We start from the raw sequence: 204,378 nt of genomic DNA on the forward strand, positions 1-204,378 counted from the left end.
ATGCCGATCGCCACGGAGACGCCGGAGACGGCGCCCTCGGGCAGGCCGGTCGCGCTGAGCGGCCCGTCGAGGAGCCGCGCGAGCGCCGGTTCGGCGAGCATGCCGACGACGAGCGAGGTGATGGTGATGCCCAGCTGGGTGCCGGACAGCTGGAACGACAGCTCCCGCAGGGCCTTGACGACGGTGCGGGCCCGCCGGTCGCCCTCGGCGGCGGCGCGCTCGGCGTCCGCCCGCTCCACGGTGACGAGGCCGAACTCGGCCGCCACGAAGAAGCCGTTGGCGAGGATCAGAAGAAAAGCCGCGGCGAGCAGCAGGAGGGGGATGGTCATGCCGCCGCCTCCTCGGAGGGGGCGGCGCAGGTACTACCGGACGATCCGTCCATTGCTGGAGGGATTCACTCCTCGGGTCGCAGGGGCCCCGCCGGCCTGGTGGTGCGTCGTGCCGCCGTATGTGCGGGGCGGTGGCGCGTTCGGCGCCACCGCCATAAGAGTAATCACGCGCGCCCCCGGTGGGGCAGGGGGTCGGCGTCCGTCCGGGCGACACGCCGGGGGCGGGTCGCCCGGACGGAGGGCCGCCCGTCAGCCGGCGTCGGTGCCGGTGCCGCGGGCGTCCGCGAGCGCACGCAGGGCCCGCGCGTCCCGGATGGCCTGCTGCTTGCCGATGCCGGGCTGGATGCCGAGCGCGGGCAGGCTGGTGCCGTCGCTGAGGTCGAGGAAGACCCAGGGGTCGCCCTCGCGGAGGTTCACCCGGAGGATCTCGGCCCACGCCAGTCGGCGCGTCCGGGTGAGGTTGACCACGGTCACGCCCTCGTCGTCGGCGACGACCTTGGGGCGGCTGAGGAGAGCCAGGACGCCGAAGAAGAGCGCCGCCGTGAGGATGAAGCTGGCGCGCTCCCCCGCGCCGAGCTTCTCCAGCATCAGGGCGACGGCCGTGATGGTCACGAACATCGCCGTGCCCACGGTCAGCAGGACCGCCCGGGTCCGGGTCGGCCGGAAGGTGACCGGGAGGGCGGGGGCGGGGAGGTCGGACATGTGGCGTACCGGTTCTGGCTCGGGCCTCGGGCCTCGGACGGGGGCATGGGGGCGGGGACGGGCCTCAGAGGCGGCAGGCGTGGATCTCGGTGGTGAGGATCGCGCGGGCGCCCAGGGCGTACAGGTCGTCCATGATCCGCTGGGCCTCCCGGGCGGGGACCATGGCGCGGACGGCGACCCAGCCCTCGTTGTGCAGCGGGGAGACCGTCGGGGACTCCAGGCCCGGGGTGAGGGCGACGGCCTGCTCCAGGTGCTCGGCCCGGCAGTCGTAGTCCATCATCACGTACGAGCGGGCCACCAGGACGCCCTGGAGGCGGCGCAGGAACTGCTGCACCTTCGGGTCGTCGGTGGGGGCGCCGGTGCGGCGGATGACGACGGCCTCGGACCTGAGGATCGGCTCGCCGACGACCTCCAGGCCGGCGTTGCGCAGCGAGGTGCCGGTCTCCACGACGTCCGCGATGATCTGCGCGACGCCGAGTTCGATGGCGGTCTCGACCGCGCCGTCGAGGTGGACGACGGAGGCGTCGATCCCCTGGTCGGCGAGGTGCTTGGCGACGATGCCCTCGTAGGAGGTGGCGATCGTCATGCCGCCGAAGTCGGCGGGGCCGCTCGCGGTGCCGGGCTTGGTGGCGTAGCGGAAGGTGGAGCGGGCGAAGCCGAGCTGGAGGATCTCCTCGGCGTTGGCGCCGGAGTCCAGCAGCAGGTCGCGGCCGGTGATGCCGATGTCGAGCTTGCCGGAGCTGACGTAGATGGCGATGTCGCGGGGGCGGAGGTAGAAGAACTCGACCTCGTTCTCCGGGTCGACCAGCACCAGTTCCTTGGACTCCTTGCGCTGCTGGTAGCCGGCCTCATGGAGCATCGCCGACGCAGGTCCGGACAGTGAACCCTTGTTGGGGACGGCGATGCGCAGCATGGGGTGGGCTTCCTAACTGTGTGAAAAGGAGTTCTGGGGAGCGGGGGTGCTCAGAGGTGGGCGTAGACGTCGTCGAGCGAGATCCCGCGGGCGACCATCATCACCTGGACGTGGTACAGCAGCTGCGAGATCTCCTCGGCGGCGGCTTCCTTGCCCTCGTACTCGGCGGCCATCCAGACCTCGGCGGCCTCCTCGACGACCTTCTTGCCGATGGCATGGACGCCCTTGTCCACCAGCTCGGCGGTGCGGGAGGTGGCGGGGTCGCCGGTCTTGGCCTTGAGCTCCAGCTCGGCGAAGAGCTCTTCGAAGGTTTTGTTCGCCATGATGGTCCTAAGAGTACGGGGTGGGCCGTGCCCACTCAGCGCCAGGGTTCGCTGACGGTCCGCAGTGTGGTGGCGGTGGAGACGGCGGCGGTGACCGCCTCGTGGCCCTTGTCCTCGTTCGAGCCCTCCAGGCCGGCCCGGTCCAGGGCCTGCTCCTCGGTGTCGCAGGTCAGGACGCCGAAGCCGATGGGGACGCCGGTGTCGACGGAGACCTGGACGAGGCCCTGGGTGACGCCCTGGCACACGTACTCGAAGTGGGGGGTGCCACCGCGGATGACGACTCCGAGCGCGACGATCGCGTCGTAGCCGCGGCCGGCGAGGACCTTGGCGACGACCGGGAGCTCGAAGCTGCCGGGGACCCGGAGCAGGGTCGGCTCGTCGATGCCGAGCTCGTGCAGGGCGCGCAGGGCGCCGTCGACGAGGCCGTCCATGATCTTCTCGTGCCACTGGGCCGCGATCACGGCGACCCGGAGGTCGCCGCAGTTCTTCACGCTCAGTTCGGGTGCGCCCTTGCCGCTCACGTGCGTACTCTCCTCGGTGCTGTGGTTCGCTCGGTCTTACTGGTTGTTGCAGGGTGACGCGCCGGCGGCGGCGTCGAGCCACGGCAGGTCGTGGCCCATCCGGTCGCGCTTGGTGCGCAGGTACCGGAGGTTGTGCTCGCCCGCCTGGACGGGCATGGGTTCGCGCCCGTTCACCGTCAGTCCGTGACGGACCAGGGCGTCGACCTTGTCGGGGTTGTTGGTCATCAGCCGCAGGCTGCGTACGCCGAGATCGGCGAGCATCTGGGCGCCGGCGGCGTAGTCGCGGGCGTCGGCGGGCAGCCCCAGCTCCAGGTTGGCGTCGAGGGTGTCGTGGCCGCGCTCCTGGAGTTCGTAGGCGCGCAGCTTGCTCAGCAGGCCGATGCCGCGGCCCTCGTGGCCGCGCAGGTACACGACGACACCGCGGCCCGCTGCGGTGATGCGTTCCATGGAGGCCTCGAGCTGCGGGCCGCAGTCGCAGCGCAGGGAGTGGAAGATGTCGCCGGTCAGGCACTCGGAGTGGACCCGCACGAGGACGTCGTCGCCGTCGCCGATGTCGCCGTGGACGAGCGCGATGTGCTCGACGCCGTCGACGGTGGAGCGGTAGCCGTACGCGGTGTACTCGCCGTGGGCGGTCGGCAGCCGCACCTCGGCCTCGCGGCGCACGGTGGGCTCGCTGCTGCGGCGGTAGGCGATGAGGTCCTCGATCGAGATGATCGTCAGCCCGTGCTTGCGGGCGAAGGGCACCAGCTCGGGCAGGCGCAGCATGACGCCGTCCTCGCCGGCGATCTCGACGATCGCGCCGGCCGGGCGGAGTCCGGCGAGCCGGGCCAGGTCGACGGCGGCCTCGGTGTGGCCGTTGCGCACGAGGACGCCACCGGGCCGGGCGCGCAGCGGGAAGACGTGGCCGGGGCGGACGAGGTCGGCCGGGGCGGCCACGCCGCTCGCGAGGAGCTGGAGGGTGGTGGCGCGGTCCGCGGCGGAGATGCCGGTGGTCACGCCGTGGGCGGGGGCCGCGTCGACGGAGACGGTGAAGGCCGTCTTCATGGACTCGGTGTTGTCGCCGACCATCTGCGGGAGCTGGAGGCGGTCCAGCTCGTCGCCCTCCATGGGGGCGCAGATCAGGCCGCGGCACTCGCTCATCATGAAGGCGACGATCTCGGGGGTGGCCTTCTCGGCCGCGATGACGAGGTCGCCCTCGTTCTCGCGGTCCTCGTCGTCGACGACCACGACGGGGCGGCCGGCGGCGATGTCGCGGATGGCCTGCTCGACGGGGTCGAGGGCGAGGTCCTTGGCGTCCCACAGGGGGAGGGTGCTCATGCGGGTGCTCCTTCCAGGGCGGACTCGCTCGCGCGGGAGCGCACCCACCAGTCGCGCAGGCCCCACAGGACGAGCGCGCCGTAGACGACGTAGACGAAGCCGGAGAAGGCGTAGCCGTTGACGAAGTTCAGCGGTACGCCGACGAGGTCGACCAGGAGCCAGGCGAACCAGAACTCGACCATGCCGCGCGCCTGGGCGTACATGGCGACGAGGGTGCCGACGAAGATGTACGCGTCGGGCCACGGGTCCCAGGACAGCGACGGGAAGGCGGTGAACAGGCCGCCGACGGCGAGGGTGCCGAGGAGGGCGCCGCCCGCCATCAGGCCGCGCTCGCGCCAGGTGGCGAAGCGTACGGCTATCGAGCCGTCCTGGCCGCGCTGCCGGCCGCGGGTCCACTGCCACCAGCCCCAGGCGGCGACCACCATCACGACGACCTGCTTGCCGGCGCTGCCGGTGAGGTGGCCGGCGAAGGCGGCGAAGAGGATGGCGCCGGACAGGAACTGGGCGGGCCACGTCAGGACGGAGCGCCGCCAGCCGAGGGCCAGGGCGATCAGGCCGATCGTGTTGCCGATCATGTCGGACCAGAGGATGTGCTGGCCGAAGGCGGTGAAGGCCTCGGCGTTGAGCCAGTTCACTGCACGGCCCCTTCGGTCGTGTCGCCGAGCAGCCGCTCGACGTACTTGGCGATGACGTCGACCTCCAGGTTGACCGGGTCGCCGGGCTCCTTGAGGCCGAGCGTGGTCAGGGCGAGGGTGGTCGGGATGAGGCTGATGGTGAAGTGGTCCGCGGCGGCGTCGACGACGGTGAGGCTGACGCCGTCCACCGTGATGGAGCCCTTCTCGACCACGTAGCGGCGCAGGGGGGCCGGGAGGGAGACCGTGACGATCTCCCAGTTCTCGGAGGGGGTGCGCGCGAGGATGGTGCCGGTGCCGTCGACGTGGCCCTGGACGATGTGGCCGCCGAGCCGGTCGCCCACCGCCATGGGCCGCTCCAGGTTGACGCGGGAGCCGGGGCGGAGGGCGCCGAGGCTGGAGCGCTTCAGTGTCTCGGCCATCACGTCGGCGGTGAACTCGCCGTCGGCGGTGTCCACGACGGTGAGACAGACGCCGTTGACGGCGATCGAGTCGCCGTGCTTGGCGTCCTCGGTGACGAGGGGGCCGCGCAGGCGGAAGCGGGAGGAGTCGCCGAGGTTCTCGACGGCGGTGACCTCACCCAGCTCTTCGACGATTCCGGTGAACACGCTCAGCGCTCCTTGGGTGCGACGGGGAAGGCGGCAGGGCTTTCGGCGGGGGTTCCGGCCGGGGGCGCGGCGGCGGGCGCGACCGTGGCGGTGACCCGGAGATCGGAGCCGATGCGCACGGTCTCGGTGACGTCGAGCCGCAGCGCTTCGGTGAGGGTGGTGATCCCGGCGTCGGTGAGGGCGGCCGGGCCCGAGCCGAGGAGGACCGGGGCGAGGTAGCCGACGACCTTGTCGACGGCTCCCGCGGCGACGAAGGACCCGGCGAGGGCCGGTCCGCCTTCGAGGAGTACGGAGCGGACGCCGCGCTCGTGCAGGGCGGCGAGCAGGGCCGGTACGGACAGACCCCGGGCCGCCCTCGGCAGGCGCACCACGTCCGTCAGGGCCGTCTCGGCGTCCTCGGCGACGGCGATCAGGGTCGGCGCGGCGTCGTCCAGGACGCGGGCGCCGGGCCGGACGGCGGTGGCCTCGGTGTCGACGACCACCCGCAGCGGCTGGGCGGCGCCCTCGATGCCGCGTACGGCGAGGTGGGGGTCGTCCGCGCGGGCGGTGCCGGAGCCGACGACCACCGCGTCGGCCTCGGCGCGCAGCCGGTGGACGTCGGCGCGGGACTCGGGCGAGGAGATCCAGCGGCTGGTGCCGTCCTGGGCGGCGACGCGGCCGTCGAGGGTGGCGGCGTACTTCCACAGGACGTAGGGGCGGCCGAGGCGCACGGAGGTGAGCCAGGCGGCGTTGCCGGCCTCGGCCTCGGCCTCCAGGAGCCCGGCGACGACCTCGACCCCGGCCGCGCGCAGGGTGTCGGCACCGCCCGTGGCCTGCGGGGTCGGGTCGGCGACGGCGTACACCACGCGGGCGACGCCGGCGTCGATGAGCGCCTGGGCGCAGGGGCCGGTGCGGCCGGTGTGGTTGCAGGGTTCGAGGGTGACGTACGCGGTGCCGCCGCGGGCCAGGACTCCGGCCTGGCGCAGGGCGTGGACCTCGGCGTGCGGGCCGCCGGCGCGCTCGTGCCAGCCGGCGCCGACCTCGTGTCCGGAGGCGTCGTGGATGACGCAGCCGACGACGGGGTTGGGGCTGGTGGAGCCGAGTCCGCGGGCGGCGAGCGCGATGGCCCGGCGCATGGCGGCGGCGTCGGCCGCCGTGCCGGTCGTGTCCACTGCGGTGGCCACCGGGTCCTCCTGCCTCTTCGGGCGCGGACTCCGGGGCCTGTCGATGACGACAAAGAGCGGGAAGGACACCACCGCACACGGGGACGCGAAGCCGGGCCGCACGGGTCGCCGGAATCGGCGACCAGCGGGCATACGGCCGGTCGCCCCCTGGTGGGGTCACCCGCCGCGCACTGCCTCCCATCCGGACTTTAACCGTCGGTCCAGGAATTTCACCTGGTCAACCGGCCACTGGATGCGGCCGGGTCGCGGACTGTAACCGCCGGTTCGGAATTGCACCGACCCCGGAGTGCGCTGCTGCTGATACAGGGCCAGTGTGCCACGCCGGGTGGTCACCCATGCGGGCGAAGACTGTGTCCTGCCTCACATGATCACCGGACGCATCAAGTGGTCCAGACCTATTGACCGCTTGGTCTAGTCCTTTTAATGTCTGCGTCACCTCCACGGAGACGGCCCGCCGGGTGTGCGCACGCCAGGGCTGAACACGACCCATCCCCTTGTCAGTTGTGTGCCCCTCAGCCTCCCCAGGAGGAACCGACCGTGCTGTCCCCCACGCACCGACGAGCCACCCTGCTCGCGTCCGGCGTCGCCGCCGCCGGTCTGCTGCTCGGCTCGCTCACCGGTGGCGTCTCCCACGCCGCCACCGACCACGAGTCCTGTCGCCCCGACGGCCTGTACAAGACCGCCGGCGTCGACGTCCCGTACTGCTCGGCCTACGACACCGAGGGCCGCGAGAAGATGGGCGCCGACCACCAGCGCCGCGTCATCGGCTACTTCACCGGCTGGCGCACCGGCAAGGACGGCACGCCCGCCTACCTCGCGTCGAACATCCCGTGGAACAAGGTCACCCACATCAACTACGCCTTCGGCCACATCGACTCCGGCAACCGGCTGTCGGTCGGCGCCGACGGCCCGAACAACGCCGCGACCGGCATGACCTGGCCGGGCGTCGCGGGCGCCGAGATGGACCCCGCGTACGGCTACAAGGGGCACTTCAACCTGCTCAACAAGTTCAAGAAGCAGCACCCGGACGTCAAGACCCTGATCTCGGTGGGCGGCTGGGCCGAGACCGGCGGGTACTTCGACGACAGCGGCAAGCGCGTCAACTCCGGCGGCTTCTACTCGATGGCCACCAACGCCGACGGCTCGGTCAACCAGGCGGGGATCGACACCTTCTCCGACTCGGCGGTCGCCTTCATCAAGAAGTACGGGTTCAACGGCGTCGACATCGACTACGAGTACCCGACCTCCATGAAGGACGCGGGCAACCCGCTCGACTACCCCCTCTCCAACGCCCGCCGCGCGGGGCTCGTCAAGGGCTACGCGGCGCTGATGAAGACCCTGCGCGAGAAGCTGGACCGGGCGGGCGCGGCCGACGGCAGGCACTACATGCTGACCGTCGCGGCCCCCTCCTCCGGCTACCTGCTGCGCGGCATGGAGACCTTCCAGGTCCAGAAGTACCTGGATTACGTCAACATCATGTCGTACGACCTGCACGGCGCCTGGAACGAGTACGCCGGTCCCAACGCCTCGCTCTTCGACGACGGCAAGGACGCGGAGCTGGCGGCGGCGAACGTCTACGGCAGCCAGCAGTACGGCGGCATCGGCTACCTCAACACCGACTGGGCCTACCACTACTTCCGCGGCTCCATGCCGGCCGGGCGCATCAACATCGGCCTGCCGTACTACACCCGCGGCCACAAGAACGTGCAGGGCGGGACGGACGGCCTGTGGGGCAAGGCGACGGCGACCACCTGCCCGGCCGGGTCGGGCCTGACCAAGTGCGGTGACGGCGCGGTCGGCATCGACAACCTGTGGCACGACAAGGACGACAACGGCAAGGAGTCGCCGGCCGGCTCCAACCCGATGTGGCACGCCAAGAACCTGGAGAAGGGCGTCCTCGGCGACTACCTGCCGAAGTACGGCTTCGGCGCGGACACCCGGCTGACCGGCACCTACGCCCGCCGTTACGACTCCACGCTGGTCGCACCGTGGTTGTGGAACGCGGAGAAGAAGGTCTTCCTGTCGACCGAGGACGAGCAGTCGGTGGCCCGCAAGGCCGACTACGTGGTCGACAAGGGCATCGGCGGCACGATGGTCTGGGAGCTGGCCGGAGACTACGGCTGGAACGCGGCCAAGGGGCAGTACGAGCCCGGCTCCACGCTCACCTCGCTGATGTACGACAAGTTCAGGACGGCCACGCCGTACGGCGCGAAGGTCTCGAACAAGGCCCTGCCCACCAAGGCGGTGAACATCGGGGTCGAGTTCGGCGAGTTCAAGCTCGGCGACTCCAACTACCCGATTACCCCGAAGGTGAAGATCACCAACAACACCAGGACCACCCTGCCGGGCGGCACGGAATTCCAGTTCGACTACTCCACGGCGGCCCCCGGCAACGCCTCGGACCAGTCCGGCTTCGGGACCAAGGTGATCAGCAGCGACCACACCGGCGGCAACGTGGGCGGGCTGAAGGGCGACTTCCACCGCGTCTCGCTGAAGCTGCCCGCGTGGCAGACGCTGGCGCCGGGCGCGTCGGTGGAGTTGTCCTTCAACTACTACCTGCCGGTGTCCACCCCGTGGAACTGGACGGTGAACATCGGCGGCACCACGTACGCGCTCGCCGGTGACCTGGCCCGGGGCACCACGGTGGTGGAGCCGGGCACGAACCCGTCGCCGTCGCCGGACCCGACGAACCCGACTCCCACCCCCACGCCGACTCCCGGCGCGTGCGCCGCGCCCGCGTGGAGCCCGGCCACGGAGTACGGCTCCGGCTCCACGGTGTCCCACACCTCCCGCACCTGGAAGGCGAAGTGGTGGACCAAGGGCGAGGAGCCCGGCACCACCGGCCAGTGGGGTGTCTGGCAGGACCTCGGCGCCTGCTGACGCGGTGACCAGGACGGGCCCCGGCGGCGTGGTAACGGCCCTTGCCGCCGCCGGGGCCCTTCGGCACGCCCGCCGCGAGGGTCTGCCGGCGGACCCCTCCGCCCCCCGGCGGCGGCTGCGCGGCGGCGGCCACGCGGCGGCGCGGCGGGCGGGCGCCCAAGGCGGGGGCCACCGTCGCGGCAGGGCGGCGGCAGGCGCGGCGCCTATGGGGCGAACAGTTCGTCCTGGGCCGCGTCGCGGACCGTCAGCAGGGCGCCCCGCAGGACCGCCGCGCCGCCCAGCGCGGTCGCCCGCACCTCCGTACGCAGCGGCGACAGCGTGGCCAGCCGCGCCTCGACGCGGGCGGCCAGCCCGGCGCCGCCCGCGTGGCCGATCTCGCCCCCCAGCACCACGCACCCCGGGTCGAGCACCGCGCTGACGGCCGCCGCCCCGAGGGCCACGCGACCGGCGAGGGCGTCCAGGAAGTCGTCCGCCCCCGCCTCCAGGGCCATGCGCACGGCCACCGCCCCCGCCGCCTCCTCGCCCCGGTCGTCGCCGGCCTCGATGCCGTACCCCGCCGCCAGCGCGCGGATCGCCGACGAGCCGGCCAGCGCGTGGAACCCGCCGTCGCAGCCGGTCGCCGACGGCAGGCCGCCCGTCCCCGGCACGGGGAGGAACCCGATCTCGCCGGCACCGCCGGACGCGCCGCGCCGCAGCCTGCCGTCCAGCAGGACCGCCGCGCCGACGCCATGGCCGAGCCACAGCAGCACGAAGGTGTCACGGTCGCGGGCGGCGCCCTCGCGCTGCTCCGCCACGGCCGCGAGGTTCGTCTCGTTCTCCACGAGCACGGCCGCGGGCAGCCGCTCGTGGAGGACCGCGACGAGTCGCCGGTGCCAGGCGGGCAGGCCCGTCGAATCGCGCAGTTCGCCGGTGGCCGGGTCGATCAGGCCGGGCGCACCGATCCCGACGCTGTGCAGCCGCCGTACGCCCGCCTCGGCGACGGTCCGCTCCAGCAGCGCCACCGCGCGCTCCAGCGCGGGCCCGTCGCTGTGCTCCTCCATGGGCAGGGACGCCTCGGCGAGCGTGCCGCCCACCAGGTCGGTGACGACCACGGAGAGGCTGGTGGTGCGGACGTCGAGGGCGGCCAGGTGCGCCCGGTCGGCGACGATCCCGTACAGCCGGGCGTTGGGGCCGCGCCGCTCGGCGCCCGACTCCCCGACCACCCGCACGAGGCCGGAGTCCTGGAGCCGTTCGACGAGGTCGGCGACGGTGGGCCGGGACAGACCGGTCAGGGTCTTGAGCTGGCCTGCCGTCAACGGCCCCTGGTCCTGGAGGAGTCGCAGGGCGAGCCGGTCGTTGATGGCCCGTGCGGTGCTGGGCGATGCGGGCATGACGTGATCCTCTCAGAACTCGTCGCATCAACTTACTATCAGGCAGGGTTCCTGATAATTTACCGCCACCGCACGTTTCCACGACCGGGGAGGGCCCGTGGCACAGGACATGGTCTTCGACAGGGGGCGGCTGAGGCGGGCCCGGTTCGCCGTGGCCGCCGTGTTCTGCGTGCACGGCGCCGTGACCGGCAGCTTCGCCACCCGTATCCCCTGGATCCAGGACCACGCCGGGGTCGGCGCGGGCCAGCTGGGTCTCGCGCTGGCCTTCCCCGCGCTCGGGGCGTCGGTCGCGATGCCGCTGGCGGGCGCGGTCAGCCACCGCTTCGGCGCCCGCTCGGCGCTGCGCGGACTGCTCGCGCTGTGGACGCTCTCGCTGGTGCTGCCCGCCCTCGCCCCCAACGTGTACACCCTGTGCGGCGCGCTGTTCGTGTACGGGGCCAGCGCCGGCATGTCCGACGTGGCCATGAACGCGCTGGGCGTCGAGGTGGAGAACCGGCTCGACAAGTCGATCATGTCCAGCCTGCACGGCATGTGGAGCGCCGGGGCGCTGATCGGATCGGCCACCGGCACGCTCGCCGCCCACCTGGGCACCGACGCCCGGCTGCACCACGTGACCGCCGCGCTGGTGCTCACCGTCCTGGGCCTGTTGTTCTGCCGGGGCGTACTGGACCTGCGCAGCGCCCCGGACGAGGAGCCGCCGCCCCGGTTCGCCCTGCCGCCCAGGTCCGCCCTGGTGATCGGGGCGATCGGGTTCTGCGGGGTGTTCGCGGAAGGCGCCAGCCTGGACTGGTCGGCCGTCTACCTGCGCGACGAGCTGGGTACGTCGGCGGGCCTGGCGGCCGCGTCGACCACCGCGTTCGCCCTGACCATGGCGGTGGCCCGGCTGGTGGGCGACAAGGTCGTGGACCGGTTCGGCGCGGTGCGGACGGTACGGGTCGGGGGCTTCGCGGCCACGGCGGGCGGCGTCCTGGTGGTCGTCGCTCCGCACCCGGCGGGCGCCTTGGCGGGCTTCGGGCTGCTCGGGCTGGGCGTCGCCGTCGTCGTACCGCTGGCCTTCGCGGCGGCCGGGCGCAGCGGGCCGAACCCGAGCCAGGCCATCGCGGGCGTCGCGACCATCACGTACACCTCGGGTCTCATCGCCCCCTCGGCCATCGGCGGCGTGGCCGACGTGACGTCCCTGACCGTGTCGTTCGGTCTGGTCACCCTCCTCGCCTTCTGCCTGGTCCTCGGCGCGGGCGTGCTGCGCACGGGCGACCGCGTGACCCGTACGGCCACGGGCGCGGTGCCGGCCGGGAAGAACTCCCGCTGAGGGGCGACCGGCGGGCCCGGCGGCAGGGCGGCCGGGCGGCGTTGGCGGGGGCGGTGGGCCGGAGGGGACGCGGCCGGGGCCGGAGACGGCCGCGACCGGGGGCGTGGGCGGCGGCGAAGCGCCGCCACGGAGCGGCCGGCGCGTACGAGTGTCGGATTACCATGGCGCCTGGTCTTTTTCGGCCGCTCCCGGCCGGGACCCGGCCGCGCGGCCGGCCCGAACCGGAGAAGTGGAGCCACCCCCTATGAACCTCGGCGTGCGCTGGACCCTGCACGGCGACGGACGGACACCCGCTCCCGGAGCCGTCGTCCGTCCCGACGAGCGGCTGTCCTGGCCCCGTACGGCCGGGCTCGGCGCCCAGCACGTCGTGGCCATGTTCGGCGCCTCGTTCGTGGCGCCGGTCCTGATGGGCCTGGACCCCAACCTGGCGATCATGATGTCCGGGGTCGCCACGGTGGTCTTCCTGCTCGCCACGCGCGGCACGGTGCCCAGCTACCTCGGCTGCTCGCTCTCCTTCGTGGGCGTGGCGGCGACCATCCGGGCGACCGGTGGCGACAGCGCGACCGTCACCGGGGCGGTCCTGGTGGTCGGGGCCGTGCTGTTCCTGGTAGGGCTGGCGGTACGGCGGTTCGGGGCGCGGATCATCCATGTGGCGATGCCGCCGATCGTGACCGGCGCCGTCGTCATGCTGATCGGGTTCAACCTGGCGCCGGTGACCGCGTCGACGTACTGGCCCCAGGACCAGTGGACGGCCCTGCTGGTGATGCTGTTCACCGGCCTCGCGGTCGTCTGCCTGCGCGGGTTCTGGTCACGGGTGGCGATCTTCCTGGGGCTGGTCTTCGGGTACGCCCTGTCGTGGCTGTTCGACCTCGCCTTCGGCAAGATCCACTCCCCGCTCGGCGGCGGCGAGGCCGTCGACCACTGGCGCCTGGACCTGTCGGGTGTGGCGAAGGCCGACTGGATCGGCCTGCCGTCGTTCCACGCGCCCGCCTTCGAGTGGTCGGCGATCCTCGTCGCCCTGCCCGTCGTCATCGCGCTGGTCGCGGAGAACGCCGGACACGTCAAGGCCGTCGGCGAGATGACCGGCGACCCGCTCGACGACAAGCTCGGCACCGCCATCGCGGCCGACGGCGCCGCCTCGATCCTGTCCACCGCCGTGGGCGGCCCCCCGAACACCACGTACTCCGAGAACATCGGCGTCATGGCCGCCACCCGCGTCTACTCGACGGCCGCCTACTGGGCCGCCGCCGGCTTCGCGCTCCTTTTCGGTCTGTGCCCCAAGTTCGGCGCGGTCGTCGCCGCCATCCCCGGCGGGGTGCTCGGCGGGATCACCGTCATCCTGTACGGCATGATCGGCCTGCTGGGCGCGCAGATCTGGATCAACGCCGACGTCGACCTGCGCAACCCCCTGAACCTCGTTCCGGCCGCCGCGGGCATCATCATCGGCGTCGGCGGGGTGAGCCTGAAGATCACGGACAACTTCGAGCTGGGCGGCATCGCCCTCGGCACCATCGTGGTCATCACCGGCTACCACGTGCTGCGCGCCTTCGCCCCGGCGCACCTCAAGGAACAGGAGCCCCTCCTGGACTCCGGCACCAGTTCGTACGAGGGGGGCCGGAGCGACGAGGACGGCGGGGACGGCCGGGGCGGCGGCGCTCAGCCGGTCGCCAGGTCGTAGGCGTAGTCGGCCGAGAACTCGCCGGCCGCGCCGGAGCAGCCGTCCGACTCTCCCGGCAGCTTGATCCACAGGTAGGCGTCGATCCGGGCGTCACCGGTCCGGGTCGTCGGCGTCCTGCCGAGCGACCGGCCCGCCGGGTCGCACCACTCGCCGGGCGCCGGGGCGCCGTTGCCGTTGCGGCTGGTGTCGATGACGGCGCCGAGATGGGACGGGCCGCCGAGCGCGGTGAGCACGCGCCGGGCGTAGGCGGCCTCCTCGGCGGTGGTGTGGAAGTTCGCCACGTTGGTGAAGATGCCGTCGCCGCTGGTCGCGGCGCCCGCCTCCCGCAGCGCGCCGGCCATCTTCGCCGCCGTGTGCCAGCCGGAGTGGCCCGCGTCGAAGTAGACCTTGGCCCGCGGGTTGGCCGCCCTGAGCGCCTTGCCGGCCCGGGCCAGCGAGGCGTAGCGGGCGGCCCGGCCGGCCTCGGAGAGGCAGTCGGCGAGGGCGATGGAGTCGGGCTCCAGGACGACGACGACCGGCCCGCCGCCGAGCCCGGCGGCGAAGTCCCGTATCCAGCCGTCGTACGCGGCCAGGTCGGGCGCCCCGCCCTGGGAGGCGCCCCCGCAGTCGCGGTCGGGGATGGCGTACGGCACGAGGACGGGCACACGGCCGGCGGCGGCCGCCCCGGACGTCACCGCGCGCACCCTGCCGGTGATGGCGCCCGGGTCGTACTCGGCGAACCAGACGGCGGCCGGCTGGTCCGCGATCCGGGACTCGATGACCGCCCGGCGCGGATCGCCGGGGTTGGCCCGCACCCAGTCGAGCACCTGGGACGCCGGGTGGCGGTAGAGGGACGCCGACACGGTGCGGGGCTCCGGCGCCCCGGCGGCCTCGCGCTTCCTCACCGACGGCTTGGGGGCCGGCGGGACGGACGGTTTCGCCGGGGTACGGGAGGGCGAGGGGGACGGCGACGCGGTGGCCGAGGCGCTGACCGCGGGACGGGGGCGGGCGGGCAGCGGCGGCACGTACGGCGCGCTGCCGGTCACTTCGGGCCGGGGCCCGGCCGTGTCGTCCGCCTCGCCGCCGGTCGCGGTCAGCAGCCCGCTGACCGTGCCGACCGCGACGACCACCGACGCGGCGGCGGCCATGGCGTGCCGGCGCGCCGTGCGCCGCCGTCCGGCCTGCCGGTCGCGTTCCCTCCGCCGTTGCGCGCGCGCACCTGACACCGTGTCGTTCCCCTCCCCCGGGTGCTCGCGGGCGGGTTCGTTCCCCCGTTCCGGGGAAGCCCGGCGCGATGACACCACCGAGAGCCTACCTACTGGGACGCTGCCCCCATGGCGCAGATCGAACAGTGCTCGTCCGCCCCGTGGGGAATCGGTCCGGTCGTGACGCGGATGCGCGCGTTCCGCGAGCTGTGGCCGGCGGCGGACGGGGTGGCGGTCTTCAACCGGGTCTACCTCACGGTCACGGAGGAGATCGACCGGCGCGTCCAGGCGGGCGAGTTCGCCGACCGGCGGGCCGCCGCCACGCTGGACGTCCGCTTCGCGGAGCGCTACCTCGCGGCCGTGGACGCGGTCGCCGCGGGCGGGCGGCCCCCGGCGTGCTGGCGGCCGCTGTTCCAGTACCGGCGCCATCCCGGCGTACGGCCGCTGCAGTTCGCGCTGGCCGGCATCAACGCGCACGTCGGGCACGACCTGGCGCTGGCCGTGGTGGACGCCTGCCGCACGCTCGGCTGCGAACCGGCCGATCTCGAGCGGGAGTTCGACCGGGTCGGTGACGTCCTCACGCTGCTGGAGGAGCGCATCCGGGAGGAGCTGATGCCGGGCCCGGACCTGCTGGAGATCGCCGATCCGCTCACGCACCTGCTGGGCTGCTGGAGCCTGGACCGCGCCCGCGAGGGGGCGTGGCTGGCCGCCCGCTCGCTGTGGCAGCTGACCCGGCTGGGCGAGCTGGGCGGGCTGCCGGGGCTGGCCGAGGAGTTCGCCGAACGCCTCGACCGCTCCGTGGGGCTGGCGGGGCGGATGCTGCTCACCCCGCTGGTCCCTCAGTCCTCCGGCAGCTCGACCGGGGCGATCTCGTCGTAGACGTCGCCCGGGCCGGGGTTGGTGGCGTCGGTGGCACCGCCGAAGTGATGCATCACGCCCCACACCGCGTTCAGCGCGGTCTGCACGGCGCCCTCGGCCCAGCCGGCCGTCCAGGAGATGTCGTCGCCCGCGAGGAAGATGCCCCGCTTGTCCTCGGGCAGCCGGTCCTGCATGAAGTGGGTGAACAGGCGGCGCTGGTAGCGGTAGTGGCCCGGCAGGTTGGCCTTGAAGGCGCCCATGAAGTAGGGCTCGTTCTCCCAGGACACGGTCACCGGGTTGCCGATGATGTGCTTGCGGATGTCGACCTTCGGGTAGATCTCGCCGAGCGACTTGAGCATGACCTCCATGCGCTCGTTGGCGGAGAGCGGCAGCCACTTCAGGCTGTCGTCGCACCACGTGTACGAGAGGCAGATGACGGCCGGCTTGTCCGGGCCGTCGTCCAGCAGGTAGGTGCCGCGGGTCATCCGGTCGGTGAGCGTCATCGACATGACGTCACGGCCGGTCTCCTCGTCCTTGTCCAGCCAGAAGGGCCGGTCGACCGGGACGAAGAGCTTGGACGACTCCATGTAGTGGGTGCGCTCCATCGCCGTCCAGTGGTCGATGGGGAACAGCGAGTCGTCGCAGGCGATCTTGGACAGCAGCATCCAGGACTGGGCGGTGAAGATGGCCGCCTGGTACGTGCGGATGTCGCCGTTCGCGTCGGTGACCGTGATGCGGTTGCCGGCGGTGCGGTGCAGGCGCGTGACGGCGGGCTTGGGGTCGCCTTCGTGGAGCGACTTCAGCGACGTGCCGAGCGGCCAGTGGACGATCTTCTCCGGCTCGCGCTCCCACAGGCGCAGCGGCAGCTGCTGGGAGCCGCCGACGATGCCGCGGTGGTGGTCGTCGGCCTCGGTGTAGACGACGCGGAGGATCTCCAGGATGGAGTTGGGGAAGTCGGTGTCCCAGCCGCCGGTGCCGAAACCGACCTGGCCGAAGATCTCGCGGTGCCGGAAGGACTTGAACGCCTCGGACTCGCACAGGAAGCCGTAGAAGGTCTGGTTGTCGAGCTTCTCGACGAGCTTGGCCCAGATTTCGCGGATGCGCGGGACGTCGCGCTCACGCATGGCGCGGTTCATGTCGGAGAAGTCCGCGCCCTCCTCCAGGCAGTCGTTCCAGGCCTTGGCGACGTCGCGGTAGACCTGCGGGAGGTCGGCGATGGTCTCGGCGTAGTGCGACTCGCCCTTGAGGTCGACGACCGTCGACGGCGTGGCCTCGGCCAGCGGGTTCGGGAACGGCCGGGTCTCCAGACCGACGAGGTCGATGTAGTGCTGGAGCGCGGTGGAGGAGGGCGGGAAGCGCATGGCGCCCATCTCGGCGCTCAGCCCCTCGGTGCCGGTGCCCTCGAAGCCGACGGTGCGCAGCCGGCCGCCGATCCGGTCGGCCTCGTACACGACGGGCTTGAGGCCCATCTTCATCAGCTCGTACGCGGCGATGACGCCGGAGAGCCCGCCGCCGATGACGGCGACCTCGGTGCCGTGCTCGGTCGCGGGGATCTGGCCGAGCCCGGCCGGGTGGGCCAGGTAGTCGTCGTACGCGTACGGGAAGTCCGGACCGAACATGGTGATCGGCGGCTGCGCGTCGGTGTGCTGGACGGCGGTGGGCACCGTGGACGTCATGGGGTACGGACTCCTTGCGGAAGCGGGAAAGTCGGCGAGGGGGCGTGCGGGCCGGGGCCCGGTCGGCGGAGGGCTCAGACGAGCGAGGCGTAGAGGCCGGGGCGGCGGTCGCGCAGGTAGGAGTTCACCTCGCGCGAGGAGGCCAGGAACTCCGGGTCGACGTCGGCGACGACGAGTTCCTCGCCGCGTCCGGCGCGGGCGCGGGCCGTGCCGTCGGGGCCCGCGAGGGCGGACAGGCCGACGAACTCGAACGCGCCCTCGGGGCCGGTCCGGTTGGCGTACGCGACGTATATCTGGTTCTCGAAGGCGCGCACCGGTACGACGGACTCGGCGACGACCTCGGCGGGGTGCATCAGCGCGGTGGGCACCAGCAGCAGCTGGGTGCCGGCCAGGGCGTGCGCCCGGACGTTCTCGGGGAACTCGACGTCGTAGCAGATCATCAGGCCGACGCGCAGTCCGCCGAGCTCCGCCTGGACGACCGGCTGCTCCCCGGGGGTGAACGAGTCGGTCTCGAAGCCGCCGTAGAGGTGGGTCTTGCGGTAGCTCAGGAGCCGGGTGCCGTCCGGGCCGATGAGCTGGGCGGCGTTGTACACCCGGTCGCCGTCGCGCTCGGGGTAGCCGTAGGCGATGGCGAGCCGGTGGCGCTCGGCGATCTCGGCGACGGCGTCGGCCCCGTCCCCGTCGGCGGGCTCGGCCAGCCGGGCGATGTCGTCACCGATCGCGTACCCGGTCAGGAACATCTCGGGGGCGACGAGCAGGCCGGCGCCGGTGGCGGCGGCGCGGGCGGCGGCCTCGTCGAGGACCTTGAGGTTGGCGGCGACGTCACCGGGCTGTCCGGAGCTCTGGAGCAGGGCGGTGCGCAGCGGCGGCATCGGCAGACCTCTGTCGGGGTGCGTGGCGGGGAGGGAAGACGTCGAGAAGACGTTCAAAACGGTACGGTCCGGTGCCTTTCCGGGACAAGGCGTGACCGTTGCGGACCGGCGGTCGATCCGTTGCGCGGATGGGGTGCCGAGCGGTGATTCGTTGCGCGGCCGTCCTCCGGTGGTCGGAGGCGGCCCCCGCCGCCCGGCGGAGGGCGGTCGCGACCGGCGTGCGATGTGGCGCGGTGGGGTGGGCGGAACAGTGGTGGACGTCCGGGAACCGTGCTCCACCAGCCGAAAGGGCTCCGCCATGAACCGTCGTACGAAGATCGCCGCACTGGGCCTCGCGTTGCTGTGCACCGTCGGGGTGGCGGGCTCCGCCGGTGCCCTGGGGGACCGGGCGGGCGGCGGCCCGCGAGAGGCGGCCGCCCTGACCGGCACGGCGAAGCTCTACCGGCCGGCGGGCGACGACATCACGTTCACCTTCGACGCACACCTGGCCGCCGAGGACACCATGGACCCGGAGGCGGCGACCGGCACGTTCGCCTTTCGGCACGTCTTCCCGGACGGCAGGTCCGCGCGGGCGACGGCCCGGGTGGACTGTCTGATCACGGGTGGGAAGGTCGCGGTCGTGACGGGGGTGGTCACCGACTCCGACACCCCGTTCACGGGCAAGCGGGTGGGTGTGTCGGTGCACGACCTGGGACGGCACGACCGGCTGGGCTACAGCTGGGTCGGCAGCGAGCCGGAGGAGACGAAGAAGCTGCCGAAGTGTATGAGCGCGGCGCCCTTCGAGAAGGTCAGGGGCGGTACGGGGGACTTCCGGGTCCTGCCCTGGCAGCCCGAGTACCCGGAAGCGGGCTAGAACCTGTCTTCCGGACGGCACCGGCGCCCGGAGGGGCGGGGACCGGCGCGGCCGGGGATCCGCGGGACGGGCGCCGCGGGCCGGCCGGCGCCCGGCGGGCGCGTTCTACGCCGGCGAGCCGGACGAGAAGCGCCGCAGCAGCGGGGAGAGCACCAGCACCGACTTGGTGCGCTCCACGAACGGCTCGCCCGCGATCCGCTCCAGCACGCGCTCGAAGTGGCGCATGTCGGAGGCGAAGACCTGGACGATCGCGTCCGCGTCACCGGTGACGGTGGACGCGGCCGCGACCTCCGGGTAGCGCTCGAGACCCCGCTGGATGGTCTCGGGCGAGGTGTTCCCGCGTGCGTAGATCTCGATGAACCCCTCGGTCTCCCAGCCGAGTGCCGCCGGGTCCACGCGGACGGTGAACCCGGTGATGGCGCCCTCCGCCCGCAGCCGGTCCACGCGCCGCTTCACCGCGGGCGCGGACAGACCGACGAGCGAGCCGATGTCGGCGTACGAGCGCCGGGCATCCTCGGCGAGAGCGTGGACGATGCGTTCGTCGAGATCGTTCAGTCGCACGGGGGGTGGGTCACTTCTCTGCGGTGGCCAAACGGGAGCGGCGCATGCCGTAGAGGAAGTAGAACACGAGGCCGACGGCCATCCAGACACCGAACACGATCCACGTGATGGCGTCGAGGCTGAACATGTTGTAGGCGCAGAACAGGAAGCCCAGCACCGGGAAGAGCCAGCCGAGCGGGACCCGGAAGGTGCGCGGCATGTCCGGGCGGGTGCGGCGCAGCACGATCACCGCGATGTTGACCAGGGCGAAGGCGAACAGGGTGCCGATGCTGGTGGCGTCGACCAGCTTGCCCAGCGGGATCACCGAGGCGAGCAGGCCGCAGAACACGGACACGATGACGGTGTTCACCCGCGGCGTGCCGGTCTTCCGGTCGACCTTGCCGAACACCTTGGGCACCAGGCCGTCCCGGGACATGGCGAACAGGACGCGGGTCTGGCCGTACAGCACGGTCAGGACGACGCTGGCGATGGAGATGACGGCGCCGGCGGCGAGCAGCGTGCCCCAGAAGGCGTGACCGCTGACGTCGTTCATGATCCCGGCGAGCGAGGCCTCCGAGCCCTCGAAGTCCTTCCAGTTCCGCGCGCCCACGGCGACACCGGCGACCAGCACGTACAGCGCGGTCACGATGATCAGCGACAGCATGATCGCGCGGGGCAGGTCGCGCTGGGGGTTCTTGGCCTCCTCGCCGGCCGTGGAGGCGGCGTCGAAGCCGATGTACGAGAAGAAGAGGCTGGCGCCGGCGGCGCTGACACCCGCCATGCCGAGCGGCATGAAGTCGGAGTAGTTGCCGGACTTGAAGCCCATGAAGCCGATGGCGCAGAAGAGGACGAGCGCGGCGATCTTCACCACGACCATGATCGTGTTGATGCGGGCGGACTCACGGGCGCCGCCGAGCAGGAAGACCATGGCGAGCAGCACGACGATCAGGCCGGGCAGGTTGATGATGCCGCCCTCGCCGGGCGCGGAGGACAGGGCGTCGGGGATGGTGACGCCGATGGTGCCGTTCAGCAGCTCGTTGAGGTACTCGCCCCAGCCGACCGCCACGGCGGCGACCGAAACGCCGTACTCCAGCACCAGGCACCAGCCGCAGACCCAGGCGACCAGTTCACCCATCGTTGCGTACGCGTACGAGTAGGAGGAGCCGGCGACCGGGATCGAGCCGGCCAGCTCGGCGTACGAGAGGGCGGAGAACAGGGCGGTGAGACCGGCGATCACGAACGCGAGGGTCACCGCGGGTCCGGCCTGCGGAACGGCGTCCCCCAGGACGACGAAGATACCGGTGCCGAGGGTGGCACCGATGCTGATCATGGTCAGCTGCCACATGGAGAGCGAGCGGCGGAGCGAACCGCCCTCACCCTGCCCACCCTCTGCGACCAGCACGTCCACCGGCTTGCGCCGGGTGAGAGCGGAGAGCCCGGACGCCTTGGGCGCGGACGGCTCGGTGGCGGGAGGGGCTGTGCCTTGATCCAGCACTGCGGGGGCTCCTTCATCGCTGCGGGTCGGTGGAGGGCGACCTGCGGCGGCCTCGCGGGCGTGTCGGACACAGCCCACGGGGGAAGGGAGACCGCCGAGCAGGCGGTCACCGCCACTCCTGGTACGGGGCACGAGCCTAAAGGGCGGGCTTCGCGCTTGTAATGCATCGTTGTTGCGCATCGACGCATGATCATTGCGCACTTGGGGCACAGACGGGGAAACATTGCGCCCCGCCGCACGAATCGACACATTGGGGCCGTGAGCAGGTGTTCCGGCGACCGTGGGAGACGCGTATGACCTGGCAGGATCCGGTGCCGTTCCTCCGCGGCACGGCCTGGGTGGACGAGGACGGCCGCGCGGTGCGCGCCGACCCGGCGGGCATGGCGCGGCTGCCCTGGGAGACCGCCCAGCGGGCCCTGCTGCCCATCGGCGTACGGCTGGAGTTCACGGCGTCACCGGGTACCCGCGCCGTGGAGATCCGCTACCGCGCGGACGTGCCGGACGGGCCCGCCGGGCTGCGGGAGCTGGCGCACTGCTTCGCGCTGTGGGAGGGCGACACCTGCCTGCACGAGGCGTTCACCGAACCGGCCGAGGAGGCGCTCGTCAGGGTGTCCCTGCCCGGGGGCACGGGTCCCTTCACCATCCACCCGCCCGAGAGCCAGGCCCCCGTCATACTGGGGCTGCGCGCCGTCGGGGGCACCGTATCCCCCGCTCCCCCACGGCCCCGCTGGCTGGTCCACGGCGACTCGATCACCGAGGGCTGGCTGTCCACCCGCTCCGCCCGCTCCTGGCCGGCCGTCGCGGGACGGGCCCTGGGACTGGACCCGGTCAACCTCGGTTACGCGGGCTCCGCGCGCGGCGAGCTCGCCGTCGCCCAGCAGCTGGCCGCCCTGCCCGCCGACCTCCTGACGCTGGCGTTCGGCACCAACTGCTGGTCCGGCGTCCCGCACTCGGCCCCGCTGCTGTACGAGACCACGCGCGCGTTCGTCGCGCTCGTACGCCGGGGCCACCCGGACACCCCCCTGCTGGTGCTCTCCCCGCTGCTGCGCCCCGAGGCGGAGGCGACCGCCAACGCCCTGGGCGCGACGCTCGACGACCTCCGCACCGCGATGGAGGAGGCCGTACGGGACCTGGCCGCCGCCGGGGACGAGCGGCTGGCGCTGCTGCCCGGGCGCGACGTGCTGGGGGCCGGGCACCTCGCGGACGGGCTGCACCCGGACGACGCGGGCCACGCACGGGTCGCCGCCGCGGTCACGGCGGCCGTCCGGCACGAGGTGGCGCTCGGCGCCCGGGCCCTGTCGCGCACGTGAGCGCGCCGACACCGCGCCGGCGGTGTGAGCGATGCCACGACGGGGCCGCAGGTGCCGGACGGGGGTGGGCGACGTCACAGTCAGCCGGGGACGCGGGCCGGGGACGGGCGCGCGGGCGGCGGCAGCGCGGGCGGCGGGGCCCGGCGGGTGAGCGGCGCCACACGGGTACGGCGGCGGGGCGACGGCGGACCGTCGCCGTCGCGGACTTCAGTGGAATGAGAGCCGGAAGCCGGGGTAGGGGCGCCTTCGGTCGGTGACGTCGCTCTCCGGCCCCCGACTCACGTCCGGGTCCCGTCCAGAAGGAGGTTCTGTCGTGCTGATGGCGCACCCGTCCATGTTGCGCAAACTCGTGGCCAGGTATGAGGAACTGTCCGCACCCGGTGCGGACGCGGACCCGAAGGTCAAGCGTCAACGGGAGGACACCGCTTACACACTCTGCGTGTCCACCGGGACGCGTGACATACGTGACGCGCTCCGGGTGGCCGGACACACGCTCGCGGCGGCCGGCGAACCGGTGGCCGTCTCGACGACGACGGCCTCGCTCTGAGCGGACGGGGAGGGCTGCGACCGGCACTCTCCGGTCGCCGCCCTCGGCGTCCGCGCGCGGAGTCACGTTTCTTCGGGGCGCGGGTCGGCCACTACCATCCAACCGCCGTTGACCACGAGAAGCAGAGCGGGCGCCCCCGGTTCTCCGGTGTTTCCGGCGCCGTCCCTCCTAAACCCGCCCGTCCTGCTTCCCCCTGCGAGAGGTGCTTGTGAACACCAGCGAATCGAGCGTGCGGGACCGCCTCTGCGAGGCCCTGCGGGAGCGTGAGGAGGAGATCGCGGACCGGTGGGTCCGGCTCCAGCTGGAGCAGGCGGTGCTCAGCACGGACATGAGCGAGCACGAGGTGCGCGAGGAGGCCGACCTGCTGATCTCCGCCCTCGCCGCGGGCCTGGCGAGCGACGTCCCGGTGGAACGCCTGGTGACGTCGCGCAACGAGCTGCGCCAGACGGTGATAGAGCTGTCGCTGCGCCGCGCCCGGGCGGGCGCGTCGCCGACGGCCACGTCACTGGCCGTGCTGTCGCTGAAGGAAGCGCTGCTGTCGGCCGTCCAGCACACCACCCGGGACTCGGGCGAGCTGTACTCCACCGCCATCCTGGTCAACCGGCTGCTGGACGCGGCCGGTGTGCTCTCGTTCGAGACGTACGTGGAGGGGCGCGAGGAGATCATCCAGCGCCAGAGCCGCCAGTTGCTGGAGGTCTCTACGCCGGTGGTCCGCCTCTGGCGGCACGTGCTCGCCGTACCGCTGATCGGGACGCTGGACACCGCCCGCACCCAGGTCGTCATGGAGAGTCTGCTGCAGGCGATCCAGGACAACGAGGCCCAGGTCGCCATCATCGACATCACCGGTGTCCCGGCCGTCGACACCGCGGTCGCCCAGCACCTGATGCACACCGTCAACGCGGTGCGGCTGATGGGCGCCGACTGCGTGATCAGCGGTATCCGGCCGCCCATCGCCCAGACCATCGCCCAGCTCGGTATCGACCTGTCGACCATCCTCACCCGCGCGACTCTGGCGGACGCCCTGGCCGCCGCCATCCGGCTGACCGACCAGCCGGCCGTCGGCCAGGACGCCGGCACGGCCGGGTCGGTGACGGCGTGACCGCCCCCCGGGCCACCGGCGTACCGATCCTGCGGCTCGGCGACGTGCTCATCACCGGCCTGCTCAACGAGCTGGACGACCAGTCCGCGGTGGCCTTCACCGACGAACTCACGGAGCGGATCGCCGGCGACGGCGCCCGCGGCGTCCTGATCGACATCTCCCGGCTGGAGATCATCGACTCCTTCGTGGCGCGCACGCTGATGGAGCTGACCACGATGGCCCGCCTGCTCGGTGCCCGGGTGATCGTGGCCGGGATGCGGCCCGCGGTCGCCATCACCCTGGTCGAGCTGGGGCTCCAGCTGACCGGCGTGGAAACCGCTCTCAACGCGGAGCAGGGCCTGACCGCGTTCGGCTGGCACCGTATGCCCCGACCCGCGGGGGAGGCCCGACGTGACGCTCCACGGTGAACGGGTTGCTGGTTCCGAGCTGATCGCCCAGCGCTCCGCGCCGGCCGGCCCCACCGTCGCCGCCGCCCGGACGGCCGACCGGGCCGGTGCCCGGTCCACGGCGTCCGGCACGTCCGCTGAGTCCGGCGCCCCGGGTGTGTCCGGCGGCGCCTTCGCGGACCCCGGTCCCCTTCCGGGGGGTCCTGGCCGGTCCTCGCGGTTCAACGTCGCCTCGGAGGAGGATCTGCTGACGGTGCGTCATGCCGTGCGGGCCGCCACCGTGGAGGCCGGCTTCGGGCTGGTCGACCAGACCCGGATCGTCACCGCCGCGAGTGAGCTCGCCCGCAACGCGTACGTCCACGGCGGCGGCGGGTCGCTGGAGATCGAGATGCCGACCCGCTCCGGGCGCAGGGGCCTGCGGCTGACGGTCCGCGACGACGGCCCCGGCATCCCCGACCTCGACCAGGCCCTCACGGACGGGTTCACCACCGGCACGGGGCTCGGGCACGGCCTGGGCGGCGCGCGCCGGCTGATGCACGAGTTCCAGGTGCACAGCCGGCCCGGTGAGGGCACCACGGTGGTCGTCGCACGCTGGAACGACCGCTGATGGACACCCCGAAGTCCGTCACGACCCACATCCGGGTGGACCACTACAGCGCCGTTCAGCTGGCGGCCACCACCGCCCGCCGGACGGCGCTGGACCAGGGCCTCACGGGCGCCCTGCCGGACCAGGCGGCCGTACTGGCCAGCGAGCTGGCCGGCAACGTGTCCAAGCACGCCCACAACGGCTCGCTCTACATCCAGCCGCTGCCCCTGCGCCCCGGCGTGGAGGTCCTCGCCGTCGACCGGGGCCCGGGCATGGCCGACCTGGAACAGTGCCTGACCGACGGTTACACCACCAGCCGCACGCTGGGCTCCGGTCTCGGGGCGGTGCGCAGGATCGCTGACGAGTTCACCGTGCGTACGAGGGAGGGCTCCGGCACCGTCGTCTCCGCCCGCCTGGGCGAACCGGGAGGCACCCCCGCCGAGGGGACGCCCGGCGTGGGCGCCGTACGCGTCCCCGCCGACGGGGAGAGCCTCTGCGGGGACTCCTGGGGCCTCGCCGTCGACGGGGAGGTCCGTACCGCTCTGGTGGTGGACGGCCTGGGGCACGGCCGGCTCGCCGCCGAGGCCGCCGACCTGGCCGTACGCGCCTTTTACCGGGATCCCGGCCTGCCGCTCCCCGGGCTGCTGCACACGATGAACCGGGCGCTGCGCCGCAGCCGCGGCGCGGCGGTCGGCCTGCTGCGGCTGTCGCCGGAGGGCGTCGACCACTGCTCGGTGGGGAACGTGCGGGCGCTGTTGCTGGGCCACGACGGTGTCCGCCGGCGCTTCGGCGGCCAGCCGGGGGTCGTGGGCTGGAACATGCCCGAGCCCCGGGTGCAGCGGGTGCCCGCCGAGCCGGACGCCGTCGCCCTGCTGCACAGCGACGGCGTCGACGCCCGCTGGACCCACACCCTGACCCCCTTCGTGAGCGGATTGCCCGCACCGCTGCTCGCCGGAGCCCTGGTCCACGAACACCGCCGCAGCCGGGACGACGCCACCGTCCTCGCCCTCGGCCCGGTCCGGAGAGAGCCATGAAACCCCAGATCACGACCCTCCACTCGCTGGCGGGGCTGCGCAGCGCGCTGCGCCGCCTCGCCCACCGGGCGGGCCTGTCCGTCGAGCTGCGCTACCGGCTCGCCCTGTCGGCCACCCGGGTGGCCGGCGCCGAGCTGGCGGCCGGCCGGCCGGTGCTGCTGGAGTCGGTGCCGCCGCAGCCCCGGGACCCGGGAGCGGACGACCGGGCCGGCGGAGGGACGGTCGGGGACCGGCCGGACGGGCCCGCGGGACCCGGTGGGCCGGAGGAGGGGCGGCTGATCGTCCGGCTGCACCTGCCGCACGCGCCGCGCCGGCCGTCGCTGGAGGGGCTCCCCCTGCCCGCGGAGCGGCTGCCCGGCACCACGGCGGTGTGGCGGGTGCCCGTACCGCTGCCGTCCGCCGGCGGGGACGCGGGCCGGGACGATCCGCCCGGTCTGGTCGACCTGCTGGAGGAGGAGCTGAGCGCGGCCGTCGACCGGGCGGACGCGCTGGCCGAGGACCACCAGCGGCTCAAGCACGAGCTGGCCGAGACGAACAGCGGCGTGCTGGCGCTGTACGTGCAGCTGGAGGAGCGCGACGAGCAGCTGCGCCAGGCGCACGGCCGGATACTGCGCCAGCTGGAGGACGCCCTGCGCCCGCCGCCGGTGCGGGTGCCGGGGCTGGAGATGGCGGTCCACTACGAGCCGGCGGAGAAGCACGCCCCCACGGGCGGCGACCTGTACGACTGGTTCGTCCTGCCGGACGGCACCGTGCACATCACGGTGGTGGACGCCCTCGGGCACGGGCTGACCAGTACGCGCAGCGCGCTCAACGTCACCCACGCCGTACGCACGCTGGCCCTGGAGGGCCACCCCCTGGAGTCGCTCATCGCCCGGACGGACGAGGTGCTCGCCACCTTCGACCACGAGCTGATGGCCACCGTGCAGCTGGTACGGCTCGATCCGGCCGGCGGGCACCTGGTGCTGGCGAACGGCAGCCATCCCCCGGCCCTCCTCGTCCGGGCCGACGGGGAGTCGTCCCTGCTGGAGGTGCGCGGCCGGGGCATCGGCTTCCCCCTGCCCGGCAGCGAGCGGCTGCTCTACGACCGCCTCGACCCGGGGGACCTGCTGGTGCTGTACACCGACGGGCTCACCGAGAGCCGCCGCGACCCCCGCGAGGGCGAGCAGCGGCTGGCACTCGCGGCCCGCCGCCACCGGCACCGCCCCATAGAGGACGTCCCGGCGGCCATCGCGGCGGACATGCACACGGTGATCCTGCACCCGGACGACACGGTGGCCCTCACCGTACGGCGGGTGCCCGGCTGATCCTCGCCAGTCCGTGGTTAACGCACCAGGTCTGGGTATGCGAGCGGTGATGATTGAAGGAGCCGCTCGTGGTTGTCATGATTACGCCTTACGCCGACTGCGCCTCGGCCCGTGACTCGGCCGCGCGTTTCGTGGCCGAACACTGTCCGTGGGCGGACCTGGACGCGGTACAGCTGGTCGTCACGGAGCTGACGGCCAACGCCCTGCGCCACACCGCGGGCTGGTGGCGGCTGCGGCTGCGCGCCGACCCGGGTGTGCTGGCCGTGGAGCTCGACGACTCCAGTACGGCCCTCCCCGAGGCGCGTACGCCGGACTTCACCGGTGGTGGCGGCGGCTTCGGCTGGCCCATGGTGCTGAGCCTGGCGAGCCGGGTCGAGGTCCAGCCGACCCCGGCGGGCAAGACGGTCCGGGCGATCTGGTCCCACGATCACGGGATCGGGACCGAAGCGGCCTGACGACGAGAAGGTCCCGCGGAACGCCGACGGGACGTGCGCGGTGACGGGACGACGTGATGCGCACCGGCTGTCGCCCGGCAGGACCCGGGCGCGGAAACGGGACGCCCGGGCGCGGGAACGGAAGTCGCCGATGCCCAGGGCCGTGCGCCCCGGGCATCTGTATGGATCGGTCGGTCGACGGCCGGAGGATCACTCCACGGCCAGCAGGCCCTCCCGCAGCCGCGCGGTGATCCGCGAAAGCAGCCGGGACACGTGCATCTGGGACACGCCCAGCACGGCACCGATCTCCGACTGCGTCATCTCGTCCACGTACCGCATCTGCAGAATGCGCCGGTCGCGCTCGTCGAACTGCTCGATGAGCGGCTTCAGCGCCTGTACGTTCTCGACGATCTCCAGCTCGCGGTCCGGCTCGCCCAGCCGGTCGCCGAGGGTCTCGGAGGAGTTGTCGGCGCTGTCGTCGAGCGGCAGGTCGATCGAGCCGGCCGTGTATCCGTTGGCGGCGACGAGCCCTTCGAGGATCTCGTCCTCCTTCATCCCCAGGTGCTCGGCCAGCTCGGCCGGGGTCGGGGAGCGGTCGAGGCGCTGGAAGAGTTCGTCGGTCGCGCGGGCGATGTCGATGCGCAGCTCCTGGAGGCGCCTCGGCACGTGCACCGACCAGCTGGTGTCGCGGAAGAACCGCTTGATCTCGCCGATGACGCAGGGCATCGCGAAGGTGGTGAACTCCACCTCGCGGCTGAGGTCGAAGCGGTCGATCGCCTTGATGAGCCCGATGGTGCCGACCTGGATGATGTCCTCCATCTGGTCGGACCGGTTGCGGAACCGGGTCGCCGCGTACTTGACCAGGGAGAGGTTGAGCTCGATCAGCGTGTTACGGACGTACTGATACTCCTCGGTGCCCTCCTCCAGCACGGCCAGCCGGTCGAAGAAGGCCTTGGAGAGCTCCTTCGCGTCCTTCGGAGCCACCTCACCGGGATTGCGGACCTCCGGCAGATCGGTGATCGTCTGCGGGCCGGTACCGGTCGAGATCGTGGTCGCCATGGACACTGCACCCTCCCTATTCATCTGCGTACGTTCGCAAGCCGCGTGTACCCGTCTTCGGCGCGGACACGCGTACGGATTCGGCCTGACGCGAAAAAAGCGGAGTGGCCGCCTCTCGCACCGTGCGGGAAGCGGCCACTCCGGCGGGCCCTCTGACCGTACGTCAGCTCCAGCTGGCGTGCAGCGGCTTGCCCTCGGCGTAACCGGCGGCGCTCTGGACGCCGACGATGGCCTTGTCGGCGAACTCCTCCAGGGAGCCCGCGCCGGCGTACGTGCAGGAGGAGCGCACGCCCGCGATGATCGAGTCGATCAGGTCCTCGACGCCCGGGCGGGCCGGGTCCAGGAACATCCGCGAGTGCGAGATGCCCTCTTCGAAGATCGCCTTGCGGGCCCGGTCGTACGCGGACTCCTCGCTCGTGCGGTTGCGCACGGCGCGCTTGGAGGCCATGCCGAACGACTCCTTGTACAGGCGCCCGCTGGCGTCCTGCTGGAGGTCGCCGGGGGACTCGTACGTGCCCGCGAACCAGGAACCGATCATCACGTTCGACGCGCCCGCGGCGAGTGCCATGGCGACGTCGCGCGGGTGGCGGACACCGCCGTCCGCCCAGACGTGCTTGCCGAACTTCTTCGCCTCGGCGGCGCATTCGAGGACGGCGGAGAACTGCGGGCGGCCCACGCCGGTCATCATGCGGGTGGTGCACATGGCGCCGGGGCCCACGCCGACCTTGATGATGTCCGCGCCGGCCTCGATGAGATCGCGCACGCCCTCGGCGGCGACGATGTTGCCGGCGACGATCGGCACGTGCGGGTCGAGACCGCGGACGGCCCCGACCGCGGCGATCATCGACTCCTGGTGGCCGTGCGCGGTGTCCACCACGAGGGTGTCGACGCCCGCGTCGAGCAGCTGCTTGGCCTTGCCGGCCACGTCGCCGTTGATGCCGACGGCGGCGGCGATACGGAGCTTGCCGTTCGCGTCCACGGCCGGCGTGTAGAGGGTGGCGCGCAGCGCGCCCTTGCGGGTCAGGATGCCGGCGAGACGGCCGTCCTTGTCCACGGCCGGGGCGTACCGGCGGTTGTGGTGGTCGAGGGTGTTGAAGGCCTCGCGCGGGTCGATGTCCGCGTCGAGCAGCAGGAGGTCCTTCGACATGACCTCGGACAGCTGCGTGAAGCGGTCGACCCCGGAGAGGTCCTCGTCGGTGACGACGCCGACCGGGCGCTGGTCGGCGTCCACGACGACGCCCGCGTTGTGCGCGCGCTTGGGCAGCAGCGACAGCGCGTCGGCGACGGTCTGGTGCGGGTCGAGGACGATCGGGGTGTCGAGCACGTGGTGGCGGCTCTTCACCCAGGAGATGACGTCGGTGACGACCTCGATCGGAATGTCCTGCGGGATGACGACGAGGCCACCGCGCCGGGCCACGGTCTCGGCCATCCGGCGGCCCGCGATCGCGGTCATGTTGGCGACGACCAGCGGGATGGTCGTCCCGGTGCCGTCGGGGGAGGACAGGTCGACGCCCTGGCGGGAGCCCACGGCCGAGCGGCTAGGCACCATGAACACGTCGTCGTACGTGAGGTCGTACGGCGGCTTCAGGTCATTGAGGAAACGCACGTGCTGAACATCCCAGTCGTTCGGAGTTGGCCCCCGGGCATTTCAGCCGGGGGGAAAACGCACGTACTTCATTCTCCCACGACCGCACGCGCGTGCGCCCCGGTCGAAAGGCACAGGGACGCGGGAGGACCCTGGTGGTTTCCTCCAAGCCCGCCGGGGCCGGGCGGGCGGCACCGGCCGGACGGGCCCCGCGAGGGTTCCGCCATGGCTCCGGTACAGCCCCGGCGGGGGCGCCGGGGTTACTCGTCCGGGTCCGCGCGGTCCAGCGCCGGGCGGGGGCCCGGGGTGAACTCCGTCAGGAGATAGTCCGCCGCCATGGTGTCGGTGACCAGGCTGGTGACCAGCCCGGACCGGAGCACCGCGCCGATCGCCGCCGCCTTGCGCCGGCCGCCGGCGATGGCCACGACCTCCGGGATGCGCCGCAGCCGGTCGGCCTCGACGGTGATGCACCGCTCCCCCAGGTCGCGCCCGACCCGGCGTCCGGACGAGTCGAAGAGGTGGGCGGACATCTCGGCCGCGACACCCAGCGAGGCGTAGTGCGCCCGCTCCTCGTCCGTGAGCATGTCGTGCACCGTGGAGATGCCGGGCTCCCAGGAGCCGATGGACACGGCCGCGACGGTGACCTTGTCGAAGTACTCGAAGGCGCGGGCGATGCCGGTCTGGTTGCGCAGCGCCGCGGCGGTCGCCGGGTCGGGCAGCAGCATGGGCGCGTAGATGGGGTGCGCCTCGCCGCCGGAGACCTGGGCGGCCCGGCGCACCGCCTCCACCGAGCCGCGCTCGGCGGTGCCCGCGTCGTACACGCCCGTCAGCTGGACGACCGTACAGGGCGGCAGCCGGTCGAGGGCGGCCGCCATGTGGATGGTGGAGCGGCCCCACGCCAGGCCCAGGACGTCGCCCTCCGCGACGAGCTCGCCGAGCAGGTCGGCCGCCACCTCGCCCAGGTTCTCGGGGTCCGGCGAGGCGTCCTCGCCCTCCGGCGGGGACTCGACGACGACGGCGTGACGCAGCCCGTAACGGGCCCGGAGCGCGTCGGAGCGCTCGGCGTCGAGCTCGGCCGGTACGCGGATCTCGATGCGCACGAGGTCACGTTCGAGAGCGGTTTCCAGGACCCGGGCCACCTTGAAGCGGCTGACGCCGAACTCCTCCGCGATCTGGATCTTGGACTTGCCCTCGAGATAGAAGCGACGGGCCATGGCCGCCGCCTGCACGAGCTCCGCGGGTCCCATCCGCAGGGCTGGCCGTCCCGCCGACATAGCAGACACCGCGCTCTCCTCACTGCTGTTCACACTTCGGATCGCCATCCTTGCAGATGCGGCGGTCCGTGATCGGTCCTGTTGGGCTGCGTTCATCTGCCCGTGGTCCACTCGTGGCTCAGTGGCCGCACGCCCACGCGGCCGTGGCGGTCGCCGCGGTGGCCTGATCGCGCAGGGCCCGCACCGCGGCGGCCGGGTCCTCCGCTCCGTACACGGCGGAACCGGCGACGAAGACGTCGGCACCGGCCTCCGCGCAGCGCTCGATGGTGGAGGCGGAGACCCCTCCGTCGACCTGGAGCCACAGCTGGAGGCCGTGCTTGGAGATCAGCTCCCGGGTGCGGCGGATCTTCGGCAGCATGATGTCGAGGAACGACTGGCCGCCGAAGCCCGGCTCCACGGTCATGATCAGCAGCATGTCGAGTTCGGGGAGCAGATCCTCGAACGGCTCGATGGGCGTCGCGGGCTTGAGCGCCATCGACGCCCTGGCCCCCTTGGCCCGGATCTCGCGCGCCAGCCGCACGGGCGCCGCCGCCGCCTCGACGTGGAAGGTCACCGATCCGGCCCCCGCCTCCACGTACTGCGGGGCCCAGCGGTCGGGGTCCTCGATCATCAGGTGGCAGTCCAGCGGGGTGTCCGTCGCCCGGCTGAGCGACTCCACGACGGGCACGCCCAGGGTGAGGTTGGGCACGAAGTGGTTGTCCATGACGTCGACGTGGAGCCAGTCGGCGCCGTCGACGGCCTTCGCCTCCTCGGCGAGACGGGCGAAATCGGCGGACAGGATGCTGGGGTTGATCTGGGCCATGTGCCAAGCCTGCCACGTCCCATGGGGTTTCTTTTACCCGATGGCGGTGCGGCCTTCGCCGGACGCGGCACACTTGCCGCATTCCCGGCGAATCAGCCTCCTCAGGAGGTGCGCCGCAGCACCGCCAGGTACATCGCGTCGGTCCCGTGCAGGTGCGGCCACAGCTGTACGTCGGGCCCGTCGCCGAGCGCGGGGACGCCCGGCATCAGGGGCCTGGCGTCGATCAGCTCGGCGCCGCCGTGGCGCTTGAGGACGTCGTCGACGACCACCCGGGTCTCCGCCAGGTGCGGCGAGCAGGTCGCGTATCCGACCACTCCGCCGACCCGGACCGCCTTCAACGCCTCGGTGAGCAGTCCGCGTTGCAGCGGCCCGAAGCCCTCCAGGTCCTCCGGGCGGCGGCGCCAGCGGGACTCGGGGCGCCGTCGCAGGGCGCCGAGGCCGGAGCACGGGACGTCGACCAGCGCCCGGTCGAAGGAGCCGGGGCGCCACGGCGGGCGGGTGCCGTCCGCGGCGATGACCTGATACGGGCCGGGGTTGCCGGTCAGGGCCCGGTCGACGAGCCGGGCGCGGTGCGGCTGCTTCTCCGACGCCAGGAGGGTGGCACCGCGCCCGGCGGCCAGGGCGCCCAGCAGCGCCGCCTTGCCGCCGGGGCCCGCGCAGCCGTCGAGCCAGCGGGCGTCCGGGCCGTCCAGCGGGGCGTTGGCGAGGGCGAGGGCCACCAGCTGGCTGCCCTCGTCCTGGACGCCCGCCCGGCCCTCGCGCACGGCGTCGATGGCGCCGGGCTCGCCGCCCTCGGTGAGCCGTACGGCGTACGGGGACCAGCGGCCCGGCAGGGCGGCCTCGTCGCCCAGCACCTCCAGCAGCTCGCCGGTGGTGGACCGGCCGGGGCGGGCCACCAGGGTGACCTCGGGCCGCTCGTTGTCGGCCTCCAGCAGGTCCTCGATCCCGGCGCGCCCGCCGCCGAGCGCGTCCCACAGCGCGGAGACGACCCAGCGGGGGTGCGAGTGCACGACCGCCAGGTGGTCCTCGGCGTCCTCGTCGTACGGCGGGGCGACCTGCTCCAGCCAGGCGTCCAGGTCCTGCCGCGCGATCTTGCGGAGCACCGCGTTGACGAACTTGGCCCGCCCGTCGCCGAGCACCACCCGCGCCAGCTCCACGCTCGCCGATACCGCCGCGTGCGTGGGGATCCGGGTCCCGAGCAGCTGGTGGGCGCCCAGCGCGAGCACGTCCAGCACCGGCGGGTCCACCTCGCGCAGCGGGCGGTCGATGCACGCCGCGATGATCGCGTCGTACGTGCCCTGGCGGCGCAGCGTGCCGTACACCAGCTCGGTGGCGAGCGCCGCGTCGCGGCCGTCGAACCCCTCCTTCTCGCGCGCCTTCTTCAGCAGCGGCGGCAGGACGAGGTTGGCGTACGCGTCGCGCTCGTCGACGGCGCGCAGCGCCTCGAAGGCCAGGATCCGCACCGGGTCCTTCTTGGGGCGGCGGTACGGCTTGGGGGGACGGCGACGGGACTGCTCGCTCAAAAGGTGCTCCGCTTCCGGTGTGGCTCGAACCCTTTCAGCCTACGTCGGCCCGGCCCGCCCGTCGTCCACGCCCGCCCGGTCCCGGTCTAGGCGCCGGCCCTCTCCCCCGGCGCGATCCGTACCCCCCGCGCCCAGTCGGCGCCGCGCATCGGCTTCTTGCCCTGCGGCTGGACCCACAGCAGCTCGACGGCGTGCGACCCGGTGCCCACGTGCACGTTGTTCTTGGCGGCCGACAGCTCGCCGGGCGCCAGGTCGGTGCGGTCGGGGACGGGGACCGCCTGGACGACCTTGAGCCGTTCGCCGCGGAAGACGGTCCAGGCGCCGGGGGCGGGGGTGCAGCCGCGGACGACGCGGTCGACGCGCAGCGCCGGGGCGGTCCAGTCGAGACGCGCGTCCTCGACGGTGAGCTTGGGGGCGAGGGTGATGCCCTCGGCGGGCTGTGGTACGGCCTCGAGGGTGCCGTCCTCGATGCCGTCCATCGTCGCGGCGAGCAGCCCGGCGCCCGCGAAGGCGAGCCGGGTGAGCAGGTCGCCGCTGGTGTCGGTGTGCCGGACCTGCTCGGTGACGACGCCGTACACCGGGCCGGAGTCCAGGCCCTCCTCGATCCGGAAGGTCGAGGCACCCGTCATCTCGTCACCGGCCATGATCGCGTGCTGCACGGGGGCGGCGCCGCGCCAGGCGGGCAGCAGGGAGAAGTGCAGGTTGACCCAGCCGTGCGCGGGGATGTCGAGCGCCACGCGCGGCAGCAGGGCGCCGTAGGCGACCACCGGGCAGCAGTCGGGCGCGATCTCGCGCAGCCGCGCCAGGAAGTCCTCGTCGCGGGGCCTCGCCGGCTTGAGGACCTCGATCCCCGCCTCCTCGGCGCGCAGGGCGACAGGGCTGGCGACGAGCCGGCGGCCGCGCCCCGCGGGGGCGTCGGGCCGGGTGACGACGGCGGCCACCTCGTGCCGGTCCGAGGCGATCAGGGCGTCCAGGGCGGGTACGGCGACCTCGGGGGTGCCTGCGAAGACGAGCTTCATCGGTGGCTGACTGCCTGTCTGTCCGGGGGCGGTGGTGGGCAGCGCACCAGTTTAGGCGCCGGTCCCGCGGGGGGCGTACGTCGCCTTGCGCGCCCTGGGCATATGCGGATACGCCCCCGCAGCGTGACCCCGACCACCCGTGGCGCGTTGTCAAGGCAGATTGACCGAAACGGGCCGCCGCCACGGAGCGGCCCACCCCTTTTCAACGCCGGTTCGAGAGGCTTGTCAATGGCCGACCACGCAACCCACGACGCCCAAGCCCGGGCGAGCCTGCACCTGTTGGTGCGGGACATCGAGCGGGTCCGCCGGCAGGTGGACGCTCTGCGCACGCTCACCGCCCAGCTCGGCAATGTGTACCGCCCGCGGCGATCCGGCCCGTCCACGGGCTTCGTCGTCTACGGCAGGGCCCCGGCCCCCACCGTGCGGCTCGCCCAGGAGCTGCGGGACAGCGTCGAGACGCTGGTGACCGCGGCGGTGGACTTCGACCGCTCGCTGGGCTTCTCGTGGGACGCGGTGGGCTCGGCGCTCGGCGTCACCAAGCAGGCGGTCCACCGCCGGTACGGTGCCCGGCGGGCGACGCCGCCGCAGCCGGGGCCGGCGGAGGCGGAGCACACCCCCGAGCCTGGCGGTACGCGCACGATGCCCTCGGTGCCGGCCGCCCGCTCGATGCCGCCCCAGCCGACGTCCGGCTCCCAGACCCTCCGCGAGGAGGTCCGCCCGAGCGCCTTCCCCGGCCCGCGCAACGGCTGACCCCCACCCGGCCGCCCGGCCTCCCACCCCCCGGGGCCGGGCGGCCCCCTGTCTGCCGCGGGCGCGCCCTGCGGGCGGTCGGGCAGGCTCGCCGGCGCGGCCGGGGCCCCGCGAAGGCACCCCGGGCGCAGGGGACTCCGCGCCCCCGGCGGCCCGGCCTGGCGGACAGGGCAGGGCGAGGCGGGCTCCGAGGCGGGCGGGGGGACGTCAGCCGATGTCCGGCGGGTCCACCCGGATCCGTACCGGGTCCGCGCCGCCCCGGGCCAGCCGTGCCGCCTGCGCGGCCTTCAGCGCGGCCGCCAGCGCCGCCCCACTGCCCGGCGGGACCCGCAGCAGGGCCCGCTCCCAGGGCTCGCCCGGCGGCGGGTCACCCGGCCGCCTCGGCGCGCCCGGCGGCGGGGGCGCCAGCGGCACGGGGCCGAGCACCTCCGCCTCGGCGGGCAGCTCGGCGGTGCCGAGGAACGCCGCCACCGCCTCCGCCCGGCCGGTCACGGCGGCCATCCGGGAGACCGGCGGGAAGCCCAGCTCGGCACGCTCGGCCAGCTCCCGCTGGGCGTGGCCGACCGGATCCCACCGCACCAGAGCCTGCACGGGCCGCAGGGTCGGCTCGGCCACGATGACGACGGTGCCGCCCTCGTCCTGACCCCGCACCAGCGAGGCGGCGTCCATCCAGCGCCGCAGCGCCTCCTCGCCGGACCGCAGGTCGGCGCGGCCCAGCATGGCCCAGCCATCCAGCAGCAGGGCCGCCGCGTACCCGCCCTCGGCGACCGGCTCGGCGCCCGGGGTGCTGACCACCAGCGCGGGCCGCGCGGGCACGGTGTCCAGGACGTGGTCCCGCCCGGAGGTCCGCACGGGCACGGCCGGGAACGCGCGCCCCAGCTCCTCCGCAGTGCGCCGGGCACCCACCACCTGGGCCCGCAGCCGGGCGGACCCGCACGCCGCGCAGTGCCAGTCCGCCTCGCCCCTCCCGCACCAGCCGCAGCGCAGTTCGCGCTGCTCCGGTGCCTCCAGGGGTCCGGCGCAGTGCCGGCACCTGGCGGGCGTCCGGCACCGCTCGCACGCCAGCCGGGGGACGTACCCCCGGCGGGGCACCTGCACCAGGACGGGCCCGGTTTTGAGGCCCTCCCGCGCCGCCCGCCAGGCCAGCGACGGCAGCCGGGCCGCACGCGCCGCCTCGTCGCGCGCCAGCTCCCCGTCGCCCACCGTCCGTACGAGCGGCGCGGCGGCGCGGACCCGGTCCCGGGGCGCCACCAGGGGGCGTGCCCAGCCGCTCTCGACGAGCTGCGCCGCCTCGACCGTGCAGCTGGTGCCGCCCAGCAGGAAGCCGCATCCGTCGTGCGCGGCGCGCAGCAGCAGCACCTCGCGCGCGTGCGGCAGGGGCGCGTGCTGCTCGCTGTGGCTGGAGTCCCCGTCGTCCCAGATGGCGACCAGGCCGAGGTCCCGTACCGGGGCGAACATCGCCGCGCGGGTGCCGACGACCGCGCGGACCGCCCCGCGCCGTACCGCGAGCCACTGCGCGTACCGCTTCTCGGGCCCCGCCTCGGCGGTCAGGACCGCGTGCCGCCCCTCGCCCAGGACGGCCGTCAGCGCCGCGTCCACCCGGCCGGCCGCGCGCCCGTCGGGCACCACGACCAGCGCGCCGCGCCCCGACGCGAGGGTCGCGCCGACCGCCCTGACCAGCTCGTCCGCCCAGTGCGGTCCGGGCAGCGCGTTCCACACGGCCCGCGGTGAGCGGCCGGCCGCGAGCGCCGCCAGGAACGCCGGCCCCTGCGCGTACCGCTCCCAGGTGCCGGGGTCCGGCGCGGCGGGCGGCGGCAGCGGCTCCGGCGACGGCCGTTTCTCGGCGCGGGCGCTGCGCGGCGGGACCGCCAGCTGCAGCACGTCGGCGAGGCTCCCGGCGTACCGGTCGGCCACCGCGCGCGCCAGTCCGAGCAGCTCGGCGTCGAGCACCGGCTCGGGCGAGACCACGTCGGCGAGGGCGGCCAGGGGGCCCGCGTAGTCGGATGCGGCCAGGCGCTCGACGAGGAACCCGTCCAGGAGCCGGCCGCCCTCACGGCGCCCGTCGCGCACCTGGTGGGCGCCCGCCCCGAAGCGCACGCGCACCCGCACCCCCGGCTGCGCGACGGCGTCGAGCTCCTCGGGCACGGCGTAGTCGAAGAACTGGTCCAGGTGCAGCACGCCCTTGTTCACCACGACCCGCGCCACCGGCAGTTCCCTGGCCAGCGCGGCCCCCCGCCAGGTGCGCGGCTTGGCTCGGGGCACCTTCGCCCTGCGCACGGTGTCCCGTATGAGCGCGAGCTGCTCGGGCGGCTCGGCCCCCCGGCCCCCGCCTTCCCGCTTCCCGTCGTCGCCGCTGCTCACAGCCACATTCCTACCAGAGCGCACCGACAACGCCGGCTGTCGGCGGACGGCCGGCCCCAGGGACGGACGGGCGGGAAACGCCGGAGTCCGGCACCCCTGTCGGGGATGCCGGACTTCCGGTCGGTCGGGGGCCGTCGAAGGACTACAGCCCGGCCGCCTTGCGCAGGGCGTCCACGCGGTCGGTGCGCTCCCAGGTGAAGTCGGGGAGCTCGCGGCCGAAGTGGCCGTACGCCGCGGTCTGCGAGTAGATCGGGCGCAGCAGGTCGAGGTCGCGGATGATGGCGGCCGGGCGGAGGTCGAAGACCTCGCCGATCGCGTTCTCGATCCTCTCGACGTCGACCTTGGCGGTGCCGAAGGTCTCGACGAACAGGCCGACCGGCTCGGCCTTGCCGATCGCGTACGCGACCTGGACCTCGCAGCGCGAGGCGAGCCCGGCCGCGACGACGTTCTTGGCGACCCAGCGCATGGCGTAGGCGGCCGAGCGGTCGACCTTCGACGGGTCCTTGCCGGAGAAGGCGCCGCCGCCGTGGCGGGCCATGCCGCCGTACGTGTCGATGATGATCTTGCGGCCGGTCAGGCCGGCGTCGCCCATGGGGCCGCCGATCTCGAAGCGGCCGGTGGGGTTGACCAGCAGGCGGTAGCCCTCGGTGTCCAGCTTGATGCCGTCGTCCAGGAGGTGCTTGAGGACGTGCTCGACGACGAACTCGCGGATGTCGGGCGCCAGCAGCGACTCGAGGTCGATGTCCGAGGCGTGCTGCGAGGAGACGACGACCGTGTCGAGGCGGACGGCCTTGTCGCCGTCGTACTCGATGGTGACCTGCGTCTTGCCGTCGGGGCGCAGGTAGGGGATGGTGCCGTTCTTGCGCACCTCGGTGAGCCGCTTGGACAGCCGGTGGGCGAGGTGGATGGGCAGCGGCATCAGCTCGGGCGTCTCGTCCGACGCGTAGCCGAACATCAGGCCCTGGTCGCCGGCGCCCTGCTTGTCGAGCTCGTCCTCGTCGCCCTCGACGCGCTTCTCGTAGGCGGTGTCGACGCCCTGCGCGATGTCCGGCGACTGGGCGCCGATCGAGACCGAGACGCCGCAGGACGCGCCGTCGAAGCCCTTCTTCGAGGAGTCGTAGCCGATCTCCAGGATCTTGTTGCGCACGAGCGTGGGGATGTCGGCGTACGCCTTGGTCGTCACCTCGCCGGCCACGTGCACCAGACCGGTGGTGATCAGCGTTTCCACGGCGACGCGGGAGGTGGGGTCCTCCCGCAGCAGCGCATCGAGAATCGTGTCGCTGATCTGGTCAGCGATCTTGTCGGGGTGACCCTCGGTCACGGACTCCGAGGTGAAGAGACGACGGGACACAACGCTCCCTGGGTTTGCAGCGGCTGCTGGCTGATCATTTGCGGACCGGCAGGGGGCTGCGCCCCGCGTCGTTCCGAGGACAGTTTATCGGGCGCTCTCGGCCGTTGGACCAGGTGTCTCGCACGGTGGGAGCGTGATCGGCCACATCCGCCGTACAGGCGTGCGGAGGATCGGCTCGTACCGTGGGCCGGAACGCCGGTTTTCTTGGGGTTTGATCCGCCCAATGGGGCGAATTCAGAAATTCATCCCGATTTGTCCGAGTCGCCACCGGCCGTGGTGGTGAGCCGTCCGGCGACGAGGTCCCAGACCGTTTCGGCCAGGGCCTCCTTGGGCCCGTACGGCACGGGCGTCTCCACGCCGTCCGCGGCCAGCACCACGGCCTCGTTCTCCTCGGAGCCGAAGGTCTTGCGCTCCCCCACCTCGTTCACCACGAGCAGGTCGCAGCCCTTGCGGCGGAGCTTGTCCCGGCCATGGGCCAGCACGTCGTCCGTCTCGGCGGCGAAACCGACGACCACCTGCTCCGGACGCGCCCGCTCCGCCGAGATCTCGGCCAGGATGTCGGGGTTGCGCACCAGCGCGACGGGGGCCGGCTCCTGGCCGTCCTTCTTCTTGATCTTGCCCTCGGCGTACGCGGCCGGCCGGAAGTCCGCGACGGCCGCGGCCATCACCACGGCGTCCGCGTCGGCCGCCGCCTTGAGCACCGCCTCGCGCAGCTGCACGGCGGTGCCCACGTGGACGACGTCGACGCCCGCCGGGTCCGGCAGGCCGGTGTTGGCCTCGATCAGCGTCACCCGGGCGCCCCGCGCGGCGGCGGTCCGGGCCAGGGCGTATCCCTGCTTGCCGGAGGAACGGTTCCCCAGGTAGCGCACCGGGTCCAGCGGCTCGCGGGTGCCGCCGGCGCTCACCACGACGTGGCGGCCGGCGAGATCGGGCCGGGCGCCGGCGCCGCGGGCGAGCATCCTGCGGCAGATCTCGAAGATCTGGTCCGGATCGGGCAGCCGGCCCTTGCCGGTGTCGGCGCCGGTGAGGCGCCCCACGGCCGGCTCGATGACGACGGCGCCACGGCGCCGCAGGGTGGCGACGTTCTCCTGGGTGGCGGGGTGCTCCCACATCTCGGTGTGCATCGCGGGCGCGAAGACCACGGGACACCGGGCGGTGAGGAGGGTGTTGGTCAGCAGGTCGTCGGCGAGGCCGTGCGCGGCCTTCGCCAGCATGTCGGCGGTCGCCGGCGCGACGACCACGAGATCGGCGTGCTGCCCGATGCGGACGTGCGGGACCTCGTGGACGTCCGTCCAGACCTCGGTCGAGACGGGGTGGCCCGACAGGGCGGACCAGGTGGCCGCGCCGACGAAGTGCAGGGCCGACGCGGTCGGCACGACCCGTACGTCGTGGCCGGACTCGGTGAGCCGCCGCAGCAGCTCGCACGCCTTGTAGGCGGCGATGCCACCGCTGACCCCGAGGACGACCTTCGGCTTGTCCACTCAACGCCTCCCGGCTCCGTGACCCGTACGAGTCGTACGGGTCGTCCGACTCCATGACACACCACAGGCCCGGCGGAGTGTCCACCGGGCCTGTCGTGATTCGTGCAGGGGGCGCCTACTGGGCCGGGCCCTCGATGGCCTCGGAGGTCAGCAGACCCGCGTTGATCTCACGCAGGGCGATCGACAGCGGCTTCTCGTGGACGTGGGTGTCCACCAGCGGACCGACGTACTCCAGCAGGCCCTCACCGAGCTGCGAGTAGTACGCGTTGATCTGGCGCGCACGCTTGGCCGCGTAGATCACGAGGCTGTACTTCGAGTCAGTGGCCTCGAGCAGCTCATCGATCGGCGGGTTGATGATGCCCTCGGGCGCGGTGATGGAAGAGGACACGCTCTACCTTCCGAAAAACTTCTGGAAAATGGGACAAAGATCAAACAACTTGCATCAAGGCTAGCAGCTCACGGGCCACGTCCTCGACGGAGGTGTTGACCAGGGTGGTGTCGAACTCGGACTCCGCCGCGAGCTCGGTCTTGGCCGCCTCGAGGCGCCGCTCGATGACGTCCGGCGGCTCGGTGCCCCGCCCGGTCAGCCGGCGCACCAGCTCGTCCCAGCTCGGCGGGGCCAGGAAGACCAGCTGGGCCTCCGGCATCGACTCGCGGACCAGTCGCGCGCCCTGGAGGTCGATCTCCAGCAGCACGGGCTCGCCAGCTTCGAGCCGCTCCAGCACCGCGCGGCGCGGGGTGCCGTAGCGGTTGCCGGCGAACTCGGCCCACTCCAGCAGCTCGCCGTTGGCGACCAGCTTGTCGAACTCGTCGTCGGCGACGAAGTGGTACTGCACGCCGTCCCGCTCGCCGGGTCGCGGCTTGCGGGTGGTGGCGGACACCGACAACCAGACCTCGGGGTGGACCTTGCGCATATGAGCGACGACCGTGCTCTTGCCGACCCCGGAGGGGCCGGAGAGCACGGTCAGTCGCGGACGTACGTCCGGGGGCTCGGGGGCGGTCCCCCGGGATGTTGCAGCCATGGGGCGATTATTCCAGGTTTACTCCAGTGCCCCGGACGTCAGGCCCCGGTGCTGCCGAACTCGCGCTCCAGGGAGGCGATCTGGTTGGAGCCGAGACCCCGCACACGGCGGCTCTCGGAGATGCCGAGCCGCTCCATGATCTGCTTGGCGCGGACCTTGCCCACGCCCGGCAGGGACTCCAGGAGGGCGGAGACCTTCATCTTGCCGATGACCTCGTTCTCCTGGCCCTGCTTGATGACCTCCTGGAGCGAGGCGCCGGAGTGCTTGAGTCGATTCTTGACCTCGGCCCGCTCCCGGCGAGCCGCGGCGGCCTTTTCGAGCGCGGCTGCGCGCTGTTCAGGGGTAAGGGGCGGAAGAGCCACGCCTACGTCACCTCGGATGTCGAACTGTCGGATACGGACCGGTGAGGAACCTAGTCGGCCCACACCAGGGGAGCAACGAGCAACGCAGTGCACGTTGGCTCTGCGTCGGAGACTAGCGGCCAAGGCCGCCAGAGTCAGCGAGAACGAAGGAAAAGTCCTGGTCAGGATCGATCTACCCAGACATTCGGGACATAAGGACACGGTTTTGCGCGCAGATTCCGGCCGCGGGGAGTGCGGGGCGGCCGAACGTGACCCATGTCACGTCCCGAACGCGGGAACCCACGGTCACGCGGGGGTGACCGTGGGCTTCCACGGCGGTGCCGACGGGCGGGCGCCGGGCGGGGCGGGGCGGGCGTCCGCCGGGCGGGCGACACCGGCGCGCGGCGCGGGGCGCCGGACGGGGGTGGGCGTCAGGCGCCGATCGCCGCCCGCACCTCGTCCGCGTACCGCTCCGCCGACGCGCGCAGCGCCGCCGTGTCGGGACCGTGCCGCAGCACGCCCCGGCTGACGCTCGGCACGACGTTGCGCACGGCCTCGCCGAAGACGGCCGGCAGGTCGGCCGGGGTCGCGCCCTGGGCGCCGATGCCGGGCGCGAGCAGCGGGCCGTTGATGTCCAGGTCGAAGGAGGAGAGGTCGCCGAGCGTGGCGCCCACGACCGCGCCGAACGACCCGAGCGGGGCCTCGCCCGCGTTGTCGGCGGCCAGGTGCGCCAGCACGGTCGCGGCGACGGTCCGCCCGGCCGGGTCCTCGGCGCGGACCGCGCGCTGCACCTCCGCGCCCTCCGGGTTGGAGGTGAGGGCGAGGACGAACAGGCCGCAGCCGCTCTCGCGCGCCAGGTCGACGGCCGGCTTCAGGGAGCCGTACCCCAGGTACGGGGAGACGGTGAGCGCGTCGGCGAAGAGCGGCGCGTCCTTGCGCAGGAACGTCTCGGCGTACGCGCTCATGGTGGAGCCGATGTCGCCGCGCTTGGCGTCCATGACGACCAGGGCGCCCGCGTCCCGGAGGTCCGCGACGGCCCGCTCCAGGACGGCGATGCCGCGCGAGCCGAACCGCTCGAAGAAGGCGCTCTGCGGCTTGAAGACGGCCACCCGGCCGGCGAGGGCGTCGATCACCGTGCGCGTGAAGCGCTCCAGGCCCCGCACGTCGTCGTCCAGGCCCCAGGCGGACAGCAGGGCCTCGTGCGGGTCGATGCCGACGCACAGCGGACCACGGGCGTCCATGGCGTGCCTCAGACGGGCACCGAACGGTTCGAGCGGGCTCATACGGCGGCCTTTCGGGTGTCGGCGCCGACGGCCTCGGCGAGGGTGGCGTACGGGGAAGCGTTCAGCCGGGCGGCGAGGCCCTTGTGGATGCCGCGCGCGTAGAACGGCCCCTGGTAGACGAAGGCGCTGTAGCCCTGGATCAGGGTGGCGCCGGCCAGGATGCGCTGCCAGGCGTCCTCGGCGTTCTCGATGCCGCCGACACCGACCAGGGTGATGCGGTCGCCCACGCGCGCGTAGAGACGGCGCAGGACCTCCAGGGAGCGTTCCTTGAGCGGCGCCCCGGACAGCCCGCCGGTCTCGGCGGTGAGGTGCGCGGGGGACGTCAGGCCCTCGCGGGCGATGGTGGTGTTGGTGGCGATGATGCCGTCCAGGCCCAGCTCGACGGCCAGGTCGGCGACCGCGTCGACGTCCTCGTCGGCCAGATCTGGCGCGATCTTGACGAGCAGCGGGACGCGGCGGTCGGTGACCGTGCGGTCGGCGGCCTCGCGGACGGCCGTCAGCAGGGGCCTGAGGGACTTTGTGGCCTGGAGGTTGCGCAGCCCCGGGGTGTTGGGCGAGGAGACGTTGACGACCAGGTAGTCGGCGTGGCGGGCGAGCCGCTCGGTCGACTTCACGTAGTCGGCGGCGGCCTCGGCCTCCGGGACGACCTTGGTCTTGCCGATGTTGACGCCCACGACCGTCCTGAAGACCGGCACGCGCGCGTGGAGGCGCTCCGCGACGGCCGCCGAGCCGTCGTTGTTGAAGCCCATGCGGTTGATCAGGGCGCGGTCCGCGACGAGGCGGAAGAGGCGCTTCCTGGGGTTGCCGGGCTGCGGCTCGCCCGTGACCGTACCGATCTCGACGTGGTCGAAGCCGAGCATCGCCATGCCGTCGATGGCGACGGCGTTCTTGTCGAAGCCCGCGGCCAGGCCGAAGGGGCCGTGCATCCGCAGACCGAGGGCCTCGGTGCGCAGCTCCTGGTGGCGGGGTGCGAGGGCGGCGGCGAGGAAGGTGCGCAGCACGGGGACGCGGGCGGCGAGGCGGATCCAGCGGAAGGCCAGGTGGTGCGCCTGCTCGGGGTCCATGCGGGTGAACAACAGCCGGAAGAAGAGCTTGTACATGGTGGTGGTGTCCTCATGAGGAGGGGGACACCGCTGGACGGTGTCCCCCTCGTGGGCTGCTAGTCGCGGGCCGCGATCAGGTGCTGTGCGTGTTCCTGGAGGGAACGGACGCCGACTCCGCCGTGGTTCAGCGCGTCGATGCCCTGGACGGCGGCGGCGAGCGCCTGGACCGTCGTCAGGCACGGGACGCCGCGCGCCACGGCCGCGGTGCGGATCTCGTAGCCGTCGAGGCGGCCACCCGTGCCGTACGGGGTGTTGACGATGAGGTCGACCTCGCCGTCGTGGATGAGGCGGACGATGGTCTTCTCGCCGCCGGGGCCCTCGCCCTCGGACTGCTTGCGCACCACGGTGGCGTTGATGCCGTTGCGCTTGAGGACCTCGGCGGTGCCGGAGGTGGCCAGCAGCTCGAAGCCGTGGGCGACCAGCTCGCGCGCCGGGAAGATCATCGAGCGCTTGTCGCGGTTGGCGACCGAGATGAACGCGCGGCCCTTGGTGGGCAGCGGGCCGTAGGCACCGGCCTGCGACTTGGCGTACGCGGTGCCGAAGACCGCGTCGATGCCCATGACCTCGCCGGTGGAGCGCATCTCCGGGCCGAGGACGGTGTCCACGCCGCGGCCGTGCACGTCGCGGAAGCGCGACCACGGCATCACGGCCTCCTTGACGGAGATCGGCGCGTCCAGCGGCAGGGTGCCGCCGTCGCCGTTCCTCGGCAGCAGGCCCTCGGCGCGGAGTTCGGCGATGGTGGCGCCGAGCGAGATGCGGGCGGCGGCCTTGGCCAGCGGCACGGCGGTCGCCTTGGAGGTGAAGGGGACGGTCCGGGAGGCACGGGGGTTGGCCTCCAGCACGTACAGGATGTCCCCGGCCATGGCGAACTGGATGTTGATCAGGCCGCGGACGCCGACGCCCTTGGCGATGGCCTCGGTGGAGGCGCGCAGCCGCTTGATGTCGAAGCCGCCGAGGGTGATCGGGGGCAGGGCGCACGCCGAGTCGCCGGAGTGGATGCCGGCCTCCTCGATGTGCTCCATGACGCCGCCGAGGTAGAGCTCGGTGCCGTCGTACAGGGCGTCGACGTCGATCTCGATGGCGTCGTCGAGGAACCGGTCGACCAGGACCGGGCGGGTCGGGGAGATCTCGGTGGACTCGGCGATGTACGCCTCCAGGCGCGCCTCGTCGTAGACGATCTCCATACCGCGGCCGCCGAGCACGTACGAGGGGCGTACGAGGACGGGGTAGCCGATCTCGTCGGCGATGGCCTTGGCGCCGGCGAAGGTGGTCGCCGTGCCGTGCTTGGGAGCGGGCAGCCCGGCCTCGGCGAGGACCTGGCCGAAGGCGCCGCGGTCCTCGGCGGCGTGGATGGCCTCCGGCGGGGTGCCGACGACCGGCACGCCGTTGTCCTTGAGCGCCTGGGCGAGGCCCAGCGGGGTCTGGCCGCCGAGCTGGACGACGACACCCGCCACGGGGCCGGCGAGGGTCTCGGCGTGGACGATCTCCAGCACGTCCTCGAGCGTCAGCGGCTCGAAGTACAGGCGGTGTGAGGTGTCGTAGTCGGTCGAGACCGTCTCGGGGTTGCAGTTGACCATCACGGTCTCGTAGCCCGCGTCGCTCAGGGCGAAGGAGGCGTGGACGCAGGAGTAGTCGAACTCGATGCCCTGGCCGATGCGGTTGGGGCCGGAGCCCAGGATGATCACCGCGGGCCTCTCGCGCGGCGCGACCTCGCTCTCCTCGTCGTACGAGGAGTAGAAGTACGGGGTCTTCGCGGCGAACTCGGCGGCACAGGTGTCGACCGTCTTGTAGACCGGGCGGACGCCGAGGGCGTGCCGGACCTCGCGGACGACGTCCTCGCGCAGGCCGCGGATCTCGGCGATCTGGGCGTCGGAGAAGCCGTGGCGCTTGGCGTCGGCGAGCAGCTCGGGGCCGAGCTTCTCGGCGGCGGCCAGCTCGTCGGCGATCTCCTTGATCAGGAACAGCTGGTCGACGAACCAGGGGTCGATCTTCGTGAAGTCGAAGACCTCCCGCGGGGTCGCGCCGGCGCGGATGGCCTGCATGACGGTGTTGATACGGCCGTCGGTGGGGCGCACGGCCGCGCGCAGCAGCTCGTCCTTGTCGCCGGGCTCGCCGGTGAAGGCGAACTGGCTGCCCTTCTTCTCCAGCGAGCGCAGTGCCTTCTGGAGGGCCTCGGTGAAGTTCCGGCCGATGGCCATGGCCTCGCCGACCGACTTCATGGTCGTGGTCAGCGTGGAGTCGGCTGACGGGAACTTCTCGAAGGCGAAGCGGGGCGCCTTGACGACGACGTAGTCGAGGGTCGGCTCGAAGGAGGCCGGCGTCTTCTCCGTGATGTCGTTGGGGATTTCGTCCAGCGTGTAGCCGACGGCGAGCCGGGCGGCGATCTTCGCGATCGGGAAGCCGGTGGCCTTCGAGGCGAGTGCGGAGGAGCGGGAGACGCGGGGGTTCATCTCGATGACGATGACCCGGCCGTCCTCGGGGTTGACCGCGAACTGGATGTTGCAGCCGCCGGTGTCGACGCCGACCTCGCGGATGATCGCGATGCCGACGTCGCGGAGGATCTGGTACTCGCGGTCGGTGAGCGTCATCGCCGGGGCGACGGTGATGGAGTCACCGGTGTGCACGCCCATCGGGTCGAAGTTCTCGATGGAGCAGACGACCACGACGTTGTCGTGCTTGTCGCGCATCAGCTCCAGCTCGTACTCCTTCCAGCCGAGGATGGACTCCTCCAGGAGCACCTCGGTGGTGGGAGACAGGGTCAGGCCCTGGCCGGCGATGCGGCGCAGCTCCTCCTCGTCGTGGGCGAAGCCGGAGCCGGCGCCGCCCATGGTGAAGGAGGGGCGGACGACGACCGGGTAGCCGCCGAGGGTCTCGACGCCCTTGAGGACGTCGTCCATGGAGTGGCAGATCACCGAGCGGGCGGACTCGCCGTGGCCGATCTTGGCGCGGACGGCCTCCACGACGCCCTTGAACAGGTCGCGGTCCTCGCCCTTGTGGATCGCCTCGACGTTGGCGCCGATGAGCTCCACGCCGTACTTCTCCAGCACACCCTGCTCGTGCATCGAGATGGCGGTGTTGAGCGCGGTCTGGCCGCCGAGGGTGGGCAGGAGCGCGTCGGGGCGCTCCTTGGCGATGATCTTCTCCACGAACTCGGGGGTGATCGGCTCGACGTAGGTGGCGTCGGCGATCTCCGGGTCGGTCATGATCGTCGCCGGGTTGGAGTTCACCAGGATGACCCGCAGGCCCTCGGACTTGAGGACGCGGCACGCCTGGGTGCCGGAGTAGTCGAACTCGGCGGCCTGGCCGATGACGATCGGGCCGGAGCCGATGACCAGGACGGACTGGATATCGGTGCGCTTAGGCACGCTCGGCCTCCATCAGGGATACGAAGCGGTCGAAGAGGTACGCGGCGTCGTGCGGGCCGGCGGCCGCCTCGGGGTGGTACTGGACGCTGAAGGCCGGCTGGTCGAGCAGCTGGAGGCCCTCCACCACGTTGTCGTTGAGGCAGACGTGGGAGACCTCGGCGCGGCCGTAGGGGGTGTCGGACACCGTGTCGAGGGGGGCGTCGACGGCGAAGCCGTGGTTGTGCGCGGTGACCTCGACCTTGCCGGTCGTACGGTCCTGCACGGGCTGGTTGATGCCGCGGTGGCCGTACTTCAGCTTGTAGGTGCCGAAGCCCAGCGCGCGGCCCAGGATCTGGTTGCCGAAGCAGATGCCGAACAGGGGCGTCCCGCGCTCCAGGACGGCCCGCATGACGGAGACGGGGCCGTCGGCGGTGGCGGGGTCGCCGGGGCCGTTGGAGAAGAACACGCCGTCGGGGTCAACGGCGTATACGTCGTCCGCGGTGGCGGTGGCCGGCAGCACGTGCACCTCGATGCCGCGCTCGGCCATCCGGTGCGGGGTCATGCCCTTGATGCCGAGGTCGACGGCGGCGACGGTGAACTTCTTCTCGCCGATGGCGGGGACGACGTACGCCTCCTTCGTCGCCACCTCGGCGGCCAGGTCCGCGCCCTCCATCCGGGGCGCGTCCTGGACCCTGGCCAGCAGGGACGCGTCGTCCGCGATCGCCTCGCCGGAGAAGATGCCGACGCGCATGGCGCCGCGCTCACGCAGGTGGCGGGTGAGGGCGCGGGTGTCGATGCCGCTGATGCCGACGACTCCCTGGGCGGCCAGTTCGTCGTCGAGGGTGCGGCGGGAGCGCCAGCTGGACGGGACGCGTGCGGGGTCGCGGACGACGTAGCCGGAGACCCAGATCTTCTTGGACTCGGGGTCCTCGTCGTTGACGCCGGTGTTGCCGACGTGGGGGGCGGTCATCACGACGACCTGGCGGTGGTACGACGGGTCGGTCAGGGTCTCCTGGTAGCCGGTCATGCCGGTGGAGAAGACTGCCTCGCCGAAGGTCTCCCCCACGGCCCCGTAGGCACGGCCGCGGAAGGTGCGGCCGTCCTCCAGGACGAGTACGGCGGGAACCTTGGTTCCCCGGGTGGAGGTGGTCATCGTGCGGTGCCTTCCGTCGTAGTGATCATGGTGTTGAGGGTCTCGACCCAGGTGGTGTGCTCCGCCGCGCGGTCGGAGCGGAAGCCGGAGTCGATCAGGGTGTCGCCGTGCTCCCAGGTGACGACCAGCAGGCCGCCCTCGGTGAGGACCTTGCCCGCGATGCCCTTGTCGAGCCGGGCTCCGCGCAGCCGGCCGGCCGGGACGAAGAAGTCACGCGCCCCGGGGCGTACGACATCCAGGCCCTGGTCGGTGAGCGTCAGCTCGGCGCGGCTGCGGGCACCCAGGCCGTGGGCGACGATCCGGTCGAGCCACTGCCCGGCGGTGGTGGACCCGTGGTAGCGGCCGCTCATCGTCAGTCTCGCTCCACCGGGCGCGTCCGGCGCGGTGGGCAGGTCCGGCAGGCCGGACTGGAGGCTGCCGCGCCAGGTCCACCCCTGGCGCATCAGCCAGTAGACGAGGGCGATGAGGAGCAGCAGTCCGGCGACCCAGCCGAGCCGGGCGGCCCAGTCGGTCACCTCGGCGGACTTCTGCTCCGCGGCCAGTTCGAAGAGTGTCACGCCAGCTTCCCGTCCATGAGCGTCGCCCGGCCCCGCAGGAAGGTGTGGGTGACGCGCCCCGGCAGCTCGCGGCCCTCGTAGGGCGTGTTGCGGCTGCGGGAGGCGAAGCCCGCGGGGTCCACGGCTCCACGGTATGCCGGATCGACCAGGGTGAGGTTGGCGGGCTCACCAGCCGAGACGGGGCGGCCGTGGCCGGTGGCGCGGCCGATCCGCGCGGGCGCGAACGACATGCGGTCGGCGACGCCGGCCCAGTCCAGCAGGCCGGTCTCGACCATCGTGTGCTGGACGACGGACAGCGCGGTCTCCAGGCCGACCATGCCCATGGCGGCGGCTGCCCACTCGCAGTCCTTGTCCTCGTGCGGGTGCGGGGCGTGGTCGGTGGCGACGATGTCGATCGTGCCGTCGGCCAGCGCCTCGCGCAGCGCCATGACGTCGCGCTCGGTGCGCAGCGGCGGGTTGACCTTGTAGACCGGGTTGTACGAGCGGACCAGCTCGTCGGTCAGGAGGAGGTGGTGCGGGGTGACCTCGGCGGTGACGTCGATGCCCCGCGACTTGGCCCAGCGCACGATCTCCACGGACCCGGCGGTCGACAGGTGGCAGATGTGGACGCGGGAGCCGACGTGCTCGGCGAGCAGCACGTCACGGGCGATGATCGACTCCTCCGCGACGGCCGGCCAGCCGCCCAGGCCCAGCTCGGCGGAGACGACGCCCTCGTTCATCTGGGCGCCCTCGGTGAGGCGGGGCTCCTGGGCGTGCTGGGCGACGACACCGCCGAAGGCCTTCACGTACTCCAGGGCGCGGCGCATGATCACCGCGTCGTCGACGCACTTGCCGTCGTCGGAGAAGACGGTGACGCCGGCCGCGGACTCGTGCATGGCGCCCAGCTCGGCGAGCTTCCTGCCCTCCAGCCCGACCGTGACGGCGCCGATGGGCTGCACGTCGCAGTAGCCGTGCTCCTGGCCGAGCCGGTAGACCTGCTCGACGACACCGGCGGTGTCGGCGACCGGGAAGGTGTTGGCCATGGCGAACACGGCCGTGTAGCCGCCGCCGGCGGCCGCCCGGGTGCCGGTGAGGACCGTCTCGGAGTCCTCGCGGCCCGGCTCGCGCAGGTGGGTGTGGAGGTCGACCAGACCCGGGAGGAGAATCCTTCCCTCGGCCTCGATGACGGTGGCGCCGCCGGCGCTCAGGCCGGTGCCGACCGCCTCGATGGTCTCGCCGTCGATCAGGACGTCCTGGGCCTCGCCGCCGAGTACCTTCGCACCACGGATAAGGATCTTGCTCATGCTTACTTGCTCTCCTCGGTACGGGTCTGGCTGACGGCGGACTCGTTGCCGCCCAGAAGCAGGTAGAGGACGGCCATGCGGATCGAGACGCCGTTGGCGACCTGCTCGACGACCGTGCAGCGGCCGGAGTCGGCGACCTCGGCGGTGATCTCCATGCCGCGCACCATCGGGCCGGGGTGCATCACGATGGCGTGCTCGGGCATCTTCGCCATGCGGTCGCCGTCGAGGCCGTAGCGGCGGGAGTACTCGCGCTCGGTGGGGAAGAACGCGGCGTTCATGCGCTCGCGCTGGACGCGCAGCATCATCACGGCGTCGGACTTCGGCAGGGTGCTGTCGAGGTCGTACGACACCTCGCAGGGCCAGTTCCCGACGCCGACCGGGACGAGGGTGGGAGGGGCGACGAGGGTGACCTCGGCGCCGAGGGTGTGCAGCAGGTCGACGTTGGAGCGGGCGACCCGGCTGTGCAGGACGTCGCCGACGATGGTGATCCGCTTGCCCGCCAGGTCCTGGCCGAGCCCGGCGTCCCGGCCGACCAGCCGGCGGCGCATGGTGAAGGCGTCCAGCAGCGCCTGCGTGGGGTGCTGGTGGGTGCCGTCACCGGCGTTGATGACGGCGGCGTCGATCCAGCCGGAGGTCGCCAGCCGGTACGGAGCGCCGGAGGCGCCGTGCCGGATGACGACGGCGTCGACGCCCATGGCCTCCAGGGTCTGCGCGGTGTCCTTGAGGGACTCGCCCTTGGACACCGAGGAGCCCTTGGCGCTGAAGTTGATGACGTCGGCGGAGAGGCGCTTCTCGGCGGCCTCGAAGGAGATGCGGGTGCGGGTCGAGTCCTCGAAGAAGAGGTTGACGACGGTGCGGCCGCGCAGGGTGGGCAGCTTCTTGATCGGCCGGTCGGCGACCCGGGCCATCTCCTCGGCGGTGTCGAGGATGAGGACGGCGTCGTCGCGGGTGAGGTCGGCGGCCGAGATGAGGTGACGCATCATCTTGGGGTGTTTCTCCGGTTTTGTGGAGGCAGAGGGCCGAGTGGGGACCTGTGCGGGACAGGCCCGACGGGCGTGCGGGCGCGCGGCGGCACGCCGTACGAGGGGTCGTACGGAGGTGCTACCGCTCGCCGGCCGGAGCGGTGGGGGCGGTCTCCCGCACACCGAGCAGCACGGTGTCGCGACCGTCCTCCTCGGAGAGCAGGACCTTGACCGTCTCCCGCAGCGACGTGGGGAGGTTCTTGCCGACGTAGTCGGCACGGATCGGGAGTTCGCGGTGGCCCCGGTCGACGAGGACCGCGAGCTGGACGGCGCGCGGGCGGCCGATGTCGCCGAGCGCGTCGAGGGCGGCGCGGATGGTGCGGCCGGAGAACAGCACGTCGTCGACGAGGACGACCAGGCGGCCGTCGATGCCGTCGCCGGGGATCTCGGTGCGGGCGAGCGCGCGGGCGGGCCGCATCCGCAGATCGTCCCGGTACATGGTGATGTCGAGCGAGCCGACCGGTGTCGTGCGGCCGGTGATCTGCTCGAGCTTGTCGGCCAGGCGGCGGGCGAGGAAGACGCCACGCGTGGGAATGCCGAGGAGTACCACGTCGTCGGCGCCCTTGGCGCGCTCGACGATCTCGTGGGCGATACGGGTCAGTACCCGTGCGATGTCGGGGCCCTCGAGGACGGGGCGCGCGGCATCGGACTGCGAAATGGCGTCCATGGAAACGGACCTCCTTCTCCGCCTCACGGGACGGACCTTAAAGGACGTCGGATTTGCGCCACCCACGGTACCAGGGCCGGAGAGCCGCCCGTGTCCGGGGTGGTGAACACCGTCGGTACGGACCATTCGGCTTGACGCAGCCAAGTAACGCTGCGTAACCTCACAGTGAGTTACCAGCCTTCGTCCCGGGAGCTATATGTCCAGCGAATACGCAAAACAGCTCGGGGCCAAGCTCCGTGCCATCCGCACCCAGCAGGGCCTCTCCCTCCACGGTGTGGAAGAGAAGTCCCAGGGCCGCTGGAAGGCCGTGGTGGTCGGTTCGTACGAGCGCGGTGACCGTGCCGTGACCGTGCAGCGCCTCGCCGAGCTGGCCGACTTCTACGGCGTCCCGGTGCAGGAGCTGCTGCCGGGCACCACGCCGGGCGGAGCCGCCGAGCCGCCGCCGAAGCTCGTCCTGGACCTGGAGCGCCTGGCGCACGTCCCCGCGGAGAAGGCGGGCCCGCTGCAGCGCTACGCGGCGACGATCCAGTCGCAGCGCGGTGACTACAACGGCAAGGTGCTGTCCATCCGCCAGGACGACCTGCGCACCCTAGCCGTGATCTACGACCAGTCGCCCTCGGTGCTGACCGAGCAGCTGATCAGCTGGGGCGTGCTGGACGCGGACGCGCGCCGCGCGGTGGCGCACGAAGAGGCCTGACAGCCGGACCCACTACAGCAGAAACGTTGCCGCCGGGTGCGGGGGGCCTTCGGGCGCCCCACCGCCCCGGCGGCTCTCTTGTGCCCGGGCTCCGGGACCCGTCCTCCGCACCTCACGCCGAGAGGACCCGGCCCCGTGCCGGCACGTCGCACGCCGAAGGGCCCGCCGCGCGAGTGCGCTGCGGGCCCTTCGGGCGGAACGGGTCGCGGGTCAGTCCCGGCGGAGCCTCGGCTTGAGGTCCTTGAAGCGGGCCAGCAGGCCGTTGACGAACGACGGCGACTCGTCGGTGGAGAACTCCTTGGCGAGCTGCACCGCCTCGTCGATCACCACGGCGTCCGGCGTGCCGTCCACCCAGACCAGCTCGTACGCGCCGAGGCGCAGGATGTTGCGGTCGACGACCGGCATCCGGTCGAGCGCCCAGCCCTCCGCGTAGGTGGCGATGAGCTCGTCGATCCGGCCGGCGTACTGCGCGTACCCCTCGATGAGCTCCATCGTGTACTCGCCGACCGGCGGCTGCCGGTCGTCGGACCGGGCGTGCCGGACCCAGTCCGCGAGGACCTCCTGCGCGGGCACCCCGCGCTGGTCGGCCTCGAAGAGGATCTGGAAGGCGCGCTTACGGGCCTTGTTCCGGGCAGCCACGGTTAGCTGTTCACCCGGCCGAGGTAGTCGCTCGTGCGGGTGTCGACCTTGATCTTCTCACCGGTGGTGATGAAGAGCGGGACCTGGATCTGGTGGCCGGTCTCCAGGATGGCCGGCTTGGTGCCGCCGGTGGAGCGGTCGCCCTGGACGCCCGGCTCGGTCTCCTGGATGGTCAGCTCGACGGCGGCCGGCAGCTCGACGTAGAGCACCTCGCCCTCGTGCGTGGCGACGGTGGCGGTGAAGCCCTCGATCAGGAAGTTCGCGGCGTCGCCGACGGCCGCGCGGGAGACGTGCAGCTGGTCGTACGTCTGCATGTCCATGAAGACGAAGTACTCGCCGTCCATGTACGAGAACTGCATGTCGCGGCGGTCGACGGTGGCCGTCTCGACCTTCACCCCGGCGTTGAACGTCTTGTCGACGATCTTGCCGGAGAGCACGTTCTTGAGCTTGGTGCGCACGAAGGCGGGGCCCTTGCCGGGCTTGACGTGCTGGAACTCGACCACGGACCAGAGCTGGTCGTTGTCGAGCTTGAGCACCATGCCGTTCTTGAGGTCGTTCGTGGAAGCCACGGTTGCGGAATCTCCTGGACTGACGCTGGTGGACGACCGAGGCGTGGTGCGTCACGCGCTTACAGCGCGAGCAGCTCCTTGGTCGTGATGGTGAGTAGCTCGGGTCCGCCGTCCGCCTCCTGGCGTACGACGAGCGTGTCATCGATCCGGACACCGCCCCGGCCCGGGAGGTGGACCCCCGGTTCGACGGTGACCGGCACACAAGCGTCCAGTTTACCCATGGCGCCGGGTGCCAACTGCGGGTCCTCCTCGATTTCCAGCCCCACACCGTGCCCGAGGACGGGCGCGACGCACTCCCCGTACCCGGCGCCCTCCAGGATCTGGCGGGCCGCGCGGTCGACGTCCCCGTACGCCCTGCCGGGGCTGAGCGACTCGCGGGCGGCCCGCTGAGCGGCGAAGACGAGGTCGTACAGCTCGATCTGCCAGTCCGCGGGCGAGGTGCCGATGACGAACGTCCGGCCGATCTCGCAGCGGTAGCCCCGGTAGTTGGCACCCAGGCAGACGGAGAGGAAATCGCCTTCCTCCACCCGGCGGTCGGAGGGCCGGTGGCCACCGCGGCCCGCGTTGGGGCCCGTCGCCACGGAAGTGGCGAACGCCGGACCGTCGGCGCCGTGGTCCACCAGCCGGCGCTCCAGTTCGAGGGCGAGATGGCGCTCGGTACGTCCGACGAGGATGGACTCCAGGAGCTCGCCGAGCGCCTGGTCGGTGATCTCCGCCGCGATCCGCAGGCAGGTGATCTCGTCCTCGTCCTTGACGATTCGTTCCTGCTCGACGGCGGTGCCGAGGTCCGCCAGGCGCACCTGAGGAGCGGCCGAACCCATCGCCCGGTGGCGGGCCACGCTCAGGTGGTGCTCCTCGACGGCGAGCACGTCGGCTCCCTGTCCGCGGGCGAGGTCGACCGCCGCGACCGCGGGGTCGGTCCCGGCCCCGGGCAGCACGACGAGCCGCAGCCGCTCGTCGAGACGGCCCTCCACGGGGTCACCGGTCGGCGTGCGGGGGCACAGCAGGGCGTCGTCGCCGGCGCCCAGCAGCAGGACGGCACCCGGGGGCGCGCCGCCCGCGAGATACCGGACATTGGCGGGGCGGGAGACCAGGGCCGCCGCAGAGCCGGACGCCGCGCACCGGTCGCGCAGCCGCCCTCGGCGGTCCGCAAACACCTCTGACATGCCCCGAGCCTACGAGCGCCGGCGCCGCTCGGCAGGTCGGGCGGGACCGACCGGGGCGCCGGTGGCCCCGCACGGCGGACGGAACCCGGTACTGGGTGGCGGAATCCGGGGTATCCGGCGAACCGGACACATTGTTCACGGTTCGAAGGAGTCGCCCATGCCGGCCAGCACTGCCACCAAGACCAACGACGTCGTCGAGCTGATCCTGCGCGACCACCGCAAGATGGAGGAGCTGTTCCGGACGATGCGGAACGTCGAGGCCGACCGGGCCGGGGCGCTCCAGGAGTTCTCCGCGCTGCTGGTGGCACACGCCGCGGCGGAGGAGAGCGAGGTCTACCCCGCGCTGCGGCGTTACAAGAACGTGGACGACGAGGACGTCGAGCACAGCTTGCACGAGCACGAGGAGGGCAACGAGGCCCTCCTGGCGCTGCTCGAAGTCGAGGACGTCGGCTCCGAGGAGTGGGACGAGAAGCTCGAGGAGCTCGTCACGGCGGTGAACCACCACGCGGACGAGGAGGAGCGGACCCTCCTCAACGACGCGCGCGAGAACGTCTCGGACGAGCGTCGCGCCGAGCTGGGCGCGGCCTTCCGGAAGGCCCGCGCCGAGCAGCTGGAGGCCGACTGCGGCCGGCTGGAGAACGTGCGCCGGCTGGTGGAGTCGTCCTCCGACTGAGCGCGGCCGGCGACGGGGCGAACCGCCCGGACGGGTCCGTCCGGGCGGTTCGCCTTTTCCCGTGCGCCGGGCGGGACGCCTCGTGCCGGACCGGCCCGGCGCGGGGCGGCTCCATGGACTCGGCCGCTCCGGCCCGGCCCGGCGGGCGCGAGGCGGGTCGCCGGTCGGCGCGGCCGGGGCCCGTGGAAGCCGGCCGGCGCGGCCGGCGGGCCCCCCGGGCCGGTGGGGCCCGGGCGGCGAACCGGCCGGCGGGCGCCCCGGGCCGGGCCGGCGCGCGAGGGGCCCGGCACGAGGCGACTAGAAGGCCGGCGGGCTGGCTATGGCGCGGGCGAGGACGTCGTCCAGGACGCGGGCGGTGGTCTCCACGTCGTACGTGGAGTTGTCGATGATCGGCAGGCCCGAGCCGTACCACCCGGCCATCCGGCCGTGGATGCCGGCGACCTCCTCGTCCGACAGGCGGCGGTTGCCGGTGCGCTCGGCGTTGCGCTCCAGGACGATCTCCAGGCCCGGGAGGAGCACCACGGGGAGCAGGCCGGGTCCGACGTGCCGCTTCCAGCCGCCGAGGCCGACCACCGGTCGGTCGGGGAAGACGGCGTCGTCGAGGATGCAGGAGATGCCGTTGGCGAGGAAGTTCCGCGCGGCGAAGCCGCAGGTGCGGCGGGCCAGGCGGTACTGGGCCTCGGACCGGTCGTTCCAGCCGTCCTGGGGGTCGGCGAAGCCTGCGCAGACCCATTCGCGCACGTCGTCCAGGCTGATGTGCGCGGTCGGGACGCGTCGGTTGTGCGCCCAGTGACGCGCCACGGTCGTCTTGCCCGCACCGGCCGGGCCGATGAGCAGGACGGCCAGGGTGGCTGTCCCCGTGCCGGTGCCGTGGCCGGCGGGCGGCGGGGCCGGGGCGGCGACCGGCGCGCCGGGCGGGAGGTGGACATGGCCCGTGGTGTCGGCCGGCGGCGCGGGGGGTGCGGCCCAGCCCGGGGCGGGCGGGTGCGCCGGGGCGGTCCCCGGCGGAGGCCCGTCCATGGGCGGGGCGGGCGGCCCCTGGGGCGGCGGCGGGCCCGGGTGGTGGGCGGCGGCCTGGGTCGTCCATCCGGTGGCTGCGTGCCCCGGCTGGTGGGGCGGCGGCAGCGGAGCCCCCACTGCGTGCTGCATCCGGTGCCACTCCGTCTCGTGCGACTGACGCTGGTCGGGCGCCCGTTCGGGTCGCCCGTTACCGAACCGTACCCTCCCCGGCCGCTGTTGGGTGAAACGGCCGGGGACGGTGGGACGTGCCCGGTCAGTCGGAGGGTCCGCCGCCGGGTTCGCCGGCCAGCTCGTCGGCGAGGGCGCGCAGGGCGAGGCGGTAGGACCCGATGCCGAAGCCCGCGACGGTACCCGTGGCGACGGCCGCCACCACGGAGGTGTGCCGGAACTCCTCACGCGCGTACGGGTTGGAGATGTGCACCTCGATGAGGGGGGCGGTCCGCTGGGCGGCCGCGTCCCTCATCCCGTACGAGTAGTGGGTGAAGGCACCGGGGTTGATGACCACCGGGAGGGAGCCGTCGGCCGCCTCGTGCAGCCAGCGGATCAGCTCGCCCTCGTCGTTCGTCTCGCGTACGTCGACGTCGAAGCCCAGCTCCTCGCCGAGCGCCTTGCAGGTGTCCACCAGCCCGGCGTACGACGTCGCGCCGTACACGTCGGGCTCCCGCGAGCCGAGGCGGCCGAGGTTGGGGCCGTTGAGGACGAGCACCCTGCGGGTCATGCGGAGACCTCGCCGTACGCGGCGACGAGGACCGCCGGGTCCGGGCCCTCCAGGACCGTCGGCCTGGCCAGTCCGTCGAGGACGATGAACCGCAGCAGGTCGCCGCGGGACTTCTTGTCGACCTTCATGGTCTCCAGGAGCTTGGGCCACTGATCGCCGCGGTACGTGAGGGGCAGGCCGACGGACTCCAGGACGGCGCGGTGCCGGTCGGCGGTGGCGTCGTCGAGCCGGCCGGCCAGCCGGCCCAGTTCGGCGGCGAAGACCATGCCGACGGACACGGCGGCGCCGTGGCGCCACTTGTAGCGCTCGTTCTTCTCGATGGCGTGGGCGAGGGTGTGGCCGTAGTTGAGGATCTCGCGCGGGCCGGACTCCTTGAGGTCGGACGAGACGACCTCCGCCTTCACCCGGATCGAGCGCTCGATGAGCTCGGCGGTGTGCGGGCCCCCGGGCGTCCGGGCCGCGGCCGGGTCCGCCTCGATCAGGTCCAGGATCACCGGGTCGGCGATGAAGCCGGCCTTGATGATCTCGGCCAGACCGCTGACGTAGTCGTGGACGGGCAGCGAGTCCAGCGCGGCGAGGTCGCACAGGACACCGGCCGGCGGGTGGAAGGCGCCGACGAGGTTCTTGCCCTCGGCGGTGTTGATGCCGGTCTTCCCGCCGACGGCCGCGTCGACCATCGCCAGGACGGTGGTGGGCACCGCGACCCAGCGCACGCCGCGCAGCCACGTCGCCGCCACGAAACCGGCGAGGTCGGTGGTGGCGCCGCCGCCCACGCCGACGATGACGTCGGTACGGGTGAAGCCGGTCTGGCCGAGCGCCTTCCAGCAGTACGCCGCGACCTCGGCCGTCTTGGCCTCCTCGGCGTTCGGCACCTGGACGGCGACCGCCTCGTACCCCTGGTCGGCGAGGTCGGCGCGGAGCGCCTCACCGGTCTCGGCGAGCGCCTCCGGGTGGATCACGGCGACGCGCTTGGCCTTCGGGCCGATGATGCCGGCGAGCTCGCCGAGCAGCTGCCGGCCGACCAGCACCTCGTACGGGTCGGTGCCGGCCGTGCCGCCGACCTGGATACGGGTCACTGCTTGGTCAGTCACTTCTGAAGCTCCAGTGCGTCGAGGACCGCCTCGGCGACCTCTTCGGGGGTCTTGTCGTCGGTGGCCACGACCACCCGGGCGACTTCGGTGTACAGGTGGCGCCGGGCCTCCATCAGCTCGCGCCACTGGCGGCGCGGGTTGACGGCGAGCAGCGGGCGGGCGGTGTTCAGGCCGACGCGGCGGACCGCCTCCTCGACGTCCATCGACAGGTAGACGACCGGCCGCCCGGCGAGCAGCTCGCGGGTGCCGGCGTCGAGGACGGCGCCGCCGCCGAGCGCGAGGACACCGGTGTGCCCGGCGACCGCGGCCCGGACGGCCTCGCGTTCGAGGGCGCGGAAGTGCTCCTCGCCGTCCTCGATGAAGATGTCGGAGATCTCGCGTCCCTCGGCGGCCACGATGTCCGCGTCCGTGTCCCGGTAGGGCGCGCCCAGCCGCTCGGCGAGCAGCGCGCCCACGGTGGACTTGCCGGAGCCCATGGGCCCGACCAGGACGATCAGCGGGCCGTCGCTCACCGGATGTGGAGGTTGTCGAGGTACGAGCGGACGTTGCGGCGGGTCTCCGTCACGCTGTCGCCGCCGAACTTCTCCGCGACGGCGTCCGCGAGGACGAGGGCCACCATGGCCTCGGCGACGATGCCGGCGGCCGGGACCGCGCAGACGTCGGAGCGCTGGTGGTGCGCGGCGGCGGCCTCGCCGGTGACGACGTCGACGGTCTTCAGCGCCCGGGGCACGGTCGCGATGGGCTTCATGGCGGCGCGGACGCGCAGCAGCTCGCCCGTGGTGAGCCCGCCCTCCGTGCCGCCGGAGCGGCCCGAGGTGCGCCTGATGCCCTCGTCGGTGGCGACGATCTCGTCGTGCGCCTGGGAGCCGGGCACCCGGGCCAGGTCGAATCCGTCGCCGACCTCGACGCCCTTGATGGCCTGGATGCCCATGAGGGCGGCGGCCAGGCGGGCGTCCAGCCGCCGGTCCCAGTGGACATGGGAGCCGAGGCCCACGGGCACGTCGTAGGCGAGGACCTCGACGACGCCGCCGAGGGTGTCGCCGTCCTTGTGGGCCTGGTCGATCTCGGCGACCATCGCCTTCGACGCGTCCGCGTCCAGGCAGCGCACCGGGTCGGCGTCCAGCTTCTCGACGTCGGCCGGGGTGGGGTACACGCCGTACGGCGCCTTGGCCGCGGCCAGCTCGACGACGTGGGACACGATCTCGATGCCGGCCGTCTCCCTGAGGTACGAGCGGGCGACGGCGCCCAGTGCGACGCGGGCGGCGGTCTCGCGGGCGCTGGCCCGCTCCAGCACCGGCCGGGCCTCGTCGAAGCCGTACTTCTGCATGCCGGCGAGGTCGGCGTGACCGGGCCGCGGGCGGGTCAGCGGGGCGTTGCGGGCCAGCTCGGCCAGCTCGGCCGGGTCGACCGGGTCGGCCGCCATGACCTTCTCCCACTTGGGCCACTCGGTGTTGCCGACCATCACGGCCACCGGCGAGCCCATGGTGAGGCCGTGGCGTACGCCGCCGAGGAAGGTCACCTCGTCGCGTTCGAACTTCATGCGCGCACCGCGCCCATAGCCGAGGCGCCGACGGGCCAGGTGGTCCGCCACCATCTCCGTGGTGATCGGGACACCGGCGGGAAGACCCTCCAGCGTCGCCACCAGTGCGGGGCCGTGCGACTCCCCCGCGGTCAGCCAGCGCAACCTGCTCAACGGTGCTCCTCATGCTCGCGCCTCGACTGCGACGGCGCGACCGGGTGCGCGGCCCTGGCCCGCCTCCCCCGATCCTCCCATGTCCGCGCCCCGTGCCGGTGTCCGGTCCAGAACGCGGACGCCCTGTCCGTCAGGCGGACAGACCAGGGGTGCGCCGGGCGGACGGGCAGGGGCGGCCCGGACCCGGCGCGAAAGCCGGTCGCGGCCCCGGAGCCGGCGCCGGCGGAGATGGTCAGGAGTGCGCGGGCGAGGATTGTCCGGCGGCGAGGGCGCGCTCCCCGGCGGCCCTCATCGCCGCCATGGGCGCGGGTGCCCGGCCGGTCATCCGCTCCACCTGGAGGACGGCCTGGTGGACGAGCAGGTCGAGCCCGCCCACGACGCCGCCGCCGCGCGCCGACCAGGCGGCCGCCAGGGCGGTGGGCCACGGGTCGTACAGCACGTCGAACAGGGTGCCGGGCCGGTCGGGGACCTCGGCCGCGAGCGCGTCGGTCGTCCCCGCCGGCGTGGTGGCGACGACGAGCGGCGCCCGCAGCCCCTCGGCGGCCCGCTCCCAGCCCGCGGTGCGGACCGGGACCCCGAGCCGCTCGCCCCAGCCGCGCATCTCCTCGGCGCGCGCCTCGCTGCGTACGTACGCGGTGACCGGCCCCGTGCACACCCGGGACAGGGCGGCGAGCGCGGAGGACGCGGTGGCGCCCGCGCCGAGTACGGCGGCGCTGTCCACCTTCTCCACGCCCCGCTCGCGCAGCGCGGCGATCATGCCGGGGATGTCGGTGTTGTCGCCGACGCGGCGGCCCTCCTCGGTGAGGACGACCGTGTTCACCGCCTCGACCGAGGAGGCCGTCTCGGTGACCTCGTCGAGCAGCGGGATGACCGCACGCTTGAGTGGCATGGTCAGCGACAGCCCGGCCCAGGAGGCGTCCAGCCCCTCCAGGAAGGCCGGGAGCCGCGCCTCGTCCACCTCGTACCTGTCGTACGACCAGCCGGAGAGACCGAGTTCCGCGTAGGCCGCCCGGTGCAGGACCGGGGAGAGCGAGTGGGCGATCGGCGACCCGAGGACGGCGGCGCGCTTCACGGTGCTCACTGGCCGGAGTTCTCCCGTTCCTTTTCGTACTGCTCCACGTTCCGGTTGTGTTCCTCGTTGGTCACCGAGAACACCGTCTTGTCCTCGTTGATGGAAACGAAGTAGTACCAGGGTCCGGGCGTCGGATTCAGCGCGGACTTGATGGCGTCGACACCGGGATTGCTGATCGGACCGGGCGTGAGGCCCTTGATGTCGTAAGTGTTGTACGGGTCGTCGATCTTCCGCAGATCCGCCACCGTACCGACGTCGAGGGTGCTTTCGTCCTTGATGTAGTTGATGGTGGAGTCGAATTCGAGCCGCCCGACCGTCTCGATGTTGTTCGGCTTGAGGCGGTTGTAGACGACGCGGGACACCTTGTCGAAGTCGTGCTTGTACTTGCCTTCGACCTGCACCATGCTCGCGACGGTCAGGAGCTCCCAAGGGCCCCGCAGGCCGAGCGACTTGGCCTTCGTCTCCATGTCGAGCCGACCGTATTCGGCGTTCGCCCGGGCGACCATCTTCTTGAGGACGTCCTCCGGCTTCGCGCCCTTCGCCACCGGATAACTGGCCGGGAAGAGGAATCCTTCCAGCGGGTCCTTCAGGTCGGGATGGCCGGTGGCCCAGGTCGGCAGACCGAGGGTGCTCGCCTTCGCCTTGGCGACGGATTCCGTCGTTCCCGGTTTCAGCTCCAGCTTCTTGTCGATCTGCGCGTAGATGTACGCGCTCCGCTTTCCCTCGGGAATGGTGAGCGCGTTCCGGTTCTCCGGATCGAGCATCGCCTCGACGGCACTCGCGGCGGACATGCCCTTCCTGAGCGTGTAGACGCCGTCCTGGATGCTCTTGCCGTTCGGGTTCTTCTCCTGCGCGGAGACGAACGCTCCCTGGCTCTTGACCACGCCGCTCTCGACGAGCAGGGCGGCGATCTCGTACCCGCCGGCGCCCTTGGGGATCTCGACCTGGACGGTCTCGTTCGTCCCGTCGCCGGCGAAGTCGGGGGCCTCGCCGAACCGGCCCTGCCAGAACTGGTAGCCGAAGTAGGCGACGCCGCTCGCGCCGCCCGCCAGGACCAGGGCGACGACCAGACAGGCCAGTCCGTTGCGGCTCTTTTTCTTCTTCTGCTTGCCGCCCCGGCGGCCCTGGCCCCCGCCGCGCCTGGACGCGGCCGGCTCGTCGTCGCCATCGCCGTCGTCGGGGTCGCCGTCCGAGAAGAAGGGGTGGCTCTCCTCCTCCGGCTCCTCGCGCGGCGGGTCCTGCTCCAGCCGCGGCTCGGTCTCGGACCGCCGCCTGCCCGGGGGCTGCGGCGGCGGGTACGCCTCGGGGGTTCCGTACAGGTCGGGGCCCTGGGCGCCGTACGGGTCGGCGGGGGCGTGCGCCCCGTAGGGCATGGCCGCCTGCTGACCGGTGTCCCAGGTGCCGTTGTCGTACGGCTGTCCGGCGTAGGTCGGCTGGGGGTAACCCTGATGGGGCGGGACCTGGTGATGGCCGGACCGGGCCTCGGGCTCCTGCCCGGCCTGGTGCTGCTGGTCACCGTAGCCCTGCTGGTCACCGTGACCGTGCTGGTCAGCATGACCCTGCTGGTCACCGTAGCCCTGCTGGTCACCGTGACCGTGCTGGTCAGCATGACCCTGCTGGTCGCCGTAGCCCTGCTGCGACTGCTGCTGGTACGGGTCCTGCTGGTACGGGTCCTGCTGGTTCCCGTACTGCGCCTGCTGCCCGTACTGCGTCTGCTGGTGGTAGGCCTGCTGACCTTCCCACCCCTGGTGCCCGTGCGCCGGGTCCTCGGGGTGCCACGGTTCGGAGCCGGGGCCCCGGCCATACTCAGTCATCGATCCCCAAACAGCCGCGAGGCGTCCGGACGATCCGCCTCTACGTCGCGCGATGGCTGTTCGAACACCACCGCGTCGCGCGGAACGTTACCGTATCGCGATCAGATGACCACTTCGACGCTCTCCCCGGGCGGATTACCTGATACCCGTTCGGACTCAAGAGCGTTCTGAAGGATGATCACAGCGGCTGCCTGATCGATGACGGACCGGCCTTTTTTGGACTTCACACCCGACGCGCGCAGTCCCTGGCTGGCCGTCACTGTGGTCATCCTCTCGTCCACGAGCCGGACCGGCACCGGAGCGACGCCCCGGGCGAGCTCCTGGACGAAGGCGCGGACCTTGGCCGCGGCCGGGCCCTCGCCCCCGTTGAGGGAGCGAGGAAGCCCGACGACGATCTCGATCGGTTCGTACTCGTCGGAGATCTGCCGCAACCGCCGGTGGGCGGCCGGGACGTCCCGCCCCGGCACGGTCTCCACCGGAGTGGCGAGCACCCCGTCGGGGTCGCACGAGGCGACCCCGATCCGGGCGTCCCCGACGTCGATCGCGAGCCTGCGGCCGCGTCTCATCAGACGGTGTCCGCGACGAGCCGCTCGACGGCGCCGATGGCCTCGCCGATGGCGTCCGGGTTCTGGCCGCCGCCCTGGGCGACGTCCGGCTTGCCGCCACCACCGCCGCCGAGGGTCTTGGCGGCGGTACGGACCAGCTCGCCGGCCTTGAGGCCCCGCTCACGGGCGGCCTCGTTGGTGGCGATGACCGTCAGCGGACGCCCGTTGGCGGTGGTGAACAGGGCGACGACGGCGGGGCGGTCGCCCGGGATGCGGCCGCGCACGTCCAGGACCAGCCTGCGCAGGTCGTCGGCGGAGGTGCCGTCCGGCACCTGACCGGTCACCAGGGCCACGCCACGGACGTCCTGGGCGCCCTGGGCCAGGCCCGCGGCGGCCTGGAGCACCTTCTCGGCGCGGAACTTCTCGATCTCCTTCTCGGCGTCCTTCAGCTTGGCGAGCATGCCGGAGATCTTCTCGGGAAGCTCCTCGGGACGGCCCTTGACCAGCTCCTGGAGCTGGGCGACGACCGTGTGCTCCTTGGCCAGGAAGTTGTACGCGTCGACGCCGACGAGGGCCTCGATACGGCGCACGCCCGAGCCGATCGACGACTCGCCGAGCAGCTTCACCAGACCCAGCTGGGCGGTGTTGTGGACGTGCGTACCGCCGCACAGCTCCTTGGAGAAGTCGCCGATCGTGACCACGCGGACCTTCTCGCCGTACTTCTCGCCGAACTCGGCGATGGCGCCCTGCCGCTTGGCCTCGTCGATGGGCATGACCTCGGCGTGCACGTCCAGCTCGCGGGCCAGCACCTCGTTGATCTTCTGCTCGACGTCGGTCATGACCGTCTGCGGCACGGCGGACGGCGAGCCGAAGTCGAACCGGAAGCGACCGGGCTGGTTCTCCGAACCGGCCTGGGCGGCCGTCGGGCCGAGGGCGTCGCGCAGCGCCTGGTGGGTGAGGTGGGTGGCGCTGTGGGCGCGGGCGATGGCCCGGCGGCGCCGGACGTCGATCGAGGCGTACGCCGTGGCGCCCACGGTCACCTCGCCGACCTGGACCGACCCCTTGTGGACGGAGACGCCCGGGACCGGCTGCTGGACGTCGCGCACCTCGATGACGGCGCCGCTGTGCAGCCTGATGCGGCCGGTGTCGGCGATCTGGCCGCCGCCCTCGGCGTAGAACGGCGTCCGGTCGAGGACGACCTCGATCTCGTCGCCCTCCGTGGCGGCCGGCGAGGGCACCCCGTTGACCAGCAGGCCGACGACGGTGGTCTCGCCCTCGGTGTTGGTGTAGCCCACGAACTCGGTGGCGCCGGAGGTGTCGGCGATCTCGCGGTAGGCGGAGACGTCGGCGTGGCCGGTCTTCTTGGCCCGGGCGTCGGCCTTGGCGCGCTCCCGCTGCTCCTTCATCAGGCGGCGGAAGCCGTCCTCGTCCACCGACAGGCCCTGCTCGGCGGCCATCTCAAGGGTGAGGTCGATCGGGAAGCCCCAGGTGTCGTGGAGCAGGAACGCCTTGTCGCCGGAGAGGACCGTGCCGCCGGCGGCCTTGGTCTCGGTGACGGCGCTGTCGAGGATGTTGGTGCCGCCCTTGAGGGCCTTGAGGAAGGCGGCCTCCTCGGCGAGGGCCACCGTCTCGATGCGCTTGCGGTCCGTCTCCAGCTCCGGGTACTGCTCGCCCATCGTCCGGATGACGGTGTCGACGAGCTCGCCGACGACCGGGCCGGTGGCGCCGAGCAGCCGCATGTTGCGCACGGCCCGCCGCATGATGCGCCGCAGGACGTAGCCGCGGCCCTCGTTGCCGGGGGTGACCCCGTCGCCGATGAGCATCACGGAGGTACGCATGTGGTCGGCGACCACACGCAGCGAGACGTCGCTCTCATGGGCCTGGCCGTAGCGCACACCGGTCAGCTCGGTGGCCTTGTCGATGACGACCTTCAGGGTGTCGGTCTCGTACATGTTCCGTACGCCCTGGAGGATCATCGCCAGGCGCTCGAGACCGAGGCCCGTGTCGATGTTCTTGCTCGGCAGGTCACCGAGGATCTCGAAGTCCTCCTTGCCGGTGCCCTGGCCGCGCTCGTACTGCATGAAGACCAGGTTCCAGATCTCCACGTACCGCTCGTCGTTGACGGCCGGGCCGCCCTCGACGCCGAACTCGGGGCCGCGGTCGTAGTTGATCTCGGAGCAGGGGCCGCAGGGGCCGGGGACGCCCATGGACCAGAAGTTGTCCTTCTTGCCCAGGCGCTGGATGCGCTCGGCCGGGACGCCCACGACGTCGCGCCAGATCTGCTCGGCCTCGTCGTCGTCCTGGTAGACGGTGATCCAGAGCTTCTCGGGCTCCAGGCCGTATCCGCCGTGCTCGACGGAGCCGGTGAGCAGCTCCCAGGCGAGCTTGATGGCGCCTTCCTTGAAGTAGTCGCCGAAGGAGAAGTTGCCGCACATCTGGAAGAACGTGCCGTGACGGGTGGTCTTGCCGACCTCTTCGATGTCCGGCGTGCGCACGCACTTCTGCACGCTGGAGGCTCGGGTGTAGGGCGGCTTCTCCTCGCCGAGGAAGAAGGGCTTGAACGGCACCATGCCGGCGTTGACCAGGAGCAGAGTCGGGTCGTCCGCGATGAGCGACGCCGAAGGGACGACGGTGTGCCCGCGCTCCTCGAAGAAGCTCAGCCAGCGGCGGCGGATTTCAGCCGACTCCATCAGTGGTCCTCATTCCGGTTGTACGAGTGGTTGTCGGTGTACGGGGGACGGGCGCCGTCCCGGGGGCTGTCCAGGGCGGCCGCTCGGCGCGGTGCCGGCAGTGCCGGGTCGTCGACGGGCGCCTCGATGCCCAGCGCCTCCCCCAGTTCGGCCTCGCGCTGGAGCATGCCCGCCCGGACGTCGAGCGCGAACTCCTTGAGCCGGTGGCCGGCCTCGACCGCCTTGTCGGCGGCCTGCGCGGCGAGGCTCTCGGGGGTCAGCTGCTTGAGCTTGCGGTTGACCTTGGTGGTGGCCCACACGCCGGCGGCGGCGCCCGTGGTGAACCAGAAAGCTCGGCGGAACATCCCTTGTGTCAGCCCTTCCGCTTCCGGCCCCTGGCTCCCGGCACCGTACGGCCGACGATCACCGTACGCCGGGGCTGCTCGGCCGGCCCGTCGTTCTTGTTCCGGCTCATCGCCCGGCGCACGCCGTAGCCGAACGCCGCGACCTTGACGAGCGGTCCGCCGAAGGTGGAGGCGACCGTCGTGGAGAGCGCGGAGGCGTTGGAGGTGACTTCCTGGACGTCCGACGCGATGGCGTCGACCCGGTCGAGCTGCGTCTGCGCCGAGCGCACCGTCGCGGAGGCGTCGGCCAGCAGCGGGACCGCCTGCTCGGTCACCTCGGCCACGAGTCGGGTCGTCGCCCTGAGCGTCTGGGCCAGCCTCACCAGCACCACGGCCAGGAAGGAGACCAGGATCGCCCAGAAGACGGCCACCAGAATCCCGGCAACCTCTCCACCGGTCACTGCGCACCGCTCTCTGCTCGTCGGTCGTCGGTCGTCGCGTGTCGGACGCCTCGAAAAGTCGTCCTCCGAGCCTATCGCGCCGACGCTCGCCCCCCGTACCGCATTAGGAGCGGGCGGAGCCGGAGTTGTGCGGTCCGATTGTACGGAGTGCGCCTGCGCAAGTACGCTCCGTGTCCCATGCGACGCAGCAATCCGAGCAATCTGCCCGCGGAGCTGAACCGGTTCGTCGGCCGCGACGACGAGATGCGCGAACTGCGGGGACTGCTCACCCGGTTCCGGCTCGTCACGGTGGTCGGCGTGGGAGGGGTGGGGAAGTCGCGGCTGGTGCTGCGCGCCGCCGCCACCACGGAGAAACGCTACTGCGACGGGGTCCGGCTGGCGGAGCTGGCGCCCCTGCGCGACTCCGGCCTGCTGGAGCAGGCGGTGCTGGACGCGCTCGGCCTGACGGATCACACACGGCGTTCGCCGCGCGAGGTCCTGGCCGAGCACCTGGCCGGCCGCCGGATGCTGCTGGTGCTCGACGGCTTCGAACACCTGGTGGACGAGTGCGCCGATCTCGTACGGGAGTTGCTGCGCCGCTCCCCCGGGCTGACGGTGCTGGCGGCCGCCCGGTGCCCGCTGCGGCTGGACGGGGAGGCCGTGCTGCCGCTGGCCCCGCTGCCCGACGACGACGCGGTGCGGCTGTTCACCGACCGGGCGGCCGCTGTACTGCCGGGGGCCCGTACGCCGGACGGCGGACCGGCCGAGGGCGGGCCGGCGGACGACGCTTCCGTACGGGAGCTGTGCCGTCGCCTCGACGGGATCCCGCTGGCCCTGGAACTGGCCGCGGGCCGGCTGCCCGTGCTCACGGCGGCGCAGATGCTGCACCGGCTCGACGACCGGTTCCGGCTGCTGACCGGCGGCACGCGCGGCGCGCCGCCCCGGCACCAGACGCTGCGGACGGCCATCGGCTGGAGCCACGAGCTGTGCACGCCCCGGGAACGGCTGCTGTGGGCCCGCCTGTCGGTGTTCCCCGGTCCGTTCGACCTGGAGGCGGTCGAGTACGTGTGCGGCGGCCCGGACCTGCCGGCCGACGAGGTGCTGGACGCCGTCGCCGGGCTGGTGGACCGGTCCGTGCTGGTGCGCGAGGAGACGCCCGCGGGCGTGCGCCACCGGATGCTGGACACGGTGCGCGCGTACGGGGCGGAGTGGCTGGTGGCCCTCGGCGACCGGGAGCGGATGCGGCGGCGGCACCGCGACTGGTACATGGGTCTGGCCTCCTGGTGCGAGCTGGAGTGGTTCAGCCCGCGCCAGGCCGAGGTGGCCGTGTGCGCCGCCGGCGCGCTGCCCCATCTGCGGGCGGCCCTGGAGCTGTGCCTGGAGGACCCGGAGGAGGCCCACCTGGCGCAGCACCTGGCCGCGACGCTGTGGTTCTGCTGGGTGGGCTGCGGGCGGCTCGCGGAGGGGCGGCACTGGCTGGACCGCGCGGTGGCCGCGGACCGGGGTCACGACGAGGCCCGGCTGCGGGCGCTGTGGGTACTGGGGTACGTGGCGATCCTTCAGGGCGACGACACGGCGGCGTTGGCGGCGCTGTACGAGTGCCGGGAGGGCGCCGCCCGTACGGGCAACGCGCTGGCGGGCGCGTACACGACCCACCGGCTGGGCTGCCTGGCACTGCTGTCGGACGACATGCCGCGCGCGGAGGAGCTGCTGACGCGGGCGCTGTCCGTGTACCGCGAGCTGGGCGAGCTGAACAGCCAGGTGCTGATGGGCCAGGTCGAGCTGGCGATGGCGAAGGTCTTCCTGGGCGACGCGGAGACGGCCGTCGCGCTGTGCCGGGAGGTCCGGGAGGTGTGCGAGGACCGGGGCGAGCGGTGGACGCGGGCGTACGCGCTGTACGTCCTGGCGTACTCGGCCTGGACGCGTGGGGCGTACGGGGAGGCCAGGGAGCTGCTGGGCGAGTGCATCGCCGTCGACCACGCCTTCAACGACCTGGTCGGGCTGGTGCTGGCGGTCGAACTGCTGGCGCTGGTCACGGCGGCGGAGGGCGACCCGGCGGAGGCGGCGGTGCTCCAGGGCACGGCCGTGCCGATGTGGGAGGCGGTCGGCCTGCCCCTCTTCGGTTCCGGCTACTTCGGCGCGCCCCGGGCCCTGTGCGCACAGCGCGCGGGCGAGGAGCTGGGCGCCGAGCGCTTCCGGTCGTGTCTGGCGGAGGGCGGCGCGCTCACGCTTGACGCGGCGGTGGCGCGGGCGCTGTCGGGACGGCCGCCGCTGGACCGGGTGCCGCCGGGCCGGGTGCCGCCGAGGCGGGCGCGGCCGTGGTGAACGGGGCCGGGGCGGGCGCAGTGCGCGGGGCGGGCGGGGGCGGCTTGCGCCGCTCCGGGCGGCTCCGGCGGCTCCGGTCGGCCTTCGGGGCGACGGCTCGCGCGCGGGCGGGCGGGGGAAGGCACGGGAACGCGGGAGCCCGCCGCTCCCCGGAGGGAACGGCGGGCTCGGCGACCGCGTGAGGGCTACGTCAGCGGGCGTAGTACTCGACGACCAGCTGCTCGTCGCAGATGACCGGGATTTCCTTGCGGTTCGGCTCGCGGTCGAGGCGGAAGGCCAGGGCCTTCAGGTTGACCTGCAGGTAGCGCGGGGTCTCACCGTCGGCGGCGAAGCCACCCTCACGGGCGACCTCGAACAGCGGCTTGGTGCGGCTGCGCTCGCGGACCATCACGACGTCGTCGGGGCGGACGCGGAACGACGGCTTGTCGACCTTGCCACCGTTGACCTCGATGTGGCCGTGGACGACCATCTGGCGGGCCTGGTAGATGGTGCGGGCGATGCCCGAACGCAGGACCAGCGCGTCGAGACGGCGCTCGAGCTCGACGACCAGCGCCTCACCCGTCTTGCCCTCGGCCTTCTTGGCGCGGTCGTAGGCGCGCGCCATCTGGCGCTCGCTGATGTCGTACTGCGCGCGCAGACGCTGCTTCTCGAGCAGGCGGACCTTGTAGTCCGAGTTCTGCTTGCGGCCACGGCCGTGCTCGCCCGGCGGGTAGGGGCGGGCCTCGAAGTACTTGACGGCCTTCGGCGTCAGCGCGATACCGAGCGCACGGGACTTCTTGACCTTGGGACGCGACTGGTTAGGCACGTTCTCCAGACCTCCGAAATAGGTTAGGTTAGGCTTACCTTAATCAAGGAGATCGCATGTCGAGCCCTGGGAACACCACGCGCATCACAGACAGCAGCACAAAGAGCGATGCTCCCGCTTCGCGGAGCATCGATGTGACGGAGGTCCGATCAGCTCATGGTCAGCCGCGTCCCAGCGGGCTTGAAATCGCGCGGATGCCGTCAGCAGCCGAGCGCACACGAACTCTCGTACAGAGTACATGCTCCGCGGTGCTCATCCTCCCGGGGGCGGACGGGGCCCGCCCGGAGGAGCTGATGCCGCAGGCGCGGGTCGTGGGCACGGACGGCGCGGTCTACCTGCTGTACCCCGCCGACGCCCCGGCCGTACGGGCCGCCACGCACGCGCAGGACGGCGAACTGCCCGCCGTGCTGGAGCTCACCGACGTCGCCCCGGTCGCCGTCCCCCACCGTATCCGCGGCCGGGCGCGGGTCTCCGGGTGGCTCACCTCCGCCCCGGGCATCGCCGAAGCCGGGCACATGATGCTGCGCCTGGAGGTCGGCGAGGTGTACCTGGACGACCTGTGGGGCGACGCCTCGGTGAGCCCGGCGGAGTTCGCCGAGGCCCTGCCCGACCCGCTCACCGCGTACGAGACCGAGCTGCTCCAGCACCTCGCCGCCGCGCACGACGAGCAGGTGCAGGGGCTGAACGGTCTGCTCGGGGACCGGGCCGGCGTACGGCGCGTTGCGCCGCTGGCACTGGACCGGTTCGGGCTGCGCGTGCGGTGCCGGGACACGGCGGGCCGGTTCTTCGACGCGCGCTTCGACTTCCCCGAGCCCGTGGCGGACGTGCACGGACTGCGGCGGGCGATGCGCACGCTCTTCGACACGCCCTAGGCCGACCCCTCCCCCCGCAGCCGCTCGCGCACCTTCTCCACCACGTCCGCGTACCGCGCCTCCGCGCCGTACCGGGTGGGTTCGTAGTAGCGCCTGCCGTGGACCGCGTCCGGGGCGTACTGCTGGGCCGCGATACCGCCGGGCACGTCGTGCGGGTAGACGTAGCCCTGGGCGTGGCCGAGCTTGGCCGCCCCCTTGTAGTGCCCGTCGCGCAGATGGGGCGGCACCGGACCGGCCAGACCGTCGCGCACGTCCGCCCGGGCGGCGGCTATCGCCGTGGTCGCGGTGTTGGACTTGGGCGCCAGCGCGAGGGCGATGGTGGCGTGGCTCAGGGTGAGCGCCGCCTCCGGGAAGCCGATCATCGCCACGGCCTGCGCGGCGGCGACGGCGAGGGGCAGCGCGGTCGGGTCCGCCAGTCCGATGTCCTCGCTCGCCGAGATCATCAGGCGCCGGGCGATGAAGCGGGGGTCCTCGCCGGCCTCGATCATCCGGGCGAGGTAGTGCAGGGCCGCGTCGACGTCGGAGCCGCGGATGGACTTGATCAGGGCGCTCGCGACGTCGTAGTGCTGGTCGCCGTCCCGGTCGTACCTCACCGCCGCCCGGTCGACCGTCTCCTCCAGCGTGGCGAGGGTGATCTCCGGCTCTCTCTTGGCGATGGCCGCTCCGGCCGCCGCCTCCAGGGCGGTCAGCGCCCGGCGGGCGTCCCCGCCGGAGATGCGCAGGAGGTGGGCCTCGGCCTCTTCCCGCAGGGTCACCGCCCCGTCCAGACCGCGGCCGTCGGTGAGGGCGCGGTGCAGCAGGCCCCGGATGTCGTCGTCGGTGAGCGGTTCCAGGGTGAGCAGGAGGGAACGGGACAGCAGCGGCGAGATCACCGAGAAGTAGGGGTTCTCGGTGGTGGCGGCGATGAGGGTGACCCACCGGTTCTCGACGGCCGGCAGCAGCGAGTCCTGCTGGGCCTTGCTGAAGCGGTGGATCTCGTCGAGGAAGAGAACGGTCTCCTTGCCGAAGCCGCCCGTGGCGCGGCGGGCGCCGTCGATGACCGCGCGGACCTCCTTGACGCCCGCGGTGATCGCGGACAGTTCCACGAAACGCTTGTTGGTCGCCTTGGAGACGACGTACGCCAGGGTCGTCTTGCCGGTGCCGGGCGGGCCCCAGAGGATGACGGACGAGGCGCCCGCCGGGCCCCCGGCGCCCTCACCCACCAGCCGGCGCAGCGGTGACCCCGGCTTCAGCAGATGCTGCTGCCCGACGACTTCGTCCAGGGTGCGCGGGCGCATGCGGACCGCCAGGGGACTGCTGGACGGGTCCTTCTCCTGGCGTTCTTCGGCCGCTGCGGTAAAGAGGTCGGGCTCCACACCCAGAAGCGTATGTCAGCCCACTGACACCTCAGCCGGTCCAGAAGTCCCACCAGCGGGTCAGGATCAGCATCCCGATGATCCCGGTGTGCAGGACGGGCAGCACCCAGGTGAACTCGTCGAAGAAGCCGCGGACCGCGCGCGGCGCGGGCAGCAGGCCGTTGCGCACGTTGTGCGAGGTGACGTACCAGAACATGACGATCGTGGCGACCCATGCCAGGGAGCACCACAGGCACAGGGCGTTGATCTCGTACAGCGACTGGTACATCAGCCACATGCAGAAACCGACGCCGAAGAGGGTGCCGGCGTTCAGCCCCAGCCAGTACCAGCGGCGGTGGCGCGCGCCGGCGAGCAGGCCGGCGCCGATGGCGACGACCATGCCGTACGTCACCAGGCCCAGCATCGGGTTGGGGAAGCCGAAGACGGCGGCCTGCTCGCTCTTCATGACGCTGCCGCAGGAGACCACCGGGTTCAGGCTGCACCCGGGGGTGAAGCCCGGGTCCTCGAGCAGCTTGAACTTGTCCAGCGTGATCACCCACGCGGCGAGCAGCCCGGCCGCTCCGGTGACCACCAGCATCCAGGCGAACGCCCGGCCCGCGCCGACCGCTTTCGCGCCGGGGTCGAAGGACACGTCGTCAGCCGCTGCAGTCGTCATGTGAGCCGTTCCATCACTCGGTCGGGGCGTGCGTGAGGCCGTGGTCATTCTGCCGTACACCGGCCCCTGTCCGCCGTTCGGTGGACATAAGGACACCCCGGCGGTGACCGGGGTGTCCTCGGCGCGTCAGGCCAGGCGTGAGCTCAGCTTCTCGACGAGTCCGTCGAGCGCGACGGGCTCCTGCTCGCCGGACTCCATGTCCTTGAGCTGGGCCACGCCATCGGCGAGGTCGCGCTCGCCCAGCACCAGGGCGTACCGGGCGCCGCTGCGGTTGGCGGCCTTCATCGCGGCCTTGAGGCCCCTGCCGCCGTACGCGAAGTCCGTCGCGACGCCGGCCCGGCGCAACTCGGTGACCAGGCCGAACAGCCGGCGCCGGGCCTCCTCGCCGATCGGGACCGCGAAGACACCGGTGGTGGCCGGCAGATCCAGGGCGACGCCCTCGGCCTCCAGCGCCAGCACCGTGCGGTCCACGCCCAGCGCCCAGCCGACCGAGGGCAGCGCGGGACCGCCGATCATCTCGGACAGGCCGTCGTAGCGGCCGCCGCCGCCCACCGCGGACTGCGAGCCGAGGCCGTCGTGGACGAACTCGAACGTGGTGCGCGTGTAGTAGTCCAGGCCGCGCACCAGCTTCTCGTCGTCCTCGAAGACCACACCCGCCGCCGTCAGCAGCTCGCGGACCTCGGAGTGGTACGCCTTGCACGCGTCGCACAGGTGGTCGCGCAGCAGCGGCGCGCCCACCAGCTGCTTCTGGACGTCCGCCCGCTTGTCGTCGAGGACCCGCAGCGGGTTGATGTCGACGCGCCGGCGGGTCTCCTCGTCCAGGTCGAGGCCGCGCAGGAAGCCCTGGAGGGCCTCGCGGTAGACCGGGCGGCACTCCCTGTCGCCCAGCGAGTTCAGCAGGATGCGGAAGTTCCGCAGGCCCAGCGAGCGGTACGCCTGGTCGGCCAGGATGATCAGCTCGGCGTCCAGGGCCGGGTCCTCCGCTCCGATCGCCTCGGCGCCCACCTGGGAGAAGTGGCGGTAGCGGCCCTTCTGGGGGCGCTCGTAGCGGTAGTACGAGCCGGAGTACCAGAGCTTGACGGGGAGGTTGCCCTGCTTGTGCAGGTTGGCCTCCAGTGCCGCGCGCAGCACGGACGCGGTGCCCTCGGGGCGCAGGGCGAGCCTGTCGCCGCCCTTGGTCTCGAAGGCGTACATCTCCTTGGTCACGATGTCGGTGGACTCGCCGACACCGCGGGCGAACAGTTCGACGTTCTCGAAGCCGGGGGTCTCGACGTAGCCGTAGCCGGAGGTCCTCAGCGGCGCGGAGATCGCCTCGCGGACGGCGAGGTACGTCGCGGAGACCGGCGGCAGCAGGTCGTAGGTGCCCTTGGGGGCCTGGAAGGTACTCACGGGACTTCTCTCGTCACATTCCTCGTCGGGGAGCGGGAGCCGCTCCCTGGCCGCCGGCCGCCACCTCGCGCAGGTACGGGTTGGTGGCGCGCTCGCGGCCGATGGTCGTCTGGGGGCCGTGGCCGGACAGCACCACGGTCGAGTCGTCGAGCGGCAGGCACACGCGGGCCAGCGATTCGAGCATCTCGGCCATGTCACCGCCCGGCAGGTCGGTGCGTCCGATGGAGCCGGCGAAGAGCAGGTCGCCCGAGAAGAAGACCGGCGGGACGTCCGCGGCCTCGGGCATCCCGAAGGTCACCGACCCCTTGGTATGGCCGGGCGCGTGCGACACGGTCAGCTCCAGGCCCGCGAGGGCCAGCTTCGCGCCGTCGGTCAGCTCGTGGACGTCGTCCGGCTCCCCCACGGTCAGCTCGCCCATGAGCGGCATGCCGATGGAGCGGCCGAGGGCCTTCTCCGGGTCGCTCATCATGTACCGGTCGGCGGGGTGGATCCACGCGGGTACGTCATGGGCGCCGCAGACCGGGACGACGGAGGCGACGTGGTCGATGTGGCCGTGGGTCAGGACGACGGCCACGGGCTTGAGCCGATGCTTCTTCAGCGTCTCCTCGACTCCCTGGGCGGCCTGGTGGCCGGGGTCGATGATCACGCACTCCTCGCCTGCGGCGGGGGCGACCAGGTAGCAGTTGGTCCCCCAGGCCCCGGCGGGGAACCCGGCAATGAGCACGATCGTCCTTAGGAGTCGTCCGGCACGCGTCGTCCGGTGAGGAATGCAGCAGATCAGAGCCTACCGGCGGTGCTCATTCCACAGCCAACCCGTATACGGTACGGGCACACTCGGCCAGGACAGGAACAGACGACCGACAAGGAGAAGACCCGGTGGTCACCAGCGATCAGCGGCGGCGCCAGCTCGCCCGGGAGAAGTTCGAGCGGCAGCAGAAGCGCCGTGAGGAGGCCCAGCGCAAGGCCAAGCGGCGTACCAGGATCATCGTCGCCGCGGTCGCCGTGGCGCTGGTGGCGGGCGCCGGGGCCTACACGAACTTCCGCACCGAGTCCGCGAACGCGAAGGAGCCCATCGAGTTCCCGTCCTCGTCGCCCGGCGCGCAGTCGCCCGAGCCGAAGGCGGACGAGCCGAAGATGGCCGTCGACACCAAGGCGACGTACACGATGGCCCTCACGACGAACCGCGGTGCCGTCTCGATCACGATGGACGCCGCGAAGACGCCGCGTACGGTGAACTCGTTCAAGCACCTCGCCGACAAGAAGTACTTCGACGGCACCAAGTGCCACCGCCTGACCACGCAGGGCATCTTCGTGCTCCAGTGCGGCGACCCCAAGGGCGACGGCACGGGCGGCCCCGGCTACACCATCCCGGACGAGAACCTCGCCTCCCTGGGCAAGCCGGGCGCCGACGGCGCGGTGACCTACAAGGCCGGGACGGTGGCGATGGCCAACACCGGGCAGCCCGGTACCGGCGGCAGCCAGTTCTTCCTGGTTCACAAGGACACCAAGCTGCCCCCGCAGTACACCCCCTTCGGCACCATGGACGCGGCCGCTCTGAAGGTCGTCCAGGAGGTGGCCCGGGGCGGGGTCACGGGCGGCGCCCAGGACGGTGCCCCCAAGAAGGCCGTCACCATCGAGAAGGCCACCGTCGACAAGGCGTGAGCCAAGGTGTGGGTCAACCCGTGGCTCAGGGTGTGAACCGGCGAATTCGGTCGCGCTGAGTGCGGACAGCCGGGTGGCCGGTCGCCTAGATTGGCGTTGTGCAGCGCGGTTTCGACTGCCGCGTTGTGGAGGGCGGGCGAGGCCCGTCAGGGAACTGTGGACGATGCCCGGGGGTGACCGCCCTCGTCGGCATCATGTGGAGGAGGCGCTGTGAGCAGCGACCCGTGGGGCCGCGTCGACGAGACGGGCACCGTGTACGTGCGTACAGCCGACGGCGAGAAGGTCGTCGGATCGTGGCAGGCCGGATCTCCCGAGGAGGCACTGGCCTACTTCGAGCGCAAGTACGAGGGCTTGGTTGTCGAGATCGGCCTCCTCGAGAAGCGGGTGAAGACCACCGACCTGTCGGCCAAGGACGCCATGGCCGCGATCGACCACATCCGCCACCAGGTGGACGAGCACCACGCCGTGGGCGATCTCGACGCGCTGCGCAAGCGGCTGGACAAGCTGGTCGAGACGGTGGAGGCGCGGCGCGAGGAGCGCAAGGCGCAGAAGGCCAAGCAGACCGACGAGGCCCGGCACGCCAAGGAGGCGCTGGTCGTCGAGGCGGAGGAGCTGGCGCAGAGCGAGCAGTGGCGGGCCGCCGGTGAGCGGCTGCGGGCCCTGGTGGACATCTGGAAGGGCCTGCCGCGGCTCGACCGGAAGTCCGACGACGAGCTCTGGCACCGCTTCTCGCACGCCCGGTCGGCCTTCTCCAAGCGCCGCAAGGCGCACTTCGCGTCGCTGGACGCGCAGCGCGAGGAGGCCCGCAAGGTCAAGGAGAAGCTGGTCGCCGAGGCCGAGGCGCTGTCCGGCTCCACCGACTGGGGCCTCACCGCCGCCCGGTACCGGGAGCTGATGGCGGAGTGGAAGGCGGCCGGCCGGGCCCAGCGCGAGCACGAGGACGACCTGTGGAACCGCTTCCGCGGCGCCCAGGACGTCTTCTTCGCGGCGCGCGGCGAGGTCTTCGCCGAGCGTGACGCCGAGCAGGCGGAGAACCTCAAGCTGAAGGAGGAGCTGGCCGGCGAGGCGGAGAAGCTGCTCCCGGTGACGGACCTCAAGGCGGCCCGTGCCGCGTTCCGGTCCATCAACGAGCGGTGGGAGGCGATCGGCCACGTACCGCGCGACGCCCGTCCGAAGGTCGAGGGCCGGATGCACGCCGTGGAGCGGGCGATCCAGGAGGCCGAGGAGGCCGAGTGGCGTCGTACGAACCCGGAGGCACGCGCGCGTGCGGCCGGTCTGACGGGCCAGCTCCAGGACGCGGTCGACAAGCTGCAGAAGCAGATCGACGCGGCCCGTGCGGCGGGCAACGACGCCAAGGCGGACAAGCTCGCCCGTGAGCTGGAGGGCCGGCAGGCGCTGCTGGACCAGGCTCTGAAGGGCCTGCAGGAGTTCGGCGGCTGACGCGTACGCCACGAGAAGGGCCTCCCCGCGACGGGGAGGCCCTTCTTCGTCGTCCGCCCTGCGCGCGGCCGGTCCCGCTACGGCCTGCGGGCCGAGGTGACGCGGTACACGTCGTACACGCCCTCCACGCCGCGTACCGCCTTCAGGACGTGCCCGAGGTGCTTGGGGTCGCCCATCTCGAAGGTGAAGCGGGAGGTGGCCACCCGGTCGCGGGAGGTCTGGACGGCCGCCGACAGGATGTTGACGTGCTGGTCGGACAGAACGCGGGTGACGTCCGAAAGGAGGCGCGAGCGGTCCAGGGCCTCGACCTGGATGGCCACCAGGAACACCGAGGACTGGGTGGGCGCCCATTCCACGTCGAGGATCCGCTCCGGCTGCTGCGACAGCGAGTCCACGTTGACGCAGTCGGCGCGGTGGACCGATACACCACTGCCGCGCGTGACGAAGCCGATGATCGGGTCGCCCGGCACCGGCGTACAGCACCGGGCGAGCTTGACCCAGACGTCCTCGACGCCCTTGACGACCACGCCCGGGTCGGCCTTCGCGCGGCGCTTGCCACGCCCGCGTGACGGCGGCGCGGACTCGGCGATGTCCTCGCTGGCGGCCTCCTCGCCACCGAGGGCCTGCACCAGCTTCTGGACGACGCCCTGGGCCGCGACATGCCCCTCGCCGATGGCCGCGTACAGCGACGAGATGTCGGGGTAGCGCATCTCGTGGGCCAGGGTGACCAGCGAGTCGCCGGTGAGGATGCGCTGGATCGGCAGGTTCTGCTTGCGCATGGCGCGGGCGATGGCGTCCTTGCCCTGCTCGATCGCCTCGTCGCGGCGCTCCTTGGAGAACCAGGCGCGGATCTTGTTGCGAGCCCTCGGCGACTTGACGAAGCCGAGCCAGTCGCGGGACGGGCCGGCGCCGGCGGCCTTGGAGGTGAAGACCTCCACCAGGTCGCCGTTGTCGAGGGTCGACTCCAGCGGTACGAGCCGGCCGTTGACCCGCGCCCCTATGGTGCGGTGCCCGACCTCGGTGTGGACGGCGTACGCGAAGTCGACCGGGGTGGCGCCCGCGGGCAGCGCTATGACGTCGCCCTTGGGGGTGAAGACGAAGACCTCGTTGCGGGACAGGTCGAAGCGCAGCGACTCCAGGAACTCGCTGGGGTCCTCGGTCTCCTTCTGCCAGTCCAGGAGCTGGCGCAGCCACGCCATGTCGTTGACGGTGTCCTGGCCGCGCCCGGTGTTCTTGGGTACGTCGGTGCGCACCTTGGAGGCGCCGGCGACCGCCTCCTGCTTGTACTTCCAGTGCGCGGCGATGCCGTACTCGGCGCGGCGGTGCATGTCGAACGTGCGGATCTGCAGCTCGACCGGCTTGCCGTTGGGCCCGATCACCGTCGTGTGCAGCGACTGGTACATGTTGAACTTCGGCATCGCGATGTAGTCCTTGAACCGGCCGGGGACCGGGTTCCATCGCGCGTGGACGGTGCCGAGGGCGGCGTAGCAGTCGCGGACCGTGTCGACGAGGACGCGGATGCCGACCAGGTCGTAGATCTCCGCGAAGTCCCGGCCGCGGACGATCATCTTCTGGTAGACGCTGTAGTAGTGCTTCGGCCGGCCGGTGACGGTGGCCTTGATGCGGGCGGCCCGCAGGTCGGCCTGCACCTCGTCGGTCACTATGGCGAGGTACTCGTCCCGCTTGGGGGCACGCTCGGCGACGAGACGGACGATCTCGTCGTACATCTTGGGGTAGAGGATCGCGAAGGCGAGGTCCTCCAGCTCCCACTTGATGGTGTTCATGCCCAGCCGGTGGGCCAGGGGCGCGTAGATCTCGAGGGTCTCGCGGGCCTTCTTCTCCTGCTTCTCCCGCTTGAGGTAGCGCATGGTGCGCATGTTGTGCAGGCGGTCGGCGAGCTTGATGACCAGGACGCGCGGGTCCTTGGCCATGGCGACGACCATCTTGCGGACCGTCTCGGCCTGCGCGGCCTCGCCGAACTTGACCTTGTCCAGCTTGGTGACGCCGTCGACGAGCAGGGCGACCTGGTCGCCGAAGTCCTTGCGCAGCTGCTCCAGGCCGTACTCGGTGTCCTCGACGGTGTCGTGGAGGAGGCCCGCCATCAGGGTCGCGGGGTCCATGCCGAGCTCGGCGAGGATGGTGGTGACGGCGAGCGGGTGCGTGATGTACGGGTCGCCGCTCTTGCGCTTCTGGCCGCGGTGCCAGCGCTCGGCGACCTGGTAGGCCCGCTCGATCTGGCGGAGCGTCGACGTCTCGATCTTCGGGTCGTTGCTGCGGACTATGCGCAGCAGGGGCTCCAGGACCGGGTTGTACGGCGACGAGCGCTGGACGCCCAGCCGGGCGAGGCGGGCGCGCACGCGGTTGGAGGAGCCGCCGGAGCGGGCGGCGGCGGGCGGCGGGGGCTTGGGGGCCGAGACGGGGGCGGGGCTCTGCGCGCGCTGCGGCGTGGCCGGCCGCGCGTCCGCCGCCTTGTTCAGCGCGGCCTTGTCGGCGGGCGTGGCTGGGGGCGCCGCGGCCTTGTCGGCCTGCTGGTCGGGCTTCGCGGCGGAGAGTGGCTGGGCCTCGTCTGGCAAGAGCGCTCCTCGTGCGGGTCCGGGTCCCCGGTCAGGCCCGGAATCCCATGGTACTGACCTCGGGCGAGCCGTTCGCCCCCGGACGGCGCGGGACCGGCCGCGCCCGGGGCGCCGGGGGCGGAGACGCGAAACGGGCACCCGGTCTTCCGGGTGCCCGTTCCTGTGCCGTGTGCACGCTGGTCAGAGCGTGATCAGCGCCTCCAGGGGGGCGCCGGCCAGGCTCGGCTCCAGGCGGGCGCGGCCGCCCAGGAACCCGAGCTCCATGAGCACGGCGACGCCCGCGACCTCGGCGCCGGCCCGCCGGACGAGCTGCAGCGAGGCCTCGGCGGTGCCGCCGGTGGCGAGCACGTCGTCGATGACCATGACGCGGTCGCCGGGGAACAGGTCCTCGGCGTGCACCTCGATCTCGGCGGTGCCGTACTCCAGCTCGTACGCCTGGGACAGGGTCGCGCCGGGGAGCTTGCCCGCCTTGCGGACCGGGACGAAGCCCAGCCCGGCGGTCACGGCGACCGGCGCGGCGAGGATGAAGCCGCGCGCCTCCAGGCCGACGATCTTCGTCGCCCCGTGCCGTACGCACAGCTCGGCCAGTGCCCCGGTGAGGGCGGTGAACGCCTCCGGGTCCGCCAGCAGCGGGGTGATGTCCTTGAACGTCACGCCCGCGATGGGGTGGTCGGGGACGTCCCGGATACGGCTGAGCAGGAGCTCCTGCGTGGCGGGGGTCACCGGCGCCTGCCCCGGCCCCGGGTGGGCTGGCGGCGCTGGCCGACCACGGCGCCCGCGGTGGCCGCGTCCTGCGGCTCGTCGTCCCGGTCGTCGTCCTGCGCCCCGGTGTCCGCGGCGTCCCCGGACTCGCCCCTGGCGGACTGGGCGCGCTTGGCGAGGACACGCTTCTTCAGCGCCTTGATCTGCGGGTCGCGTTCCTTGAGGTCGGCGACGAGCGGCGTGGCGATGAAGATCGACGAGTAGGCACCGGCCGCGAGACCCACGAACAGCGACAGCGAGATGTCGTTGAGCATGCCCGCGCCGAGGAAGCCGCCGCCGATGAACAGCAGGCCGGCCACCGGGAGCAGCGCCACGACCGTGGTGTTGATGGAGCGGACCAGGGTGCTGTTGAGGCTGCGGTTGGCGATCTCGCTGTAGGTCCAGCGGGTCTGCTTGGTGATGTCCTTCGACGCCTCCTTGAGACCGTCGAAGACGACGACGGTGTCGTAGAGGGAGTAGCCGAGGATGGTCAGCAGACCGATCACGGTGCCCGGGGTGACCTCGAAGCCCACCAGGGCGTAGATGCCCACGGTGATCGTCAGGTCGTGGATCAGGGCGATCAGCGCGGCGACGGCCATGCGCCACTCGAAGGCGATCGCCAGGTAGACCACCACGAGGACCATGAAGACCCCGAGGCCCATCCACGCCTTGTTGGCGATCTGCTCGCCCCAGCTGGGGCCGACGATGTCGACGGTCAGGTCGTTGGTGGCGACGCCGAAGTCGGACGCCAGCTCGGACTTGATCTTGTTCGATTCGGAGGTCGACACATCGCTGATCTGGATGCGCAGGCCACCGCTGCCCAGTTCCTGGACGATCGGGATGTGGCCGGAGATCTCCTCCGCCGTCTCCCGCGCCTCCTCGGTGGACACCGAGAGCTTGGGCGTCGTGACGACGACGCCGCCCTTGAACTCGATGCCCATGTTGAGGCCCTGCACCATCAGTCCGGCGATGGCCGTGATGGTGATCAGGATGGAGACGCCGTACCAGATCATCCGCTTGCCGACGAAGTCGTACCCGACCTCACCGCGGTACAGGCGCGCGCCCATGCTGCCGAGTCGTGACATCTCACGCCTCCTTCGGTTCGGTGGTGGCGGAGACACGCCGCGAGCGGCGCAGCGGGGGCTTGGCCCCGAGCCGCTTCGGGTCCAGCCCCGACCAGGGGTGACCGCTGCTGAAGAACCTGGTGCGGGCCATCAGCGTCATCAGCGGCTTGGTGAAGAAGAACACCACGACCACGTCGAGGAGGGTGGTCAGGCCGAGCGTGAAGGCGAAGCCCTGGACCTTGCCGACGGTGACGATGAACAGCACGGCCGCGGCGAGGAACGACACGAAGTCGGAGACCAGGATGGTCCGCCGGGCACGCGGCCAGCCGCGCTCGACGGCGGGGCGCAGCGTACGGCCCTCGCGGATCTCGTCGCGGACCCGTTCGAAGTAGACGATGAACGAGTCGGCGGTGATGCCGATGGCCACGATGGCGCCGCAGACGGCCGGGAGGTTCAGCGCGAAGCCGATGGCCGGGCCGAGCAGCGACATCAGCGCGTAGGTGAGGGCGGCCGAGATCAGCAGGCTGAGCAGGGCGATGATCGACAGGCCGCGGTAGTAGACGACCAGGTAGATCACGACCAGCGCGAGACCGATGGCGCCCGCGATGAGGCCGGCCTTGAGCTGCTCGCCGCCGAGCGCGGCGGTGACGGTGGTGACGCTCTCCTGCTCGAACGACAGCGGGAGCGCGCCGTACGACAGGATGTTGGCGAGCTCGGTGGCCGACTGCTGGTCGAAGCTGCCGGAGATCTCCGCGCTGCCGCCGCCGATGGCGCTGCTGACGGACGGGGCGGAGACGACCTGGCCGTCGAGGGTGATCGCGAACTGGTTCTGCGGCTGGGCCTGGGCGGCCAGCTTGCCGGTGGTGGCCGCGAACTTCTTGGTACCGGCGTCGGTGAACCCGAGCTGGACGATCCAGCGGCCGCGCTGCGGGTCGAGGACGCCGGATGCCTCGTCGACGTCCGTGCCGGCGACCTCGGCGGGGCCGAGGATGTACTTGGCGTCACCCTCCTGGCCACAGGCCACGGTGGGCTTGGCCGGGTCGGCGTTCTGCGCCGGGTTGGGCACCTCCTTGGTGCCCTTCTTCGGCGTGCAGTCCAGTGCGGTGAACTGCTTGTCCAGCGCGGCGATGGCCGCGGCGCCGGAGGCGGAGGGCTGCGGGGCCGGCGGGGTGGCGGCCGGCTTGCCGGAGGCGCTCGCGCCTGGGGACGGCGACTCGTCCTGCTTCAGGGCTTCGGGGACGGCACGGCCCTGGGTGGTGACACTCGGCTTGGGGCTGGGCGAGGACGAGGCCTTGCCGCTGGGCTTGCCGCTCGGCGTGGCGCTCGGGGAGCCGTCCGCGGAGGGCTCGGGGAGCGGGGCGCTGCCGGTGACGGCGAGGACCGGCCGGAAGTACAGCTCGGCGGTCGTGCCGACCTGCTTCTGTGCCTTCTCGGAGTCGGTCGCCCTGGGGATGTTGACGATGATGTGCTCGGTGCCCTGCTGCTGGACCTCGGCCTCCGACACACCGAGACCGTTGACGCGGCGCTCGATGATGCCGATCGCGGTCTGCATGTTGGTGTTGTTGACCGCGTTCGGCTTACCGGGATCGCTCTCGGCCTTGAGCGTGATGCTCGTGCCGCCGGCGAGGTCGATGCCCAGGCGCGGGGTGGTCTCGCCCGACCAGAACATCCCGCCGATCAGGGCGCCGATGGCGATCAGGATCGCGGCCAGGGCGCGTCCCGGCTTGCCCTGCCCCCCCGATGCCGGCCCTCGGCCCTTCTTGGGTGCTGCCACCTTCTCGTTTCTCCCTGTCCAACCGCCGCCTACGCCGGGTGAGCGTCGGGGCGGCCACGAAGTGGTGTGGGGAATCCCCCGCGTGTGTCGGCACGGAACGGACCGCGTACGCCGGTCGGCGCCGCGGTCCGTCTGCACGCCTTACTTCGCGTCGGTGTCGCCGTCGCGCTTGTCGTCGGCCTTGGCGTCCTCGGCCTTCGGGGCGGTCCCCGCCTCGTCGGCCGCGTCCTTCTTGCCCAGGTCGATCTTCGCGACGTCGCCGGCGACGGCGGTTCCGGCGTCGTCGGTCGTGGTGAGCGAGGAGGCGTCGTCCGGCACGACGGGGGTGTCGGTCTTCAGGTCACCGTCACCGTCGCCGTGGACGATGCGGTTGTACTCTTCGTCGTCGAGGACGGCCCCGATCGCGTTCTTGGCGTAGACGGCGTGGACTCCCGGAGCTACCTCCAGGAGAACCGTGTCGTCGCCGACCTCCTTGACGGTGGCGTACATCCCCCCGATCGTCCGTACGCCGGTTCCGGGCTGCATCTGGTTGCGCATTTGCACCGCCTGCTGCTGCTTCTTCTTCGCAGAGCGGGTCATCAGGAACATGGCCCCGATGAGGACGATGAACGGCAGGAGAGTCACGATACTCACGGGACGACAAATCCTTCGCACGGTCGCGGGGAGTGCCGCGGCCTGATCTTCGGGGGTGGGTACGCCGCCCTGAAGGGTCGGCATCGGCGGAGTCTAGGCGAGTCCGCATCAATGGAACAACGCCCAGCATGGCACCGCGGTTCCTGCCCCGGCGAGTCCCCTCGCCGTCACGCCCCGAAGAGCCCCTGTTGTCCACTTCCCGCGCCGCCCGCCTGCGGCGGTACGAGCCCGAGGTGCGTCCACGCCGCGGGGGTGGCGACCCTGCCCCGGGGCGTACGGGCCAGCAGGCCCTCCCGCACCAGGAAGGGTTCGGCGACCTCCTCGACCGTCTCGCGCTCCTCGCCGACGGCCACGGCCAGGGTCGACAGACCGACCGGTCCGCCCCCGAACAGTTTGAGCAGGGCCTCCAGCACGGCGCGGTCGAGGCGGTCCAGGCCGCGGTCGTCGACCTCGTACACCTTGAGCGCGGTGGCGGCGATCTCGCGGGTGATCACGCCGTCCGCCTTGACCTGGGCATAGTCGCGGACGCGGCGCAGCAGGCGGTTGGCGATGCGGGGGGTGCCGCGGGACCGGCCGGCGATCTCGGCGGCACCGTCGGTGTCGATCTCGACGTCCAGCAGCTGGGCGGAGCGGTGGATGACGCGCCGGAGCTCGGCCGGTGCGTAGAACTCCATGTGGGCGGTGAAGCCGAAGCGGTCGCGCAGCGGGGGCGGCAGCAGGCCGGCGCGGGTGGTGGCGCCGACGAGGGTGAAGGGCGGCAGTTCCAGCGGGATGGCGGTGGCGCCGGGACCCTTGCCGACGATGACGTCGACGCGGAAGTCCTCCATGGCCATGTACAGCATCTCCTCGGCCGGCCGGGACATCCGGTGGATCTCGTCGAGGAACAGGACCTCGCCCTCCTGGAGGGAGGAGAGGATGGCGGCGAGGTCGCCGGCGTGCTGGATGGCCGGGCCGGAGGTGATGCGGATGGGGGCGCCCATCTCCGCCGCGATGATCATGGACAGGGTGGTCTTGCCGAGACCGGGGGCGCCCGACAACAGGACGTGGTCGGCGGTGGCGCCTCGTGCCAGGGCGGCCTTGAGCACCAGGTCGAGCTGTTCGCGCACCCGCTCCTGGCCGACGAACTCATGGAGCGACCTGGGCCGCAGGGCCGCCTCGACGGCCTGGTCCTCCCCGTCGGCGGACGCCCCGACGAGCCGGTCGGCGGCGGCGGCCGGCGCGCCGCTGGTGTCGGTGTCGTCGTCCCAGTTCACTGCGGATTGCCTCGTGTGGTCAGGGCGGCGGGGCGGCCGCACGGGTGGGGGATCATCGGGTGCGGTTCAGGGTCTGGAGGGCGGCCTTGAGCAGCCGGCCGATCTGCGGGTCGCCGTCGGCCGCCTCCGCCTGCGGGGTGACGGCGGCCACCGCCTCGTCGGCCTCGCGGGTGGCGTAGCCCAGCCCGATCAGGGCGGCGTGCAGCTGGTCGCGCCAGGACGCGGTGACCGCCGTGCCGACGCCCTGCCGGCCGATGTGGGCGCCGACCGGTTCGCCGAGCCGGTCCTTCAGTTCCAGCAGCAGCTTCTGCGCGCCCTTCTTGCCGATGCCCGGCACCGCCGTGAGCGCCTTCTCGTCGCCGGAGGCCACCGCGCCGCGCAGGGCGTCCGGCGTGTGCACGGCGAGCATGGCCTGGGCGAGGCGCGGGCCGACCCCGCTGGCGGTCTGGAGCAGCTCGAAGACCTGCCGCTCGTCGTCGTCGGCGAAGCCGTACAGGGTGAGCGAGTCCTCCCGCACCACCAACGACGTGGCGAGCTTGGCCTCCTGACCGACCCTCAGGCGGGACAGGGTGTCGGGTGTGCACTGGACGGCCATGCCGATGCCGCCGACCTCGATCACGGCGGTGGTCGGGGCGAGGGCGGCGACCGGGCCGGAGACAAAGGCGATCATGCGGTGGGGCCTTTCCTTGCGTGGTGTGCGGCGACCGCACGCTGGAGGCGGTTCTGGGCGGGGGCCCGCCAGATGTGGCAGATGGCGAGCGCGAGGGCGTCGGCGGCGTCGGCCGGCTTCGGCGGGGCGTCGAGCCGGAGCAGCCGGGTGACCATGGCGCCGACCTGGTCCTTGTCGGCGCGGCCGCTGCCGGTGACGGCGGCCTTGACCTCGCTCGGCGTGTGCAGGGTGACCGGGATGCCCCGGCGGGACGCGCAGAGCATGGCGACGGCGCTGGCCTGGGCCGTGCCCATCACCGTACGCACGTTGTGCTGGCTGAACACCCGCTCCACCGCGACCATGTCGGGGTGGTGGGCGTCCAGCCACTCCTCGATGCCGCGCTCTATCCCGACGAGGCGGTGGGCGATCTCCGCGTCCGCGGGGGTGCGGACGACACCGACGCCCAGCATGGTCAGCGGGCGTCCGGCGACGCCCTCGACGACGCCCACACCGCACCGGGTCAGCCCCGGGTCCACCCCCAGAACGCGCACGCCGCCCCTCCTTCGCTCAACTGTTTGTGCAGGCTATCGGGTGGCACCGACAACGCGGCGGGCCGGCGGGGGGTGTGTCCCCTGCCGGCCCGCCGCGTGTGGGTGGATCAGGCGTCGACCTTCGCCATGACGTCGTCGGAGACGTCGAAGTTGGCGAAGACGTTCTGCACGTCGTCGCTGTCCTCCAGCGCGTCGATCAGCTTGAAGATCTTGCGTGCGCCGTCCTCGTCCAGCTCGACCTGCATGGTCGGGACGAAGTTGGCGTCGGCCGAGTCGTAGTCGATGCCGGCCTCCTGGAGGGCGGTGCGGACCGCGACCAGGTCGGTGGCCTCGCTGAGGACCTCGAAGCTCTCGCCGAGGTCGTTGACCTCCTCGGCGCCCGCCTCCAGGACCGCGGCCAGGACGTCGTCCTCGCTCAGCTCGCCCTTGGGGACGATGACGACGCCCTTGCGGTTGAACAGGTACGACACCGAACCCGGGTCGGCCATCGAGCCGCCGTTGCGGGTCATGGCGACGCGCACGTCGGAGGCGGCGCGGTTGCGGTTGTCGGTGAGGCACTCGATGAGCACCGCGACGCCGTTCGGGCCGTAACCCTCGTACATGATCGTCTCGTAGTCGGCGCCACCGGCCTCCAGGCCGGCGCCGCGCTTGACGGCGGAGTCGATGTTCTTGTTCGGAACCGAGCTCTTCTTGGCCTTCTGGATGGCGTCGTAGAGCGTCGGGTTGCCATCGGGGTCGCCGCCGCCGGTGCGGGCCGCGACCTCGATGTTCTTGATCAGCTTCGCGAAGAGCTTGCCGCGCTTGGCGTCGATCACGGCCTTCTTGTGCTTCGTCGTAGCCCATTTAGAGTGGCCGGACATCTGCCTGTCTCCTTCGCGTAACCCATTTCTGAACGAACCCCAGAGATCCTACCGGGATCGGGTCAGGCCGCCGCGCGCACCATGTCGACGAACAGGGCGTGCACCCGGTGGTCACCGGTCAGTTCGGGGTGGAACGACGTCGCGAGGGCGTTGCCCTGCCGTACGGCGACGATGTGGCCGTCGTGCTCGGCGACGACCTCGGCCCGGGCCCCGATCGACTCGACCCAGGGGGCGCGGATGAAGACGCCCTCCACCGGCCCGCCCTCGACGCCCGCGACCTCGACGGCCGCCTCGAAGGACTCGTTCTGGCGCCCGAAGGCGTTGCGGCGGACGATCATGTCGATGCCGCCGAGCGTCTCCTGGCCCGAGCGCGGGTCGAGGATCTTGTCGGCGAGCATGATCAGGCCGGCGCACGTGCCGTAGACGGGCATGCCCGCCCGGATCCGCTCGCGCAGCGGCTCCATGAGTCCGAACAGCTCGGCCAGCTTGGAGATGGTGGTGGACTCGCCGCCGGGGATGACCAGGCCGTCGACCTCGGCGAGCTCCTCGGGACGCCGGACCGGCCTGGCCACGGCGTCCGCCGAGGCCAGGGCGATCAGGTGCTCACGTACATCGCCCTGGAGGGCCAGGACACCGATGAGCGGAGTGGTCATCACCAGCCCCGGTTCGCGTAGCGCTCGGCCTCGGGGAGGGTGTCGCAGTTGATGCCGACCATGGCCTCGCCCAGGTTGCGGGACGCGTCCGCGATGATCTTCGGGTCGTCGTAGAAGGTGGTGGCCTTCACGATCGCGGCGGCGCGCTTGGCCGGGTCGCCGGACTTGAAGATGCCGGAGCCGACGAAGACGCCCTCGGCGCCGAGCTGGCGCATCAGCGCGGCGTCGGCCGGGGTGGCGACGCCACCGGCGGAGAACAGCACGACCGGCAGCTTGCCGAGCTCGCTGACCTCCTTGACGAGCTCGTAGGGGGCGCGCAGCTCCTTGGCGGCGGCGTACAGCTCGTTGTTGTCGAAGCCGCGCAGCTTGGCGATCTCGTTCTTGATCTGGCGCAGGTGGCGGACGGCCTCGACGACGTTGCCGGTGCCGGCCTCGCCCTTGGAGCGGATCATGGCCGCGCCCTCGGCGATGCGGCGCAGGGCCTCGCCCAGGTTGGTGGCGCCACAGACGAAGGGGATGGTGAAGGCCCACTTGTCGGAGTGGTTGACCTCGTCGGCCGGGGTGAGGACCTCGGACTCGTCGATGTAGTCGACACCGAGGGACTGCAGCACCTGGGCCTCGACGAAGTGGCCGATGCGGGACTTGGCCATGACCGGGATGGAGACCGCCTCGATGATCTCCTCGATCATGTTGGGGTCGGACATCCGGGCCACACCGCCGTCCTTGCGGATGTCGGCCGGGACCCGCTCGAGGGCCATGACGGCCACGGCGCCGGCATCCTCGGCGATCTTGGCCTGCTCGGCGTTGACCACGTCCATGATCACGCCGCCCTTGAGCTGCTCGGCCATGCCGCGCTTGACGCGCGCGGTGCCGGTCTCGGGGGACTGCGGGGTGCTGGTGCTGGACACGGATGGACCTCACTCAAGAAACGGGGCGGTTTCAACTACACCGAGGAAACCCGGGCCACCCAGGCCACATCAAGGGCCAATGATGAGCCGGTGGCTCGTTTTGGGGCGGAAGATCGACGCCCCAGTGGCCCTTGTCCGGTCCTCAGCCGCTCCCGGGCCGGTCCGCCAGGGCCGTCGGCGGCTCGTCGTCCATCTCGAAGGCCAGCGGGAACGGGGCGTGGCCGGCCAGCCGGAACCAGCGCACCGTGCGGTGCCGGCGCAGCGCCCTGGCCGCCCGTACGGCGTCGTTGTGGAAGCGGCGGGCCATGGGCACCCGGCGCACCGCGGCCGCCAGCTCCCCGGCCGCCTCCTCGCCGCCGGGGGCCTCCCGCACCGCCTCGACCTGCTCGGGCTCGCCGAACACCGCGCGCAGCGCCTGGCTCAGCTCGCTCTCGGCCACCTCCCGCTGCTCCTCCTCCGCCTGCCGGGCGGCGTGCGCGGCCTCGTACAGCACGATGGACGCCGCCGGGTCGAGCACGCCCGAGGTGGCCAGTTCCTGGGCGACCGAGGCGCGGCGCAGCAGCTGCGCGTCGAGGGCGGCCCGGGCCGCGTCGATCCGGGCGTGCAGCCGGTCGAGCCGTCCGGCGGTCCAGCTCAGGTACAGGCCGATCGCGACCAGGCCGACGGCGATCCAGATGAGGGTTTCGATCACGGGCCGAAAGGCTACCGGGGCGCCGGCCCGCCCCTCTTCCCCCACCGGCGGGTTGCGGCACCGGCCGGGAGGGCCCGCGCAGCCGGGCACGGCGTGGCCGGGAGGGCCGGCGCGGCGTGGCCGGGAGGGCCGGCGCGGGGTGGCCGCCGGGAGAGGCTGCCCGGCGGGCGGAGGCGGGGCCCGTACGGCTCGGGCCGGGCCTCAGTCCCGCCCGCCGAGTCCCCACCGGGCGCGCAGCCCCAGCCGCTCGTCCGTGGCGACCGAGGCCGCGCCGTCGGTGACCGTCTCGTAGACGGCCAGGATGTCCGCGCCGACCGTCGACCAGTCGAAGCGGCGGACGTGGGCGCTGCCCCGCTCCCGCAGTTCCGTACGCCGCACCGGGTCGCCGAGCAGCCGGATCGCCGCCTTGGCCAGGGCCTCGGCGTCCTCGTTGCCGAACAGTTCGCCCGCGGCCCCCTGGTCCAGCACCTGGGCGAACGCGTCCAGGTCGCTGGCGAGCACCGGAGCGCCCGCGGACATGGCCTCGACCAGGATGATGCCGAAGCTCTCGCCGCCGGTGTTGGGCGCCACGTACACGTCCACACTGCGCAGCAGCCGGGCCTTGTCCTCGTCGCTGACCATGCCGAGGAACTCCACCCGCTCCCGCATGCCGGCCGGGAGCGACGCGACGGCCTCCTCCTCGTCACCCCGGCCCGCGACCAGCAGACGGGTGCCGGGACGGGCCGCGAGGATCTTCGGCAGGGCCTTCATCAGCACGGGAAGGCCCTTGCGCGGCTCGTCGATCCGGCCGATGAAACCGATCGTGCCGCCCTGCCACTCCGGGTTCGGCTCGGCCTTGGCGAAGAAGTCGACGTCCACGCCGTTGGGGATGACGACCGCGTCGCCGCCCAGGTGCTCGACCAGCGTCCGGCGGGCGTACTCGCTCACCGCGATCCGCGCGCTGATCTTCTCCAGCGCGGGCTGGAGGATCGGGTACGCGGCGATCATCGCCCGGGACCGCGGGTTCGAGGTGTGGAACGTGGCCACGATCGGGCCCTGCGCCGCCCAGCAGGACAGCAGCCCCAGCGACGGCGACGCGGGCTCGTGGATGTGGATCACGTCGAAGGTGCCGTCGTGCAGCCACCGGCGCACCCGGGCCGCCGACAGGAACCCAAAGTTCAGCCGGGCCACCGAGCCGTTGTAGGGCACGGGGACGGCGCGGCCCGCCGAGACGACGTACGGCGGCAGCGGCGTCTCGTCGTCGGCCGGGGCCAGCACCGACACCTCGTGGCCGAGCCGGATCAGGTGCTCGGCCAGGTCCCGGATGTGGAACTGGACGCCGCCCGGCACGTCCCAGGAGTACGGGCAGACGATGCCGATCCTCACGCCTCGGGTCCCTTCGCGGGGTCCAGGTCGGCGAGCCACAGCCGCTGCAGCATGTGCCAGTCCTCGGGGTGGTCGGCGATCCCGGAGGCGAAGGCGTCGGCCAGCACCTGCGTCATGACGGCCGCCTTCTCCGCGCGCGTACCGGTCGGCGGCACGTCCACCGGCGGGTGCACGCGCCCCTTCATCACCGGCGTGTCGTCGTACCAGAGCGTGGCGGGGAGCAGCAGCGCGCCGGTGTGCTGGGCCAGCATCGCCGGACCGGCCGGCATCCGCGCCCTCTCGCCGAAGAACGTCACCTCGGCGCCCGACGACGACAGGTCGCGGTCGGCGACCAGGCACACCAGCCCGCCGGCCCGCAGCCGCCGCGCCAGGATCCCGAAGGCCGCGCCGCCGGTGTGCGGCAGGACCTCCATGCCGAGCGACTCCCGGTAGGCCACGAACCGGTCGTACAGCGTCTCCGGTTTCAGCCGCTCGGCGACCGTGGTGAACGGCACGCCCAGGGCGCGGGTGACCCACACGCCCGCCAGGTCCCAGTTGGCCAGGTGCGGCAGTGCCAGGACGACACCCCTGCCGGCCGCCAGGCCCTCCGTCAGGTAATGCAGGTCCTTGACGTCGACCGCCTCCGCGACGCGCGACTCGCTCCACGCCGGCAGCCGGAACGACTCCATCCAGTAGCGCATGTACGAGCGCATCCCGGCCCTGGACAGTTCCGCCAGCCGCGCCGGGGAGGCGTCCGGCACCACGCGCGCGAGGTTGGCCTCCAGCCGCAGCACGCCCTTGCCGCGCCGCTTCCACGCGGTGTCCGCGATACGACGGCCCAGCCCGGCCGCGACCGGCTCCGGCAGCTTCTTCACCGCGGTCCAGCCGAGCCCGTACAGCGCGTCGGTCAGCCGCTCGCCCACCGCGGTCACGTCGCCTCACTCCCCCTCGCACCACCGGTACCGGCAGCACCACCGGCCGCGTCAGCCTCGGCGGACTCGCGCCGTACCGTCACCACCCGCTGCCCCAGCGTCACCGCGCTGCCCACGGCCACCGCCCACAGGGCGATCGGCAGCAGCACCTGGACACCCGGGACACCGAACCCGTGCAGTCCGGCGACACCGGCCGCCACCAGCGACACCACCAGCCGCTCGGCCCGCTCGACCAGCCCGTTGACCGCCACCGGCAGGCCGATCGACTCGCCGCGTGCCTTGGTGTACGACACGACCTGGCCGCTGGCCAGGCAGAAGATGGCCACGGCGCACAGCACGTCGTCGTCGCCCTTGCCGGCGTACCACAGCGCGAAACCGCCGAAGATCGCGCCGTCGGCGACCCGGTCCAGCGTCGAGTCGAGGAACGCCCCCCAGCGACTGGAGATGCCCGCCTGGCGGGCCATGTTGCCGTCCACCAGGTCGGAGAAGACGAACAGCGTGATGACGATCGTGCCCCAGAAGAACTCCCCCCGGGGGAAGAAGACCAGCGCGCCCGCCACCACGCCGGCCGTGCCGATGAGCGTCACGGCGTCGGGGCTGACCCCGCGGCGGAGCAGAAACGCGGCGAACGGTGTGAGAACACGCGTGAAGAATGCACGCGCGTACTTGTTCAGCATGGCCTTCCCGAGGGTCGGTGGGCCGTGCGGCCCCTACGGCCACCGGCTGGCCCATCGTAGCCAGGCAGGACCACCCGCCACCCCCGGGCACCCCGCTCCCGTCGCGGTGTCGGACGTATGGACGCAACCTGGCCTGAGTGGAAAGCTCGAAAGACGACCGCGGGCACCGCCGGAGCTGCCCAAGGCAGGCTCCCCCGCGCCCGCGCCCCCACCTCCACCGTGCACCCCGTGCACTCGCGATCGGGAGGAAGAACCATGGGCGACAAGGCGAACGCACACCCCGGGGCCGCCGGCAGGGCTATAACGGCCGACCAGCCCTCGTCGATACGGAACGTGGTGCTGGTCGGCCACAGCGGATCCGGCAAGACGACCCTCGTGGAGGCCCTCGCGCTGACCGCCGGAGCGGTCAACCGGGCGGGCCGCGTCGAGGAGGGCGGCACGGTCTCCGACCACGACGAGATCGAGCACCGCCAGCAACGCTCCGTACAGCTGTCCCTCGTCCCCCTCGAATGGGGCGGGTACAAGATCAACCTGCTGGACACCCCGGGATACGCCGACTTCGTCGGGGAGCTCAGGGCCGGTCTGCGCGCCGCGGACGCGGCCCTCTTCGTCGTCTCGGCCGCCCAGGAGGCCGACGCGGTCGCCGGGTCCTGCCGCGCGGTGTGGGAGGAGTGCGCGGCGGTCGGCATGCCCCGCGCCATCGTCGTCACCCACCTCGACACCGCGCGCGTCGACTTCGACGAGCTGACCCGGGTCCTGGCGCGGATCTTCGGCGGCGACGACCCCGACGCCATCCTCCCGCTCTACGTCCCCGTGCTGGGCGCGCAGGCACCCGACGGGCACTCCCCCGCCACCGGGCTGGTGGGGCTCCTCACCCAGAAGGTGTTCGACTACGCGTCGGGGCGGCGGCGGGAGAACCCTCCCGAGGACGCCCAGCTCCCGCTCATCGCGGAGGCCCGCAACCGCCTGATCGAGGGAATCATCGCCGAGAGCGAGGACGAGTCCCTGATGGACCGCTACCTCGGCGGCGAGGACATCGACCTCAAGACCCTCGTCGACGACCTGGAGAAGGCCGTCGCGCGCGGCTCCTTCCACCCCGTCCTCGCCGCCGCCCCCGCCGCTCCCGGCGGACAGCAGGGCCTCGGCACCGTCGAGCTGCTGGACCTGATCACCCGCGGCTTCCCCACCCCCCTGGAACGCGAGGCACCCGCCGTCACCACGCCCGGCGGCACGCCCCGCGCGCCCCTCGCCTGCGACCCGGACGGGCCGCTCGTCGCCGAGGTCGTGAAGACCTCCTCCGACCCGTACGTCGGGCGGATCTCGCTGGTGCGGGTCTTCTCCGGGACGCTGCGCCCCGACCAGACCGTCCACGTCTCGGGTCACGGCCTCGCCGACCGGGGCCTGGAGGACCGCGCCCTCCACGAGGCGGACGAACGGATCGGCGCGCTCTCCGCGCCCTTCGGCAAGCAGCAGCGGCAGCTGGACCGCTGCGTCGCCGGAGACCTGGCGTGCGTCGCCAAGCTGTCCCGCGCGGAGACCGGCGACACCCTCTCCGCCAAGGACGACCCGCTGCTGATGGAACCCTGGACGATGCCCGACCCGCTGCTGCCGCTCGCCATCGAGGCGCACAGCAAGGCGGACGAGGACAAGCTGTCCCAGGGGCTGTCCCGGCTCGTCGCCGAGGACCCGACGATGCGCCTGGAGCAGAACCGGGACACCCACCAGGTCGTCCTGTGGTGCCTGGGCGAGGCGCACAAGGAGGTCGCGCTGGAGCGCCTGCGCAGCCGCTACGGGGTCCAGGTCGACGTCGTGCCGCACAAGGTGTCGCTGCGCGAGACGTTCGCCGGCCGGGCCTCGGGGCGCGGGCGGCACGTCAAGCAGTCCGGCGGGCACGGGCAGTACGCCATCTGCGAGATCGAGGTGGAGCCGCTGCCGCCCGGCTCGGGCATCGAGTTCGTCGACAAGGTCGTCGGCGGGGCCGTGCCGCGCCAGTTCATCCCGTCCGTCGAGAAGGGCGTACGCGCCCAGGCCGCCAAGGGCGTCGCCGCCGGCCACCCCCTGGTCGACGTGCGCGTCACCCTGGTCGACGGCAAGGCGCACTCGGTCGACTCCTCCGACGCGGCCTTCCAGACGGCCGGCGCGCTGGCGCTGCGCGAGGCGGCGGCCGACGCCCGCATCAACCTCCTCGAACCGGTCGCCGAAGTCCAGGTCCTCGTACCGGACGAGTTCGTCGGCCCGGTGATGAGCGACCTCTCCGGCCGGCGCGGACGCGTCATCGGCACCGAGCAGGCCGGCCAGGGACGGACGCTCGTACGGGCCGACGTACCCGAGATCGAGCTCGGGCGGTACGCCGTCGACCTCCGCTCCCTCTCCCACGGAACCGGCCGCTTCGACCGTTCCTACGCGCGCCACGAGCCGATGCCCCCGCAGGTCGCCGAGAAGATCCGCGAACGCGTCGCGGCCTGACCGGAGTTCCTCCCGTACCGCCCGTCCCGGCCCCCGGGACGGGCGGTATCGCGCCGTCCGCCGACGCGCGGCCCACGTCCTCGATAGGCTGTAGTGCCCCGCTCACCAGGTGTGCCGGGCACGGGGGTTGGGAACAGACCGCAGTGCGGACACAGGCGGCGATGGGGGCGGCGAAGTGACAATGGACAGTTTCGGTCCCGGGGCCCAGGTCCCGCTCCAGGGCTCGGCCGGGCAGACCGTGGCGACGCACGCGCTGGCCTCCGCCGCGTACCGGGAGAACGTCGACGTCGAGGAGATCCTCAAGGCCAACAACGAGTGGCACGAGTCGACCGTCACCAAGGGCAGGTTCTCGCTCTTCAAACCGACCCTCGGCGAGGCGTTCTCCCGCGCCGTGCAGGTCCGGATGCTCGGCGGCGCCCGCAAACCGCTCATCCAGTCCTTCGGCACCGACCCCCAGCCGGTCGTGGAGCACTGCCTGGCCGCCTCGAACATCCGCAAGCAGCGGGACACACGGCTGACGCTCATCACCCTGCTCTTCGGGGTGCTGTTCCTGCCCGGCATGCTGGTGTGGCTGACCGTCTTCCAGCTGCGCCGCACCCTGGCCGCCGGCACGGCCGGCAGGCGCTCCGGCGCGTTGGGCACCCTGCTGCTCGTCGGGGTCGGCATCCTGGCCGCCCTCTTCCTCTTCAAGCTGCCGTTCACCGGACTGCTCGCGCTCTACCTCCGCGCCATGTTCATCGCCCCCGTGATCGGCTGGTTCCTGGCCAAGCGGATCTGCGAGGCGACCGCGAAGGACCTGCGGGCCCGCTGGGAGTCCCTGCTCAGCGGCGGCGGCGGAATGGGCCCCAAGATCCCCGAGGCCGTGCCGCACGACCCCGACGAGACCGCCGCCGAGGAGCTGCGCCTCCAGCTGGAGAAGCTCACCGCCGAGCAGCGTTCCAACGTCGTCTTCTACGCCGGCCCCAAGGGCATCCTCGGCATGGGCACCCGCTGGGGCAGCTGGCACCTCGCGGAGGAGCTGGTCCCCAAGGAGGGGAAGGAGATCCACGCCTTCCGCACGTGGGACGTCATCCGCCCCATCCACGACGAGCTCAAGCTGCTGGAGCGCGGCACCCTCAAGACCGGGTTCCCCACCCCGTCGGTGAAGCACTGGATCGTCACGCCCGTCGGGGAGGGGGCCAAGGAGGTCGCCCGGCCCGAGGGTGAGGACGTCGTGGCGTACCAGGTGAAGCCGCACGAGATACAGCGCGTCTGCAACGAGAACCAGTTCGGCAAGGGCAACCGCCACTACCTGGGCGTGCAGTTCGTGCTGTGGGACGGCCAGCTGGTCCTCACGATGATGGTCACCGTCACGGCGCTCCTGCACACGCTGCGCATCGAGGTCACCGGCCACGCCCTGGGCCCCGTGCACGGCCTGTTCACGACGAAGCCGGAGCCCAAGAAGAAGGTGGTCTCCAAGACCGTGCGGTTCTGGGAGACCAAGGAGATCCCGCTGCCGCTGATCGACAACGACGAGGTGGTGCGCCTCGCGGTCCGGGCCCCGCTGACCTGGTTCCCGCCGGTCCTGGACTTCCTCGGCGGCAAGCTGGTCCTGCCCGAGCCCTTCGGCCTGCGGCACGCCTGGGCCTCCCAGCCCTGGCGCCACCGCTTCATGGCCGACGACGCCATCCGCGCGGCGACCCCGGTCATGCGGGCGGTGCACACCGCGACCATCAAGATGCTCGACGAGCACGGCGTGGACACCGAGCGCTTCACCAACCGGTCGATGGTCCTCAGCGGAAGCGTCCAGGACCCGATGCCGAAGAAGGCCGACACGTACGACGCGTGACGCCGCGGTACGGCGGTACCCCGGTGCGGCGGGCTCGCCAAGCCACACCGGCGGACGCCGCCGCGACTAGGCGGTGGGCCAGGCTTCGGCGAGCATCCGCCTCGTGTCGCCGAGGAGCTGCGGCAGTACCTTGGTGTGGCCGACGACCGGCATGAAGTTGGTGTCGCCGCCCCAGCGCGGGACGATGTGCTGGTGCAGGTGGGCGGCGATGCCGGCCCCGGCGGCACTGCCCTGGTTGAGCCCGATGTTGAAGCCGTGCGCCCCGGACGCGGTGCGCAGCGCGGCCATCGCCTGCTTCGTCAGCAGCGCCAGCTCGGCCGTCTCGGCGTCGTCCAGCTCCGTGTAGTCGGCGACGTGCCGGAAGGGGACGATCATCAGGTGCCCGCCGTTGTACGGGTACAGGTTGAGCACGGCGTACACCGTCTCGCCCCGCGCCACGACGAGGCCGTCCTCGTCGGACTTGGCCGGGATGGCGCAGAACGGACAGCCGTCGTCGGCGCCGGGGCCGGTCGGCTTGTTCTCCCCCTGGATGTACGCCATCCGGTGGGGCGTCCACAGGCGCTGGAACGCGTCAGGCGTCCCGACTCCGATCTGCTGCTCCGGCTCAGTCGTCATGCGAGCCAGCATATTCGCTGGCGGTGGAGCGAGAACCGAGGGGCGGTCCCGTCGAGCGGGACCGCCCCTCGGCATGGCGCGTCACACCTGGACGCGGCGCTCCACGACGTCGGCGATCTTCGCCAGCGCCTCCTCGCGCGGGATGCCGTTCTCCTGCGAACCGTCCCGGTAGCGGAAGGAGACCGTGCCGGCGTTCATGTCGTCGTCACCGACGATGATCATGAAGGGGACCTTGAGCTTCTGGTGGTTGCGGATCTTCTTCTGCATCCGGTCCGACGAGGCGTCCACCTCGACCCGCAGGCCCTTCCGCTTCGCCTCGGCGGCGAACTCCTGGAGGTACTCGACGTGCGCGTCACCGATCGGGATGCCGACCGCCTGCACCGGGGCCAGCCACGGCGGCATGGCGCCCGCGTAGTGCTCCAGCAGGACCGCGAAGAACCGCTCGATCGAGCCGAAGAGGGCGCGGTGGATCATGACCGGCCGCTGGCGGGAGCCGTCGGGGGCGGTGTACTCCAGGTTGAACCGCTCCGGCAGGTTGAAGTCGAGCTGGACGGTCGACATCTGCCACGTCCGGCCGATGGCGTCCTTCGCCTGCACCGAGATCTTCGGGCCGTAGAAGGCCGCGCCGCCCGGGTCCGGGGTCAGCGGCAGCCCCTGCTTCTCGGCCACCTGCCGCAGGGTCTCGGTGGCCTCCTCCCAGATCTCGTCCGAGCCGACGAACTTCTCCGGGTCCTTGGTGGACAGCTCCAGGTAGAAGTCGTTCAGGCCGTAGTCGCGCAGCAGGTTCAGGACGAAGGTCAGCGTCTTGTCGAGCTCCTCCGCCATCTGCTCCTTGGTGCAGTAGATGTGCGCGTCGTCCTGGGTGAAGCCACGGGCGCGGGTCAGGCCGTGCACGACGCCGGACTTCTCGTACCGGTACACGGTGCCGAACTCGAACAGGCGCAGCGGCAGCTCACGGTAGGACCGCCCGCGCGCGTCGAAGATCAGGTTGTGCATCGGGCAGTTCATGGGCTTGAGGTAGTAGTCCACGCCCTCGTCGAGCTGCATGGGCGGGTACATGCCGTCGGCGTACCAGTCCAGGTGGCCGGAGGTCTCGAAGAGGCGGCCCTTCGTGGCGTGCGGGGTGTAGACGAACTCGTACCCCTCCTCCTCGTGGCGGCGGCGCGAGTAGTCCTCCATGACCCGGCGGATGATGCCGCCCCGGGGGTGGAAGACCGCGAGGCCGGAGCCGATCTGGTCCGGGATGGAGAACAGGTCCAGCTCGGAGCCCAGGCGGCGGTGGTCGCGCTTCTCGGCCTCGGCGAGGAAGTCCAGGTGGGCCTTCAGCTCGTCCTTCGACGGCCAGGCGGTGCCGTAGATGCGCTGGAGCATCGGGTTCTTCTCGCTGCCGCGCCAGTACGCCGCGGCGTTGCGCATCAGCTTGAACGCCGGGATGTTCCGGGTGGTGGGCAGGTGCGGGCCGCGGCAGAGGTCCTTCCAGCACAGCTCGCCGGTCTTGGCGTCGAGGTTGTCGTAGATGGTCAGCTCGCCGCCGCCCACCTCGACGTCCGCGCCGTCGTCGCTGGACGCGGAGCCCTTGATGCCGATGAGCTCCAGCTTGTACGGCTCGTCGTGGAGCTCCTCGCGGGCGGCCTCGTCGGTCACCACACGGCGGGAGAAGCGCTGTCCGCGCTTCTGGATCTCCTGCATCTTCTTCTCGATGGCCTTCAGGTCATCGGGGGTGAAGGGGCGCTCGACGTCGAAGTCGTAGTAGAAGCCGTCCTTGACCGGCGGGCCGATGCCCAGCTTCGCCTCGGGGAACAGTTCCTGCACGGCCTGCGCCATGACGTGCGCGGTGGAGTGGCGCAGGATGTTCAGGCCGTCCTCGGAGGAGATCTCCACCGGCTCGACGGTCTCGCCGTCGGCGATCTCGTACGCCAGGTCCTTCAGCTCGCCCGCGACGCGGGCGGCCACGACGGTGCGCTCACCGGCGAAGAGGTCGGCGGCCGTAGTGCCCGTCGTCACCACGCGCTCTTCCCGCTCGGAATCGCGTTGGATGATCACACGGACGTCTGACACCGGTCTCTCCTGACTGAAGGGGCAGCGCGCCGCCTGACGTATGGCGACGGCCGGACGTCATGGTACCGAGCCGTCCGCCCCGCCCGCGAAACGGTTTCCCCCGCTACGGGTCTCACTCCCCCGGCCCGCACGCCTCCCCGAAGACGCCCAGGTTCTCGTGGAGGGACTTCATCAGCCGGTCCCGCTCCGCCTCGTCGACCTGTACGGGGACGACCCCGGATGCGTCGGTCAGGCGCCGGAATCCGCCCCTGCTCTCCAGCCGGCCCACCACCCGGATGGGCAGCCCGACGAGGTGCGCGTGCCCGGCCGTGCGGTACGACTCCTCGTCCAGCGCCACGCGTACGTGCGGCACCTCCGCCCCGGCCAGCACCCGCAGCCGCACCGTGCCCGCTCCGCGCGGCCCCGACCGGCGCATCCGCACCACCGTCCCGGTGATCCGGACCGGCACCGAGGGCTCGTCCTGGAGGTACCGGGCGCCCGCCTCCCGCAGCGCGGGCAGGTCGCCGGGCGAGAACTCGACCGGCTCGGGCCGGGCCGCGCACCCATCCGGCACGCCCGCGGCGGGCGCCCACGCGAGGGCGATCCGGGCGCCCTCCGTACCGCGCACCAGGGACACGAGCGCCTCGGTCAGTTCCCGGCTGACGCCCGCCCCGACGGCCGAGTCGAACGCCTCCGGCCTGCCGGTCGCCCGCTGGTAGTCCACGGCCTCACGCGCGGCGTGCAGGGCGTGGTAGAGCCGCGCGGTGACCACCCGGCCGGGGTCGACGGGCACGAACGCGGTGAGCCCGCGCCCACCCTGCACGTTGCCGACCAGGACGCCCTCCAGCGACGCCTGGGCCTGCCGCCGGTGCCGGGCGCCGTGGTAGCCGGTGCGGCCCCGCGCCGCGAGGGCGCCGGCCAGCAGGACCTGCCGGGCGGCGGAGCGAAGTTGCTCCTGGACGGTCCAGGCGACGGTGCCGGAGGGGCCCTGGGGGACGTCCCGCCACCAGCGGACCTCGTCGCTGGGGACGGTGAGGCCGACGAGCACCTCGCGCGCGGAGGGCGCGGCGCAGCGGGACAGGGCGGTGAGGGCCTCGCCGATGAGGTCCTCGCAGTCGGGGAAGGCGCGGCTCTCGGGGACCAGGAGGCTGGTGGTGCCGGCGCCGGGGCCGGGCGGGGTCCAGCGGCTGTAGCGGCCGGCCGCCCCGCCCCGGCGGCGCCAGCCGTGCCGGTCCAGCAGGGCACCGAGGACCCGGGGGTCGACCTGGGCGGGGTCCAGGGGGCCGGTGTGGCCCGGCGGACCGGGCACCGGCGTACCGGGCACGGGCATCGGGTGCGGCCGCATGGGCTCGTCGATCGGCCGGTGCATCAGGGTCTTCCTCCCGCCCCGATCCGGGTCATGATCTCGCAGAGCGCCCGGTCGTCGAATATCCGATTCGTTGGTATGCGCACGGTGGTGCGGCGCCGGCCGGTGACCGGATGGCCCGCGAGGTTGGTCCAGTAGCAGCAGTGCCGCAGGTCGAGGCGGTCGTGACCGGCGCGCAGCCAGTCCTCCCGGGTCCGGGGGACGATCATCACGACCAGGATCTTGTGCACCGAGACGGGTGTGCGGGCCAGCTTCACCAGGTGGTCGTTGTCGAGGGTGAAGGAGAACGTGGGTCCGGCCGGACGGGGCGGGATCTGGTAGGTGCACTTGAGCTGCACCTTGATGGTGACCTCGTCGTCCACGGTGTGCCCGGGGGCGCTGTGGCTGACGTGCCAGTCGATGCCGTTGTCCGGAAAGGGCTGGGAGAGCGAGCACCCGGCGGCCGCGGCGACCGCGTGGAGGTAGCCCACCTGGAGGGTCTCCATGCAGGCGGTGGTGGCGAGTGCGCCCCGCAGCGGTGCGACGTGCTGGGGAAGCAGCCCGCCGGGTTCGGGCTGCGCGAGCGCCATGGCTCCTCATGCCTTCCCGGCCGACGACGGGGTGTCAGTTCGACGGCCCCTCACCTGTGTTGTCACCACGTTGCGTACGGTGCAAACGGCGCGGGTATCACCGTTTCGGGCAGGGGGATCACGCCATCTGCCGGGCACGCGCGAGGAGTTCGGGGTATGACGCTCTGGTACGAGGGGCCCCTGGCCGCATTCGACACGGAAACCACGGGAGTCGACGTCGAGGAGGACCGGATCGTGTCCGCCGCCGTCGTCGTGCAGGACGCCGCCGGAGGGCGGGTCCGGGCCACAAGGTGGCTGGTGAATCCGGGCATACCGGTGCCGCCCGCCGCCACCGAGGTGCACGGACTGACGGACGATCACCTGCGGCGCAACGGCCGCTGGCCCTCGCCCGTCGTGGAGGAGATAGCGCGGCAGCTCGCCGAGCACTGCGCGGCGGGCCGACCGCTGGTGGTGATGAACGCGCCGTTCGACCTGACGCTCCTGGACCGGGAACTGCGCAGGCACCGCGCCTCGTCGCTCTCCCGCTACCTGCAGCACACCCCGATGTGCGTGCTGGACCCGCGGGTGCTGGACAAGCACCTGGACCGGTACCGCAAGGGCCGCCGCACGCTGACCGACCTGTGCGCCCAGTACGGGGTGGAGCTGGAGGGCGCGCACGACGCGGCGGCGGACGCGACGGCGGCGCTGGAGGTCGTCAGGGCGGTCGGACGCCGGTTCGCGTCCCGGCTGGAACGGCTGTCGCCGGCGGAGCTGCACACGCTGCAGGCCGTATGGCACGCCGCGCAGGCGCGCGGACTCCAGGCGTGGTTCGCGCGCAACGGCTCGGAGGAGGCCGTGAACACGGCGTGGCCGCTCCGCCCGGGGTTGCCGGCTGCGGCGTGACACGGACGGGGCCGACAAGCGCGAAGGCCGGTCCGTGAGTCACGGACCGGCCTTCCCCGGTGGGCGATACTGGGTTCGAACCAGTGACCTCTTCGGTGTGAACGAAGCGCTCTCCCACTGAGCTAATCGCCCGGGAACGCACTGAACCATACAGGTCCGGGCCCGTTTCCTTCAAACCGTACGCACGTGCGCGGCCAGCCCCCGGCGGCCTGCCCGCATCATCAGCGCGTGGTTGGCGCGGAAGAGGGGCCGGGCGGGCAGCGCGAGGCGGCGCAGCAGGGGCCGCCGGACGTCGACCGCCTGCTCGTAGAGGACCCGGGTGCGCCCGGCGCCGGGCGAGGTGAGGGTCCAGCGGGCCCACCCCTCCATGTCTCCGGAGAGCGCGGTCTCCAGCACGCGCGCGACCGGGTCCCGGCGTCGTTCGGTGAGGGTGACGACGAGGTCGTACGGCAGGAAGGACCGCACGCGCGCGGTGCCCGAGTGCTCGTCGAGCCGGGTCGCCTCGCGGACCTGCGGCCACCAGGCGGGGTACTCCTCCGGCCGGTCGAGGACGGCGTACACGGCGTCCGGCGGGGCCGGCAGTTCCCAGACGCTGCGGAAGCGGTAGTGGCACCAGTTCATGGGGGGAGTGTGCTCGCCGAGCCCGTACCTACGCCGCACCTGAGTACCCGAACTCATGCCGCGCGGTGTGGGCCGGGCCACACTCCGCTCATGAACAATGTGCCGTCACCGGCCGAAGAGCTGGTGGTCCTGGATCGTGAGCTGGCCCGACTCGACGCCCACCGGGCGCAGTTGCTGGCCCGCAGGGCGTGGCTGCTGAGCGTGCTGTACGCGCCGGCCGCCGCGGTCCGCCCGTCGCGCCCCGCCGCCGAGACCACGCCGCGCGGCGCGCAGAACGTGCTGCTGACGCTGGGCGGGGTGCTGCTGGCGGTCGCCGCCGTCGCCTTCACGCTGGTCGGCTGGGGGCACTTGGGCATCGGCGGCCGTGCCGCGGTGCTCGCGGCGGTGACGTCCGGGGCGCTGGCCGCGCCGGTCGTGCTGCTGCGGCGCCGGCTGGTGTCGACGGCGGAGGCGGTGGCGTCGGTCGGGCTGCCGCTGACGGTGCTGGACGCGTACGCGGTGCACCGGGTGGGGCTGCCGGGCGCCGGTGCGGCGGGGTACGCGGCGGTCGCGTCGGCGGTGCTGGCGGCGCTGTGGGCCGGGTACGGCGCGGCGGTCCGCGGGCTGCGGGTGCCGGGGCCCGCGGCGGTGGCGGCGGCTCAACTCCCGCTGCTGCTATGGGCGTTGGCGTCGGACGCGGGTGCGCTGACCGTGTGCTGGGCGCTGCTGGCCACGGCCGGCTGCGACGTGGCGGTCGCGGTGCGGGTGCGGGCGGGTGCCGGGGTGCGGGTGGCGGCCTGTGCGGCGGCCGGGGTGTCGGGCGGTTCGGCGGTGCTGGTGGCCGCCTGGCTGTCGGTGGCGGACGGGGGCGCGGGACCGGCCGTAGCGCTGCTGGCGGCCGCGGGGCTCGCGGGGTACGGGGCGTGGCGTGCGGCGGCCGGGGCGGGGTCCTGGCCGGTGGTGTGGGCGGCCGTGGCCGGTGCGGTGGCGGTGGCCGGTGGCGGCGGTCTGGTGCGGGAGGCGGTGCCGCACGGGTGGGCGGTGCCGGCGTACACGGCCGCCGCGGTGGCGGTGTGGGCGGTGGCGGTGCGGCAGGGCGTGCCGCGCGGGGTGCGGCGCGGCTTGCTCGGCGCGTCGGCGGGCGTGCAGGCCGCGGCGGTGGCGTGGGCGCTGCCGCAGACGGCGGCCGCTTCGGTAGGGGTCTCGCCGGGCGTCCCGTGGGCGGTGGTGGCGGTGACGGTGACCGTCGCCGGGGTGCTGGCGTCGCTGCGGCTGCGCCCGGCGCGCTGCGGGGCGCTCGCCCTGGCCTGGACGGCGGGGATGGCGCTGCCCGGGGCGCTGTCGCCGCCGTACGCGGTCACGCCGGTGGCCCGGCTGCTGCTGACGGCGGGGTTCCTGTTCCTGGCGGTGCGCCCGGCGCCGCTGACGTTCCGGCTGCCCCGGGCGCGGGAAGCGGAGGGCGCGCTCGGGGACGTCGCTCTGGGCGGGGCGCTGCTGGGCGGTCTGGCGGCCGTCGCCGGGGCGTGGGATACGGGGGCGGAGGCGGTCGCCGTCCTCGGGGTGCTGACGGCGCTCCTCGCCGGCGGGGCGGTCGTCGCGGCGGGCACGCGCCGGACGGTCCTGGCGTGCGCCGCGGTGGTGGCGGCGACCGGCACGGTGGGCGCCGTCGCCGCCGTCGCGGAGCTGCCGGTCCACCTGACGGGGGTGGCGTTGCTGGCCGTGCCGGTGGCGACGGCGGCGGCCGGGGCGGGCCTGCGGCGCCACCCGGTCGCCCTGCCGGTGGAGCTGGCCGGCGCCGCGGCCGGCGCCGTCGCGGTCGGACTGGCGTCCGCACGCCCCGCCGTCCTGGCGCTCGTGCTGGCCCTGTGCGGCGTGCTGGCGGCGGCCACGGCGGTACGCCCGGAGCGGCGCCCCGCGGCCGGGTACGCGGCCACGGCGCTGTTCGTGGTGGCGGCCTGGGTGCGGCTGGCCGCCTCGGAGGTGTCGTTCCCGGAGGCGTACGCGCTGCCGGTGGCGGTGCCCGCGCTCGTGGTGGGCGTGCTGCGCAGGCGGCGCGACCCCGAGGCGTCGTCGTGGGCGGCGTACGGCCCGGGTCTCGGCGCGGGCCTGGTGCCGAGCCTGTGCGCGGCGTGGACGGACGGGAGCTGGCCGCGTCCGCTGCTGCTCGGCCTGGTGGCGCTGGCCGTGACGCTGGCCGGCGCCCGGCTGCGGCTGCAGGCCCCGCTGCTGCTGGGCGGGGCGGTGCTGGCCCTGGTGGGGCTGCACGAGCTGGCGCCGTACGTCGTCCAGGCGGTCGGCGCGCTGCCCCGCTGGCTGCCGCCCGCGCTGGCCGGCCTGCTGCTGCTGGCGGTGGGCGCGACGTACGAGCAGCGGCTGCGCGACGCCCGGCGACTGCGGGACAGCCTGGGCCGGATGGGCTGACCCCGGGTACGCCGAAGGCCCCGGAGACATCGTCTCCGGGGCCTTCGAGCCGGGTGGTGGGCGATACTGGGTTCGAACCAGTGACCTCTTCGGTGTGAACGAAGCGCTCTCCCACTGAGCTAATCGCCCGGGCGCACGGCAAACATTACCGCATGTCAGCGATGCCCCCGACCATCCCGGGCCGCTTCACGCGCTCACTTGTCGATGTTCCAGGGCATGGCCGCCCCGTACTTCCACAGGTACACCCCGACCAGCGCCGCCATGATCACCAGACCGATCGTGGTCAGGATGATGTTGCGCCGCCGGACCTTGGGGTCGATCGCTCGTTGTGCCGCCTCGGTCACCTTCCGCTTCGTCCAGCGGAGCACCAGCTGCGCCCAGACGAACTCGGTCGCCCAGATCGCCATGCCGCCGAAGATCACGAACCAGCCGGGCCCCGGCAGCACCAGCATCGCGACGCCGGCCGCCACGACCGCGAGGCCGACGACGAAGACGCCGACCTGCCAGCTCATGTGGAGCGTCCTGCGCGCCTTGATGAACTCGGGCGCCCGCGAGCCGAGCGCCGGTTCGGCGGGCACCCCTTCCGTTTCCGTCACGTCCCCCGTCGCGGGCGTCGTGGTCACCGGTCGGGCGACCTTGCCCCGCTCGTCACTCTCCGCGTTCATGACGCCAACCTACCCGACACTCGCGAGGTACCGGAATGGACGCATAACTGCCGCTTGCACACCGCCATACGAGGTACCTCAAGGGCCACAAAACAGACAGAGGGGTTTACAACGGCACCGTAGGTGGCATGTCGATTTCGCCGACGTGCGAATCCCCGAGCGCACACTGAGCGAAAGGCCCTGGCGCTTATGAACACCACGGTCAGCTGCGAGCTGCACCTGCGCCTCGTTGTGTCGAGCGAGTCCTCACTGCCTGTACCGGCGGGCCTGCGGTATGACACGGCCGATCCCTACGCCGTGCACGCCACCTTCCACACCGGAGCCGAGGAGACGGTCGAGTGGGTGTTCGCCCGCGACCTTCTCGCCGAAGGGCTCCACCGCCCCACAGGCACCGGCGACGTCAGAGTCTGGCCGTCCCGCAGCCACGGTCAGGGCGTCGTCTGCATCGCGCTGAGCTCCCCGGAGGGCGAAGCCCTGCTGGAGGCCCCGGCGCGCGCACTGGAGTCGTTCCTGAAGCGGACCGACGCCGCGGTGCCGCCCGGCACCGAGCATCGTCACTTCGACCTCGACACGGAGCTCTCGCACATCCTGGCCGAAAGCTGAGGCCAGGCCGCCGACCGCACGGCGCCGTCCGACTCGGGGCGACGGCGCCGCGCGGAGAGCTCGTACGGCCGTGAGCGGCCGTGTACGGCGACACCGGCGCCGTCACCGCGGACACCACCGCGGTGACGGCGCCGGTGCCCGTTCCGGCCACCGGTGACCGCTCCACCCCCTCCACCCCGGACACCGCCCGGGCGCCCCGCGGGCGAGCCGCTAGAGTCGGCGCAATCCGGCGGGCGCCCGCCCGCGACAGGCCAGGGAGGGAATCGTGCTGATCCCCCACGACACCCGGATCGCGCTCGACACCGTCGTCGACCTGATGAACACCGCGCCGGAAGGCGGACGGGGCGACGCCCTCGGGGACGTCGCGGCGCTGTACGCCTTCGTGGGGAGCCACGAGATCAGCGGTGTCGGTGAGCTCGGCGAGCGGGACCTGCGGGCCGTGCGCGACGTGCGAGACCGGTTCGCCGACGTCTTCGCGGCGCCCGACGCCCGTACCGCCGCCGAGCTGATCAACCGGCTGGTGGCCGCGGCGGGAACGACACCGCAGCTCACCGACCACGACGGCTACGACTGGCACGTGCACTACTTCGCGCCGGGCGCCTCGGTCGCCGACCACCTGGCCGCCGACTGCGGCATGGCGCTGGCGTTCATCGTGGTGGCCGGGGAGCAGGACCGCCTGCGCCGCTGCGAGGCACCGGACTGCGGACGGGCCTTCGTCGACCTGTCGCGCAACCGCTCGCGCCGCTACTGCGACAGCCGTACCTGCGGTAACCGGCTGCACGTGGCGGCGTACCGGGCCCGCCGCAAGGAGGCGGCGGCCGGCTGAGCGCAGCGCGTCAGCCGGCGCTCACAGGACGAACAGGTCGTGCACGGCGGCCATCAGCAGCAGGCAGCCGATCACCGCCAGAAAGATCACCAACGGCGGCTGGGAGAGCGCGAAAAGACATCCGCGTCGCTCCTCGAAAGTCGTGTCGGGGGCATCGGTGGGGGCGGGGGACGACTCCCGCGAGGTTTCCAGCATCTCGGTGCCGATCATGGCGCAGTGCGACGGCCCGTGAACGGCGAACGGCGAGGATCGGCAGGGGAGTTCACCCCTTCCCGTGGTTCCGGGGCGATGCCCGGCGGTCAGATCCCGTGCTTCTTGAGGATCGCCTCGATGTCGCTGAAGTCGTCGGCGGGCTTCGCCGTCGCGCCGCCGGCGGGCCCCGGCGAGGGGGCGGGCGCGGCCGGCGCCACCGCCGCGCGCCCGTCCTGACGGCCCTTCTCCGCCGCGCGCTCCCCCCGCCGCGCGCGCGGGGCGCCGCCCCGGCGCCGCTCGACCGCCCGGGTCGTCAGGAACAGCAGCCAGGACAGGCCCAGCACGGCGAACCCGGCCCACGCCACCGGGCTGAAGGCGGTCCCGGCCAGCCACTTCACGAGCCCGGTCATCACCAGCCCGACCGGTACGAGCGCGTACGCCGCGACACGGACGGCGGCGAGGAACCTCCTGCGGTACGCGGTGATCGCCGCGATGCCGAGCCCGGCGGCGGACACGGCGGAGCAGATCGTCTCGGCAAGCATCCGGTCCTCCAGGCGGCGCGGGGTGATACGTCCCTTCCATCGTGCACCGTGAGGACCCGCCGGGGCCATGGCGCCCACCGGCCCTGGGGTGGATCTCCGGGACATCTCCGGGACACCCTCCTCCCCAGGTCCCGGTTGGGGCGGCGCCCGCCCGGCTGGGAGACTGCCCCCATGAACGACTCCACCACCGAGCGCACCGCACCGCCCGTCGTCCTCGACGTCTGGTGCGAGCTCCAGTGCCCCGACTGCCACGCCGCCCTCGACGACCTGCGCGCACTGCGCGCCCGGTACGGGGACCGCCTGGAGGTACGGCTGCGGCACTTCCCGCTGGAGAAGCACCGCCACGCGTACGCCGCCGCCCAGGCCGCCGAGGAGGCGATCGAGCAGGGCCGCGGCTGGCCGTACGCGGAGGCGGTACTGGCCAGGACCGAGGAACTGGCGGCGCGGGGCGAGCGTGTCCTCATCGAAACGGCACGCGAACTGGGCCTGGACGCCGAGGAGTTCGACACCGCCCTCATCGACGGCCGGCACCTGCTGATCGTGGACGCCGACCAGGCGGAGGGCAAGGCGATCGGCGTCACCGGCACCCCGACCTACGTCATCGGCGGCGAACGGCTCGACGGCGGCAAGAGCCAGGAGGGGCTGCGCGAGCGCGTCGAGGAGATCGCCGACCGTCTGCTGGCCGGGCCGGAAGCGCCCTAGGGTCTGTCTTTCGGATCAGGCCGGATCAGGGAGCGGGGTCTGGCGCGTGCGATCGCAAGGCGGAGGAGGGAGCCAACGCGGAGCGTTGGCGACCGACGGCAACGCGGCGAGCGTGCGTGCCAGGCCCCGCGAGCCCGGCATGATCCGAAAGACAGGCCCTGGGGGCGTCGCGCCTCGCCGGCCGCCGGCCCCCTTCCCGCCGCCCCGCCTCGCCCCTACAGCAGCGGCTTGAAGCAGTGGACGTGGGTCGACCGGTAGCCGAGCGACTCGTACAGCCGCAGGGCCCGCGTGTTGTCCACGAAGACGTGCAGGCCGATGCGGCGCTCCCCCGCCTCCAGCGCCAGCCGCTCCGCGAACAGCATCAGGGCCCGCCCGTACCCCCGGCCGCGCACGGCGTCGGCGACCTCGATGTCGTACACGAACGCGCCCTCCGCTCCGGCGGGCGACTCCGCCCGGCCGGTCCACAGATGCCCGACGGGGACGCCGTCCAGGGCCGCGACGTGGAGCGCGGCCCCCTCGGTGGCCAGACCGTCGGGCAGATGGCGGCGGCGGCTCGCCTCCGCCTTCGCCCTGGCCCGGTCCTCCGGTACGCCGTGCTCGGCCCAGCCGCGCGCGAACCGCTCCGCGGACCGGACCGCCCACCGCTCGAACTCCGCCTCCGCCATGGGCCGCACCTCGATCCGCTCCGGCGGCCCCGGCGGCGGACCGGCGAGGTCCTTGGCCATGGTGCGGCTGCGCTCGGTGTAGCCGAGGGCGGTCGCCATGCGCAGCGCGACCTCGGCGCCGACCGGTACGGAGGCGGTGACCTGGTCGCAGCCCCAGCCGCGCAGCACCTCCTCGGCGGCGAGCGCGGCCACCGTGCCCCGGCCGCGCCGCCGGTCCGGCTCCTCGACGCCGAGCGACCGGATCACCCCGGCGGAGCGCCGACCGGTCCCGGGGAGGGTGCCGAGTTCGACGGCGCCCACGCGGCGGCTGTTGACACAGACGTCGTAGGTGCGCGATCGGGCGCCGTCGGGGGTCTGCTGGAGCGGCCCGGCCGGCCGCAGGGTGGTGGTCATCGGAAGTCTTCTACCCACCCCGCGACCACGGGCTCACATCTGCGCCGCGCGCTCCGCGAAGATCCGCATGGCCTTGGCGGTGACCGGCCCCGGCGCACCGGGCAGCTCGCGCCCGTCGACGCGGTGGACGGCCTGGACGTCGCGGAGGGTGGAGGTCAGGAAGATCTCGTCGGCCCGCTCCAGGACGTCCATCGGCAGCTCGGTCTCCTGGGCGCCGGTCCATTCGACGGTCAGCGCCCTGGTGATGCCGGCGAGGCAGCCGGAGGCGAGCGGCGGGGTGTGCAGCTGCCCGTCCAGCACGACGAAGACGTTGGAACCGGTGCCCTCGCAGAGCTGCCCGACGGTGTTGGCGAACAGCGCCTCGCTCGCACCGCGCTCATGGGCCTTGGCGAGGGCGACGACGTTCTCCGCGTACGAGGTGGTCTTGAGCCCGGCGAGGGCGCTGCGCTCGTTGCGGGTCCAGGGGACGGTGATCACGGCGGTGGAGTCGGGGCGGCGGCTGGTCTCGCCGAGGGCGACGACCAGGGTCGGTCCGGCGTCACCGCGGTCCGAGCCGAGCGGGGAGAGCCCGCCGGTGTACGTGACGCGCAGCCGGCCCAGCGGCATGGGGTTGGCCTCCAGTACGGCGGCGCAGGCGCGGCGCACCTCGTCGAGGTCCGGGTCGGGCAGGCCGAGGCCGCGGGCGGAGCGGGTGAGCCGGTCGAGGTGGGGCTCCATCGCGAAGGGCCGGCCGTCCACGGCCTTGAGCGTCTCGAAGACGCCGTCGCCCACGGTCAGGCCGTGATCCAGTACGGAGACCCTGGCGGCGTCCGCGTCGTGCAGCCCGCCGTTGACCCACAGCTTCATTTCCCGATGGTCCTTCCGCTCGCCTCGTACGTCCCCGACGCTACCGCGAGCAGCCGGGAGGCCTTCAGTTCCGTCTCGTCCCACTCGCGCTCGGGGTCGGAGCCCCAGGTGATGCCCGCGCCGGTGCCGAAGCGCAGCACCGGCGGGCCCTCGGTGCGGTCGATCCAGAAGGTGCGTATGCCGACGGCCAGCTCTCCGGTGCGGCGGTCGGCGTCGACCCAGCCGATGCCGCCGCAGTACGGGCCGCGGGGCGCGGTCTCCAGCGCCTCGATGATCCGCAGGGCGCTGGACTTGGGCGCGCCCGTCACCGAACCGGGCGGGAAGGTGGCGGCCAGGAGGTCCTTCCAGCCCGCCGCGGGCGTCAGCTCGCCGCGCACGGTGGAGACGAGGTGGACCAGGCCGGGGTGCGGCTCGACGGCGCACAGCCGGGGCACGGCGACGGAGCCGGTGGCGCAGACCCGGCCGAGGTCGTTGCGGACGAGGTCGACGATCATGACGTTCTCGGCGCGGTCCTTGTCCAGCAGGTCCTCGGCCGTCCGGCCGGTGCCCTTGATGGGGCCGGACTCGACCGTCGTACCGTCCCGCCGGAGGTACAGCTCGGGCGAGGCGGTCGCCGTCTCGACCCCGTGGGCGGGCAGGCGAATCGTTCCGGCATAGGGGGCCGGGTTGCCGCGCGCGAGGAGCGCGGTGAGCGCGTCCACATCCGCGGCGGGGTCGGGCAGCGGCGCGGAGAGCACCCGGCACAGGTTCGCCTGGTACACCTCGCCGGCCGCGATGTGCTCCCTGATCCTCCGTACGCCGGCGGTGTACGCCTCGCGGTCGAGCGAGGACGTCCAGTCACCGGTGGCGGGCCCGCGCCAGGCCCCCGGCACCGGGGCGGGCACCGGGGCGGGGCGTACGTCGCCGAAGCGGGCGCAGGTCAGGCGGCCCTCGAAGTCCGCCGAGACGGCCCAGAAGCCGGACGAGTCGAGGGCCTCGGGGTCACTGGTGACATCCCGCAGGTCGGTTGCGACGAGGCCGCCGAAGCGGGCCAGAGGAGCGAGGTCGTGCACGGATGCGAGTCTAGGGCGGGGACGGACGGGACGGCGCGGACCGGAGGCACCGCAGCACGCTGGGCAAACGCGTTTTTGTACTGGCCCGGGAATCCGCTAGAGTTCAACACGTCGCCGGGACGCGGAAGCGGGCCGGAACCGACAAGCGGACGTGGCTCAGTTGGTAGAGCATCACCTTGCCAAGGTGAGGGTCGCGAGTTCGAATCTCGTCGTCCGCTCGAAGTGGGGGATCCTTCCCGAACCCCTGCACTCCTGGTGGAGTGGCCGAGAGGCGAGGCAACGGCCTGCAAAGCCGTCTACACGGGTTCAAATCCCGTCTCCACCTCCAAGGACGATTAGCTCAGCGGGAGAGCGCTTCCCTGACACGGAAGAGGTCACTGGTTCAATCCCAGTATCGTCCACTGGATCTTCGGATCCCCCGCGCGATTAGCTCAGCGGGAGAGCGCTTCCCTGACACGGAAGAGGTCACTGGTTCAATCCCAGTATCGCGCACGCAGTGCCCACGGTCCCCGACCGTGGCCCCGAGGACGATTAGCTCAGCGGGAGAGCGCTTCCCTGACACGGAAGAGGTCACTGGTTCAATCCCAGTATCGTCCACATGGTCCGGAGCCCCGGCCGCGTCTCGCGGCCGGGGCTCCGTCGTCGTCCCCCCTCAGGAGGAGAAGAGCATCCGGCCGAAGCCCCGGTGATGGCCGTGGTGGCCGCCGTGGTGGCCGCCGTGGTGCGGGGCGCCCCAGGCCGGAGCGTGCGGAGCCGGAGCGGCCGGGTACGCCTGCGGGGCCGGCGGCGCGGGCGGCGCCTGCTGGACCCACTGCGCCTCCAGGCGGGTCAGGGCCTCCAGCTCGCCGTAGTCGAGGAAGATCCCCCGGCAGCCGCTGCACTGCTCGATCTGGACGCCGTTGCGGTTGTAGGTGTGCATGGGCGCGTGGCACTTGGGACACTGCATGCTCGGCTCAACTCCTCGCCTTACGGATGGTGTCCTCACCCTACGACGGAGCCCCGGCGTCCAACTCGGGTGGGAGTGTCGCGATTCGGGCACAGGCGTCGAGGACGCTCAGCTCCACATCGTCCAAGTCCCGCTTCTCGGCGCCGCTCTTGACCAGGGCCAGAGCCGCCGTCTGGACGGTCAGCGCGCGGGCCGGCACGTCGAGCCGGGGCCAGGGGTCGCCGTCGGTGGGCACCGCCGGGCCGCCCGCCGCCCGGTAGGCGCCGAGGAAGCGGCCCCACACCCCCGGGGCCAGCAGACCGGCGGCGTACCAGGCGGCGGGACGGGCCAGGTCCCAGACGGGGTCCCCCAGGCCCAGGTCGTCGACGTCGATGAGCAGCCAGGGGCCGCCGGCGGCCGGGTGGCGGACCAGCTGGCCGAGGTGGAGGTCGCCGTGGCAGACCGCCACCGGCCCCGGAGCGGGCGCCTCGCCCCGCGCCCACGCGGGCAGGCCGCGCCAGGCGGCGCGCACCGGCCCGGCGGCGGGGTGCGGCCCGGCCGCCGCCATCCGAGCCACGGCCCGCGCCGCCTTGACGGGGCCGCGCATCGCCGGCAGCGGCCCGGGCAGCTCGCCGGGCGGTACGCGGTGCAGACGGGCGAGCAGGGTCGCCGCCTCCTCCCACGGCGCGGCGTCCGGGTCGCCGGGGTCGACGGGGCTGCCGTACGGCCAGGCGCTCACCGGGCGGCCGGCCACCTCCGGGGCGCCCGCCGGAAGGGGCGGCAGGAGGATGCCCGCCAGGCGGGGGTGGGCCGCGACGGCCAGGCGGGCGCGGTGGGCGGCGGTCTCGGTGTCCGGGGCGTGCGCCTTGGCGACGGCGTCACCGTGCCGGACGACGGTGCCGTCGGGCCGGTCCGCCAGAACGGTGCCGGCCGCCCCGCAGGCACGGCACGGCACCCCGGCGTGCGCGGCCCGCCGGGCGATGACCCCGAGCTCCCGCACGAGGGAATCGGTCTGATGTTGCACCCCCCGACCCTACGGGCCCCCACTCCTCCGCACGGCCGCCGGTCCGTGCGGGCGGGCGCGCCCTGCGGCCCGCGGCCGGATCGCAACGGCCCGCACGTCGGCCGGCAGCCCAGGACGAACCGCGAGGAAGCCTGACACCGGACCTCCGGGAACGAGCCCGAGTGCCCCACCCCGCCACCCACCGACACGCACCGACACGCACCGCACAACGGGTGAACCGCCCCGGATGGACCATCCCCGGCACGGCGGGCACCGCACCCCGGGGCGGGGCACCGACCGGGAGCGCCCGGCGCCGTGGTCGCCGCAGCGTCCGCACGACGGGGGAACAAAGCGGTGGCCGGCAGCTCCCCAGCTGCCGGCCACCGCTGCCGTCCGCCGCACCCCCGTCCCCACGGGGTTGTTGGCCGGATGAACCCGACCCGGGCCGCTCTCCCGGGTCCGGGGTGCCTCTCAGCGCCCCAGCATCACGCCCACGGACGACGCCTGTGTGACCATCGCGTCCCAGCCGCCGAAGGCGACCACCAGGAGCGCGGCCAGCGGGAGGACCATCGCCGTCGCCACCAGAGGGTGGCGGCGGCCGGCCGGACGGCTGCCGGACGCGGCGTACGCCTTCCGTCCCTGCGTGCGGATCATCGCCCGCGGTGCCGTGTCAGCCATGGTTCCTCTCCCGTCGGTTCCAGCAGCGGCGGGTGTCCGACCTCGGGGGACGAGTACCGCACCCGCCGCTTGACCTCAACATTAGGGAAGCGGCGGGCCCGGCACGTCATGCCCGCGTACCCTTTGGCGGGCCTCCCGGAGGATGAGCCGCCGACGGGTGGCGTACTCCCCTGGGTGGAGACGGCCGGCCGGACGTCAGGGGTCCTCCCCAGGGGCCGGAGCGCGGGTGACGTCCCTCACGTCCGGTCCGCCCCTCCGTACGGTCCGTCACTCCGGAGGGCCAACCCCCTTGGCGGCGGCGGTCATTGGGGGGACGGGCACACTCCCGGCCCCGGCGGCACCGACAATCGATCGGCCCGCGAGGGCGCGGCCTATGAGCACCCCGGGGCGCGGGTACGTAAGCTGTGCCACGTCAAACGGACACGGTGCAGCGAGGGTGGGGCCTCCCCACCGTAGGTAGGGGACGGACATGGCGATGATGCGGCTCCGGCGCGAGGATCCGCGTGTCGTCGGCTCATTCAGGCTCCACCGGCGGCTCGGCGCGGGCGGCATGGGGGTCGTGTACCTCGGGTCCGACCGGCGCGGACAGCGGGTGGCCCTGAAGGTGATCCGGCCGGATCTCGCCGAGGACCAGGAGTTCAGGTCGCGCTTCGCGCGCGAGGTGTCGGCCGCCCGGAGGATCCGCGGCGGGTGCACGGCCCGGCTGGTGGCGGCCGACCTGGAGGCCGACCGGCCCTGGTTCGCCACCCAGTACGTACCGGGCCCGTCCCTGCACGACAAGGTCGCCGAGGAGGGCCCGCTGTCCGCGGCGGACACGGCGGCCATCGGCGCGGCGCTGTCCGAGGGGCTGGTCGCCGTCCACGAGGCCGGGGTGGTCCACCGGGATCTGAAGCCGTCGAACATCCTCCTGTCCCCCAAGGGCCCGCGGATCATCGACTTCGGGATCGCCTGGGCGACCGGCGCCTCGACGCTCACCCACGTGGGCACGGCGGTGGGCTCACCGGGCTTCCTCGCGCCCGAGCAGGTGCGGGGCGCGGCGGTGACCCCGGCGACGGACGTCTTCGCGCTGGGGGCGACCCTGGCGTACGCGGCGATGGCGGACTCGCCCTTCGGGCACGGCAGTTCCGAGGTGATGCTGTACCGGGTGGTGCACGAGGAGCCGCAGTTGCAGGGCGTGCCGGACGCGCTCGCGCCGCTCGTACGGGCCTGTCTCGCCAAGGACCCGGAGGACCGTCCCAGCACCCTGCAGCTGTCGATGCGGCTGAAGGAGATCGCGGCCCGCGAGGCGCAGGGGCTGTCCGACGTCCGGCCGCCGGCCGCGCGGCCGGGCGTCCGGCCGGTGGACGACCGGCCCACGGGGCGGCTGACGGAGCGTTACACGGAGCGGACCCAGGGGCGCGCCCAGCGCACGCCCGCGCCCGGCGCGCGCGGCGGGCAACCGTCGCGTGTCTCGTCGTCGCGCAACCCGGCGCGCCCGCCGTCCCGGACGGGCGGCGGCGGTGGCCGGACGGCGTCGAGGCCCGGGGTGCGGACGGGAGCGGGTGGCCCGCGCCGTCCCGCGAACCCCCGGCTGCTGCGGCAGCGGATCTTCGTCTTCGTGGTCGTGACGCTGATCGTGCTGCTGGGGATCGCGGCGGCGCAGGGCCTTCAGGGGTAGCGGTTCAGTCCTGCGGACGGCCGGTGGCCACCGCGTAGAAGGCGACGGCCGCCGCCGCGCCCACGTTGAGCGAGTCCACTCCGTGGGCCATCGGGATGCGCACCCACTCGTCGGCCGCCATCAGCGCCTTGGTGGTGAGGCCGTCGCCCTCCGCGCCCAGCATGAGCGCGACCCGCTCCAGGCGGTGCGGCGCGGCCGCGTCGATGCTCGTGGCCTTCTCGTCGGGCGTCAGGGCCAGCAGCCGGAAGCCGGCCTCCCGGACCGTCTCCAGCCCGCGGGGCCAGGTGTCGAGACGGGCGTACGGGACGGAGAAGACGGCGCCCATGGAGACCTTCACCGACCGGCGGTACAGCGGGTCGGCGCAGTCGGGCGACAGTAGGACGGCGTCCATGCCGAGGGCGGCGGCGCTGCGGAAGATGGCGCCGATGTTGGTGTGGTCGTTCACGCCTTCCATGACGACCACCCGGCGGGCGCCGGTGAGCAGTTCCCCGGCGGCGGGCAGCGGCTCGCGCCGCATGGAGGCGAGGGCGCCGCGGTGCACGTGGTAGCCGGTGACGCGTTCGGCGAGGTCCGGCGTCACCGTGTACACGGGTGCCGGGACCTCGTCGATGACGTCCCGCATGACGTCGACCCACTTGGCGGACAGCAGCATCGACCGCATCTCGTACCCGGCCTGCCGGGCGCGCCGGATGACCTTCTCGCCCTCGGCGATGAACAGGCCCTCGGCGGGCTCGCGCCTGCGGCGCAGTTCGACGTCGGTCAGGCCGGTGTAGTCGCGCAGTCGCGGGTCGTCGGGGTCGTCGATGGTGATCAGATCGGCCACGGGGTGATTGCCTCGTCCGGTGTGGGTGCCAACGGGTTACGCGGTGGTCTTGAGCGGGCCCTCGGCGACGACCGGGCCGATGACGATCACGGCGGGCGGGCGGACGTCCTCTTCCGCGACCCGCCGGGCCACCGTGGCGAGGGTCGCGTCCACCCGGCGCTGGGACGCCGTCGTCCCCTCCTGCACCAGGGCGAGCGGGGTGTCCGGGGCCTTGCCGTGCGCCATGAGCGCCTCGGCGATCGCCCCGATCTTGTCGACGCCCATGAGGATGACGAGGGTGCCGGTCAGCTTGGCGAGCGAGGCCCAGTCGACGAGCGAGCGCGGGTCGTCGGGCGCGACATGGCCGCTGACCACGGTGAACTCGTGCGCCACGCCCCGGTGGGTGACCGGGATGCCGGCCGCTCCGGGGACGCTGATCGAGCTGGAGATGCCGGGCACGACGGTGCACGCGATGCCCGCCTCGGCGAGCGCCTGCGCCTCCTCCATGCCCCGGCCGAACACGAAGGGGTCGCCGCCCTTGAGCCGCACCACGGACTTGCCGGCCTTGGCGTGCTCGATGAGGGCGTTGTTGATGGCCTCCTGGGCCATGAACCGGCCGTAGGGGATCTTCGCCGCGTCGATCACCTCGACGTGCGGCGGCAGCTCGTCGAGCAGGTCGCGCGGGCCGAGTCGGTCGGCGACGACCACGTCGGCCTCGGCCAGCAGACGGCGGCCGCGCACGGTGATCAGGTCCGGGTCGCCGGGGCCACCGCCGACCAGGGCGACGAAGGGGGTGCGGGAGCGGTGGTGGGGCGCCGCGATCGACCCGTCGCGCAGCCCCTCGACGATGGCGTCCCGCACGGCGGCGGAGCGGCGCGGGTCGTGCCCGGTGAGCACGGCGACGGTGACGCCCTCGCTGCGGCCGGTGGCCGGGGTCCAGGCCGTGGCCGCCTCTGCGTCGTCGGAGCGGACGCACCAGACCCGGTTGCGCTCGGCCTCGGCGGACGCGCGGGCGTTGGCCTCCGGATCGGTGGCGGCGATCAGGGCGTACCAGGCGCCGGCCAGGTCCCCGTCCTCGTAGCGGCGCCTGGTCCAGGTGATCTCACCGGCCTCCGCCATGGCCTCGACGGACGGCGTCGCGGACGGGGAGACCAGGGTGATGTCGGCGCCGGCCGCGATGAGGGCGGGGAGGCGGCGCTGGGCGACCTGGCCGCCGCCGATGACGACGACGCGGCGCCCGGTCAGGCGCAGTCCGACGGGGTAGGCGGGGTGCTCGGCGTTCTCGGCCATGGCGGTGCGGCTCCTCGGCGAGGCGGTGGTGCGGTGTGCGGGGCCGCTGCGACGGTGAAGCGGCTGGTGGGGCGGGGGTGGCGCGGCGCTGGGGGACGCTGCCGACCACGATACGGTGCGCCCCGCCGGGCGGGCCGGGGCGGTGCCTGGGGGCGCTGACGGACGGGGTCGTCGGACGGGCGTACGGGGCGGGGCGCGTGTCGCCGGCGGGAGGCGGCGTACGGGGGGTGGGGCGCGGGCCCCACCCCCGTCCGCGTGCTCGGGCCGCCTACTTCTCGGTGACGCCCGCCGAGTCGAACGTCGCCACCTCGTGCATCGCGCGGGCCGCGCTCTGGATCACCGGCAGGGCCAGCAGCGCGCCGGTCCCCTCGCCCAGGCGGAGGTCGAGGTCCACCAGGGGGCGCAGGCCCAGCTTGTTGAGCGCCGCCATGTGGCCCGGCTCCGCGCTGCGGTGACCGGCGATGCAGGCCGCCAGCGCCTCGGGGGCGATGGCCCGGGCCACGAGGGCCGCGGCGCCCGCGCTCACGCCGTCGAGGACGACCGGTGTGCGCAGGGAGGCGCCGCCCAGGATGAAGCCGACGAGCGCCGCGTGCTCCAGGCCGCCGACCGCGGCGAGGACGCCGATGGGGTCGGCCGGGTCCGGCTGGTGCAGCTCCAGTCCGCGGCGGACGACGTCGACCTTGCGGGCGTGCATCTCGTCGTTGATGCCCGTGCCCCGGCCGGTGACCTCCGCCGGATCGACGTCCGTGTACACGGAGATCAGCGCGGCGGACACGGTGGTGTTGGCGATGCCCATCTCACCGGTCAGCAGGCCCTTGTTGCCGGCCGCGACCAGGTCCCGGGCCGTCTCGATGCCGACCTCGACGGCCGCGAGGACGTCCTCACGGCTGAGGGCGGGGCCGGCGGTGAAGTCGGCGGTGCCGGGGCGCACCTTGCGCGGCAGGAGGCCGGGGGTGGCCGGCAGGTCGCCGGCGACGCCCACGTCGATGACGCAGACCTCGGCGCCCACCTGGTTGGCGAACGCGTTGCAGACCGCGCCGCCGCCCAGGAAGTTGGCGACCATCTGGGCGGTCACCTCCTGGGGCCAGGCGGTGACGCCCTGGGCGTGCACCCCGTGGTCGCCCGCGAAGATCGCGACGGCCGCGGGCTCGGGGATGGGCGGCGGGCACATCCGGGACAGGCCGGAGAGCTGCGCGGAGATGATCTCCAGCATGCCGAGCGCGCCGGCGGGCTTGGTCATGCGCTTCTGCCGCTCCCACGCCTCGCCGAGCGCCTTGGCGTCGAGCGGACGGATGTTGGAGACGGTCTCCTGGAGGAGGTCGTGCGGCTCCTCGCCGGGGAGGGCGCGGCGCCCGTACGTCTCCTCGTGGACGACCCACGACAGCGGGCGGCGCTTGGACCAGCCCGCCTGCATCAGCTCCGGCTCCTCCGGGAACTCGTCGACGTACCCCACGCAGAGGTACGCGACGACTTCCAGGTGCTCGGGCAGGCCGAGGGCGCGGACCATCTCCCGCTCGTCGAAGAAGCTGACCCAGCCGACGCCGAGCCCTTCGGCCCGCGCGGCGAGCCACAGGTTCTCGACGGCCAGGGCGGAGGAGTACGGCGCCATCTGCGGCTGCGTGTGGCGGCCCAGGGTGTGCCGGCCGCCCCGGGTGGGGTCGGCGGTGACCACGATGTTGACCGGGGTGTCGAGGATGGCCTCGATCTTCAGTTCCTTGAACTGCTTGGCCCGGCCCTTGGGCAGCGACCTCGCGTACGCCTCCCGCTGGCGCTGGGCGAGCTCGTGCATCGTGCGCCGCGTCTCGGCGGAGCGGATGACGACGAAGTCCCAGGGCTGCGAGTGGCCGACGGAGGGTGCCGTGTGCGCGGCTTCGAGGACCCGGAGGAGGACCTCGTGCGGGATCGGGTCGCTGCGGAAGCCGTTGCGGATGTCCCGGCGCTCGCGCATGACGCGGAGCACGGCCTCGCGCTCGACGTCGTCGTAACCGGGGGCCGGGGGGCTCTGGTCGGCGGGCTCCGGGGCGACGGCTTCTGCGGCGTCGGCCGGGATGTCAGCGACGGCGGGGGCCTCGGTGCCGGCGGGGGCGTCGCTGTCGGCGGGGGCGTCCGCGACCTCCGGGACGCCCGGAGTCGGCGTGGCCTCCGGCACGGGGGTGGCGTCCGCGACGGCCGGGACGGGAGTGGCCTCCGGGGCGACCGGGACGGTGGCGGGGGCCTCCGGCTCGATCGCCTCGGGCGCGTCCTGCGCGGCCTGCTCGACCTCCTGCGGCGCGGGCTGCTCGGGCGCGGGTCCGGCGGCCACCGGCTGCTCGGTGGCCACCGGCTGCTCGGCCGGCGCGGGCTGCTCGGCGGTGACCGGCTGCTCGGCGGTGACCGGCTGCTCGGGCGCCGTGACCTCGGACGCGGGCTGCTCGGCGGCCACCGGCTGCTCGGGCTCGGCGGGCACCGGCTGCTCGGCGGCCGGCTCGTGGGCGACCGCCTCCGCGGGCACCGGCTGAGCGGGCGCCGCGACCGGAACCACGGGCTCGGCGACCGGCTGCTCGACGGGCACCGGCTGCTCGGCCCCGGTCGCCGCTGCCACCGGCTCGGCGGGCGCGGGGGCGGGGGCGGGCTCCGGGGCGACCGGCTCGGCGGGGGCCTCGGCCTGCTCGGGCAGCGCCGCCTCGGGTACGGCCGCCTCGGCCGCCGGTACCGGCTGTGGCGCCGGGACCTGCTCCGTCACGGCCGGTGCTCCGCCGTCGCGGGGCGCCGGAACGGTCACGACGGCGTCCTGCGGCGACCCGGCCGCCTCCGGGGCGGGCTCGGGTGCCGGCTCGACGGCGGCCTCCTGGGCGGCGGACGGCACCGGGGCGAGGTGCGGCGCGGCCGGGACGGAGCCCTCGACCGGGACGAACTGCCCGGCCGGCGCGGGCGCCTGGGCAGGAACGACCGTTTCTGCTGCCACGGGAAGCGGCGTCTGCGGCACCTGCGGCTGCGAGGACCACGGCTCCGCGCTCTGCGGCGGCAGTTCGCCGAGCTGGGGGCCGGGCAGCGCGGAGGCGGGCTCGTCGCGCGGCACGTCGAAGTACTCCAGGCCGCCGGAGGTCGCAGGTCCCGGGTTGGCCGGCCCGCGATCGGCGAGCGAGCGGACGACTCCGCCCGAGGTGTCGGGGACCGGCGGGCCCATGTGGAGCGGGCGCCGCGCGGGCGCCGGGGCCGGGGGCTGGGCCTGGGCGGGCTCGGGAGCGGCGGCGTGGACCGCCTCGGGCATCCGTACGCCGGACAGGTCCACCGAGCCGGAGTCACGACCACCGGCCTCGTGCGCACCGGCCTCGTGGATCACCGGCGCGTGGCCGACCTGCTCGGGCGCGACCTGCTCGGGCGTGCCGACGGCGGCGTCCTGAACGGCGGTCCCGTGCGCCGCGACCTCGTGCGCCGCGACTTCGTACACTCCGGCACCCTGCCCAGCGGCGTCATGCGCCCCGTGCGGGGCGGACTCGTAGGAGACCGGCTCGTGGGCCGCCGGTTCGTAGACGGGAGCGGCCGGCTCGTGCGCCATCGGCGCGGAGGGGTCGTACCCGGCCTGCTGGAGCTGCTGGGCCTGCTGCTCGGCGATCACGGCCGCGCCCACCGGGTCCACCGCCGGCGGCACGCTCGGGGTCATCGCCATGGGCGCCGGGGCGGCGCCGGCGGGCGGCTCGCCCCAGGCACCCTGCGACCCCGGCATCAACAGCAGGTCGTCGTCATCGGCGGTGTTCTCGGAGGGGTCCAGGAAGGTGTACGCGCCCGGAGCGGGGATGCCCGGCTGCTCCACCATGCCTGCGTTCTCCGGCTGCCCCTCGCCCGGGACCTGGCCGGTGTCAGTCATGCGTACCCCTCGCCCATCGGTTGTGCTCCTTCAGACCGTCGCCCGCCAACAAGAACGAGCATGCGCGCCGCGCGGCACGAACGGCGCGCGGACATCACGTATTGTCGCGGCCTTCGGCCGCCGGGGCAGCGGGATCCGCCGCCCTCGGCTGTGGACTGCGCCACGTTGCGCAACCCCCCGGTGACGCCGTACCGCAACAGGGGACCGAACAAGTCTCCCTTTTCCGGACATTGACGAATTAATCGTCGAACACCCGGCCGCCGTACAACGATCGGCCAGCCTACCTGCCGTCCCGTAGTGACATGGTCACGGGGATGGCGCCGGCCTGTGCCCGGACAGCAGGAAGACCACCTGGCGGTCGCGTTCGGTCCAGGCCCCCGGGTCGAGGTCGACGGACTGGAGAAGGGCGCACTCGACCGCGTACCCGCCGTCGGCCAGGACCGCGCCGATGGCCTCGGCTTCGTCACGGGTGGTCGCGTGCGCGACGATCCGCTCGGGGCGGCGGTCCACACAGGCGGTGACGACGGCCGCTCCCCCGCCGCCCACGCGGACGACGTCGGGTTCGGGCAGCCGCTCCAGCACGTGCGGGGCGCGTCCCGCCACCGTCTGGAGCTGGACGCCGAAGTGACGGGCGGCGGCCTCGGTGCGGGCGCAGGCGGCCGGGTCCTCGTCGACCGCGATCACGGCCGCTCCGAAGCGGGCGGCCTCCACGGCCAGCGGTCCGGCGCCGCAGCCGATGTCCCACACGAGGTCGCCGGTACGCGGGCCGAGGCGGGCGAGCTGGGCGGCCCGCAGGCCGGCCGACTCGCCGACGCGCAGGTCGTCGCCGTACACGTGCGCGGGCAGTCCCCAGCCCCGCACCGCTCCGGGCTCCTGGCCCATCAGCCACCCGCCGCCCTGCGAGGCGGTCGCGGCGCCGCCGATCACGATGACGACGTTGGGGTCGCGCCAGGAGTGGTCGGCGGCCTTGTCGGAGGTCAGCACGGTCACCTGCTCGCGCTCGGTGCCGAGTTCCTCGCAGATGACGAAGGTGCGGTGGACGCCGTCGAGGAGGAGGGCGAGTTCGGCGGGCCCGGCGCCCGGGGAGGTGAGGACGGCGACCTTGGGGTGGGCCCGGCAGACGTTGACGGCGCGGCGCAGCGTACGGCTGTGGGCGACGACGATCCGGGCGTCGTCCCACGGCATGCCGGCGCGGGCGAAGGCGGCGGCGACGGAGGAGACGGCGGGCACCACTTCGACCTCCAGGCCGTACCGGGGTGCGCGCAGGGTGCGGACGACGCCGAAGAAACCGGGGTCGCCGTCGGCGAGGACCACGGCGGTGCCGCGGTGGCCGGCGATGCGGCGGGCGGCGAGGTCGACGCTGCCGAGCCGGACGCGTTCGGCGGTGGGCGGGACTTCCGGGAGGGCCAGGTGGTGGCCGGCTCCGGCCACCAGGGTGGCGGCCGTCAGGGCGGACCTGGCGGCGGCGGTGAGGGGCGAGCCGTCCCAGCCGATCACCGTGACCCGGTCGGCCATCTTCGTCCGTCTCCTGGGGTGTTGGTGGGGAGTCGAGTGGAGTGCTGGTGAGCGTACCGGGTCTCAGTTCCAGTCGGTGAACGAGGAGTAGCCGGCGTCGGCGAGCTGGTCGGCGGCGCCTTCCAGGTCCTCGGGGAGCAGGCTCCAGACGATCAGGTCGGTCCTGATGTCGGTCCAGCCGCCGTCCTCCGTGCGGGTGCGCGCTATCCAGGCGTTGCGCAGGACGCCCTCGCTGATGCAGCCGATCTTCTGGGCGACCTGCTGGGAGGCGGTGTTGTCGGCGGCGGTGCGCAGTTCCAGGCGTTCGAAGCGCTGGTCGCGGAAGAGCCACTGGGCGACGGCGAGGACGGACTCGGTGGCGTACCCCTCGCCACGTGCCCAGGGGGCCGTGACGTAGGCGATCTCGGTGGCGCGGATGCGCCAGTCGGTGTGCTGGAGGTGGACGGTGCCGACGAGGCGCTGGGTGAGGAACTCGGTGACGGCGAGGACGACGCCGCGGCCCTCGTCGCGCTCCGCGGGAGCGATCGTGCGCACCCACTCCTCGGCGTGGGCCGTGGTGTAGGGGTGGGGTACGGAGGTCCAGGCGACGACCATCTCGTCGTTCATCATCTCGATGTGGGCGGGGATGTCCGCGTCCTCGTAGGGCCGCAGCACCAACCGTTCCGTGCTGATGGAGATGTCCGGAAAGGTGGTAGTCATGCGCAGCTCCATGCCGGGGACCGTCCGTAAAGGCCGTGAACGCACAGCATGCAGCATGCAGCCGGTGGTGCGCATGGGCGGGTCGGTACGGATTCGTCGATACGGATACGTCGACTCGTCGATGCGTCGACACGGCCGGGCCCCGCGCACCGGACGGGTGCGCGGGGCCGGGACGCCGTAAGGGCGGGGCTACTTGACCGCGCCGAAGGCGGGGACGATGGAGCCGTCCTTGTAGGTGTCCTCGATGTACTTCTTCACCTCGGGCGAGTTGAGGAGTTCGGCGAGCTTGCGCACGCGCGCGTCCTTCTCGTCGCCCTCCTTGACGGCGAGGAAGTTGGCGTACGGGTTGCCCTCGCCCTTCTCCAGCGCCAGGGCGTCCTTGGTGGGGCTGAGCTTGGCCTCGATGGCGTAGTTGCCGTTGATGACGGCGGCGTCGACGTCGTTCAGGGCGCGGGGCACGGTGGCGGCCTCCAGCTCCTTGAACTCCAGGCCCTTCCTGTCCTTGATGTCGGACAGCTTGCCGTTGGCGCCGACGCCGTCCTTGAGGGTGATGACGCCGTTGTCGGCGAGCAGCTTGAGCGCGCGGCCGCCGTTGGTGGTGTCGTTGGGGACGGCGACGGTCCGGCCGGGCTTGAGGTCCTTGAGGGACTTCAGCTTCTTGGAGTAGAAGCCGAGGGGCTCCAGGTGGACGTTGACGACCGGGACGATGTGCGTGCCGTTCTTCTTGTTGAAGTCGTCCAGGTACGGCTTGTGCTGGAAGTAGTTGGCGTCGACCTGGCCGCTCTCGGTGGCGGTGTTGGGCAGGACGTAGTCCGTGAACTCCTTCACCTCCAGCTTGAGGCCGGCCTTCTCGGCGAGGTTGTCCTTGACGTAGGTCAGGATGTCGGCGTGCGGCGTCGGGGACGCGGCGACGACGAGCGGCGAGGAGGCGTCGGCCTTGCCGGAGCCGTCCTTGGAGGCGGACGGGTCGGAGGCCGTGCCGCAGGCGGTGAGGCCGAGGGCGAGGGCGGTGATGGTGGCGAAGGCGCCGGTGAGCTTGATGTTCTTACGCACGAAAAGTGCCTCTTTCTGGTGGTGCGGACGACGCCCGGACAAGGAGTGCGGGCTGTGGGGAAAGACGTCAGGAAGCGGTACGGCCCCGGCGGGCGAGGAGGCGTACGGCCAGGTCTCCGAGGAGCTGGATGATCGTGACGATGACGATCAGCAGCACCACGGTGACGAGCATGAAGCCGGTCTCGAACCGCTGGTAGCCGTAGGTGATGACCTTGGAGCCGAGGCCCTCGCCGCCGACCGCGCCGGCCAGTGCCGAGTAGCTGATCAAGGTGATCACGGTGGTCGTGAGCGCGGCGATCAGCGACGGGAGGGCCTGCGGGAGCAGCACCTTCCCCACGATCGTCGGGATGCCGCCGCCCATGGACTGCACGGCCTCGACCAGTCCGTGGTCGACCTCGCGGATCGCCGTCTCGACGAGGCGGGCGAAGAACGGGATGGCTCCGATGGACAGGGGCACGATCATCGCGGTGGGGCCGATGAAGGTGCCGACCACGAGCGTGGTGACGGGGATCAGGGCGACCAGCAGGATGATGAACGGCAGCGAGCGGCCGATGTTCACGATCGCCCCGAGGACCTTGTTCACCGGCCGGTTCTGCAGCAGGCCGCCCTTGTCGGTCAGGACGAGCAGGACGCCCAGCGGGAGACCGCCGATGACGGTGACGACGGTCGACCACAGCACCATGTAGAGCGTGTCGACGGTGCCCTGCTCCAGCAGGGGCCGCATCTCTTCCCAGGTCACTTCGTGATCTCCTTGGCCAGGCCCTGCGCGGGCACGTGCGCCTCCGCGCGGACGACCTCCACCTGGAGGCCGTGTTCGCGCAGGAAGCCGACGGGGACGACGTTCTCCTCGTAGCGGCCGGGCAGTTCGATGCGCATGCGGCCGATCTGCCTGCCGCCGACGGTGTCCATGGCGGCGCCCAGGATCGAGATGTCGATGTTGTACGTACGGGAGAGCTGGGAGATCACCGGCTGGGTGGCGGCCTCGCCGTGGAAGGTCACGTCGACGACCGTGCGGTCGGCGCCGGATGCCTCGCCGGTCACCGGGAACAGCTCGTGGGCGAGCTCGGAGCCGGGGGTGGCGAGCAGTTCGGCGACGGTGCCGGACTCGATGACGCGGCCCTTCCTCATCAGGGCGGCGGAGTCGCAGATCTGCTTGACGACGTCCATCTCGTGCGTGATGAGCAGGACGGTCAGGCCGAGCTGCCGGTTGAGGTCGCGCAGCAGCTGGAGGATGGAGCGGGTGGTCTCGGGGTCCAGGGCGCTGGTGGCCTCGTCGGAGAGGAGCACCTTGGGCTTGCCGGCCAGGGCCCGGGCGATGCCCACGCGCTGCTTCTGGCCGCCGGAGAGCTGGCCGGGGTACGCCTTGGCCTTGTCGGCGAGGCCGACGAGGTCGAGGAGTTCGAGGGCGCGGCGGGAGCGGTCGGCGCCGGTGACGCCGAGGATCTCCAGCGGCAGCTCGATGTTGTCCTTGACGGTGCGCGAGGACAACAGGTTGAAGTGCTGGAAGACCATACCGATGCGGCTGCGCGCCCGGCGCAGGTCCTTGCCCGCTCGCCGGCCGCGGCCGGCGAGCGCGGTGAGGTCGGTACCGTCGACCGTCACGGTGCCGGAGGTGGGGCGCTCCAGGAGGTTGACGCAGCGGATGAGCGAGGACTTGCCGGCGCCGCTCTGTCCGATGACGCCGAAGACCTCGCCTTCGCGGACATGCAGGTCGACGCCGTCCAGAGCGGTGACCTGGCGGCCTCGCGACTCGTAGACCTTGGTCAGGCCCGTAGTGGTGATCACAGGGGTTTCCGTCACTGTCGAGTGCGCGGCGCGGTGTCCGCCGGGCACGGGGCATTCGTCGTTCCGACGCGCGGCACGGCTGGTTCCGGCCGGTGGGCCGGGGACGGCACGTGCGCGGGGCAGGCGTGTTCCGTCGATCGCGTACGGGACACGGCGTGGCTGTCGGGTCTCGCTTCGGGGCGCGAGGCTCAGGCAGGGGCCCTCAGAAGGCGCACATTCGACACATACAACGAGCACCGGGCGTCGTCATCGCCTCGGTCGCAAGGGTGCGGCTGCTCGTCGTGGTCATGCGGGCCAGTAAACCAGACACCTCCCCGCGGCCCGGACGGGTGTCCGAATAGCGGACTGCCCTCGTGCGGTATACGGACACCGGGCGGCCCTCAGACGGTCAGCCCGATCTCCACTCCCCCCGCCGTGACCTGGGCCGACACCTGGGAAAGGTCGGTGACCACGACATCGGCCACCAGGTCGTCGCGGTGGTGCGTTGTGGCCAAGGCCACGGTCCGCATGCCGGCGGCTCGGCCGGCCGCCAGCCCGGCGGGGGCGTCCTCGAAGACGACGCAGCGCTCCGGGGCGACACCGAGCCTCGCGGCGGCCAGCAGGTAGGGCTCGGGGTCGGGCTTGCCGCGCGTGATGTCGTCGGCGGCGATCACGACGGGCGCGTCGATGCCGGCCTCGCGCAGCCGGGCCTCGGCGAGCGGCCGGGTCGCGGAGGTGACGACGGCCCAGCGGCCCGCGGGCAGGGAGGCCAGCAGCTCCTTGGTGCCGGGCAGCAGCTCCACGCCGCCGGGTACGTCCTCGACCTCCAGCCGCTCGATACGGGCCAGGGCGCCGGGTATCCGGTCGGCGGGCAGCAGCTCGGCGATGATGTCGACGGCGGGACGGCCGTGCAGCTCGACCCGGGCGAAGTCCTCCGCCGCGATGCCGTGCTCATCGGCCCACCGGGTCCAGCACCGCCGGACGGACTCCAGGGAGGAGACGAGGGTTCCGTCGTTGTCGAACAGCAGGGCTTCGGCGTGGATCCTCATGGTCATGGAGCCTACGTTTCCGCCGGCGGGGGCGGTCGCACCGGGTCTTTTGGCCCGTAATAGTCTCGGGCGCATGCTTGACGCCCTGACGGTCGCGGTCTCCGTGACCGCGCTCGCCCTCGCCGCCTGGTGCGGCTTCGCCGCGTACCGCGACCAGCCGACGAAGGACTGGCACTTCATCGGCATGGCGGTGGTGTCGGCGCTGGCCCTCGCGCAGCTCGTGGTCGGTGTCGTCCGGCTGGCGGGGGGCGGCACGGCCGACGAGGGCACGGCGATCTTCCTCGCGTACCTGATCGGCGCGGTGTGCGCGGTCCCTGCGGCGGGCTTCCTGTCGCTGGCGGAGCGCACCCGCTGGGGTTCGGCGACGGTGGCGGCCGGTGCGGTGGTGCTGGCGGTGCTGGAAGTGCGCCTCCACGACATCTGGGCGGCCTGAGATGGCGGGGCGCGGTCTGGCGAAGGGCCCCGGCCTGCTGCTGGTGTGGCTGTACGGGGTGATGTCGGTGGGCGCGGTGTCGCGGTCGGTGCTGCAGATCGCGACCGAGTTCGGCCGGGCGCCGCTGGCGTACGCGCTGTCGGCGCTGGCGGCCGTGGTGTACGTGTTCATCACCTACACGCTGGTGCGGGGCGGCGAGACGGCCCGCAGGGCGGCGCTGGTGTGCTGCGCCGCCGAGCTGGTGGGCGTGCTGACCGTGGGCACCTGGACGCTGGCCGATCCCGGTGCCTTCCCGGACGCCACGGTCTGGTCCGACTACGGCTACGGGTACGTCTTCATCCCGGTGCTGCTTCCGGTGACCGGGATCCTGTGGCTGCGGAAGTCTAGGCGGCCTTCTCCAGCGTGAGGAGCGTCAGGCGCGGGTCCACCTCGCGGGTGGCGACGGTCGCGTAGCCCTTCCTGCGGTAGAGGCGCAGGTTGCCCTCGCTGCGGTGGCCGGTGAAGAGCTGGAAGCGCTTGGCGGCGGGTGACCGGCCGGCGGCGAAGTGCTCCTCGATGGCGTCGAGGAGGCGGCTGCCGAGCCCGTGCCGGCGGAGCCGGGGGTGGACGATGAGCTTGCCGATGGTGGCGGTGCCGGTGTCGTCGAGCTCTCCGCGCACGGAGGCGATGACCTCGTCGCCGAGCCGGGCGACGAGGGCGTGGCCCCGGACCAGTTCGGCCTTCAGGTCGTCGAGCGACTGGGTGAGCGGTTCGATGCCGTAGTCGCCGTACAGCTCGGCCTCGCTCTGGTAGCACAGGTACTGCAGCTTGAGGATCTGTTCGGCGTCCCGCGCGTCCGCCGCTGAGATGGTCACGCTCATGCCCATGTACGCATGCCTCCGGCTCACCTGGTGCACCCTGTGGGTCTACCGCTCCTTTCCCCGATGTTCAGGAACGGCAACCTCTGCCGGGAGCATTCTGCGCAGGCATCCCAGGCAACGGGAACGCATCGGCCCCAAACTGCCTTGTGAGATACCCAACTCTCCTGCGATTTCGCGGTAAGTGGGGTCGCTGGGCGACAGCATCGCAGTCAGCAGGCGCCGGCAGTGGACGGGCGTGCGCGCGATGGCGGTACGCAGGGCCCGGCGGCGTTCGGCGACGAGCGCGGCGCGCTCGGGCTCGGTGTCCGACACGGGGTCCTGGGCGTAGGGCAGTTCCCGCACGGCGGTCCGCCGGGCGCGGCGGGCCTCGGCGCGGACGGCGCGGCGGAGCCAGTCGGCGGGCCGGTGAGGCATGCCGGGGCCGCCGTCGAGTCGTTCCAGGAGCCTGAGCCACACGGCTTGTTCGAGGTCGCCGGGCTCGACGCCGGCGGCAGCGGCTTCGGCCGCGGACTCGGCGGCGAGCAGCGCGGTGAGGGCGTCGACGAGCTCGGCCGGGGTGCCGGGTGCCGGGGTGCGGGGGTGGGGTGTCATGTCGGCCACGACACCGCGGTGCGGCGCGGTGGTTGCCGCCCGGGCGCGAAACCGCCCGTACGGGCGGCGACCGCGCCGGAGCGCTGACGCCCCGCCCGGCGTACCCGGGTGGGCCGGGCCCCGCCCACCACCCTCCCGCAGACGGCGCACCACCGAGGCGAGCCCATACCCGCCGTCCCGCACCCTCCTCCCACCGTCCCGCGCCCCACCCGCCGGCAGGCCCCGCCGGTGCGGCCACCGCGCCGCCGGGCACCGGGACGGGGCGCCGCCCCGGTCCCGTGGTGGCCACCCGTCCCGCCCTGCGGGACGACTGGCCACAACGGTGGGGCGGCCGGCCACGGCGGGGGCGGCGACCTCAGTGGGAGGCGGCGCGGAAGTCCGCCGCGGCCAGCAGACCCGTGTCCGGCTGGTCGGTGAAGATGCCGTCGATGCCGGTCGCGAAGTACGCCTCGTACGCGCCGAACACGTCGCCGTACGCCGCGGGGTCCGTTCCCCGGCGGAACTCGGCCGGCAGGAAGCTGTTCTCGTTGCGCAGTGTGTAGGGGTGCAGGAGCAGCCCCTGGGCGTGGGCGTCGCGCACCAGTGTCGTGGGGGCGCCCAGCGTGCCGTCGGGGCGCCGGGGGACGACGAGGTCCAGCGTCGGGCCGATGCCCTGCGCGTAGGAGGCGATCCACTTCAGGCCCTCGGGCGTGATGAGGTCGGCGACCGTGCGCGGGTCGCCCGACTCGGTGAAGTCCCAGGGGCGGGTCCCGGCGCCGGACAGCAGGACGACGCGCGGCGCCGAGACGAGCGCGGCCATCCGCCGCATACTGCTCGGCTCGAACGACTGGAGAAAGGTCGGCGAACCGGCGCCGTGGCGGCCGTACCGGCGCAGCAGCTTCGCGAGCGGTTCCTCCAGGGGGAGGCCGATCTTCCGGAAGTAGCTGGGGTGCTTGGTCTCGACGTGCAGCCACACCGGGCGGCCCCGGCGCTGGCCCTCCTTCTCGGCCCAGCGCAGCACCTCCTCGAACGTCGGGACGGCCCAGCGCCCGTCGTAGGCGGTGTTCTCCTGGCGGACGCCGGGGATGCGTTCCTTCGCCCGCAGGGTCTTCAGCTCCGCGAGGGTGAAGTCCTCGGTGAACCATCCGGTCAGCGCGGTGCCGTCGACGCTCTTGGTGGTCCGGCGGGAGGCGAACTCCGGGTGGTCGGCGACGTCCGTCGTCCCGGTGATGTCGTTCTCGTGACGGCAGACCAGATGGCCGTCCTTGGTGGGGACGAGGTCCTGCTCGATGACGTCCGCGCCCATGTCGAGGGCGAGCTGGTAGGAGCCGAGGGTGTGCTCGGGGCGGTAGCCGCTGGCGCCGCGGTGCGCGATGACCGTCGGGACGGGCAGGCGCGGGTGGGCGCCCCCCGTGGGCCGGCCGTGCGCCTGGGCGGGGGTGCCGGCCGCGCCCGCGGTGAGGGCGGCCGTACCGAGGACCGCGGCTCCCAGTACGGTCCGCCTGCCGGGACTCGTGTGCGCACCCTGTGTCATGAAAGCTCCTTCGTGGGCGTTCTCCGGCGTGTCGAGCGACAGCCGAGCGGTCGTCGAGCGAGGGCCCGATCGTAGGCAGCGGGGTCTTACGCAGGGGAGACCCCGGACGAACGCCGGGAAAACGCGCGTCAACACGGCGTATCGACTCCGTGAACCCGGTGTGCGCGCGGGTGGGACCCGCGAGTATCGTCCTCACCTGCACATACTGGTCACGTACGTGGTCGGCTACTTCGACGGAGGACTCGTTGTCCCGCTTCGCGCTCATCAAGGCAGTGCTCGGCCCGGTCATGCGCCTGATGTTCCGCCCACAGGTGGAGGGCGCCGAGAACATTCCCGGTGACGGGCCGGTCATCCTGGCGGGCAACCACCTGACGTTCATCGACTCGATCGTTCTGCCGATCGTGTGCGACCGGCAGGTCTGCTTCATCGGCAAGGACGAGTACGTCACGGGCAAGGGGCTCAAGGGCCGGCTCATGGCCTGGTTCTTCACCGGGGTCGGCATGATCCCGGTGGACCGGGACGGCGCCAACGGCGGTGTGGCCGCGCTGATGACGGGCCGCCGGGTGCTGGAGGAGGGCAGGGTCTTCGGCATCTACCCCGAGGGCACCCGCTCCCCCGACGGGCGCCTGTACCGCGGCCGGACCGGGATCGCGCGCCTCACGCTGATGACGGGTGCGCCGGTGGTGCCGTTCGCGATGATCGGCACCGACAAGCTCCAGCCGGGAGGCGCGGGCCTCCCCCGCCCGGGCCGGGTCACGGTCCGCTTCGGCGAGCCGATGGAGTTCTCCCGCTACGAGGGCATGGACCGCGACCGGTACGTGCTGCGGGCGGTGACGGACTCGGTGATGACCGAGGTGATGCGGCTGTCCGGCCAGGAGTACGTGGACATGTACGCCACCAAGGCGAAGGCGGCGTAACGGCGTCGGCACGAGGGGGCGCCCGCCCCCGTACGGCGGAGGGCCGCACCCTGACGTGGGTGCGGCCCTCCGCCACGACCGGGGCGGTGCCCGCGCCTACGGGTGCTCGACGCCCTCTTCGAGCTTCTGGCCCCGGAGCAGGAACCAGGCGGCGACCGCCGTCGCCAGCAGGACCGCCGCGCCGGCGCCCGCCGCGATGCGCAGGCCCTCGACGAAGGCGTCCTGCGCGGCCGTGACCAGCGCCCCGGCCGTCGCGTCCGGCAGGCCGGCGGACGCCTCCACCGCGCCGCCCAGCGATTCGTGCGCCGCGGCGGAGGTGGCCGCGGGGACGCCCCGGGGGCTGACGAAGTCGCTGTACACCCCGGTCACGATGGAGCCGAGGACCGCGATGCCGAGCGCCGCGCCGAGTTCGTACGCCGTCTCGGACACCGCCGACGCCGCGCCCGCCTGTTCGTGCGGCACGCTCGACAGGATCACGTCGGCGGTCACCGTGAACGCGAAGCCCGCGCCGACACCCACGACCAGCAGGGAAGCGCCGAGCATCGGGTAGCCGCTGGACCGGTCGAGCAGGGTCAGCGCGGCGAGCGCGAGGCCCACCGCGGCGAGACCGCCCGAGACCACGGACCGCACCGAGAAGCGCCGGGCGACGTTGCCCGCGATCAGACCGGCCGTCACCGCGCCGACGGCGGCGGGCAGTTCGGCCAGCCCCGCCTCCAGGGGTGAACGTCCCTGCACCAGCTGGAGGAACTGGGAGAGGAAGAAGACGAGCCCGGACAGGCCGAGGATGGTCAGCAGGTCGGCGAGCACCGCCCCGGAGAAGCCCCGGTGGTGGAACAGCCGCATGTCGAGCAGAGGGGCGTCCAGCCGGAGCTGGCGCCGTACGAACCAGGCCAGCGCGGCGGCGCCGATGACCGCGGCGACGGCCATGTCGGTGCGCAGCCCGTGCGCGGCGGCCTCCTTGACCGCGTACACCACGCCGATCATGCCGATCAGCGACAGGGCGACGCTGGGCAGGTCCCACGGGCCGGGCGCGGGGTTCTTCGACTCGGGGATGTACCGCATGCCGACCAGGACGAGGACCACCATCACGGGCAGGTTGATCAGGAAGACCGAGCCCCACCAGAAGTGCTCCAGCAGGAACCCGCCGACGACCGGTCCCACGGCCGCGCCGGCGGACGCCATGGCGCCCCAGATGCCGATGGCGAGACTCCGCTCGCGCGGGTCGTGGAACAGGTTGCGGATGAGGGCCAGCGTGGAGGGCATGAGGGTCGCGCCGGCCACGCCGAGCAGGGCGCGGGCGGCGATCATCATTTCCGGGCTGGTGGCGTACGCGTTGAGGACGGAGACGGCGCCGAAGGCGGTGGCTCCGGTCAGCAGCAGCTTCTTGCGCCCGATGCGGTCGCCGAGGCTGCCCATGGAGACGAGCAGGCCGGCGATGACGAAGGAGTAGACGTCGCCGATCCACAGCAGCTGGGTGCCGGTCGGCTTGAGGTCCTCGCTGAGGAACGGGGTCGCCAGGCCGAGTACGGTGGCGTCGACCGCCACCAGCAGCACGGCCAGGACCAGTACGGCGAGTGCCAGCCACCGGCCCGGGCGGCGCAGGACCTCCGTTTCCTTCGCGAGCTGATCGGTACGGGTCATCTCTCCACGCTCCTGCGTGCTCCACCGAGCAGCAACTCGGCGATCATGTACTGGAAGTCCTTGCCGGCGACCCGCCCGTCCTGCACGGCCCAGGCACAGGTGCCGATGAGGCCGTAGAGCGCCTCGGTGAGCCAGACGGGCGTGAGGTCGATCCGGAACTCGCCCCGCTCCTGGCCGCGCCGGAAGAGCGCGGCGACACGCGCGTCGAGGCGGTCCCAGCCCTCGTTCATCTGGTCGCCCTCGAAGAGCTGGTTCTCCGTGACGAGGAACGCGAGCAGCCCGGCGACCGGCTCCAGCCCGGCGATGAGCCGGCGCAGCGCCTCCTCGGCGGTCCCGTCGTCGAACCGGGCGGTGTCGATGGCCGCCTCGAACTCCTGGATCCCGAGCGCCTCCAGCGCCCTGACCAGCGCGTCCCGCCCGGCGAAGTGCCGGTGCAGGGTGGCGCGGCCGATGCCTGCGGCGCGGGCGACCTCGTCCATGGTGGCGGTCGCCTTGCGGGAGAGAAGGGCGGCGGCGGTGCGCAGCACCTGCTCACGGTCGACTGTCATGAGACAACCATAACCGATGTGAGACATCAATGTCTCATCGGGAACGTTGGTGACTCACCGAATGGGAGCCGATCGACCCGGATACACGAAAAGGCCCCTTCGCGGGGCCTGCAGGAAAGACGCGGTACGACGCGCCCGCGGGGAGCGGGAACGACCGCGCCGCCGCCACCCGCCGCACGTCGGTCCGCGTACCGGGCCGGTCAGGCCACGGGCGGACGTCGACGCGCGCCGGGGGCGGCGGCGCTGTGACGCGGGGGGTCAGCGCTTGGCGCCGGCCCAGGCGTGCTGGATGACCAGGTCGGCCTTGACCTCGGCGAGCTGGGTCGCGACGGCGGAGGGGGCCGTGCCGCCCCGGCCGCTGCGGGAGGCGAGGGCGCCGGGGACGTTCAGCACCGTGCGCACCTCGGGGGTGAGGTGCTCGGAGATCTTGGCGAACTGCTCGTCGGTGAGCTGGTCCAGCTCGATGCCGAGCGCCTCGCACTCCTTGACGCACTCGCCCGCGACCTCGTGCGCCACCCGGAACGGCACGCCCTGCTTGACCAGCCACTCCGCGATGTCGGTCGCGAGCGAGAAGCCGGCCGGGGCGAGCTCCTCCATCCGCTCGCGGTTGACGGTGAGCGTGGCCATCATGCCGGTGAAGGCCGGCAGCAGGACCTCCAGCTGGTCGCAGGAGTCGAAGACCGGCTCCTTGTCCTCCTGGAGGTCGCGGTTGTACGCGAGCGGGAGGGCCTTGAGGGTCGCCATGAGCCCGGTCAGGTTGCCGATGAGCCGCCCGGATTTGCCACGCGCCAGCTCGGCGATGTCCGGGTTCTTCTTCTGCGGCATGATCGACGAGCCGGTGGAGAAGGCGTCGTGCAGGGTGACGAAGGAGAACTCCTTCGTGTTCCAGATGATGACCTCCTCGGCGATCCGGGAGAGGTTCACGCCGATCATCGCGGTGATGAAGGCGAACTCGGCGACGAAGTCGCGCGACGCCGTGCCGTCGATCGAGTTGCCCGCGCTGCCGTTCTCGAAGCCGAGGTCCTTGGCGACCGCCTCCGGGTCGAGCCCCAGCGACGAGCCGGCGAGGGCGCCGGAGCCGTACGGGGAGACCGCCGTCCGCTTGTCCCACTGCCGCAGCCGCTCCGCGTCCCGGGACAGCGACTGCACATGGGCCAGCACGTGGTGCGCGAAGAGCACCGGCTGGGCGTGCTGGAGGTGCGTACGCCCCGGCATGGCGACGTCCGGGTGCGCCTCGGCCAGCCCCACGAGGGCGTCCTGGAGCTCGGCGAGGAGGCCGCCGATGATCCGGGCGTGGTCGCGCAGGTACATCCGGAACAGCGTGGCGACCTGGTCGTTGCGGGACCGGCCCGCGCGCAGCTTGCCGCCGAGGTCCGGCCCGAGGCGCTCCAGCAGGCCGCGCTCCAGGGCGGTGTGGACGTCCTCGTCGGCGATGGTGCCGGTGAAGGAGCCGTCGGCGACGTCCGCCTCCAGCCGGTCGAGCCCCTCCAGCATGCGCGTCAGCTCGTCGGCGGTGAGCAGCCCGGCCTTGTGCAGCACGCGCGCGTGGGCGCGGGAGCCGGCGATGTCGTACGGCGCGAGGCGCCAGTCGAAGTGCACGGACGCCGACAGCCTGGCCAGCGCCTCGGCGGGACCGTCGGCGAACCGTCCGCCCCAGAGCCGGACGTCACCGTTGTTGCTGCTCACTGCTTCAAGCTCCTCAAGGCTGTGGGAAGGACGCCGCCTCCCCGCCCACGGGGAACGGGGAGGCGGCTGTCGAACGAGTCCGTGTCAGGTCAGGTCACGCTTCGCGGCGATCTTCGACGACAGGGCGAAGATGTCGATGAAACCCTGCGCCTTGGACTGGTCGAAGGTGTCGCCCGAGTCGTACGTCGCCAGGTTGAAGTCGTAGAGGGACTCCTCGGACCTCCGGCCGGTGACGACGGCGCGCCCGCCGTGCAGGGTCATCCGGACGTCGCCGGAGACGTGCTGGTTGGCCTCGTTGATGAAGCCGTCCAGCGCCCGCTTGAGCGGCGAGAACCACAGGCCGTCGTAGACCAGCTCGCCCCAGCGCTGCTCGACCTGCCGCTTGTAGCGGGCCAGCTCGCGCTCGACGGTGACGTTCTCCAGCTCCTGGTGGGCGGTGATCAGGGCGATGGCGCCGGGGGCCTCGTAGACCTCGCGGGACTTGATGCCGACCAGCCGGTCCTCGACCATGTCGATCCGGCCGATGCCCTGGGCTCCGGCCCGCTCGTTGAGCTGCTGGATGGCCTGGAGGACGGTGACGGGCTTGCCGTCGACGGCGACCGGGACGCCCTCCTTGAAGGTGATGACGACCTCGTCGGCCTCGCGGGGGGTGGCCGGGTTCGAGGTGTACTCGTAGATGTCCTCGATCGGCGCGTTCCAGATGTCCTCGAGGAACCCGGTCTCGACGGCACGCCCGAAGACGTTCTGGTCGATGGAGTACGGGGACTTCTTGGTGGTCGCGATCGGCAGTTCGGCCTTCTCCGCGAAGGCGATGGCCTTGTCGCGGGTCATGGCGTAGTCCCGGACCGGGGCGATGCACTTCAGGTCGGGGCCGAGGGCCTGGATGCCGGCCTCGAAGCGGACCTGGTCGTTGCCCTTGCCGGTGCAGCCGTGGGCGACGACCGAGGCGTCGTGCTTCTTGGCGGCGGCGACCAGGTGCTTGACGATCGCGGGCCGGGAGAGCGCCGAGACCAGCGGGTAGCGGTCCATGTACAGCGCGTTGGCCTTGATCGCCGGGAGGCAGTACTCGTCGGCGAATTCATCCTTGGCGTCCGCGACCTCGGCCTCGACCGCACCGCAGGCGAGCGCGCGCTTGCGGATGACGTCCAGGTCCTCGCCGCCCTGGCCGACGTCCACGGCGACGGCGATGACCTCGGCACCCGTCTCCTCGGCGATCCAGCCGATGGCGACGGAGGTGTCCAGTCCGCCCGAGTAGGCGAGTACGACGCGCTCGGTCACGGGTTTCTCCTTACGGTGCATTCACTGACAGGTATAACTATGCAGACCGCCGTATGTTTTGTCAACGCGCTCCCGAGGGGTCCCCGGGCCCTCCCGCCGCGCCGGCGCGGTGCCCGGGGCGGCGGTGCGCCACCGTCCGCGTCACGCGCGCCAACACCCGTGCCGCCGGGGCGGGTCGGGGACGGTGGCGATAATGCGCCCATGGGAAAGAGATACGCACGCATCGACGGCCGGATACGCGACTTCATCGAGGAACAGCCGGTCTTCTTCACCGCGACCGCCCCCCTGACGGGTGACGGGCACGTCAACGTCTCACCGAAGGGGCGCAAGGGCACCCTGGTCGTCATCGACGAGCTGACGCTGGCCTACCTGGACTTCGGCGGCAGCAGCGCCGAGACGGTGGCGCACCTCCGCGAGGAGGGCAACGGCAGGATCACGCTGATGTGGTGCGCCTTCTCGGGCCCGCCCAAGGTGCTGCGGGTGCACGGCACGGGTGAGGCGATCTTCCGGGACGATCCGCGCTGGGCGGAGTACATCCCGTACTTCAAGGACGCCGACGGTCCGGCCGCCCGCGCCGTCGTGGTCGTCCACGCCCGGCGGATCAGTGACGCGTGCGGCTTCGCGGTGCCCTTCATGGACTACCGCGAGGAGCGGACGCAGCACGCCGAGCACTTCGGCCGCAAGACGGACGAGGAGTTCGCCGCGTACTGCGAGAAGAAGGACCACCTCGGGGTGAGCCTGGACGGCCTGCCGGCCCTCCCCCTGCCGCTCCCCCCACGCCCGGACGCCGCCTAGCCCCCCGGCCCGGGTGGGCGGGCGGTACGGCGTGGGCGAGGGGCACCGGGCGCGCCGCGCCCCGTTCGGGTGCGCGCCGGCGGCGGCGGGCGGAGTGCGCGCGTACGGTCCGGGCATGCGCATCGGTCCCGTTCCCGCGTCCGCCCTCGCGTCGCTCCTCGCCGCCGTGTGCGCGCTCGCCCCGCCGCCGGCCGCCGCCGCGCCCGGGGACGCGCGACCGCTGCCGGCGCGGATGGCCGACACCGGCGGCGGCACCCAGCTGATCACCGCCGAGGCAGCCGGCACCCGGTCCACCACCGGGACGGTGACCTGGTGGGACCGGCGCGGCGGGCGGTGGGTGCGGGTGGGTTCGGCGGCGGCGCGGTTCGGCGCGAACGGCCTGGTGGAGGGGGACCGGCGGCTCCAGGGCACGTCGACCACACCGGCGGGCCTGTTCCCGCTGCCGTACGCCTTCGGCATCGACGCCCCGCCGCCGGGCACGGACGTCCCGTACCGCCGCGTGACGCGGGACTCCTGGTGGTGCCAGGACAACCGCTCGCGCGCCTACAACCGCTGGGTGGAGGGCCTGCCCCGTGACTGCCGGGCCGCCGAGGCCGAGCACCTGGTCGACTACGGGCGGCTGTACGCGCACGCCCTGGTGACCGGCTTCAACTACGACCGCCCGGTGCGGGGGCGCGGCGCGGGCATCTTCCTGCACGTCGCGGGGCGCGGCCCGACGGCGGGGTGCGTCGCCGTCCCCGCCCGCGCGATGCGACGGATCCTGGCGTGGGCGGACCCGGCGCGGCGGCCGCACCTCGCCATCGGTACGGCGACGGGGCCGACCGCCCTCACCCGGTACTGACCCGGTTCCGCGCCTACGTCTGCGCCAGCCGCAGCAGGTGGTCCGCCAGCGCCTGGCCGCCCGCCGGGTCGCGGGAGATGAGCAGCAGCGTGTCGTCACCCGCGATGGTGCCGAGGATGGCGTGCAGCTCGGCCTGGTCGATGGCCGACGCGAGGAACTGGGCGGCGCCCGGCGGCGTCCGGAGGACCACCAGGTTGGCGGATGCCTCGGCGGAGATCAGCAGCTCGCCCGAGAGGCGCCGCATCCGCTCCTCCTTGGCCGACTCGCCGAGCGGGGCCTGCGGGGTGCGGAAACCGCCCTCGCTGGGCACCGCGTAGATCAGTTCGCCGCCGGTGTTGCGGATCTTCACCGCGCCCAGCTCGTCGAGGTCCCGGGAGAGCGTCGCCTGGGTGACGCTCAGCCCGTCGTCGGCGAGCAGCTTCGCCAGCTGGCTCTGGGAGCGCACCGGCTGCCGGTTGAGGATGTCCACGATCCGGCGGTGGCGTGCGGTGCGGGTCTGCGGAACGGACGGCCCGCCGTGCTCGAGGTCCTGCGCGTCGGTCATCGTCGTCTCATTCTCCGGCTCGTCCTTCCCCGTTCACGCTGCTGAGGACGCCGGGCAGGGCCCGGAGGAAGGCGTCCACCTCGTCGTCACCGATGACGAGCGGCGGCATGAGCCGTACGACATCGGGAGCGGGCGCGTTCACCAGGAGGCCGGCGTCCTGAGCCGCCTGCTGCACCTGAGGCGCGAGGGGCTCGGTGAGCACGATACCCAGCAGCAGGCCCGCACCACGGACATGGGAGACCAGCGAGTGGCCCAGCGCCTCGATTCCGTCGCGCAGCTTCCCGCCCAGGCGCTTGACCTCGTCGAGGGCGGAGTCGGCGGCGAGGGTGTCGAGTACGGCGAGTCCGGCGGCGCACGCGACGGGGTTGCCGCCGAACGTCGTGCCGTGGTGGCCGGGCCTCAGCAGGTCGGCCGCCGGGCCGAACGCGACGGTCGCGCCGATCGGCAGGCCGCCGCCCAGGCCCTTGGCGAGGGTGACGACGTCCGGCTCGACGCCGTGCGCCTGGTGCTCGAACCAGTGGCCGCACCGCCCGATGCCGGTCTGCACCTCGTCGAGGACGAGGAACGTGCCGGTGGCGCGGGTGATCTCCCGGGCGGCCTTCAGGTAGCCGGGCGGCGGGACGACGACGCCGTTCTCGCCCTGGATCGGCTCGATGATGACGAACGCGGTCCGGTCGGTGACGGCCGCGCGGAGCGCGTCGGCGTCCCCGTACGGGACATGGGTGACGTCCCCGGGCAGCGGAAGGAACGGCTCCTGCTTGCCGGGCTGGCCGGTCAGGGCGAGGGATCCCATCGTCCGGCCGTGGAAGCCGCCGGTGGTGGCGACCATGTGGGTCCGGCCGGTCAGCCGCCCGATCTTGAAGACGGCCTCGTTGGCCTCGGCGCCCGAGTTGCAGAAGAAGACCCGCCCCGGGCGGCCGAGCAGCTGGAGCAGCCGTTCGGCGAGGGCCACCGGCGGCTCGGCGACGAAGAGGTTGGAGACGTGGCCGAGGGCGCCGATCTGCCGCGACACCGCCTCCACGACGGCGGGGTGCGCGTGGCCGAGGGCGTTGACGGCGATGCCGCCGACGAAGTCGAGGTACTCGGTGCCGCCCGCGTCCCAGACCCTGGCGCCCTCACCGCGTACCAGCGGCAGCCGGGGCGTGCCGTAGTTGTCCATCAGCGCGCCCTGCCAGCGCCCGGTCAGGTGCTCGTTTCCGGTCATGACTCCCCCTGCGCGTCCGGCACGACCATCGTGCCGATGCCCTCGTCGGTGAAGATCTCCAGCAGGATCGAGTGCTGCACGCGCCCGTCGATCACGCGCGCGGTGGTGACGCCGTTGCGCACGGCGTGCAGGCAGCCCTCCATCTTGGGGACCATGCCGCTGGAGAGCTCGGGCAGCAGCTTCTCCAGCTCGCCGGCGGTGAGCCGGCTGATGACCTCGTCGCTGTGCGGCCAGTCCTCGTAGAGGCCCTCGACGTCGGTGAGGACCATCAGGGTCTCGGCACCCAGCGCCGCAGCGAGTGCCGCAGCCGCCGTATCAGCATTGACGTTGTAGACATGTCCGTCGTCCTCGGAACGGGCGATCGAGGACACGACCGGGATGCGGCCGTTGTCCAGCAGTGCCTCGATGGCACCGGTGTCGATCCGGGTGATCTCCCCGACGCGGCCGATGTCGACGAGTTCGCCCTCGATCCGCGGCCGGTGCTTGGTGGCGGTGATGGTGTGGGCGTCCTCGCCGGTCATTCCGACGGCGAACGGGCCGTGCTGGTTGAGCAGCCCCACGAGCTCGCGCTGGACCTGTCCGGCGAGCACCATCCGGACGACGTCCATCGCCTCGGGGGTGGTGACGCGCAGGCCCGCCTTGAACTCGCTGACCAGACCCTGTTTGTCGAGCTGGGCGCTGATCTGCGGGCCGCCGCCGTGGACCACGACGGGCCGCAGCCCGGCGTGGCGCAGGAAGACGACGTCCTGGGCGAAGGCCGCCTTCAGCTCCTCGTCGATCATGGCGTTGCCGCCGAACTTGATGACGACGGTCTTGCCGTGGTGGCGGGTGAGCCAGGGCAGGGCCTCGATGAGGATCTGCGCCTTGGGCAGGGCGGTGTGCTTCCGTGTCGTGCTCATGAGCTGTACGCGCTGTTCTCGTGGACGTAGTCGGCGGTGAGGTCGTTGGTCCAGATGACCGCGGACTCGGAGCCGGCCGCGAGATCGGCGGTGATCTTCACTTCGCGGTACCGCATGTCGACGAGGTCGCGGTCCTCGCCGACCGAGCCGTTCCTGCAGACCCAGACGCCGTTGATGGCGACGTTCAGCCGGTCGGGCTCGAAGGCGGCGTTCGTGGTGCCGATGGCGGACAGGACCCGGCCCCAGTTGGGGTCCTCGCCGTGGATGGCGCACTTGAGGAGGTTGTTGCGGGCGATGGAGCGGCCCACCTCGACGGCGTCCTCCTCGCTCGCCGCGTTGACCACCTCGACGCGGATGTCCTTGGACGCGCCCTCGGCGTCGCCGATGAGCTGACGGCTCAGGTCGCCGCAGACCCGGGTCACGGCCTCGGCGAAGTCCGCGTACGCGGGGGTGGCACCGGAGGCGCCGGAGGCCAGCAGCAGGACGGTGTCGTTGGTGGACATGCAGCCGTCGGAGTCGACCCGGTCGAAGGTGACGCGGGTGGCATCACGCAGCGCCTTGTCGAGCGTGGGTGCGTCGACGTCGGCGTCGGTGGTGAGGACGACGAGCATGGTGGCGAGGCCGGGGGCGAGCATGCCCGCGCCCTTGGCCATGCCGCCGACGGTCCAGCCGTCCGTCGTCACCACGGACGTCTTGTGGAGGGTGTCGGTGGTCTTGATGGCGATGGCGGCCTTCTCGCCGCCGTGCTCGGACAGCTCCTTGGCGGCCTTCTCCACCCCCGGGAGGAGCTTGTCCATCGGCAGCGGGACGCCGATGAGCCCGGTGGAGGCGACGGCGACCTCGCCCGCGCCGATCTCCAGGACCTCGGCCACCTTCTCGGCGGTGGCGTGGGTGTCCTGGAAGCCCTGGGGGCCGGTGCAGGCGTTGGCGCCGCCCGAGTTGAGGACGACCGCACGCAGCTCGCCGGTCTTCAGGACCTGCTCGGACCACAGGACGGGCGCGGCCTTGACGCGGTTGGAGGTGAAGACGCCCGCGGCGGCACGGCGCGGCCCGGCGTTGACCACGAGGGCCAGGTCCGGGTTGCCGTTCGCCTTGATCCCGGCGGCGACGCCCGCCGCCGTGAATCCCTTTGCTGCCGTCACGCTCACTGTGCTTCTCCGTTCGCCCCGCCGTGGTGGCGGTTGATGTCCCTGTCTCCCGCGCGGCCCGAAAGCGCGCGTATCGTGCACCTCAGCGGCCCGGCGGCCACCCGCGCGTCGCTCACCCTGCCGCTCCGTTCGCTTCTCCGCCCGCGCGGCCCGAAAGCGCGCGCATCGTCGTCGACCGCGGCCCGGCGGCCACGCGCGCGTCGCTCACGGTGCGACTCCGATCGTGGAAAGGCCCGTGTCCTCGGGGAGCCCGAGGGCGATGTTCATGCTCTGCACCGCGCCGCCGGCGGTGCCCTTGGTGAGGTTGTCGATGGCGCTGATCGCGATGACGCGACCCGCCGCCGCGTCGTACGCGACCTGGACCTGCACGGCGTTGGAGCCGTAGACGGACGCCGTCGCCGGCCAGCGACCCTCGGGAAGGAGGTGGACGAACGGCTCGTCGGCGTACGCCTTGGCGTACGCGGCCCGGACGTCGTCGGCCGTGGTGCCCGGCTTCGCCTTGGCGCTGCACGTGGCGAGGATGCCGCGGGCCATGGGGGCGAGGGTCGGGGTGAAGGAGACGGTGACCGGCTCGCCGGCGACCGCGCCGAGGTTCTGCATCATCTCGGGCGTGTGCCGGTGGCCGCCGCCGACGCCGTACGGACTCATGGAGCCCATGACCTCGGAGCCGAGCAGGTGCGGCTTGAGCGCCTTGCCCGCGCCGGAGGTGCCGGTCGCGGCGACGATCACCGCTTCGGGCTCGGCGAGGCCGCCGGCGTACGCGGGGAAGAGCGCCAGCGACACGGCGGTGGGGTAACAACCGGGCACCGCGACGCGCTTGGCCCCCTCCAGCGCGGCGCGGGCACCCGGCAGTTCGGGGAGGCCGTAGGGCCAGGTGCCGGCGTGCGCGGAGCCGTAGAACCGCTCCCAGTCGGCGGCGTCCCTGAGCCGGAAGTCGGCGCCCATGTCGACGACCAGGACATCGTCGCCGAGCTGCTCGGCGACGGCGGCGGACTGGCCGTGCGGCAGGGCGAGGAAGACGACGTCGTGACCGGCCAGGGCCTCGGCGGTGGTCGGCTCGAGGACCCGGTCGGCGAGCGGCACCAGGTGCGGCTGCAGCGCGCCGAGCGTCTGGCCGGCGTTGGAGTGGCCGGTCAGCGCGCCGATCTCGACCCGGGGGTGGCCGAGGAGCAGACGGAGCACCTCTCCGCCCGCGTATCCGCTCGCGCCCGCCACTGCTGCTCGTACTGCCATCGAACCCTCCTCATCGATGGCATGACTATACGCAGTGCCGCAGTTTTATGCAAAGTGCTTCCGATGACCGTTGTTGACCTTGACACGGTGGCAAGGTCTTCACTGGTTGCCGAGGAGGTGGTCTCGATGACGGCCATGGGAGAGGAAACGGACGCGGCCGGGGCGTTCCGGGGGCTGGAGGACGGGCGGGCGTCGGTGCGGCTGCGGGCCGCTCTGACGATGGGCACGACGCCCGACCCGCGCTTCGTCGACAAGCTCGTCGAGCGGTGCGCGATCGAGCCGGAGTTCTTCGTCCGGGACACGCTGACCTGGGCGCTCACCCGCCACCCGGTGTCCATGACGCTTCCCGCGCTGGTCCGCGAGGTCCGCTCGGAACGCTCGCGGGCGCGGAGCCAGGCGCTGCACACCCTGTCCAAGATCGGTGACCGGCGGGCCTGGCCGGCGATCACACCGGCGCTGCTGCTGGACGCCGACGACGAGGTGGCGCGGAGCGCCTGGCGCGCCGCGGTCGTGCTCGTACCGGAGGGCGGGGAGCCCGGCCTCGCCGCGGTACTGGTGACACAGCTCGGGCGCGGTGGTCGGGAGACGCAGCTCAGTCTGAGCCGGGCGCTGGTCGCGCTGGGTGAGGTGGTGGTACCGGCCCTGCGGGCGGCCGGGACGTCCGCCGACCCGCGTGCGCGCGCCCACGCGCTCGCCACCCGGCGGCTGCTGCGCGAGCCGGACACCGGATTCGAGTACGCGATCGAGGAGGCCAAGCGCGTCGTGGCACTCGGGGGACCGGCGCCGGGGGACGACGGGGCGTGCTGATCGGTGAGGTGGCGCGGCGGTCCGGGGTCAGCGCCCGCATGCTCCGGCACTACGAGTCGCTCGGCCTGGTGCGGCCCTCCGGCCGGACGGGATCCGGCTACCGGGAGTACTCCGGCGAGGACATCCGGCGGATCTTCCACGTGGAGAGCCTGCGGTCGCTGGGGCTGTCCCTGCGCGAGATCGGGCGCGCGCTCGACGATCCCGGGTTCGCGCCCTCGGCGCTCGTCGGGGACCTCGTCCGCCGGACACGCGAACGCGTCGCGGCCGAGACGGAGCTGCTCACCCGGCTGCGCCGGATCGACGCCACGGACCCCGCCGGCTGGGAGGACGTCCTCCAGGCCGTCGCGCTCCTCCAGGCACTGGGCTCGAAGAGCGCGGGCACGCGGCAGCGGGCGGCCCTTTCCGCGGCCGACGAGGTCCCGGTGCCGGTGGAGGCCCTCGTGGAGGCCGTGCTGAGCGAGACGGATCCGAACGTCGCGGGGGCCCTTCGCTGGGCGCTGGCACGGTCGGGCGGCGGTGGCCCGGCACTCCTGGCCGAGGGCCTCGGCTCACCGGTGGCCGCGGTGCGTGAACGCGCGGTGCGGGCCCTGGCCGGGATGCCCGGCGAGGAGGCCGCCTCGCGCTTGCGGGAAGCTCTGGCGCACCCCGACGCCGTGGTCCGCCGGTACGCGGCGCCGGCACTCGGGACGCGCGGCGTGACCGAAGCCGTCCCGGCGCTCATCGACATGATCGTGGAGGGAAGGAACGACACCGACGCGGCCGATGCGCTGGGCGCGTTGGCGAGTGACGCCGCGACGGCCGACAGGATTGCGACCGGGCTCGTCGACCGCCTCGCCCGAGCCGCCCCGGGAGCGTCCGCGCGCGGGCGGCTGACCCAGGCGCTGGCGGACGTCCCGGGAACGGTGGCGGCACGTGCCCTCGCGGAGCTGTCGCACGACCGGGACCCCGCCGTCGCGCTGACGGCGGCGTACCTCCTTCGGACGCGCGAGGCACGCTGAGGAGTTCCCTCCGCCGGACCTGTGGGCGGCCCGCGCCGGGCGGAGGGGCCCTGGGCGGCCCGCGCCGGGCGGAGGGGTCCGGGAACGGTGCCGCCGCCTCCGGCGAGGGGGCGGCGGAACTTCCGGCGGGCTGCGGCGGCACGGCGCCCGCCCCTCCGGCCGGCGTCCAACCGCGACGCTCGGCCGTCCCTGCCCCGACTGCCGAAGGGCCGCCGGCCGGTCCGGGCCGGTCCGCGCCGTGCCGCCGGGCGCGACCGGCCAAGACCGACCGGCCACGCCCCGGTACCGCCCCGCGGGGGCACCCGGCACCGGGGCACGGGTGGCGCCGGGTCAGGCTCCGACATAGGCGGCGAGGTGTTCGCCGGTGAGGGTGGACCGGTCGGCGACCAGGTCGGCGGGGGTGCCCTCGAAGACGATCCGGCCGCCGTCGTGGCCCGCGCCGGGGCCCAGGTCGATGATCCAGTCGGCGTGTGCCATCACCGCCTGGTGATGCTCGATGACGATGACCGTCTTGCCGGAGTCGACCAGCCGGTCCAGCAGCCCGAGGAGCTGTTCGACGTCGGCGAGGTGGAGGCCGGTGGTCGGCTCGTCCAGGACGTAGACGCCGCCCTTGTCGCCCATGTGGGTCGCCAGCTTGAGCCGCTGCCGCTCACCGCCGGACAGGGTGGTCAGCGGCTGCCCGAGGGTGAGGTAGCCGAGGCCCACGTCGGCGAGCCTGCCGAGGATCCGGTGGGCGGCCGGGGTGCGTGCCTCGCCGTCGGCGAAGAACTCCGCGGCCTCGGTGACCGGCATCGCCAGCACCTCGCTGATGTCACGGCCGCCGAGGCGGTACTCCAGGACGGACGCCTGGAACCGCTTGCCCTCGCACTCCTCGCAGGTGGTGGCGACACCGGCCATCATCGCCAGGTCGGTGTAGATGACGCCGGCGCCGTTGCAGGTGGGGCAGGCGCCCTCGGAGTTGGCGCTGAACAGCGCCGGCTTCACGCCGTTGGCCTTGGCGAACGCCTTGCGGATCGGGTCGAGCAGCCCGGTGTACGTCGCCGGGTTGCTGCGCCGCGACCCCCGGATCGGGGTCTGGTCGACGGAGACGACGCCCTCGTCCGCCGGGATCGACCCGTGGACGAGCGAGCTCTTGCCGGAACCCGCGACGCCGGTGACGACGGTGAGCACCCCGAGCGGGATGTCGACGTCGACGTCGCGCAGGTTGTTCGCCGTCGCGCCGCGGATCGCCAGGGTGCCGGTGGCCTTGCGGACCGTCTCCTTGAGGGCGGCCCGGTCGTCGAGGTGGCGGCCGGTGATGGTGCCGGCCGCCCGCAGGCCCTCGACGGTGCCCTCGAAGCAGACGGTGCCGCCCGCGGCGCCGGCGCCCGGGCCGAGGTCGACGACATGGTCGGCGATCACGATCGTCTCCGGCTTGTGCTCGACGACGAGCACCGTGTTGCCCTTGTCGCGCAGCCGCCGCAGCAGGTCGTTCATCCGCTGGATGTCGTGCGGGTGGAGACCGACGGTGGGTTCGTCGAAGACGTATGTGACGTCGGTGAGCGACGACCCGAGGTGGCGGATCATCTTCACGCGCTGTGCCTCACCGCCGGACAGCGAGCCGGAGGACCGGTTCAGGGCGAGGTAGCCGAGCCCGATCTCCACGAACGAGTCGAGCGTCTGCCGCAGCGCGGTCAGCAGCGGTGCCACCGACGGCTCGTCGAGGTCACGGACCCAGCCGGCCAGGTCCCTGATCTCCATCGCGCACGCGTCGGCGATGCTGATTCCGCCGATCCTGGACGACCGGGCCGCCTCGGTGAGACGGGTGCCGTCGCAGTCGGGGCAGGTCGTGAAGGTGACGGCCCGCTCGACGAACGCCCGGATGTGCGGCTGCATCGCCTCCTTGTCCTTGGACAGGAACGACTTCTGGATCTTGGGGATCAGCCCTTCGTAGGTGAGGTTGACTCCGTTGACCTTCACCTTGGTGGGCTCGCGGTAGAGGAAGTCCTGCATCTCCTTCTTGGTGAACGTGCGGATCGGCTTGTGGGGGTCCAGGAAGCCCGACTGGGCGTAGACGCCCACCGTCCACACGTTGTCCGACTTCCAGCCGGGGATGGTGAACGCGCCCTCGGCGATCGACTTGGAGTCGTCGTAGAGCTGGGTGAGGTCGATGTCGGAGACCGTGCCCCGGCCCTCGCAGCGCGTGCACATGCCGCCGGTGCGGCTGAAGGTCACCTTTTCGGTCCGGGTCCTGTCGGCGCCGCGGTCGACCCGGAACCCGCCGCTCGCCTGCACGGAGGCGACGTTGAACGAGTACGCGCCCGGCGGGCCGATGTGCGGCTCCCCGAGGCGGCTGAAGAGGATGCGCAGCATCGCGTTGGCGTCGGTGGCCGTGCCGACGGTGGAGCGGGGGTCGGCGCCCATCCGCTGCTGGTCGACGGTGATCACCGTCGTCAGCCCGTCGAGGACGTCGACCTCGGGCCGCGCCGGCGTGGGCATGAAGCCCTGCACGAAGGCGCTGTACGTCTCGTTGATCAGCCGCTGCGACTCGGCGGCGATGGTGTCGAACACCAGGGAACTCTTGCCCGAACCGGACACACCCGTGAACACCGTCAGCCGGCGCTTCGGGATCTCGATGCTGACGTCCTTGAGGTTGTTCTCCCGCGCGCCGTGGACGCGGATCAGATCGTGGCTGTCGGCTATGTGCGGCACAGCGGTCCGCACGCCGGTCGTGGTGGCCCTGTCGGCCGTGCTCATCGGGTCTCCATCCATGGGGCGGGACCGCCCTGCGCGGTCCGCCTCGGCCTCGCGTGGCTCGATTATCCGGCCGGTACGGCACGCGCGCCCGGAATTCCGGGCGGCGGCGTCACGGGCGCGTCCGGGAGGGCGCCCGGGGAAGGCTCCGGGCGCGCGGGGTCCCCTCGAACCCGACGTCGTCGCGCACCTCCGGGCCGTGCACCTCGCGGTTGAAGGCGAGCGCCCGGTCGTGGTCGTCGACCGCGACGAAGCACCGCGCGAGCTTGATGTCCATGGTCACGACGCTACGAGGCGGCGGAGGATCCCGCTTCTCCGATCCTGACCGGTCGTGCGCGGATCCTGGCCACGCACGCCGGGAACGCGGCGTGCGGCATCGTGGCGGAGGGCCCGGCAGGCGCCGGGGCTCTCCCCGGCCGGTCGCGGGAAGCGCGAGCCGAACGACCCGCGCGAGGTGCGGCCGACCGCGCGGCGGACCTCGGTCACGCTGATGCCTGGGCAGGGCAACCGGTAATATCCGCTGCTTCGACCCCATGGCGCGACTCGGGAGGAAAGGGTGGCAGCGAACCCCTTGGCTGCGGTGCTCGCCCGTGTGCCGGACGTGACGCGGGAGGTGTCCGCCGACCGGAGCGGCGCGCTGTGGCGGCTCGCGGAGGACGGCAGGCAACTGGACGCCAACGTGGTGCGTCTGGCCGCCGGCAGCCGGGTCGCCGGCCATGTCGAGCCCGACCTGGACGTCCTGCTGTACGTCGTGGAGGGCACCGGACGGCTGGACACCGCCGAGGGCGAACGGACCGTAGGGGCGGGGTGCCTGGTGTGGCTGCCGCGCGGCGCCCGGCGCGGTATGGCGGCCGGGCCGGAGGGGCTGGCGTACCTCACGGTGCACCGCCGCCGCCCGGGGCTGTCGATCGGTGCGGCGTCCGCCCGTACCAGCGCCGCGGCCCCCGTGGCGGAGGAGCCGGAGGGCGGCGAGCCCGCCTGCCTCCTCGACCGGGTGTGCCCCGAGTGCGGCCGGCTCGCGCCCGACGGGTCCGGCGTCCGCTTCTGCGGGTGGTGCGGGTCCCGGCTGGCGGCCGGCTGAACCGGGCGGCGCCCGCCCGCCCCGCTACTTCCGCACGGCCTTCAGGACGACGAACTTCCGGTCGCTCGCGACGACTTCGGCGTTGCCGAAGATGCGGCGCAGGGTCACGTGGTAGCCGAGGTGCCGGTTGCCGACGACCCACAGTTCGCCGCCGGGGCGCAGCGCCCGGCGGGCTCCGGAGAACATCCGGCGGGCCGTGAGGTCGGTCGTCGCCTGGTGGCTGTGGAAGGGCGGGTTGTTGAGGACCAGGTCCACGGACCCGGCGGGTACGCCGGCGAGGCAGTCCCCCACCAGGAACTCCGCCTCGGCGTCCGGTCCCGCTCCGGCCCGGAAGGTCTCCTCGGCCGACGCCACGGCCTGGTACGACTCGTCGGTGAACAGGAGGCGTGCGCCGGGCTCGGCCAGTGCCACCGCGAGGCCCACCACGCCGTTGCCGCAGCCCAGGTCGACGACCCGGGAGCGGCCGAGGCCGCGCGGCAGGTGCCGCAGGAAGAATCGGGTGCCGATGTCGAGCCGGTCGGCGCAGAAGACGCCCGCGTGGTTGACCACGGTCCGGCCTGCGACCGGGGCGGGCGCGTCGGCGGGCAGGGCGTAGCGAAGCGGCCAGGGGCCGGGCGAGCGGGGCAGGTCCGGGTCCGGCGCGCAGTGGATGAGGCGGGCCTTCTTCACGGCCAGGGACGTACGGGTCGGGCCGAGGACGCGCTCGAAGAGGGTGAGCGTGGAGGTGTGGATCTCCTTGACCATGCCGGTGCCGACGACGACGGTCCCGGGGTGGACGGCCGGGGCGAGGCGGTGGAGCTGGTCCTCCAGCAGGGCGAGGCTCTTGGGGACCCGGACCAGGAGGACGTCGACGCGCTGCGGCGGGGCGTCCCGGGTGGTCAGCAGGCGGACGGCGCCGGGGTCGATCCCGTTGCGGGCGAGGTTGGCGCGGGTGGCCTCGCGGGTGAGGTACGAGTCGGTGATCTGGACGACCTGCGCGGGGAACCGCCCGGCGAGCGAGGTGGCCAGGGCGCCCCACCGGTCGCCGGCCGCGACCACGGTGCCGGAGGCGGGGAGCGGGGAGTCGGCCAGGTGGTTCAGCAGGTACTCGTCGGCGGCGTCCCAGGCGCGCAGCCGGTCGCGCGGGTCCTCGGGGAAGCGGGCGAGCTCGTACGCGCCCCATGGCGTGGTCAGACGGTTCATTGTCCGCCCAGGCTAGCCGGTGGGCCGGGGGCTACCGGAACCGGAGCGCCATCCAGTGCTCCGGCACGTCCAGCGGCTCGAAGCCGGCCTTCGCGTACACGCCGTGCGCGTCGTGCGTGGCGAGCACGACGCGGGTGACGCCGAAGGGGGCGAGGTGGTCGCGTACCGCTTCGACCAGCGCGGTGCCCAGGCCCTTGCCGCGGGTGGACCGGTCGACGTAGACGTCGCAGAGCCAGGCGAAGGTCGCGTGGTCGGTGACGACGCGGGCGTAGGCGACGAGTTCGCCCGAGGCGGTCTCGTACGCGCCGAAGTTGAGCGATCCGTCGATGGCGCGGTCCTGCTTCTCGCGGCTGCGACCGAGGGCCCAGTACGCGTCGGTCGAGAGCCAGTGGTGGACGCGGGCCCGGTCGAGCCGGGCGGCGTCGGTGGAGATCTCGTACGCGTCCAGGGCTGTCGTCGTCTCGTCCATGATCGGACTCTGGCAGGGCGGGGCCGGGTTGTCTGTGGTCCGGGCCACGGTGTCACCCGCGGCCGGCCGGCCCCCGCACGGCTCGCTCCGGGTGACGCGGACCACACCCCCGGACGTAGACTCCCCCTACGGAACGACAATCAGGGCAAACCGGTGCGAGGAGGCCACTCGATGCATGCGACCGTGGGCGACACACTGCTGGTGCACGGCAGGATCGTCGGCCAGCACGACAGGACCGCCGAGGTCATCGAGGTGCTCGGGCCGGACGGGACACCTCCGTACCGCGTCCGCTTCGACGACGGTCACGAGACCGTGATGTCCCCGGGCCCCGACAGCGTCGTGCGCCACAAGGAGCCCGGCTAGGAAGCGTCCGGAAACCGGCGGCGCCCCGCCCGGACGGCGGGGCCGGTGGGCCCCGGACCGGGCGGGACGTCGCGGACACGACCGACGGGCCCTACTCCGGCGGGCGGGCCGGTGCGGGGTAGTGGTCGGCCACGACCCTGGCCATCGCCCCGACGCGGTCGGTGACGACCTCCTTGCCCGAGAAGAAGACGTGGCCGCGCACCCTCGGGTACTCACCGGCCAGGGTGAGGTGGCGCGACAGCTCGGCCGGGTCCTGCCAGGCGGCCGGCTGGGCCGGGTCGCCGGCCTTGTACAGCGCCTCCCCCACGTACACGTCGACGCCCGTGCCGCGTGCGACGTCGTCCCACCAGGGCACCAGCTTGGCGTAGTCGGCGGCGGCGAAGCCGATGTGCCAGTACAACTGCGGCACCACGTGGTCGATCCAGCGCTCCTTCACCCACCGGCGGGTGTCGGCGTGCAGGTGGTCGTACGTCTGGACCCCGGCCCGGGTGTCGGAGCCCAGCGGGTCGGTGGCGGCGTTGCGCCACACGCCGAACGGGCTGATCCCGAACCGCACGTCCTTGTCGATCTCCCGGATCCCCTCGGACATCTCCCGCACCAGCCGGTCGATGTTGTCCCGCCGCCACGCGGCCCTGTCGGGAAACCCCGCGCCGTGCGCCGCGTAGGTGGCGTCGTCGGCGAAGGACTGGCCCGCCACCGGATAGGGATAGAAGTAGTCGTCGAAGTGGACGGCGTCGATGTCGTAGCGGCGTACGGCGTCGAGCATGGCGTCCTGGACGAAGCGCCGCACCTCCGGCAGCCCCGGGTCGTAGTACAGCTTCCCGCCGTACGGCACGACCCAGTCCGGGTGGACGCGGGCGGGGTGCCCGTCGGCCAGGCGCGCCGGATCGGTGTGGTTGGCCACCCGGTACGGATTGAACCAGGCGTGCAGTTCCAGGCCACGCGCGTGCGCCTCGGCCACCGCCGTGCCCAGCGGGTCCCAGCCGGGGTCCCGGCCCTGCACCCCGGTGAGGTACTGGGACCAGGGCTCGTACGGCGAGGGCCACAGCGCGTCGGCGGTGGGCCGTACCTGGAACACCACCGCGTTAAGCCGCCGCTCCACCGCGGCGTCGAGGAAGGCCAGCAGCTCGGCCCGCTGCCGGTCGGCCGGCAGGCCCGGCTTGGAGGGCCAGTCGCGGTTGGCCACGGTGGCCAGCCACATGCCGCGGAACTCCCGGCCGACCCGCCGCCCGCGGTGCTTGCCGTGCTTGCCGTGCTTCGCGCGCGTGCCGAGCCCGCCGCGGTCGTTCCGGTGCCCGTGCCCGGGTCGCGCCGCCGCGCCCGCGTCCGACGCCCACAGCGACGCCACCGCTCCGAGGGCGGCCGCCGTCAGGCCGCGTCTGCCGATATGCCGCATTCATATGCCCCTTACAAGCGTGTTGCTCCTGCTATCGCCCCTTCTCCGCAGAGCATGCCCGCCCCGGACCGCCCTCCACCCGCGCGGACGGAGTAACGTCGTGGGGTCGAGGCGGGCGCCGGAATCACACGGGGGTCCTGCCGCAGGGAAGATCAGCGAAAGGCACGATGTGACCGACATCGAACGCGTCGGAGTGGTGGGCTGCGGCCAGATGGGCGCGGGCATCGCGGAGGTGTGTGCCCGGAGCGGCCTGGAGGTCAAGGTCGCCGAGACCACCGGCGAGGCGCTGGAGATCGGCCGTACCCGGCTGTACAACTCGCTCTCCAAGGCCGCCCAGCGGGGGAAGATCACCGAGGAGGAGCGCGACGCCACGCTGGCCCGGCTCAGCTTCACCACCGACCTCGGCGAGTTCGCCGACCGTGACCTGGTCATCGAGGCGGTCGTCGAGAACGAGCAGGTGAAGACCGAGATCTTCCAGGTCCTCGACCAGGTCGTGACCCGCCAGGACGCGATCCTCGCCTCCAACACCTCCTCCATCCCGCTGGTGAAGCTGGCCGTGGCGACGTCCCGCCCGGACCAGGTCATCGGCATCCACTTCTTCAACCCGGCCCCGGTGCAGCAGCTCGTCGAGCTGATCCCGGCGCTGACCACCTCCGAGGGCACGATCAGCCGCTCCCAGGCCGTGGTCGAGAAGGTGCTCGGCAAGCACGCGATCCGCGCCCAGGACCGCTCCGGCTTCGTGGTGAACGCGCTGCTGATCCCGTACCTCCTCTCCGCGATCCGGATGTTCGAGTCGGGCATCGCGAGCCGCGAGGACATCGACAACGGCATGGAGATGGGCTGCGCCCACCCCATGGGCCCGCTCAAGCTCGCCGACCTCATCGGGCTGGACACCGTCGCGTCGGTCGCCGACTCGATGTACGCCGAGTACAAGGAGCCGCTGTACGCCGCTCCCCCGCTGCTCCAGCGCATGGTGGACGCCGGGCGCCTCGGCCGCAAGACGGGCTCCGGCTTCTACCCCTACTCCTGACCTGCGCAAAGCCCTCTACTCTCGACCTTCCGTGGGCGCTGCGGAGGCCGCGAAAAGGGCCGCTCCCAGGCGAACTGGAGAGCGGCCCTTCGACTGCGCGGAACCGTTAGGGAGTTCTCAGGGAGTTTCAGCGGGAGTCCATGGCGAGCCAGGCGTCAATCGCGGTCCGGCCCCGCTCTCCCCTGTCCGGCATGAAGTGCGCGTACACCCTGAAGGTGATCTCAGGAGAGGCATGTCCCATCCAGTGTGACAGGGACACCGGATCCTCGCCAGCAGCCAGTTGGACGCTCGCGTAGGTATGCCGGAAGCGGTGGTGCATCTTCTCCCTCGACGGCTCCCACCCCTCCTCGTCTCGCGGTGCGATCAGCCCTGCCGCGGCAAGCGCCGGCTTCATCGTCTTGCTGTTGTAGACGCTGGGGTTGATGCGATTGCCGTGCCACGTCGTCGCCAGCAGCCGTACCGTGGCCGCCTTCCGCTGCCCGTTTCCGGGCCCGTGCCACGGCAGGGTCACTTCGACCGGCGGGAACTTCTCCTCGTGCTCACGGATGGCCTTGAGCAAGCCGGGCGACAGCGGGATGTCCCTCTCCTTCCTGCCCTTGGGCAGCTTGAAGTACGGGCTGGTCCCGTTCTCCCAGAGCAGCTGCCGCCTCAGGTGGATCACCATGCGTTCTTCGTCCACATCATCCGGGCTGAACCCGAACGCCTCCGCTTGTCGCTCCCCCGCGCCGACACCGAGGTCCATGATGATGCGGTACCGCTCCGGCAGTGCCTTCCTGATGGCCGTGGCTTCCTCGGCCGTCCAGGCCCGCGCCTTGGTGTCCGCGGCCGACGCTGGTCGCACGTCGGAACGGGCCTCGCTGCACGGGTTCTTAGGGATCCGCTTGCCCACCGCAGTCTTGAAGATCGAGCTGAGGTGGTTCCAGATGACGGTGATGGTCGTGTCTTCGAGCCCCCTGGACCGAAGTTCCTTGCGCCAGGCCAGCAGGTGCTCGTCGCCGATGACGTTCATGGGCTGCCGCCCCAGCGGCGTGCCGATGACGTGCTTCCAGATCTTTGACTTCATCGGGATGGCGGTGCCGACCGGGTCCTGCCTCGTCGGCCACCATTCCGTCTCGATGTAGGCCGCGAGGGTCATGGCCCCGTCGCGGTCGTCGATGAACTCCCTGCGCTTGCTGTCGATGATCGCTTTGGCGCGCCAGGTCTTCGCGTCGTCCAGAGTCTCGAATGACCTGGCCTTGACGCCGGGGATGCCGGCGACCTTGTAACGCTTTCCCTTGCCGTAGAGCGGGGTTCGCTCTCGCTTGCCGGTCTCCTTGTTGGGGCGCTTCTTCAGCCAGCGATCTTCGATGTAGCCGGCCACGGCCATCCCTCCCCATTGAGGTCATGCAGGCGGATTCGCAGCATGCGTTCGGTGACGTCGAGCTCGGCCGCGGCCAGCCGCACATCGTCGGCCCACTGCGCCACGGCGGCAAGGTCGGAGATGTGGATCAGTTTACGGGCTGCCTCGATGTCCGCACGGCGTTCCTGATGGAGGGCCAGAGGGTGGGCGGCATCGAGCCCTACCCCGCAGCCGAGGTCGTCGGCCAGGGCGTGCTCGGCCTCGTGCGCGAGCACGCATCTCTCCTGCCTAGCGGACAGGCCGGTGGCGATGACGATCTTTCGGTGTACGGGCGACCATGCGCCCCAGGTGTCTCGCAGATGAACGCGCACGACTGGTATGCCGAGTTGCTCGAGGGTTCTCATCGGCGAGTAAGGCATAGCACCCCCACATATGCGATCGGGTGGGAGGCGTCGCTTGGACACTCTTTGTACACCACTCAACAACGCAACGGAAGGAAACCTTCAGAAACAGGTGCAACAGGCCGCCACTTGGGCGCTAGCGCCCCAAGGCTCGCTGAACAGGCAAGGCTGCACTAAGTGGCACGGAGTGCTGAGGTTAGGTCAGCTCTCTTCCATGGCCCGGAGAATGGTCTCCGCGTCGTCGTCAGGAACACCCTCCCCGAGGGCATGGGGGCGGTAGGCAGCAAGGCGGTACCGGTCTTGCTGAGCGGCGCGGGCCTCACGTGGCACCGACTCGAACAGGCGCTGGGTCGCAGACTCGAAGTCGTTGCGGGCTTCCAGGCTTCCACCCATGGCCACGCAGACGCGGCCGAACTCATGAACTTTGATCATCAGGTCGAGCAGGTCAGGATGGTCGGCGAGTTCCTCAACCTGTGGCGTTGCCTGTGGCGCGACTTGACTCTCGCTAAGGATCGGGTCTCCGCCGGCCAGGATGACGCCGATACTCTCCGGCTTCCATCCGTGGGCGACTGCAATCGGGACCAGCGTCGGGGGCTGCTGCCTCTTGGGCGGGTTGGAGTTCTCTGCGTTTTGGACCGCCTTGGGCGAAACGCCCGCCTTGACGGCGAACTCCTCCCGAGTGAGCCCTGCCTTCTCCCGCGCATCGCGCAGTAGGCGGCCCAGCCTTTTCCACGCTTCGGGGTCCCGGTTCATGGGGTTCAGCTCTCTCGGTAGGCAATGACACGCAACGACAGGCAACAAGGTAGCAAGATCAGGCACCGAGTGACAGGGCTGCATCCGGCCGCTGACCTGGGCTTACTCGTTGACACCAAAACTTGCCACTTCATGCCTTGACTTGCCTGCCCAAACTTGCCTAATCTTGCCAATGTGCAAGCGCGGGGACAGCGGATCCGGGACCAGCGCGAGCGATGCGGATTCAAGCTGACGACCTTCGCCAGGCTGATCGGCATCTCACCCGCCTGGCTCTCCCGGATCGAACGAGGCCAAGGCGACCCCAGCCCTGACGTGCTCAGACGCATAGCTCTCCTTCTCCAGAGGGAGCGCGTCGCCAGGGAGGCGATCGCCGCTATCACCTACGACAAAGAAGACGAGGGAAGTGATGAACACCACCCAGACGGATGAGACCTCCCCCTACCTCACCGTCCGCCAGCTCGCGAAGCGCTGGCACACCACGGAGAACGCCATCTACACGGCCAGATCTCGCCGCCGAGGTACCTACCCCAGGGGCTTCAAGCGCGGCCGGCTGGTCCTGTTCAGGCTCGCCGAGGTCGAGGCCCACGAGCAGGCCGAAATGGCTGCTGACACCCGCTTCAACCCCGACCTCGACCCCACGAACGCCCCGGTCGAGCCGAAGGCCGCTTAGTCGGCTATGCGGGCCGCCGCCGGGCTCTCACACACCGACGGCGCCCTAGTTCCACCCCTCAACCACGTACATGAAAGGGGCTTCCCATGCCTCGATCTTGCCAGACGCACCCGCAGTTGGTGCCCGTCCCGATCCCCGACGCGGTGGCTGTGCTGATCGGCCAGCAGATGCCGGAGCACGTGGCCCGCGCTGAGCGTGAGGCCGTGAACCAGGCGTTCAACATCAGCCTGTGCCGCTCGCCGCAGTACGCCGAGGCCCGCGAATGGGCCCTGTCGGACCTGGCCCGTGCGAACAAGGTGCTCGGCGCGTACAACCCGGGCCTGATCGTGAAGGCGGTGGCGGCATGAGCGCCTACGACAGCGCCGTCCAGTCCCTCATCAATGGCGGCTACCCCGAGCGGCAGGCGAAGGAGATCCTCTCGTTCGCGCTCGGCGAGGCTCAGCAGCGGGGCTTCGAAGCTGGACGCCGCGCCACCCGCGCCGAGGTGCTGCGCGAGGCAGCTGGCCACATCGAAGCAGAGCAGAAGCGTTCCGACGATCACGAGGTATCGCGCTTCGGGAAGCTGGATCACGAGAGCGTCTTGGAACGCGATGCGGTGCTCGCTGCCGTCGCTGAGCTGCGCCTGATGGCTGACGCCGCCGTCTCGGGCAGCACCGCCGGGGGCGAGCAGCCGGAGGTGGTGGCGAGGCCGCCACTCGTCCGGTGGCGGGTGGAGATCTACGACCCGCTGGCCAAGGAGTGGGTGCCCAGCGTTCCCTTCCTCGTCCGCGAGCGTGCTGTCGAGCGTCTCAACACGGAGCAGATCCACTCCCCGCGCTGGGCCGACGACGCGACGCCCGTTGACCGCCGCCTGGTCCGTGAGACGACGACCTACAAGGTCGAGGAGGTCGCGTCATGACCGCCGCCGATCTGGCCCGCGTGGACGTGCCCGCCGCGGAGGTGGCCGCCGAGTTCATGGCGCTGAAGGCCAAGCGCACGACGGACGCCCTGCTCGCCGAGCAGCGCCACCAGTACCTCGACCTCGACCCGGACTCCCAGTTCACCGTCCCGGGCAGCTGCTGCCCCGCCTGCCCGCCCCGCGAAGGAGACGCGTCGTGACCGCGCGCACGAACACCCCGGACGTCCGCAACCCGGACGGCTCCCTCACCATCCGGATGAAGCGCGCCTGCAACGGCTGCGGCCAGACTCTCGGCGATGTCGACGACCGCGATGTCGACGAGCACGGCAACCTCACCGACGTCCGTGGTGAGTGCCCGGCCTGCCGGCCGCTCGTCGAGCTGGAGGCCGCCGGATGCAAGACCTGGCGCCTGACGGTTCGCAGCATTGGTCGCATCGACGACGCCGTCGACCAGGACGGCATCTACGCCAAGGGCTACTGGGAGGACGTCGACGGCAAGCTGACGGTCACCGGGCTCCGCATCGGTAGCGGGCCGGACCGGATCGTCGCCAAGTTCGGCGACTGGGTTGTCCGGCACCCCAAGGGTCAGTGGTCCGTCCACAAGGCGCCGGAGCCGGTCTCATGACGGCTCGCCCGGTCGAGACGGTCACCTCGACGCTCCTGTCGGACCTGCCGATAGTGCCGCCGCCGGTCGCGAGCCTGCTGCTCGCCGGCCTCGACCTCGCGCCCCGCCGCCGCGTCCCCGCCTGGATCACCGACCCGGGCCTGATCGCCGACATACTCGCCGGCTTCGTCGACATCCCCGACGACCTGATCGGGGACGCCCGGTGACCGCCGGGGACCGCTTCATCATCCAGGGCCTGGCCGCAGTAGCCGCCCTCACCACCATCTCCGCCGCGCTCTGGAAGCTCGGCAACCGACTCGCCCAAGGGGGCAACTGACATGGGATACGCCAGCTACGAGGTGTACCGGAACGGCGAGCGCATCGAAGCCGGGTACACCGTGCGGGCCGTCTGCGAAATGGACGGCTGCACGAAGGAGATCGACCGGGGTCTTGCCTACCTCTGCGGGCAGACGCCTGGTGGCGACGAGTTCGGTTGTGGCGGCTACTTCTGCGCCGACCACCTGACCTACGCACAGCAGTGCACACCGTGCGGCAAGAAGGCTGACGAGGCCAACAGCTGGACCGACCCGGCGACCGGCATCACCTACGACCTTCGGGACGAGTACCTGCCGCCGGGTGAGGCGTACAAGGCGGACGGCTGGGTGTGGAAGCACCTCGGCACCTTCGAGGGTGAAGTGCCGAAGCTTGTGCCGGTGAAGCTGCCGGAGCGTCGGCCGGGAGGCCACTTGGGCGTCGCGATCACCACCTATGAGTTCGAGACTGCCGGAACGGTGGCCTGGCGGCAGGAACGCGCCGTGCAGGCCGGTGAGTCCCGTGGCTGACCGCATCGCCGAGATCCAGGCCCGCGCCGAAGCCGCCACCAAGGGCCCGTGGTTTGTCGAGCGCCACCAGCCGACCCTCACCCGCCGGGTCGTGAGCGACGACCATGCGCTCGACGCCGACCTGGGCTACCTCGGCAACAGCAACCAGTTCGACGCCGAGTTCATCGCCCATGCCCGGGAGGACATCCCGTTCCTCCTCGACGAGCTGGCCCGGGTGCAGGCGGCGGCCGACGAGCTGCTCGCCGAACGCGACGCCGCACGCCGGGAAGTCGCCGCCATGGAGGAGATGGCCGCCTTCTACAGCAAGCAGGCGGCGTCATGAGCATCGCCCAGGATCTCCGTACCCGGGCCCGGCACCGTGGCCTGACTCCGTGGCAGCTGATCCAGAAGATCGGCCGCCTCGAGCGGGAAGCCGACAGCACCGCCTGCCAGCTCGTCGCCATGGCCACCGAGATCGACGGCCTCCGCCGGGAACGTAACGAGCTCGAGGCCCAGCTCGACGACGCCGGAATCGACCTGTCCGGGGCACTGGAGGATCTCCGCGCCGCCGAGGTGGAGCTCCGTGAGCTGCGCGCATTCAAGGCCAACACGACCGCCGTGTCCGCCCCGGCCAGCACGCGGGACATCGACCCCGGCGACCAGCCGACCGCGCCCGTGCCGCTGTGGAAGGCGCCGATCGCCGGACCCGTTCAGCCCGTCCGCGACCCCGGCCACGTACCCAGCTGGGCTAACCCGGCCGCCTAGAGACCGCCGGGCCGGCGGTGAACCGGCCCTCCGCGCCCGGCGCCCAACCTTCCGGAGGAGAAGCAAATGACCACGTGCGTCGACTGCAGCCAGCCTCTCTCGCTCAGGCCGAGTCGCGGCCGTTGCAGGCCCTGCTACCGACGGCACATTAAGGAGCTGAAGCAGGCGGGCGACTTCAATCCGCTCAAGGCAGGCAGGCCATCGAGCCCTGTACAGGACCGACTTCTCTCAAGGGTCGAGAAGACCACCCACGGATGCTGGCTCTACCCGCACCAGCTGACCGAGCAGGGATACGGGCGGATCACCGACGACCTTGGTCGGACGGTTCATGCCCACCGAGCGTCATATGCAGCTTTCGTCGGACCCATCCCGGATGGGCTGCAGGTCGACCACGACTGCCACAACCGTGACCTGACATGCGTCGGCGGGCCACAGTGCCTGCACCGGCGATGCGTGAACCCAGCCCACCTCAGGGCTGTTACAGCCCGGGCGAACATCCTGAGCGGTCGCACTGTGGCAGCCCGGAATGCCGCCAAGACGCACTGTCCGCAAGGGCACGAGTACACGGCCGAGAACACGTACACGCTGGAAGGGCACGGCCGGCAATGCCTGATCTGCGTGCGCAAGCAGAAGGCATCACAGAAGCCCAAGAAGGGCCTCACCGCGGCAATGACCCATGGGAAGCGAAGCACCTATTCCAAGGGCGGATGCCGCTGCGATCTCTGTAGCGCCGCTGAACGAGCTCGAGGCCAGGCCCGACGCACAGCCGCTCGCCCCGCCAAGTTGACGAACCCCAATCAGTAGGCGTGCCCCGCTGCCCGAAACAGCGGGGCGCACCACAAGCATCCCAGGAGAACACGTGAGTTACCCCAAGCTCCTCACGCCCGAAGAGACCCTCGAAGAAGGCAAGGCGCGGCTTGGCATCCCGGACATCGTCGCCATCTGCGGCAGCACCCGGTTCATGGACGCCATGGCCGACGCCGACCGCGTCCTCACCTGGGCTGGCCACATCGTCGTCAAGCCCGGCTGCGACATGAAGACCCCGCACCCGCTGTGGGCCGACCCCGCCGACGCCGAGGCGGGCAAGGAGCGGCTCGACGACCTGCACCGGGCGAAGATCCGCCTCGCCACCCGGGTCCTCGTCGTCGGCGACTACATCGGCGACTCTACCCGCGCAGAGATCCGGTACGCGAAGTCGCTGGGCAAGCCCGTGAGCTACACCCACCCCGAAGTCGCAGCCACCCTCTGAGCCCATCCCCAGGCCGGCCGTGGAGCACCGCTCCGGCCGACGAGGGCCCGCCCCACACCCCCAGCCGGGGCGGGCCCCCTTCACCCCAAGGACAGGACATGCCACTCACCATCGGCCTCTGGCAGATCGAGGTCTACCACCGGGCCATCCACGCCACCCGCCAGCCCGACCCGAAGTGCCGCCTCTGCGACGGCACCGGCGGCGGATGGGAACCCACCCACTTCGGCCCCGACTGGGACCCCTGCCGCTGCATCGACGCCATCCGCCACCACCGCATCCCGCTCTGGTTCCGCCGCCGCTGGATCGAGGAGCCGTTCTAGTGACCGACATCCAGACCCCAACCGGTGTCCTCCTCGGCACCTACACGCCGGGCACCCCCGAGTGGGAGCAGGCCCGCGCCGGGCTGTGCATCACCGCCACCGAGATCGCCGCGGTCGTCGGCCTGTCCCCGTGGCAGTCCCGCTTCAGCCTCTGGCACAAGAAGGCCGGCCTGCCGACCGCCCCGTTCGAGCCGACGCCGCAGATGAAGTGGGGCAGCCGCTTCGAGGACGACGTCGCCGAAGAGTTCACAGAGCGCCACCCCGAGCACCCGCTGCTGACCACCGGCACCTGGAAGCACCGGGACCGGGACTGGCAGCGCGCCACCCCCGACCGGCTCCACGGCGACACCATCGTCGAGATCAAGACGACCACGTCCCCCGAAGGATGGGGCCCCGACGGCAGCGACGAAGTCCCCGTCCACTACCGCTGCCAAGTGCTCTGGCAGCAGGACACGCTGGGGCTCCACCGGCCGGCACGTCTCGCGGTGCTGATCCTGCCTTACGACTACCGCGAGTACGTCATCGAGTACGACGAGGACGACGCGAAGACCCTCCGCGACGCGGCCGAACGGTTCCTCGACGACGTCCGCCAGGGCAACCGGCCCGACATCGACGGCGCCGACGCCACCTACCAGACCATCCGCGCCCAGCCCGCCGGCCGCGAAGACCGCGACGTCGAGATCCCGTTCGGCCTCGTCATCCGCTGGGACGACGCCTACGAGGCCCACCAGCAAGCCTCCATCGAACTCACGAAGGTCCGCGGCGAAGTCCTCGACTGGATCGGCGACGGCTACCGCGCCGTCTGCGAAGGCCGCCGCATCGCCTACCGAACCGTCAACCCCGACGGCTCGACCCTCGCCCTCCAGCCCTACAGGAGCAGTTGATGACCACCCAGCAGATGCGGCCCATGACCACCCGCGAGTGGGAGGCCGCCATCGACGCCGCCGATCTTCTCGTCGGGCCCTCCTTCGGATTCCAGTCGGTCACCGGTGACTGGGAAGCGGCCGTGCACGTCGCCACCGGAGACAACCTCACCGACGACGTCCGGCAGGAACTCATCGAAGAGCTCCGCAAGGCCGTCAGCGAAACCGTTAACCGCGTCCTCCGCACCCGCACCGCCCGCGTCACCTACTCCACCGCACAGCCCCAGGAGAACTGATGAGCCAGATCGGCAACGCCCTCGAGAAGCGCGACGCCTCACCGGGCGCCGTCGTCGAGCAGTACCGCGACAGCCTCGCCCTCGTCATGCCCAGTCACCTCCAGGCCCGCGTCGGCGCCTGGGTCCGCACCACCCAGGGCATGCTTCGCCGCGACCCCAAGCTCCTGGAAGCCGCGCAGAACGACGTCGGCCAGTTCCTCGCCGTCCTCATGGACGCCGCCCGGCTCGGCCTCGAACCGGGGACGGAGCAGTACTACCTCGTCCCCCGCTGGAACAAGAGCAAGCGGTGCACCGAGGTGACTGGCGTCCGCGGCTACCAGGGCGAGATCGAGCTCATGTACCGGGCCGGCGCCGTGTCTTCCGTCATCGTCGAGGTGGTCCGCACCCGCGACAGCTTCACGTACAAGCCCGGCGTCGACGAACGGCCCAAGCACGACATCGACTGGGACCTCGAAGACCGAGGCGACCTCCGCCTCGTCTACGCCTACGCCGTCATGAAGGACGGCGCCACCAGCAAGGTCGTCGTCCTAAACAAGGGCCACATCGCCAAGGCGCGGGCCAAGTCCGACAGCGCCGACAAGTCCTGGTCCCCGTGGAACACGGACGAGGAAGCGATGTGGATGAAGACCGCCGCCCACCGCCTGACCAAGTGGGTGCCGACGTCCGCCGAGTACATGCGCGAACAGCTGCGGGCCGCGAAGGAAGTCGCCGCGGAGACCCCCGAGCAGATCGCCACGATCCCCGCCCCGGCGCCCGGATCCGTTGACGGCGACTACGACGAGGGCCCCATCGAGGGCGAGCTCGTCGACTAGCAGCACCGGGCCGCCGCGGCCCGAACCTGCGGCGGCCCACCCCCCAGAGTCCCACAGCGATCGGAGCCCGTCATGACCTCCCAGCTCCAGCTCTCCGTCCCCAATCGTGCCGCAATCAACCCCGAGGCCGGGGAGGCAGCCAAGCAGGCCGGCATGAGGCGCATCGGCCAGCTCGACCCCCAGTGGGCCGCCGCGTGCGACAAGCGGATAGCGAAGTTCGCCGCCCGCGGCGTGCCCTTCCAGGCCGCCGACCTCGTCGAGGACGGGCTCCCCGAACCGCCCCACCCGAACTGCTGGGGCCCTCGCTTCGGCGCCGCATGCAAGCAGGGCGTCGTCCGCCACGCCGGCTACACCCAGTCGAAGCGGGCCACCGTCCACAAGTCGATCTGTCACCAGTGGATCGGCACCGGGACGGAGCAGGCCGCATGAGCCCCGCCGTCCAGGCCCTCGCCTGGGTGGGCGCCACCTGGATGGCCGCCGCGCTCTACGTCGCCGTCGCCAAGCCGTTCCGGGCCGACCCACCCCGCCGCACCCCCGAAGACGTCCAGCGCGACATCGCCGAACGCCGCGCCCGCCGCGACCTCGACACCTGCCGCGGCATCTGGCCCGACCCGCCCAGCTGGCGCGTCGCCGCCACCCAGCACCGCCTCGACACCGCCAAGCAGCGCCGGAAGGAGAACCCGTGACCACCGCCGACCACCGCGAAGCCCCCCACCACCGCAACCTCACCTGCGTCAAGGAGTACCGCTGCCGACTGCCGGAATGCGTCGCCCGGCACAACGCCTACCAGCGACGCGTCTACCGGCAGAAGGGATACGGGACCTGGCAGCCCCTCGTTGACGCCGCCCCCGTGCGGCAGCACATCAACAACCTGCGCGCCGCCGGCCACAGCATCCCCGAGATCCAGAAGCAGGCCGGAGTCGGCGCCGCCACCCTGGCCCGCGTCCTCTACGACGGGACCAACAAGCGGGCCGAGCGGATCCGCCCTGAGGTCGCCGAACGCATCCTCGCCGTGCCCCTCACTCCCGCACCCGTCAAGCCGAGCACCATCATCGACGCAACCGGCACCCGCCGCCGCCTCCAGGCCCTCGTCTCCATGGGATGGACGCTTACGGCACTCGGCCCCCGGCTCGGATTCCACCCGCGGCAGCTCACCGGACTGCTCTACGGCGACCGTGTCCTGGCCTCCACCGCGCGTCGGGTCGCCGACGGCTACCGGGTGGTGCAGACGCTCGACCCGGTAGCTCACGGGGTGCCGCAGCGTTCCGCGACCCTGTCCCGCAACCTGGCCGCCCGGCAGGGCTGGCACGGGCCGCTCGCGTGGGACGACATCGACAACCCCGCAGCGGAGCCGGAGGTCCTCGAGCCTTACGCCCCGCCGGCCGCGAACGGCCGTGACTCCATGCGCATCCCGGAGATCCGACACCTGCTCGGCCTGGGCGAGTCGCCGGCCTCCATCGCACGGCAGATGGGCGGCAACGAGAAGTACATCCGCGACCTGATCACCCAGAACGGCCTCAGCCGAGCCGCCTAGCCCGCACACGACAGAGCCCCGCACACAGCGGGGCTCAAGGAGAGGAGGAGACGTGTCAGTCGTCGTCTTCGGTCTCGAGGAGGGCGCGCTTCTCGCCGAGCGCCTCGCAGGCCCGCACGTAGAAGTCGAACGGCACGATCACGGCCGCCTCCTTCCCGCGGTTGACCAGCACCGTCGCTTCGCCGGCGTACCGGGACCGCGAGATGACCTCGCCCAGGACGTTGCGGGCTTTGGCGATCTTCGTTCGGCGCTCGTTGCGGGTCGCGGTCATGCAACCACAGTAGCGGATTTGTCACGCCACACAACAGCGCAACATCGCTTTCTTAGCTATGATGGCTACGAACTGAGCGGCTGGGACACGCCGCCCTAGGGGTCCGCTTTGCCCTGCCCAACAGACCTAGCCGCACCCCAGAGAGAAGGAACCCGTGAGCACTGAGGCCGTGACATGGGCGATGGACGACGCACCCATGCTGCGTACCGCCGCCGGGAAGCCCGACGCCACGGCCCGCCACGTCCTCCAGGCACTGGCGGAACACGCAGACAAGACGGGCAAGAACGCGCACCCCTCGATCACCCGGCTCCAGTACCGCACCGGCTACGACCGGCGCACCGTGCAGCGGGCGCTCCGCCGCCTCGAGGACGCACGACTCATCAGCAAGGACGGCGCGGTACAGGACCGCACCCGCTGGAAACTCTCCCTCAACCTGATCCGCCCGGCTTCCGACTGGGACGAGATCGAGCGAGCCGAGGACGCCAGCCGGGCGGCGGCAGCAGAGCGTCAGCGCCGATCCCGAGCCAAGCGCGTCACGCACTCAGACGACGTGACAGTCACGGATCAGAACGGCGTGACGGATCGCGATGTCACGCACTCTGACTCCGCACGTCACGCATTTGAAGTGCGTGACGTCACGCACTTCAACTCCGCACGTCACGCACTCAGTGCCGCCGTAACCACCAATCAACCACCAGTAGAACCACCAACAACCGAACTGGCTGAGGTGGGTGACCACAGTTACCCACCCCACGAGTCCGGGCCGAACGCCCCCATCGACGACGACGGATTCGCGGTCACCGACACGATGCGCCGCTGGGCCCTCGCCACCTTCGGCCCCAACTTCGACATCGAGCACTCCACCGCCCAGTTCGTCGACCACTACCGATCCACCGGTGTGCGCCGCCACTCCTGGCCCGCCGCTTGGCAGAAGTGGATCCGCGAAGACGCCCGCAAGGCCGCCAGCAGGCGCAGCCACGGCAACGTCATCCAGCTCCCCACCGGCCAGACCCTCACCGGCACCGACGCCCGAGTCGCCGGCTGGCTCAACCTTCCGACTGAGGAGAACCCGTGACTCCCGACGACGCGAAGCAGCTCCTCGGAGCGTGCGCCGCCTTCGACAACCGCCAGCCCAGCCTCATCGCCGCCCGCGCCTGGGCCACGTCCCTCAAGGACATCCCGCTCGACCAGGACTGCTTCGACGCCGTCGCCCGCTACTACGGCACCCCGCCCAAGGAAGCCGGACAGCGACTCTGGATCCAGCCCCACGACGTCCGCTCCTGGCGCGACATCATCCGCAAGGAACGCCTCGAGAACTTCGTCTACGACGGCGACCCGGACGAGACCCCCAAGCAGTACCTCGCCAACTACCGCCGCCAGATGGACGCCGTCGCCTCCGGCCGCGTTGCCGGCCCGTCCAACGCCCCGGCGCTCGAGGGCGGCCCCCACCCCCAGGTGCTGCGAGAGCTGGAGGGCATCGGCCGGACAGTCCCCAGCGCGGACGAGGCAGTCGCCGAGGTGAAGCGCTCCGGGCCCCTCGGCATCGAGTGCCCGGTCCCCGCCTGCCAGGCCCCGATCGGTCGGCCGTGCAAGTCCGCGCTCCGTAGCCGCGCCAGCAAGGTCATCCACCCGGCCCGGCGCCGCGCCGCGAAGGGCGAGCCGGTCACCAGCGAGACGCCGGAGGAAATCGAGCAGCGCCGCCAGGCAGCCCTCGCCAAGCTCGAGCGGATCATCGACCACCAGGAAGCCGCCCGCGAGGAGGCCCTCGGTGACTGACATCGATCCGGATGACGTGGCGGCGATGCGGCGGGAGAACGGCGGCAGGGACTTCCGGTTGTTCATGCGGCAGCAGATCGCCGAAGGCAAAGCCCGCCGCGACAAGCCCGCCCCCGCCAAAGAGGCCGCCCCGCCCGGCTACCGGCCCGGCGCCTGGCCGACCGGCAGCAGCCCGCCCGGCCCGCTCAAGCCCCAGCCGCCCGGCGCCTGGGAGTACGCCCTCCACCGCTACCGCCAGAACGAAGGCAGCGACCGCGACCCCTGCGAATGCGGCGCCTGCGACACCACCAGCCACGACACCGAGGAGAACCAGTGATCGCCCCGACGTACATCACCCACGGTCGGAAGTACCACGTCGATCCCGCCTGCCCCCGAATGATCCACGGTGAGGAACTGCACGACTGCGAAGGCGACTCCGACTGGGGCTACGGCGGCTTCACCGCCGGGTCGTACCGCCGTGAGGACCCGTCCCCAGAGTTCGCTGCGATGCGCGGCAAGCTGCCCTGCCTCGGCTGCGTCCCGCCCGAGCAGCGGGTGTTCCCGCCGCTGTACGGCCAGACGTTCGGGCACGAGCCGTTCCTGTACGACGGGGTGCCGATCTGCCGACGGTGCTTCATCGAACACCGATCGTTCCGGGAGGCCGTGGCCTGGCCCTGCACTTCGGCCGTCGTCCTCGGCCTTGTCGCACGCGAGCAGGCGACCTCATGACCCGCCGCCCGTCCGCCCCGATGCCGACTGAGCTTCGCCGCTCCATGCGCGCCGGCCAGCACCCGGCCCGCTCCGTGCCGTGCCCGCACTGCGGGGCCGCCGCCCACAAGCCGTGCCGCGTCCCGTCCCGCGACCGGATCCTCGCCCAGCCGCACCCGCAGCGGATCTCCGCCTGGGCCCGCCAGACCGCCTGCTGCCCCCAGTGCCAGGTCGAACCCACCATCGCCTGCCACGACGAAGGCCGGCCCCGCCACACCATCCACAACCGCCGCTACCAGGAAGCCGAGGAGACAGCCGCATGAACGCTCGTCAGATCGAAGCCGACTCCAAGCAGATCTTCGAGGCCCTCGCCCACGGCATCGCCGGCGACGACGAAACCGCCATGTCGATGATCCGCCCCATCGTCCGTCGCAGCGACGCTGCCATGTACGCGACGTTCTGCTCCCTCGCCGAATCCGCCAGCTTCGACGCTCGCCAGCAGCCGGATGCTGGGGACCACTTCGTCCTGGAGGTCGAAAGCATCGAGACCGGCCAGAAGGGCAGCGTCGATGTCCTCCCGCCCGGTGTCCGTTTCGCTGCCCAGTTCGTCACGGCTTGGGCCAACCGTGACCAGGAGACCACCGAGGCGCTGTACCTGGCGCTGTACGAGTCCAGCCCGGAAGACCTTGGCGTGGGTCTGAGGGCGATCTACGAAATGGCCGTCGTTTCCCTGCGAGCCATGGTCGAGCGCAAGCGCGCGGGGGGTGTCGGATGAAGGTCCGTGCCGACATCGCCGCCCTGATCCGCGCCGGCCACTCCGACGCCTCGATCGCCCACCGCCTTCGCTGCTCGCGCTCCACCGTGTGGGAGGCCCGCTGCGCCCTCCGCCTCCCGCCCTCGCGCATCCTCGGCCGCTTCTACGCCGAAGCCGTGCCGACTGGCGAGGTCCGCGACTACCGGCCCGAGCGCATGCCCACCTCCCCGGCCCAGCAAGCCGCCAACCGGGAACGGCTGATGGCCGCACTCCGCGAGGCCGCATGACCGCCCGCCCCGCCTCCTGCCCCAGCCCCGCCAACCCGAAGGACACCCGATGACCGGCCTCCCGTCCCGCGTGCCGAACGGCTTGACCGTCCTCGACACGTACAGCTGTGCCGGCGGCATGGCCATGGGCTACTACCTCGCCGGGTTTGACGTGGTCGGGGTCGACATCGACCCGCAGCCCGACTACCCGTTCGAGCACCACGTGGGCGACGCGGTCGAGTTCATCCGCGACCACGGGGCCGACTTCGACCTGATCCACGGCTCGCCGCCCTGCCAGGCGTACACGCCGCTCAACGCCTACAACCACAAGGTCTATCCGGACCTGATCGCCCCCACCCGCGAGGCGATGCTCGCCACCGGACGGCCCTACGTCATCGAGAACGTCGAGGCCGCGGCGCCCGAGCTGAAGGACCCCACCCTGCTGTGCGGTCCGATGTTCGGCCTCCGGGTGTACCGGCACCGGCTGTTCGAGACGAACTGGCGTCTGCCCGCGCCGCCCCACCCGGCGCACACGGCGATCTGCACCCGGAACGGCTACCTGCCCACCCCCGAGAAGCCGTTCATGACGATCACCGGCGGCCGGCACTCCCGCGCCTGGCAGAACGCCGCCTGTGACGCCATGGGCATGCCGTGGATCAAAGTCCCCGCCGGCGGTGACATCAAGCGCGGCATCCGCGAGGTCTGCGAAGCCATCCCGCCGGCCTACGCCCAGTGGATCGGGCAGCACGCCACCCAGGTGATCCGCCGGCAGCTCCCCGCCGCCGCGTAATGCCCGCCTCCTGCCCCAGCCCCATCAACCCCAAGGAGAACCCCGTGATCAGCCCCGACCAGTGGTCCACTATCCGCAGCCTCGTCGACTGGATCGACCGCGAGAACGGCCGTAGCCCGCACGAGATCGCCGTGCGGATCCTCAAGGTCACCGAAGAGGCCGGCGAAGTCGCCTCCGCGTACATCGGCATGACCGGCCAGAACCCGCGCAAGGGCATCACCCACAGCCGCGCCGACGTCGAGGCCGAACTCTGCGACGTGATCATCACCGCCGCTGTGGCCCTCGCATCGCTCACCGACCAGCCGGCCGCGGTCCTCGACGCGAAGCTCGCCAAGGTCGCCGACCGGGCGGCCGTCACCCCCGCCCCGTGACGCAGACGGCCGCCCCGCGGGCAATGCGGGGCGGCCAGCCCACAGTCCACCACACCAGGAGACACACCCGTGAACCCAGCCGCCACCCCGGCGCAGCTCCTCGCCGCCGCCCGGGACGCCGAGATCGCCCGCCGCCCCGACCTGTTCCGCCGCCTCAACCACGCCCAGGACGTCCTCGCCCGCTACGACGCCGGCCAGCACGACGACGAGACAGTCGTCGACCAGGCCCTCGCCGACATCAGCGCCGTACTCGCCGAAGCCACCGCCATAGCCCGCGAGGCCCAGCCGTGACCGCCGAGTGGGTCGAGCCGTGCCTGTGGTCCGACGATCCCGAGCAACTCGCCGCCGAACTCGACGCGGCAGAGCGGGCCTTCCTCGACCTCCATGGCCTCCCCGCCGACGGCAACCCCGACCGCTACCCGCTTATCGACCACGGCCGCAGCCCCGCCCGCCGCCACGTACCCCACCACCGGCCCATTGATGACGTGTTGGAGGACCTGTAATGCCTCGCCGCCCGGACCGGATCAGCCCCGGACAGCTTGCCGCTCTCCGCCTCAGCGCCAGCGGCTACACCTCCCGCGAGATCGCCCGCCGCCTGAAGACCACCGAGGCCGGCATTCATGTCCGACTCACCGCCGCCACCCACACCCTCGGTGCCCGATCGCGAACTCACGCAGTGGCCATAGCCCTCTGCACGGGACTGCTTCGGCTCGACGAGGTGGAGATGGGGCGAGAAGCCGCCCAGGCGCCCGTCTCGCGGCCTGAACCGCCACCGGGGTCCGCCAGTCGGTCCGCTGCTCCGAGAAGCCGCCAGGCGCCCGCACAGCCGATCCGTGACGAGAGGACCGCCGCGTGAACCCCAAATCGACTCCGCCAGAGGGCCTATACGGCCGCGAGAGCGCCCAGGAGGCGGAGAGTGCACCACGAGCCGCCGACGCCGAGAACGCGGCTCAGACGGGCGCTGACGGCTTTGACGGCCCCGGATGCCTGAACGGCGCGTGCGCAAGGGCCTGCACCACCGAGTGTCGAGAAATCATCAACCACGCCTGGCATTCCTTGCGAGGCACCACCCCCACGCCCGCCCCGGCCAACGTCCGCAATCAGATCGCGGAGGCGCTCGCTGGGCACGCAGGGTCCAAGGCGTTCCTCACCGACGAGCCCGGCTGGGACCACGTGCGCACGGTGTGGCTGGCCCACGCCGACGCCGTGCTGCGGGCGCCCGCCATCGCCGAAGCCCTCACGGCCGTCGAACAGGTGCGGCAGATCGCCGAGCACCACCTCCACGACTCCGACGATGGCACCGACCCGTGCGCCGCCGCCATCCTCGCCGCCCTCGACCAGCAGGAGCGACAGTGACCGACCTCCACGGCTGGATCACCCAGCAAGTCGAGCGCGTCGAGGCCGAAGTCCGCGCCCGGCTGATCGGCCACGTCGTCGCCTTCGCCCCGGATGGCGGTGGCACGCCGATCGCCGGGTCGATCACCGACATCGACCAGACGGCCGACGGTCTGCAACTCACCGTCGACCAGTACGGCACCCCCACGCCCGGCCCGACGCCGTTCGACCCAGACGCCGTCCTCCGCCGCTGCGAAGCCGACCGGCGCATCCTCGCCCGGCACGGCACGTGGCCCGGATCCGACTACTGCGACGGGTGCGGGCCCGACCTCGACACCCGCATCTCCGAGTGCCCCGAGCTCCTGGACCTGGCCCACGCCCACGGCATCACCGACGAGATCCTTGCCAGCCTCGACCACCCCGAGCCCCCGCCTCGCCCGCCGCACACCCCGCGGCCCGAGCGGATCTGGCCCACCACCCCCATGGCCGACGTGCCGCCCGCACTCCGCGGCCCCAGCTGGCAGGCAGACCGGTGAACGACCTGAGTAAGCGCCTCGCCGAGATCCAGGCCCGCTGGGAGCACGGCCACGACGAGCTCACCGACGGGTGCGCCCTATGCATCGCCGAGTACGACGAAGCGTTCCGCGCAGTCCACGACCTGCCGCCCGCCGCCTGACCGCACCCGCACCGCCCGAACGGAGAACGCCGTGAACGACGCCGCCCCGCTCTGCGTGATCTGCCCCCGCGCCCTGTTCGACGACGAGCACGGCCGGTACATCTGCCGGCCGTGCGAACGACGCATCGACGAAGACCTCCTCGCCCTCGCCGGCCCCAGCGGGCTGTACGCCCGGCTCTGCCTCCGCATCCAGCCCGGACGCGGCAGCGGCGGCCCCATCGTCTCCGGCACCCGCGGCGCGTCCATGCCGCCCAGCGAACACGTCCTCACCCTGACCGCGAACGGCGGCATCGTGTCCACCCTCGAAACCTGGGTCGCCGACTGGGCCACCTACGGGCTCGGCGTCGTCTCCACCGGCGGCCGACTCCAGCACCGCGTCGACCAGGCCGTCGTCACTCTCCGCCTCAACCTCACCCGAGCCGCCGCCCTCCATCCTGCTCTGGATGAGTTCGCCCGGGAGATCCGGCAGGCGCGACGCCAGTGCGAGGGACACATAGGCGGCGAGAAGCCGGCCCGCCGCATCCCCGTCGCCTGCCCGTGCGGCCACGTCATCAAGACCACCATCGACACCCAAGGCGAAACCTGCCGAGGCTGCGGCGAACAGTACGGGCACACCGAAGTGCTCCGGCTGCCCATGGCGGAGAGGCGGGCAGCGGCGTGACAAAGGCCCCGACCGATGGTCGGGGCCTCCTCGTGCGTATGGGGTCAGCGGCTCGAAGTCGCGAGGTACTCGGCGCGCAGCGTGGCCAGCTGGGCGTGCTTGCGGCGCATCTCGTCGACCCGCGCCTGCAGCGTGTTGATCACAGTCTCGAAGCCGTCCGGGTCGAGGCCCTCGATCCAGTGGTCGTCGACGACCTCGATGTCGATGTGGGGCAGACGCTGGGAGACGCTTCGGTCAAACGGGTTGACGTTGACCATCAACCCGAGAACGCGGAACTCCTCCGGCTCACCGTCCACGTTGATCGGCAGCGTGACGCTCTCCGGCTCCTGGTAGCACCAAATGTCGTCGCGGAACGTCGGCGACCCCATATCGCCGCCGTGGTCTGCAACGCAGCCGCGCATGCAGGTGATCGAAACCTGCCGGCCGGTAGCCCGGTCAGTGAACGACCAGGATCGGGGCTGGTCCGTGGCGACGGAAGAGGGCAGAGTTGATACGCTCATGGAGAGCTCCTTCTTTGATCGGGATGAGCGACTGATCAGCGGACGGCCATCCGCTGGTTGAACAGGCCGGGCGTTTCAGCGCCCGGCCTTCGTCTTTACCGGGGGGCGTGTTCCCTTCGAGGGTCCTGACGTGGCGCACCGGCCGGTGAGGGCTTGGGTACCGACGACGCCGTCCACCCGTCCGTCAATGCAAGGATCAAAGCCAGGGTGCGAACGGGGAAGTACTCAGCTCCTCGGACGGGTGACTCTCGGGCGTCCCGGAGCGCTGCTAGGACAGTCCGCTCCAATCGCGGCGCAACGTCGCCGGGCAGACCCTCAACGAGGCGTATGACGTGGTCGAAGCCGTCGCGTGCGTGATGTCTAAGCCGAGGCCGCGGATCGCCAGATGTGATGCCGAACTTGACGACGTCGTTCAGGTCGTCGGCGACGACATAGAAGACGTCCCATGCCTTGCCCGCGCATGTGCGACAGAGACCGCGGCCCTGTTGCACATCGCTCGGTCGGGCCGCACTCTCGTGCCCCTGAGCGCAGCGAACTCGATGACCCTCACCTGCACCCAGCCAGACTGGTTCGAGGACGATGCCGCCCAGCTTCTTGACACGGGCTTGAAACGCTGCCTCTGCGGCCCGTGGATCGCGCCCCGCACATACACGACAGATTCCCTTGCCCTGTTGCACATGACTGGGGCGAGGCGTGCTCTCGTGCCCCTGAGCGCAGCGAACTCGATGACCCTTGTTCTTGCCGAGCCATGTCGTTTCCAGAACAACGCCGCCCAGCTCGTCCACGCGGGAACGAAATGCCTCCTCAGCCGCCTTCGGGTCGTTGCGCGCGCATGTGCGACAGAGGCCGCCCCCCTGCTGGACGTGGTTTGGTCGAGGCGCAGCCAAATGCCCTGCAGCACAGCGGACACGGTGTCCGTGGTGTTTGCCGAGCCACATCGGTTCCAACACTTCCCCACCGAGTTCTGTGACTCGCTGGCGAAATGCCGCCTCGGTGGCTCTGGGGTCGTTGCCGGCACACGTGCGGCAGAGGCCCTTACCTTTCTGCACATCTGTCGGGCGAGGAGTAGCCAAATGGCCTTGGACGCAACGGACACGGTGGCAGTAGCGGGCTCCGAGCCAATTCGGTTCGAGCACCTCGCCGCCCAGCTCCTCGACGCGAGCGCGGAAGTTGGCCTCAGCTTGTGTCGACCGGACTGAGCGCTTTCGAGTGGCGGTCACGCGGGCGCTCCGGGTGTCGGTGATCCGGCATTGCGCGAGAGATGGAGCGCAGTGCGCTCGGCTAGCACTTCCGTCATTTACATCCTTCCGGCATGCGACGGTGACACGCTCCGTGCGGATGGAGTCACGGAACGACAGTAATGCTTATTCGCATCTGTATCAAGCTCTCGCGTGAGACTGGGCATGCGAAAGCCCCCGACCTGCGCCGGGGGCCCTCTGGTTGAACTCAGTGAAGGGGCAGGCGGTAGCCCATCTTGAACAGGTGGGCTGGCTTCACGAGGGTGGTCACCTCGATGGGGCGCCGGTCGTCGCTGTAGACGACGCGGAACACCTCGATCACTGGAATATCCGCCGGCAGCTCGAGGTGCACATACTCGCGCGTGGTCGCCGGCCGGGAGGAGACTTCATCCTCCTGCTCGCGTGGCGAGTACCCCATGGCGGCGAGGAGGGTTGGAGACCCGCCGGGGATCTTCCGTCGATCCGCCAAGCCCGTCCCCCGTGCCAGGTCGACCGGATAGTACGAGTCGACCACTTCGGCCGGCTCGTCATCCAGGAGCCCGACACGGGATCGAAGCACGGCAACCTCACCGTCCGCCAGTCCGAGAACGGCTCGAACCCTGCGAGGGGGGGCCGACTCGCCAACGAACAGGAGGCGGTTGGCGCCTCGCTGCGATCGCTTGGCCGCTTCGGTCACCCAGCGGTAGGGCTGCCCGTCTTCCGCTGGCGCCATGAAAGACGCTGGCTGGATGGTCTGTGTCGCCCGCTCTCGGACATAGACGCCACTACCCGCCCGACCCTCAAGCAGACCTTCGGTCTTTAGGATCCCGAGGGCCCGCTGGATCGTCACGTTCGACGCTCCATACTCTCCAACGAGGTCCTCGGTGGTGGGGATCTTCGAGCCGGGCTCCCAGTCGCCCGACATGATCAGCTGGCGAAGGTTCGCGGCGATCCGCTCAGCGAGGGGCCTCTTGTCTTCGTGCGGCTTAGCCACGTCAGTCCACCTCGATCTCGCTAGTGCTCCACATTTCTTGCACCCACGCCTTCCTCCCTGTCCGGGCTCTGACCTGAAGCTTAATGCCTTGATGCGTACACGAGTCCGGTTGGCCAGGGACACGCACGACCCATAGGGCTTGATACAAGGTGCATCAAACCTTTATGGTTGCGACAACGCCCCAAGCCCACGAAGGGAGCAGTGAATGCTGCGCGTGAAGGAGGTCGCGACCCGACTCAAGGTGCACCCCGCGACCGTGTATCGCTGGATCAAGGACGGCCACCTGGAGGCCGTCCGCTACGGAAAGCCGCAGGTTGCGGGAGCCGTCACGCGTGGCCCCGGCGGAGCGATCCGCGTGCCCGAGTCCGCGCTCGCCGCATTCACCCCGCCCCCGGAAGCCGAGGCCGCGTGATGACCGACGACGAGCGCAAGGCCCTGTCGGACAAGGTCCGCGACGCAAACAAGCGGTCGAGCACCCGGCCCAAGTAGGCCCCTCTGACCGCCGCGTCCGCGGTCCCACCCCCTGCCGCGGGCGCGGCACCTCCTCCCATCCGCTTGACCAACGGAAGGCACAGCCATGTCTCAGACCACCGTCATCACCGACATCGTCAACGCCGAGGTCGACAAGCTGAAGCGCGAATACGCCCGGAAGGAGTTCCAGGGGGTCCACTCCGGTTCGGTCCGGTTCGGACTGTTCGGGAACCTGGTGGGCGCCGAGGTCTCAGCGGAGCAGCGCATCGCCGTGGGCAAGATCGACGGGGGCGTGTGTGTCAGCCACACCCTCGTAGCCGTCTGCACCGGCTTCGGCTGCACCGACCCGCTCATCGAGGTCTCGACGCGCCGCCTGATCTTCGACTGCGACCACGGCGACGTCACCGAAGCAAGCCGACAGCTCGCCCGCGAGCACGCCCAGTCCCACGCCGAGACCTGCCGGGCCATGCCCCGCCCCACCGCCTGACCTCCCGCCGCCCCGGGCACCCCGAACCGAAGGAGAAGCCCATGGAGCCCAGCATCCACGGCCACGAACTGTCCCCCGGTGACGAGCTCGGCCACGACACCGCCCCCACCTGCTGCGGCGGCGAGATGGACCCCACGAACAGCACCACGTACAGGTGCGGCCACTGCGGCACGGTCCTCGAGGTCAACGGCCTCGGCCTCGTCTCCGACATCCGCTAGGTCCCCTCCCCATCCCGGTTTGACCACCCGAACGGAGATTCGCCATGCGTTTCACGACCCGCCTGATCGACCAGTACCTGACCGCTCTGCGTACCGGCGACGAGCTGGAGATCGCCCGCATCGAGGCTGTCGCCGCCGATTACGACGCCCACAACCCGGACTCCCGGCTCCTCGACGAGCTCGAGGCCCTTCGGATCCCGGTGGCGGCGTGATGCTGCCCCGCCCCGTCGCCGACTGGCTCGCCCTGTGGCGCGACCTGCCCCGCCACCCCCGCCAGGTGCTGCTGAACCGGGCGCACTACCCGACCAGCTCGATCGCGATCGTCGCATGCATGGCGCTTGACCTGATCGTCGGAAGCCCGGTCACGACCTACCTGACCTACACCGCCCTGCTCATCGGCGGCCCGAGCAGCGCAGTCGCCATCGGCGGATCGGTCGCCCACTCCCTGTGGGGACGCGGCCGGATCTGGAACGACCTCGAATGCGAGCCGTGCCGGCCCGGCCCGGACGACGGCGATGACGACGAGCCGGAGCCCGACGACCCGGCCGGCGGCGGGGGCCTCGCCCTCGACCGGCTCTGCGACCAGCACGTCCTTGCCGCGTGACCGGCTGCCCGCCGGGCCCGAACCCGAGAGGACGCCTGATGGCTGACGACCCGTGCGCAGACCACTGCCCGCAGGAGCTGGACCACGAGCAGTTCTTCGCCCGAGGCATGCCCGCCCTCTGCGGGTGCACCCCAGCCGAGTAGTCCACCACCCAGCAACAGACCGAAAGGACCCCGTCATGGGCCTGTTCAGCCGAAGCGCCGAGCCGAAGGGCTACCAGCCCACCGACGCCGAGATCGCCGACGCCGCGCGGCAACTCAACGCCGGCAGCCACCACGCCGCCTACGACCTGACCCTCCACGCCGGCGACTACCAGCAGCAGACCGCCATGCGGATCCTCGGCGCCTGCGTCGACGAGCAGGGCTGACGGCTGCCCGATCCGCCCGTCTCGCACGGGCGGTGAGGGGAGCCGGGACAGACCCGGCCCGAGCCGAAGGAGCCCCCGCATGTCCGACCGCATGAAGAAGCAGGCCGAGCAGAACCGCGCCGTGGCGAAGGAACTCCGCAACCGCGACAAGAACGACGCGGCGAAGCGCTACGAGGACCGCGCCGCTGAACTCGAGTCCGGACGCGTCACCGACGTCACCGACTCGGTCAGCCGCCTCATCTCCTGGGGCTTCGGGCGCTGACGGTAGCCCGCGGTGCTCAGCCCCCGGGGTGAGCACCAAGGAGATCCGTCAGACCCCTCCTCCGACTGACGAAGGACCCGCCATGTTCCCTGACCTGCTTGCTGCCCTGACGAAGGCGCGTGTCGCCCTCCTGATCGCCGGCCTCGCGTGGCTGTTCGGTGTCGCCCCGGCCTGGCCGGCGCGTGTCGGCCTCGCCGTCCTCGTCCTGGCCGCGCTCCTCCTCGACGCGGCTATCGACGAACAGAAGGCCCGTACCAAAGCCCCGCCGCCAGCCGGCTACCGCACCGCCGCCTGACCACCCCCGCACCCGGAAGGAACGATCACCGTGAGCAGCACCTACCGCTCGTGGGACGAGCGCGAAGCTGACGCCGAGAAGACTCGCGCCGAAGCCGCCAAGCTCCAGGCCGAAGCGGCTGCCGCCACCCAGACACTCGACGCCGTCGCAGCCAGGACCGAGACCGAGAAGCTCGCCGAGCAGGTCAAGCAGGCCCGCCTCCTGAAGACGCTCACCGCGGTGGAGGACGAGGCGGCCGACGACCGGCGGCACCGACAGGAGAAGCGTCGGGAAGAGCAGCTGGACAGGGGCGTCGCGTTCAAGCAGCTCGTCACCACCATCTTCATCCTCGGCCTCCTCGCCTCTCTGCCGTCGCTGATCGACTACTTCCTCGACCTCCGCGCCGAGGGCAAGCCGGACACCGGGCCCGCCTGGTACCTGCTGCCCGTGCCGTTCTTCCTGGAGCTGCTGGCGCTGACGTCAGTCAGGGGCACCCAGTGGGCGGTCCGCAAGGGCTTCGCCCGATGGCCGTTCTGGATCCTGACCGGCGTACTGGCTGGGTTCGCCGGCTACATCAACGGCACTAAGGGTGCCGAGCTGTTCGGCCCGATCGCTGGCACCGCCCTGGCTGCGACGTCGATCGCCGGGCCGGTGCTCATCGAGATCCGGGAGCTGATCGAAGCCAGGACTGCAGGGGACAACCGGAGCGCTGCCCAGCGGGCTGCCGACAAGGCGAAGGCCCGAGCCGAGGCGGCCAAGGCCGCGAAGCAGCGCAAGAAGCGGCAGCAGCAGGACCGTGAGCGCGAGGCCCTGTTCCCGAATGAGTTCAAGGAGTACCGGAAGATTCTGGCGTCGGTCCCGGCTGATTCCCTGAGTCGTGACGACGCGTGGTCCGAGGCTCAGGTAGCTGTCCGCTTCCCCAAGGTGTACGACCGCTTCCAAGACCTGCTCGCGCTGCCCGGTGCCCCAGCCCGCCCCGTGGTCCTGGATGCCGCCTGGCGCGACGTCGAAGGCGGCCCGCTCGGCACCACTGCCGCCTCCCTCGCCCGCCGGCTGCAGGCGGAGAAGAACCTCGCCGACGTTCTCCAGGCCGCCGAGTACACCCCCGAGCGCGTCGCGGTCGAGCACCTCCTCGCCGACCTGTTCCCGGACCGACTCGGCGGCGAGGAAGGCCCCGCAGGGGCGGTTCCCGGAAAGGGCCCACAGGGGCCCTCTAAGACCCCTGGAGCCCTTGGGGGGATTGAGAAGCAGCCGGTTGGCCGTGCGCCTCGCAAGGACGCCACTGAGCCCCTCCGCGAGGCCGACATCGAAGCCGCCAAGAAGCTCCGCGACGCAGTGCCGCCCGCCCAGTTCTCCACCCCCGCGGTCGCCAAGCTCCTCGGCCGCAGCAAGGTCTACGCCCGCCGCGTCCGCGACGCCGTCCAGTCCGAGCAGAACTGAGGACCGCAGCCATGACTACCGCCGCCCACACCCCGCAGCAGACGGCCGACCGGCCGGCGTTGACTCTCGTGACCGACCAGCCGCAGCCGCTCGAGGGCACGGTCGTCAAGCACCAGGGCGCACCCCTCGACCGGCCTGCTTGGGTCCTCTCCGGCTCGGAGCTCGCCCGGCAGGCCGGCCGTCACGCCGTCGACAACCGGCTCTACATCGGCTGGACCCTCCGCGGCTACGGCCGGCTCGCCCGCCGCTTCATCGACGGCTGGCGCGACGACTACCCGCAGCTGATCCACACCGCCCGTGCCGAGCTGAAGGCCGCCAAGGGCGACATGAACACCGAGCGCAGCATGAAGAGCGCCGTCGAGCGGTACCGCGCCGAGTACACCCGGCACCGTCAGATCTACGCCGCCAAGACCGGGGGATGGGCTGCCGCCGCGTCGACCGCCGCCGGGGTCGGCGTCGCCCAGGGCGGGCTGTGGGTGTCGGTCCTCCTCGGCATGGTCACCGTCACCGTCGGCGCCATGCGTGGCCGGCCCTCCGCCATCGCCCTGGAGGACGACCCGGGCCGTATCGAGATCCTGGCCGTCGAGGGTGAGCCGTTCCCGATCGCCGACGCGTCCAGCCGCACCGAGGCCGCCGAGTGCGTGCGCCGGGCCCTGGTCTCCGAAGGCGTGAACGTCGCGTCGGTGGAGGCGAACCGGCGCTACGACTGGGGCTGGGAGGTGACCGTCCGGCTGAAGAAGGGCACCCCTGCTGACCTGATCGCCAAGGCGCCCGAGCTGGAGACTCCTCTCGACCTGCCCACGGACGGACTGCTGTGCCAGCCGCTGCGAAAGAAGCGGTCGCAGGTTGTGCTGCGGCTTGTGGAGGGTGACCCGTTCGAGAGCATGCCGGCGCTGCCGGACCGGGCGCCGAACAGCTTGCGGATGCGGGACAAGGCTCTCGTCGGCAAGCGGATGGACGGTCAGGCGACTGAGCTGTCGTTCCTCGGCGTCCACTTCATCGCCATCGCTTCCTCTGGTGGCGGCAAGTCGGTGACGCTGCGGACGATCGGTGACGTCCTCACCGCGTGCGAGGACGTGGTCGTCGTCGACCTCGATCCGGGCGGCAACGGCCTGGAACCGCTCGCCGAGGCGGTCGGGGTGCGGGTGGTCGGCGCGGACGAGATGCACCTGATCGAAGCGGTCCTCGAAAAGCTCCTGAAGATCGCGAAGGCTCGGGCGACCCTGCTCGGGAAGCTCGGCATGGGCGACAACTGGGTCCCCTCCCGGGAGTACCCGGCGATCGTCGCCCTAGTGGACGAGTACCCGCAGCTGTCCCAGAAGGCCAAGGCGCTGGTCGTCGCGATCCTCCGCGTCGGCCGCAAGTCCCGCGTGCAGATCGGGCTGGCCGCCCAGGAGGCCACTAAGGACTCGATCGGTGCCACGATCGCCGACTCCATCGCCCTGAAGATCGTCGGCCCGAGCAGGCACCAGGACATCGTGCAGGTCTTCGGCGCCGGAGCCGGTGCGAACGGCTGGCGGCCCGACCGGCTCCACCCCGCCCAGGGCGAAGACCCGGCCGACGCCGGCAAGGTCTACATCATGGGCGGCGGCTCCACCGACCCTCTGATCCACAAGTTCATCGCCATCGGTCCCGAGGAGGGCAAGCGGCGGGCCGCCGAGCGCGCCAGGGCCGGGCGGCCGTGGATCGACGCTGTGTCCCTTGAGGCGGCGGGCGTGACGTTCGACGACCTCGACACCATCCGCCCTCACGACCGGCTCCCGGAGCCGATTGAGCTCGCCCGCGCCGCCTTCACGGCCGGCGACGACCCGGAGCGGATGACGACCATCGAGCTGTACGAGTACGTGGCCGCCGCCGCCCCGGAGACCTGGGCGCCCCGCGAGGGCGAAGAGGCCGAGCAGGGACGGAACCGCTTCCTCGAAGCCCTCCGCGACGCCGCCGCCGAGGTCGCCCCGAACGTCGACATGAAGACCCGGCAGTGGCGCGGAGGTCGCGGCTACTACCTCTCGACGCTGATCGAATTGACTGGCGAAGACGCCTGAATCCCGGACCGGGGGGGGCGTGACGTCGCAGGTCACAGCCGTGACGCCCCCCGTGACAGGCCCGTGACGGCTCCTCGAAGCCCGTGACGCGTCACGCCCCCGTCACGCCCACCATCACCCGCCTGACCTGCGACGTCATGGGTCGTCACGCGCCCTGTCACGCCCTAAATGAGAAGAACATCCCGAAACCCAAGGAGAACCGATCATGACCAGCTGGAAGCCCAACCGCCGCGACGCCAAGCGCTTCACCGAAGCCGTCATCCCCGGCAAGACTTACTACTCCATCTCCGAGTGCGCGCAGCCCTGGGGCGCCGAGTGGGTGATCAACGAGCACGTCTTCAAGCCCGGCACCCGCTGGAACCCCACCCCCAAGTGCGGCACCCTCAGCCCCCAGATGCTCCTCGCCAACTACGGCGAGATCTACGACACCCCGCCCCCCGGGCTCCCGTTCCTCGACCAGCGGGGCCGGCGTGAGCCGCTGTACTACCCGGACCCGGCCAAGGCCATCCCCGTAGACCGCCAGAAGGCTGGCCGGCGATGACCACGACCCTCACCGCCGCCACTCGCCGCGCGGCACGGCTGACCCTCGATGAGCGGCTGACCCTCACGCTGCTGGACATGGACGAGCACCTCGACCAGGCAGCGGTCGCCTTCGAGGTCAACACCGCCCACATGCCGGCAGCCGACCCGGTCCCCGCGGCGCCGATCCTGCCGCCCGCGCCGCTGACCGTCGGCCCGTACACCACCCCGATCGCCGCCGTCCTGCAAAGGGCCCTGGCGCGGCTGCGGACGGTCGGCTGGTGCGCAGAGCACTGGGACGAGCAGGGCGCCATCTGCCTCGTCCGCGCCATCCGCACCGAAGCCGGCGGCGGGTCCGTGGGGGCCGAGGCGTGCCAGCTCCTCCTCGACGTCATCCGCGCCGAGTTCGGGCCCTGGGAAACCGTCCCCTCCTGGAACGACGCCCAAGTCGGGCCCGCCGTCCCGCTCCGCATCCTCGGCCAAGCCGCCGACCAAGCCGCAGCCCGCGGCATCTAACCGGAAGGAAGCTCATGCCCAAGCCGACGTACATCCTCACCGCCACCAGCCGCACCGGCCAGAAGGTCAACCTCATCACCGGCGGCCCGACCGACTTCGTAGCGGTCTACGACGAAGCCGACCTCAAGCGCCGTCTCGAAGCCGCCAAAGCCGACCCCCGCGACCTCGACGTCACCGTCCAGCGCGTCAACTGAAAGGAAATGACCACGGGAATCCGCATCTCACACAGCACCGGGCAGACACGCTCCGCCCTCACGATCAGCAACCTCGGACAGCAGCTCGCTCACGTCCTCCCCGCCCGCGACTGGCGGAAGATTCAGCACCTGTTCGGCGGCCGATTCGCCGACATCGCCCACATCCCGTCACGAGAAGCCGGGAAGATCGCCGACATCCTCTGCAAGGCAGCTGGCGACCGCCGCATGCCATCCGAGTGGGCCGACCTAGCCCGCCTCTTCGCAGACGCCGGCCACCGCGCCGCCCGCTCCGGGCAGACCTGGACCTGGGAGTAGCCGGCAACCCGACGGACAGCGCAGCGTCCCCCGCCCAGGCTCAGTGGGCGGGGGACTCCTGCGAGTCCACGGACGACCGGGCCCGCGCCAACCACCTGCCGGTGCCGATCGACCGCGACGGCGCCAGCACCGGCTCCAGGCCGAACAGCCGACACAGCCGGGCCAGTTCCACCGCGCACTCCTCACGCGAATCCGCCTGCACGCTGAACACCGTCGCCATGCGATCAGTGTGAAGTGCGCGGCGTCCATAAGGACGCGATTCGGTCCACGACGGCCCGTTCTCGTCTTTGCTGGACGGACAGATCACCTGTATGTCACACTGCCATCGGCGGTCCACACGTGTGTCGCCTTCCGCTAAGCCCCCAGCCGTCGCCGGGGGTTTTTCTGCGTTTCGGGGAGGCGTGATGCACCCGGCCGAGCTGTATCCCGACGACCTCGTGTACGAGCACGAAGCGACTGAAGCGACCGGAGTTCCGGGAACCGTCATCCGACAGTGGGCGCGACGCGGGAAGATCCAGAAGTTCACGGGCGACCCGAAGCAGTACTCAGGGCAAGGCCACGAGTACAAGACGATGTACGCCCTCCCCGAAGTCAAGGCGCGGGCCGCCGCGTACAAGCCGACGCCCCAGCGCGCCCGTCGCGCCGCCTAGTCGTCCTGCCGCCTGTCGGGCCCCTGCCGAGACGGCAGGACACCCGCTCCGGGGAGCCGTCACCTCACCGAACCCGGAGCGGGCCCATTCGCGAGGAGGTGCCCGTGCCGCTGCCTCCCGGCCTGTCGGCCGTCACCGTCACCGGCACCTACAAGCACCCCGACGGCACCGCGCTCAAGGGGAAGGTTCTCTTCACCCCGGAGCCGGCGATCCTCACGTCGGCGACGCACGGCACCCTGCTCCTCGGCACCGTCGAAGCCGTCCCCGACGTGAACGGCCTCGTCAGCGTCACCCTGCTCGCCACCGACGACGCGGACGTCACCCCGACTGGCTGGACGTACCGGGTGCAGGAGCGCTGGTACGACGCCCCCGGCCGCTCCTACCCGTTGTCCCTGCCCGCCGCGGCCCCTACGGTCGACCTGGCCGACGTGGCGCCGACCGCTCCCGCCACAGGCGAGTACGTCGTGGTCACCGGGCCCGCTGGCCCGCAAGGCCCCGCAGGTGCCGACGGGTCGAACGCGGACGCGGAGGCGTACACCGATGCAGCCGTCAGCGCGCACGCAGCCGCGACCGACCCGCACGGCGACCGGGCATGGTCGGATACGAAGTTCGCCACCCTCACCGCCCTCGGCACGGTCAACGCGGCCGTCACCGACCTCGACGGCTTCGTACAGGACTGCCTCACCCGCGTAGCCGCCATTGAGCAAGGCACCGCATGGCTCTCAGGGCTCCAGGTCGCCGGGAACGCCACAGTCTCGGGCGGCAACCTGACGGTCACGGACTTCACCAAGGGCTACCGGTTCCGACGCGACGGCGGGGCGCTCGACCTCGAAGCCACCGGCGCCGATCTGATCGTCAGCAACTGGTCCGGGACTGGGTTCAACGGGACGCAGCGCAGCTACATGCGGCTCTCGGGTGACGCCCAGAACATGCAGATCGCCGGCAGGGTCGAGTACGTTGACGCGCTGTACGGAGCCACCCGGCACGTCCTCGATGGAGCCGCCAACACGGCAGGCTTCTTCGGCGCCACGCCCGTCGGCCGGCAGACCGTCACCGGATCCTGGGCCGACGGAACCGCGCTCCAGTCCGCGCTAGCCGCCCTCGAAGCCCTCGGGCTGATCACCGACAACACGACCGCCTGACCCCTGGAGTAGGCCATGCCTCGCGTAGCTGTCCCCGTCACCCAGGCCTCGCGCGCAGGCACGGTCCTGCCCGCGGCCACGACCGGCGACCCCGTCAACAACCACAGCGTGGCCAACGATGGCCGTGTCGCCCTGCTGGTGAACAACACCGGCGCCTCGTCGAGGGACATCACGTTCCGGGCCACTCGCACCGTCGACGGGCTCACCGCGCCCACGCGCGTCGAGAGCGTCCCCGCGGGCGAGACGCAGCTGTTCGGGCCTTTCGACCCGAACGACTACGGCACGACCCTGAACTTCGACGTCGCGCACGCCGAGCTCACCATCAACGCCATCCGTATCTGATGGCCGTGCATCGACAGCTCTCCATCACGCGACAAGGGCTCACTGTCGACAGTCACGAGCTTTGCGTACTGGACGAACCCATCACGGTGGAGCACATCGCGGACGACTTGCACGTCGTCCGGGTAGCCATCCTGGTTGAGCAAGTGGACGCTGACGATCCCGCATTCCACCAGGACCGGACTACCACTTACTCCCTTCCGCGCAGCCCCCTCAGCGTGACTGACGTCAGTCCCTGAACGACCCGTCCGCCCTTCGGGCATGGTTGGACAGCAGGTGCTTGCACTGAGGGCAGTGCCGCATCCCGCCCTTCTTGACCATGTAGGCGATGAACGCGGTGCAGAGGTAGAGGAAGCCCACCATCCAGTCCTGTCCCAGCTTCACCAGCCCCGGCTTCGTACACGTCGAACAGTCGCGGCATCCAGACGCCATCACGTACTCCTTGATCACATGCGCGCTTATGCGCGTGCGCACGATGTGATCAGAGACAGAAGATCAATGGGCGCGTGTGGCCTAGCTGTTACCAAGCTGGAGGTGCGTTGTGCCAACTGCACCACCCAGCCGATGCGGCCTACCTGACTGCTTCGAGATCGCTACCTCACGCGGACGATGCGACGAGCATCAGCCCGAGCCATGGAGAGGTAGGCCGTCACCCCAGGAGCGCTACGGCATGAGCAGCGGCACCATGCGGTCACTCAAAAGGCGCGTCACTGTGCGTGACAACGGCTGCTGCTATGTGTGCGGTGGCGAGGATGCCGACGAACTCGAACACATCATCCCTGTGAGCCAGGGAGGCTCGGCTCGGGACCTCGACAACCTCGGGTTGATCCACTCCGAGCCCTGTCATCGCGAGAAGACGGCCCGCGAGGCTGTCGAAGGAAGCCGGCGAGCGCGGGAAAAGAAGATCCAAAAGGAAGATCGAAAAAGATGATCAGGGCCGGGAGGGGAGTCAAAATCACGGCCGGAGATCATTTGGGGACCGCCGCGGCCAGAGCGGGAGACGCGCGCTCAGATCGCCGATAGGGGGATGCCATGGCCAGGGCCGCCGCGCCGGCGTCGCTCAAGTTGATCAACGGCCGCTCGGCCGGACGGGACTCGGGAGGACGCAAGGTCGAGACCGGGCCGGCGTTCAAGCGGGTGCCACCTCAGGCGCCGACCTGGCTGTCGAAGGAGGCGGCTGAGGAGTGGGACCGCGTCATCCCGGAGCTGTCCCGGCTGGACCTGATCAAGGAGCAGGACCGTGCGGCGCTGGCCGCGTACTGCGAGGCGTGGGCGACTTTCGTGTCCGCGACGCGGGTGGTGCAGGAGGAGGGCCTCGTCATCGAGGCACGGCAGGGCAAGCTGGCGCATCCGTGCGTGGCGATTGCCCGTAACGCGGGCCGCGAGATGCGGTCGTGGGCGGCTCACTTCGGCCTGACGCCGTCGACGGAGCAGGCCCTGGCGCGAGGCGGGGGCGACGATGGGGACGAGGCGAACCCGTTCGCAGGTTCTGGCTGACCTGGGCATCAGCCCGGAGGTCGGCTGGTACATGAAGCAGCGGGGGATCCCGCTGCCGGACTGCCCGCCGAAGGTGCAGACCCCGAACCCGGGCGAGGCACCCGGTGCGGTGTTCGACCCCGAGCGGGTGGACCGGGTCCTGAAGTCCTTCCACCTGCTGCGCCATACGCAGGGCAAGTGGGCCGGCAAGCCCTTGGACCCGGACCCGTGGCAGGTGGCGTACATCCTGGCCCCGGTGTTCGGCTGGGTTCGCTGGGACGATGAGGCCGAGGGCTACGTCCGGATCGTCCGCAAGCTATACGTGGACGTGCCCCGCCGTAACGGCAAGACGACCCTGTCGGGCGGCATCGCCGTGTACCTGATGGCTGCCGACTCGGAGCCGGGCGCCCAGGTGTACGCGGCGGCCACCTCGGAGAAGCAGGCCCGGTACACGTTCGACCCGATCAAGACGATCGCGGAGCGGGCGCCGGCGCTGAAGGGGAACGTCAAGGCGTTCACGAAGAAGATCACCCACCCGGCGAGCGGCAGCTACTTCACGGTCGTCTCGTCGGTCGCGGAAGCATTGCACGGGGCGAACGTCCATGGCGGGATCATCGACGAGCTGCACGTCCACAAGTCACCTGATCTGGTCGAGACGATCGAGACGGGCACCGGCTCCCGCCGGCAGCCGCTCGTCGTGATCATCACAACGGCGGATGAGGGCAAGCAGGAATCCATCTACGACCGGCGCCGCCAGTACGTCGAGCAGCTGGCGCGCGGCGCGCTGCACGACCCGGACACCTACGGCGTGGTCTGGGGGGCTGACGAGGGAGACGACCCGCACAGTGAGGCGACGTGGCGCAAGGCCAACCCCGGCTACGGCGTGAGCCCCTCGGCCGCGTACCTGCGCGGCGCCTCTGCGGAGGCCCAGCAGTCACCGGCGGACCTCGCCAAGTTCCTGCGCCTGCATCTGGGGATCCGGACGAAGCAGTCGACGCGCTTCATCCGCCTGGAGGACTGGGACAACAACGCTGGCATGGTCGACGAGGAGGCTTTGGCCGGCCGGGACACCTGGGGTGGCCTGGACCTCGCCAGCACCTCCGACCTGTGCGCGCTGTGCTGGCTGTTCCCGGACGACGAGACGGGGACGCTGGACGCCCTGTGGCGGTTCTGGACGCCGGAGGCGAACCTGAAGGCGCTGGACAAGCGCACCGCGGGGGCCGCGTCGCGCTGGGTCCGCGAGGGCTGGCTGACCGCGACACCGGGGAACGTCGCCGACTACGACTGGATCCGTGAGCAGATCCGCCGCGACCGGGACAAGTTCAAGGTCCGCTCGATCGGCTACGACCCGTGGAACGCCTCGCAGCTGACGAACGACCTGGTGTCCGAGCGGGCGCCGATGGTCAAGGTGCGGCAGGGCTTTGCCACCATGTCGCCGGTGCTGAAGGAGATTCAGCGGCTCGTCCTGCAGGGCACGCCCCGTGTCCCGGCGCTGCGGCATGGCGGCCACCCGGTGGTCCGCTGGTGTGTGGACAACCTCGCGGTGGCGATGGACCCGGCCGGCAACGTCAAGCCGGACAAGGCCAACAGCGGGGACAAGATCGACGGCGTGTCCGCGCTGGCTACCGCCATGGCGGAGATCGTTGCACGGCCCCCGCGCCGGAAGTCCCGGTACGCGGACGAAGACGAAATCATGGTCGTGTAGCGGCCTGGCGGGAGGTCGCAGATGTTCGCATGGCGCCGCACGGCTGTACGCAAGCGTGTCGTGGTGAACCTGGCCGACAAGGCGTTCTCAGGGATCCTGTGGGCGAAGCGCGGTCCGCTGCTGGTGCTGCGCGACGTCGAGCTCCTCGAGGCCGGCCGTGCCCCTCAGCCGATGGACGGCGAGGTCGTCGTAGAGCGCGCGAAGGTCGAGTTCACCCAAGTCCTCACGGGCGGGGGTGGCTGATGGCGTTCGTGGTCAGCTCCGGGCAGCTCGCCATCACGGGCGCCGGTGTCACGCCGATGTTCTCGGCGATGCCGATAGCGGCGGCGCCGTGGGAGTACGAGACGATCTGGCGCACGCAGCCGCAGGTCCGCACGGTCATCTCGTTCCTCGCGCGGAACATCGCGCAGGTGGGTATCCACATCTTCCGCAGGATCAGCGACACGGACCGCGAGCGACTGAAGGATCACCCGCTGGCGCAGCTGCTTGCGGAGCCGCTGCCTCGCATGACGCAGTACCGGTTCATCGAGCGGATGGTGTCGGACTACGCCCTGTACGACGACTTCTACGGCATCAAGCTGCGGCTGGACGGCCGGCTGCGGGTCCTTCCGGTGCCGCCAACGCTGATCCGCCCGGCCGAGGGGAACTGGATCGCCCCGAAGTACTACGAGACGGCGGGCGGCCGCGATTTCGGCCCGGACGAGGTCGTGCACATCCACGGCTACAGCCCGGAGACCCTGACGCGCGGAACCTCGCCGATCGAGTCTCTGCGGGATCTGCTGCTGGAGTCCGCGGAGTCGGCGAAGCAACGGCAGGCGATGTGGAGGGGCGGAGCCCGGCATACGGGTGTCCTGGTCCGCCCTCCGGAGGCGCCTGAGTGGGGGCCGGGCGAGAAGGCCCGCTTCCGGGAGATGTGGCGTGCGTTCACGCAGGGCGGCGGTGGCGAGGGCGGCACGCCGATCCTCGAGGACGGCATGAAGTACGAGCCGGTCGGCTTCAACCCGCAGCAGGCCCAGTACATCGAGAGCCGGAAGCTGACCCGGGAGGAGTGCGCGGCGGCCTACTTCATCCCGCCGCCGCTGATCGGGATTCTCGACCACGCCACTTACTCCAACATCAAGGAGCAGCACAGCCACCTGTACCAGGACACCCTGGGCCCGTACATGGTCATGCTCGCTCAGGAGATCCAGTCGCAGATCCTGCCGGACCTCCCGGACAACCGGGATGTGTACTGCGAGTTCAACATCGATGCGAAGATGCGTGGCTCCTTCGAGGAGCAGGCGGCTGCCGCGTCGACCGCGACGGGCCGGCCGTGGATGACGGTGAACGAAACCAGGGCCCGCAACAACCTTCCGGCGGTGGACGGCGGCGACGACCTGATCGTCCCGCTGAACGTCACCCAGGGCGGGCTGGCCTCCCCGCGAGACACGGCGCCGGAGCCTGAAGCAGTCCCAAAAGCGCCTGCCCGGCCGGTGTCGACCAAGGCCGGGCAGGCGACGGAGCAGCCCCCATCGGTCGATGAGCTGCGCGAGGAGTTCGCCGAGGCGCTGGGTGAACTGACGGAGGGGGAGGTCGCCAGGCTGATCGCTGCTGACCCGGCGAGCGTGGGGGCGGTCCGGTCCTGGTGGGAGTCCGGGCGTTCTGGCCGTCTGGCGAAGCTGGCCGAGGTGATCGGCGAGTTCATGGTCAGGTTCGGGCTCGCGGGCGCGCGGGCGGTGTTGGACCGGGTCAATCCCTCGGAGGAGGGTTGGTCGGCGGATGTGATGGAGCCGTGGCTGCTGGCCGCCGCGCTGCACCATGCGCAGCTGCATGACGCCGCGGGCGAGGAGGCTGCCGTCGCCGCTGTGGAGGAGCCTCCCGCGGAGGGCGGCGTGGCGGCGGCTCTCGTGCTGGCAGGCGGGGTGTGGGCTTCTGCGGCGCTCACTCGCAGCGAGACCGCCGCGACGGAGGCCTTGTCCTTCGGCGGTCATGACGCCGCTGAGGCGTCCGGGCTGGGCTTCAAGACCTGGCAGACCACGAGCTCCAACCCGCGAGCTCAGCACGCCTCCATGAACGGCGAGACCGTCCCTCTTGGTGGGGCGTTCTCCAACGGCCTTCGATGGCCGGGCGACGGTAACGGAGATGCAGCCGAGACGGCGAACTGCCGGTGCCTTCTGACGTACTCGAAAACGGAGTGACCATGCGGATCAAGAGCTGCCCGGTGCGGATCAAGGCCGCGGGCACCCACGAAGGGACCGACGAGGGAACGTTCGAGGCGATCGTCGCCGCGTACAACGTCGACTCGGTCGGCGACAAGATCACCCCCGGGGCGTTCGCCGAGACGCTCGCCGAGTGGAAGGGCCGCGGTGACCCGATCCCGGTCCTGTGGTCCCACATGTCCCACGACCCGGAGTATCACATCGGCGAGGTGCTGGAGGCCGAGGAGCGGCCGGAGGGCCTGTGGGTGAAGGCCCGCCTGGACACCGAGCCCGGCACCAAGGCCGCCCAGGTGTACAGGCTGCTCAAGGGCCGCAGGGTCACACAGTTCAGCTTCGCCTACGACATCGAAGAGGGCTCGTGGGTGGAGCAGAAGGACGGCCCCGGCTACTACGAGCTGCGCAAGCTGAAGCTGTACGAGGTCGGCCCCACGCTGATCGGGGCCAACCAGGCGACCGAGCTCATCGACGTGAAGAGCGCGACCGACATGCTTCCTGACCTCGCGAAGGTCCAGGAGACGCTCGAGTCTCTGAAGGCTGGCAGGACGCTGTCGGCCCAGAACGAGCAGAAGGTGCGCGACATCGCGCGCCTGTCCCAGGAGCTGCTGGACTCACTGCCTTCCAGCGACGACACGCAGGACGCCGAGAAGGCCACGCCTGCCCAGCCCGCTGACGCCTCGCCTCAGGAAGCCCCTGAGGCCAAGGCGGTCCAGCCCGCCGGGCCGAGCCCCGCCTCGCTCCGTCTGCACGCCGACCTCGAAGCCCTCGCGGCCGAGGCCTACACGCTTACGGACTGAGGAGAACCGTGGACAAGATCCAGGAGCTGAAGGAACAGCTCAAGAACAACCTGCTGCAGGCCCAGGCCATCGCCGCGAAGGCGGACGACGAGGGCCGCGACTTCAGCGACGACGAGCGCGCCCAGGTCAAGCAGTACATGGACCGGGCCCAGGAGGCGAAGTCGGGCCTGGAGAAGGCCAAGGCGTCGGCCACCATGCGGCAGGCCCTGGCCGACCTCGGCGACGAGATCCAGGTGGAGGAGAAGTCTGGCGGCGAGCGCCGCACCCCGTCCGGCCTGATCGTGCCCGACGCCAAGGCGTCGCTGGGCGAGTCGTTCGTCAAGTCGGCCGAGTATCAGGGCCTGATGGCCTCCGCCCCGAACGGCGTGTTCGGCAAGGACCACAGGGTCCAGTCCCGCCCGGTTGGCTACAAGGCCCTCGTCACCGGCGGCTCCGACACCTCCGGCGGCGCGTTCGTCACCAACCAGATGATGGGCCTGCAGGTCGGGCAGCTCGCCTTCCAGCGCCCGCTGCGGCTGCGGGACGTGGTCACGAACCTGACCACGACCAGCGACACCATCGAGTACGTGCGGATGACGTCGCAGACGAACAACGCGGCCCCGGTCGCGGAGTCGACCGCGACCGCCGACCCGGGCACGATGAACGCCGCGAACGGCGTCAAGCCCGAGTCGGCCCTAGCGTGGGCGAAGGTCACCACGCCGGTCCGCACGATCGCCCACTGGATCCCGCTCACCAAGCGGGCCCTGTCAGACGCCGCGCAGGTCCGCTCCATCATCGACGCATTTTTGAGGTACGGCCTGGAGGAGGAGCTCGAGGACCAGATGGTGTCCGGCGACGGCACCGGCGAGAACCTCGAAGGCCTGGCCAACGTGTCCGGCGTGCAGGCGCAGGCGTGGGACACCAACCTGCTCACCACGACCCGCAAGGCCCGCACCAAGGTCCGGCTCGTCGGCCGCTCCACGCCGAACGCCTACCTGTTCAACCCGTCCGACCTGGAGGCCATCGACCTCCTGCAGGACAACGAGGCCCGCTTCTACTTCGGTGGCCCGTCCGGGCTCGGTACCGCGGGCACCCTGTGGGGGCTGCCGGTCATCGAGACCGAGGCCGTCCCCGCCGGCACCGGCTACGTCGGAGATTTCCGCAAGGCCGTGCTGTGGGACCGCGAGCAGGCCAGCATCACGATCAGCGACTCGCACGCGAACTTCTTCATCCGCAACATGGTCGCGATCCTCGCTGAGATGCGCGCCGCCTTCGGCGTCATCCAGCCGAACGCGTTCGTCGAGATCGATCTCACCGCCTGATCGGAGGGCACGTCATGGCGTACCTGAACGAAGGCGCCGGCAAGGCCCGCGAGGGCAGGCAGGCCGCTGCGGTCGCGGACATCGCGTCGCCCGGCACAGCCACGGCTGCCGACTGCGCCAACAAGATCAACGCTCTGCTGGCGGCTCTCCGCGCGGCCGGGCTGATCAAGAGCTCGTGACGCTCGTCAACTCACGGCTAATCCGGGGCCGGTGCCCTATGTGCGGCGCACAGCATGCCGCCTGCGGCGCCGCCTCGGATTCAGTCCCCGTCGATGAACGGATGGAGGTGGCCGTCGTGGGCGGTCCGCTGAAGAAGTACAACGTCACCACCCCCTCGGGCGTAGAGACGACCATGAAGCTCAACCAGGAAGACGCCAAGCGGCTCGGTGTCCTGGAGGACGCCGAAACCGACTCCACGGCCGACGCCGACTCGGAGCCGGCCGAGGCGCCGACCAAGGCCCGGACGACCACCCGCAACAAGGCTCGCACCACCGCGGCGACCAAGGACGGCGGTACGGGTGGTGGCGACTGACCCGCTCGCGGACCCGGCCGAGCTCGCGGTGTGGCTCGGCGTGCCGGAGACGGACCCGAAGCTGCTCGCGGCGCTGAACGCCGCATCCCGCCGGTTCCGCGGCGCGGTGCGCCACCCGGTGAGCCTGGTGTCCGGAGACACGGTTGTCCTTGACGGCACCGGCGCGCACTCGCTGCTCCTGCCGGCCGCCCCCGTGGTGTCGGTGGAGAGCGTCGAACTGGAGGGGGCGGCGCTCACCGCCGGAACCGACTACGACTGGTCGGCAGACGGATACCTGCGCCGCCTCACCACTACCTGGCCGGACCGGCTGCGCTGCCTGCACGTCACCTACACGCACGGGTACGCGCTGATCCCCGAGGACATCAAAGAAGTCGTCATCGACCAAGCCCGAGCCATGTACCGAGTACAGCCGGGCGTGCAGACCATGCAGGTCGGCGGCCAGAGCATCGGCTTCGGCGCCCAGGCATCCATCGGCGTCACAGCCCAGTGGTCGGCCATGGTCGAGAAGTACCGCCTCAACCGGGGTGACCGGCCATGACGCCTCTGTTTCACCAGTCCTTCGTCCGGGTGCGAGCCCCTCTCGTCACGGACCGCTACGGCAACCGGAAACGCGACTGGAGCAGCGCGGATCGGCTGACCGTGGAGGGCGTGAACATCCAGCCCGCCAGCCGCCTGCCGTCGAACGAGGAAAGCGACGACCGGCTCACCGTCGTTACAGGTTGGGACTTGCAGACGTCGGAGGGTATGGACCTGGACCTGCTGGCGACGGACCGCGTTGAGTTCGACGGCATGACGCTGGAGGTCGAGGGCAACGTAGGCCGCTGGCCGGACCCCTTCGGGCCAGGCGTCCATCACGTCGAGGCGCGGTTGAAGGAGGTCGACTGATGGCACGGGCTCGCATCGAGTTCGACCGGAGGGTCTTCCGGCAGATCGCCTCCAGCCCGGAGATGGCCGCCTACCTGCTCCGCCTGGCGCAGCAGGGCGAGGCGATAGCCAGGGCGCTGGCCCCCGTCTACTCGGGCCCCACGTGGGGGAACGCGGTACGCGCCGAGAACTACCGCAAGTCGCTGGACGCAAAGCTCGTCCGGAACAGCTTCGGCTGGCGCAGTGAGATCGGCGCGAACGTCGCATACGCCGTGCAGGTCGAGTTCGGGTCTGGCCGCCCCAACACCTCCCGTGAGCGCCCCCAGGAAGGCCACTCGCCGAAGTGGCGTGTCCTGGGGCGCACCCTGGACGCAATGAGGAGCATCTGATGGCCCGTATCGAACTCGCCTACTGGCATGACGACAAGACGCCCGGCGACATCATCGAGGTGTCCGACGAGGACCTGCAGGCTCTGATCCGGGACGGGCGGGTGGCCCGCGTCCTCGACGACGAGCCGATGCCCGAAGCGCCGACAGAACCCGCTCCTGTACCTGCGGCGCCGGCGACGGAGACCGCGGCGGCCGACACCCCGGCCGCCCCGCGTAGGCGCTCGGGCCGGAGCGACGAGTAGTGAGCCCGCTGCCCGTCGTCGTGCAACCTGACGCCGAGGCAGTGGTGATCGATCTCCTCGCCAGCGCGCTCGGGGACGGCGTCACGCTCGGCAGCGAATGGCCCGAACATCTCGCCGAGGAGCTGCCCGTGGTGGCGGTCAGCCTCGGCGGCGGGGGGTCGCGCCTGAAGGGCGTGACGAAGCAGGTCACTCTCGACATCGACGTCCTCGCGGCCACCAAGGGGGAGGCCCGCGATCTGGCTGCGCTGATCTCCGCACATCTGATCGCCTCCCAGGGCACCGCCCAGCCGGGGGCGCGCCTGTATGAGGTCGAGGAGACCAGCCTCATCTGGCTGCCCGACGAGGTCACCGGCACCCCTCGGTACGTGCTCGTGATGAGCATGATCATCCGCCCCTCGTAGGACCCAACCCGCACCCATCTTCCGTACACCCGCCGGCGAGCGCTGCGCGGGTCCTCGCCATGCCTGGAGGCATTCGTGGCGCTCAACGCTGACAACGTGCGCGTTGGTCTGAACGGCAACATCTACCTGGCCCCGAAGGGGACCACGGCACCTACCGATCTTGACGCCGCCTGGGGGGCCGGCTGGGTCGACCTGGGCTACCTGTCCGAGGACGGGGTGTCGATGGAGTACTCGACCGACACCGAGGACATCAACGCCTGGCAGAGCCTGTCGCCCGTCCGCAAGGTGCTGACCGGCGTCGACATGACGCTCGGCTTCACCGCGATCGAGCTGAAGACCGCGACGGTGAAGCTGTACTTCCCGGGCTCGACGATGACGGACGTGTCGGGCACCGTCCACAAGTTGGACATCCCCGCTGCGCCGACGCCGGACGAGCGGGCGATCGGCCTGGAGTGGGTCGACGGCTCGATCAAGAACCGGCTGATCATCCCGCGCGGCGAGGTCACCGAGCGCGGCGCCATCACGATCGGCCGCTCGGACGCGGTCGGCCTCGAGATGACGATCTCCGCCTACGCCACGTCGGCGCCCGAGCTGGCGACGTGGCTGTCGAACGACCCGGCCTGGTCCGCCGCCTGATGAAGCTCCCGGCAGGCGCGCATGCGGGTCGCGCCTGCCGGGCCTAACCCGCAACCCCGCAAGGAGAACCCATGACCACCAAGAACGCCGGGCGTGAAGTCGTCTCGCTCGACGCGCTCGCCAAGCAGCGCCGCGACGCCCTCCCGGACCCCACCACCTACGACCTGTTCGGCGTCGAGTTCACCCTGCCGCCGATCAAGGCCCTCCCGTTCGAGCTGCAGGAGAAGGTCGGCGACCTCAACGACACCGTCGGCGTCCTGAAGGAAGTCCTCGGCGTCGACAAGGTCAAGGAGATGTACGCCGCGGGCTACACCTTCGGTGACCTAGAACTCATCGGCACCGAGTGGCAGAAGCGCTCCGGGCTGGAGCCGGGGGAATCGCCGGCCTCCACCGCCTCCTAGAGGAGCACGGGGAGGCCGTCGAGTGGGATGTCGCCCACTACTGGCCGGGCCGGTCGCTGCTGGAGCTGTACCGGGGGGAGATGTCGTGGCGTGAGCTGCGTGTCTTCCTCCGGTATCTGCCCCCAGGGTCGGCCACGGCACGGGCGCTGAATCCCGACAACTCCTGGTCCCTGGATCAGCAGCTGATCGCGACGACGGCTGACGCGGTGCGTGAGCTGACGCACCTGACGCTGCTGGTCAACACCGACCCGAAGAAGCGCGGACGGCTCAAGCCGCCGGAACCGATCGAGCGGCCCGGTGTCGAGGTCCGCCGCAAGAAGTCCAACGTCATCAAGTTCGGCGGTCGTCACGGCTCCGGCGCTGCTCAGCTCGCCTCCCTGTTCAGGGGCGCCTCAGGGTAACGGGGGTGCGCGGTGGCCGCTGGCGGTGTGCTCGTAGGACGCGGTTACGTCAGCATCAGGCCGGAGTTCGAGGGCGACTGGTCCCGGCAGGCATCGGCCCGCGGGGCGAGCGCGGGAAAGTCCGCAGGCACCGGGTTCTCTAAGGCGTTCGGCGCCGGCATGAAGGGCATCGGCGGTCTCGCCGCTGTCGCGGTCGCCGCGAACCTGCAGAACGTCGTCGCCGCCGCGGCGGTGCTGGCCCCGGCCCTGGCCACGGCAGGCACCGCGGCGGGCGCCCTGAAGCTCGGCCTCGCCGGTGTGGGCGACGCGATGAAGGCTGCTTTCGCCGACGGATCCGCCGACGCCAAGGCCGCGGCCTCGGCTACGCGTGCGGTGGAGTCCGCGCAGCGTGGCCTGGCGAACGCGCAGCGGTCTCTCGCGGACGCGCGCGTCCAGGCGGCCGAGCGGGTGCGTGAGGCGCAGCGCGCGGTCGCGGACGCCGAGCGGAACCTCGCCGACACGGTCGACGAGTCCGGCCGCCGGCAGCGTGACGCCCAGGCGGGGGTGCGGGATGCGGAACGCAGCCTTCGTGACGCGCAGCAGGAAGCCCGTGAGGTGCAGGCGTCTCTGACGGACGCCCGTCGCGAGGCGATCCGCAGCCTCGAGGACATGAACCAGCGGCTCGCCGAGTCTCAGCTCGACGAGCGTGAGGCGACGCTGCGGCTGGCCGAGGCGGAGCGGGAGCTGAAGGCCGCCCAGGCCAAGCCCGGCACCACACCCGAACAGCTCGCCAAGCTGCAGTTGGCCTACGACCGTGCCGCCCTGAACCTCAAGGACCAGCAGCGGGACACCAAGCGCCTGGCCGACGACACGAAGAAGGCCAACAAGGCGGGCGTCGAGGGCAGCCAGCAGGTGCTGCAGGCCCGTGAGCGGATCGCCGACTCGACCGCCACGGTCGCCGACCGGCAGCGGCAGCTCGCCCGTGCCCAGGAGGACGCGCGCCGCGCGGGCGTGGAGGGCGCCCAGGCGGTCGCCGACGCGCAGCGCGACCTCGCGGACGCCCAGGCAGGGGTGACCAAGGCGCGGGTCGACGGGCAGCGGCAGATCGCCGACGCCGAACGCGCCGTCGCCGAAGCAGCCTCGGCCCTGGCTGATGCTCAGGCGGCAGCAGCGGCGCAAACGTCGAAGCTCGACGAGGCGATGGCCAAGCTGGCGCCGAACGCCAAGAGCTTCGTGAACGCGATCCGGGGCATCGCCCCGGCGTGGACAGCCATGCGCATGTCCGTCCAAGACAGGCTCTTCGAGGGCCTCGACACGGCCGTCACTGGCCTGGCGAAGACCACGATCCCGGTACTGCAGACCCGCCTGACGGAGACGGCAGGCATCTGGAACGCGATGGGCAAGTCCGCCATCGCGGCGATCCAGGACATGACCCGCACCGGCATGCTCGACCAGATCCTCGACGGCGCGAACCGCAATCTGCGGGCCTTCGAGACGATCCCCGGGCAGATGGTCACCGCGTTCGGACAGCTCAGCGTGGCGGCCCAGCCCGCGATGGAGCGCCTGTTCGGTCAGCTCGCCGGCGGGATGAGCGCCTTCGCTGACGGCATCGCGAAGGGCTTCGCGTCCGGTGGCCTTCAGCAGGCCATCGACACCGCGTTCCAGGTGCTCAGCCAGTTCGGGCAGCTGCTGGGAAACATCCTCGGCACGATCGGGCAGATCTTCCAGGCCGCCGGAGAGGCGGGCGGGTCGATCGTCGGCGCACTCTCCGATGCCTTCGGGGAGCTGCGCCGTGTCCTTGGCCTGCCCGAAATCCAGGCGCAGCTCCGCACGGTCTTCGCCTCCGTCGCTCAGATCGTCGCCGCGATCGTGCCGGTCCTCGGCGCGGTCGTGCAGGCCCTCGTACCGCTGCTGTCCGCCATCGCCCCGGCGATCGCCGAGATGGCCACCGCGGTCGGACCGGTCCTCGGGCAGCTCGCCGCCCAGCTCGGCGCGGCTCTCCTGCCGATCGTCCAGGCCCTGGGCCCGACCCTGGTCCAGCTCGTCTCGACCCTGACGACCGCGCTGACACCGATCATCTCGGCGCTGCTACCGGTCGTCACGCAGGTCGGTGTCGCCCTGCTGCAGGTCGTGCAGGCGGTGACGCCGCTGCTCGCGCCGATCGGCCAGCTGATCGCCAGTGTCGTGACGGCGCTCGCACCGGCCCTGACGCCGGTGATCCGGATCGTCACGCAGCTGGTCAGCGTCCTCGTTGGCCCGTTGACCTCAGTGATCGAGGCGCTCACGCCGGCGCTGGTCATGGTCGCCGACGTCGTCGCCCGCGTCTTCGAAGCCCTCGAGCCGTTCCTCGCGCCGCTGGTCACGCTGATCGGGCAGGTCGCGTCTCTCCTCGCCGGGATCTTCACCCAGGCGCTGTCCGCCGTCATGGCCGCGGTCGAGCCGCTGATCCCGGTCGGTATCCAGCTGATCGAGTCGGTGCTCGGCGCCCTGACGCCCCTCCTGCCGATCGTCGGAGCTGCGCTGCAGGGGATCACGGCGGCGTTCATGCAGCTCCTGCCGCCCCTGTCGGAGCTGTGGTCGTCGCTGATGCAGCAGCTGATGCCGGTGCTCGACGCTCTGCTCCCGATCTTCACGGGCCTGGCGGGGATCCTTGCCGGCGCCCTGGCCGCTGCGCTGCCGCCGCTGATCGACGCCTTGATGATCCTCTTCGCGGCGTTCGAGCCGATCTTCCCGCTGATCGGAGAGATTCTGGGCATCGTCATCGAGCTGGCCGGGTCGGTGCTGCAGCAGCTGCTGCCGCCGCTCGTGGAGCTGATCAAGGCAGGGCTCGACCTGTTCGTGGCCCTGTCGCCGATCCTGCCGCCGCTCATGCAGCTGGTCGGCCTGGTCATCCAGCTCGCGGTGAGCGTCCTGTCGGCGCTGCTGCCGCCTCTGGTGAAGCTCGCCGGGTTCTTCATCGGCGCTCTCGCCGGCGCTCTCGGCACGGTCATCGGCTGGCTCGCCGGCCTGGTGAGCGGCATCGCGACGCTGGTCAGCTGGGTGACGACGAAGCTCGGGCCCGCATTCAAGTGGCTGAACGACAAGGTGATCCAGCCGGTTTGGGGGGCGATCAAGAACGCAGTTAAGTGGGCGTGGGAGAACGTCATCCGGCCCGCCTGGGAGAAGATGCGCGGCTGGATCCTGGGCACCCTGGCCCCGGCGTTCATCGGCCTCAAGAAGGACATTTCCTTCGCCTGGCAGGTCATCAGAACGGTCATCTCCACCGCCTGGGAGCGGTACATGCGACCGGTCTTCTCGGGCATCCAGCACGCCGTGCACCTCGTCGCCGAGTCCTTCCGCATAGCGAAGGACGCCATCGGTAAGCAGTGGGAGAAGATCAAGGGTCTTACTCGCGGCCCCATCCAGTGGGTCGTGGACGTGGTGTACAACCAGGGCGTTCGCGGCATGTGGAACAGCGCGGCGAAGGTGCTGCCGATCAAGCCGCTGGCGGAGTACAAGTTCGCCGACGGCGGCTCTGTGCGCGGCCCCGGCACCGGCACCTCCGACTCCATCCCCGCGCTGCTGTCCAACGGCGAGCACGTCTGGACAGCCCGCGAGGTGCGCGGCGTCGGCGGCCACGGCGTCGTCGAGGCACTGCGGCGACAGGCGGTTGGCCGATTCGCCAAGGGCGGCCCGGTAGGCGCTCACGGCGGCATCGGCGACTGGTTCGGCGGCAAGATCAAGGCTCTGGGCGGGGCACTGAACAACGCCAAGGACTGGGTCTTGGGCGGCGTCCACAAAGCCGCCTCACTGGCAGCCAGGCCGATCCGCGACCTGATCTCCCGCATCCCCGGCGCCGACGGCGGCTTCGGCCGCCTGGTCAAGGCGCTGCCCACGGCCCTCCTCAACAAGGCGCTCGGCGCCATCAAGGGCACCGAGGACCGCGAAGTCGCGGCAGGAGGCCAGTGGCTCAAGCCGGTCGACGTCGCCTACGGCACGAAGTTCGGTGTCGCCGGCCGCATGTGGTCCTCCGGCCGGCACACCGGCCTGGACTTCCCCGCGCGCATGGGTACGCCTGTACGCGCGGTCGCACCCGGGCAGATCCTCGGTGTCGGCAGGAAGGGCCCTTACGGCACGCACATCCTGGTGCAGCACGGCGGGGGCTTGCAGTCGCTGTACGCGCACCTGTCGGCCGCCACCCGCGAGGGCGGGGCGGTTGGCCTCGGCCAGGAGATCGGCCGTGTCGGCGCCACCGGCAACGTCACCGGGCCGCACCTCCACCTGGAGGCGCGGCTCAATGGCAAGCCGGTCGACCCCATGCCGTATCTGACCGGGGTCTCGTCGGCCGCCGGAGCCGGCGGTGCAGGCGTACAGCGCTGGTCTGGGGTGGTCCGGCGCGCTCTGGGGCTGGTCGGTCAGCCTGCCTCGCACGCGGGGATCACCCTGCGCCGCATGAACCAGGAGTCGGGCGGCGACCCGAACATCGTCAACCGCTGGGACTCCAACTGGCGGGCCGGGCATCCGAGTGTGGGGTTGATGCAGGTCATCCGGCCGACGTTCCAGCGGCACGCCGGGCGATACCGGACCACCGGGCCGTTCAGCTACGGCGTCTCAACCAACCCGCTGGCCAACGTGTATGCCTCCATGCGGTACGCGCTGGCCCAGTACGGCAGCCTCCCGCGCGCGTACAACCGGCCCGGCGGCTACGCCTCTGGCGGGACGCCGAGGGCGGGCGAGTGGGCGTGGGTCGGCGAGCAGGGGCCGGAACTGGTGCGCTTCGGCGCTCCATCCCGGGTCTACTCGAACGCCGACTCGACAGCGCTCGTAGGTGCTGCTGCGACTGGCGGTCTTGCCGCTGGTCAGCCAGTGACGCTTGTCGTGCAGGACGGCCCGACGCTGAACGCCTACGTCGCAGGCGTCGCCGACGGCCGGGTGGCGGCGACGCTGCGGCCCGTCGTCACCGCGATGCGCGCGAACCGGAAGGGGGTCTAGATGGCGATCCCGGGGAACATGCTGTCGGCGACGACGGAGTCGATGGATCCGAGCCTGTCGGGCTGGACCGCGAAGCTGAACTGCACCATCAGCAGGGGCACGGGCGGGCGGAACGGCGACGGCACGCTGCGGCTGTCGTCGTCGGCCGCCGGCGAGATGCAGGCCCGCACGGTCTGGTCGTACTCGGTTGTCGCCGGCCAGGAGTACCAGGCGTTCGCGGACGCCTGGGGGACGGTGCCGGAGCGGATCGGGCTGCGCTGGCTGACCGCCGCCAATGTCGAGATCTCCATCTCGTGGTCGGTGACCACGTCGGCGGCGTCGGCGTCGTGGCACCGCATCAGCGTCTCCGACTACGCCCCGGCGACCGCGGCGACCGTCCAGGTGGTCGTCTCCTCGGTGACCCCTGCGGGCGCCGGCGTCCAGCACAACTTCGAGAACGTGTATCTCGGCTCCCCGATGCGGACGACCGGCAACCTGCTGTCGGCGGACGCGGAGGGCATGGACGCGCCCACCTTGGCCTGGCAGGTGGACGCCAACTGCAGCATCGCCCGCCAGACTCCGCCGGTGACGTGGGCGGTCGACTGGTACTGGGGCGGCGGGCACGTCCTGGCGATGACGGTGACGGCGGGCGGTGACGCCTCGGTCCGCACGACCGCCCTGTCCCCGGTCACCCCCGGGCAGGAGTACATCGGCTACGCCTATCTCAACCCGCCGACCGCCGGGTCGACGACGTGGGTGGAGCTCCGCTTCTACACCGCCGCGTCGGCGTTGATCACGACCGAGCGGGCGAACCTGTCGGCGCCGGGCACCGGCTACTACCGGCAGAAGGTGTCGAAGGCCGCGCCGTCGAACGCGGCCTACGTCCGCCTGGCGGCGGGCATCACCGCCGGCACCGCCGGTCAGGTTGTCCGGATCGACGGCGCCGTCATCATGCCGGCCGCGCCGCTGCGTGAGGGCAGCGTTGTCCCCTACGCCGATGCCAGCTTCGAGAAGGACGTCGCCGGCTGGACCGTGGTCAGCGGCG

Annotated in this window: 224 protein-coding genes, 7 tRNA genes, 2 pseudogenes and 1 riboswitch (1 of these 234 cut by a window edge); of the genes and pseudogenes, 114 read left to right on the forward strand and 119 right to left on the reverse strand. The window is 72.0% G+C overall.

Translation table 11 applies throughout. The features are described from left to right. The 9 genes from IE109_RS21975 to ribD all read right to left on the reverse strand — a co-directional run. On the reverse strand, positions 1-329 hold the 5' end (the start) of the coding sequence (locus tag IE109_RS21975; RefSeq protein WP_189552743.1) for a hemolysin family protein. 1,108 nt of this gene lie to the left of the window's left edge; the window shows 329 of its 1,437 coding nt (coding positions 1-329); it begins with the start codon at positions 327-329; its stop codon lies off the left edge, out of view. A gap of 249 nt (positions 330-578) precedes the next feature. Continuing rightward, complete coding sequence (locus IE109_RS21980; RefSeq protein WP_189552744.1) at positions 579-1,031, reverse strand: PH domain-containing protein; 453 nt, start codon at positions 1,029-1,031, stop codon at positions 579-581. A gap of 64 nt (positions 1,032-1,095) precedes the next feature. After that, positions 1,096-1,944: an ATP phosphoribosyltransferase gene (gene hisG, locus IE109_RS21985; protein WP_189552745.1), complete on the reverse strand. Its 849-nt coding sequence runs from the start codon at positions 1,942-1,944 to the stop codon at positions 1,096-1,098. 50 nt (positions 1,945-1,994) lie between these two features. Further along, entirely contained in the window at positions 1,995-2,267 is a 273-nt protein-coding gene (locus IE109_RS21990; protein ID WP_031078175.1) for a phosphoribosyl-ATP diphosphatase, read from the reverse strand. Positions 2,268-2,302: 35 nt separating this feature from the next. Further along, positions 2,303-2,788 carry a 6,7-dimethyl-8-ribityllumazine synthase gene (gene ribH, locus IE109_RS21995; RefSeq protein WP_189552746.1) on the reverse strand — a complete coding sequence of 162 codons (486 nt, stop codon included), beginning with the start codon at positions 2,786-2,788 and terminating at the stop codon, positions 2,303-2,305. 36 nt (positions 2,789-2,824) lie between these two features. Further along, complete coding sequence (locus tag IE109_RS22000; protein ID WP_189552747.1) at positions 2,825-4,105, reverse strand: bifunctional 3,4-dihydroxy-2-butanone-4-phosphate synthase/GTP cyclohydrolase II; 1,281 nt, start codon at positions 4,103-4,105, stop codon at positions 2,825-2,827. After that, positions 4,102-4,740, reverse strand: a complete 639-nt coding sequence (locus tag IE109_RS22005) for a nicotinamide mononucleotide transporter family protein (protein ID WP_189552748.1) — start codon at positions 4,738-4,740, stop codon at positions 4,102-4,104. The genes IE109_RS22000 and IE109_RS22005 overlap by 4 nt, the downstream gene beginning before the upstream one ends. After that, positions 4,737-5,345, reverse strand: a complete 609-nt coding sequence (locus IE109_RS22010) for a riboflavin synthase (protein ID WP_189552749.1) — start codon at positions 5,343-5,345, stop codon at positions 4,737-4,739. The genes IE109_RS22005 and IE109_RS22010 overlap by 4 nt, the downstream gene beginning before the upstream one ends. Positions 5,346-5,347: 2 nt before the next feature. Further along, positions 5,348-6,460, reverse strand: coding sequence for a bifunctional diaminohydroxyphosphoribosylaminopyrimidine deaminase/5-amino-6-(5-phosphoribosylamino)uracil reductase RibD (gene ribD, locus IE109_RS22015; RefSeq protein WP_189552942.1), 1,113 nt, complete (start codon positions 6,458-6,460; stop codon positions 5,348-5,350). Between the two features lie 211 nt (positions 6,461-6,671). Beyond that, positions 6,672-6,802, reverse strand: a riboswitch (FMN riboswitch). Between the two features lie 243 nt (positions 6,803-7,045). On the opposite strand from ribD, the gene IE109_RS22020 reads away from it, so the two are divergent. Then, positions 7,046-9,388 (forward strand): chitinase C-terminal domain-containing protein, encoded by a 2,343-nt coding sequence (locus IE109_RS22020; RefSeq protein ID WP_229891428.1) that lies wholly within the window; start codon positions 7,046-7,048, stop codon positions 9,386-9,388. 203 nt (positions 9,389-9,591) lie between these two features. On the opposite strand, the gene IE109_RS22025 is transcribed toward IE109_RS22020, so the two are convergent. Next, positions 9,592-10,758 carry an ROK family transcriptional regulator gene (locus tag IE109_RS22025; protein WP_189552751.1) on the reverse strand — a complete coding sequence of 389 codons (1,167 nt, stop codon included), beginning with the start codon at positions 10,756-10,758 and terminating at the stop codon, positions 9,592-9,594. Between the two features lie 109 nt (positions 10,759-10,867). Here IE109_RS22025 and IE109_RS22030 point away from each other — a divergent pair, with 109 nt between their 5' ends. Next, on the forward strand, positions 10,868-12,067 hold the full coding sequence (locus IE109_RS22030) for an MFS transporter (RefSeq protein WP_189552943.1): 1,200 nt from the start codon (positions 10,868-10,870) through the stop codon (positions 12,065-12,067). A 244-nt stretch (positions 12,068-12,311) separates the two neighbouring features. After that, entirely contained in the window at positions 12,312-13,745 is a 1,434-nt protein-coding gene (locus IE109_RS22035) for a uracil-xanthine permease family protein (protein WP_189552752.1), read from the forward strand. On the opposite strand, the gene IE109_RS22040 is transcribed toward IE109_RS22035, so the two are convergent. Further along, positions 13,724-14,950: a glycoside hydrolase family 6 protein gene (locus tag IE109_RS22040; RefSeq protein ID WP_373297751.1), complete on the reverse strand. Its 1,227-nt coding sequence runs from the start codon at positions 14,948-14,950 to the stop codon at positions 13,724-13,726. The genes IE109_RS22035 and IE109_RS22040 overlap by 22 nt on opposite strands. A 108-nt stretch (positions 14,951-15,058) precedes the next feature. Between IE109_RS22040 and IE109_RS22045 the strand changes: the two genes are divergently transcribed. Continuing rightward, complete coding sequence (locus IE109_RS22045) at positions 15,059-15,808, forward strand: DUF5995 family protein (protein ID WP_189552753.1); 750 nt, start codon at positions 15,059-15,061, stop codon at positions 15,806-15,808. Here IE109_RS22045 and IE109_RS22050 read toward each other — a convergent pair. Together IE109_RS22050 and IE109_RS22055 are read right to left on the reverse strand one after the other, a co-directional pair. After that, the gene (locus IE109_RS22050) at positions 15,769-17,463 is read right to left on the reverse strand and encodes a flavin monoamine oxidase family protein (protein ID WP_189552754.1); all 1,695 of its coding nucleotides are present in this window, start codon (positions 17,461-17,463) and stop codon (positions 15,769-15,771) included. The two genes, IE109_RS22045 and IE109_RS22050, sit on opposite strands and share 40 nt — an antisense overlap. A 74-nt stretch (positions 17,464-17,537) precedes the next feature. Then, positions 17,538-18,335, reverse strand: a complete 798-nt coding sequence (locus IE109_RS22055; RefSeq protein WP_189552945.1) for a carbon-nitrogen hydrolase family protein — start codon at positions 18,333-18,335, stop codon at positions 17,538-17,540. 298 nt (positions 18,336-18,633) lie between these two features. Between IE109_RS22055 and IE109_RS22060 the strand changes: the two genes are divergently transcribed. After that, entirely contained in the window at positions 18,634-19,188 is a 555-nt protein-coding gene (locus IE109_RS22060) for a Repetin (RefSeq protein ID WP_189552755.1), read from the forward strand. Positions 19,189-19,293: 105 nt separating this feature from the next. Here the strand turns inward: IE109_RS22060 and IE109_RS22065 are convergent, their stop codons facing one another. Continuing rightward, entirely contained in the window at positions 19,294-19,749 is a 456-nt protein-coding gene (locus IE109_RS22065) for an Lrp/AsnC family transcriptional regulator (RefSeq protein WP_064067061.1), read from the reverse strand. Between the two features lie 10 nt (positions 19,750-19,759). Continuing rightward, complete coding sequence (locus tag IE109_RS22070; protein WP_189552756.1) at positions 19,760-21,223, reverse strand: amino acid permease; 1,464 nt, start codon at positions 21,221-21,223, stop codon at positions 19,760-19,762. A gap of 293 nt (positions 21,224-21,516) precedes the next feature. Between IE109_RS22070 and IE109_RS22075 the strand changes: the two genes are divergently transcribed. The 8 genes from IE109_RS22075 (at position 21,517) to IE109_RS22110 (ending at position 27,944) form a co-directional block, all read left to right on the forward strand. Beyond that, the gene (locus tag IE109_RS22075) at positions 21,517-22,533 is read left to right on the forward strand and encodes a GDSL-type esterase/lipase family protein (protein WP_189552757.1); all 1,017 of its coding nucleotides are present in this window, start codon (positions 21,517-21,519) and stop codon (positions 22,531-22,533) included. Between the two features lie 319 nt (positions 22,534-22,852). After that, positions 22,853-23,080 (forward strand): DUF5133 domain-containing protein, encoded by a 228-nt coding sequence (locus tag IE109_RS22080; RefSeq protein WP_229891459.1) that lies wholly within the window; start codon positions 22,853-22,855, stop codon positions 23,078-23,080. 208 nt (positions 23,081-23,288) lie between these two features. After that, the gene (locus tag IE109_RS22085; RefSeq protein ID WP_189552759.1) at positions 23,289-24,179 is read left to right on the forward strand and encodes an STAS domain-containing protein; all 891 of its coding nucleotides are present in this window, start codon (positions 23,289-23,291) and stop codon (positions 24,177-24,179) included. Further along, complete coding sequence (locus tag IE109_RS22090) at positions 24,176-24,586, forward strand: STAS domain-containing protein (protein WP_189552760.1); 411 nt, start codon at positions 24,176-24,178, stop codon at positions 24,584-24,586. Before IE109_RS22085 ends, IE109_RS22090 begins: the two co-directional genes overlap by 4 nt. 223 nt (positions 24,587-24,809) lie before the next feature. Then, on the forward strand, positions 24,810-25,172 hold the full coding sequence (locus IE109_RS22095) for an ATP-binding protein (protein WP_229891461.1): 363 nt from the start codon (positions 24,810-24,812) through the stop codon (positions 25,170-25,172). Beyond that, complete coding sequence (locus IE109_RS22100; protein WP_189552761.1) at positions 25,172-26,185, forward strand: ATP-binding protein; 1,014 nt, start codon at positions 25,172-25,174, stop codon at positions 26,183-26,185. Before IE109_RS22095 ends, IE109_RS22100 begins: the two co-directional genes overlap by 1 nt. Then, positions 26,182-27,489, forward strand: a complete 1,308-nt coding sequence (locus IE109_RS22105) for a PP2C family protein-serine/threonine phosphatase (RefSeq protein WP_189552762.1) — start codon at positions 26,182-26,184, stop codon at positions 27,487-27,489. The genes IE109_RS22100 and IE109_RS22105 overlap by 4 nt, the downstream gene beginning before the upstream one ends. 77 nt (positions 27,490-27,566) lie before the next feature. Next, on the forward strand, positions 27,567-27,944 hold the full coding sequence (locus IE109_RS22110) for an ATP-binding protein (protein WP_189552947.1): 378 nt from the start codon (positions 27,567-27,569) through the stop codon (positions 27,942-27,944). Positions 27,945-28,133: 189 nt separating this feature from the next. Here IE109_RS22110 and IE109_RS22115 read toward each other — a convergent pair whose 3' ends face one another. The 6 genes from IE109_RS22115 to fmt form a co-directional block, all read right to left on the reverse strand. Continuing rightward, complete coding sequence (locus IE109_RS22115) at positions 28,134-28,982, reverse strand: RNA polymerase sigma factor SigF (protein WP_229891430.1); 849 nt, start codon at positions 28,980-28,982, stop codon at positions 28,134-28,136. 163 nt (positions 28,983-29,145) lie between these two features. Then, on the reverse strand, positions 29,146-30,588 hold the full coding sequence (locus IE109_RS22120) for a GuaB1 family IMP dehydrogenase-related protein (RefSeq protein ID WP_189552764.1): 1,443 nt from the start codon (positions 30,586-30,588) through the stop codon (positions 29,146-29,148). Between the two features lie 239 nt (positions 30,589-30,827). Next, positions 30,828-31,874, reverse strand: a complete 1,047-nt coding sequence (locus IE109_RS22125; RefSeq protein WP_189552765.1) for a sugar-binding transcriptional regulator — start codon at positions 31,872-31,874, stop codon at positions 30,828-30,830. A gap of 85 nt (positions 31,875-31,959) precedes the next feature. After that, complete coding sequence (rpe, locus tag IE109_RS22130) at positions 31,960-32,643, reverse strand: ribulose-phosphate 3-epimerase (RefSeq protein ID WP_189552766.1); 684 nt, start codon at positions 32,641-32,643, stop codon at positions 31,960-31,962. 101 nt (positions 32,644-32,744) lie between these two features. Beyond that, positions 32,745-34,166: an RsmB/NOP family class I SAM-dependent RNA methyltransferase gene (locus IE109_RS22135; RefSeq protein ID WP_189552767.1), complete on the reverse strand. Its 1,422-nt coding sequence runs from the start codon at positions 34,164-34,166 to the stop codon at positions 32,745-32,747. Between the two features lie 86 nt (positions 34,167-34,252). Next, positions 34,253-35,185 (reverse strand): methionyl-tRNA formyltransferase, encoded by a 933-nt coding sequence (gene fmt, locus IE109_RS22140; protein ID WP_189552768.1) that lies wholly within the window; start codon positions 35,183-35,185, stop codon positions 34,253-34,255. Positions 35,186-35,413: 228 nt separating this feature from the next. Between fmt and IE109_RS22145 the strand changes: the two genes are divergently transcribed. After that, positions 35,414-35,935, forward strand: coding sequence for a hypothetical protein (locus IE109_RS22145; protein WP_189552769.1), 522 nt, complete (start codon positions 35,414-35,416; stop codon positions 35,933-35,935). A gap of 207 nt (positions 35,936-36,142) precedes the next feature. On the opposite strand, the gene IE109_RS22150 is transcribed toward IE109_RS22145, so the two are convergent. From IE109_RS22150 to pyrR, 14 genes are all read right to left on the reverse strand, one after another. After that, positions 36,143-38,296 (reverse strand): primosomal protein N', encoded by a 2,154-nt coding sequence (locus IE109_RS22150; protein WP_189552770.1) that lies wholly within the window; start codon positions 38,294-38,296, stop codon positions 36,143-36,145. Between the two features lie 142 nt (positions 38,297-38,438). Continuing rightward, entirely contained in the window at positions 38,439-39,647 is a 1,209-nt protein-coding gene (metK, locus tag IE109_RS22155) for a methionine adenosyltransferase (protein WP_189552771.1), read from the reverse strand. A 242-nt stretch (positions 39,648-39,889) separates the two neighbouring features. Then, on the reverse strand, positions 39,890-41,128 hold the full coding sequence (coaBC, locus tag IE109_RS22160; RefSeq protein ID WP_189552772.1) for a bifunctional phosphopantothenoylcysteine decarboxylase/phosphopantothenate--cysteine ligase CoaBC: 1,239 nt from the start codon (positions 41,126-41,128) through the stop codon (positions 39,890-39,892). A 115-nt stretch (positions 41,129-41,243) separates the two neighbouring features. Continuing rightward, a complete protein-coding gene (rpoZ, locus tag IE109_RS22165) occupies positions 41,244-41,516 on the reverse strand; it encodes a DNA-directed RNA polymerase subunit omega (protein ID WP_005319902.1) in 273 nt (90 codons plus the stop codon). Positions 41,517-41,556: 40 nt separating this feature from the next. After that, entirely contained in the window at positions 41,557-42,150 is a 594-nt protein-coding gene (gmk, locus tag IE109_RS22170; protein WP_189552773.1) for a guanylate kinase, read from the reverse strand. A 38-nt stretch (positions 42,151-42,188) separates the two neighbouring features. Further along, positions 42,189-42,512, reverse strand: coding sequence for an integration host factor (locus IE109_RS22175; protein ID WP_064068014.1), 324 nt, complete (start codon positions 42,510-42,512; stop codon positions 42,189-42,191). 410 nt (positions 42,513-42,922) lie between these two features. Further along, a complete protein-coding gene (pyrF, locus tag IE109_RS22180) occupies positions 42,923-43,774 on the reverse strand; it encodes an orotidine-5'-phosphate decarboxylase (RefSeq protein WP_189552774.1) in 852 nt (283 codons plus the stop codon). Beyond that, the gene (locus IE109_RS22185; protein WP_189552775.1) at positions 43,771-44,874 is read right to left on the reverse strand and encodes a quinone-dependent dihydroorotate dehydrogenase; all 1,104 of its coding nucleotides are present in this window, start codon (positions 44,872-44,874) and stop codon (positions 43,771-43,773) included. The genes pyrF and IE109_RS22185 overlap by 4 nt, the downstream gene beginning before the upstream one ends. A gap of 59 nt (positions 44,875-44,933) precedes the next feature. Continuing rightward, complete coding sequence (carB, locus tag IE109_RS22190) at positions 44,934-48,242, reverse strand: carbamoyl-phosphate synthase large subunit (RefSeq protein ID WP_189552776.1); 3,309 nt, start codon at positions 48,240-48,242, stop codon at positions 44,934-44,936. Continuing rightward, positions 48,235-49,374, reverse strand: a complete 1,140-nt coding sequence (carA, locus tag IE109_RS22195) for a glutamine-hydrolyzing carbamoyl-phosphate synthase small subunit (RefSeq protein WP_189552777.1) — start codon at positions 49,372-49,374, stop codon at positions 48,235-48,237. Before carA ends, carB begins: the two co-directional genes overlap by 8 nt. Next, on the reverse strand, positions 49,371-49,931 hold the full coding sequence (locus IE109_RS22200; RefSeq protein WP_189552778.1) for a PH-like domain-containing protein: 561 nt from the start codon (positions 49,929-49,931) through the stop codon (positions 49,371-49,373). Before IE109_RS22200 ends, carA begins: the two co-directional genes overlap by 4 nt. Further along, complete coding sequence (locus IE109_RS22205) at positions 49,928-51,214, reverse strand: dihydroorotase (RefSeq protein WP_189552779.1); 1,287 nt, start codon at positions 51,212-51,214, stop codon at positions 49,928-49,930. The genes IE109_RS22200 and IE109_RS22205 overlap by 4 nt, the downstream gene beginning before the upstream one ends. A 2-nt stretch (positions 51,215-51,216) precedes the next feature. Then, positions 51,217-52,197: an aspartate carbamoyltransferase catalytic subunit gene (locus IE109_RS22210; protein WP_189552780.1), complete on the reverse strand. Its 981-nt coding sequence runs from the start codon at positions 52,195-52,197 to the stop codon at positions 51,217-51,219. A 118-nt stretch (positions 52,198-52,315) separates the two neighbouring features. Beyond that, entirely contained in the window at positions 52,316-52,903 is a 588-nt protein-coding gene (gene pyrR / locus IE109_RS22215; protein WP_189552781.1) for a bifunctional pyr operon transcriptional regulator/uracil phosphoribosyltransferase PyrR, read from the reverse strand. Between the two features lie 196 nt (positions 52,904-53,099). Here pyrR and bldD point away from each other — a divergent pair, with 196 nt between their 5' ends. Next, entirely contained in the window at positions 53,100-53,600 is a 501-nt protein-coding gene (bldD, locus tag IE109_RS22220; protein WP_064068023.1) for a transcriptional regulator BldD, read from the forward strand. 210 nt (positions 53,601-53,810) lie between these two features. Here the strand turns inward: bldD and nusB are convergent, their stop codons facing one another. From nusB to IE109_RS22235, 3 genes are read right to left on the reverse strand one after another with little or no spacing between them, the layout of a single operon-like run. After that, positions 53,811-54,239, reverse strand: coding sequence for a transcription antitermination factor NusB (gene nusB / locus IE109_RS22225; protein ID WP_189552782.1), 429 nt, complete (start codon positions 54,237-54,239; stop codon positions 53,811-53,813). A gap of 2 nt (positions 54,240-54,241) precedes the next feature. Further along, the gene (gene efp, locus IE109_RS22230) at positions 54,242-54,808 is read right to left on the reverse strand and encodes an elongation factor P (RefSeq protein ID WP_189552783.1); all 567 of its coding nucleotides are present in this window, start codon (positions 54,806-54,808) and stop codon (positions 54,242-54,244) included. A 59-nt stretch (positions 54,809-54,867) separates the two neighbouring features. Next, positions 54,868-55,974 (reverse strand): aminopeptidase P family protein, encoded by a 1,107-nt coding sequence (locus tag IE109_RS22235; RefSeq protein ID WP_189552784.1) that lies wholly within the window; start codon positions 55,972-55,974, stop codon positions 54,868-54,870. 157 nt (positions 55,975-56,131) lie between these two features. Between IE109_RS22235 and IE109_RS22240 the strand changes: the two genes are divergently transcribed. Then, positions 56,132-56,647: a hemerythrin domain-containing protein gene (locus IE109_RS22240; protein WP_189552785.1), complete on the forward strand. Its 516-nt coding sequence runs from the start codon at positions 56,132-56,134 to the stop codon at positions 56,645-56,647. Between the two features lie 297 nt (positions 56,648-56,944). On the opposite strand, the gene IE109_RS22245 is transcribed toward IE109_RS22240, so the two are convergent. The 11 genes from IE109_RS22245 to IE109_RS22295 all read right to left on the reverse strand — a co-directional run bounded on the left by IE109_RS22245 (position 56,945) and on the right by IE109_RS22295 (position 68,074). Continuing rightward, positions 56,945-57,796: a Pro-rich N-terminal domain-containing protein gene (locus IE109_RS22245; RefSeq protein ID WP_189552786.1), complete on the reverse strand. Its 852-nt coding sequence runs from the start codon at positions 57,794-57,796 to the stop codon at positions 56,945-56,947. Between the two features lie 124 nt (positions 57,797-57,920). Beyond that, entirely contained in the window at positions 57,921-58,385 is a 465-nt protein-coding gene (gene aroQ / locus IE109_RS22250; protein ID WP_189552787.1) for a type II 3-dehydroquinate dehydratase, read from the reverse strand. Then, the gene (aroB, locus tag IE109_RS22255) at positions 58,382-59,476 is read right to left on the reverse strand and encodes a 3-dehydroquinate synthase (RefSeq protein ID WP_189552788.1); all 1,095 of its coding nucleotides are present in this window, start codon (positions 59,474-59,476) and stop codon (positions 58,382-58,384) included. The genes aroQ and aroB overlap by 4 nt, the downstream gene beginning before the upstream one ends. Next, positions 59,473-59,988, reverse strand: coding sequence for a shikimate kinase (locus tag IE109_RS22260; RefSeq protein ID WP_189552789.1), 516 nt, complete (start codon positions 59,986-59,988; stop codon positions 59,473-59,475). Before IE109_RS22260 ends, aroB begins: the two co-directional genes overlap by 4 nt. Continuing rightward, entirely contained in the window at positions 59,985-61,169 is a 1,185-nt protein-coding gene (gene aroC, locus IE109_RS22265) for a chorismate synthase (RefSeq protein WP_189552790.1), read from the reverse strand. Before aroC ends, IE109_RS22260 begins: the two co-directional genes overlap by 4 nt. Positions 61,170-61,401: 232 nt before the next feature. Then, complete coding sequence (locus IE109_RS22270) at positions 61,402-62,250, reverse strand: shikimate dehydrogenase (RefSeq protein ID WP_189552791.1); 849 nt, start codon at positions 62,248-62,250, stop codon at positions 61,402-61,404. Further along, positions 62,247-64,055, reverse strand: a complete 1,809-nt coding sequence (gene mltG / locus IE109_RS22275) for an endolytic transglycosylase MltG (RefSeq protein ID WP_189552792.1) — start codon at positions 64,053-64,055, stop codon at positions 62,247-62,249. Before mltG ends, IE109_RS22270 begins: the two co-directional genes overlap by 4 nt. 101 nt (positions 64,056-64,156) lie before the next feature. Beyond that, positions 64,157-64,621 carry a Holliday junction resolvase RuvX gene (gene ruvX / locus IE109_RS22280; protein WP_189552793.1) on the reverse strand — a complete coding sequence of 155 codons (465 nt, stop codon included), beginning with the start codon at positions 64,619-64,621 and terminating at the stop codon, positions 64,157-64,159. Next, a complete protein-coding gene (alaS, locus tag IE109_RS22285) occupies positions 64,621-67,290 on the reverse strand; it encodes an alanine--tRNA ligase (protein WP_189552794.1) in 2,670 nt (889 codons plus the stop codon). The genes ruvX and alaS overlap by 1 nt, the downstream gene beginning before the upstream one ends. Further along, positions 67,290-67,634, reverse strand: a complete 345-nt coding sequence (locus IE109_RS22290; protein ID WP_189552795.1) for a hypothetical protein — start codon at positions 67,632-67,634, stop codon at positions 67,290-67,292. The genes alaS and IE109_RS22290 overlap by 1 nt, the downstream gene beginning before the upstream one ends. Before the next feature lie 8 nt (positions 67,635-67,642). Then, the gene (locus tag IE109_RS22295) at positions 67,643-68,074 is read right to left on the reverse strand and encodes a DUF948 domain-containing protein (RefSeq protein ID WP_189552796.1); all 432 of its coding nucleotides are present in this window, start codon (positions 68,072-68,074) and stop codon (positions 67,643-67,645) included. Between the two features lie 177 nt (positions 68,075-68,251). Here IE109_RS22295 and IE109_RS22300 point away from each other — a divergent pair, with 177 nt between their 5' ends. Continuing rightward, positions 68,252-70,378 carry an ATP-binding protein gene (locus IE109_RS22300; RefSeq protein WP_189552797.1) on the forward strand — a complete coding sequence of 709 codons (2,127 nt, stop codon included), beginning with the start codon at positions 68,252-68,254 and terminating at the stop codon, positions 70,376-70,378. A 190-nt stretch (positions 70,379-70,568) separates the two neighbouring features. Here the strand turns inward: IE109_RS22300 and rpsD are convergent, their stop codons facing one another. Then, positions 70,569-71,183, reverse strand: coding sequence for a 30S ribosomal protein S4 (gene rpsD / locus IE109_RS22305; RefSeq protein ID WP_189552798.1), 615 nt, complete (start codon positions 71,181-71,183; stop codon positions 70,569-70,571). A 194-nt stretch (positions 71,184-71,377) separates the two neighbouring features. Here rpsD and IE109_RS22310 point away from each other — a divergent pair, with 194 nt between their 5' ends. Next, on the forward strand, positions 71,378-72,055 hold the full coding sequence (locus IE109_RS22310; RefSeq protein WP_189552799.1) for a DUF2470 domain-containing protein: 678 nt from the start codon (positions 71,378-71,380) through the stop codon (positions 72,053-72,055). On the opposite strand, the gene IE109_RS22315 is transcribed toward IE109_RS22310, so the two are convergent. The 4 genes from IE109_RS22315 to IE109_RS22330 form a co-directional block, all read right to left on the reverse strand. Next, entirely contained in the window at positions 72,052-73,410 is a 1,359-nt protein-coding gene (locus IE109_RS22315) for a replication-associated recombination protein A (protein ID WP_189552800.1), read from the reverse strand. The genes IE109_RS22310 and IE109_RS22315 overlap by 4 nt on opposite strands. A gap of 31 nt (positions 73,411-73,441) precedes the next feature. Next, complete coding sequence (locus IE109_RS22320; RefSeq protein ID WP_189552801.1) at positions 73,442-74,065, reverse strand: vitamin K epoxide reductase family protein; 624 nt, start codon at positions 74,063-74,065, stop codon at positions 73,442-73,444. A gap of 126 nt (positions 74,066-74,191) precedes the next feature. Next, positions 74,192-75,454 (reverse strand): histidine--tRNA ligase, encoded by a 1,263-nt coding sequence (gene hisS / locus IE109_RS22325; protein ID WP_189552802.1) that lies wholly within the window; start codon positions 75,452-75,454, stop codon positions 74,192-74,194. A gap of 13 nt (positions 75,455-75,467) precedes the next feature. Then, positions 75,468-76,178: an MBL fold metallo-hydrolase gene (locus IE109_RS22330; protein WP_189552803.1), complete on the reverse strand. Its 711-nt coding sequence runs from the start codon at positions 76,176-76,178 to the stop codon at positions 75,468-75,470. A gap of 152 nt (positions 76,179-76,330) precedes the next feature. Here IE109_RS22330 and IE109_RS22335 point away from each other — a divergent pair, with 152 nt between their 5' ends. Both IE109_RS22335 and IE109_RS22340 read left to right on the forward strand, forming a co-directional pair. Next, a complete protein-coding gene (locus IE109_RS22335) occupies positions 76,331-77,116 on the forward strand; it encodes a peptidylprolyl isomerase (protein ID WP_229891432.1) in 786 nt (261 codons plus the stop codon). Positions 77,117-77,326: 210 nt separating this feature from the next. Beyond that, positions 77,327-78,556 (forward strand): DUF349 domain-containing protein, encoded by a 1,230-nt coding sequence (locus IE109_RS22340; RefSeq protein ID WP_189552804.1) that lies wholly within the window; start codon positions 77,327-77,329, stop codon positions 78,554-78,556. 77 nt (positions 78,557-78,633) lie between these two features. Here the strand turns inward: IE109_RS22340 and IE109_RS22345 are convergent, their stop codons facing one another. From IE109_RS22345 to pgsA, 15 genes are all read right to left on the reverse strand, one after another. Continuing rightward, positions 78,634-81,129 carry a RelA/SpoT family protein gene (locus IE109_RS22345; protein WP_189552805.1) on the reverse strand — a complete coding sequence of 832 codons (2,496 nt, stop codon included), beginning with the start codon at positions 81,127-81,129 and terminating at the stop codon, positions 78,634-78,636. 180 nt (positions 81,130-81,309) lie between these two features. Then, positions 81,310-81,852 (reverse strand): adenine phosphoribosyltransferase, encoded by a 543-nt coding sequence (locus IE109_RS22350; protein ID WP_189552806.1) that lies wholly within the window; start codon positions 81,850-81,852, stop codon positions 81,310-81,312. Continuing rightward, the gene (gene secF, locus IE109_RS22355; protein ID WP_189552807.1) at positions 81,849-82,955 is read right to left on the reverse strand and encodes a protein translocase subunit SecF; all 1,107 of its coding nucleotides are present in this window, start codon (positions 82,953-82,955) and stop codon (positions 81,849-81,851) included. Before secF ends, IE109_RS22350 begins: the two co-directional genes overlap by 4 nt. Position 82,956: 1 nt before the next feature. Next, positions 82,957-84,708, reverse strand: coding sequence for a protein translocase subunit SecD (gene secD / locus IE109_RS22360; RefSeq protein ID WP_189552808.1), 1,752 nt, complete (start codon positions 84,706-84,708; stop codon positions 82,957-82,959). Positions 84,709-84,849: 141 nt separating this feature from the next. Continuing rightward, positions 84,850-85,341, reverse strand: a complete 492-nt coding sequence (gene yajC / locus IE109_RS22365) for a preprotein translocase subunit YajC (RefSeq protein WP_189552809.1) — start codon at positions 85,339-85,341, stop codon at positions 84,850-84,852. A gap of 167 nt (positions 85,342-85,508) precedes the next feature. Next, entirely contained in the window at positions 85,509-86,594 is a 1,086-nt protein-coding gene (gene ruvB, locus IE109_RS22370) for a Holliday junction branch migration DNA helicase RuvB (RefSeq protein ID WP_189552810.1), read from the reverse strand. A 52-nt stretch (positions 86,595-86,646) separates the two neighbouring features. After that, complete coding sequence (ruvA, locus tag IE109_RS22375) at positions 86,647-87,264, reverse strand: Holliday junction branch migration protein RuvA (RefSeq protein WP_189552811.1); 618 nt, start codon at positions 87,262-87,264, stop codon at positions 86,647-86,649. Next, on the reverse strand, positions 87,261-87,794 hold the full coding sequence (gene ruvC, locus IE109_RS22380) for a crossover junction endodeoxyribonuclease RuvC (RefSeq protein WP_189552812.1): 534 nt from the start codon (positions 87,792-87,794) through the stop codon (positions 87,261-87,263). The genes ruvA and ruvC overlap by 4 nt, the downstream gene beginning before the upstream one ends. A gap of 107 nt (positions 87,795-87,901) precedes the next feature. Then, complete coding sequence (locus IE109_RS22385) at positions 87,902-88,654, reverse strand: YebC/PmpR family DNA-binding transcriptional regulator (RefSeq protein WP_189552813.1); 753 nt, start codon at positions 88,652-88,654, stop codon at positions 87,902-87,904. A gap of 62 nt (positions 88,655-88,716) precedes the next feature. Continuing rightward, positions 88,717-89,307 carry a pyridoxal 5'-phosphate synthase glutaminase subunit PdxT gene (gene pdxT, locus IE109_RS22390; protein WP_189552814.1) on the reverse strand — a complete coding sequence of 197 codons (591 nt, stop codon included), beginning with the start codon at positions 89,305-89,307 and terminating at the stop codon, positions 88,717-88,719. Next, on the reverse strand, positions 89,307-90,215 hold the full coding sequence (gene pdxS / locus IE109_RS22395; RefSeq protein ID WP_189552815.1) for a pyridoxal 5'-phosphate synthase lyase subunit PdxS: 909 nt from the start codon (positions 90,213-90,215) through the stop codon (positions 89,307-89,309). The genes pdxT and pdxS overlap by 1 nt, the downstream gene beginning before the upstream one ends. 142 nt (positions 90,216-90,357) lie before the next feature. Beyond that, positions 90,358-90,906: a LemA family protein gene (locus tag IE109_RS22400; RefSeq protein ID WP_189552816.1), complete on the reverse strand. Its 549-nt coding sequence runs from the start codon at positions 90,904-90,906 to the stop codon at positions 90,358-90,360. A 201-nt stretch (positions 90,907-91,107) separates the two neighbouring features. Next, positions 91,108-92,271, reverse strand: coding sequence for a glycosyltransferase family 4 protein (locus IE109_RS22405; RefSeq protein WP_189552817.1), 1,164 nt, complete (start codon positions 92,269-92,271; stop codon positions 91,108-91,110). Then, positions 92,268-93,173: a phosphatidylinositol mannoside acyltransferase gene (locus tag IE109_RS22410; protein WP_189552949.1), complete on the reverse strand. Its 906-nt coding sequence runs from the start codon at positions 93,171-93,173 to the stop codon at positions 92,268-92,270. Before IE109_RS22410 ends, IE109_RS22405 begins: the two co-directional genes overlap by 4 nt. Positions 93,174-93,178: 5 nt before the next feature. Then, entirely contained in the window at positions 93,179-93,859 is a 681-nt protein-coding gene (pgsA, locus tag IE109_RS22415) for a phosphatidylinositol phosphate synthase (RefSeq protein ID WP_189552818.1), read from the reverse strand. A gap of 255 nt (positions 93,860-94,114) precedes the next feature. Between pgsA and IE109_RS22420 the strand changes: the two genes are divergently transcribed. Next, the gene (locus tag IE109_RS22420) at positions 94,115-96,325 is read left to right on the forward strand and encodes an elongation factor G-like protein EF-G2 (protein ID WP_189552819.1); all 2,211 of its coding nucleotides are present in this window, start codon (positions 94,115-94,117) and stop codon (positions 96,323-96,325) included. 181 nt (positions 96,326-96,506) lie between these two features. Then, the gene (locus IE109_RS22425; protein ID WP_189552950.1) at positions 96,507-98,153 is read left to right on the forward strand and encodes an AbeC-like domain-containing protein; all 1,647 of its coding nucleotides are present in this window, start codon (positions 96,507-96,509) and stop codon (positions 98,151-98,153) included. Between the two features lie 66 nt (positions 98,154-98,219). On the opposite strand, the gene IE109_RS22430 is transcribed toward IE109_RS22425, so the two are convergent. The 4 genes from IE109_RS22430 to IE109_RS22445 all read right to left on the reverse strand — a co-directional run bounded on the left by IE109_RS22430 (position 98,220) and on the right by IE109_RS22445 (position 102,740). Then, positions 98,220-98,780 carry an HIT family protein gene (locus IE109_RS22430; protein WP_189552820.1) on the reverse strand — a complete coding sequence of 187 codons (561 nt, stop codon included), beginning with the start codon at positions 98,778-98,780 and terminating at the stop codon, positions 98,220-98,222. Positions 98,781-98,849: 69 nt separating this feature from the next. Beyond that, positions 98,850-100,826, reverse strand: coding sequence for a threonine--tRNA ligase (thrS, locus tag IE109_RS22435; protein WP_189552821.1), 1,977 nt, complete (start codon positions 100,824-100,826; stop codon positions 98,850-98,852). Between the two features lie 112 nt (positions 100,827-100,938). Further along, a complete protein-coding gene (locus tag IE109_RS22440) occupies positions 100,939-102,174 on the reverse strand; it encodes a hypothetical protein (protein WP_229891434.1) in 1,236 nt (411 codons plus the stop codon). After that, complete coding sequence (locus IE109_RS22445; RefSeq protein ID WP_189552822.1) at positions 102,174-102,740, reverse strand: DUF4365 domain-containing protein; 567 nt, start codon at positions 102,738-102,740, stop codon at positions 102,174-102,176. Before IE109_RS22445 ends, IE109_RS22440 begins: the two co-directional genes overlap by 1 nt. A 156-nt stretch (positions 102,741-102,896) precedes the next feature. On the opposite strand from IE109_RS22445, the gene IE109_RS22450 reads away from it, so the two are divergent. Then, positions 102,897-103,622 (forward strand): 3'-5' exonuclease, encoded by a 726-nt coding sequence (locus IE109_RS22450; protein WP_189552823.1) that lies wholly within the window; start codon positions 102,897-102,899, stop codon positions 103,620-103,622. Between the two features lie 60 nt (positions 103,623-103,682). Here IE109_RS22450 and IE109_RS22455 read toward each other — a convergent pair. Next, a tRNA-Val gene (locus IE109_RS22455) sits at positions 103,683-103,754 on the reverse strand. 39 nt (positions 103,755-103,793) lie between these two features. After that, positions 103,794-104,243 (reverse strand): SRPBCC family protein, encoded by a 450-nt coding sequence (locus IE109_RS22460; RefSeq protein ID WP_189552952.1) that lies wholly within the window; start codon positions 104,241-104,243, stop codon positions 103,794-103,796. A gap of 90 nt (positions 104,244-104,333) precedes the next feature. On the opposite strand from IE109_RS22460, the gene IE109_RS22465 reads away from it, so the two are divergent. Then, on the forward strand, positions 104,334-106,643 hold the full coding sequence (locus IE109_RS22465) for an SCO7613 C-terminal domain-containing membrane protein (protein ID WP_189552824.1): 2,310 nt from the start codon (positions 104,334-104,336) through the stop codon (positions 106,641-106,643). Between the two features lie 54 nt (positions 106,644-106,697). On the opposite strand, the gene IE109_RS22470 is transcribed toward IE109_RS22465, so the two are convergent. Then, positions 106,698-106,772, reverse strand: a tRNA-Val gene (locus tag IE109_RS22470). A gap of 65 nt (positions 106,773-106,837) precedes the next feature. Further along, positions 106,838-107,308: a TIGR02611 family protein gene (locus IE109_RS22475; RefSeq protein ID WP_189552825.1), complete on the reverse strand. Its 471-nt coding sequence runs from the start codon at positions 107,306-107,308 to the stop codon at positions 106,838-106,840. Between the two features lie 189 nt (positions 107,309-107,497). On the opposite strand from IE109_RS22475, the gene IE109_RS22480 reads away from it, so the two are divergent. Next, entirely contained in the window at positions 107,498-107,911 is a 414-nt protein-coding gene (locus tag IE109_RS22480; protein ID WP_003959770.1) for an SsgA family sporulation/cell division regulator, read from the forward strand. A gap of 265 nt (positions 107,912-108,176) precedes the next feature. Next, positions 108,177-108,737: a CGNR zinc finger domain-containing protein gene (locus tag IE109_RS22485; RefSeq protein ID WP_189552826.1), complete on the forward strand. Its 561-nt coding sequence runs from the start codon at positions 108,177-108,179 to the stop codon at positions 108,735-108,737. Positions 108,738-108,758: 21 nt separating this feature from the next. Here the strand turns inward: IE109_RS22485 and IE109_RS22490 are convergent, their stop codons facing one another. Both IE109_RS22490 and IE109_RS22495 read right to left on the reverse strand, forming a co-directional pair. After that, positions 108,759-108,947 (reverse strand): hypothetical protein, encoded by a 189-nt coding sequence (locus tag IE109_RS22490; RefSeq protein WP_189552960.1) that lies wholly within the window; start codon positions 108,945-108,947, stop codon positions 108,759-108,761. 89 nt (positions 108,948-109,036) lie between these two features. Next, positions 109,037-109,471, reverse strand: a complete 435-nt coding sequence (locus tag IE109_RS22495; protein WP_189552827.1) for a hypothetical protein — start codon at positions 109,469-109,471, stop codon at positions 109,037-109,039. Between the two features lie 171 nt (positions 109,472-109,642). Between IE109_RS22495 and IE109_RS22500 the strand changes: the two genes are divergently transcribed. Continuing rightward, complete coding sequence (locus tag IE109_RS22500) at positions 109,643-110,173, forward strand: DsbA family protein (protein ID WP_189552828.1); 531 nt, start codon at positions 109,643-109,645, stop codon at positions 110,171-110,173. A 215-nt stretch (positions 110,174-110,388) separates the two neighbouring features. On the opposite strand, the gene IE109_RS22505 is transcribed toward IE109_RS22500, so the two are convergent. The 3 genes from IE109_RS22505 to IE109_RS22515 are packed head-to-tail and all read right to left on the reverse strand — an operon-like array spanning position 110,389 to position 113,129. Continuing rightward, positions 110,389-111,231 (reverse strand): GNAT family N-acetyltransferase, encoded by an 843-nt coding sequence (locus IE109_RS22505; protein ID WP_189552829.1) that lies wholly within the window; start codon positions 111,229-111,231, stop codon positions 110,389-110,391. Positions 111,232-111,264: 33 nt separating this feature from the next. Then, positions 111,265-112,077 (reverse strand): aminotransferase class IV, encoded by an 813-nt coding sequence (locus IE109_RS22510; RefSeq protein WP_189552830.1) that lies wholly within the window; start codon positions 112,075-112,077, stop codon positions 111,265-111,267. Next, entirely contained in the window at positions 112,074-113,129 is a 1,056-nt protein-coding gene (locus tag IE109_RS22515) for a chorismate-binding protein (RefSeq protein ID WP_189552831.1), read from the reverse strand. Before IE109_RS22515 ends, IE109_RS22510 begins: the two co-directional genes overlap by 4 nt. Before the next feature lie 145 nt (positions 113,130-113,274). Between IE109_RS22515 and IE109_RS22520 the strand changes: the two genes are divergently transcribed. The 5 genes from IE109_RS22520 to IE109_RS22540 all read left to right on the forward strand — a co-directional run bounded on the left by IE109_RS22520 (position 113,275) and on the right by IE109_RS22540 (position 113,726). Continuing rightward, positions 113,275-113,347: transfer RNA gene (locus tag IE109_RS22520), tRNA-Gly, on the forward strand. Between the two features lie 36 nt (positions 113,348-113,383). Next, positions 113,384-113,457 (forward strand) — tRNA-Cys (locus tag IE109_RS22525). Position 113,458: 1 nt separating this feature from the next. Then, positions 113,459-113,530, forward strand: a tRNA-Val gene (locus IE109_RS22530). A 19-nt stretch (positions 113,531-113,549) separates the two neighbouring features. Further along, a tRNA-Val gene (locus IE109_RS22535) sits at positions 113,550-113,621 on the forward strand. A 33-nt stretch (positions 113,622-113,654) separates the two neighbouring features. Continuing rightward, positions 113,655-113,726 (forward strand) — tRNA-Val (locus IE109_RS22540). A 55-nt stretch (positions 113,727-113,781) separates the two neighbouring features. Here the strand turns inward: IE109_RS22540 and IE109_RS22545 are convergent. The 3 genes from IE109_RS22545 to IE109_RS22555 form a co-directional block, all read right to left on the reverse strand. Beyond that, positions 113,782-114,075, reverse strand: coding sequence for a TFIIB-type zinc ribbon-containing protein (locus tag IE109_RS22545; RefSeq protein ID WP_189552832.1), 294 nt, complete (start codon positions 114,073-114,075; stop codon positions 113,782-113,784). Between the two features lie 40 nt (positions 114,076-114,115). Beyond that, positions 114,116-115,078 carry a phosphotransferase family protein gene (locus IE109_RS22550; RefSeq protein ID WP_189552833.1) on the reverse strand — a complete coding sequence of 321 codons (963 nt, stop codon included), beginning with the start codon at positions 115,076-115,078 and terminating at the stop codon, positions 114,116-114,118. Between the two features lie 450 nt (positions 115,079-115,528). Beyond that, positions 115,529-115,735: a hypothetical protein gene (locus tag IE109_RS22555; protein ID WP_189552834.1), complete on the reverse strand. Its 207-nt coding sequence runs from the start codon at positions 115,733-115,735 to the stop codon at positions 115,529-115,531. A 469-nt stretch (positions 115,736-116,204) separates the two neighbouring features. On the opposite strand from IE109_RS22555, the gene IE109_RS22560 reads away from it, so the two are divergent. After that, positions 116,205-117,392 (forward strand): serine/threonine-protein kinase, encoded by a 1,188-nt coding sequence (locus tag IE109_RS22560; protein ID WP_189552835.1) that lies wholly within the window; start codon positions 116,205-116,207, stop codon positions 117,390-117,392. Positions 117,393-117,396: 4 nt separating this feature from the next. Here the strand turns inward: IE109_RS22560 and IE109_RS22565 are convergent, their stop codons facing one another. From IE109_RS22565 to IE109_RS22605, 9 genes are all read right to left on the reverse strand, one after another. Beyond that, the gene (locus IE109_RS22565) at positions 117,397-118,215 is read right to left on the reverse strand and encodes a TrmH family RNA methyltransferase (protein ID WP_189552836.1); all 819 of its coding nucleotides are present in this window, start codon (positions 118,213-118,215) and stop codon (positions 117,397-117,399) included. Between the two features lie 36 nt (positions 118,216-118,251). Further along, positions 118,252-119,484: a uroporphyrinogen-III C-methyltransferase gene (cobA, locus tag IE109_RS22570; RefSeq protein WP_189552837.1), complete on the reverse strand. Its 1,233-nt coding sequence runs from the start codon at positions 119,482-119,484 to the stop codon at positions 118,252-118,254. 268 nt (positions 119,485-119,752) lie between these two features. Beyond that, the gene (cobT, locus tag IE109_RS22575; protein WP_189552838.1) at positions 119,753-123,331 is read right to left on the reverse strand and encodes a nicotinate-nucleotide--dimethylbenzimidazole phosphoribosyltransferase; all 3,579 of its coding nucleotides are present in this window, start codon (positions 123,329-123,331) and stop codon (positions 119,753-119,755) included. A 306-nt stretch (positions 123,332-123,637) separates the two neighbouring features. Then, entirely contained in the window at positions 123,638-124,846 is a 1,209-nt protein-coding gene (gene cbiE / locus IE109_RS22580; protein WP_189552839.1) for a precorrin-6y C5,15-methyltransferase (decarboxylating) subunit CbiE, read from the reverse strand. Between the two features lie 63 nt (positions 124,847-124,909). Further along, positions 124,910-125,557, reverse strand: coding sequence for a GNAT family N-acetyltransferase (locus tag IE109_RS22585; protein ID WP_229891436.1), 648 nt, complete (start codon positions 125,555-125,557; stop codon positions 124,910-124,912). A gap of 177 nt (positions 125,558-125,734) precedes the next feature. Further along, positions 125,735-126,598 (reverse strand): MetQ/NlpA family ABC transporter substrate-binding protein, encoded by an 864-nt coding sequence (locus IE109_RS22590; protein ID WP_189552841.1) that lies wholly within the window; start codon positions 126,596-126,598, stop codon positions 125,735-125,737. 67 nt (positions 126,599-126,665) lie between these two features. Next, the gene (locus tag IE109_RS22595; RefSeq protein WP_189552842.1) at positions 126,666-127,337 is read right to left on the reverse strand and encodes a methionine ABC transporter permease; all 672 of its coding nucleotides are present in this window, start codon (positions 127,335-127,337) and stop codon (positions 126,666-126,668) included. Next, positions 127,334-128,431, reverse strand: coding sequence for a methionine ABC transporter ATP-binding protein (locus IE109_RS22600; protein ID WP_308431382.1), 1,098 nt, complete (start codon positions 128,429-128,431; stop codon positions 127,334-127,336). Before IE109_RS22600 ends, IE109_RS22595 begins: the two co-directional genes overlap by 4 nt. A 332-nt stretch (positions 128,432-128,763) precedes the next feature. Beyond that, a complete protein-coding gene (locus tag IE109_RS22605; protein WP_189552953.1) occupies positions 128,764-129,411 on the reverse strand; it encodes an HAD-IA family hydrolase in 648 nt (215 codons plus the stop codon). Between the two features lie 73 nt (positions 129,412-129,484). Between IE109_RS22605 and IE109_RS22610 the strand changes: the two genes are divergently transcribed. Beyond that, complete coding sequence (locus IE109_RS22610; RefSeq protein WP_189552844.1) at positions 129,485-129,844, forward strand: hypothetical protein; 360 nt, start codon at positions 129,485-129,487, stop codon at positions 129,842-129,844. Between the two features lies 1 nt (position 129,845). Further along, positions 129,846-130,250 carry a hypothetical protein gene (locus tag IE109_RS22615; protein ID WP_189552845.1) on the forward strand — a complete coding sequence of 135 codons (405 nt, stop codon included), beginning with the start codon at positions 129,846-129,848 and terminating at the stop codon, positions 130,248-130,250. On the opposite strand, the gene IE109_RS22620 is transcribed toward IE109_RS22615, so the two are convergent. The 3 genes from IE109_RS22620 to IE109_RS22630 form a co-directional block, all read right to left on the reverse strand. Next, positions 130,228-130,710 carry a GNAT family N-acetyltransferase gene (locus IE109_RS22620; protein WP_189552954.1) on the reverse strand — a complete coding sequence of 161 codons (483 nt, stop codon included), beginning with the start codon at positions 130,708-130,710 and terminating at the stop codon, positions 130,228-130,230. The two genes, IE109_RS22615 and IE109_RS22620, sit on opposite strands and share 23 nt — an antisense overlap. A 39-nt stretch (positions 130,711-130,749) precedes the next feature. Then, entirely contained in the window at positions 130,750-131,295 is a 546-nt protein-coding gene (locus tag IE109_RS22625; protein WP_189552846.1) for a sigma-70 family RNA polymerase sigma factor, read from the reverse strand. 355 nt (positions 131,296-131,650) lie between these two features. Then, positions 131,651-132,808: a glycerophosphodiester phosphodiesterase gene (locus IE109_RS22630; protein ID WP_189552847.1), complete on the reverse strand. Its 1,158-nt coding sequence runs from the start codon at positions 132,806-132,808 to the stop codon at positions 131,651-131,653. Between the two features lie 287 nt (positions 132,809-133,095). On the opposite strand from IE109_RS22630, the gene IE109_RS22635 reads away from it, so the two are divergent. Further along, positions 133,096-133,725: a lysophospholipid acyltransferase family protein gene (locus tag IE109_RS22635; RefSeq protein ID WP_373297758.1), complete on the forward strand. Its 630-nt coding sequence runs from the start codon at positions 133,096-133,098 to the stop codon at positions 133,723-133,725. A 96-nt stretch (positions 133,726-133,821) separates the two neighbouring features. Here the strand turns inward: IE109_RS22635 and IE109_RS22640 are convergent, their stop codons facing one another. The 4 genes from IE109_RS22640 to IE109_RS22655 form a co-directional block, all read right to left on the reverse strand. Further along, on the reverse strand, positions 133,822-135,366 hold the full coding sequence (locus IE109_RS22640) for an MFS transporter (RefSeq protein WP_189552848.1): 1,545 nt from the start codon (positions 135,364-135,366) through the stop codon (positions 133,822-133,824). Beyond that, the gene (locus IE109_RS22645) at positions 135,363-135,914 is read right to left on the reverse strand and encodes a TetR/AcrR family transcriptional regulator (RefSeq protein ID WP_189552849.1); all 552 of its coding nucleotides are present in this window, start codon (positions 135,912-135,914) and stop codon (positions 135,363-135,365) included. Before IE109_RS22645 ends, IE109_RS22640 begins: the two co-directional genes overlap by 4 nt. Before the next feature lie 258 nt (positions 135,915-136,172). Then, positions 136,173-137,600, reverse strand: a complete 1,428-nt coding sequence (gene argH, locus IE109_RS22650; protein ID WP_189552850.1) for an argininosuccinate lyase — start codon at positions 137,598-137,600, stop codon at positions 136,173-136,175. 84 nt (positions 137,601-137,684) lie between these two features. After that, on the reverse strand, positions 137,685-138,878 hold the full coding sequence (locus IE109_RS22655) for an argininosuccinate synthase (RefSeq protein ID WP_189552851.1): 1,194 nt from the start codon (positions 138,876-138,878) through the stop codon (positions 137,685-137,687). Between the two features lie 201 nt (positions 138,879-139,079). Here IE109_RS22655 and IE109_RS22660 point away from each other — a divergent pair, with 201 nt between their 5' ends. Both IE109_RS22660 and IE109_RS22665 read left to right on the forward strand, forming a co-directional pair. Then, a complete protein-coding gene (locus IE109_RS22660) occupies positions 139,080-139,673 on the forward strand; it encodes a pyridoxamine 5'-phosphate oxidase family protein (protein ID WP_189552852.1) in 594 nt (197 codons plus the stop codon). Between the two features lie 115 nt (positions 139,674-139,788). Further along, positions 139,789-140,514, forward strand: coding sequence for a L,D-transpeptidase family protein (locus IE109_RS22665; RefSeq protein ID WP_189552853.1), 726 nt, complete (start codon positions 139,789-139,791; stop codon positions 140,512-140,514). A 13-nt stretch (positions 140,515-140,527) separates the two neighbouring features. On the opposite strand, the gene IE109_RS22670 is transcribed toward IE109_RS22665, so the two are convergent. From IE109_RS22670 to argC, 5 genes are all read right to left on the reverse strand, one after another. Continuing rightward, on the reverse strand, positions 140,528-141,058 hold the full coding sequence (locus tag IE109_RS22670) for an arginine repressor (protein WP_189552854.1): 531 nt from the start codon (positions 141,056-141,058) through the stop codon (positions 140,528-140,530). A gap of 7 nt (positions 141,059-141,065) precedes the next feature. Next, positions 141,066-142,262: an acetylornithine transaminase gene (locus IE109_RS22675; RefSeq protein ID WP_189552855.1), complete on the reverse strand. Its 1,197-nt coding sequence runs from the start codon at positions 142,260-142,262 to the stop codon at positions 141,066-141,068. After that, complete coding sequence (gene argB / locus IE109_RS22680) at positions 142,259-143,161, reverse strand: acetylglutamate kinase (RefSeq protein ID WP_189552856.1); 903 nt, start codon at positions 143,159-143,161, stop codon at positions 142,259-142,261. The genes IE109_RS22675 and argB overlap by 4 nt, the downstream gene beginning before the upstream one ends. Continuing rightward, positions 143,158-144,309 carry a bifunctional glutamate N-acetyltransferase/amino-acid acetyltransferase ArgJ gene (gene argJ / locus IE109_RS22685; RefSeq protein ID WP_189552857.1) on the reverse strand — a complete coding sequence of 384 codons (1,152 nt, stop codon included), beginning with the start codon at positions 144,307-144,309 and terminating at the stop codon, positions 143,158-143,160. The genes argB and argJ overlap by 4 nt, the downstream gene beginning before the upstream one ends. Before the next feature lie 204 nt (positions 144,310-144,513). Further along, on the reverse strand, positions 144,514-145,542 hold the full coding sequence (argC, locus tag IE109_RS22690) for an N-acetyl-gamma-glutamyl-phosphate reductase (protein WP_189552858.1): 1,029 nt from the start codon (positions 145,540-145,542) through the stop codon (positions 144,514-144,516). Positions 145,543-145,668: 126 nt separating this feature from the next. Here argC and IE109_RS22695 point away from each other — a divergent pair, with 126 nt between their 5' ends. Further along, complete coding sequence (locus IE109_RS22695) at positions 145,669-146,349, forward strand: HEAT repeat domain-containing protein (protein ID WP_189552859.1); 681 nt, start codon at positions 145,669-145,671, stop codon at positions 146,347-146,349. Further along, positions 146,343-147,347, forward strand: a complete 1,005-nt coding sequence (locus tag IE109_RS22700) for a MerR family transcriptional regulator (protein WP_189552860.1) — start codon at positions 146,343-146,345, stop codon at positions 147,345-147,347. Before IE109_RS22695 ends, IE109_RS22700 begins: the two co-directional genes overlap by 7 nt. A gap of 330 nt (positions 147,348-147,677) precedes the next feature. Here the strand turns inward: IE109_RS22700 and IE109_RS22705 are convergent, their stop codons facing one another. Together IE109_RS22705 and IE109_RS22710 are read right to left on the reverse strand one after the other, a co-directional pair. Next, on the reverse strand, positions 147,678-150,083 hold the full coding sequence (locus tag IE109_RS22705; RefSeq protein WP_189552861.1) for an ATP-binding cassette domain-containing protein: 2,406 nt from the start codon (positions 150,081-150,083) through the stop codon (positions 147,678-147,680). A gap of 160 nt (positions 150,084-150,243) precedes the next feature. Further along, positions 150,244-150,357: pseudogene (locus IE109_RS22710) on the reverse strand (VOC family protein); the annotation flags it as partial. Positions 150,358-150,636: 279 nt separating this feature from the next. Here IE109_RS22710 and IE109_RS22715 point away from each other — a divergent pair. After that, positions 150,637-151,161: an AraC family ligand binding domain-containing protein gene (locus IE109_RS22715; RefSeq protein WP_189552862.1), complete on the forward strand. Its 525-nt coding sequence runs from the start codon at positions 150,637-150,639 to the stop codon at positions 151,159-151,161. Between the two features lie 24 nt (positions 151,162-151,185). On the opposite strand, the gene IE109_RS22720 is transcribed toward IE109_RS22715, so the two are convergent. Next, a complete protein-coding gene (locus IE109_RS22720; protein ID WP_189552863.1) occupies positions 151,186-152,343 on the reverse strand; it encodes a methyltransferase in 1,158 nt (385 codons plus the stop codon). A 31-nt stretch (positions 152,344-152,374) separates the two neighbouring features. Next, positions 152,375-152,812 (reverse strand): GNAT family N-acetyltransferase, encoded by a 438-nt coding sequence (locus IE109_RS22725; RefSeq protein ID WP_189552864.1) that lies wholly within the window; start codon positions 152,810-152,812, stop codon positions 152,375-152,377. 171 nt (positions 152,813-152,983) lie between these two features. Between IE109_RS22725 and IE109_RS22730 the strand changes: the two genes are divergently transcribed. Further along, positions 152,984-153,175, forward strand: a complete 192-nt coding sequence (locus IE109_RS22730; protein WP_189552865.1) for a DUF1918 domain-containing protein — start codon at positions 152,984-152,986, stop codon at positions 153,173-153,175. Between the two features lie 91 nt (positions 153,176-153,266). On the opposite strand, the gene IE109_RS22735 is transcribed toward IE109_RS22730, so the two are convergent. Next, positions 153,267-154,571, reverse strand: a complete 1,305-nt coding sequence (locus IE109_RS22735) for a glycoside hydrolase family 10-like protein (protein ID WP_189552866.1) — start codon at positions 154,569-154,571, stop codon at positions 153,267-153,269. Between the two features lie 169 nt (positions 154,572-154,740). Here IE109_RS22735 and IE109_RS22740 point away from each other — a divergent pair, with 169 nt between their 5' ends. Further along, the gene (locus IE109_RS22740) at positions 154,741-155,601 is read left to right on the forward strand and encodes a 3-hydroxybutyryl-CoA dehydrogenase (protein ID WP_189552867.1); all 861 of its coding nucleotides are present in this window, start codon (positions 154,741-154,743) and stop codon (positions 155,599-155,601) included. A 127-nt stretch (positions 155,602-155,728) separates the two neighbouring features. On the opposite strand, the gene IE109_RS22745 is transcribed toward IE109_RS22740, so the two are convergent. The 3 genes from IE109_RS22745 to IE109_RS22755 form a co-directional block, all read right to left on the reverse strand. After that, complete coding sequence (locus tag IE109_RS22745; RefSeq protein WP_189552868.1) at positions 155,729-156,961, reverse strand: tyrosine-type recombinase/integrase; 1,233 nt, start codon at positions 156,959-156,961, stop codon at positions 155,729-155,731. Further along, on the reverse strand, positions 156,931-157,359 hold the full coding sequence (locus tag IE109_RS22750; RefSeq protein WP_308431384.1) for an ImmA/IrrE family metallo-endopeptidase: 429 nt from the start codon (positions 157,357-157,359) through the stop codon (positions 156,931-156,933). The genes IE109_RS22745 and IE109_RS22750 overlap by 31 nt, the downstream gene beginning before the upstream one ends. Positions 157,360-157,542: 183 nt before the next feature. Beyond that, positions 157,543-158,094, reverse strand: a complete 552-nt coding sequence (locus IE109_RS22755; protein ID WP_189552870.1) for a helix-turn-helix transcriptional regulator — start codon at positions 158,092-158,094, stop codon at positions 157,543-157,545. A 174-nt stretch (positions 158,095-158,268) separates the two neighbouring features. Between IE109_RS22755 and IE109_RS34080 the strand changes: the two genes are divergently transcribed. The 19 genes from IE109_RS34080 to IE109_RS22845 all read left to right on the forward strand — a co-directional run bounded on the left by IE109_RS34080 (position 158,269) and on the right by IE109_RS22845 (position 166,926). Continuing rightward, on the forward strand, positions 158,269-158,523 hold the full coding sequence (locus tag IE109_RS34080; protein WP_189552871.1) for a helix-turn-helix domain-containing protein: 255 nt from the start codon (positions 158,269-158,271) through the stop codon (positions 158,521-158,523). Next, complete coding sequence (locus IE109_RS22765; RefSeq protein ID WP_189552872.1) at positions 158,501-158,764, forward strand: DNA-binding protein; 264 nt, start codon at positions 158,501-158,503, stop codon at positions 158,762-158,764. Before IE109_RS34080 ends, IE109_RS22765 begins: the two co-directional genes overlap by 23 nt. An 86-nt stretch (positions 158,765-158,850) precedes the next feature. Continuing rightward, entirely contained in the window at positions 158,851-159,111 is a 261-nt protein-coding gene (locus tag IE109_RS22770) for a hypothetical protein (RefSeq protein WP_189552873.1), read from the forward strand. After that, on the forward strand, positions 159,108-159,662 hold the full coding sequence (locus tag IE109_RS22775; RefSeq protein WP_189552874.1) for a hypothetical protein: 555 nt from the start codon (positions 159,108-159,110) through the stop codon (positions 159,660-159,662). The genes IE109_RS22770 and IE109_RS22775 overlap by 4 nt, the downstream gene beginning before the upstream one ends. After that, positions 159,659-159,862 (forward strand): hypothetical protein, encoded by a 204-nt coding sequence (locus IE109_RS22780; protein WP_189552875.1) that lies wholly within the window; start codon positions 159,659-159,661, stop codon positions 159,860-159,862. Before IE109_RS22775 ends, IE109_RS22780 begins: the two co-directional genes overlap by 4 nt. Continuing rightward, positions 159,859-160,287, forward strand: coding sequence for a hypothetical protein (locus IE109_RS22785; RefSeq protein WP_189552876.1), 429 nt, complete (start codon positions 159,859-159,861; stop codon positions 160,285-160,287). Before IE109_RS22780 ends, IE109_RS22785 begins: the two co-directional genes overlap by 4 nt. Further along, on the forward strand, positions 160,284-160,493 hold the full coding sequence (locus IE109_RS22790) for a hypothetical protein (RefSeq protein WP_189552877.1): 210 nt from the start codon (positions 160,284-160,286) through the stop codon (positions 160,491-160,493). Before IE109_RS22785 ends, IE109_RS22790 begins: the two co-directional genes overlap by 4 nt. A 111-nt stretch (positions 160,494-160,604) precedes the next feature. Beyond that, entirely contained in the window at positions 160,605-161,108 is a 504-nt protein-coding gene (locus IE109_RS22795; RefSeq protein ID WP_189552878.1) for a hypothetical protein, read from the forward strand. Continuing rightward, positions 161,101-161,430: a hypothetical protein gene (locus IE109_RS22800; protein ID WP_189552879.1), complete on the forward strand. Its 330-nt coding sequence runs from the start codon at positions 161,101-161,103 to the stop codon at positions 161,428-161,430. Before IE109_RS22795 ends, IE109_RS22800 begins: the two co-directional genes overlap by 8 nt. After that, positions 161,427-161,852, forward strand: a complete 426-nt coding sequence (locus IE109_RS22805; protein ID WP_189552880.1) for a hypothetical protein — start codon at positions 161,427-161,429, stop codon at positions 161,850-161,852. The genes IE109_RS22800 and IE109_RS22805 overlap by 4 nt, the downstream gene beginning before the upstream one ends. A gap of 66 nt (positions 161,853-161,918) precedes the next feature. Continuing rightward, complete coding sequence (locus IE109_RS22810) at positions 161,919-162,656, forward strand: HNH endonuclease signature motif containing protein (RefSeq protein ID WP_189552881.1); 738 nt, start codon at positions 161,919-161,921, stop codon at positions 162,654-162,656. Positions 162,657-162,711: 55 nt separating this feature from the next. Beyond that, positions 162,712-163,101: a hypothetical protein gene (locus tag IE109_RS22815; RefSeq protein ID WP_189552882.1), complete on the forward strand. Its 390-nt coding sequence runs from the start codon at positions 162,712-162,714 to the stop codon at positions 163,099-163,101. Between the two features lie 98 nt (positions 163,102-163,199). Further along, the gene (locus IE109_RS33305; protein ID WP_229891439.1) at positions 163,200-163,421 is read left to right on the forward strand and encodes a hypothetical protein; all 222 of its coding nucleotides are present in this window, start codon (positions 163,200-163,202) and stop codon (positions 163,419-163,421) included. Beyond that, on the forward strand, positions 163,421-164,305 hold the full coding sequence (locus tag IE109_RS22820; RefSeq protein WP_229891441.1) for a YqaJ viral recombinase family nuclease: 885 nt from the start codon (positions 163,421-163,423) through the stop codon (positions 164,303-164,305). The genes IE109_RS33305 and IE109_RS22820 overlap by 1 nt, the downstream gene beginning before the upstream one ends. Then, a complete protein-coding gene (locus IE109_RS22825; RefSeq protein ID WP_189552884.1) occupies positions 164,305-164,580 on the forward strand; it encodes a hypothetical protein in 276 nt (91 codons plus the stop codon). Before IE109_RS22820 ends, IE109_RS22825 begins: the two co-directional genes overlap by 1 nt. Continuing rightward, positions 164,580-165,392, forward strand: coding sequence for a recombinase RecT (locus IE109_RS22830; RefSeq protein ID WP_189552885.1), 813 nt, complete (start codon positions 164,580-164,582; stop codon positions 165,390-165,392). Before IE109_RS22825 ends, IE109_RS22830 begins: the two co-directional genes overlap by 1 nt. Before the next feature lie 72 nt (positions 165,393-165,464). Continuing rightward, on the forward strand, positions 165,465-165,821 hold the full coding sequence (locus IE109_RS22835; protein ID WP_189552886.1) for a hypothetical protein: 357 nt from the start codon (positions 165,465-165,467) through the stop codon (positions 165,819-165,821). Continuing rightward, the gene (locus tag IE109_RS22840; RefSeq protein WP_189552887.1) at positions 165,818-166,078 is read left to right on the forward strand and encodes a hypothetical protein; all 261 of its coding nucleotides are present in this window, start codon (positions 165,818-165,820) and stop codon (positions 166,076-166,078) included. Before IE109_RS22835 ends, IE109_RS22840 begins: the two co-directional genes overlap by 4 nt. Beyond that, positions 166,075-166,926, forward strand: a complete 852-nt coding sequence (locus tag IE109_RS22845) for a hypothetical protein (protein WP_189552888.1) — start codon at positions 166,075-166,077, stop codon at positions 166,924-166,926. Before IE109_RS22840 ends, IE109_RS22845 begins: the two co-directional genes overlap by 4 nt. A gap of 55 nt (positions 166,927-166,981) precedes the next feature. Here IE109_RS22845 and IE109_RS22850 read toward each other — a convergent pair whose 3' ends face one another. Next, the gene (locus tag IE109_RS22850) at positions 166,982-167,197 is read right to left on the reverse strand and encodes a type II toxin-antitoxin system prevent-host-death family antitoxin (RefSeq protein WP_189552889.1); all 216 of its coding nucleotides are present in this window, start codon (positions 167,195-167,197) and stop codon (positions 166,982-166,984) included. A 154-nt stretch (positions 167,198-167,351) separates the two neighbouring features. Between IE109_RS22850 and IE109_RS22855 the strand changes: the two genes are divergently transcribed. The 16 genes from IE109_RS22855 (at position 167,352) to IE109_RS22930 (ending at position 174,513) form a co-directional block, all read left to right on the forward strand. Further along, positions 167,352-168,272 (forward strand): helix-turn-helix domain-containing protein, encoded by a 921-nt coding sequence (locus IE109_RS22855; RefSeq protein ID WP_189552890.1) that lies wholly within the window; start codon positions 167,352-167,354, stop codon positions 168,270-168,272. Beyond that, positions 168,269-168,973: a zinc finger domain-containing protein gene (locus IE109_RS22860; protein WP_189552891.1), complete on the forward strand. Its 705-nt coding sequence runs from the start codon at positions 168,269-168,271 to the stop codon at positions 168,971-168,973. The genes IE109_RS22855 and IE109_RS22860 overlap by 4 nt, the downstream gene beginning before the upstream one ends. After that, positions 168,966-169,289 carry a hypothetical protein gene (locus IE109_RS22865; RefSeq protein ID WP_189552892.1) on the forward strand — a complete coding sequence of 108 codons (324 nt, stop codon included), beginning with the start codon at positions 168,966-168,968 and terminating at the stop codon, positions 169,287-169,289. Before IE109_RS22860 ends, IE109_RS22865 begins: the two co-directional genes overlap by 8 nt. Continuing rightward, entirely contained in the window at positions 169,286-169,681 is a 396-nt protein-coding gene (locus IE109_RS22870; protein WP_189552893.1) for a hypothetical protein, read from the forward strand. Before IE109_RS22865 ends, IE109_RS22870 begins: the two co-directional genes overlap by 4 nt. A 20-nt stretch (positions 169,682-169,701) precedes the next feature. Then, entirely contained in the window at positions 169,702-169,983 is a 282-nt protein-coding gene (locus IE109_RS22875) for a zinc finger domain-containing protein (protein ID WP_229891443.1), read from the forward strand. After that, a complete protein-coding gene (locus IE109_RS22880; RefSeq protein WP_189552895.1) occupies positions 169,980-170,435 on the forward strand; it encodes a hypothetical protein in 456 nt (151 codons plus the stop codon). The genes IE109_RS22875 and IE109_RS22880 overlap by 4 nt, the downstream gene beginning before the upstream one ends. Then, a complete protein-coding gene (locus IE109_RS22885; RefSeq protein WP_189552896.1) occupies positions 170,432-170,701 on the forward strand; it encodes a helix-turn-helix domain-containing protein in 270 nt (89 codons plus the stop codon). The genes IE109_RS22880 and IE109_RS22885 overlap by 4 nt, the downstream gene beginning before the upstream one ends. Positions 170,702-170,750: 49 nt before the next feature. Beyond that, positions 170,751-171,470, forward strand: a complete 720-nt coding sequence (locus IE109_RS22890; protein ID WP_189552897.1) for a DNA cytosine methyltransferase — start codon at positions 170,751-170,753, stop codon at positions 171,468-171,470. A gap of 44 nt (positions 171,471-171,514) precedes the next feature. Then, positions 171,515-171,841, forward strand: coding sequence for a MazG-like family protein (locus IE109_RS22895; protein WP_229891445.1), 327 nt, complete (start codon positions 171,515-171,517; stop codon positions 171,839-171,841). A gap of 69 nt (positions 171,842-171,910) precedes the next feature. After that, positions 171,911-172,132 (forward strand): hypothetical protein, encoded by a 222-nt coding sequence (locus IE109_RS22900; RefSeq protein ID WP_189552898.1) that lies wholly within the window; start codon positions 171,911-171,913, stop codon positions 172,130-172,132. Next, positions 172,129-172,344 (forward strand): hypothetical protein, encoded by a 216-nt coding sequence (locus IE109_RS22905; RefSeq protein ID WP_189552899.1) that lies wholly within the window; start codon positions 172,129-172,131, stop codon positions 172,342-172,344. Before IE109_RS22900 ends, IE109_RS22905 begins: the two co-directional genes overlap by 4 nt. Further along, on the forward strand, positions 172,344-172,697 hold the full coding sequence (locus IE109_RS34085) for a LuxR C-terminal-related transcriptional regulator (RefSeq protein WP_189552900.1): 354 nt from the start codon (positions 172,344-172,346) through the stop codon (positions 172,695-172,697). Before IE109_RS22905 ends, IE109_RS34085 begins: the two co-directional genes overlap by 1 nt. A 200-nt stretch (positions 172,698-172,897) precedes the next feature. After that, a complete protein-coding gene (locus IE109_RS22915) occupies positions 172,898-173,197 on the forward strand; it encodes a hypothetical protein (protein ID WP_189552901.1) in 300 nt (99 codons plus the stop codon). After that, entirely contained in the window at positions 173,194-173,712 is a 519-nt protein-coding gene (locus IE109_RS22920; protein WP_189552902.1) for a hypothetical protein, read from the forward strand. The genes IE109_RS22915 and IE109_RS22920 overlap by 4 nt, the downstream gene beginning before the upstream one ends. Beyond that, entirely contained in the window at positions 173,709-173,852 is a 144-nt protein-coding gene (locus tag IE109_RS22925; RefSeq protein ID WP_189552903.1) for a hypothetical protein, read from the forward strand. The genes IE109_RS22920 and IE109_RS22925 overlap by 4 nt, the downstream gene beginning before the upstream one ends. Before the next feature lie 31 nt (positions 173,853-173,883). Next, a complete protein-coding gene (locus IE109_RS22930) occupies positions 173,884-174,513 on the forward strand; it encodes a hypothetical protein (RefSeq protein WP_189552904.1) in 630 nt (209 codons plus the stop codon). A gap of 44 nt (positions 174,514-174,557) precedes the next feature. On the opposite strand, the gene IE109_RS22935 is transcribed toward IE109_RS22930, so the two are convergent. Together IE109_RS22935 and IE109_RS22940 are read right to left on the reverse strand one after the other, a co-directional pair. Next, positions 174,558-175,013, reverse strand: a complete 456-nt coding sequence (locus IE109_RS22935) for a DUF6907 domain-containing protein (RefSeq protein ID WP_189552905.1) — start codon at positions 175,011-175,013, stop codon at positions 174,558-174,560. Positions 175,014-176,459: 1,446 nt separating this feature from the next. Continuing rightward, positions 176,460-177,224, reverse strand: a complete 765-nt coding sequence (locus tag IE109_RS22940) for a GntR family transcriptional regulator (protein WP_229891447.1) — start codon at positions 177,222-177,224, stop codon at positions 176,460-176,462. A 205-nt stretch (positions 177,225-177,429) separates the two neighbouring features. Between IE109_RS22940 and IE109_RS22945 the strand changes: the two genes are divergently transcribed. The 14 genes from IE109_RS22945 to IE109_RS23010 all read left to right on the forward strand — a co-directional run bounded on the left by IE109_RS22945 (position 177,430) and on the right by IE109_RS23010 (position 184,933). Continuing rightward, complete coding sequence (locus tag IE109_RS22945; RefSeq protein WP_189552906.1) at positions 177,430-177,636, forward strand: helix-turn-helix domain-containing protein; 207 nt, start codon at positions 177,430-177,432, stop codon at positions 177,634-177,636. Between the two features lie 165 nt (positions 177,637-177,801). Next, positions 177,802-178,182 carry a hypothetical protein gene (locus IE109_RS22950; protein ID WP_189552907.1) on the forward strand — a complete coding sequence of 127 codons (381 nt, stop codon included), beginning with the start codon at positions 177,802-177,804 and terminating at the stop codon, positions 178,180-178,182. Between the two features lie 41 nt (positions 178,183-178,223). Then, positions 178,224-178,400, forward strand: coding sequence for a hypothetical protein (locus tag IE109_RS22955; RefSeq protein WP_189552908.1), 177 nt, complete (start codon positions 178,224-178,226; stop codon positions 178,398-178,400). A gap of 44 nt (positions 178,401-178,444) precedes the next feature. Further along, entirely contained in the window at positions 178,445-178,612 is a 168-nt protein-coding gene (locus IE109_RS22960) for a hypothetical protein (RefSeq protein ID WP_189552909.1), read from the forward strand. Beyond that, entirely contained in the window at positions 178,612-179,004 is a 393-nt protein-coding gene (locus tag IE109_RS22965; RefSeq protein WP_189552910.1) for a hypothetical protein, read from the forward strand. Before IE109_RS22960 ends, IE109_RS22965 begins: the two co-directional genes overlap by 1 nt. Positions 179,005-179,182: 178 nt before the next feature. Beyond that, positions 179,183-179,371 carry a hypothetical protein gene (locus tag IE109_RS22970; RefSeq protein ID WP_189552911.1) on the forward strand — a complete coding sequence of 63 codons (189 nt, stop codon included), beginning with the start codon at positions 179,183-179,185 and terminating at the stop codon, positions 179,369-179,371. Between the two features lie 79 nt (positions 179,372-179,450). Continuing rightward, positions 179,451-179,633 (forward strand): hypothetical protein, encoded by a 183-nt coding sequence (locus tag IE109_RS22975; protein ID WP_189552912.1) that lies wholly within the window; start codon positions 179,451-179,453, stop codon positions 179,631-179,633. A gap of 82 nt (positions 179,634-179,715) precedes the next feature. Further along, entirely contained in the window at positions 179,716-179,928 is a 213-nt protein-coding gene (locus tag IE109_RS22980; protein ID WP_189552913.1) for a hypothetical protein, read from the forward strand. A 30-nt stretch (positions 179,929-179,958) separates the two neighbouring features. Further along, positions 179,959-181,347, forward strand: coding sequence for a hypothetical protein (locus IE109_RS22985; protein WP_189552914.1), 1,389 nt, complete (start codon positions 179,959-179,961; stop codon positions 181,345-181,347). A gap of 11 nt (positions 181,348-181,358) precedes the next feature. Further along, a complete protein-coding gene (locus IE109_RS22990; RefSeq protein ID WP_189552915.1) occupies positions 181,359-183,389 on the forward strand; it encodes a hypothetical protein in 2,031 nt (676 codons plus the stop codon). Between the two features lie 205 nt (positions 183,390-183,594). After that, positions 183,595-183,930: a hypothetical protein gene (locus IE109_RS22995; RefSeq protein WP_189552916.1), complete on the forward strand. Its 336-nt coding sequence runs from the start codon at positions 183,595-183,597 to the stop codon at positions 183,928-183,930. Further along, positions 183,927-184,424 carry a DUF6197 family protein gene (locus tag IE109_RS23000; protein WP_189552917.1) on the forward strand — a complete coding sequence of 166 codons (498 nt, stop codon included), beginning with the start codon at positions 183,927-183,929 and terminating at the stop codon, positions 184,422-184,424. Before IE109_RS22995 ends, IE109_RS23000 begins: the two co-directional genes overlap by 4 nt. 14 nt (positions 184,425-184,438) lie before the next feature. Next, the gene (locus IE109_RS23005) at positions 184,439-184,618 is read left to right on the forward strand and encodes a hypothetical protein (RefSeq protein ID WP_189552918.1); all 180 of its coding nucleotides are present in this window, start codon (positions 184,439-184,441) and stop codon (positions 184,616-184,618) included. A gap of 6 nt (positions 184,619-184,624) precedes the next feature. Next, positions 184,625-184,933, forward strand: a complete 309-nt coding sequence (locus IE109_RS23010) for a DUF7739 domain-containing protein (RefSeq protein ID WP_189552919.1) — start codon at positions 184,625-184,627, stop codon at positions 184,931-184,933. Positions 184,934-184,973: 40 nt separating this feature from the next. Here the strand turns inward: IE109_RS23010 and IE109_RS23015 are convergent, their stop codons facing one another. Continuing rightward, positions 184,974-185,153 carry a hypothetical protein gene (locus tag IE109_RS23015; protein WP_189552920.1) on the reverse strand — a complete coding sequence of 60 codons (180 nt, stop codon included), beginning with the start codon at positions 185,151-185,153 and terminating at the stop codon, positions 184,974-184,976. A gap of 184 nt (positions 185,154-185,337) precedes the next feature. On the opposite strand from IE109_RS23015, the gene IE109_RS23020 reads away from it, so the two are divergent. The 3 genes from IE109_RS23020 to IE109_RS23030 all read left to right on the forward strand — a co-directional run bounded on the left by IE109_RS23020 (position 185,338) and on the right by IE109_RS23030 (position 187,067). After that, a complete protein-coding gene (locus tag IE109_RS23020; protein WP_189552921.1) occupies positions 185,338-185,583 on the forward strand; it encodes a hypothetical protein in 246 nt (81 codons plus the stop codon). 104 nt (positions 185,584-185,687) lie between these two features. Then, positions 185,688-186,725: a hypothetical protein gene (locus tag IE109_RS23025; RefSeq protein WP_189552922.1), complete on the forward strand. Its 1,038-nt coding sequence runs from the start codon at positions 185,688-185,690 to the stop codon at positions 186,723-186,725. 15 nt (positions 186,726-186,740) lie between these two features. Next, positions 186,741-187,067 carry a hypothetical protein gene (locus IE109_RS23030; protein WP_189552923.1) on the forward strand — a complete coding sequence of 109 codons (327 nt, stop codon included), beginning with the start codon at positions 186,741-186,743 and terminating at the stop codon, positions 187,065-187,067. 225 nt (positions 187,068-187,292) lie between these two features. On the opposite strand, the gene IE109_RS23035 is transcribed toward IE109_RS23030, so the two are convergent. Beyond that, positions 187,293-187,538 (reverse strand): hypothetical protein, encoded by a 246-nt coding sequence (locus tag IE109_RS23035; RefSeq protein WP_229891449.1) that lies wholly within the window; start codon positions 187,536-187,538, stop codon positions 187,293-187,295. 196 nt (positions 187,539-187,734) lie between these two features. Between IE109_RS23035 and IE109_RS23040 the strand changes: the two genes are divergently transcribed. The 19 genes and pseudogenes from IE109_RS23040 to IE109_RS23130 form a co-directional block, all read left to right on the forward strand. Beyond that, complete coding sequence (locus IE109_RS23040) at positions 187,735-187,995, forward strand: HNH endonuclease (protein ID WP_229891451.1); 261 nt, start codon at positions 187,735-187,737, stop codon at positions 187,993-187,995. 101 nt (positions 187,996-188,096) lie between these two features. Next, a complete protein-coding gene (locus IE109_RS23045) occupies positions 188,097-188,561 on the forward strand; it encodes a phage terminase small subunit P27 family (RefSeq protein WP_189552925.1) in 465 nt (154 codons plus the stop codon). Positions 188,562-188,592: 31 nt separating this feature from the next. Continuing rightward, on the forward strand, positions 188,593-190,245 hold the full coding sequence (locus IE109_RS23050) for a terminase large subunit (protein WP_229891453.1): 1,653 nt from the start codon (positions 188,593-188,595) through the stop codon (positions 190,243-190,245). 21 nt (positions 190,246-190,266) lie between these two features. Further along, positions 190,267-190,488 carry a hypothetical protein gene (locus tag IE109_RS23055; RefSeq protein WP_189552926.1) on the forward strand — a complete coding sequence of 74 codons (222 nt, stop codon included), beginning with the start codon at positions 190,267-190,269 and terminating at the stop codon, positions 190,486-190,488. Continuing rightward, the gene (locus tag IE109_RS23060) at positions 190,488-192,422 is read left to right on the forward strand and encodes a phage portal protein (protein WP_189552927.1); all 1,935 of its coding nucleotides are present in this window, start codon (positions 190,488-190,490) and stop codon (positions 192,420-192,422) included. The genes IE109_RS23055 and IE109_RS23060 overlap by 1 nt, the downstream gene beginning before the upstream one ends. A gap of 2 nt (positions 192,423-192,424) precedes the next feature. Beyond that, the gene (locus IE109_RS23065) at positions 192,425-193,237 is read left to right on the forward strand and encodes an HK97 family phage prohead protease (RefSeq protein ID WP_189552928.1); all 813 of its coding nucleotides are present in this window, start codon (positions 192,425-192,427) and stop codon (positions 193,235-193,237) included. An 8-nt stretch (positions 193,238-193,245) separates the two neighbouring features. After that, positions 193,246-194,538, forward strand: coding sequence for a phage major capsid protein (locus tag IE109_RS23070; protein ID WP_189552929.1), 1,293 nt, complete (start codon positions 193,246-193,248; stop codon positions 194,536-194,538). A gap of 14 nt (positions 194,539-194,552) precedes the next feature. Then, positions 194,553-194,717, forward strand: a complete 165-nt coding sequence (locus tag IE109_RS23075) for a hypothetical protein (protein WP_189552930.1) — start codon at positions 194,553-194,555, stop codon at positions 194,715-194,717. A 101-nt stretch (positions 194,718-194,818) separates the two neighbouring features. Further along, positions 194,819-195,070: a hypothetical protein gene (locus IE109_RS23080; protein WP_189552931.1), complete on the forward strand. Its 252-nt coding sequence runs from the start codon at positions 194,819-194,821 to the stop codon at positions 195,068-195,070. Beyond that, entirely contained in the window at positions 195,057-195,608 is a 552-nt protein-coding gene (locus tag IE109_RS23085) for a head-tail connector protein (protein ID WP_189552932.1), read from the forward strand. Before IE109_RS23080 ends, IE109_RS23085 begins: the two co-directional genes overlap by 14 nt. Then, positions 195,605-195,955, forward strand: coding sequence for a hypothetical protein (locus IE109_RS23090; protein WP_189552933.1), 351 nt, complete (start codon positions 195,605-195,607; stop codon positions 195,953-195,955). Before IE109_RS23085 ends, IE109_RS23090 begins: the two co-directional genes overlap by 4 nt. Beyond that, positions 195,955-196,323 (forward strand): hypothetical protein, encoded by a 369-nt coding sequence (locus tag IE109_RS23095; RefSeq protein WP_189552934.1) that lies wholly within the window; start codon positions 195,955-195,957, stop codon positions 196,321-196,323. The genes IE109_RS23090 and IE109_RS23095 overlap by 1 nt, the downstream gene beginning before the upstream one ends. After that, positions 196,323-196,565, forward strand: a complete 243-nt coding sequence (locus IE109_RS23100) for a hypothetical protein (RefSeq protein ID WP_189552935.1) — start codon at positions 196,323-196,325, stop codon at positions 196,563-196,565. The genes IE109_RS23095 and IE109_RS23100 overlap by 1 nt, the downstream gene beginning before the upstream one ends. After that, positions 196,565-196,966 carry a hypothetical protein gene (locus tag IE109_RS23105; RefSeq protein WP_189552936.1) on the forward strand — a complete coding sequence of 134 codons (402 nt, stop codon included), beginning with the start codon at positions 196,565-196,567 and terminating at the stop codon, positions 196,964-196,966. Before IE109_RS23100 ends, IE109_RS23105 begins: the two co-directional genes overlap by 1 nt. A 75-nt stretch (positions 196,967-197,041) precedes the next feature. After that, positions 197,042-197,602, forward strand: a complete 561-nt coding sequence (locus IE109_RS23110) for a phage tail tube protein (protein ID WP_189552937.1) — start codon at positions 197,042-197,044, stop codon at positions 197,600-197,602. Between the two features lie 71 nt (positions 197,603-197,673). Then, the gene (locus tag IE109_RS23115) at positions 197,674-198,003 is read left to right on the forward strand and encodes a hypothetical protein (protein WP_189552938.1); all 330 of its coding nucleotides are present in this window, start codon (positions 197,674-197,676) and stop codon (positions 198,001-198,003) included. Then, entirely contained in the window at positions 197,946-198,404 is a 459-nt protein-coding gene (locus tag IE109_RS23120; RefSeq protein WP_189552939.1) for a hypothetical protein, read from the forward strand. Before IE109_RS23115 ends, IE109_RS23120 begins: the two co-directional genes overlap by 58 nt. Positions 198,405-198,431: 27 nt before the next feature. Further along, on the forward strand, positions 198,432-203,354 hold the full coding sequence (locus tag IE109_RS23125) for a peptidoglycan DD-metalloendopeptidase family protein (RefSeq protein WP_189552940.1): 4,923 nt from the start codon (positions 198,432-198,434) through the stop codon (positions 203,352-203,354). Further along, positions 203,355-204,378, forward strand: a pseudogene (locus tag IE109_RS23130) (hypothetical protein); the annotation flags it as partial. It abuts the gene before it with no gap.

The organism is Streptomyces lavendofoliae (assembly GCF_014649735.1).
GTDB classification, from domain to species: Bacteria; Actinomycetota; Actinomycetes; order Streptomycetales; family Streptomycetaceae; genus Streptomyces; species Streptomyces lavendofoliae.

What these genes read in the sequence shown, in the direction of transcription:
- IE109_RS21980 (WP_189552744.1), bottom strand. Translation starts at nt 1,031, where the DNA reads ATGTCCGACCTCCCCGCCCCCGCCCTCCCGGTCACCTTCCGGCCGACC.
- hisG (WP_189552745.1), bottom strand. Translation starts at nt 1,944, where the DNA reads ATGCTGCGCATCGCCGTCCCCAACAAGGGTTCACTGTCCGGACCTGCG.
- IE109_RS21990 (WP_031078175.1), bottom strand. Translation starts at nt 2,267, where the DNA reads ATGGCGAACAAAACCTTCGAAGAGCTCTTCGCCGAGCTGGAGCTCAAG.
- IE109_RS22000 (WP_189552747.1), bottom strand. Translation starts at nt 4,105, where the DNA reads ATGAGCACCCTCCCCCTGTGGGACGCCAAGGACCTCGCCCTCGACCCC.
- ribD (WP_189552942.1), bottom strand. Translation starts at nt 6,460, where the DNA reads ATGCGCCGGGCCATCGCGCTCGCCGCCCGCGGACTCGGCTCCACCAGC.
- IE109_RS22025 (WP_189552751.1), bottom strand. Translation starts at nt 10,758, where the DNA reads ATGCCCGCATCGCCCAGCACCGCACGGGCCATCAACGACCGGCTCGCC.
- IE109_RS22030 (WP_189552943.1), top strand. Translation starts at nt 10,868, where the DNA reads ATGGTCTTCGACAGGGGGCGGCTGAGGCGGGCCCGGTTCGCCGTGGCC.
- IE109_RS22035 (WP_189552752.1), top strand. Translation starts at nt 12,312, where the DNA reads ATGAACCTCGGCGTGCGCTGGACCCTGCACGGCGACGGACGGACACCC.
- IE109_RS22045 (WP_189552753.1), top strand. Translation starts at nt 15,059, where the DNA reads ATGGCGCAGATCGAACAGTGCTCGTCCGCCCCGTGGGGAATCGGTCCG.
- IE109_RS22050 (WP_189552754.1), bottom strand. Translation starts at nt 17,463, where the DNA reads ATGACGTCCACGGTGCCCACCGCCGTCCAGCACACCGACGCGCAGCCG.
- IE109_RS22055 (WP_189552945.1), bottom strand. Translation starts at nt 18,335, where the DNA reads ATGCCGCCGCTGCGCACCGCCCTGCTCCAGAGCTCCGGACAGCCCGGT.
- IE109_RS22060 (WP_189552755.1), top strand. Translation starts at nt 18,634, where the DNA reads ATGAACCGTCGTACGAAGATCGCCGCACTGGGCCTCGCGTTGCTGTGC.
- IE109_RS22075 (WP_189552757.1), top strand. Translation starts at nt 21,517, where the DNA reads ATGACCTGGCAGGATCCGGTGCCGTTCCTCCGCGGCACGGCCTGGGTG.
- IE109_RS22080 (WP_229891459.1), top strand. Translation starts at nt 22,853, where the DNA reads ATGGCGCACCCGTCCATGTTGCGCAAACTCGTGGCCAGGTATGAGGAA.
- IE109_RS22100 (WP_189552761.1), top strand. Translation starts at nt 25,172, where the DNA reads ATGGACACCCCGAAGTCCGTCACGACCCACATCCGGGTGGACCACTAC.
- IE109_RS22105 (WP_189552762.1), top strand. Translation starts at nt 26,182, where the DNA reads ATGAAACCCCAGATCACGACCCTCCACTCGCTGGCGGGGCTGCGCAGC.
- IE109_RS22110 (WP_189552947.1), top strand. Translation starts at nt 27,567, where the DNA reads ATGATTACGCCTTACGCCGACTGCGCCTCGGCCCGTGACTCGGCCGCG.
- IE109_RS22115 (WP_229891430.1), bottom strand. Translation starts at nt 28,982, where the DNA reads ATGGCGACCACGATCTCGACCGGTACCGGCCCGCAGACGATCACCGAT.
- rpe (WP_189552766.1), bottom strand. Translation starts at nt 32,643, where the DNA reads ATGGCCCAGATCAACCCCAGCATCCTGTCCGCCGATTTCGCCCGTCTC.
- fmt (WP_189552768.1), bottom strand. Translation starts at nt 35,185, where the DNA reads ATGAAGCTCGTCTTCGCAGGCACCCCCGAGGTCGCCGTACCCGCCCTG.
- IE109_RS22145 (WP_189552769.1), top strand. Translation starts at nt 35,414, where the DNA reads ATGGCCGACCACGCAACCCACGACGCCCAAGCCCGGGCGAGCCTGCAC.
- gmk (WP_189552773.1), bottom strand. Translation starts at nt 42,150, where the DNA reads ATGGCTGCAACATCCCGGGGGACCGCCCCCGAGCCCCCGGACGTACGT.
- pyrF (WP_189552774.1), bottom strand. Translation starts at nt 43,774, where the DNA reads ATGAGCCCGCTCGAACCGTTCGGTGCCCGTCTGAGGCACGCCATGGAC.
- IE109_RS22185 (WP_189552775.1), bottom strand. Translation starts at nt 44,874, where the DNA reads ATGTACAAGCTCTTCTTCCGGCTGTTGTTCACCCGCATGGACCCCGAG.
- carA (WP_189552777.1), bottom strand. Translation starts at nt 49,374, where the DNA reads ATGACCACCTCCACCCGGGGAACCAAGGTTCCCGCCGTACTCGTCCTG.
- IE109_RS22205 (WP_189552779.1), bottom strand. Translation starts at nt 51,214, where the DNA reads ATGAGCAAGATCCTTATCCGTGGTGCGAAGGTACTCGGCGGCGAGGCC.
- IE109_RS22210 (WP_189552780.1), bottom strand. Translation starts at nt 52,197, where the DNA reads ATGATGCGTCACCTCATCTCGGCCGCCGACCTCACCCGCGACGACGCC.
- pyrR (WP_189552781.1), bottom strand. Translation starts at nt 52,903, where the DNA reads ATGGACGCCATTTCGCAGTCCGATGCCGCGCGCCCCGTCCTCGAGGGC.
- bldD (WP_064068023.1), top strand. Translation starts at nt 53,100, where the DNA reads ATGTCCAGCGAATACGCAAAACAGCTCGGGGCCAAGCTCCGTGCCATC.
- IE109_RS22235 (WP_189552784.1), bottom strand. Translation starts at nt 55,974, where the DNA reads ATGTCAGAGGTGTTTGCGGACCGCCGAGGGCGGCTGCGCGACCGGTGC.
- IE109_RS22240 (WP_189552785.1), top strand. Translation starts at nt 56,132, where the DNA reads ATGCCGGCCAGCACTGCCACCAAGACCAACGACGTCGTCGAGCTGATC.
- IE109_RS22245 (WP_189552786.1), bottom strand. Translation starts at nt 57,796, where the DNA reads ATGCAGCACGCAGTGGGGGCTCCGCTGCCGCCGCCCCACCAGCCGGGG.
- aroQ (WP_189552787.1), bottom strand. Translation starts at nt 58,385, where the DNA reads ATGACCCGCAGGGTGCTCGTCCTCAACGGCCCCAACCTCGGCCGCCTC.
- mltG (WP_189552792.1), bottom strand. Translation starts at nt 64,055, where the DNA reads ATGACTGAGTATGGCCGGGGCCCCGGCTCCGAACCGTGGCACCCCGAG.
- ruvX (WP_189552793.1), bottom strand. Translation starts at nt 64,621, where the DNA reads ATGAGACGCGGCCGCAGGCTCGCGATCGACGTCGGGGACGCCCGGATC.
- alaS (WP_189552794.1), bottom strand. Translation starts at nt 67,290, where the DNA reads ATGGAGTCGGCTGAAATCCGCCGCCGCTGGCTGAGCTTCTTCGAGGAG.
- IE109_RS22290 (WP_189552795.1), bottom strand. Translation starts at nt 67,634, where the DNA reads ATGTTCCGCCGAGCTTTCTGGTTCACCACGGGCGCCGCCGCCGGCGTG.
- IE109_RS22300 (WP_189552797.1), top strand. Translation starts at nt 68,252, where the DNA reads ATGCGACGCAGCAATCCGAGCAATCTGCCCGCGGAGCTGAACCGGTTC.
- IE109_RS22310 (WP_189552799.1), top strand. Translation starts at nt 71,378, where the DNA reads ATGCCGTCAGCAGCCGAGCGCACACGAACTCTCGTACAGAGTACATGC.
- IE109_RS22320 (WP_189552801.1), bottom strand. Translation starts at nt 74,065, where the DNA reads ATGACGACTGCAGCGGCTGACGACGTGTCCTTCGACCCCGGCGCGAAA.
- secF (WP_189552807.1), bottom strand. Translation starts at nt 82,955, where the DNA reads ATGTCACGACTCGGCAGCATGGGCGCGCGCCTGTACCGCGGTGAGGTC.
- ruvA (WP_189552811.1), bottom strand. Translation starts at nt 87,264, where the DNA reads ATGATCGCCTTTGTCTCCGGCCCGGTCGCCGCCCTCGCCCCGACCACC.
- IE109_RS22385 (WP_189552813.1), bottom strand. Translation starts at nt 88,654, where the DNA reads ATGTCCGGCCACTCTAAATGGGCTACGACGAAGCACAAGAAGGCCGTG.
- pdxT (WP_189552814.1), bottom strand. Translation starts at nt 89,307, where the DNA reads ATGACCACTCCGCTCATCGGTGTCCTGGCCCTCCAGGGCGATGTACGT.
- pgsA (WP_189552818.1), bottom strand. Translation starts at nt 93,859, where the DNA reads ATGCTGAACAAGTACGCGCGTGCATTCTTCACGCGTGTTCTCACACCG.
- IE109_RS22420 (WP_189552819.1), top strand. Translation starts at nt 94,115, where the DNA reads ATGGGCGACAAGGCGAACGCACACCCCGGGGCCGCCGGCAGGGCTATA.
- IE109_RS22425 (WP_189552950.1), top strand. Translation starts at nt 96,507, where the DNA reads ATGGACAGTTTCGGTCCCGGGGCCCAGGTCCCGCTCCAGGGCTCGGCC.
- IE109_RS22430 (WP_189552820.1), bottom strand. Translation starts at nt 98,780, where the DNA reads ATGCTGGCTCGCATGACGACTGAGCCGGAGCAGCAGATCGGAGTCGGG.
- IE109_RS22440 (WP_229891434.1), bottom strand. Translation starts at nt 102,174, where the DNA reads ATGCACCGGCCGATCGACGAGCCCATGCGGCCGCACCCGATGCCCGTG.
- IE109_RS22445 (WP_189552822.1), bottom strand. Translation starts at nt 102,740, where the DNA reads ATGGCGCTCGCGCAGCCCGAACCCGGCGGGCTGCTTCCCCAGCACGTC.
- IE109_RS22450 (WP_189552823.1), top strand. Translation starts at nt 102,897, where the DNA reads ATGACGCTCTGGTACGAGGGGCCCCTGGCCGCATTCGACACGGAAACC.
- IE109_RS22460 (WP_189552952.1), bottom strand. Translation starts at nt 104,243, where the DNA reads ATGAACTGGTGCCACTACCGCTTCCGCAGCGTCTGGGAACTGCCGGCC.
- IE109_RS22465 (WP_189552824.1), top strand. Translation starts at nt 104,334, where the DNA reads ATGAACAATGTGCCGTCACCGGCCGAAGAGCTGGTGGTCCTGGATCGT.
- IE109_RS22475 (WP_189552825.1), bottom strand. Translation starts at nt 107,308, where the DNA reads ATGAACGCGGAGAGTGACGAGCGGGGCAAGGTCGCCCGACCGGTGACC.
- IE109_RS22480 (WP_003959770.1), top strand. Translation starts at nt 107,498, where the DNA reads ATGAACACCACGGTCAGCTGCGAGCTGCACCTGCGCCTCGTTGTGTCG.
- IE109_RS22490 (WP_189552960.1), bottom strand. Translation starts at nt 108,947, where the DNA reads ATGATCGGCACCGAGATGCTGGAAACCTCGCGGGAGTCGTCCCCCGCC.
- IE109_RS22495 (WP_189552827.1), bottom strand. Translation starts at nt 109,471, where the DNA reads ATGCTTGCCGAGACGATCTGCTCCGCCGTGTCCGCCGCCGGGCTCGGC.
- IE109_RS22500 (WP_189552828.1), top strand. Translation starts at nt 109,643, where the DNA reads ATGAACGACTCCACCACCGAGCGCACCGCACCGCCCGTCGTCCTCGAC.
- IE109_RS22505 (WP_189552829.1), bottom strand. Translation starts at nt 111,231, where the DNA reads ATGACCACCACCCTGCGGCCGGCCGGGCCGCTCCAGCAGACCCCCGAC.
- IE109_RS22510 (WP_189552830.1), bottom strand. Translation starts at nt 112,077, where the DNA reads ATGAAGCTGTGGGTCAACGGCGGGCTGCACGACGCGGACGCCGCCAGG.
- IE109_RS22545 (WP_189552832.1), bottom strand. Translation starts at nt 114,075, where the DNA reads ATGCAGTGTCCCAAGTGCCACGCGCCCATGCACACCTACAACCGCAAC.
- IE109_RS22555 (WP_189552834.1), bottom strand. Translation starts at nt 115,735, where the DNA reads ATGGCTGACACGGCACCGCGGGCGATGATCCGCACGCAGGGACGGAAG.
- IE109_RS22560 (WP_189552835.1), top strand. Translation starts at nt 116,205, where the DNA reads ATGGCGATGATGCGGCTCCGGCGCGAGGATCCGCGTGTCGTCGGCTCA.
- cobA (WP_189552837.1), bottom strand. Translation starts at nt 119,484, where the DNA reads ATGGCCGAGAACGCCGAGCACCCCGCCTACCCCGTCGGACTGCGCCTG.
- cobT (WP_189552838.1), bottom strand. Translation starts at nt 123,331, where the DNA reads ATGACTGACACCGGCCAGGTCCCGGGCGAGGGGCAGCCGGAGAACGCA.
- cbiE (WP_189552839.1), bottom strand. Translation starts at nt 124,846, where the DNA reads ATGGCCGACCGGGTCACGGTGATCGGCTGGGACGGCTCGCCCCTCACC.
- IE109_RS22585 (WP_229891436.1), bottom strand. Translation starts at nt 125,557, where the DNA reads ATGGAGCTGCGCATGACTACCACCTTTCCGGACATCTCCATCAGCACG.
- IE109_RS22605 (WP_189552953.1), bottom strand. Translation starts at nt 129,411, where the DNA reads ATGAGGATCCACGCCGAAGCCCTGCTGTTCGACAACGACGGAACCCTC.
- IE109_RS22610 (WP_189552844.1), top strand. Translation starts at nt 129,485, where the DNA reads ATGCTTGACGCCCTGACGGTCGCGGTCTCCGTGACCGCGCTCGCCCTC.
- IE109_RS22615 (WP_189552845.1), top strand. Translation starts at nt 129,846, where the DNA reads ATGGCGGGGCGCGGTCTGGCGAAGGGCCCCGGCCTGCTGCTGGTGTGG.
- IE109_RS22620 (WP_189552954.1), bottom strand. Translation starts at nt 130,710, where the DNA reads ATGGGCATGAGCGTGACCATCTCAGCGGCGGACGCGCGGGACGCCGAA.
- IE109_RS22625 (WP_189552846.1), bottom strand. Translation starts at nt 131,295, where the DNA reads ATGACACCCCACCCCCGCACCCCGGCACCCGGCACCCCGGCCGAGCTC.
- IE109_RS22630 (WP_189552847.1), bottom strand. Translation starts at nt 132,808, where the DNA reads ATGACACAGGGTGCGCACACGAGTCCCGGCAGGCGGACCGTACTGGGA.
- IE109_RS22635 (WP_373297758.1), top strand. Translation starts at nt 133,096, where the DNA reads ATGCGCCTGATGTTCCGCCCACAGGTGGAGGGCGCCGAGAACATTCCC.
- IE109_RS22640 (WP_189552848.1), bottom strand. Translation starts at nt 135,366, where the DNA reads ATGACCCGTACCGATCAGCTCGCGAAGGAAACGGAGGTCCTGCGCCGC.
- IE109_RS22645 (WP_189552849.1), bottom strand. Translation starts at nt 135,914, where the DNA reads ATGACAGTCGACCGTGAGCAGGTGCTGCGCACCGCCGCCGCCCTTCTC.
- IE109_RS22660 (WP_189552852.1), top strand. Translation starts at nt 139,080, where the DNA reads ATGGGAAAGAGATACGCACGCATCGACGGCCGGATACGCGACTTCATC.
- IE109_RS22665 (WP_189552853.1), top strand. Translation starts at nt 139,789, where the DNA reads ATGCGCATCGGTCCCGTTCCCGCGTCCGCCCTCGCGTCGCTCCTCGCC.
- IE109_RS22670 (WP_189552854.1), bottom strand. Translation starts at nt 141,058, where the DNA reads ATGACCGACGCGCAGGACCTCGAGCACGGCGGGCCGTCCGTTCCGCAG.
- IE109_RS22675 (WP_189552855.1), bottom strand. Translation starts at nt 142,262, where the DNA reads ATGACCGGAAACGAGCACCTGACCGGGCGCTGGCAGGGCGCGCTGATG.
- argB (WP_189552856.1), bottom strand. Translation starts at nt 143,161, where the DNA reads ATGAGCACGACACGGAAGCACACCGCCCTGCCCAAGGCGCAGATCCTC.
- argC (WP_189552858.1), bottom strand. Translation starts at nt 145,542, where the DNA reads ATGGCAGTACGAGCAGCAGTGGCGGGCGCGAGCGGATACGCGGGCGGA.
- IE109_RS22695 (WP_189552859.1), top strand. Translation starts at nt 145,669, where the DNA reads ATGACGGCCATGGGAGAGGAAACGGACGCGGCCGGGGCGTTCCGGGGG.
- IE109_RS22705 (WP_189552861.1), bottom strand. Translation starts at nt 150,083, where the DNA reads ATGAGCACGGCCGACAGGGCCACCACGACCGGCGTGCGGACCGCTGTG.
- IE109_RS22720 (WP_189552863.1), bottom strand. Translation starts at nt 152,343, where the DNA reads ATGAACCGTCTGACCACGCCATGGGGCGCGTACGAGCTCGCCCGCTTC.
- IE109_RS22725 (WP_189552864.1), bottom strand. Translation starts at nt 152,812, where the DNA reads ATGGACGAGACGACGACAGCCCTGGACGCGTACGAGATCTCCACCGAC.
- IE109_RS22730 (WP_189552865.1), top strand. Translation starts at nt 152,984, where the DNA reads ATGCATGCGACCGTGGGCGACACACTGCTGGTGCACGGCAGGATCGTC.
- IE109_RS22735 (WP_189552866.1), bottom strand. Translation starts at nt 154,571, where the DNA reads ATGCGGCATATCGGCAGACGCGGCCTGACGGCGGCCGCCCTCGGAGCG.
- IE109_RS22750 (WP_308431384.1), bottom strand. Translation starts at nt 157,359, where the DNA reads ATGCCTTACTCGCCGATGAGAACCCTCGAGCAACTCGGCATACCAGTC.
- IE109_RS22755 (WP_189552870.1), bottom strand. Translation starts at nt 158,094, where the DNA reads ATGAACCGGGACCCCGAAGCGTGGAAAAGGCTGGGCCGCCTACTGCGC.
- IE109_RS22765 (WP_189552872.1), top strand. Translation starts at nt 158,501, where the DNA reads ATGAACACCACCCAGACGGATGAGACCTCCCCCTACCTCACCGTCCGC.
- IE109_RS22770 (WP_189552873.1), top strand. Translation starts at nt 158,851, where the DNA reads ATGCCTCGATCTTGCCAGACGCACCCGCAGTTGGTGCCCGTCCCGATC.
- IE109_RS22775 (WP_189552874.1), top strand. Translation starts at nt 159,108, where the DNA reads ATGAGCGCCTACGACAGCGCCGTCCAGTCCCTCATCAATGGCGGCTAC.
- IE109_RS22780 (WP_189552875.1), top strand. Translation starts at nt 159,659, where the DNA reads ATGACCGCCGCCGATCTGGCCCGCGTGGACGTGCCCGCCGCGGAGGTG.
- IE109_RS22790 (WP_189552877.1), top strand. Translation starts at nt 160,284, where the DNA reads ATGACGGCTCGCCCGGTCGAGACGGTCACCTCGACGCTCCTGTCGGAC.
- IE109_RS22795 (WP_189552878.1), top strand. Translation starts at nt 160,605, where the DNA reads ATGGGATACGCCAGCTACGAGGTGTACCGGAACGGCGAGCGCATCGAA.
- IE109_RS22805 (WP_189552880.1), top strand. Translation starts at nt 161,427, where the DNA reads ATGAGCATCGCCCAGGATCTCCGTACCCGGGCCCGGCACCGTGGCCTG.
- IE109_RS22810 (WP_189552881.1), top strand. Translation starts at nt 161,919, where the DNA reads ATGACCACGTGCGTCGACTGCAGCCAGCCTCTCTCGCTCAGGCCGAGT.
- IE109_RS33305 (WP_229891439.1), top strand. Translation starts at nt 163,200, where the DNA reads ATGCCACTCACCATCGGCCTCTGGCAGATCGAGGTCTACCACCGGGCC.
- IE109_RS22825 (WP_189552884.1), top strand. Translation starts at nt 164,305, where the DNA reads ATGACCACCCAGCAGATGCGGCCCATGACCACCCGCGAGTGGGAGGCC.
- IE109_RS22830 (WP_189552885.1), top strand. Translation starts at nt 164,580, where the DNA reads ATGAGCCAGATCGGCAACGCCCTCGAGAAGCGCGACGCCTCACCGGGC.
- IE109_RS22835 (WP_189552886.1), top strand. Translation starts at nt 165,465, where the DNA reads ATGACCTCCCAGCTCCAGCTCTCCGTCCCCAATCGTGCCGCAATCAAC.
- IE109_RS22840 (WP_189552887.1), top strand. Translation starts at nt 165,818, where the DNA reads ATGAGCCCCGCCGTCCAGGCCCTCGCCTGGGTGGGCGCCACCTGGATG.
- IE109_RS22850 (WP_189552889.1), bottom strand. Translation starts at nt 167,197, where the DNA reads ATGACCGCGACCCGCAACGAGCGCCGAACGAAGATCGCCAAAGCCCGC.
- IE109_RS22875 (WP_229891443.1), top strand. Translation starts at nt 169,702, where the DNA reads ATGCCGACTGAGCTTCGCCGCTCCATGCGCGCCGGCCAGCACCCGGCC.
- IE109_RS22880 (WP_189552895.1), top strand. Translation starts at nt 169,980, where the DNA reads ATGAACGCTCGTCAGATCGAAGCCGACTCCAAGCAGATCTTCGAGGCC.
- IE109_RS22885 (WP_189552896.1), top strand. Translation starts at nt 170,432, where the DNA reads ATGAAGGTCCGTGCCGACATCGCCGCCCTGATCCGCGCCGGCCACTCC.
- IE109_RS22890 (WP_189552897.1), top strand. Translation starts at nt 170,751, where the DNA reads ATGACCGGCCTCCCGTCCCGCGTGCCGAACGGCTTGACCGTCCTCGAC.
- IE109_RS34085 (WP_189552900.1), top strand. Translation starts at nt 172,344, where the DNA reads ATGCCTCGCCGCCCGGACCGGATCAGCCCCGGACAGCTTGCCGCTCTC.
- IE109_RS22935 (WP_189552905.1), bottom strand. Translation starts at nt 175,013, where the DNA reads ATGAGCGTATCAACTCTGCCCTCTTCCGTCGCCACGGACCAGCCCCGA.
- IE109_RS22945 (WP_189552906.1), top strand. Translation starts at nt 177,430, where the DNA reads ATGCTGCGCGTGAAGGAGGTCGCGACCCGACTCAAGGTGCACCCCGCG.
- IE109_RS22950 (WP_189552907.1), top strand. Translation starts at nt 177,802, where the DNA reads ATGTCTCAGACCACCGTCATCACCGACATCGTCAACGCCGAGGTCGAC.
- IE109_RS22955 (WP_189552908.1), top strand. Translation starts at nt 178,224, where the DNA reads ATGGAGCCCAGCATCCACGGCCACGAACTGTCCCCCGGTGACGAGCTC.
- IE109_RS22960 (WP_189552909.1), top strand. Translation starts at nt 178,445, where the DNA reads ATGCGTTTCACGACCCGCCTGATCGACCAGTACCTGACCGCTCTGCGT.
- IE109_RS22965 (WP_189552910.1), top strand. Translation starts at nt 178,612, where the DNA reads ATGCTGCCCCGCCCCGTCGCCGACTGGCTCGCCCTGTGGCGCGACCTG.
- IE109_RS22970 (WP_189552911.1), top strand. Translation starts at nt 179,183, where the DNA reads ATGGGCCTGTTCAGCCGAAGCGCCGAGCCGAAGGGCTACCAGCCCACC.
- IE109_RS22975 (WP_189552912.1), top strand. Translation starts at nt 179,451, where the DNA reads ATGTCCGACCGCATGAAGAAGCAGGCCGAGCAGAACCGCGCCGTGGCG.
- IE109_RS22980 (WP_189552913.1), top strand. Translation starts at nt 179,716, where the DNA reads ATGTTCCCTGACCTGCTTGCTGCCCTGACGAAGGCGCGTGTCGCCCTC.
- IE109_RS22990 (WP_189552915.1), top strand. Translation starts at nt 181,359, where the DNA reads ATGACTACCGCCGCCCACACCCCGCAGCAGACGGCCGACCGGCCGGCG.
- IE109_RS22995 (WP_189552916.1), top strand. Translation starts at nt 183,595, where the DNA reads ATGACCAGCTGGAAGCCCAACCGCCGCGACGCCAAGCGCTTCACCGAA.
- IE109_RS23000 (WP_189552917.1), top strand. Translation starts at nt 183,927, where the DNA reads ATGACCACGACCCTCACCGCCGCCACTCGCCGCGCGGCACGGCTGACC.
- IE109_RS23005 (WP_189552918.1), top strand. Translation starts at nt 184,439, where the DNA reads ATGCCCAAGCCGACGTACATCCTCACCGCCACCAGCCGCACCGGCCAG.
- IE109_RS23010 (WP_189552919.1), top strand. Translation starts at nt 184,625, where the DNA reads ATGACCACGGGAATCCGCATCTCACACAGCACCGGGCAGACACGCTCC.
- IE109_RS23015 (WP_189552920.1), bottom strand. Translation starts at nt 185,153, where the DNA reads ATGGCGACGGTGTTCAGCGTGCAGGCGGATTCGCGTGAGGAGTGCGCG.
- IE109_RS23020 (WP_189552921.1), top strand. Translation starts at nt 185,338, where the DNA reads ATGCACCCGGCCGAGCTGTATCCCGACGACCTCGTGTACGAGCACGAA.
- IE109_RS23030 (WP_189552923.1), top strand. Translation starts at nt 186,741, where the DNA reads ATGCCTCGCGTAGCTGTCCCCGTCACCCAGGCCTCGCGCGCAGGCACG.
- IE109_RS23040 (WP_229891451.1), top strand. Translation starts at nt 187,735, where the DNA reads ATGAGCAGCGGCACCATGCGGTCACTCAAAAGGCGCGTCACTGTGCGT.
- IE109_RS23045 (WP_189552925.1), top strand. Translation starts at nt 188,097, where the DNA reads ATGGCCAGGGCCGCCGCGCCGGCGTCGCTCAAGTTGATCAACGGCCGC.
- IE109_RS23050 (WP_229891453.1), top strand. Translation starts at nt 188,593, where the DNA reads ATGAAGCAGCGGGGGATCCCGCTGCCGGACTGCCCGCCGAAGGTGCAG.
- IE109_RS23055 (WP_189552926.1), top strand. Translation starts at nt 190,267, where the DNA reads ATGTTCGCATGGCGCCGCACGGCTGTACGCAAGCGTGTCGTGGTGAAC.
- IE109_RS23060 (WP_189552927.1), top strand. Translation starts at nt 190,488, where the DNA reads ATGGCGTTCGTGGTCAGCTCCGGGCAGCTCGCCATCACGGGCGCCGGT.
- IE109_RS23065 (WP_189552928.1), top strand. Translation starts at nt 192,425, where the DNA reads ATGCGGATCAAGAGCTGCCCGGTGCGGATCAAGGCCGCGGGCACCCAC.
- IE109_RS23075 (WP_189552930.1), top strand. Translation starts at nt 194,553, where the DNA reads ATGGCGTACCTGAACGAAGGCGCCGGCAAGGCCCGCGAGGGCAGGCAG.
- IE109_RS23080 (WP_189552931.1), top strand. Translation starts at nt 194,819, where the DNA reads ATGGAGGTGGCCGTCGTGGGCGGTCCGCTGAAGAAGTACAACGTCACC.
- IE109_RS23090 (WP_189552933.1), top strand. Translation starts at nt 195,605, where the DNA reads ATGACGCCTCTGTTTCACCAGTCCTTCGTCCGGGTGCGAGCCCCTCTC.
- IE109_RS23095 (WP_189552934.1), top strand. Translation starts at nt 195,955, where the DNA reads ATGGCACGGGCTCGCATCGAGTTCGACCGGAGGGTCTTCCGGCAGATC.
- IE109_RS23100 (WP_189552935.1), top strand. Translation starts at nt 196,323, where the DNA reads ATGGCCCGTATCGAACTCGCCTACTGGCATGACGACAAGACGCCCGGC.
- IE109_RS23115 (WP_189552938.1), top strand. Translation starts at nt 197,674, where the DNA reads ATGACCACCAAGAACGCCGGGCGTGAAGTCGTCTCGCTCGACGCGCTC.